Origin of the sequence: Pseudomonas sp. NPDC077186 (assembly GCF_044543505.1) — a bacterium.
GTDB lineage: Bacteria > Pseudomonadota > Gammaproteobacteria > Pseudomonadales > Pseudomonadaceae > Aquipseudomonas.
In genome coordinates this window covers 561,653-761,675 of sequence record NZ_JBITWE010000003.1, presented here as the reverse complement: position 1 = coordinate 761,675, position 200,023 = coordinate 561,653, and the positions used below count along the sequence as shown (strand labels likewise).

171 protein-coding genes, 4 pseudogenes and 2 riboswitches (1 of these 177 only partly in view) are annotated in these 200,023 nt (G+C 64.4%); of the genes and pseudogenes, 91 read left to right on the top strand and 84 right to left on the bottom strand.

Annotation, left to right across the window (positions count from 1 at the left end):
• Positions 1-572: 572 nt before the first annotated feature.
• Together ACIGKL_RS15475 and ACIGKL_RS15470 are read right to left on the bottom strand one after the other, a co-directional pair.
• Complete coding sequence (locus ACIGKL_RS15475) at positions 573-1,796, bottom strand: CaiB/BaiF CoA transferase family protein (protein ID WP_397487462.1); 1,224 nt, start codon at positions 1,794-1,796, stop codon at positions 573-575.
• Positions 1,797-1,853: 57 nt separating this feature from the next.
• Positions 1,854-3,032, bottom strand: coding sequence for an acyl-CoA dehydrogenase (locus ACIGKL_RS15470; protein WP_397487461.1), 1,179 nt, complete (start codon positions 3,030-3,032; stop codon positions 1,854-1,856).
• A 180-nt stretch (positions 3,033-3,212) separates the two neighbouring features.
• Between ACIGKL_RS15470 and ACIGKL_RS15465 the strand changes: the two genes are divergently transcribed.
• The 4 genes from ACIGKL_RS15465 to ACIGKL_RS15450 all read left to right on the top strand — a co-directional run bounded on the left by ACIGKL_RS15465 (position 3,213) and on the right by ACIGKL_RS15450 (position 7,474).
• A complete protein-coding gene (locus ACIGKL_RS15465; protein WP_397487460.1) occupies positions 3,213-4,109 on the top strand; it encodes a LysR substrate-binding domain-containing protein in 897 nt (298 codons plus the stop codon).
• 478 nt (positions 4,110-4,587) lie between these two features.
• Positions 4,588-5,709 carry a Re/Si-specific NAD(P)(+) transhydrogenase subunit alpha gene (locus ACIGKL_RS15460; RefSeq protein ID WP_397487459.1) on the top strand — a complete coding sequence of 374 codons (1,122 nt, stop codon included), beginning with the start codon at positions 4,588-4,590 and terminating at the stop codon, positions 5,707-5,709.
• Positions 5,710-5,720: 11 nt separating this feature from the next.
• Positions 5,721-6,035: an NAD(P) transhydrogenase subunit alpha gene (locus ACIGKL_RS15455; protein ID WP_016490057.1), complete on the top strand. Its 315-nt coding sequence runs from the start codon at positions 5,721-5,723 to the stop codon at positions 6,033-6,035.
• A gap of 2 nt (positions 6,036-6,037) precedes the next feature.
• Positions 6,038-7,474 (top strand): NAD(P)(+) transhydrogenase (Re/Si-specific) subunit beta, encoded by a 1,437-nt coding sequence (locus tag ACIGKL_RS15450; RefSeq protein ID WP_397487458.1) that lies wholly within the window; start codon positions 6,038-6,040, stop codon positions 7,472-7,474.
• A 57-nt stretch (positions 7,475-7,531) separates the two neighbouring features.
• On the opposite strand, the gene ACIGKL_RS15445 is transcribed toward ACIGKL_RS15450, so the two are convergent.
• Positions 7,532-9,421: a sulfatase gene (locus ACIGKL_RS15445; RefSeq protein WP_397487457.1), complete on the bottom strand. Its 1,890-nt coding sequence runs from the start codon at positions 9,419-9,421 to the stop codon at positions 7,532-7,534.
• A 19-nt stretch (positions 9,422-9,440) separates the two neighbouring features.
• Here ACIGKL_RS15445 and ACIGKL_RS15440 point away from each other — a divergent pair, with 19 nt between their 5' ends.
• Positions 9,441-10,244 (top strand): 2OG-Fe(II) oxygenase, encoded by an 804-nt coding sequence (locus ACIGKL_RS15440; protein WP_397487456.1) that lies wholly within the window; start codon positions 9,441-9,443, stop codon positions 10,242-10,244.
• On the opposite strand, the gene ACIGKL_RS15435 is transcribed toward ACIGKL_RS15440, so the two are convergent.
• From ACIGKL_RS15435 to ACIGKL_RS15415, 5 genes are read right to left on the bottom strand one after another with little or no spacing between them, the layout of a single operon-like run.
• On the bottom strand, positions 10,207-11,367 hold the full coding sequence (locus tag ACIGKL_RS15435; RefSeq protein WP_397487455.1) for an acyltransferase family protein: 1,161 nt from the start codon (positions 11,365-11,367) through the stop codon (positions 10,207-10,209). The genes ACIGKL_RS15440 and ACIGKL_RS15435 overlap by 38 nt on opposite strands.
• Entirely contained in the window at positions 11,367-12,122 is a 756-nt protein-coding gene (locus ACIGKL_RS15430) for a class I SAM-dependent methyltransferase (protein WP_397487454.1), read from the bottom strand. The genes ACIGKL_RS15435 and ACIGKL_RS15430 overlap by 1 nt, the downstream gene beginning before the upstream one ends.
• A gap of 54 nt (positions 12,123-12,176) precedes the next feature.
• Positions 12,177-13,205 carry a glycosyltransferase gene (locus ACIGKL_RS15425; RefSeq protein ID WP_397487453.1) on the bottom strand — a complete coding sequence of 343 codons (1,029 nt, stop codon included), beginning with the start codon at positions 13,203-13,205 and terminating at the stop codon, positions 12,177-12,179.
• Positions 13,202-14,125, bottom strand: coding sequence for a glycosyltransferase (locus ACIGKL_RS15420; protein ID WP_397487452.1), 924 nt, complete (start codon positions 14,123-14,125; stop codon positions 13,202-13,204). The genes ACIGKL_RS15425 and ACIGKL_RS15420 overlap by 4 nt, the downstream gene beginning before the upstream one ends.
• 14 nt (positions 14,126-14,139) lie before the next feature.
• Complete coding sequence (locus ACIGKL_RS15415; protein ID WP_397487451.1) at positions 14,140-14,886, bottom strand: sulfotransferase family protein; 747 nt, start codon at positions 14,884-14,886, stop codon at positions 14,140-14,142.
• A 132-nt stretch (positions 14,887-15,018) separates the two neighbouring features.
• Here ACIGKL_RS15415 and ACIGKL_RS15410 point away from each other — a divergent pair, with 132 nt between their 5' ends.
• The 9 genes from ACIGKL_RS15410 (at position 15,019) to ACIGKL_RS15370 (ending at position 25,167) form a co-directional block, all read left to right on the top strand.
• The gene (locus tag ACIGKL_RS15410) at positions 15,019-15,774 is read left to right on the top strand and encodes an ABC transporter permease (protein ID WP_397487450.1); all 756 of its coding nucleotides are present in this window, start codon (positions 15,019-15,021) and stop codon (positions 15,772-15,774) included.
• Positions 15,775-15,781: 7 nt separating this feature from the next.
• Positions 15,782-16,537 (top strand): ABC transporter ATP-binding protein, encoded by a 756-nt coding sequence (locus ACIGKL_RS15405; protein WP_397487449.1) that lies wholly within the window; start codon positions 15,782-15,784, stop codon positions 16,535-16,537.
• A gap of 65 nt (positions 16,538-16,602) precedes the next feature.
• Positions 16,603-19,941, top strand: coding sequence for a glycoside hydrolase family 99-like domain-containing protein (locus tag ACIGKL_RS15400; RefSeq protein ID WP_397487448.1), 3,339 nt, complete (start codon positions 16,603-16,605; stop codon positions 19,939-19,941).
• Between the two features lie 79 nt (positions 19,942-20,020).
• A complete protein-coding gene (locus tag ACIGKL_RS15395; RefSeq protein ID WP_397487447.1) occupies positions 20,021-21,010 on the top strand; it encodes a glycosyltransferase family 2 protein in 990 nt (329 codons plus the stop codon).
• An 18-nt stretch (positions 21,011-21,028) separates the two neighbouring features.
• The gene (gene cysC, locus ACIGKL_RS15390; RefSeq protein WP_397487446.1) at positions 21,029-21,646 is read left to right on the top strand and encodes an adenylyl-sulfate kinase; all 618 of its coding nucleotides are present in this window, start codon (positions 21,029-21,031) and stop codon (positions 21,644-21,646) included.
• A gap of 314 nt (positions 21,647-21,960) precedes the next feature.
• Positions 21,961-22,176 (top strand): DUF1127 domain-containing protein, encoded by a 216-nt coding sequence (locus ACIGKL_RS15385; protein ID WP_397487445.1) that lies wholly within the window; start codon positions 21,961-21,963, stop codon positions 22,174-22,176.
• Positions 22,177-22,432: 256 nt separating this feature from the next.
• Positions 22,433-22,753, top strand: a complete 321-nt coding sequence (locus tag ACIGKL_RS15380; protein WP_397487444.1) for a DUF2388 domain-containing protein — start codon at positions 22,433-22,435, stop codon at positions 22,751-22,753.
• A 144-nt stretch (positions 22,754-22,897) separates the two neighbouring features.
• Positions 22,898-23,218, top strand: a complete 321-nt coding sequence (locus tag ACIGKL_RS15375; RefSeq protein ID WP_397487443.1) for a DUF2388 domain-containing protein — start codon at positions 22,898-22,900, stop codon at positions 23,216-23,218.
• On the top strand, positions 23,215-25,167 hold the full coding sequence (locus ACIGKL_RS15370; RefSeq protein ID WP_397487442.1) for a DUF4105 domain-containing protein: 1,953 nt from the start codon (positions 23,215-23,217) through the stop codon (positions 25,165-25,167). The genes ACIGKL_RS15375 and ACIGKL_RS15370 overlap by 4 nt, the downstream gene beginning before the upstream one ends.
• Positions 25,168-25,390: 223 nt before the next feature.
• On the opposite strand, the gene ACIGKL_RS15365 is transcribed toward ACIGKL_RS15370, so the two are convergent.
• A complete protein-coding gene (locus ACIGKL_RS15365; RefSeq protein WP_397487441.1) occupies positions 25,391-25,792 on the bottom strand; it encodes a GFA family protein in 402 nt (133 codons plus the stop codon).
• A gap of 71 nt (positions 25,793-25,863) precedes the next feature.
• Between ACIGKL_RS15365 and ACIGKL_RS15360 the strand changes: the two genes are divergently transcribed.
• Together ACIGKL_RS15360 and ACIGKL_RS15355 are read left to right on the top strand one after the other, a co-directional pair.
• Positions 25,864-26,250, top strand: coding sequence for a hypothetical protein (locus tag ACIGKL_RS15360; RefSeq protein WP_397487440.1), 387 nt, complete (start codon positions 25,864-25,866; stop codon positions 26,248-26,250).
• A gap of 101 nt (positions 26,251-26,351) precedes the next feature.
• Complete coding sequence (locus tag ACIGKL_RS15355; RefSeq protein ID WP_397487475.1) at positions 26,352-27,218, top strand: AEC family transporter; 867 nt, start codon at positions 26,352-26,354, stop codon at positions 27,216-27,218.
• Here ACIGKL_RS15355 and ACIGKL_RS15350 read toward each other — a convergent pair.
• Positions 27,199-27,969: a substrate-binding periplasmic protein gene (locus ACIGKL_RS15350; protein WP_397487439.1), complete on the bottom strand. Its 771-nt coding sequence runs from the start codon at positions 27,967-27,969 to the stop codon at positions 27,199-27,201. The two genes, ACIGKL_RS15355 and ACIGKL_RS15350, sit on opposite strands and share 20 nt — an antisense overlap.
• A 233-nt stretch (positions 27,970-28,202) precedes the next feature.
• Between ACIGKL_RS15350 and ACIGKL_RS15345 the strand changes: the two genes are divergently transcribed.
• Positions 28,203-29,846, top strand: a complete 1,644-nt coding sequence (locus ACIGKL_RS15345; protein WP_397487438.1) for a Na/Pi cotransporter family protein — start codon at positions 28,203-28,205, stop codon at positions 29,844-29,846.
• Between the two features lie 9 nt (positions 29,847-29,855).
• Here ACIGKL_RS15345 and ACIGKL_RS15340 read toward each other — a convergent pair whose 3' ends face one another.
• The 3 genes from ACIGKL_RS15340 to ACIGKL_RS15330 form a co-directional block, all read right to left on the bottom strand.
• On the bottom strand, positions 29,856-31,364 hold the full coding sequence (locus ACIGKL_RS15340; protein ID WP_397487437.1) for an NCS2 family permease: 1,509 nt from the start codon (positions 31,362-31,364) through the stop codon (positions 29,856-29,858).
• Between the two features lie 109 nt (positions 31,365-31,473).
• Positions 31,474-34,032: a TRAP transporter permease gene (locus ACIGKL_RS15335; RefSeq protein WP_397487436.1), complete on the bottom strand. Its 2,559-nt coding sequence runs from the start codon at positions 34,030-34,032 to the stop codon at positions 31,474-31,476.
• A 146-nt stretch (positions 34,033-34,178) separates the two neighbouring features.
• The gene (locus ACIGKL_RS15330; protein ID WP_397487435.1) at positions 34,179-35,150 is read right to left on the bottom strand and encodes a TAXI family TRAP transporter solute-binding subunit; all 972 of its coding nucleotides are present in this window, start codon (positions 35,148-35,150) and stop codon (positions 34,179-34,181) included.
• A 171-nt stretch (positions 35,151-35,321) separates the two neighbouring features.
• On the opposite strand from ACIGKL_RS15330, the gene ACIGKL_RS15325 reads away from it, so the two are divergent.
• Both ACIGKL_RS15325 and ACIGKL_RS15320 read left to right on the top strand, forming a co-directional pair.
• Positions 35,322-36,359: an AraC family transcriptional regulator gene (locus ACIGKL_RS15325; protein ID WP_397487434.1), complete on the top strand. Its 1,038-nt coding sequence runs from the start codon at positions 35,322-35,324 to the stop codon at positions 36,357-36,359.
• Positions 36,360-36,466: 107 nt separating this feature from the next.
• Positions 36,467-37,468 carry an LLM class flavin-dependent oxidoreductase gene (locus ACIGKL_RS15320; RefSeq protein WP_397487433.1) on the top strand — a complete coding sequence of 334 codons (1,002 nt, stop codon included), beginning with the start codon at positions 36,467-36,469 and terminating at the stop codon, positions 37,466-37,468.
• A 70-nt stretch (positions 37,469-37,538) separates the two neighbouring features.
• Here ACIGKL_RS15320 and ACIGKL_RS15315 read toward each other — a convergent pair whose 3' ends face one another.
• Complete coding sequence (locus ACIGKL_RS15315) at positions 37,539-37,961, bottom strand: hypothetical protein (protein ID WP_397487432.1); 423 nt, start codon at positions 37,959-37,961, stop codon at positions 37,539-37,541.
• A gap of 86 nt (positions 37,962-38,047) precedes the next feature.
• On the opposite strand from ACIGKL_RS15315, the gene ACIGKL_RS15310 reads away from it, so the two are divergent.
• Both ACIGKL_RS15310 and ACIGKL_RS15305 read left to right on the top strand, forming a co-directional pair.
• The gene (locus ACIGKL_RS15310; RefSeq protein ID WP_397487431.1) at positions 38,048-39,109 is read left to right on the top strand and encodes an aminopeptidase; all 1,062 of its coding nucleotides are present in this window, start codon (positions 38,048-38,050) and stop codon (positions 39,107-39,109) included.
• A 61-nt stretch (positions 39,110-39,170) separates the two neighbouring features.
• A complete protein-coding gene (locus ACIGKL_RS15305; RefSeq protein ID WP_397487430.1) occupies positions 39,171-39,401 on the top strand; it encodes a DUF1161 domain-containing protein in 231 nt (76 codons plus the stop codon).
• Between the two features lie 5 nt (positions 39,402-39,406).
• Here ACIGKL_RS15305 and ACIGKL_RS15300 read toward each other — a convergent pair whose 3' ends face one another.
• A complete protein-coding gene (locus tag ACIGKL_RS15300) occupies positions 39,407-40,060 on the bottom strand; it encodes an HAD family hydrolase (RefSeq protein ID WP_397487429.1) in 654 nt (217 codons plus the stop codon).
• On the bottom strand, positions 40,060-40,602 hold the full coding sequence (locus ACIGKL_RS15295; RefSeq protein ID WP_397487428.1) for a gamma carbonic anhydrase family protein: 543 nt from the start codon (positions 40,600-40,602) through the stop codon (positions 40,060-40,062). The genes ACIGKL_RS15300 and ACIGKL_RS15295 overlap by 1 nt, the downstream gene beginning before the upstream one ends.
• Positions 40,603-40,689: 87 nt before the next feature.
• Here ACIGKL_RS15295 and prlC point away from each other — a divergent pair, with 87 nt between their 5' ends.
• Together prlC and ACIGKL_RS15285 are read left to right on the top strand one after the other, a co-directional pair.
• Entirely contained in the window at positions 40,690-42,783 is a 2,094-nt protein-coding gene (gene prlC, locus ACIGKL_RS15290) for an oligopeptidase A (RefSeq protein WP_397487427.1), read from the top strand.
• A complete protein-coding gene (locus ACIGKL_RS15285; protein ID WP_021443280.1) occupies positions 42,780-43,049 on the top strand; it encodes a YheV family putative zinc ribbon protein in 270 nt (89 codons plus the stop codon). Before prlC ends, ACIGKL_RS15285 begins: the two co-directional genes overlap by 4 nt.
• Positions 43,050-43,553: 504 nt before the next feature.
• Here the strand turns inward: ACIGKL_RS15285 and ACIGKL_RS15280 are convergent.
• Positions 43,554-44,345 carry an AraC family transcriptional regulator gene (locus ACIGKL_RS15280; protein ID WP_397487426.1) on the bottom strand — a complete coding sequence of 264 codons (792 nt, stop codon included), beginning with the start codon at positions 44,343-44,345 and terminating at the stop codon, positions 43,554-43,556.
• 81 nt (positions 44,346-44,426) lie between these two features.
• Here ACIGKL_RS15280 and ACIGKL_RS15275 point away from each other — a divergent pair, with 81 nt between their 5' ends.
• The 8 genes and pseudogenes from ACIGKL_RS15275 to ACIGKL_RS15240 all read left to right on the top strand — a co-directional run bounded on the left by ACIGKL_RS15275 (position 44,427) and on the right by ACIGKL_RS15240 (position 57,804).
• Positions 44,427-45,416, top strand: a complete 990-nt coding sequence (locus ACIGKL_RS15275; RefSeq protein WP_397487425.1) for a bile acid:sodium symporter family protein — start codon at positions 44,427-44,429, stop codon at positions 45,414-45,416.
• A gap of 244 nt (positions 45,417-45,660) precedes the next feature.
• Positions 45,661-45,885, top strand: a pseudogene (locus tag ACIGKL_RS15270) (radical SAM protein); the annotation flags it as partial.
• 86 nt (positions 45,886-45,971) lie between these two features.
• Positions 45,972-48,326 (top strand): hypothetical protein, encoded by a 2,355-nt coding sequence (locus ACIGKL_RS15265; RefSeq protein ID WP_397487423.1) that lies wholly within the window; start codon positions 45,972-45,974, stop codon positions 48,324-48,326.
• Positions 48,323-50,425 (top strand): site-specific integrase, encoded by a 2,103-nt coding sequence (locus tag ACIGKL_RS15260; protein WP_033947092.1) that lies wholly within the window; start codon positions 48,323-48,325, stop codon positions 50,423-50,425. Before ACIGKL_RS15265 ends, ACIGKL_RS15260 begins: the two co-directional genes overlap by 4 nt.
• The gene (locus ACIGKL_RS15255) at positions 50,418-51,362 is read left to right on the top strand and encodes a hypothetical protein (RefSeq protein ID WP_124148040.1); all 945 of its coding nucleotides are present in this window, start codon (positions 50,418-50,420) and stop codon (positions 51,360-51,362) included. The genes ACIGKL_RS15260 and ACIGKL_RS15255 overlap by 8 nt, the downstream gene beginning before the upstream one ends.
• 412 nt (positions 51,363-51,774) lie before the next feature.
• Positions 51,775-53,055 (top strand): site-specific integrase, encoded by a 1,281-nt coding sequence (locus tag ACIGKL_RS15250; protein ID WP_170842730.1) that lies wholly within the window; start codon positions 51,775-51,777, stop codon positions 53,053-53,055.
• Between the two features lie 445 nt (positions 53,056-53,500).
• Positions 53,501-55,855, top strand: a complete 2,355-nt coding sequence (locus ACIGKL_RS15245) for an AAA family ATPase (RefSeq protein WP_031653030.1) — start codon at positions 53,501-53,503, stop codon at positions 55,853-55,855.
• Positions 55,852-57,804: a UvrD-helicase domain-containing protein gene (locus ACIGKL_RS15240; protein WP_031653032.1), complete on the top strand. Its 1,953-nt coding sequence runs from the start codon at positions 55,852-55,854 to the stop codon at positions 57,802-57,804. Before ACIGKL_RS15245 ends, ACIGKL_RS15240 begins: the two co-directional genes overlap by 4 nt.
• Here ACIGKL_RS15240 and ACIGKL_RS15235 read toward each other — a convergent pair.
• The 3 genes and pseudogenes from ACIGKL_RS15235 to ACIGKL_RS15225 all read right to left on the bottom strand — a co-directional run.
• Entirely contained in the window at positions 57,791-57,940 is a 150-nt protein-coding gene (locus tag ACIGKL_RS15235; RefSeq protein WP_162488654.1) for a hypothetical protein, read from the bottom strand. The genes ACIGKL_RS15240 and ACIGKL_RS15235 overlap by 14 nt on opposite strands.
• Positions 57,934-58,200 carry a hypothetical protein gene (locus tag ACIGKL_RS15230; protein WP_042928402.1) on the bottom strand — a complete coding sequence of 89 codons (267 nt, stop codon included), beginning with the start codon at positions 58,198-58,200 and terminating at the stop codon, positions 57,934-57,936. Before ACIGKL_RS15230 ends, ACIGKL_RS15235 begins: the two co-directional genes overlap by 7 nt.
• Positions 58,197-59,081 (bottom strand): annotated as a pseudogene (locus ACIGKL_RS15225) (N-6 DNA methylase); the annotation flags it as partial. The gene ACIGKL_RS15230 and the pseudogene ACIGKL_RS15225, both read right to left, overlap by 4 nt.
• A 1-nt stretch (position 59,082) precedes the next feature.
• Here ACIGKL_RS15225 and ACIGKL_RS15220 point away from each other — a divergent pair.
• Positions 59,083-60,270, top strand: a pseudogene (locus ACIGKL_RS15220) (UvrB domain 3-containing protein); the annotation flags it as partial.
• A 13-nt stretch (positions 60,271-60,283) separates the two neighbouring features.
• On the opposite strand, the gene ACIGKL_RS15215 reads toward ACIGKL_RS15220, so the two are convergent.
• On the bottom strand, positions 60,284-60,514 hold the full coding sequence (locus ACIGKL_RS15215; RefSeq protein WP_034016988.1) for a helix-turn-helix domain-containing protein: 231 nt from the start codon (positions 60,512-60,514) through the stop codon (positions 60,284-60,286).
• Between the two features lie 102 nt (positions 60,515-60,616).
• On the opposite strand from ACIGKL_RS15215, the gene ACIGKL_RS15210 reads away from it, so the two are divergent.
• The 7 genes from ACIGKL_RS15210 (at position 60,617) to ACIGKL_RS15180 (ending at position 65,011) form a co-directional block, all read left to right on the top strand.
• The gene (locus tag ACIGKL_RS15210) at positions 60,617-61,207 is read left to right on the top strand and encodes a hypothetical protein (RefSeq protein ID WP_254469790.1); all 591 of its coding nucleotides are present in this window, start codon (positions 60,617-60,619) and stop codon (positions 61,205-61,207) included.
• Entirely contained in the window at positions 61,204-62,604 is a 1,401-nt protein-coding gene (locus ACIGKL_RS15205) for a DEAD/DEAH box helicase (RefSeq protein ID WP_254469789.1), read from the top strand. Before ACIGKL_RS15210 ends, ACIGKL_RS15205 begins: the two co-directional genes overlap by 4 nt.
• Positions 62,605-62,670: 66 nt before the next feature.
• Complete coding sequence (locus tag ACIGKL_RS15200; RefSeq protein WP_254469788.1) at positions 62,671-62,934, top strand: BPSL0761 family protein; 264 nt, start codon at positions 62,671-62,673, stop codon at positions 62,932-62,934.
• 14 nt (positions 62,935-62,948) lie between these two features.
• Entirely contained in the window at positions 62,949-63,551 is a 603-nt protein-coding gene (locus tag ACIGKL_RS15195; protein WP_254469787.1) for a DUF6088 family protein, read from the top strand.
• 226 nt (positions 63,552-63,777) lie between these two features.
• Complete coding sequence (locus ACIGKL_RS15190) at positions 63,778-64,011, top strand: hypothetical protein (protein WP_121369338.1); 234 nt, start codon at positions 63,778-63,780, stop codon at positions 64,009-64,011.
• 339 nt (positions 64,012-64,350) lie between these two features.
• The gene (locus tag ACIGKL_RS15185) at positions 64,351-64,632 is read left to right on the top strand and encodes a hypothetical protein (protein ID WP_121369340.1); all 282 of its coding nucleotides are present in this window, start codon (positions 64,351-64,353) and stop codon (positions 64,630-64,632) included.
• 106 nt (positions 64,633-64,738) lie between these two features.
• Positions 64,739-65,011, top strand: a complete 273-nt coding sequence (locus ACIGKL_RS15180) for a hypothetical protein (RefSeq protein ID WP_234427170.1) — start codon at positions 64,739-64,741, stop codon at positions 65,009-65,011.
• A 141-nt stretch (positions 65,012-65,152) separates the two neighbouring features.
• Here the strand turns inward: ACIGKL_RS15180 and ACIGKL_RS15175 are convergent, their stop codons facing one another.
• Both ACIGKL_RS15175 and ACIGKL_RS15170 read right to left on the bottom strand, forming a co-directional pair.
• A complete protein-coding gene (locus ACIGKL_RS15175) occupies positions 65,153-66,430 on the bottom strand; it encodes a Y-family DNA polymerase (protein WP_397487422.1) in 1,278 nt (425 codons plus the stop codon).
• Entirely contained in the window at positions 66,417-66,848 is a 432-nt protein-coding gene (locus tag ACIGKL_RS15170; protein WP_397487421.1) for a LexA family protein, read from the bottom strand. Before ACIGKL_RS15170 ends, ACIGKL_RS15175 begins: the two co-directional genes overlap by 14 nt.
• A 94-nt stretch (positions 66,849-66,942) precedes the next feature.
• Between ACIGKL_RS15170 and ACIGKL_RS15165 the strand changes: the two genes are divergently transcribed.
• A complete protein-coding gene (locus ACIGKL_RS15165; RefSeq protein ID WP_397487420.1) occupies positions 66,943-67,659 on the top strand; it encodes an SOS response-associated peptidase family protein in 717 nt (238 codons plus the stop codon).
• A 367-nt stretch (positions 67,660-68,026) separates the two neighbouring features.
• Positions 68,027-68,968, top strand: a complete 942-nt coding sequence (locus ACIGKL_RS15160) for an L-threonylcarbamoyladenylate synthase (protein WP_112211125.1) — start codon at positions 68,027-68,029, stop codon at positions 68,966-68,968.
• Positions 68,969-68,972: 4 nt separating this feature from the next.
• Here the strand turns inward: ACIGKL_RS15160 and ACIGKL_RS15155 are convergent, their stop codons facing one another.
• Entirely contained in the window at positions 68,973-69,896 is a 924-nt protein-coding gene (locus ACIGKL_RS15155; RefSeq protein WP_003245867.1) for a LysR family transcriptional regulator, read from the bottom strand.
• 95 nt (positions 69,897-69,991) lie between these two features.
• Between ACIGKL_RS15155 and ACIGKL_RS15150 the strand changes: the two genes are divergently transcribed.
• Both ACIGKL_RS15150 and cysD read left to right on the top strand, forming a co-directional pair.
• Positions 69,992-70,849: a DUF6671 family protein gene (locus ACIGKL_RS15150; protein ID WP_234427171.1), complete on the top strand. Its 858-nt coding sequence runs from the start codon at positions 69,992-69,994 to the stop codon at positions 70,847-70,849.
• A complete protein-coding gene (cysD, locus tag ACIGKL_RS15145) occupies positions 70,846-71,781 on the top strand; it encodes a sulfate adenylyltransferase subunit CysD (RefSeq protein ID WP_045734604.1) in 936 nt (311 codons plus the stop codon). The genes ACIGKL_RS15150 and cysD overlap by 4 nt, the downstream gene beginning before the upstream one ends.
• A gap of 813 nt (positions 71,782-72,594) precedes the next feature.
• Here cysD and ACIGKL_RS15140 read toward each other — a convergent pair.
• Together ACIGKL_RS15140 and ACIGKL_RS15135 are read right to left on the bottom strand one after the other, a co-directional pair.
• Positions 72,595-75,042 carry a YbcC family protein gene (locus tag ACIGKL_RS15140; RefSeq protein WP_045734605.1) on the bottom strand — a complete coding sequence of 816 codons (2,448 nt, stop codon included), beginning with the start codon at positions 75,040-75,042 and terminating at the stop codon, positions 72,595-72,597.
• Positions 75,039-76,565 (bottom strand): NADH-quinone oxidoreductase subunit L, encoded by a 1,527-nt coding sequence (locus tag ACIGKL_RS15135; RefSeq protein WP_045734606.1) that lies wholly within the window; start codon positions 76,563-76,565, stop codon positions 75,039-75,041. Before ACIGKL_RS15135 ends, ACIGKL_RS15140 begins: the two co-directional genes overlap by 4 nt.
• A gap of 103 nt (positions 76,566-76,668) precedes the next feature.
• Between ACIGKL_RS15135 and ACIGKL_RS15130 the strand changes: the two genes are divergently transcribed.
• The 3 genes from ACIGKL_RS15130 (at position 76,669) to ACIGKL_RS15120 (ending at position 81,319) form a co-directional block, all read left to right on the top strand.
• Positions 76,669-77,541 carry a LysR family transcriptional regulator gene (locus ACIGKL_RS15130; protein WP_003245859.1) on the top strand — a complete coding sequence of 291 codons (873 nt, stop codon included), beginning with the start codon at positions 76,669-76,671 and terminating at the stop codon, positions 77,539-77,541.
• A gap of 979 nt (positions 77,542-78,520) precedes the next feature.
• Complete coding sequence (locus tag ACIGKL_RS15125; protein ID WP_397487419.1) at positions 78,521-80,806, top strand: hypothetical protein; 2,286 nt, start codon at positions 78,521-78,523, stop codon at positions 80,804-80,806.
• Between the two features lie 258 nt (positions 80,807-81,064).
• Positions 81,065-81,319, top strand: coding sequence for an XRE family transcriptional regulator (locus ACIGKL_RS15120; protein ID WP_045733278.1), 255 nt, complete (start codon positions 81,065-81,067; stop codon positions 81,317-81,319).
• A gap of 60 nt (positions 81,320-81,379) precedes the next feature.
• Here ACIGKL_RS15120 and ACIGKL_RS15115 read toward each other — a convergent pair whose 3' ends face one another.
• From ACIGKL_RS15115 to ACIGKL_RS15085, 7 genes are all read right to left on the bottom strand, one after another.
• Positions 81,380-81,583 (bottom strand): ATP-binding protein, encoded by a 204-nt coding sequence (locus ACIGKL_RS15115; RefSeq protein ID WP_042924256.1) that lies wholly within the window; start codon positions 81,581-81,583, stop codon positions 81,380-81,382.
• A gap of 682 nt (positions 81,584-82,265) precedes the next feature.
• Positions 82,266-82,571 (bottom strand): hypothetical protein, encoded by a 306-nt coding sequence (locus ACIGKL_RS15110; protein WP_048512615.1) that lies wholly within the window; start codon positions 82,569-82,571, stop codon positions 82,266-82,268.
• 106 nt (positions 82,572-82,677) lie between these two features.
• A complete protein-coding gene (locus ACIGKL_RS15105; protein ID WP_031653035.1) occupies positions 82,678-83,130 on the bottom strand; it encodes a chromate resistance protein ChrB domain-containing protein in 453 nt (150 codons plus the stop codon).
• 14 nt (positions 83,131-83,144) lie between these two features.
• Positions 83,145-83,471 (bottom strand): rhodanese-like domain-containing protein, encoded by a 327-nt coding sequence (locus ACIGKL_RS15100; protein ID WP_031653036.1) that lies wholly within the window; start codon positions 83,469-83,471, stop codon positions 83,145-83,147.
• 10 nt (positions 83,472-83,481) lie between these two features.
• Positions 83,482-84,843 (bottom strand): chromate efflux transporter, encoded by a 1,362-nt coding sequence (gene chrA, locus ACIGKL_RS15095; RefSeq protein ID WP_031653037.1) that lies wholly within the window; start codon positions 84,841-84,843, stop codon positions 83,482-83,484.
• Entirely contained in the window at positions 84,840-85,778 is a 939-nt protein-coding gene (locus ACIGKL_RS15090; protein WP_031653039.1) for a chromate resistance protein ChrB domain-containing protein, read from the bottom strand. The genes chrA and ACIGKL_RS15090 overlap by 4 nt, the downstream gene beginning before the upstream one ends.
• 220 nt (positions 85,779-85,998) lie before the next feature.
• On the bottom strand, positions 85,999-86,385 hold the full coding sequence (locus ACIGKL_RS15085) for an antitoxin Xre/MbcA/ParS toxin-binding domain-containing protein (RefSeq protein ID WP_031653040.1): 387 nt from the start codon (positions 86,383-86,385) through the stop codon (positions 85,999-86,001).
• Between the two features lie 269 nt (positions 86,386-86,654).
• On the opposite strand from ACIGKL_RS15085, the gene ACIGKL_RS15080 reads away from it, so the two are divergent.
• Positions 86,655-88,088: an IS1182 family transposase gene (locus tag ACIGKL_RS15080; protein ID WP_247722410.1), complete on the top strand. Its 1,434-nt coding sequence runs from the start codon at positions 86,655-86,657 to the stop codon at positions 88,086-88,088.
• Positions 88,089-88,408: 320 nt separating this feature from the next.
• Here ACIGKL_RS15080 and ACIGKL_RS15075 read toward each other — a convergent pair whose 3' ends face one another.
• From ACIGKL_RS15075 to ACIGKL_RS15065, 3 genes are all read right to left on the bottom strand, one after another.
• Positions 88,409-88,969, bottom strand: coding sequence for a hypothetical protein (locus ACIGKL_RS15075; RefSeq protein WP_003245852.1), 561 nt, complete (start codon positions 88,967-88,969; stop codon positions 88,409-88,411).
• Between the two features lie 444 nt (positions 88,970-89,413).
• A complete protein-coding gene (locus tag ACIGKL_RS15070; protein ID WP_015278138.1) occupies positions 89,414-90,061 on the bottom strand; it encodes a GNAT family N-acetyltransferase in 648 nt (215 codons plus the stop codon).
• A gap of 100 nt (positions 90,062-90,161) precedes the next feature.
• Positions 90,162-90,641, bottom strand: coding sequence for a YqhA family protein (locus ACIGKL_RS15065; protein ID WP_397487418.1), 480 nt, complete (start codon positions 90,639-90,641; stop codon positions 90,162-90,164).
• A gap of 820 nt (positions 90,642-91,461) precedes the next feature.
• On the opposite strand from ACIGKL_RS15065, the pseudogene ACIGKL_RS15060 reads away from it, so the two are divergent.
• Positions 91,462-92,295: pseudogene (locus ACIGKL_RS15060) on the top strand (PA0069 family radical SAM protein); the annotation flags it as partial.
• Between the two features lie 135 nt (positions 92,296-92,430).
• A complete protein-coding gene (locus tag ACIGKL_RS15055; protein ID WP_397487417.1) occupies positions 92,431-93,159 on the top strand; it encodes a carbonic anhydrase in 729 nt (242 codons plus the stop codon).
• Between the two features lie 209 nt (positions 93,160-93,368).
• On the opposite strand, the gene ACIGKL_RS15050 is transcribed toward ACIGKL_RS15055, so the two are convergent.
• The 4 genes from ACIGKL_RS15050 to ACIGKL_RS15035 form a co-directional block, all read right to left on the bottom strand.
• Positions 93,369-93,671 (bottom strand): P-II family nitrogen regulator, encoded by a 303-nt coding sequence (locus ACIGKL_RS15050; RefSeq protein ID WP_021443749.1) that lies wholly within the window; start codon positions 93,669-93,671, stop codon positions 93,369-93,371.
• A gap of 1 nt (position 93,672) precedes the next feature.
• Entirely contained in the window at positions 93,673-94,614 is a 942-nt protein-coding gene (locus ACIGKL_RS15045; protein WP_397487416.1) for a sodium-dependent bicarbonate transport family permease, read from the bottom strand.
• A 345-nt stretch (positions 94,615-94,959) separates the two neighbouring features.
• Positions 94,960-96,774: a sodium-extruding oxaloacetate decarboxylase subunit alpha gene (oadA, locus tag ACIGKL_RS15040; RefSeq protein ID WP_397487415.1), complete on the bottom strand. Its 1,815-nt coding sequence runs from the start codon at positions 96,772-96,774 to the stop codon at positions 94,960-94,962.
• Positions 96,775-96,790: 16 nt separating this feature from the next.
• A complete protein-coding gene (locus ACIGKL_RS15035; protein WP_397487414.1) occupies positions 96,791-98,206 on the bottom strand; it encodes an acetyl-CoA carboxylase biotin carboxylase subunit in 1,416 nt (471 codons plus the stop codon).
• A gap of 154 nt (positions 98,207-98,360) precedes the next feature.
• Between ACIGKL_RS15035 and ACIGKL_RS15030 the strand changes: the two genes are divergently transcribed.
• Complete coding sequence (locus ACIGKL_RS15030) at positions 98,361-99,335, top strand: LysR family transcriptional regulator (protein WP_397487413.1); 975 nt, start codon at positions 98,361-98,363, stop codon at positions 99,333-99,335.
• An 82-nt stretch (positions 99,336-99,417) separates the two neighbouring features.
• Positions 99,418-100,605 carry an XdhC family protein gene (locus tag ACIGKL_RS15025; RefSeq protein ID WP_397487412.1) on the top strand — a complete coding sequence of 396 codons (1,188 nt, stop codon included), beginning with the start codon at positions 99,418-99,420 and terminating at the stop codon, positions 100,603-100,605.
• 500 nt (positions 100,606-101,105) lie between these two features.
• On the opposite strand, the gene ACIGKL_RS15020 is transcribed toward ACIGKL_RS15025, so the two are convergent.
• The 4 genes from ACIGKL_RS15020 to hexR all read right to left on the bottom strand — a co-directional run bounded on the left by ACIGKL_RS15020 (position 101,106) and on the right by hexR (position 105,361).
• Positions 101,106-103,343: a molybdopterin cofactor-binding domain-containing protein gene (locus ACIGKL_RS15020; protein WP_397487411.1), complete on the bottom strand. Its 2,238-nt coding sequence runs from the start codon at positions 103,341-103,343 to the stop codon at positions 101,106-101,108.
• Between the two features lie 170 nt (positions 103,344-103,513).
• Positions 103,514-103,972, bottom strand: coding sequence for a (2Fe-2S)-binding protein (locus ACIGKL_RS15015; protein ID WP_397487410.1), 459 nt, complete (start codon positions 103,970-103,972; stop codon positions 103,514-103,516).
• Positions 103,973-104,189: 217 nt separating this feature from the next.
• A complete protein-coding gene (locus ACIGKL_RS15010; RefSeq protein WP_122110019.1) occupies positions 104,190-104,396 on the bottom strand; it encodes a PA3496 family putative envelope integrity protein in 207 nt (68 codons plus the stop codon).
• A gap of 98 nt (positions 104,397-104,494) precedes the next feature.
• A complete protein-coding gene (gene hexR / locus ACIGKL_RS15005) occupies positions 104,495-105,361 on the bottom strand; it encodes a transcriptional regulator HexR (protein WP_021445989.1) in 867 nt (288 codons plus the stop codon).
• Positions 105,362-105,464: 103 nt separating this feature from the next.
• Between hexR and zwf the strand changes: the two genes are divergently transcribed.
• The 6 genes from zwf (at position 105,465) to ACIGKL_RS14975 (ending at position 115,109) form a co-directional block, all read left to right on the top strand.
• Positions 105,465-106,952 (top strand): glucose-6-phosphate dehydrogenase, encoded by a 1,488-nt coding sequence (gene zwf, locus ACIGKL_RS15000; RefSeq protein WP_397487409.1) that lies wholly within the window; start codon positions 105,465-105,467, stop codon positions 106,950-106,952.
• A gap of 283 nt (positions 106,953-107,235) precedes the next feature.
• Positions 107,236-107,754, top strand: coding sequence for an Hcp family type VI secretion system effector (locus tag ACIGKL_RS14995; protein ID WP_003241180.1), 519 nt, complete (start codon positions 107,236-107,238; stop codon positions 107,752-107,754).
• A 228-nt stretch (positions 107,755-107,982) separates the two neighbouring features.
• On the top strand, positions 107,983-110,124 hold the full coding sequence (gene tssI / locus ACIGKL_RS14990; protein WP_397487408.1) for a type VI secretion system tip protein TssI/VgrG: 2,142 nt from the start codon (positions 107,983-107,985) through the stop codon (positions 110,122-110,124).
• Positions 110,121-113,423: a hypothetical protein gene (locus ACIGKL_RS14985; RefSeq protein ID WP_397487407.1), complete on the top strand. Its 3,303-nt coding sequence runs from the start codon at positions 110,121-110,123 to the stop codon at positions 113,421-113,423. The genes tssI and ACIGKL_RS14985 overlap by 4 nt, the downstream gene beginning before the upstream one ends.
• 545 nt (positions 113,424-113,968) lie before the next feature.
• On the top strand, positions 113,969-114,625 hold the full coding sequence (locus tag ACIGKL_RS14980) for a hypothetical protein (RefSeq protein ID WP_397487474.1): 657 nt from the start codon (positions 113,969-113,971) through the stop codon (positions 114,623-114,625).
• Positions 114,626-114,722: 97 nt separating this feature from the next.
• Complete coding sequence (locus ACIGKL_RS14975) at positions 114,723-115,109, top strand: hypothetical protein (RefSeq protein ID WP_397487406.1); 387 nt, start codon at positions 114,723-114,725, stop codon at positions 115,107-115,109.
• 130 nt (positions 115,110-115,239) lie between these two features.
• Here the strand turns inward: ACIGKL_RS14975 and ACIGKL_RS14970 are convergent, their stop codons facing one another.
• Both ACIGKL_RS14970 and znuA read right to left on the bottom strand, forming a co-directional pair.
• On the bottom strand, positions 115,240-116,481 hold the full coding sequence (locus tag ACIGKL_RS14970) for an MFS transporter (protein ID WP_397487405.1): 1,242 nt from the start codon (positions 116,479-116,481) through the stop codon (positions 115,240-115,242).
• A 276-nt stretch (positions 116,482-116,757) separates the two neighbouring features.
• Positions 116,758-117,711, bottom strand: a complete 954-nt coding sequence (gene znuA / locus ACIGKL_RS14965) for a zinc ABC transporter substrate-binding protein ZnuA (RefSeq protein ID WP_397487404.1) — start codon at positions 117,709-117,711, stop codon at positions 116,758-116,760.
• A gap of 66 nt (positions 117,712-117,777) precedes the next feature.
• On the opposite strand from znuA, the gene ACIGKL_RS14960 reads away from it, so the two are divergent.
• The 7 genes from ACIGKL_RS14960 (at position 117,778) to ACIGKL_RS14930 (ending at position 123,514) form a co-directional block, all read left to right on the top strand.
• Positions 117,778-118,263: a Fur family transcriptional regulator gene (locus ACIGKL_RS14960; protein ID WP_397487403.1), complete on the top strand. Its 486-nt coding sequence runs from the start codon at positions 117,778-117,780 to the stop codon at positions 118,261-118,263.
• Positions 118,260-119,048, top strand: a complete 789-nt coding sequence (znuC, locus tag ACIGKL_RS14955; protein WP_397487402.1) for a zinc ABC transporter ATP-binding protein ZnuC — start codon at positions 118,260-118,262, stop codon at positions 119,046-119,048. Before ACIGKL_RS14960 ends, znuC begins: the two co-directional genes overlap by 4 nt.
• Positions 119,048-119,836 (top strand): zinc ABC transporter permease subunit ZnuB, encoded by a 789-nt coding sequence (gene znuB, locus ACIGKL_RS14950; RefSeq protein ID WP_397487401.1) that lies wholly within the window; start codon positions 119,048-119,050, stop codon positions 119,834-119,836. Before znuC ends, znuB begins: the two co-directional genes overlap by 1 nt.
• A gap of 121 nt (positions 119,837-119,957) precedes the next feature.
• Positions 119,958-120,791, top strand: a complete 834-nt coding sequence (locus tag ACIGKL_RS14945; RefSeq protein ID WP_397487400.1) for a PA5502 family lipoprotein — start codon at positions 119,958-119,960, stop codon at positions 120,789-120,791.
• Positions 120,792-121,003: 212 nt separating this feature from the next.
• Positions 121,004-122,011 (top strand): methionine ABC transporter ATP-binding protein, encoded by a 1,008-nt coding sequence (locus tag ACIGKL_RS14940; RefSeq protein WP_397487399.1) that lies wholly within the window; start codon positions 121,004-121,006, stop codon positions 122,009-122,011.
• Positions 122,011-122,679 carry a methionine ABC transporter permease gene (locus ACIGKL_RS14935; protein ID WP_397487398.1) on the top strand — a complete coding sequence of 223 codons (669 nt, stop codon included), beginning with the start codon at positions 122,011-122,013 and terminating at the stop codon, positions 122,677-122,679. The genes ACIGKL_RS14940 and ACIGKL_RS14935 overlap by 1 nt, the downstream gene beginning before the upstream one ends.
• A gap of 64 nt (positions 122,680-122,743) precedes the next feature.
• Positions 122,744-123,514, top strand: coding sequence for a MetQ/NlpA family ABC transporter substrate-binding protein (locus tag ACIGKL_RS14930; RefSeq protein ID WP_397487397.1), 771 nt, complete (start codon positions 122,744-122,746; stop codon positions 123,512-123,514).
• A gap of 73 nt (positions 123,515-123,587) precedes the next feature.
• On the opposite strand, the gene ACIGKL_RS14925 is transcribed toward ACIGKL_RS14930, so the two are convergent.
• Complete coding sequence (locus ACIGKL_RS14925; protein WP_397487396.1) at positions 123,588-124,442, bottom strand: LysR substrate-binding domain-containing protein; 855 nt, start codon at positions 124,440-124,442, stop codon at positions 123,588-123,590.
• Positions 124,443-124,545: 103 nt separating this feature from the next.
• Here ACIGKL_RS14925 and ACIGKL_RS14920 point away from each other — a divergent pair, with 103 nt between their 5' ends.
• Entirely contained in the window at positions 124,546-124,971 is a 426-nt protein-coding gene (locus ACIGKL_RS14920; RefSeq protein ID WP_397487395.1) for a VOC family protein, read from the top strand.
• A 16-nt stretch (positions 124,972-124,987) separates the two neighbouring features.
• On the opposite strand, the gene ACIGKL_RS14915 is transcribed toward ACIGKL_RS14920, so the two are convergent.
• Entirely contained in the window at positions 124,988-125,650 is a 663-nt protein-coding gene (locus ACIGKL_RS14915; RefSeq protein WP_397487394.1) for a hypothetical protein, read from the bottom strand.
• Between the two features lie 127 nt (positions 125,651-125,777).
• A complete protein-coding gene (locus ACIGKL_RS14910) occupies positions 125,778-128,660 on the bottom strand; it encodes an EAL domain-containing protein (RefSeq protein WP_397487393.1) in 2,883 nt (960 codons plus the stop codon).
• 230 nt (positions 128,661-128,890) lie between these two features.
• Here ACIGKL_RS14910 and uvrD point away from each other — a divergent pair, with 230 nt between their 5' ends.
• The 6 genes from uvrD (at position 128,891) to ACIGKL_RS14880 (ending at position 134,991) form a co-directional block, all read left to right on the top strand.
• On the top strand, positions 128,891-131,074 hold the full coding sequence (uvrD, locus tag ACIGKL_RS14905; protein ID WP_397487392.1) for a DNA helicase II: 2,184 nt from the start codon (positions 128,891-128,893) through the stop codon (positions 131,072-131,074).
• Positions 131,075-131,109: 35 nt separating this feature from the next.
• Positions 131,110-132,204 (top strand): TRAP transporter substrate-binding protein, encoded by a 1,095-nt coding sequence (locus tag ACIGKL_RS14900; protein WP_397487391.1) that lies wholly within the window; start codon positions 131,110-131,112, stop codon positions 132,202-132,204.
• 198 nt (positions 132,205-132,402) lie between these two features.
• Positions 132,403-132,981 carry a TetR/AcrR family transcriptional regulator gene (locus tag ACIGKL_RS14895; RefSeq protein WP_397487390.1) on the top strand — a complete coding sequence of 193 codons (579 nt, stop codon included), beginning with the start codon at positions 132,403-132,405 and terminating at the stop codon, positions 132,979-132,981.
• A 216-nt stretch (positions 132,982-133,197) separates the two neighbouring features.
• A complete protein-coding gene (locus ACIGKL_RS14890) occupies positions 133,198-134,040 on the top strand; it encodes a Tim44 domain-containing protein (RefSeq protein ID WP_397487389.1) in 843 nt (280 codons plus the stop codon).
• Positions 134,041-134,139: 99 nt separating this feature from the next.
• Positions 134,140-134,508: a VOC family protein gene (locus tag ACIGKL_RS14885; RefSeq protein WP_397487388.1), complete on the top strand. Its 369-nt coding sequence runs from the start codon at positions 134,140-134,142 to the stop codon at positions 134,506-134,508.
• A gap of 75 nt (positions 134,509-134,583) precedes the next feature.
• A complete protein-coding gene (locus tag ACIGKL_RS14880; protein ID WP_397487387.1) occupies positions 134,584-134,991 on the top strand; it encodes an SMI1/KNR4 family protein in 408 nt (135 codons plus the stop codon).
• 348 nt (positions 134,992-135,339) lie between these two features.
• Here the strand turns inward: ACIGKL_RS14880 and ACIGKL_RS14875 are convergent, their stop codons facing one another.
• A complete protein-coding gene (locus ACIGKL_RS14875) occupies positions 135,340-135,993 on the bottom strand; it encodes a GntR family transcriptional regulator (protein WP_397487386.1) in 654 nt (217 codons plus the stop codon).
• Positions 135,994-136,242: 249 nt separating this feature from the next.
• On the opposite strand from ACIGKL_RS14875, the gene ACIGKL_RS14870 reads away from it, so the two are divergent.
• The 5 genes from ACIGKL_RS14870 to ACIGKL_RS14850 all read left to right on the top strand — a co-directional run bounded on the left by ACIGKL_RS14870 (position 136,243) and on the right by ACIGKL_RS14850 (position 141,029).
• Positions 136,243-137,634, top strand: coding sequence for an aspartate aminotransferase family protein (locus tag ACIGKL_RS14870; RefSeq protein ID WP_397487385.1), 1,392 nt, complete (start codon positions 136,243-136,245; stop codon positions 137,632-137,634).
• 92 nt (positions 137,635-137,726) lie between these two features.
• Complete coding sequence (locus ACIGKL_RS14865) at positions 137,727-139,106, top strand: glutamine synthetase family protein (RefSeq protein ID WP_397487384.1); 1,380 nt, start codon at positions 137,727-137,729, stop codon at positions 139,104-139,106.
• A gap of 50 nt (positions 139,107-139,156) precedes the next feature.
• Positions 139,157-139,888, top strand: coding sequence for a substrate-binding periplasmic protein (locus ACIGKL_RS14860; RefSeq protein ID WP_397487383.1), 732 nt, complete (start codon positions 139,157-139,159; stop codon positions 139,886-139,888).
• Positions 139,889-140,042: 154 nt separating this feature from the next.
• Positions 140,043-140,528: an acyl-CoA thioesterase gene (locus tag ACIGKL_RS14855; protein ID WP_397487382.1), complete on the top strand. Its 486-nt coding sequence runs from the start codon at positions 140,043-140,045 to the stop codon at positions 140,526-140,528.
• Positions 140,529-140,633: 105 nt separating this feature from the next.
• Positions 140,634-141,029 (top strand): DUF3301 domain-containing protein, encoded by a 396-nt coding sequence (locus ACIGKL_RS14850; protein ID WP_397487381.1) that lies wholly within the window; start codon positions 140,634-140,636, stop codon positions 141,027-141,029.
• A gap of 4 nt (positions 141,030-141,033) precedes the next feature.
• Here ACIGKL_RS14850 and ACIGKL_RS14845 read toward each other — a convergent pair whose 3' ends face one another.
• The 3 genes from ACIGKL_RS14845 to ACIGKL_RS14835 are packed head-to-tail and all read right to left on the bottom strand — an operon-like array spanning position 141,034 to position 143,133.
• The gene (locus tag ACIGKL_RS14845) at positions 141,034-141,393 is read right to left on the bottom strand and encodes a hypothetical protein (RefSeq protein ID WP_397487380.1); all 360 of its coding nucleotides are present in this window, start codon (positions 141,391-141,393) and stop codon (positions 141,034-141,036) included.
• Positions 141,394-141,396: 3 nt separating this feature from the next.
• Positions 141,397-142,275, bottom strand: coding sequence for an alpha/beta fold hydrolase (locus ACIGKL_RS14840; RefSeq protein WP_397487379.1), 879 nt, complete (start codon positions 142,273-142,275; stop codon positions 141,397-141,399).
• A gap of 57 nt (positions 142,276-142,332) precedes the next feature.
• Entirely contained in the window at positions 142,333-143,133 is an 801-nt protein-coding gene (locus ACIGKL_RS14835; RefSeq protein ID WP_397487378.1) for an alpha/beta fold hydrolase, read from the bottom strand.
• Positions 143,134-143,414: 281 nt separating this feature from the next.
• On the opposite strand from ACIGKL_RS14835, the gene ACIGKL_RS14830 reads away from it, so the two are divergent.
• Entirely contained in the window at positions 143,415-144,035 is a 621-nt protein-coding gene (locus ACIGKL_RS14830) for a TetR/AcrR family transcriptional regulator (protein ID WP_397487377.1), read from the top strand.
• Between the two features lie 111 nt (positions 144,036-144,146).
• Here the strand turns inward: ACIGKL_RS14830 and ACIGKL_RS14825 are convergent, their stop codons facing one another.
• Together ACIGKL_RS14825 and ACIGKL_RS14820 are read right to left on the bottom strand one after the other, a co-directional pair.
• The gene (locus tag ACIGKL_RS14825; protein ID WP_397487376.1) at positions 144,147-145,493 is read right to left on the bottom strand and encodes a DUF1329 domain-containing protein; all 1,347 of its coding nucleotides are present in this window, start codon (positions 145,491-145,493) and stop codon (positions 144,147-144,149) included.
• Positions 145,494-145,507: 14 nt separating this feature from the next.
• Entirely contained in the window at positions 145,508-147,256 is a 1,749-nt protein-coding gene (locus ACIGKL_RS14820) for a DUF1302 domain-containing protein (RefSeq protein ID WP_397487375.1), read from the bottom strand.
• A 233-nt stretch (positions 147,257-147,489) separates the two neighbouring features.
• On the opposite strand from ACIGKL_RS14820, the gene ACIGKL_RS14815 reads away from it, so the two are divergent.
• Complete coding sequence (locus ACIGKL_RS14815) at positions 147,490-148,332, top strand: alpha/beta hydrolase-fold protein (RefSeq protein ID WP_397487374.1); 843 nt, start codon at positions 147,490-147,492, stop codon at positions 148,330-148,332.
• Between the two features lie 173 nt (positions 148,333-148,505).
• Here ACIGKL_RS14815 and ACIGKL_RS14810 read toward each other — a convergent pair whose 3' ends face one another.
• On the bottom strand, positions 148,506-149,492 hold the full coding sequence (locus ACIGKL_RS14810; RefSeq protein WP_397487373.1) for a CobW family GTP-binding protein: 987 nt from the start codon (positions 149,490-149,492) through the stop codon (positions 148,506-148,508).
• A gap of 96 nt (positions 149,493-149,588) precedes the next feature.
• Between ACIGKL_RS14810 and ACIGKL_RS14805 the strand changes: the two genes are divergently transcribed.
• The gene (locus ACIGKL_RS14805) at positions 149,589-149,939 is read left to right on the top strand and encodes an NADH:ubiquinone oxidoreductase (protein WP_397487372.1); all 351 of its coding nucleotides are present in this window, start codon (positions 149,589-149,591) and stop codon (positions 149,937-149,939) included.
• 264 nt (positions 149,940-150,203) lie between these two features.
• Here the strand turns inward: ACIGKL_RS14805 and ACIGKL_RS14800 are convergent, their stop codons facing one another.
• From ACIGKL_RS14800 to dksA, 3 genes are read right to left on the bottom strand one after another with little or no spacing between them, the layout of a single operon-like run.
• On the bottom strand, positions 150,204-150,848 hold the full coding sequence (locus tag ACIGKL_RS14800) for a DUF1826 domain-containing protein (RefSeq protein WP_397487371.1): 645 nt from the start codon (positions 150,846-150,848) through the stop codon (positions 150,204-150,206).
• Positions 150,848-152,053 carry a zinc metallochaperone GTPase ZigA gene (gene zigA, locus ACIGKL_RS14795; protein ID WP_397487369.1) on the bottom strand — a complete coding sequence of 402 codons (1,206 nt, stop codon included), beginning with the start codon at positions 152,051-152,053 and terminating at the stop codon, positions 150,848-150,850. Before zigA ends, ACIGKL_RS14800 begins: the two co-directional genes overlap by 1 nt.
• Positions 152,054-152,066: 13 nt before the next feature.
• Positions 152,067-152,483, bottom strand: a complete 417-nt coding sequence (gene dksA, locus ACIGKL_RS14790) for an RNA polymerase-binding protein DksA (protein WP_397487368.1) — start codon at positions 152,481-152,483, stop codon at positions 152,067-152,069.
• 72 nt (positions 152,484-152,555) lie between these two features.
• On the opposite strand from dksA, the gene folE2 reads away from it, so the two are divergent.
• The 3 genes from folE2 to ACIGKL_RS14775 are packed head-to-tail and all read left to right on the top strand — an operon-like array spanning position 152,556 to position 156,136.
• On the top strand, positions 152,556-153,521 hold the full coding sequence (gene folE2, locus ACIGKL_RS14785) for a GTP cyclohydrolase FolE2 (protein WP_397487367.1): 966 nt from the start codon (positions 152,556-152,558) through the stop codon (positions 153,519-153,521).
• 30 nt (positions 153,522-153,551) lie between these two features.
• Positions 153,552-155,438, top strand: coding sequence for a DUF294 nucleotidyltransferase-like domain-containing protein (locus ACIGKL_RS14780; protein ID WP_397487366.1), 1,887 nt, complete (start codon positions 153,552-153,554; stop codon positions 155,436-155,438).
• Positions 155,435-156,136, top strand: coding sequence for a 3'-5' exonuclease (locus tag ACIGKL_RS14775; protein ID WP_397487364.1), 702 nt, complete (start codon positions 155,435-155,437; stop codon positions 156,134-156,136). The genes ACIGKL_RS14780 and ACIGKL_RS14775 overlap by 4 nt, the downstream gene beginning before the upstream one ends.
• Positions 156,137-156,388: 252 nt before the next feature.
• On the opposite strand, the gene ACIGKL_RS14770 is transcribed toward ACIGKL_RS14775, so the two are convergent.
• Complete coding sequence (locus tag ACIGKL_RS14770; protein ID WP_397487363.1) at positions 156,389-158,080, bottom strand: BCCT family transporter; 1,692 nt, start codon at positions 158,078-158,080, stop codon at positions 156,389-156,391.
• 804 nt (positions 158,081-158,884) lie between these two features.
• Between ACIGKL_RS14770 and ACIGKL_RS14765 the strand changes: the two genes are divergently transcribed.
• Complete coding sequence (locus ACIGKL_RS14765; RefSeq protein WP_397487362.1) at positions 158,885-159,667, top strand: hypothetical protein; 783 nt, start codon at positions 158,885-158,887, stop codon at positions 159,665-159,667.
• Positions 159,668-160,194: 527 nt separating this feature from the next.
• Here ACIGKL_RS14765 and ACIGKL_RS14760 read toward each other — a convergent pair.
• Positions 160,195-161,862 (bottom strand): BCCT family transporter, encoded by a 1,668-nt coding sequence (locus ACIGKL_RS14760; protein WP_397487361.1) that lies wholly within the window; start codon positions 161,860-161,862, stop codon positions 160,195-160,197.
• Positions 161,863-162,130: 268 nt separating this feature from the next.
• On the opposite strand from ACIGKL_RS14760, the gene cls reads away from it, so the two are divergent.
• A complete protein-coding gene (gene cls, locus ACIGKL_RS14755) occupies positions 162,131-163,570 on the top strand; it encodes a cardiolipin synthase (protein ID WP_397487360.1) in 1,440 nt (479 codons plus the stop codon).
• Positions 163,571-163,624: 54 nt separating this feature from the next.
• The gene (locus ACIGKL_RS14750; RefSeq protein WP_397487359.1) at positions 163,625-164,353 is read left to right on the top strand and encodes a substrate-binding periplasmic protein; all 729 of its coding nucleotides are present in this window, start codon (positions 163,625-163,627) and stop codon (positions 164,351-164,353) included.
• A 191-nt stretch (positions 164,354-164,544) separates the two neighbouring features.
• On the opposite strand, the gene ACIGKL_RS14745 is transcribed toward ACIGKL_RS14750, so the two are convergent.
• From ACIGKL_RS14745 to cbiE, 11 genes are all read right to left on the bottom strand, one after another.
• Positions 164,545-166,635, bottom strand: coding sequence for a TonB-dependent siderophore receptor (locus ACIGKL_RS14745; protein ID WP_397487358.1), 2,091 nt, complete (start codon positions 166,633-166,635; stop codon positions 164,545-164,547).
• Positions 166,636-166,802: 167 nt separating this feature from the next.
• Complete coding sequence (locus tag ACIGKL_RS14740) at positions 166,803-167,318, bottom strand: DUF3617 domain-containing protein (protein WP_397487357.1); 516 nt, start codon at positions 167,316-167,318, stop codon at positions 166,803-166,805.
• A 327-nt stretch (positions 167,319-167,645) separates the two neighbouring features.
• Positions 167,646-168,053 (bottom strand): DUF1850 domain-containing protein, encoded by a 408-nt coding sequence (locus ACIGKL_RS14735; protein ID WP_397487356.1) that lies wholly within the window; start codon positions 168,051-168,053, stop codon positions 167,646-167,648.
• On the bottom strand, positions 168,050-170,077 hold the full coding sequence (locus ACIGKL_RS14730; protein ID WP_397487355.1) for a TRAP transporter permease: 2,028 nt from the start codon (positions 170,075-170,077) through the stop codon (positions 168,050-168,052). Before ACIGKL_RS14730 ends, ACIGKL_RS14735 begins: the two co-directional genes overlap by 4 nt.
• A 208-nt stretch (positions 170,078-170,285) precedes the next feature.
• The gene (locus ACIGKL_RS14725; protein ID WP_397487354.1) at positions 170,286-171,239 is read right to left on the bottom strand and encodes a TAXI family TRAP transporter solute-binding subunit; all 954 of its coding nucleotides are present in this window, start codon (positions 171,237-171,239) and stop codon (positions 170,286-170,288) included.
• A 529-nt stretch (positions 171,240-171,768) separates the two neighbouring features.
• On the bottom strand, positions 171,769-173,106 hold the full coding sequence (locus ACIGKL_RS14720) for a sigma-54-dependent transcriptional regulator (protein ID WP_397487353.1): 1,338 nt from the start codon (positions 173,104-173,106) through the stop codon (positions 171,769-171,771).
• Between the two features lie 290 nt (positions 173,107-173,396).
• A complete protein-coding gene (locus ACIGKL_RS14715; RefSeq protein ID WP_397487352.1) occupies positions 173,397-175,142 on the bottom strand; it encodes an ATP-binding protein in 1,746 nt (581 codons plus the stop codon).
• Between the two features lie 37 nt (positions 175,143-175,179).
• Entirely contained in the window at positions 175,180-176,367 is a 1,188-nt protein-coding gene (gene cfaB / locus ACIGKL_RS14710) for a C17 cyclopropane fatty acid synthase CfaB (RefSeq protein WP_397487351.1), read from the bottom strand.
• A gap of 136 nt (positions 176,368-176,503) precedes the next feature.
• Positions 176,504-177,202: a (2Fe-2S) ferredoxin domain-containing protein gene (locus tag ACIGKL_RS14705; RefSeq protein WP_397487350.1), complete on the bottom strand. Its 699-nt coding sequence runs from the start codon at positions 177,200-177,202 to the stop codon at positions 176,504-176,506.
• Positions 177,203-177,811: 609 nt separating this feature from the next.
• Entirely contained in the window at positions 177,812-178,540 is a 729-nt protein-coding gene (locus ACIGKL_RS14700) for a cobalt-precorrin-6A reductase (RefSeq protein WP_397487349.1), read from the bottom strand.
• Positions 178,537-179,739 carry a precorrin-6y C5,15-methyltransferase (decarboxylating) subunit CbiE gene (cbiE, locus tag ACIGKL_RS14695; RefSeq protein WP_397487348.1) on the bottom strand — a complete coding sequence of 401 codons (1,203 nt, stop codon included), beginning with the start codon at positions 179,737-179,739 and terminating at the stop codon, positions 178,537-178,539. The genes ACIGKL_RS14700 and cbiE overlap by 4 nt, the downstream gene beginning before the upstream one ends.
• Positions 179,740-179,920: 181 nt before the next feature.
• Positions 179,921-180,104: riboswitch (cobalamin riboswitch) on the top strand.
• 96 nt (positions 180,105-180,200) lie between these two features.
• Here cbiE and cobG point away from each other — a divergent pair.
• From cobG to cobJ, 4 genes are all read left to right on the top strand, one after another.
• Entirely contained in the window at positions 180,201-181,514 is a 1,314-nt protein-coding gene (gene cobG, locus ACIGKL_RS14690) for a precorrin-3B synthase (protein ID WP_397487347.1), read from the top strand.
• Positions 181,507-182,133: a precorrin-8X methylmutase gene (locus ACIGKL_RS14685; protein ID WP_059391055.1), complete on the top strand. Its 627-nt coding sequence runs from the start codon at positions 181,507-181,509 to the stop codon at positions 182,131-182,133. The genes cobG and ACIGKL_RS14685 overlap by 8 nt, the downstream gene beginning before the upstream one ends.
• Complete coding sequence (locus tag ACIGKL_RS14680) at positions 182,133-182,873, top strand: precorrin-2 C(20)-methyltransferase (RefSeq protein ID WP_397487346.1); 741 nt, start codon at positions 182,133-182,135, stop codon at positions 182,871-182,873. Before ACIGKL_RS14685 ends, ACIGKL_RS14680 begins: the two co-directional genes overlap by 1 nt.
• A 105-nt stretch (positions 182,874-182,978) precedes the next feature.
• The gene (gene cobJ / locus ACIGKL_RS14675) at positions 182,979-184,631 is read left to right on the top strand and encodes a precorrin-3B C(17)-methyltransferase (RefSeq protein WP_397487345.1); all 1,653 of its coding nucleotides are present in this window, start codon (positions 182,979-182,981) and stop codon (positions 184,629-184,631) included.
• Positions 184,632-184,674: 43 nt separating this feature from the next.
• Here cobJ and cobF read toward each other — a convergent pair whose 3' ends face one another.
• The 5 genes from cobF to cobW all read right to left on the bottom strand — a co-directional run bounded on the left by cobF (position 184,675) and on the right by cobW (position 192,495).
• Positions 184,675-185,442 carry a precorrin-6A synthase (deacetylating) gene (cobF, locus tag ACIGKL_RS14670; protein ID WP_397487344.1) on the bottom strand — a complete coding sequence of 256 codons (768 nt, stop codon included), beginning with the start codon at positions 185,440-185,442 and terminating at the stop codon, positions 184,675-184,677.
• Between the two features lie 168 nt (positions 185,443-185,610).
• Positions 185,611-186,354: a VWA domain-containing protein gene (locus tag ACIGKL_RS14665; protein WP_397487473.1), complete on the bottom strand. Its 744-nt coding sequence runs from the start codon at positions 186,352-186,354 to the stop codon at positions 185,611-185,613.
• On the bottom strand, positions 186,336-187,337 hold the full coding sequence (locus tag ACIGKL_RS14660; RefSeq protein ID WP_397487343.1) for an ATP-binding protein: 1,002 nt from the start codon (positions 187,335-187,337) through the stop codon (positions 186,336-186,338). The genes ACIGKL_RS14665 and ACIGKL_RS14660 overlap by 19 nt, the downstream gene beginning before the upstream one ends.
• 286 nt (positions 187,338-187,623) lie before the next feature.
• Positions 187,624-191,370, bottom strand: a complete 3,747-nt coding sequence (gene cobN / locus ACIGKL_RS14655) for a cobaltochelatase subunit CobN (protein WP_397487342.1) — start codon at positions 191,368-191,370, stop codon at positions 187,624-187,626.
• A 75-nt stretch (positions 191,371-191,445) separates the two neighbouring features.
• Positions 191,446-192,495, bottom strand: a complete 1,050-nt coding sequence (cobW, locus tag ACIGKL_RS14650; RefSeq protein ID WP_397487341.1) for a cobalamin biosynthesis protein CobW — start codon at positions 192,493-192,495, stop codon at positions 191,446-191,448.
• 94 nt (positions 192,496-192,589) lie between these two features.
• Positions 192,590-192,788, bottom strand: a riboswitch (cobalamin riboswitch).
• 86 nt (positions 192,789-192,874) lie between these two features.
• Between cobW and ACIGKL_RS14645 the strand changes: the two genes are divergently transcribed.
• The gene (locus tag ACIGKL_RS14645; RefSeq protein WP_397487340.1) at positions 192,875-193,315 is read left to right on the top strand and encodes a cobalamin biosynthesis protein; all 441 of its coding nucleotides are present in this window, start codon (positions 192,875-192,877) and stop codon (positions 193,313-193,315) included.
• Positions 193,312-194,067 carry a precorrin-4 C(11)-methyltransferase gene (gene cobM / locus ACIGKL_RS14640; RefSeq protein ID WP_397487339.1) on the top strand — a complete coding sequence of 252 codons (756 nt, stop codon included), beginning with the start codon at positions 193,312-193,314 and terminating at the stop codon, positions 194,065-194,067. The genes ACIGKL_RS14645 and cobM overlap by 4 nt, the downstream gene beginning before the upstream one ends.
• 222 nt (positions 194,068-194,289) lie before the next feature.
• Here cobM and ACIGKL_RS14635 read toward each other — a convergent pair whose 3' ends face one another.
• The 7 genes from ACIGKL_RS14635 to atpD form a co-directional block, all read right to left on the bottom strand.
• A complete protein-coding gene (locus tag ACIGKL_RS14635; protein WP_397487338.1) occupies positions 194,290-194,520 on the bottom strand; it encodes a hypothetical protein in 231 nt (76 codons plus the stop codon).
• Positions 194,517-196,367, bottom strand: a complete 1,851-nt coding sequence (gene glmS / locus ACIGKL_RS14630; RefSeq protein ID WP_397487337.1) for a glutamine--fructose-6-phosphate transaminase (isomerizing) — start codon at positions 196,365-196,367, stop codon at positions 194,517-194,519. The genes ACIGKL_RS14635 and glmS overlap by 4 nt, the downstream gene beginning before the upstream one ends.
• A 10-nt stretch (positions 196,368-196,377) precedes the next feature.
• Positions 196,378-197,148: a DeoR/GlpR family DNA-binding transcription regulator gene (locus tag ACIGKL_RS14625; RefSeq protein WP_397487336.1), complete on the bottom strand. Its 771-nt coding sequence runs from the start codon at positions 197,146-197,148 to the stop codon at positions 196,378-196,380.
• A gap of 147 nt (positions 197,149-197,295) precedes the next feature.
• A complete protein-coding gene (locus ACIGKL_RS14620; protein WP_397487335.1) occupies positions 197,296-197,805 on the bottom strand; it encodes a M23 family metallopeptidase in 510 nt (169 codons plus the stop codon).
• Positions 197,806-197,819: 14 nt separating this feature from the next.
• Entirely contained in the window at positions 197,820-199,181 is a 1,362-nt protein-coding gene (gene glmU / locus ACIGKL_RS14615) for a bifunctional UDP-N-acetylglucosamine diphosphorylase/glucosamine-1-phosphate N-acetyltransferase GlmU (protein ID WP_397487334.1), read from the bottom strand.
• Positions 199,182-199,370: 189 nt separating this feature from the next.
• Positions 199,371-199,796 carry a F0F1 ATP synthase subunit epsilon gene (locus ACIGKL_RS14610; protein WP_397487333.1) on the bottom strand — a complete coding sequence of 142 codons (426 nt, stop codon included), beginning with the start codon at positions 199,794-199,796 and terminating at the stop codon, positions 199,371-199,373.
• 76 nt (positions 199,797-199,872) lie between these two features.
• A protein-coding gene (gene atpD, locus ACIGKL_RS14605) for a F0F1 ATP synthase subunit beta (protein ID WP_021442424.1) crosses the window boundary here: on the bottom strand, positions 199,873-200,023 show its 3' end. 1,226 nt of this gene lie beyond the right edge of the window; 151 of the gene's 1,377 nt are visible here — the last part of the coding sequence; its start codon lies beyond the right edge, outside the window; its stop codon occupies positions 199,873-199,875.

Here is a 200,023-nt window from a genome sequence, read left to right as displayed (position 1 = left end):
CTTGCATGTGTTAGGCCTGCCGCCAGCGTTCAATCTGAGCCATGATCAAACTCTTCAGTTCAATACTGCTTGGGTTTTGAGAAAACCCTAAACTTAGCTCAGCAATCGCAAAAAACTCTCGAATTCACGAGTGTTACTTGTGATGCTGATAATCTGTCGACTACCAGTCTTACCTCACAAGCACCCACACGAATTGCTTGATTCAGTTGTTAAAGAACAGTTGGCCAAGTCTTTCGTCTCAACCGAGGCGCGCATTCTACAGCACCTCATCTTTCCGTCAAGCTGTTTTTCGAAGAATTTTTTCTTTCTACTCAACAACTTAGAGCAACCTCAGCGTCATCTCTTCCGCTTCAGCGAGGCGCGCATTCTACAGCACCTCTTCACTCCGTCAAGTTGTTTTTGAAGAAATTTTCTTTCTATCTCAACAACTTAGCGCTTCGTCGAACCTGGGTTCGTCTCAGCGAGGCGCGCATTTTACATGAGCGCAGCGAGCTGTAAACCCCTGATATGCAAAAAATTGCGCAAATCGGATCAGGCGCCTCCGCCCCTCTTTATATAGAAGGGCAACAGGCTCAGATCACCCCCGCCTCGCGCAGCGCGGCGACCTGCGCTGCGCTCATGCCTAACAGCCGCTGCAACAGGGCTTCGGTGTGCTGGCCCAACAACGGCGGAGCCGAGCGATAGGCCACCGGCGTAGCGGACAAACGCAGCGGACTGGCCACCTGCGGCGTGCTGCTGCCCAGGGCATTGGGCAGATCGAGACGCAGGCCACGCGCCCGAACCTGCGGATCGGCGAATACCTGCGCCAGGTCGTTGATCGGGCCACAGGGCACACCGGCCGCTTCCAGCAGTTCGATCCACTGCGCGGTGCTCTTGAACACCGTCGCCTGGCGCAACAATGGGATCAGCTCAGCGCGATGGGCGACCCGCGCCTTGTTGGTGGAAAAACGCGGATCGTCAGCCAAAGCCGGAAGGCCGGCGACCTCGCAAAACTTGCGGAACTGCCCATCGTTGCCCACGGCGAGAATGAAATCGCCATCGGCACTGGGAAAGTCCTGATAGGGCACGATATTGGGGTGGGCGTTGCCCAGACGCTTGGGCGCCACGCCGGTCGCGAGGTAGTTCATCGCCTGGTTGGCCAGACAAGCGACCTGCACGTCGAGCAGCGCCACGTCGATGTGTTGACCGATACCGGACTGCTCGCGCTGATTCAGCGCGGCCAGCACACCTACCGTCGCGTAGAGACCAGTGAGGATATCGGTCAGCGCCACGCCCACTTTCATCGGCCCGGCGCCCTCTTCCCCCTCCGGGCGCCCGGTCAGGCTCATCAGGCCGCCAAGGCCCTGAATCATGAAATCGTAGCCGGCACGCTTGGCATAAGGGCCGGTCTGGCCGAAGCCGGTGATGGAGCAGTAGATCAGTCGCGGGTTGAGCGCCTTCAGCGATTCATAGTCGAGACCATAGGCCGCCAGGCCGCCGACCTTGAAGTTCTCCAGCAGCACGTCGCATTGCGGCACCAGCTCGCGGATCAGGCGCTGGCCCTCGGCCTGGGTGAAATCCAGGGTCAGCGACTGCTTGTTGCGGTTAGCGCTCTGAAAGTAGGCCGCCTCGCGCGAATCGCTGCCCTCGGCATCCTTTATATAAGGAGGCCCCCAATGCCGGGTATCGTCGCCCGTGCCGGGACGCTCGACCTTGATCACCTCGGCACCGAGGTCGCCGAAAATCTGCCCGCACCAGGGCCCGGCGAGGACGCGGGACAGGTCGAGCACACGAATATGGGACAGGGCGCCGGGCATGGCGATTCTCCGCAGGGTGCGCCATGCGCACCATGGATCGTTGAGAGGTGCGCAGCCTTAGAAGAACGCCTGAATGCCGGTTTGCGCACGACCGAGGATCAGCGCATGCACATCGTGGGTGCCTTCGTAGGTGTTGACCACCTCGAGGTTGACCAGGTGACGGGCGATGCCGAACTCGTCGCTGATGCCGTTGCCGCCGAGCATGTCGCGGGCCAGGCGGGCAATATCCAGCGCCTTGCCGCAGCTGTTGCGCTTCATGATCGAGGTGATCTCCACCGCTGCGGTGCCCTCGTCCTTCATCCGCCCCAGGCGCAGGCAACCCTGCAGGGCCAGGGTAATCTCGGTCTGCATATCGGCCAGCTTCTTCTGGATCAGCTGGTTGGCGGCCAGCGGACGACCGAACTGGTTGCGATCCAGTACGTATTGGCGCGCGGTGTGCCAGCAGAACTCGGCCGCGCCCAGGGCGCCCCAACTGATGCCGTAGCGCGCGGAGTTGAGGCAGGTGAACGGACCCTTGAGGCCGCGCACCTCGGGGAAGGCGTTCTCCTCGGGGCAGAACACGTTGTCCATGACGATCTCGCCGGTGATCGAGGCGCGCAGGCCGACCTTGCCGTGGATGGTCGGGGCGGACAGCCCCTGCCAGCCCTTCTCCAGGACGAAGCCGCGGATCTCGTCGGCATCGTCCTTGGCCCAGACCACGAACACGTCGGCGATCGGGCTGTTGGTGATCCACATCTTGCTACCGCTCAGGCGATAGCCGCCCTCGACCTTCTTCGCGCGGGTAATCATGCTGCCCGGGTCGGAGCCATGGTTCGGCTCGGTCAAGCCGAAGCAGCCGATGTATTCGCCGCTGGCCAGTTTCGGCAGGTACTTCTGCTTGGTCGCCTCGTTGCCGAACTCATGGATCGGCACCATCACCAAGGAGGACTGCACGCTCATCATCGAGCGGTAGCCGGAGTCGATGCGCTCCACCTCGCGGGCGATCAGGCCGTAGCACACGTAGTTCAGGCCGCTGCCGCCGTAGGCTTCGGGAATGGTGGCGCCGAGCAGGCCGGTCTCGCCCATCTCGCGGAAGATCGCCGGGTCGGTGCGCTCGTGTCGGAAGGCCTCCAGCACGCGCGGGGCCAGCTTGTCGGCGGCGAACTGCCGGGCGCTGTCCTGCACGATGCGCTCTTCTTCGGTGAGCTGTTGATCGAGCAGCAGCGGGTCGATCCAGTTGAAGCTTGCCTTGGCCATTGCGAGAAACCTCGAAGCGGTGAAGTGAGCGGTCGACCAAGCCGACCCCGAATGGCATTGATCCTAGGCCTGACTGGCCGATTGGACAAACGCAGAATTCGCACATACCTGTGCTTTTTACTCACTTCGAGATAGCTTAATCGCCAAGATATATCGCTTATGAGTGAGGCTTTGGCATAAATGCGCCGCAAGATCCCCAGCACCGCCGCCCTGGTCGCCTTCGAATCCGCCGCCCGCCACCAGAGCTTCACCAAGGCCGCCGACGAGCTCAGCCTGACCCAGAGCGCCATCTGCCGGCAGATCGGCGGCCTGGAAAGTTTTCTCAATGTCGAACTGTTCCGTCGTTCCCGGCGCGGCGTGGTGCTGACCGAGGCCGGGGTCGCCTATGCCCGCAAGGTGGCGGCGCAACTCGATGCCGTGGAGCGCGACACCCTGGCGCTGATGGGCAACCAGGGCACCAGCAGCATCGAGCTGGCGGTGGTGCCGACCTTCGGCACCCAATGGCTGCTGCCGCGGCTACGCGCCTTCCAGCAATTGCACCCGGAGGTGACGGTACACCTGACCAACCGCACCCGCCCCTTCCTGTTCGCCGACACCCATTTCGACGCCGCCATCTACTACGGCGATGCCGAATGGTCGGGCACCGAGGCGCATTTCCTGATGCATGAGCACCTGCTGCCGGTATGTAGCCCGGCATTGCTGGGCAAGCAGCCGGTCAGCGCCGAGCAGATTGCCGCGCTACCCCTGCTGCAGCAGAGCACCCGCCCCTATGCCTGGCGCCAGTGGTTCGCTGCCCAGGGCCTGAGCGTGGCCCGCGACATGACCGGCCCACGCCTGGAGCTGTTCTCCATGCTCGCCCAGGCCGCGCGCCATGAAATGGGCGTCGCGCTGATCCCACCCTTCCTGATCCAGCGCGAACTGGAGGACGGCAGCCTGGTGGTCGCCCTCGACCGCGCCGTCCCCCACAACGACCGCGCCTATTACCTGATGGTGCCGGAGCGCAAGGCCGAGTCGGCAGCGCTCCAGGCATTTCGCGACTGGTTGCTGCTGCAAGCCAGCACCTACCGCCAGGGATAACGCCCCGCCAGCACTTATGGCCCGCCCATAAAGGCGACAAGCAGGCATGCAAGTCCCGCAACAAGAACAGGTAGTGCATTTACGGTCACACTACAACGCCGCAATAGCCTCGATCCGCGTCACGCCCTGTGCTTTCGGGACATTGCACTATTCTGAACGCTCCGTTCGCCGCTTTTTACACCCCAGTCGATTCGACCAACGGTCATTCGTTCGATGAATGACCGGAAGACCGCACAAGCCCCATCAAACCTGCTTCCCCTCAGGTGCGGCGCGGCCTGCGCGCGGTATAAAAATCTCTCATAGACCTATTACTTGTAGTAATCCATTTTTTTTACTCCATAACTTCTTGTAAGGGTCTGCGTTCGATTGCACAATCGCCGCGCCCGCCACCAACTGGCAGGTTATGTGCTGATCCCCAATCGCCAGCGTGCCAGCGCAGTACGCCGGTTCACCCAAAAGATCACGCAGGAGATTAGAAGTGCACATCGGTGTTCCTCTCGAAACCCACGCCGGGGAGACGCGGGTTGCCGCGACGCCCGAGACCGTCAAGAAGCTGGTCGGCCAAGGCCACCAGGTGACCGTCCAGGCCGGTGCCGGCGTCAGCGCCAGCATTCCCGACGCGGCCTATGCCGCCGCCGGCGCGACCATCGGCAACGACGCCGCCGCCCTCGGCGCCGACCTGGTGCTGAAAGTGCTCGCGCCGACCGAGGCCGAACTGGCGCATATGAAGACCGGCGCCGTGCTGGTCGGCATGCTCAACCCGTTCTGCAACGACACCATCGCGCGGATGAACACCCGCGGCATCACCGCCTTCGCCCTGGAAGCCGCGCCGCGCACCTCGCGCGCACAGAGCCTGGACGTGCTGAGCTCGCAGGCCAATATCGCCGGCTACAAGGCGGTGCTGCTGGCCGCGCACCATTACCCGCGCTTCATGCCGATGCTGATGACCGCCGCCGGTACCGTAAAGGCCGCGCGTATTTTGATTCTCGGCGCCGGCGTCGCCGGTCTGCAGGCCATCGCCACGGCCAAGCGCCTGGGTGCGGTGATCGAGGCCTCCGACGTGCGTCCGGCGGTGAAGGAACAGATCGAGTCGCTCGGCGCCAAGTTCGTCGACGTGCCGTTCGAGACCGATGAAGAACGCGAATGCGCCCAGGGCGTCGGCGGCTACGCCCGGCCGATGCCGCAATCCTGGATGGAGCGCCAGGCCAAGGCCGTGCACGAGCGCGCCAAGCAGGCCGATATCGTCATCACCACCGCACTCATTCCGGGTCGTAAGGCACCGACGCTGCTCCATGAGAGCACAGTGGCCGAGATGAAGCCGGGCTCGGTGGTCGTCGACCTGGCTGCGGCGCAGGGCGGCAACTGCCCGCTGACCGAAGCCGACCAGGTGGTGGTCAAGCACGGCGTGACCCTGGTCGGCCACACCAACCTGGCCGCGCTGGTACCGGCGGACGCCTCCGCCCTGTACGCACGCAACCTGCTGGACTTCCTCAAGCTGGTAATCGACAAGGAAAGCCAGTTCCAGCTCAACCTCGAAGACGACATCGTCGCGGCCTGCCTGATGTGCAACGCCGGCGAAGTCGTGCGCAAGAACGGCTAAGGAGTAGAGACATGGATCTGATTTCCGACGGCATCTACAACCTGATCATCTTCGTGCTGGCCATCTACGTCGGCTACCACGTGGTGTGGAACGTCACCCCGGCCCTGCACACCCCGCTGATGGCCGTGACCAACGCGATTTCCGCGATCGTCATCGTCGGCGCCATGCTGGCCGCCGCCCTCACCGTCACCCCGCTGGGCAAGGCCATGGGCACCCTGGCCGTGGCCCTGGCCGCGGTCAACGTGTTCGGCGGCTTCCTGGTGACCCGACGCATGCTGGAAATGTTCAAGAAGAAGGCGCCGAAAGCGCAGGCGGAGAAGCACTGACCATGAGCATGAACCTGATCACTGTTCTCTACCTCGTCGCCTCGATCTGCTTCATCCAGGCGCTCAAGGGTCTGTCGCACCCGACTTCGTCGCGGCGCGGCAATCTGTTCGGCATGGTCGGCATGGCCATCGCCATCGTCACCACGGTCGGCCTGATCCACAAGCTCGGCAGCGAACTGGCCGTGCAGGGCCTGGGCTTCGTCATCGTCGGCCTGCTGGTCGGCGGTAGCGTCGGCACCATCATGGCCAAGCGCGTCGAGATGACCAAGATGCCCGAGCTGGTCGCCTTCATGCACAGCATGATCGGCCTGGCCGCGGTATTTATCGCCATCGCCGCGGTGGTCGAACCGCAGTCGCTGGGCATAGTCGCGGCCCTGGGCGACGCGATTCCGGCCGGCAACCGCCTGGAGCTGTTCCTCGGCGCGGCCATCGGCGCCATCACCTTCTCCGGTTCGGTGATCGCCTTCGGCAAGCTGTCGGGCAAGTACAAGTTCCGCCTGTTCCAGGGCGCTCCGGTGGTGTTCAAGGGCCAGCACCTGGTCAACCTGCTGGTCGGCCTGGCCATCATGGGCCTGGGCCTGTTCTACACCTTCACCGGCGACATCACCGCCTTCGCCGTGCTGGTGGCGCTGGCCTTCGTCATCGGCGTGCTGATCATCATCCCGATCGGCGGCGCCGACATGCCGGTGGTGGTGTCGATGCTCAACAGCTACTCGGGCTGGGCGGCGGCCGGTATCGGCTTCTCGCTGAACAACTCGATGCTGATCGTGGCCGGCTCCCTGGTCGGTTCGTCGGGCGCGATCCTCTCGTACATCATGTGCAAGGCGATGAACCGTTCGTTCTTCAACGTCATCCTCGGCGGCTTCGGCGCCGATGCCGACGCCGGCGCCGCCGGTGGCGCGCAGCAGGAGCGCAACGTGAAGTCGGGCTCCAGCGACGACGCCGCCTTCCTGCTGACCAACGCCGACACCGTGGTCATCGTGCCCGGTTACGGCCTGGCCGTGGCCCGTGCCCAGCACGCGCTGATGGAGTTGGCGGAGAAGCTGACCCACCGCGGCGTGACCGTGAAGTACGCGATCCACCCGGTGGCCGGGCGTATGCCGGGGCACATGAACGTGCTGCTGGCCGAGGCCGAAGTGCCGTACGAGCAGGTGTTCGAGATGGAGGACATCAACTCCGAGTTCGGCCAGACCGACGTGGTGCTGGTGCTCGGCGCCAACGACGTGGTCAACCCGGCGGCGAAGAACGATCCGAAGTCGCCGATCGCCGGCATGCCGATCCTCGAGGCCTACAAGGCCAAGACCGTGATCGTCAACAAGCGCTCGATGGCCAGCGGCTACGCCGGCCTGGACAACGAACTGTTCTACATGGACAAGACCATGATGGTCTTCGGCGACGCCAAGAAGGTCATCGAAGACATGGTCAAGGCCGTGGACTAAGCCCTACGACACAAAAAGAACCCCGGCACAGCCGGGGTTCTTCTTTATGTGCAGCTTTCAACGACAGAGCCGTTGGAGCATGTCGTCCAAACCGAGCCCTTCCTGTTCCGGTAGCAGGAGTTTGTTGATCAACAACGGCTCGTCCTGCGCGGTACCGAGAAACGCCTCTCCTCCATCGGCTCGCGACCCGAGATAGGTCGGATTGAACAGATCCTTCGCCGTGCCGGGCCGCTCGAGCACCTGGTCGCTATCCAGCACGGGCTTTCCGTTCCAGTAAAGTAACAGGCGGGTCTTCGCAGGCCCCGGGAATGGGAAGGTACTAGCCGACTTAACATGAGCGCTGACCACCAGACTGTCGCAGCGCCCGCGAGACTGTACCGGATCGCTGACCTGTAGCGTGCTGCCATGGCGGATCTCCAGTCGACGATCAGGTAGCAACCGCACCCCCCAGACACCTGGCTGATCCACCAGCGTCTGTGCATCGTCGGCGAAGCGCACTTCGCGCAACGAAAGTCCCAGGCTATAGCCACCGAATACCGGGGCCCGCTGGAAGTCTCTACCCGTCAACAATCCTTGCGCGCCCTCAGCGGCGACTTCCCAGCGGAGGGGAATGGGTCGGACCTGCCATTCCCAATCACGGATGATGGCACCGGCCTGCTCCTTGGTGAACGCCGGAACCACTCGCTCAGCAGGTTTGTGCCCATCGACTGCCGGGGTTACCGCAGCACTGTGCAGCAGTCCCAGCGGCTCACGATAAAAGAAACGGCCTTCGTTCAGCAGATGCGCGGAATAGGTCATCCCCAGGGCTCCCCCGCTGTCGCCCGCCCAATGGAGTGCGTTGAACCCCGGAACGCTATCGCCTGCGAATAGCGGGCTCAGGTCGCGCCCCGTCAGGCCCGTCGGTGGCGTACCACCCGCCATGGCTACCAGTGTCGGGAACAAATCCATGAATACTGTTGGCTCGAGAACATCTAGGTTCTCGTAATGCCCTGGCCAACGCAGCAGAAGCGGTGCGCGCACCCCACCCTCGGTGTAGGTCGCCTTCTTCCCAATTAGCGGATAGTTATTATCCAGATCGATATTGGCACCACCGTTGTCGCTGGCGAAGATCACCACGGTATTGTTCGCCTGACCGCTTTCCTCAAGCGCCGTCAGTAGCCGCGCCATGTTGTGATCAAGCTGGCTAAGAATGGCGAAGTAGCGCCCCTCCGGTGTATCGGGAAACCGCTGACTGAATGTCGGATTCGGCTGATAGGGCGTGTGCGGCGAGAACAGCCAGAGGTTGATAAACCAGGGCGCGCCCCCCGCGCCAGCCTTGAGCAGTTCTACGGCCTTGCCGGTAAGGATGTCGTCCAGATAGCCGCGGTGCTGAACCGGCGCGGCCCCATTATCCTGCAACCAGGGGTCGACATGAGTCGGCTGCTGGCGCAGCGGTCGGCCATCGGGGCCCGGCCCTCGCAGAACGAAGTGATTGAGCATCCCGAACCAGTAATCGAAGCCCTGCTGGCCAGGCTGAATCTCTTCGTATTCCAACGCCTCGCCTAGGTGCCATTTCCCCACATGCAGCGTCGTGTATCCCAGAGACTTCAGCGCCTTGGGCAAAGTGACGAGATCGGGAGACAGGCCCAGGCCATCCGCCTGGAAGCCCACACTCACGGGATGGCGTCCGCTGATCAGGCTGGCACGGCTGGGCGAGCACGTGCTGTCCGTGTAATGTCGGCGCAAACGCACCGCACTTTGGCTGAGCGCGTCCAGCGTTGGCGTGGGCGCCTTGCCATCGCCCCAACTCGCGATATCGTTGTTGCCCAGATCGTCGACCATGACCAGAAGGATGTTCGGTTTTCCGTGCGATTCGGCCGCATTGCCTGAGCAAGCCATACACAGCAGAATGCCGAACAGCACGAGGCGCGAGCGAATGTCGCGGCCATAACGAAACGGATCTCTCATCTACAAGGAACCCTGGCGAATGAATGGGGAGAACTTTCCGAAGCTGTCAGGCAACAAGGACATGAAGCCAGACGCCTCCGGGCTGCTGCTCGATTACGACACGCTGCGCACGGTAGCCTCGGAGCTGGGTGAAATCTACCGTGCCAATGAGCCCTTTCCTCATATCGTCATCGACGACTTCCTGCCCCAGCTGACACTGGCTCGCCTGCTTGCCGAGTATCCACAGAATCAGAGCCTGCCGATCTGGAACGAGGCTACACACAAGGACAAGCAGACTGGCGAGTATGTGCAGAAAGACAAACGCAACATTCGCGATCTGATGAGCATGCCGCCCAGCTATCGCCAGCTGTTCTGGGAGTTGAACTCTCATTATTTTCTCGACTTTCTCGCCGGCATGACCGGCATCGCCAGCCTGATTCCCGATCCTAATTTGCGAGGTGCCGGTATTCATCAGATTGGCCGTGGCGGCTTTCTCAAAATACATGCAGACTTTGCCACCCATCGCGAGTTCGCCCTCGATCGACGACTCAACTTCCTGCTCTATTTGAACCCGGATTGGCCCGACGAATATGGCGGACATCTCGAGCTCTGGGACCCGGCCATGCAGGGGCCGCCCAAACGCGTTCTACCGATACTCAATCGCTGCGTGGTGTTCAGCACAACCGCAACGTCATACCACGGTCACCCCACCCCCCTTAACTGCCCTGACGGGATCTACCGCAAATCGCTGGCGCTCTACTACTACACCAACGGCCGTCCCGCCGGGGAAGCCGAACCGGGATTCGCTACGCTCTGGCAGGATGTTCCCGAAACCTATCGCTGAACACCGCCAGGTGGGCTTTGAGTTTGAGAAAAGGCTGCTCGATAAACCGGTAGCAAAGTAGCGCCACCGCCCACGACACGAGAAAGCTACCGGCAACGGCCGCCAGCGCCTGCAACGTAGGTACCGCACCGTCGGTGGACGCCACGAGCGGATACAGCAGATAGAACTGCACGGGCACGTGCACCAGATAGAGAGAGTAGGAAATGGATCCGAAGTGACTGAGCAGCGGGTTGAAAAAAAGACCTTTTACCCTGTTGGCTAGCCCTAGACTGCAGAGCAACAAGCCACCCCACAGCAGAGCCTCTAGGTCGTGATAGAGCGGCATGGCCATGAGTGCCGACTTCTGGCCCATCATGCCGTACCAGCGCATTAGCCAGAGTAACGCCGCGAGCAATACCGCGGCCAGCAATGCCTGGCGCCGAGGATAATCAAACAACCAGGAACAGCCTTGGCGCAAATAGAGCCAGCCGCATAATCCCCCCACCAAAAAAGCAGGCCCGCGCCCAAATACAGAGGACTGAATCCAATCACTGCGCTGGTCGACCAGCCACTGTGGCTGCAGAAAGAAATATACATGCAGGGTCAACCAAGATACGCCACCAACCGCCACCAGCCAGCGTCCGGCGCGGCAGCGCAACCCCAGCATGATCCAGGGCAGCACAATGTAGAACTGCAGTTCCGTGCACAATGACCACCACGGCACACTGAAAGGAAACACCTCGAAGCCGATTGGTATGAATAGCAGCGCCTTGAATGTCGCAGTGTTACCAGTTGCCAGCCAGGCAATCAGAATCGCCAGATAATAAAGCGGCACCACCCTGAGGATTCGTGCGAGATAGAACTTGGCGACATCCACCCGCTCGCCGCTGCCGGCAGCCGAAACGAAAGGCTGAACAAGCAGGAAACCACTCAGCACGAAGAACAGTGTGACCCCCGTGTTGCCAGCCGCCATTATCTGGAGCCAAAAAGGTGAACCCTCCAGGGAATACCGCCCACCCGTGCCAAGAATGCCGACATAGTGAAACGACACCACCAAGATGATGGCCCAGCCCCTCAAGGACTCCAGCTGCGGCAGATAGCGCTGAGGGGAACGCAGTCCCGCAGGGGCTGAAGAGCTGTCCATCAGCTCTGCTTGGCCACCGCAGCTGCATTCAATCGCTTGAGCTTGCGCATATTTTCCAGGTGCTTGCTGGCATGAACGTAGAACGCGCGCAGTTTCGCCGCTGCCTGGTCGCTGCGGTCTTCAAAAAGCAACTTGAGCAGCTCAGGATCCTGACTGCGGTCACCCCCGGCCTTGCGCAAAACGCCCAGACCAAAGCCATGATTGAAGGTGAACGTCTCGTGCTGACCGCGAATTTCCTCCCAGAACTTCCATGCGCCAAAGTCCTGCAGGCGCGCCTGCACGTCGTGGAACAGGATGATCCCGCCCGGTCTGACCTTGGGATACCAGTTGGCGAAGTCCTCACTGACCGCCTCATAGGTATGGAAGCCGTCGATGTGCAGCAGATCGATGCTGTCCTCGCCGAAATGCCGTAGCGCATCGTTGAAGAACATGCGCATCAGGTAGGAGAAGCCGTGGTAGTTCTGCCGGTTGTGGTTGTTCACCGCATTGAACACGGACTCGTCGTACTTGTCGGTGTGTTCGTCGCCCTCGAAGGTATCGACCGCATAGCACAGGCCGTCGATCTCGTTCTCCTTCATCGACTGGCAGAAGGTGAAATACGACAGCCCCTTGTGCGTGCCGAGTTCGACCAGCAGCTTGGGCCTGAGGGCCGCCACTAGATCGTAACCGAACGGCAGATGATCGACCCAGGTGCTGAACACCATATGCAAGGGCTCGAAATGACGGATCGACGGCGGCATGTACACATGGGTCATTCTTATAGTTCCTGCTCAGTCTCTAGATTGTTGTTGCGACTGGGTAACGGCTGATCATGGCGTCGCGCTTTCCGTTTCTACGGAACTCGATGCCATACCCACAGCGCATTGCCTGTTGCGCTCCTTGCTACGCTCATCGGCATACATATCCTCGTTACGCTCGCTACAGCGCTGCAACCGATGCAGTCCACGCGTCACCGAATGCTGCAGATAACGCAAGGCTGGGCCGGGAACCTTACCCAGCAGGATGGGCTCCACGGTCGGCGAGCGGAACGGCTCGCCCAGCAACTCGGTAAGCTGGTCGCGTTGACGGTTCAGAATGGTTTCGCGCTGCGCCACTTCCGACGTGGTCACCCCACCGTGCAGCTGATGAAAGGAACCCTCCCCAGCCAGCATGAACGAGCGGGTTCGCGGATGCATAGCCGCCTTCCTATAAAGATACAGGTTCAGTGCACCGCCCCCCGGCAGATCGAAGCGTTCATCGGCCTGACCGATCTCGCGAAATACCTCGGCGTCCAGAAACAGGCAGTTGCACTCCATAAACGGGTGAAAGATTCCGTTGGGGTTGGCGCCGCTGAGGCAAGAAATCTCGAACAGGCGATAGCCGTTGCGCTGCCAGTCGATGCCTTCCAGTAGGCGCTGTTCGTGGCCCTCGCTGTAGCCTCTGCTGAGATGAAATTGCTGCTCGTGTTCGCCGAGGTGATAGCCGGGCACCACCACCATCGCCTCGGACGTCATTCGTCTGGCCATCAGCGCATACTGCACCACGCCGGGCGTGACCATACGTGCCCCGTCGATCATCAGGCCGATGAATTGCCCCCGGGCCTGAGCAAAGGCGAAGTTGATGGCTGCCGCCGGTGAAACGCCTGGCTCATCGCGCAGGAAGTAGCGGAAATTTCCCGAGAGGGCGGCAATCGCCTCAGCGTCCATATTCCGCCGAGAGCGATTCTCCACCACTATGACTTCGTAGTCGGCTGGACTCACCCCTTGCTGGTAGCCTGGGCTCAGGCTGATCAGCGTATTGAACGCCTGACGCGGCATGTCATAGGCGATCACGATGATCGAAAGCAGCGGACGGCTCATTGCGGTTGCACCTTGTCCAGCGAATGACGAATAAAGCGATAGACGCTCGGGTGCGGGGTGCCGAACAGGATCGGTCGTACGCTGGGCGGCGCGCGATCATCGCCGCGCAATGCGCGATCCTGATCATCCAGCTGCTTGTAGATCACGTCACGTTCGGCCTTGCGCGTGCCGGTGGTAACGCCCCCGTGGAACTGATGGAAGGAGCCCTCGCCGAACAGCATATAGAACGGCGTACCAGGAAACTCCAGCAGGCGCTTGTACAGATCCAAGTTGGCGTTGCCGCCACCGAAATCGTCGTAGCGCGAATCCACTCCACCCAGCGCCTTCCATTTCCGCATGGACATGGCGATGAAATTACTTTCGTAGTTGCTCTGGAAAAATCCGCCCTGACAGGAGCCACTGAGCACCGCGATGTCGAACAGGCGATAGCCATCCTGCGGCCAGTCGATGCTCTTGAGCAACTCCGCCTCGGCCACCTCGTCATAACCCTCGTTGACCGCCACCTGCTGCAGTTTGTGGCCAAGGTGGTATCCGGGGGCCGAAACGGCCGCCTCGGGCTCGAGGCGGAAGGCGTCCATAGCCAACCTGACGACCCCAGGCGAAAGCATGCGGGCGCCATCGATCATGATTGCAACGTGGCTGCCGCGAGCCTGGGCCGCGCCAAAATTGATGGCATGTACCGGAGTACGCTGGGTCTCCTGGCGGTGGAAATAGCGAACGTTGCCGGCATGACGCATCGCCCGCTCGCACCCCAGTAGCCTGTCGGAGTGGTTCTCAACCACTATCACCTCGTAATCGCGCTCCTGCACGCCATGCTGGTACTCGGGGCTTAGCGAAAGCAGGGTTTTCTCTGCCTGATCCGGCATCCTGTACACGATCACCACGATCGAAAGCCGTGGCTTGCGGCGAAACAAGGCCATGTCCAGTCCCTCACTCAGCGCGCATGCGCGCACAATTGCTGATACAGGGCTTGCACAGCCTCCGGCAGCGGTTGCTCGAGCTGCTGATGATGCTTGAGCTCGGCACTGAAGAAGCGCTCATCCTCGAGTGGCGCGAGACCCAGTTCAAGCAGAATCTCATTGAGTTTGTCGTGCAGGATCGCCTCGTCCTCATCGAAACAGAGCAGCGGGAAGGGTCTCTGCCGGTACAGCGCCAGCAGACGCTCGTTGTAGGCGACCCACAGGTTCAACGCCTGCTCCTCCGGCATGCCGCCACGGGCCTGCAGCGACTGCACCACTGCGGTGGGGTGGCGGAAGATGCCGACAAAGCGCAGATCGGGAAGCAGCTCGCGCCACCCATCGACCAGTAGCAATGAGCGCGGGTCCTTAAAGCCCCAGTGCGTAGCCCCCGCGAAGTCGGCGATCAACGCCCGCGCCCGCGCATACTCCTCGGCGGTCCAGTCGATGCCGCTCGTCGGGGGATTGTCCCAGGCAAAACCGCGAGCACTCAACACCGCATCGTTGAACGCGACAATATCGAGGTTTTCCCGGTTACCCTTGAGGTTATGTGGGTTCCAGGCACTGAACTTGCCGAGCTCCAGGCCCGCCTGCTGCAGTGAGCCAGTCAGGAAGCTGGTGCCGCTACGGTGCATTCCGACCACCATGACGGGCCGGGGACCTGGCACCAGGGCCGAAACAGCCATTCGCTCCGGGCGCGAGAAAATATTCCGAATGAACCGCATGTACGCCTCTTGTTCTAGGTGTAAGGCTGTTGGTATGAAGCGATGCCCCGTCCGTATCCACGGGATTCTTGCTGGAGGGCCAGCGCATTGTGTTTAAATGGCCCGGCCATTTCAATCTGGTAGCTAAAGTCGATGAACTACGGGGAAATATTGCTGTACGGGGTATATAGCGACCTGCGCACCGAAATCGCACGGCGCTTCCTTGGCTTTCTCTGGTGGATCATCGAACCGGTCATGTACATGGCCGTGTTCTACGTGGTCTTCGGCTTGGCCCTGCGCCAGGGCGGCCCGGATTATGTCCCTTTTCTGCTTTGCGGGATGATCGCCTGGAAATGGTTCGACGGATCGGTACGCCAGGCCAGCCTGTCGATTCCGATGAACGCCGGGCTGGTGCAGCAAATCTATGTGCCCAAGAGCCTGTTCGCGCTGATACAGATCCTCAGCAATACCTTCAAGTTCGCCATCGTACTCCTGCTGCTGCTCGGTTTCCTGCTGGTGACCGGCAAAACGCCAGGCCCGGAATGGTTGGGCCTACTGCCAGTGATTCTGACCCAGCTGCTGCTGATCGTTGCCGTCGGCCTGCTACTGGCTGCGATCATTCCCTTCGCCCAGGATCTGAAGCTGGTGGTCGACAACCTATTGATGCTGATGATGTTCATGTCCGGCATATTCTTCAGCGCAGACCAGGTACCAGAGAACATGCGTGTGGCCTTCGAGTACAACCCCATGGTGCTACTGATCGGCGCCTATCGCGACATACTGCTGCACAGCCAGTGGCCGCAGTGGTCCTCGCTCGGCTACTGCGTAACGCTGTCGCTACCCATCCTTGCCGTGGCCCTGCTGACCCTGGCGCGCAACGAGCGCCGCTACCCGAAACTGCTGTACTGAGGCGCACATGAGCGAGCAGGTCATTCTCGAAGCACGCAACGTAGGGCTCTCCTACCGCCAGCGCACTGGCGTGCTGCGCTACAACCATTTCTGGGCGCTGGACGATGTCAGTTTTACGCTCAACGCCGGCGAAACGCTCGGTGTGATCGGTGCCAACGGCGCGGGCAAGAGCACGCTGTTGCGCATGATCGCCGGCATCACCGAACCCGACCGCGGCAAGCTCTGGCGCCAGCCCGGGCTGAGCGCCAGCCTGCTGGCGCTCAGCGTCGGCTTCAAGCCCGAGCTGTCCGGGCGCGAGAACGTGGTGATCGGCGGTCTGCTGCTGGGGCTGCCCCTCAAGCGCATCCGCGCACTCATGGATGAAATACACGGTTTCAGTGAGCTCGGCGCATTTTTCGAGCGCCCGGTGGGCACCTACTCCACCGGCATGCGCGCACGCCTCGGTTTTGCCGTGGCCATCCACGCCGATCCGGACATCATGCTGATCGACGAAGTGCTGGGCGTGGGCGATGAGAGTTTCAAGCTCAAGTCCCACCAGGCCATGCGCGAGAAGATTCGTGACAAGAAAACGGTCGTGCTGGTGTCCCATAGCATGGAGGCGATTCAATCGCTTTGCGATAGGGTTCTATGGCTGCATGAGGGCCGCAGCCTGTGCTGCGGCCCAACAGACGAGGTAATCGCCGGGTACCTGGAAACCATTCGTATTGCCGTAAAAATGGAACAGGCCAAGGAACGGGCGGCCAAGCAACAGGCGGTAGCCTGACTGCTCCTTGGCGCCAAATTCGACAAAAACAAGAGGGCCGATGAACGGCCAGGGTTGAGGTTGATATGAGTGTTGGTCTGACGAAGGTAATCGTCGTTGTCGGCATGCATCGCAGCGGTACAAGCGTCATAACCCGAGCACTGGAAGTACTCGGCGTGGAACTCGGCGACAACCTGATGCCTGCCGCCGAGAACAACAACGAGAAGGGGTTTTTCGAGGACCTGGATGTGCACGGGTTCAATACCCGCCTGCTGGAGGCACTGGGAACCAGTTGGGACCGGCTTGCCGACATCGACCCGGCGCTCATGCTGGCGCCTGCAATGGCCGCCTGGCATGAGGAAGCGCTGACCATCCTGCGCGAGAAACTTCCCAGCTCAGGTCTATTCGCCTTCAAGGATCCGCAGACTTGTCTGCTGCTACCGTTCTGGCAACGCGTACTGGCCGACCTGCCAATCGAGCCCTATTACCTCATCTGCCTACGCAACCCCTTGAGCGTCGCCGCTTCGCTGCACGAGCGCGACGGCATCGCTCCGCTACGCTCACAACTGCTCTGGGCTCAATACCAACTGGCCGCCTTGCGCTATAGCGAGGGCAGACCTCGATTACTGGTCGACTACGACGCCATGATGGACCGGCCCACCCAGCAGTTGGCGCGGATCGCCCTGGCATTCGAACTCACCCTGCCGGCAGCCGATGCGCCGCAGCTGGCCGAGTTCGCCGAAGATTTCCTCAGTCATCGGCTCCGTCACGCGCAACACAGCGCCGAGCAATTGGCCAACCGTGAACAGGTGTTGCAACCTGTCGCCAGCCTGTATCAACTGATGCGCCAGATCGCCGCCGATCAGCTCGACTTCCTCGATGACAGGATGACACAGGGCTGCGAAGGGCTCACCGCGAGCCTGCTGGAGCTGCGGCCGCTCGGCCAAGCCCTCGACGACGTCGACCACGAACGCCTTCGGCTCGGCCGCCAACAGGGGGCGGCGCTGCAGCAACTGAAGATCCAGCATGACGAGACGATTCTGCGGCTGAGCGAGGAGCTGGAGCAACTGAATCTCCAGCATGACCAGACGACTCTGCGCCTGAGCGAGGAGCTGGATCAGCTGCGCACTCAGCTCGCGACGACCACGACCGAATGTGGCAACGCCTGGCATATGCACGCTCAGGCCGTGCAGGATCGTCACGAGCTGGCCGGGGAACTGAGCAATTGCCTGTTGCGTCAGGACCAACTGCGCGCCGAACTCGCGAAGGTCCATACCAGTCGCTCCTGGCGACTCATGCGCCCCCTGCGCGGCCTGCGGCGTCATCACCGTAACCCCGCCCTGCTGCTACGCAGCGCCCTGTCGGAAAGCGCCCGAGGCTTGTGGCGCCTAGTTCCGCTATCGATCGCCCAGAAACAGGCGATCAAGCACCGGCTGTTCAGCCACGCCGCGCCGTTGCTCAGCAACACGCAGGCCTATCGCGACTGGCAACGGAGCCAGGAGCAGGGGTTGCAGCCAGCGCCCTCCACCGCTGCCCCGCTACAATGGCTCGAAGAGCCGATCCAGCCAGTCCCTCGCCTGATTTCAGCGATTCCGGCAGTGGCTCCGGTAAAGCTGATCGCCTTCTATCTTCCCCAGTTCCATCCCATTCCGGAGAACGACGCCTGGTGGGGAGAAGGATTCACCGAATGGACCAATGTCCGTCCCGCCCAGCCGCTGTACGAGGGCCATTATCAACCCCACGTTCCCGGCGACCTCGGCTACTACGACCTGTTGGACGGCCAGACCCAGCAGCGTCAGGTCGAACTGGCCAAGCAGTATGGCCTAGGCGGTTTCTGCTTCTACTTCTATTGGTTCGGCGGCAAGCGCCTGCTGGAGGCTCCGATCGAGCGCTACCTCGCCGACGAGGGCCTCGATCTGCCGTTCTGCCTGTGCTGGGCCAACGAGAACTGGAGCCGTCGTTGGGACGGCCTCGACAGCGAGATTCTCATTGGACAAAATCACAGCGCCGAGGACGATCTGGCATTTATCGCCTATATCGCCCGCTACATGCGAGACGCTCGCTATATCCGCATCGATGGCAGGCCCCTGCTGCTGGTCTACCGACCCAGTGAACTCCCGGACGCCAAGGCCACGGCATCACGCTGGCGTACCTGGTGCCGGGAAAACGGGATAGGCGAGATCTACCTGGCCTACACCCAATCCTTCGATAGCGTGGCGCCCGGCCGGTTCGGCTTCGATGCAGCAATCGAGTTCCCCCCGAACGCTACGCAGCCGCCACCGGTCACCGACCGCATTCAGCCCTTAGCGGCAGACTTTCGCGGGCAGGTCTTCGACTGGAGCATCTACCTCAAACGCAGCCGCCAATACAGCAAACCCGCCTATAAGCTGTTCAGGGGTGTATGCCCCTCTTGGGACAATACGGCCCGTCGACGTAATCGCGGCACCTCCTTCATCAACAGCTCACCGCGCGGCTATCAACAATGGCTACTCAGTGCGATGCACGATACGCTGGAGCGCGAGCCCAATCCGGATGAACGCCTGATATTCATCAATGCTTGGAACGAATGGGCCGAGGGCGCCCATCTGGAACCCGATCAACGTCACGGTTATGGGTTTCTCGAGGCCACCCGCATGGCCTGCCTGCGCGCTAGCCTGCCACAGCCCCCCGCGGTGCAGCGCAACGAACGCCTGGCTGTAGTCATTCATGCTTATTATCCGGACGTGCTGCGCGAGATACTTGTTTACCTGCAGCAGGTCGAAGGTATTGCCTTACAGCTGTATCTGTCCTGTCCCGCAGACAAGGTGCGAACGACCCGAAGCCTTCTGGCGAGCTGCCGGCACCCCTGGCATCTAGAGGAAGTGCCCAATCGCGGCCGCGATGTGCTGCCGTTCATGAAACAGCTCCCACGCATAATCGCCGATGGTCATGACCTGTTGCTCAAGGTTCATACCAAGAAGTCGCCCCACCGCGACGATGGCGACGCTTGGCGACGCGATCTCTACGACAAACTGCTGACCGAGAACGCCATGCGCCAAGCGCTGGATCGGTTTTCCCATGCGCCGAGCACCGGGATTCTCGGTCCCGCCGGACACTTGGTACCGATGAGTTTTTATTGGGGATCGAATGCCCGACGAGTCGAGGGTCTTGCCTGCCGCCTGGGGATCAGGCCCGACATGCTCGGTGCACTCAACTTCGTCGCTGGCACGATGTTCTTCGCGCAGACCCGCGCTTTTCTGCCGTTGCTCAATCTGGCGCTGCAGGAGAGCGACTTCGAGGAAGAAGCTGGACAGGTCGACGGCACCCTGGCCCATGCCCTGGAGCGTACCTTCAGTATCAGCGCCAGTGCGGCAGGTCTAGACGTGAGCAGCGGAGAAAGCATCCCTGCGAATCGAACTTATGCTTTCGCCGAAGCAACGCCCTAAACCGCGTATACGGACAAAACGGTTAGCTCCATGCCGATGCAGTGCCAACCCGCAAACAGGAATAAGCGAGGATAGCGGAATGTATATCGAAGCCTTCCAGGAAGCGGGCACAGCCCCAGGAAGCGGTACCGCAGCCCATTCGCCTCCCGGCATACCGAGGGTGGCAATCCTGCTCGCCGCCTATAACGGCGAGCGCTTTCTGGACGAACAGCTGCAATCGATCATCCGCCAAAGCCATGAAAACTGGATGATCGTAGTATCGGACGACGGCTCCACCGACGGCACTCTGGCATTACTGCGGCGCCACCAGCAGCAACTCGGCGAACAGCGATTGCGCGTGGTCGCAGGGCCACGCCAAGGTTTCGTGGCCAATTTCATGGCCCTGGCCAGCGACCTCTCGATCCAAGCCGAATATTTCGCCTTCAGCGATCAGGATGACGTCTGGCATCGCGACCACCTGAAACGGGCCCTGGACTGGCTGCAGTCGTTCGACACGAGCACTCCAGCTCTGCACTGCGGCCGTACCCGCCTGATTCGCGAGGACGGTCAACCCTTTGGGATCTCGCCGCTTTTCTCTCGCCCCCCAGCGTTCGGTAATGCCCTGGTTCAGAGCCTGGCCGGGGGCAACACGATGGTGTTCAACCGCAGTGCCCGGCAACTGCTCGCCCACACCAGAGATCGGCCTATCGTCTCCCATGACTGGTGGACCTACATGCTGATCAGCGGCGTAGGTGGGCGCGTCCATTACAGCGCAACTCCCTCGGTAGACTATCGCCAACATGGCGGCAATCTGGTGGGTTCCAATTCCAGCGTCAAAGATCGTCTACACCGCATCCGCCGCATGTTTGCCGGGCATTTTCAGGACTGGAACGACCTCAACGTCGCCGCCTTGACCCACTGCTGGGATCTGCTCAACGAGGAGAGTCGACACACCCTGCACACCTTCGCCCAAACCCGCAATGCGAGTCTGCTGGCGCGACTGCGGGGCGTGGGGCGCTCCGGCGTGTATCGCCAGACCACTCCCGGCAACCTGGGCTTGGTGCTGGCCGCCCTCCTCGGCAAACTGTAACGGCCTCAGGAATCAGTCATGGATCAACAGAACACTGCGCGTGACCTAGTCTGGCAATCCTCTCAGACCTCGACGCAGGAACGTCGTGTCCTGCTGAAACAAAGCCCGGTCACCTTGTGGATGACCGGCCTGAGCGGAGCAGGTAAATCCACCCTGGCGTTTCACTTGGAAAAGCGATTGATCGATGCCGGACACGCTTGCTTCGTGCTAGATGGCGACAATGTACGCCACGGTCTAAATCGTGATCTCGGCTTTTCTCCCCACGCCCGCACCGAGAACATACGGCGTATCGCAGAAGTCGCCAAACTGATGAATGCCGCCGGCCTGATCGTCATCACCTCATTCATCTCGCCCTACCGTGACGATCGCAGCATGGCCCGCGAGATCATCGGTAGCGACGCGTTTCGCGAGGTGCATATCAGCACCACTCTGCAGCAGTGCGAGCACCGCGACCCGAAAGGTCTTTATCAGAAAGCGCGGGCCGGGCTTATCAGCGAGTTCACCGGTATTTCAGCGCCCTACGAACCCCCTATCGCCCCTTGCCTAAGCCTCGATACCTCCGCGTCATCGGTCGAGGCCTGTACTGAACGTATGCTGGCACTCATCCAGCCTTTTCTCGACGAAACGAGGCGGTAGGGTGAAGCCGCTCACCCCCACAAAACTGATCTACAGGTCAGACCGCAAAGCATATCAATTCAAACTGTACTGCAATGTTTTCTCTTAAAATATGTGACTTAACGGCATAAAATATCGCTTTAGCAGCATTTTACGAGCCATATCACTCATCACCAGTACAGATACCGAATAGATAACAAGAACAGTTACGAAGCAACCTATCTAATAGCACAACAATTTAATCCAGCTGTGACTACTGGGTCGCCGCCCCGCTCGCGATAATTTGCCCATCGAAAGCAAACACCAGCGCCGCCACAAGCGGAAGGATGACCACCATGGAACGCACCCTCAGTTCCGACCTGTTCTACCAGCACAGCGCCGCCAGCCACCAAGCCGCCTGGCCGCTGCGCCTGATCGCCACCCTCAGCCTGTGGCAGCGCCGCATCGTCAGCCGCCGTCAACTGGCTCGACTGGATGCCCGCCTGCTGGCCGACGCCGGCATCAGCGAAAACCAGCGTCACGCCGAGCTGAGCAAGCCGTTCTGGCGCTGATTCACCGATTTAGCTCCCTCCAAGTTGGGCTCTTCTGAAGGCTCCATCGTCTCTGCTGCGATGGGGCTTTCGTTTTATCTGGGTCGCGAACGGAACAATTTTCTCTTGTCGGCGACCCACCCGTACAGATTGCCCCCGTTGCAGATTTTCGCGCTCTGGCGCCAAGCCAGCATGGAGCGCTCGCCTGCCGCCAGCTAAGCTACCGCCTATCTGGGCCGCGCATTCGCGGCGGCCGCCTTCCCCTGGAGCCTTCCTCATGCATCTGAACAGTCTGATCGGCGCCGCCGCCCTCCTGGCGCTGGCCACCAGCGCCTCCGCCACCAGCTTCGTGGTCACCACCGACGCCATCGTCAGCGGCGTCGCCGCGACCAGCGAGGCCACCTCGGATATCAGCTCCTCGCTGCGCGACGACAAGGTCGTGCTCGCCGCCCGCGACGATGCCGCCAGCTTCGTCGCCAGCGCCGGCGAGATCCGTGGCGTGCAGCTGGAGGCGGCGCTGCTGCATATCCGCAGCCAGGTGCCGGCGCTGGCGGCGGCCGACGATCTGCAGCTGGCCGAGGCCATCCTCAGCCTCTGACTGCTCCCCAGGCAACGCCGGCCGGCCGAGTGGCTGACCGGCACGCGCCGGCCCCGTAAACTGCACGGGCATACGCGCCCGCCTGCGGAACCCCAACCGCGCGGGCTCGTCCAACCGTCCATTCGCCGTTTGCGGAGTTTCTCCATGCGTCATTCGCTTCTCGTCCTCGCCACCGCCTGCGCCCTGTTCAGCGGCCTCGCCCAGGCGCAAACCGTGGTCGCCACCAGCAATATCATCGTCCGCGCCCTGGATCGCAGCATCGACTTCACCTCCGATACCACCACCTCGCTGCGCGACATGAAGCTGGTGGTGCAGGCCCGCGACGACGCCGCCAGCTTCGTCGCCAGCGCCGGCGAGATCCGCGGCGCGCAGCTGGAGGCGGCGCTGCTGGCGATCCGCTCGCAACTGCCGCAAGCGCGCAGCGCCAGCGACCTGCAACTGGCCGAAGCCATTCTCGCCCTGTGAGGCCGCTGCGCGCCTGGTGCTGCGCCGCGCTGCTGGCGCTCAGCGGCGGCGTCCAGGCCGAGCTGCGCCTGCAACTGGACGTCGACGGCCTGAGCGCCGCCGAGCGCCAGGCCAGCCAGGCGCTGCTCGACGATGCCCTGGCCGCCCTGCCGCCGAGCTTCGTCCAGCGCCTGGCGCGCAGCGTGAAGGTCGCCTGGCGCGACGACCTGCCGGCCGACGCCTACGGCCGCGTCGGCCGCTGGTCCGGCATCGAGCTCAATGCCAGCCTGCTACCGGCGCTGAGCGACGGCACGGCCGCGACGACGCAGACCGGACGCGTGCATGGCAGCCAGCGCCGCGAACTGCTCGCCACCCTGATCCACGAGCTGACTCACCTCTACGACCGCGCCCAACTCTGGCCCGCGGCGCAGCGCCGGCAGCTGCAGCGCTGCCGGCAACGCGCCGAGTCGCTGGGCCTGGTCGGCCTGCCGCAGCACTGCCGCGGGCAGACCGCGCGGCGCTTCACCCTTAGCGACGACCCGCGCCTGCTCGACCTGGCCGGCTGGGCGCAGCAGGTCGGTCGACGCGGCGCGCGCGAGCAGGACAACGGCCAGGTCGCGCGCAGCCCGGATGTCTACGAGCTGAGTCGGCCGCTGGAGTTCGTCGCGGTCAACCTCGAATACTTCCTCCTCGACCCCGGCTACGCCTGCCGTAGGCCGTCGCTGGCGCGCTACTTCCGCGAGCATTTCGCCTGGGCGCCGGCGCAGGCCGACTGCGCCGGCGCTCATGCCTACCTCAACGCCGGCCGCGACTTCGCCCGCCAGCCGCTGGGCCGCCTCGACCCCGAGCGGGTCTACGCGGTCGACTACCTACTGGCCGAGGCCAACCAGCAATGGATGAGCCGCTGGGGCCACAGCATGTTGCGCCTGGTGGTGTGCGCGCCGGGCCGGCCGCGCGGCCCCGACTGCCGGCTGGATCTCGACCAGCACCTGGTGCTGTCCTACCGCGCCTTCGTCGGCGACCTGCAGCTGTCGAGCTGGGACGGCCTCACCGGCGTCTACCCCTCGCGGCTGTTCGTCCTGCCGCTGGAGCAGGTGGTCGAGGAATACACCAAGGTCGAGCTGCGCAGCCTGGCCTCGGTGCCGCTCAAACTGTCGCGCGACGAGCTGGAACAGCTGGTCGCGCGCGCCGTCGAGCAGCACTGGAGCTACGACGGCGACTACTACTTCATCTCCAACAACTGCGCGGTGGAGACCCTCAAGCTGCTGCGCAGCGGCACCGCGCATGCCGATCTGCAGGCGCTCGACAGCATCCTGCCCAACGGCCTGCTGCAACTGCTGGCGGCGCGCGGCCTGGCCGACACCGCGGTGCTCGACGATCCGCGCGAGGCGCTGCGCCTGGGCTATCGCTTCGATTCGTTCCGCGAGCGCTACCAGGCCATGTTCGCCGTATTGCGCCAGCGCCTGCCGATCGCCCAGGACAACGTCGAGGCCTGGCTGGAGCAGCCCGCCAGCGCACGCCGCGACTGGTTCGCCGCGGCCGATCTGCGCGCCAGCGCCGCCCTGTTGCTGCTGGAACAGGCGGCCCTGCGCCGCCAGCTGCTGCTGGCCCAGGACGAGCTCAAGCGCCGCTACCTGAGCGGCCGCGCCGCCGGCGACCCGAACCTGGACAAGGCCGGCGCGGCGCTTGAGCAGATACTGGCCGGCAGCGGTTTCCTCAGCCGTCCGGCCGAGCTGCTCGACGGCGGCTACGGCCTGCCCCAGGCCGGCGAATGGCACAGCCTGGAAACCCAGAGCCGGCAACGCCAGCAGCAGCTGCGCCAGCTCAGCGACGAGCTCGATGTGGAAGTGCGCAAGCTGCTGGCGCCGGCGCGCCTGGCCGAGCTGCAGGCCAACGAGGCCAACCTGGCGAGCCTCGGCACGCACCTGCGCCAGTTGCATGAGGACGCTGGCGGCCTGCAGCTGCCCTGAGTGGTTCGGAATCTGCTGTGCACAGCCTGGGCGGCCCCGCGACACCCTAGGCGACAGCGGCAGCCGGCTAGGGAAACGCTGAAATAGTCGGGCGCAGGCGGGACAGCCGCTCTATCGCTGAACAGCGCTGGCGCTGGCCCGCAGGGGAATAATCCAGAAGCTGCGTAGTCCCTGGGCTCCCGCCTTCGCGGGAGTGACGATAAATGGCCTTTTCAGAACGTGCCTAGAGAATCTCCTCCTCTTCCTCCGGCAGTTGCGGATCGACGCTCAGCCAGGGCAAGCGGCTGCGCACCCAGATATGCCGATTCGCCGGCGCCCGCTCGGGTTGGTCGAGGCAGGCCACGCTGATATCCAGGCTGTGCGGGCTGAGCGCGCTGAACAGGGTCAGCTGGGCGCCGCAGTGGCGGCAGAAGCTGCGCGTGCAGGTCGGCGTGCTGGCGTACTCGGCGGGCGTGCCGCGCAGCCAGCGGAAACTGCTCAACGGCACCGTCAGCCAGGTGACCAGGATGCCGCCGCTGCTGCGCCGGCAATCCGCGCAGTGGCAGTGGGCGATATCCGCCAACGGGGCGTCGAAGGCGTAGCGCAGCTGACCGCAATGGCAGCCGCCCTGGTGCGAGGCGGGCATGGCAGGAACTCCACGAGGGGCTCGTCAGCAGTCTAGACTCTGGCGGTCACCTCAACGCCCCCGGGTTGCCCATGCGCGCCTTGCTACTGCTGCTGCCATTGGCCTTGTCCTTGCCTGCCGAGGCGGACGAGTCCGCCTGCAGCGACTGGCTGCAGCGCTGGCCGCTGGAAGTGCCGGTGGCGTTCGCCGGCTGTGCTGCCGAGGGCGACGGCGCGGCGCTGTACCGGGTCGCCGCCGGCCAGGTCGAGGTCCTCGAGGCCCTGCTGATCCGCCAGTTCGGCATGGCGCCGCTGGAGTTCCGCGGCTCGACCTGGGAACCGGCGCGCCCGGGCTACCATCGCGCGGCGGACGGCGACTACCGCATCGTCCTGCACTCGGCGCCGACCCTGGCCAACCGCCGCGAGGACTGGGAGCAGCTCGACTTCCAGCTACGCATCAGCCCGCTGCCGCCGAGCTGAGGGCTTGCGCCAAGCCGCGCAGCTGATCGACTATCGCCGCTTTGTCCGTGGAAGAAGCCGCCGTGATCGACCTGTTGCTGGCCCTCTGGCCGCTGTTCGCCATGATAGTCGCCGGTTACTGGCTGCGCCTGCGCGACTTCCCCAGCGAGGCCTTCTGGCCCGGCGCCGAGCGCCTCAACTACTTCATCCTGTTCCCCGCCCTGTTGTTCTCCAGCCTGGCCCAGGCGCCGCTGGACAACCCGGCGCTGCCGCGCCTGGCGCTGGCGGTGCTGCTCGGCCTCGGCATCGCCTGGCTCGCCCTGCTGCTGCTGCGCCGCCTGCGCGGCTGGCCGGCCGCGCGCTTCGGCGCCTTCACCCAGGGCATCCTGCGCTTCAACACCTACCTCGGCCTGGCCGCGGTGGGCAGCCTGTTCGGCCAGGACGGCCTGACCCTGGCGGCGCTGATGCTGGCGCTGATGGTGCCGACGGTGAACGTGCTGTCGGTCTGGTCGCTGACCGCCGAGCGCGGCGTCAGCGCGCGCGGCCTGCTGCTGCCGATCGCCAAGAACCCGCTGATCCTCGCCTGCGTCGGTGGCGCCCTGGTCAACCTCGCCGGCATCGGCCTGCCCGGCGGCAGCGATCGCCTGCTCGGCCTGCTGGCCGCCGCCAGCCTGCCGCTGGGCCTGCTCTGCGTCGGCGCGGCACTCAAGCCCGAGCAGCTCGGCGGGGAGATTCCGGCGCTGGGCGGCAACAGCGCCCTGCGCCTGCTGGCCATGCCGCTGCTGGCCTGGACGGTGGCCTGGGCGCTGGCCCTGCCGGCGATGGAGAGCGCCGTGCTGGTGCTGTTCTTCGCCCTGCCCACCGCGCCGACGGCCTATGTGCTGACCCGCCAGCTGGGCGGCGACAGCCAATTGATGGCCGGCATCATCACCCTGCAGACGCTGCTGGCGGCGGGCAGCCTGGTGGCGATCATGGCGCTGCTGGGCTGAGTTCGGGCGGCCGCAGAGAGGCCTCGAGCAGGCGCTGGTAGGCGCCGCTGGCCTGCAAGGCGGCCAGGCCGCGGTCGAACTCGGCGATCAGCTCGGCGCCGCGCGGATGGTTGCGCGGCACGATCAGGTGCAGGGTGCTGTTGCCGAACACCCCCTGCGAGCGGTGGAAGCGGCTCGCCGGCGCCCCGGTGGCGCGCAGGGCGCTCTCGCCCAGGCGGCGGTCGGCGATGAACAGGTCGTCGCGCGCCAGCAACAGCAGGCGCGCGCACTCGTTGAGACCGAGCGGCGCATGGCGGGTCAGCCGGCCCTGGTCGAGCAACGCCTGGATCGGCGCCGGCGGCTGCCAGCCGAGCGGGTAGCACAGGCGCTTGCCGGCCAGGCGCGACAGATCCGCCACCTCGATGGCGTCGCCGGCGCGACTGAACAGGTGCTGTTCGGCGACGAACAGCGGCGCCGAGTAGAGGAATTCCGCCTGGCGCTGGGCGCCGGGGACATAGGGAAAGGTGGCGTCGTAGTCGCCGCGCAGGGTCTTCAGGTAACCGCGCTTCCACGGCTGCCACGCCAGCGTGGCAGACAGCCCGCGTTCGGCCAGGGCGGCGTGCACCACCTGGGTCAGCAGGCCGCCGCCGGGCAGGCTCTGGCCGGTGAAGGGCGCGTAATCGTCGCCGGTCACCAGGCGCAGCTCGGCCGCCCAGGCGGCGCCGCTCAGCGCCAGCCCCAGGAGCAGGCCCGCCCGCCATTGTCCCGCCATCGATCCCCAGCCTTAGCGTCGGCCCAGCGCCCGAACGCAACGAATTCGCCCCGATTGCCATAGTGTAGAGGCCGCTAGGTTAACCAGTGCCCGCTCACCGCGCGACTGGCGCGACGACGATTTTCGGCCGATGCTAAGTACAAGCCGGATAAAACATTTCTCGCCGGCCGGCTATGCAAGTTGCGTCGCGATCGCGACCGATCGCCCGCGGGCTCGCAAGGGGGAGCCGCCTTATGCTGACCCTGCTCAATCTGTTGTCCGCCATCGCCCTGCTGGTCTGGGGCACCCACATCGTGCGTACCGGCATCCTGCGGGTATACGGCTCGCACCTGCGCAAGATCCTCAGCCACAACGTCGGCCGCCGGCCGCTGGCCTTCGCCGCCGGCATCGGCGTCACCGCCCTGGTGCAGAGCAGCAACGCCACCGCGCTGCTGGTCACCTCCTTCGTCGCCCAGGGCCTGATGGCGCTGGCGCCGGGGCTGGCGATCATGCTCGGCGCCGACGTCGGCACGGCGCTGATGGCGCGGGTGCTGACCCTCGACCTGAGCTGGCTGAGCCCGCTGCTGATCTTCCTCGGGGTGATCTTCTTCCTCTCGCGGCGGCAGACCCGCGCCGGCCAGCTCGGCCGCGTGGCCATCGGCCTGGGCCTGATGCTGCTGGCGTTGGAGCTGATCGTTGCCGCCGCCACGCCGATCACCGAGGCGCGCGGCATCCGCGTGCTGTTCGCCTCGCTGACCGGCGACCTGATGCTCGACGCGCTGGTCGGCGCGCTGTTCGCCCTGCTCACCTATTCCAGCCTGGCCGCCGTGCTGCTCACCGCGACCCTGGCCGGCGCCGGGCTGATCAGCCTGCCGGTGGCCATCGGCCTGGTGATCGGCGCCAATATCGGCAGCGGCCTGCTGGCCTTTCTCACCAGCAGCCTGCAGAACCCGGCCGGGCGCCGGGTGGCGCTCGGCAGCCTGCTGTACAAGCTGATCGGCCTGCTGCTGGTGCTGCCGCTGCTGCAACCCCTGGCCAACTGGCTGGACAGCCTGAACTGGCGCCCGGCGGAGCTGGTGATCTTCTTCCACCTGCTCTACAACGGCCTGCGCGCCGTGCTGATGCTGCCTACCGTGGGCTGGATGGCGCGCTTCTGCAACTGGCTGATGCCCGACCGCGCCGAACAGGCCGGCGTCGCCCGCGCGCGCCATCTGGACGCCACGGCCCTGGCCACGCCGAGCCTGGCGCTGGCCAATGCGGTGCGCGAAACGCTGCGCATCGGCGATCTGATCGAGACCATGCTCGGCCACCTGCTGCAGGTGCTCGACCGCAACCAGCCGGCGCTGAGCCGGGAGCTGCGCCGCCTCGACGACGACGTCGACAGCCTGTACAAGGCGGTCAAGCTGTACCTGGCGCAGATCCCGCGCGAGGCGCTGAGCGAACACGAGACCCGGCGCTGGGCGGAGATCCTCGAACTGGCGGTGAACCTGGAGCAGGCCGGCGACATCATCGAGCGCATGCTCGGCAAGGTCCAGGACGAGAAGACCGCGCAGCGCCACGCCTTCTCCGACAAGGGCCTGGAGGAGCTGACCGCGCTGCACGCGCGGCTGATGGCCAACCTGCGCCTGGGCCTCAACGTGTTCCTCAGCGCCGATCACGCCAGCGCCAGCCAGCTGCTGCGCGAGAAACGCCGCTTCCGCGCCCAGGAGCGGCGCCTGGCCCACGCCCACGTCGGCCGCCTGCAGCGCCAGGTGGTGCAGAGCCTGGAGACCAGCTCGCTGCACCTGGAGCTGATCGCCGACATGAAGCGCCTCAATTCGCTGTTCTGCTCCAGCGCCTACGTGGTGCTGGAGGGCGGCGAGACCGGCGCGCTGCAGCTCGAAGAAGGCGGCGAGTAGCCCCGCGCCTCAGTCCGCGTCGACGGCGCGCGCGGCCGGCGCCGGCTCCACCCCGCGCCAGGCGTACCAGGCGAAGAACAGCGCCATCAGCAGGTAGCCGTGGACGAAGTCCGGCGCGGCGTACCAGGCCAGCTTGGGCGCGTGCATCAGGCCGACGCAGGCCATGGCCGCGGCGACCAGGGCGAAGGCGGTGGCCTGGCGGAACTGACGGTCGATCACCGCCACGCACATGGCGCCGAGCAGGATGGCGCTGAACATGGCGCCCTGGCCGAGGGCGCCGATGGCCGTGGAAATGCCTTCCACCACCTCGGGCGCGCCGCGGTTGAAGCGGGTCATCAGGTAGTTGGCGAAGTACGGCAGCATGGCCAGGGCCACCGCCGGGTAGTAACGGGCGTGGTTGCTATTGAAGGCGGTGGCGATCATCGACATGCCGACGAACACCAGGATCGGCGCCACCACCGCCACCGGGATCAGCGCGGCGACGAAGGCGATCAGGCCGAACATGGTGGCCAGGCCGTAGACCGCACCGTTGAGCAGGCTGTAGCCGCGCCCGGCGCCCATCCATTTCGAGCCCACGGTGGCGATGTACACGGTGGTCGGGAACACCCCGCCGAACAGCGCGCCGAGCATTGTGCCGACACCGTCCACCGCCTGGCATTCGCCGACGCTGTAGCGGTCGCCGGCGGCGCTCATGGCCTCGACGTTGTTCATGGTCTCGATGGCGTTGTACAGGGTGATCGGCAGGATCACCGTCATCAGCGCCAGCAGGCCGGTGAACAGCAGGCCCAGGCCCTCGTACCAGGCCAGGTTGGGCAGCAGCGGGTAGAAGCCCAGGTGGGTGAAGGCGTCGGCGAACTTGCCGCTGTCGGCGGCGCCGACCAGGTAGGCCAGCGCGGTGCCGACGACGATGGCGAACAGCGAGGCCGGCAGGCGCAACGGCATGCTGATCCGTGCCACCAGACCGACCAGGGTGATGGCCAGCACCAGCAGGCCGATCATGGGGATTTCCAGGGTCTTGAACAGCATCTCGCCGGCGATGAAGGTCAGCGCCACCCCGGCCACCGCGCCGAGCATGGCCGGGCGCGGCAGATGGCGTTGCACCCAGTTGCCGATCAGGCTGATCGCCGCCTCGATCGCGCCACTGATCAGGCAGGCCGCCACCGCCACCTGCCAGGCCAGTTCGGCATCGCCGGTGAGGTTCTTCGCCGGCAGCAGTACGCCGAACAGGAAGACGAACATCACCGGGGTGCTGATGCCGTAGGACAGCGCGGTGACGTCGGCGCGGTTCTCCTTGCGGGCCAGGCGCGCGGCGCTCCAGGCGTAGTAGAAGTTGCCGGCCATCACCGCCACCGCCGCACCGGGCAACACCTGGCCGAACACGATCTCGGCGGGAAAGCCCATGCCGAGCATGCTGATGGCGATGATCACGAAGTTGGCGATGTTGTTCTGGAACAGGGCGAAGAAGGCGTCGGTGTCTTCCTTCTTGTACCAGGGGTAATGCACGCGCGGCGTCGACATGACGGATCCTTGTTGTCCGAATGGTCAGGTCGGCGAGTCTAGCAACCCGCCGTCGGGGCATAAACGAACAAGGCAGCCGAAGCTGCCTTGTTGCGATCACGCTGGCGTTCTACGCGGCCTGCGGCAGCCGACGGCGGCGCTGCAGCCAGACGACCAGGCCGAACAGCATAAAGCCCGGCAGCCACATCAGCTCCTTCATCCAGCGGTCGGTCGGCGCGCGGACGTTGAGGATCTGCTGATCGAACTCCAGGCCGGCGTCGGCGGCCAGGCTGCCGAAGGCGACGCTGTCGACCAGCACCTTGTCGCCCTCCTCGTAGAGGTTCAGGCCGAGCTTGGCCAGGCGTTCCTCGCCCGAGGCGCCGTCCGGCACCGCCAGCAGCAGGCTGAACTCGCGCGGATCGCCCACCGCGTCCTCGCCACGCACGCGCAGGCGCAGCTGACTGCCGTCGGCGACCCCGTCCAGCGCCTGCGCCAGCTGCGCCGGCGGCACGTCGCGGTAGGGGTCGTGGAGCATGTCCATCCAGAAACCGGGGCGGAACAGGGTGAAGGCCACCAGCAGCAACAGCAGGGTCTCGTACCAGCGGCTGCGCACCAGGAAGAAACCCTGGGTGCCGGCGGCGAAGATCAGCATGGCGATGGTGGCGACGATAAAGATCAGCACGCCGTGCCAGAAGTCCACGTCGATCAGCAGCAGGTCGGTGTTGAAGATGAACAGGAACGGCAGCGCGGCGGTGCGCAGGCTGTAGAAGAAGGCCACCAGGCCGGTCTTGATCGGGTCGCCCTTGGACACCGCGGCGGCGGCGAACGAGGCCAGGCCCACCGGCGGGGTGACGTCGGCCATGATGCCGAAGTAGAAGACGAACAGGTGCACCGCGATCAGCGGCACGATCAGGCCGTTCTGCTGCCCCAGCGCCACCACCACCGGCGCCAGCAGGCTGGACACCACGATGTAGTTGGCGGTGGTCGGCAGGCCCATGCCGAGGATCAGGCTGAACACCGCCACCAACACCAGCATCAGCAGCAGGTTGCCCATCGACAGCAGCTCGACCAGGTCGGCCAGCACCAGGCCGACGCCGGTCTGCGACACCGCGCCGACGATGATGCCGGCCGCCGCGGTGGCGATGCCGATGCCGATCATGTTGCGCGCGCCGGCGATCAGGCCTTCGCGCAGGTCGATCACGCCGTCCTGGAAGGTGCCGTGGTCGTGGCTGCCGTCGTGGCGCATCCAGCTCAGCAGCGGGCGCTGGGTGAGCAGGATGATGATCAGCATCACGCTGCCCCAGAACGCCGACAGGCCGGGCGACAGGCGCTCGATCATCAGGCACCAGACCAGCACCACCACCGGCAGCAAAAAGTGCAGGCCGGAGAGCAGCACGGCGCGAGTCTCGGGCAGCGATTCCAGCGGCGCGTCGGGGTCTTCCGGCGGCAGCACCGGCACGCTGGCGGCGACCTTCAGCAGGCCCAGGTAGACCAGCGCCAGCAGCACGCCGATGCCCGGCAGGGCGTAGTCGCCGAGCGCCGGCTTGAGCCAGCCGAGGCCGTAGTAGACCGCCAGCGACAGGCCGCTGATCAGCGCCGCGCCGAAGGCGAAGCCGGTCAGGCGGCGCAGCCAGGGCTTGGGCTGGTGGCCGCCGATGGGCTGCAGGCCGAGCTTGAGCGACTCCAGGTGGACGATGTAGAGCAGCGCGATATAGGAGATCGCCGCCGGCAGGAAGGCGTGCTTGATGATCTCGACATAGGGCATGCCGATGTACTCGACCATCAGGAAGGCCGCGGCGCCCATCACCGGCGGCATGATCTGGCCGTTGACCGAGGAAGCCACCTCCACCGCGCCGGCCTTCTCCGCGGAAAAACCGGTGCGCTTCATCATCGGGATGGTGAAGGTGCCGGTGGTGACCACGTTGGCGATCGACGAGCCGGAGATCATCCCGGTCAGCCCCGAAGACAGCACCGCCGCCTTGGCCGGGCCGCCGCGCAGGTGGCCGAGCAGGCTGAAGGCCAGCTGGATGAAGTAATGCCCGGCGCCGGCCCGCTCGAGCAGGGCGCCGAACAGCACGAAGAGGAAGACGAAGCTGGTGGACACACCGAGGGCGATGCCGAACACCCCTTCGGTGGTGATCCACTGATGGTTGGCCAGAGCGTTGAAACTGACCCCGCGGTGCGCCAGCAGCCCCGGCATGTAGGGGCCGGCCAGGCTGTAGACGAGAAACAGCAGGGCGATGATCGCCAGCGGCGGGCCGAGCGCGCGGCGGGTGGCCTCCAGTAGCAGCGGGATGCCGATGCAGGCGGTGATCAGGTCGCCGCTGGTCAGGCTGCCGGGGCGCAGCGCCAGTTGCTGGTAGAAGACGAACAGGTAGGCGGCGCTGGCGGCGGCCACCAGGCCGAGGGCGATATCCAGCAAGGGCACGCGGTCGCGCGGCGACTTCTTGAACGCCGGGTAGGCGAGAAACGCCAGCAGCAGGGCGAAGGCCAGGTGAATGGCGCGGGTCTGGGTATCGTTGAGCACGCCGAAGCCGAGCACGAACGGCAGCGGCGAGGCGATCCACAGCTGGAACAGCGACCAGAGCAGGGCCAGGCCGGCGATCACCTGGGCCATGGCGCCGACGGGCAGACGCGCGCCGACATCCTGGGCGATCAGTTCCTCGGTGGAGAGTTGCTTGTCATGCATGGGATCGAACCTGCATTCGAATGATCGGAGAACGGCAAAACCCGCAGGCCTGCGCCATGCGGGTTTGCTTAACACTAGAAGCGAATCGGGCGCAGCGCCCGCCGGAAAGGCCAACCGGCCCGCTCGGCAGGCCGGTCGCTGGCGGCTTACAGCCAGCCGCGCTCCTTGTAGTAACGCGCGGCACCTTCATGCAGCGGCGCGGTCAGGCCGACCTTGATCATGTCGGCTTCCTTGAGGTCGGCGAAGGCCGGGTGCAGGCGCTTGAAACGCTCGATGTTGTCGAACACCGACTTGACCAGCTGGTAGACCACTTCCGCATCGGCGTTGGCCGAGGTGGACAGCACGGCCTTGCCGCCGATCGACGGGGTCGGCGCATCGTTGCCCTTGTACAGGCCGCCGGGGATGTCGGCCTTGGTGTAGTAGGTCTTCTCGGCCAGCAGCTTGTCGATCTCGGCGCCGGTCACCGGTACCAGCACTGCGTCGGTGGTGGTGGTGGCTTCCTGGATCGCGCCGTTGGGATGGCCGACGAAGTAGGTCATGGCGTCGATGTTGTTGTCGCCCAGGGCGCTGGCCTGCTCGGCCGGCTTCAGTTCGGCGGCGAGGGCGAAGGCGGAACGATCCCAGCCCTTGACGGCCATGATCTCTTCCAGGGTGTCGCGCTGGCCCGAACCCGGGTTGCCGACGTTGACGCGCTTGCCCTTGAGGTCGTCGAAGCTGGCGATCTTGGCGTCGCGGCGGGCGAGGATGGTGAACACCTCGCTCTGCAGGGAGAACACCGCGCGGATGTCGCCCATCGCGCCTTCGGCCTCGAACGGCGCCGCGCCGTTGAGCGCCTTGTACTGGTGATCCGACTGCATGATGCCGAAGTTGAACTCGCCGCTGCGGATGCCGTTGACGTTGGCCACGCCGCCACCGCTGGCCGGGGCGTTGCACTTGATGCCGTGCTCGGCCGCACCGCGGTTGAGGAAGCGGCAGATGGACTGGCCGGCCACGTAGTAGACGCCGGTCTGGCCGCCGGTGCCGATGGTGACGAACTTCTCTTCGGCCTGCGCCATGCCACTCAGGGTGGTGCCTGCGAGGGCGGCGGACAGGACCCATGCCAAGGATTTGCCTTTCATGGGAGATCTCCTTTTTCTGTTGTCGTAGAGCGAGCGCGCCTTGTGGGCGACGTTCGGGAGGGCAAGTCTAACCGCTCGGCGCCAATATGCACGCGCCGCTGACCGATCGGTCGTAACCGCGTGTGGCGCCCCGGGCTATCGCCTGCCGCCGGCATTGGGCAGAATCGACACATGTCACACGCCATCCACGAGTCGCCGCAGGCCTCGGTCAGCGCCAGCCTGACCCAGGCGATCCTGCACGCCGCCAGCCGCCTCGGCCTCGACCGCCAGACGCTGCTGACGGCCTGCGGCCTGCACGAAGCGCAACTGGCCGATCCCGACGCGCGAGTGCCGTTCAGCGCCCAGGAGGCGCTGTGGCGCGAACTGGATGCGCGCCTGCAGCACCCGGAGCCCGGCCTGCTGCTCGGCCGCAGCCTCACCCCCGGCCCGTTCAGCGTGCTCAGCTACCTGCTGCAGAGCAGCGCCACCCTCGGCGAGGCGCTGACCGCCGCGCTGCGCTACCAGCGCCTGGGCGGCGAAGGCGGCGAGCTGCAAATCGAGGAGCGCGGCGAGGCCCTGCTGCTGCTCTATCGCCCGCTGCACCCGCAACACCCGGCGACGCGCATCCGCGTGCTGGCGCTGATGACCTGCTGGGTGCAGATGACCACGCCGCTGCTGGACGGCTTCCACCTGCTCGGCGCGCAGTTCCGCCACGCCGCACCGGCGGATCTGGCGCCCTACCGCGAGGTGTTCGCCTGTCCGCTGCAGTTCGCCGCCGCCGACTACGCCATCGCCCTGCCCCGCACCCTGCGCGACGTGCCGCTGGTGCAGGCCAACCCGCCCTTGCAGCAGCTGCTGCGCCAGCACGCCGAAGCGCTGCTGGCGCGCCTGCCCAGCGCCAGCCTGAGCGCGCGGGTGATCGGCCTGCTCGGCGAACAGCTGGCCCACGGCGAACCGGATCGCGGCGAACTGGCGCGCGCCCTGCTGCTCAGCGAGCGCACCCTGCAGCGGCGCCTGGCCGAGGAAGGCTGCAGCTACCAGCAACTGCTCGCCGACACCCGCCGCCAGCTGGCCGAACAGCACCTGCGCGAAGGCCGCCTGCCGGCCGCCGAGATCGCCCTGCTGCTGGGCTACTCCGAACCCAGCGTATTCTTCCGCGCCTTCCGCCAGTGGACCGGGCTGACCCCCGGCGAATACCGCGCACGCCACGGCGGCGGCCCTGCCACCTGAGCCCGAGCCCTGCATCAGCCGCGTCGATGATGACTATGCCCCGGCACGGCGTGCGCCGCCCGGACTCGAGGGGTTAGAGTGGCCCGCCCCACCGTAAGGAGATCGCCATGAGCCGACTGGCCTCGATCAAGCTGTCCACCCTCGACCTGGCGCCAATCCGCGACGACGGCGACGCCGCCCAGGCCCTGCACAACTCGCTGGCGCTGGCGCGGCACGTGGAAAGCCTCGGCTTCCAGCGCTTCTGGGTCGCCGAACACCACAACATGGACGGCATCGCCAGCTCCGCCACCGCCGTGCTGCTCGGCTATCTGGCCGCCGGCACCTCGCGCATCCGCCTCGGCGCCGGCGGGGTGATGCTGCCCAACCACGCGCCGCTGGTGATCGCCGAGCAGTTCGGCACCCTCGCCACGCTCTATCCCGGGCGCATCGACCTCGGCCTGGGCCGCGCGCCCGGCGCCGACCAGCATACCGCCCACGCCCTGCGCCGCAGCCGCGACGGCAGCGCCGAGGATTTCCCCGGCGACGTCGAGGAGCTGCAGGCCTACCTCGGCCCGCGTCAGGAAGGGCAACGAGTGATCGCCATGCCCGGCGCCGGCACCCAGGTGCCGATCTGGCTGCTCGGCTCCAGCCTGTTCAGCGCGCAGTTGGCGGGGATGAAGGGGCTGCCCTATGCCTTCGCCTCGCACTTCGCGCCGCGCTACCTGCACGAGGCGCTGCGCATCTACCGCAACCACTTCAGACCTTCCGAGGTGCTGGACAAGCCCTATGTGATGCTCGGCGTGCCGCTGCTGGCGGCCGACAGCGACGAGCAGGCGCAGTACCTGGCCACCTCGGCGTTCCAGCGCATCCTCGCCCTGCTGCGCGGGCAAAGCCTGGTGCAACGGCCGCCGGTGGCGAGTATGGAAGGGCTGTGGCTGGCGCACGAGCGCCAGGCGGTCAGCGAGTTCCTCGGCCTGGCCGCCATCGGCGGATCGCAGACCGTGCGCAGCCGCCTGCAGCAGCTGCTGGAGCAGACCGAGGCGGACGAGCTGATCTTCACCTGCGATATGTACGACTTCGCCGATCGCCTGCACGCCTTCGACATCCTCGCCGAACTGCAGCGCGGCTGAACCAGCCGGCGGACAGGCTACGCGTTGTCCAGCCTGCTGCTCGGACGAGGTGCGGACGCTGCCGCCTCAGCTAGATCGCGGTGCCGCAGCGCATCACCTTGCCGCGCGCCAGCACGTTGCGCTGCTCGTCGTAGAGCCAGGCCTGGGCGGTCATCGCCATCGAGCGGGCCTCCACCCGGTAGCGCTGGCCGGCGGCGAACTGGTCGTAGCGCAGACGCAGTTCGCAGGTCAGCAGCAAGGGTTCGCTGGTGAAGCCCATGCCGCCGCCGCGGCTGGCCTCGAACTGCAGGCGCACCAGCAGTTCGTGGGCACCGGGGCCGACCTGGAAGTAGCGGCCGTCCGGCCAGCGCTTGCGGTCCAGGCGGTCGGCCATCAGCAGGTCGCCGGCCGGCGCGTAGAGATCGACCCAGGCCTGTTGCGGGTCGGGTTTCGGCAGGGGTGAAGCGCAGGCGCCGAGCAGCAGCAGCGCGGCGGCGATAAGCAGGGCACGCATGGCGACCTCCGGTCAGTCGTAGCAGATTTCCAGCCTACGCCTATTCGAGGCTGGAGGCAGCCGCGGCGATGGGGTAGCGTGGCGCCATGCCCTTCGCCGCCCCCCTTTCCCTGCTGCGCCGCCTGGTGCCCGCCCTGTTTGGCCTGGCCCTGAGCGGCTGTTCGACCCTGGACTACTACGCCCACCTCGGCCAGGGTCAGTGGCAGCTGCTGCAGGCGCGCCAGCCGGTCGCGCGCCTGCTCGCCGATCCCGCCACCGAGCCGCCGCTGGCGCGGCGCCTGGCCCTGGCGCAGCAGGCGCGCGACTTCGCCAGCGCCCGTCTGCAGCTGCCGGACAACCGCAGCTACCGCCTGTACGCCGACCTCGGCCGGCCCTTCGTGGTGTGGAACCTGTTCGCCACGCCGGAATTTTCCCTGGAACCCGAGCTGCACTGCTTCCCCATCGCCGGCTGCGTCGCCTACCGCGGCTATTACCAGTTGGGCCGGGCCCGCGGCGCCGCCGCGCTGCTGCGCCAGCAGGGCCTGGACACCCATATCGGCGGGGTGGAAGCCTATTCCACCCTCGGCTGGTTCGACGACCCGCTGCTCAACACCATGCTGCGCTGGGACGACCAGCGCCTGGTGGCGGTGATCTTCCACGAGCTGGCGCATCAGCAGTACTACCTGGCCGGCGACACCGCGTTCAACGAGTCCTTCGCCACCTTCGTCGAGCGCGAAGGCCTGCGCCAGTGGCACGCCAGCCGCGGCGAAGCCCACGCGGACGACGGCGAGCGCCAGCGCCAGCAGTTCGTCGAGCTGGTGCTGGCCAGCCGCGAGCGCCTGCAGCGGCTGTACGCCAGCGAACTGGACGCGGTGGCGATGCGCGCCGCCAAGCAGGCCGAGTTCGAGCGCCTGCGCCGCGACTACCGCGCCCTGCGCCAGCGCGAATGGGCCGGCAACGGCCGCTTCGATGCCTGGATCGAGGCGCCGCTGAACAACGCCAAGCTGCTGCCGTTCGGCCTCTACGACCAGTGGGTGCCGGCCTTCGCCGCGCTGTTCGCCCAGCACGCAGGCGACTGGGCGGACTTCTACCGGGCGGTGGCCGCCCTTGGTCGGCTGCCGCCGGCAGAGCGTCGCGCGGCATTGGACAGGCTGCAGGCCGGCGGCTAGAACTGGCCAACCCATCTGCCTGTCGAAAGTGACAGGACTCGCTCGACACCGGAGGTAAGCGATGCAACGCCTGATACCCACCCTGGCCCTGATGCTGCTCGCCGCCGGCGCGCAGGCCGCGCCCAAGCCCTGTGAAGAACTCAAGGAAGAAATCGAAGTGAAGATCCAGGCCGCCGGCGTGCCCAGCTACACCCTGGAAATCGTCGCCAACGACGAGGTCACGGACCAGAGCATGGTGGTCGGCAGCTGCGACGGCGGCAGCAAGAAGATCGTCTACCAGCGCAACGGCTGATCGCCTCATGCATTAGGCGCAAAGGCCCGGTGCAGCTCTTCCAGCGTGCCGAAGTGATAGGTCGGCGCCTCGCCGGCCAGTTCCTCGTAGCTGCCGAAGCCGTAGCCCACCGCCGCCGCATCCAGGCCGTTGCGCCGCGCGCCGATCAGGTCGTGCTTGCGGTCGCCGATCATCAGCGCCGTCTGCGGCGCCAGCCCCTCGCACTCCAGCAGATGCGCCAGCAGCGCCACCTTGTCGGTGCGCGTGCCGTCCAGCTCGCTGCCGTAGATGCGCTTGAAGTGCCCGGCGAAACCGAAGTGCCGGGCGATCTCCTCGGCGAACACCGTCGGCTTGCTGGTGGCGATATACAGGGTGCGGCCCTGCCCCGCCAGCTCGCCGAGCAGCGCCGGCACGCCGTCGAACAGGCGGTTCTCGTACAGCCCGCTGACCTGGAAACGCTCGCGGTAGTGATTGACCGCCTGCCAGGCCGTGGCCTCGTCCAGCGCGTAGCTGGCCATGAAGCACTGCAGCAACGGCGGGCCGATGAAATGCTCCAGCGCGGCCAGGTCCGGCTCGTCGATGCCCAGCTTGGCCAGGGCGTACTGCACCGAACGGGTGATGCCCTCGCGCGGGTCGGTGAGGGTGCCGTCGAGGTCGAAGAGGATGCTCTGGTAATGCATCAGCCGTCATACCCCTCGACCAGATGCAGGTCCTTCAGGCGCACGTAGTTGGCCGCGCTGTAGGCGAAGTAGCTGCGCTCCTGCTCGGTCAGCGGCCGGGCCTGTTTGACCGGGCTGCCGACGTAGAGGTAGCCGCTCGCCAGGCGCTTGCCCGGCGGCACCAGGGAGCCTGCGCCGATCACCACCTCGTCCTCGACCACCACGCCGTCCATGACGATGCTGCCCATGCCGACCAGGATGCGGTTGCCCAGGGTGCAGCCGTGCAGGGTGACGTTATGCCCGACCGTCACCTCGTCGCCGATGATCAGCGGATAGCCGGCCGGGTTGAACGGCCCGGCGTGGGTGATGTGCAGCACGCTGCCGTCCTGCACGCTGGTGCGCGCACCGATGCGGATGCTGTGCATGTCGCCGCGCACCACCACCATCGGCCACACCGAGCTGTCGCTGCCGATTTCCACATCGCCCAGCACCACGGCGCTGGCATCGACGAACACCCGCTCGCCGAGCTGCGGGGTGAACTGTTGGTAGCTGCGAATCGCCACGATAGAAATCTCCTGGGCTGCGGGAAAGCTTGATTGTAATTAAGATGAGCCCCATGTCAGGTCTCAGCAACCCGGAATCCTCCTTCGATGTCCGGGGTCAGACCTTCACAACCCATTCGCCACAGGTGCCTCGTCGTGACCGCGAACAATCCCCTGCTGCAAGACTTCGACCTGCCGCCCTACTCGCAGATCAAACCCGAGCACGTCGAGCCGGCCATCGACCAGATCCTCGCCGACAGCCGCGCGGCCATCGCCGAACTGCTCCAGCAGCAGGCCGAGCCGAGCTGGGACGGCCTGGTGCTGGCGCTGGACGAGCTGGGCGCGCGCCTGGGCCGCGCCTGGGGCCCGGTCAGCCACCTCAACGCGGTGTGCAACAGCCCGGAGCTGCGCGCCGCCTACGAGGCCTGCCTGCCCAAGCTGTCCGAGTACTGGACCGAGCTGGGCCAGAACAAGCCGCTGTTCCAGGCCTACGACGCGCTGGCGGGCAGCCCCGAGGCCGCCGGCTTCGACGTGGCGCAGAAGACCATCCTCGAGCATGCGCTGCGCGATTTCCGCCTGTCCGGCATCGACCTGCCGGCCGAGCAGCAGAAGCGCTACGGCGAAATCCAGATGCGCCTGTCCGAGCTGACCAGCAAGTTCTCCAACCAACTGCTCGACGCCACCCAGGCCTGGACCAAGCACGTCAGCGACGAGGCTGTGCTTGCCGGCCTCACCGACTCGGCCAAGGCGCAGATGCAGCAGGTCGCCGCGGCCAAGGGCCTGGACGGCTGGCTGATCACCCTGGAGTTCCCCAGCTACTTCGCGGTGATCACCTACGCCGACGACCGCGCCCTGCGCGAGGAAATCTACGCCGCCTACTGCACCCGCGCCTCCGACCAGGGGCCCAACGCCGGCCAGCACGACAACGGCCCGCTGATGGCCGAGATCCTCGACCTGCGCCAGGAGTTGGCGCGCCTGCTCGGCTTCGCCCATTACAGCGAGCTGAGCCTGGCCAGCAAGATGGCCGAATCCACCGAGCAGGTGCTGAGCTTCCTGCGCGACCTGGCCGTGCGCAGCAAGCCCTTCGCCGCCCGCGACCTGGCCGAGCTCAAGGCCTTCGCCGCCGAGCAGGGCCTACATGACCTGCAAAGCTGGGACGTCGGCTACTACAGCGAGAAGCTGCGCCAGCAGCGCTACTGCATCTCCCAGGAACAGGTGCGCGCCTGGTTCCCGGTGGACAAGGTGCTCACCGGCCTGTTCGCCATCGTGCAGAAGCTCTACGGCATCGAGATTCGCGAGCTGACCGGCTTCGACGGCTGGCACCCGGACGTGCGCCTGTTCGAAATCCAGGAGAACGGCCAGCACGTCGGCCGCTTCTTCTTCGACCTCTACGCCCGCGCCAACAAGCGCGGCGGCGCCTGGATGGACGGCGCGCGCGACAAGCGCCGCGCCGCCGACGGCAGCCTGATCAGCCCGGTGGCCAACCTGGTGTGCAACTTCACCCCACCGGTCGGCGGCAAGCCGGCGCTGCTGACCCACGACGAGGTCACCACCCTGTTCCACGAATTCGGCCATGGCCTGCACCACCTGCTGACCCGCGTCGAGCATGCCGGCGCCTCAGGGATCAATGGGGTCGCGTGGGATGCCGTCGAATTACCTAGCCAGTTTATGGAGAACTGGTGCTGGGAGCCCGAGGGCCTGGCGCTGATCTCCGGCCACCACGAGACCGGCGAGGCGCTGCCGCAGGCCATGCTGGACAAGATGCTGGCGGCGAAGAATTTCCAGTCCGGCTTGATGATGGTGCGCCAGCTGGAGTTCTCCCTGTTCGACTTCGAGCTGCACGCCAGCCACGGCGACGGCCGCAGCGTGCTGGAGGTGCTCGAAGCCATCCGCGACGAAGTCTCGGTGCTGCGTCCGCCGGCCTACAACCGCTTCGCCAACGGCTTCGCGCACATCTTCGCCGGCGGCTACGCGGCCGGTTACTACAGCTACAAATGGGCCGAGGTGCTCAGCGCTGATGCTTTCTCGAAATTCGAAGAGGAAGGCGTGTTCAACAGCGAAACGGGTCGCGCCTTCCGCGAGGCGATCCTGGCCCGTGGCGGCTCGCAGGCGCCGATGGTGCTGTTCGTCGACTTCCGTGGCCGCGAGCCGAGCATCGACGCCCTGCTGCGCCACCTCGGCCTGAGCCAGGAGGCCGCGTGAAGAAGCGTTTTATCGCCGGCGCCGTGTGCCCGGCCTGCAGCGAGCAGGACAAGATCCAGATGTGGGACGAGGACGGCGTGCCGCACCGCGAATGCGTGGCCTGCGGCTACGCCGACACCCTCGACGCGCGCGGCAACTCGGTGCCCAAGGAGATCCCCACGCGGGTCAACGTCAGCGGCCTGAAGCCCAAGGCCGCCGATCCCAAGGTGCAGGCGGTGCAGTTCTTCCCCAATCCCAAGCTGAAGAAGCCCAGCGAGCCGACCTAGCCCAGGAAGATCCGTAGGCTGGGTTAGCGGCGCAGAACGCCGATCTCGCAAGCGCCGATAAGGGCAGCGCGCCGCGTAACCCACCAGGCGATAGGCCGTGTTGCACCGATGGTGGGTTAGCGGCGCAGAACGCTGATCCTGCAAGCGCCGATAAGGGCAGCGCGCCGCGTAACCCACCAGGCGATAGATCGTGTTGCACCGATGGTGGGTTACGCCGCAGCAGACACAGCGGTTTTTTAACCTCCGTGACAGGCGGCTAACCCACCCTACGAATCGTCGCGATTGGGGCATTCCCGTAGGGTGGGTTAGCGGCGCAGAACGCTGATCCTGCAAGCGCCGATAAGGGCAGCGCGCCGCGTAACCCACCAGGCGATAGGCCGTGTTGCGCCGATGGTGGGTTACGCCGCAGCAGGCACAGCGGCTTTTTCAGACCCGGTGACAAGCGGCTAACCCACCCTACGAATCGTGGCGATTGCTGCAGGCGAGTTGCACCCGCCCTCGATCCTAATCGCGAAAGAACTCCCCCGGCGTGGCGCCGAACTGGCGGCGAAAAGCGGCGATAAAGGCCGATAGCGAGTCGTAGCCGCAGGCCAGCGCCACGTCGGTGACGCGCTCGCCCTGCTCCAGCGGGGTCAGCGCATCGAGCAGGCGCTGACGCTGACGCCAGGCGCGAAAGCTCAGCCCGGTCTCGCGCAGGAACAGCCGGCTCAGGGTCTTCTCCGACACCCCCAGGCGCTCGCCCCACTCGCCCAGGCCGAGCTGGCGCAGGCGCGCATCCTCCAGCCCCAGGCACACCTCGCGCAGCCGCGCGTCCTGCGGCAGCGGCAGCATCAGCGCCACCTCCGGGGCGGCGCGCAACTGGTCCAGCAGCACCGCGGCCAGGCGCCCGGGCGCGCCCTGTTCGTCGTATTCCACCGGCAGCGCACTGAAGCCGCGAATCAGCTCGCGCAGCAGCGGACTGACCGCCAGCACCCGGCACGCGTCCGGCCCCCAGGGCACCGCGCTGCCGTCGATATAGAGGCTGCGCATCTCGGTGCGCGGCGAGCTCAGCACCCGGTGCTCGACGCCCGCCGGCAGCCACACCGCGCGCTGCGGCGGGGCGACGAAGCGGGCGCCGGCGGTCTGCACCTCGAGCACCCCGGCGATGGCGTAGGACAGCTGCACCCAGGGGTGGCTGTGGCGGAAGGTCAGCGCGCGGTTGCTCAGCGATTCGACCCGACCGTATAGCGGGCGCGGCAGGCTCGGCAACTCGGGCAGGCTGCGATGAACGGTATCCGAATGTCTGTTTGGCGACACTTGCTGGCCCTTTGGCGTTAGCCGGAAATTTTCCAGCACGATAGTGTGGCCGCCTCCCGCACCGCAAGCCCGAGAGTCGCCATGTCCCTGCGCCGCTTCCTGCCCGATGCCTTCACCCAGACCCTGCTCGCCGTGGTGCTGATCGCCACCGTCCTGCCCGCCAGCGGCCAGGTGGCCGTGGCCTTCGAGTGGATCACCGACCTGGCCATCGCCCTGCTGTTCTTCCTCCACGGCGCCAAGCTGTCGCGCCAGGCCATCCTCGCCGGCGCCGGGCACTGGCGCCTGCATCTGTTGGTATTCGCCTGCACCTTCGTGCTGTTTCCCCTGCTCGGCCTGGCGCTCAAGCCGCTGCTGGCGCCGCTGATCGGCAGCGAGCTGTACCTGGGCATGCTCTACCTCTGCGCCCTGCCGGCCACGGTGCAGTCGGCCATCGCCTTCACCTCGCTGGCGCGCGGCAATATCGCCGCGGCGATCTGCAGCGCGGCCGCCTCCAGCCTGCTCGGCATCTTCCTCACCCCGCTGCTGGTGGCGCTGCTGATGGGCGTGGAAGGCGCCAATGGCTCGACCCTGGACGCCATCGGCAAGATCAGCCTGCAGCTGTTGCTGCCGTTCATCCTCGGGCAGATCGCGCAGCGCTGGATCGGCGCTTGGGTGACCCGCAACAAGGGTTGGCTGAAGTACGTCGACCAGAGCTCGATCCTGCTGGTGGTCTACACCGCCTTCAGCGCCGCGGTGATCGGCGGCCTGTGGCAGCAGGTGCCGCTGCTCACCCTGCTGGCCCTGGTACTGGCCTGCTGCGTGCTGCTGGCGCTGGCGCTGCTGCTCACCCACCTGCTCGGCAAGTGGCTGGGCTTCAGCCTGGAAGACCGCATCACCATCCTCTTCTGCGGCTCGAAGAAGAGCCTGGCCACCGGCGTGCCCATGGCCCAGGTGCTGTTCGCCGGCAGCAGCATCGGCCTGCTGATCCTGCCGCTGATGCTGTTCCACCAGATCCAGCTGATGGTCTGCGCGGTGCTGGCGCAACGTTATGCCAAGCGCCCGGAGATGGCGCAGGAGGCCGCCCCGGTATAGCCCGGATGCGCTCCACGGTTCGATAGCGGCACATGCCCCGGATTGCATCCGGGCTACGAGGTAGCTTGGTGCCGAGCGCAGCGAAGCCCAACGACGGCACCTGGTGACCTGGCCTCGGCATCGTGCCCACCCTCGCTCGTTGGGCTTGGTCGCGGGCTCCTCAACCCAACCTACAGCTGATGACCGGCACTTGCTCGGACGCAAAATAACTGTATTTTTATACAGTATATCGAGGAGTCCGAGCATGTCCGCCAGCCTGCCGCCACGTGGCCGTGGCACCGCCAGCAATCCGCATAACCGCTTCGCCCCGACCCGGGTGATCGCCAGCGACGACGGCTGGTTCGAGGAAGTGCCGCCGAGCCGCGCCACCGAGGTGCGCGCGGAAACCGCCAAGACCATCATCAGCCGCAACCAGTCGCCGGACCTGCCCTTCGACCGCTCGATCAACCCTTACCGCGGCTGCGAGCACGTTATCGTCGAAACAAAAATGTATGGCCAGACTGTCTAGTGATGCTTGATATTGCTGGCTAAAGACCCAATCCAATTGGAGGTCAGATGCCACGCAAACCCTTCTCCAAGTCTGCCCTTGAGTCGAGTGAACGATCGCTCCTCCAGCGCAAGCTGCCAGAAAACACCCCCCAAGCAATCCAAAAAAGAAGCACTGCAAGGGGACAAGTCGATGTTTCAGCTCAAGGGTTGCTTGTCCGAAACAAGACTACTGGCACAAGGGAATACGTCCGTGACTTCACAGACCTTGTCACTGAGTATCCGCACCATAAATTAATTGTCCAGCAGTTACTTATAGGTGCGCAGCTCCATTCCGCAAAGAGATTGATCACATATCAATCCCATCAAGACATCTATTACTCAATTCAAGAGTTTGTGCTGTTTCTTAATAGCGCTGAGCCGATCAATAAATCAGTCAAAGGTGTTGCTGATGTCGATGGGCAGGTATGCGTGAATTTTAGGTCATTTCTAATTCGTTCGTATCCAGGTCGCACCGTAAATAGAAAAAGATACGGCGCATTAAAAAATATCTTCCTTTCGTTGAAGAATAAATATAAAGGGCAGAGCTGGGTCGGCAAAGGGTTTGAATGGCCGACTGGACCTGGGATGAACGAGCAAGTAACAGAAGGATACAGCAGGGAGATTCATAATAAGCTTGTGGAGGGATGCTTGATCGATATTAAGTTTATTATGAAGTGGATGGAGAGTTACAACGGTGTAGTGGAAGGCGGGAAGCCAATTCTGGCATACGATCTTTCATTAGAAAACTTGATGTTTGACCTGGTTGTAAAAGAGCAAACTAAAAGATCCAACGGGTCAATCAAGGCGACACACATTAAAGGGTTTGAGTGGGTTATACGCTCCACTGGAGATGTTAAAGAATACATACGGGCAAATGGAATAAGTATAGAGAAGTTTCTCGGCATTTACCGAGACCGCGCCCACGAACTAGCGGCTAAAGGGCGCTCTGTAGTTGGTACTGAGGTGAGTGAAAGGGGGATGGTGTATGGCTGTGATCGAGAAGAATCTGGGCGAATTGCAACTGCTAATGTAGGGAGGCTTTATCCTGATTGGCCTATGCAAGTGAGCTTCGAGGAAGCTGGACATCTGTTTTCCTCTGAGTGGAGTAAAAACACCGCTCACGGAACAAACAAGAAATATTCTACGCTGGAAAAAAGATTACGGTCGGCCTTGATGTATATGAGGGTTGGGCCAGAACACCTACCCTATGAAGTAGGACAAATGGCGTACTTCAGCAGAGTAGCTTTCACAATGGCAACTTTATTCCCATTCTTTCTCTTCGTGATGTTGCAGACGGGCTGGAATTTTGAGGTTGTTGTATCGATAAGCGATAACCTAGACAACCACATAGAAGAAGACCTTTTGGATGATGACTATGTGATTATTTATGGGTACAAGGGACGGTCCGACAAAAGCCAAATGCATAGATCAAACAAGCGAGATAAGTTTGGCGCGTATCAGATCTTGCGCTTTGTTGCCGCTGAAGTAACCAAGCATTTGTCGTCGCCTCATTATTTAAATGGTAAATTATTTCAGTGTGTCATTTCGAAGAATCTGTGGAATAAGTTTGGTCGCTTATGCACGCCGGTGACCACTACGAATTTTGGGCACGCATCAACGGAGTTTCTACATCGCCACCGCATAAAATTGGATACGGATACCAAATCCCCCAGAATTGAAACGAAACGTCTTCGAACTACTTACGAAACTCGACGGAGAGAACAGGGTTTAGATATAGACGAAGTTTCGGCAATGATGGGGCATTCGGATATCGATACCACAGTGAATCATTATGATAGTGACTGGGGGTCGGCAGAAATATTAAATGGGCGTCTAAGGAAGATTCAGAGAAAGCATGAAGAAGATTTTAGGCGTTACTCAGCAAATCTTCTTACAGATGTGTCTTTGGTTGAGCTGCGTGAAGCCACTCTACGCTGCGGTAGCAAAGAAGAACTACGGTCAGTTGTTGCACCATTAGTCGGTAGGCTGAATTCTTCTGAAGATTCGGTAATACAGTTGCTTTCTCCGGAAGGTCAGACATTCATTGCAAGTTGTCTAAATTCAAGACGACCAGATTGGCCAGGCGCTGAAAGTTTTCTTAGGACGGATACGCCTTGCAACTACTTCAATCGTTGCCCGTTATGCTCACAGTGTGTGATCTTCAAAGAAGCATTACCTTTTATTGCAAGAAGAATTTCCGACCTTGACGGTCTGAGGGAGCGGTTAAATCCCTTAGAATGGGAGAAAAGCTATCGCGCTGAGTATTTAGCGTGGAAGGGGGTTCTAGAGGGCTGGGGGGATCCGATTGAGGTTGCTGAGGCAATAGATAGATCGGAACATAACGGTTTTGCACTGCCATTGACAATGATAGGGCTCTCATGACAACTCCAACACGTGACCAAATAAAAGCCGTTTTAGAAGAAATAAGGAATGGACTGGGTTGTCACGAGGAAGAGTTAGAGCCTATCGCTACTGAAGAAGATGATGAGGTTCTGAGTGGCGACTCTTCACTTGGGATCATTTGCGATAGTGTAAATTTACTAAATCTTTCCAGAATTGATAAGAACGAGTGGAGTTATATTAGGGTAAGTCCTAGAAGCTCTTTCGGCGATCCGGTTTGGGATTTTGGGGATTACCCCTCCCCTTATGGATTTCCCATACGCATCAATTTTGATTATGTGAATATGTATGGCGTGAATGTTTGTGGAGTAGGACACGAACATTGGGTGAATATTGCTAGGGCGCTACTATTTTACCGTGTACCGCATTTCGGAATTCATGGTCGTATTAATGCTTATACATCTCTTGAGACAGATAAAACAAAAGTATTAAGACTTGTCGGGTTGTTTCATGCCGAAGGTCTATATTTAGGTTCGGAAAATTCACCAGGTTTTAGGACGGTGAATGATTTGGCCAAGTCGAGTGTGGAGCACTATATAGAGTCGCTGCCCACATCTGGGATCAAGTGGGAATTCTGTTACTTAATGTCCTTCTGGCAGGGCGTGTCATCGATGGGTATGCTTCCGTCAGAGTACTCACTATACGATTCATACGTAACTAAAGAGCTTGTCGCCAAATATAGAAGAGAATACGACGAGTCCTGTCGACCTTTCGAACCCATTCCGCTCGATGACTATGCAGAAATATTTAGATACTGTGTGGGGTTTGTTGAAAACTATAGCGATGACGTCCTTTGGCTGTATAAAAATTTTGCGCCAACCATAGTAGGTGCTTTTGAGAACCCCGAAAAGCTTGCCGCGATAAATTTTGGTGTGTCAACGGCGTCCGTTGAGGGAGTTAAAAGATTTAGGGATTATAAACCTAAGTTACTAGATAGCGGTATTCCCTGGTGGGGAATAGAAATCAAGGAAAGAACGCATGAGAATGATGAGGGGGAGTATATAAATCAAACTGCTGTGATTAGCGTTGTTGTCTCTCTAATCGATGCGTGTATCGTGCTTCTTCTGTGCCTTACTGGGATGCGCCGATCAGAGGTCATTGGACTTAAGGTGGATTGTCTTTCGTTTAAGTCTGAGGGTTATTGGCTTACTTATACTGTTTTCAAAACCTCTATTTCGTCACAGGGCGACATTAAAACAATACCTATCCCAAAAATTGCTGCTGACGCAATTGAAGTAATAATTGAAATAGGGCGTGATGCTCGTGCTTACGCTAATCACGACTATCTGTTTGTCAAGATACCAAAGTTTAGTTTTGGAAACACTCCGCAGTCCACTGTGGTAGAGCGAGCTTGCAATCGAGTGGCAAACAACCTGGGTATTGATTATAGAGTACACCCACATCGTTTTCGGAAGTCACTTGCACTTTATATAATTCATCAAGATTCGCGGAATCTTGAAATTATTAAACGCCTCTTTTCTCACCGCAGCTTAAAAATGACGTTAAGGTACATCCTTTCTTTACCTGGCGTGAACGATGAAGTCAAAGCTACGTTGATTGAAGAAAATACGGAAATTCTCGTCGAGGTTTTGCAAGGTGTAATTTCCGGTCAAATTGGGGGCATTGGAGGCAAAAGGTTGGCCAAGACTGCTAATTCTTCTCCAATACTCAGGGCTAAATTGCAAAACGCGGGAAAAGAGAGTTTAAGTCAGTATGTCGCCTCTTTGCTTGATGAAGGTGTGAAGCTTCTGCATAGAACGAATCTTGCAATCTGTATGCGAACGCCGGGTCTTACCAGCGAGTCACCTTGTGATGCTAAGAATGATAGCCCTGGGTCGAGGCTTCATCCAAACTTGTTTGCGTGTGACCCATATAATTGTAGATATGCTGCATTTGTCGAGGCCAATGTTCCATCATTAAAAAATGAGATAATTTTCCACGATAATATGATTAAGCATAGGTACTGTGGAGCGACTCAGAAGGAATATTCGCAGAGGCGTATCGCTGAAGCCTTTAAGCGACTTCACGAGGTTGTAGGGGATGAAGCACATATTTTCCTAAAGCAGGTAGCGCATGGCTAAGCAGGATCTCCTCAATCGGGTGTATGCGACTATTTCAGCGCTCCAAAGCGACGGCCGAAAAAAGTTATCAGTGATGGAAGTTTCTAAATTATCCGGTGTCGGTCGTGCAACAATCAATCAAAAGCATGATCCTGACTGGGTGAAGGTCAGAGAAGTCATAAAAGGAACAACTCATTCTGGGGTTTATGCAAAGGATTCAAGTGAGGATATCAAAAAGCCACTCAAAAATACTCAAGAAATACATCATCGACTGAAAGAGTTGGAGGAGCAGTTAGCCCTACTAAGGGAGCGCGCTAGCACCACATATAATCAGTTGATCGACAGGGTACAATATTACTTTGCGTTGGCTAGTGAAAAGCCTGCTAAGCAAGTTGAGAAGGCTAAGCTCCTTCAAGAGCTAACTCATCAGAAGAATCAGAACGCAATCCTACGTGCAGATCTCAAGGCGGCTCTTGCTGAATCATTAACTCCTGCGGTATCAGGAATTATCACTTCAAAGATTATTTTGGAAGTGCCTAATGCAGTCTCAGATTCTGAGGCCATTCTGAGTTTTTTGGAGAAACTGGATTCGTTATCTAGTCAGAATCGATCTTCACTTGTTACCGCAGTCTACATAATGTGTGGTCTTCCAATGTGCGGCAAGTCATCTTGGATTGATAATCACAAGCCACCTACTCCAGGTGTATCCTTATATGTCTGTGGAGCAAGTGATACAGTTTCAACTCGGAATTTGTTAGTTTCTAGGGTTAGGAAAGAATTTAGCGCGCCTGTGCACTGTGTTCGATTTAGTCTAGGCCTTGATGCCTGTATCTCTAGGGCCGAAAAACAGTTCAATGGTGCGGCTCTTGAATTGAATATTTCATCCATCAAAGTTGTGGCTGCGCGGTTCGAAGAAATACAATTCAGCGAAAATTTCGACTCAATCATCTTGGCTTGAAATCAGTGAATGGTCTAAAGCGTTTCCAATCGTTTGTTGAAGAGCGACGTCTCTTGGGAGACTGGGCTGATTTCGTTTCAGCAGATATGACTAGGCTTTCAAGAGTAAAGCTGGTTGAAGCGTGTGGGATTCAGCGAAGCATAATTTATCAAAACTCACAGGTAGTAACTCAGCTTCGTGATCTTGAGTCCGAATTAAGAGCGCATGGTGTTCTTTATGGGCGCAGTGCGGATACCAATTGTGCTCACCAAAATGGTTTAACTCATGATGAAGAATTAGAGCAGCGGTTAGGAGATTTGTCTGCTTCGCTTTGTAAGTTCAATGACTATTTAAATGAAGTTTCTAATTCGCTTGTGGTGTACCCCTTATCGAGGCCAAAATAGTTATGTGTATCCTTCATTTTGGAAACGGTTTGGCCAGCCACTCTGGCTATATGCGAGAGCGCGTAGGGATTTATTTTGATGATAATCATAACGTCCTTGAAGCACCGACCATGTGGGCGATGGCTGTCTCGAAGATACGTTCAAGGAGTGATGAAACGACAAGAAACTATGCGAATATCCTGAGAAGGTTTTTGCAGTGGTTGGACGATAGCCCAATCGAAGGGGCTGAAGTTGTATTTGGCGCGCAGAACTGGCAGTTGGTGGATGAGGATGTTTTTGATGCCTTCCTTGTTCACATAGCATCTCCAACGGATGCGCTTCCTTATGGCCCGTCTCACAAAACCATGTATCACATTGCGGCAAGGGTCTGGAGCTTCTATCAGTGGGCCGATAGGCAGGGCTATAAACACTATTTGGATATCAGTAGGACTGATATCCGATACATGCTGAAAGACCAGAAACTCCTGGCCCATATCGACCCAGGGGTTAAAGTTACTACCTTGGGATTTAATCTGCCCAGTGGTAGACCAGCAATGCATCAACGAGAAATGCAAAAATTTGTAAGGCAAACTGATTATGAAATAGCTCTCGGTGTGATGAATGATCCTGTTTATCAAATTATCGCAGCGATCATACGAATTACCGGGCTTAGACCGATTGATCTTTTTCAATTGCCTTACCGAGGGAAAAATGAAAATTATGGATTCATTCCTTATGATGAGGGTGAGTACCCAGAAGGGTTAGATAATGGAACTATCTATTATTATTTTAGGTCCAAGGGAAAATGGCGTTCCATAGACTTCCCAGGGAAGCTGTGGAGAGTTATTTGCGAGAATTATTTACCCTTAAGGCGGCAACGAGCGAAGCTATATGAGGCTAAGCATGGCATTCCACCAAGGAATAGTGATTTGTTTCTTTCCGCTCGTGGTGATGTTGTTACTCATGGAATGCTTGGTTATAACTTTAGCAAGGTGGTTTCTGCAGCGAAGAGCTCCGAGAGCGCTACTGAGTTTAAAGCCATGCGATTCAATGCACGAATGCTCAGGCACACCTGTGCGACATATTTTGTTTATGAGGCGTTGAAAGCCCAGAATAGACTTGGAAGGAGTTTTGTTTACGATGCAGCGCTCGACGAAGATCTCAGGAAAATGCTGGGCCACACTGATGTTAGAACTACACTTGAATACTATGTTCATCTAGTCAACCGATATGTGCACGACAATCTTCTGACTGATCTTCATCGCTCACGCGTTGATGCTGGTTTGTCCGCTATTTTAGACCGACATAATTACTCTGAGATTGTGGTATAGAACAGGCACTAGAGATGCTGCCTTCTTGGTGAACAGCTCTGGACACGTCGATATGGTCTGCCTTCAGCCTCTTGGGGCGGCATTGGCCTGAACCCGCAGTCCAAGCTTGCCGCAATTTCCCCAATAATTTTCCTACCTGATTCCTGCATTGGGAGGGTGTTCCGTGTGTTCTTCTGAGCGCAACGGCAGCTCGCGCGGTGAAATTATGAATTTTCACATAATTGCGCATAATTTTGTAATCTTGGCAGCAGCGGATTGATTCATCGTCCGGTTAGCAAATTCTCCATAGGTATTTGTTGGAAAGGCGGAAATATTTGCGTGACAGGTGGAAGCTGGAACTATCTTCCGTCCTGGCCAAGTGACAGTATGCTCAATGTCTTGAGCACCTGGTTACTATGCCGAGGTGTCCTTGTCTTCAGTAACTGGGCGGCCGCATGGAGGCACCATGACCACAGACCAGATCTCTGCTTCCTCTCTCACCGATAGCCCACCCTTGATCCCAGCGGGGCCTTCCCCCAAAGCAGCTGTAGCTATCGACACCCCGCCGCTCCGGCTCGCCTGCCTTGAGGTCTGTAATTTTCGACGCCTAGCCAAGACCCGACTTGAGCTCGACGAGGTCACTACCATTTTGGTAGGTGCCAACAACAGCGGCAAAACTTCCCTTCTCACAGTCCTCCGCAACTTCTTGAGCGAGTCACCCGGATTCCGCGCGTTCGACATTAGCCTTTCGCAGTGGGCGAAGTTGCGCGAGGTATGCCACCGCTGGGAGGCACTTGATGAGGATCCCACGACGGACTCCAAGGATGCCGAATCATGGGAAGCCGAGTATCAGGAACTCCAGGCGTGCATGCCCTTCATTGATCTTTGGTTCGACGCTAAGGAGGGGGCGTACAGCCATGTTGCGCCGTTCATCACCTCGCTGAAGTGGTCGGGTGGCGCAGTTGGTGTACGGGTACGGCTCGAACCTGTTGCAGACGCGAACGAACTTCGCAATCTGGCTTGGCGCTACCGTGAGGCGCGCGCCCCGGTCCGAGAGCTTCCGAAGGATGGCCATGCCTGGCCGATAGATCTGCTTGACTACTGGCTTAGACATTCTGCAGATCTGCGACGCATAGCAGCTTACCGTCTTGACCCCGTGAAGGGCCCCTTGGCCGATAAATCGCGCCGTGACTTGCAGGAGCTGCCACTTGGATCACAACCGATCGAGTTACAGCATCTGCGCAAGCTCATTCGTGTGGATTTTGTACCGGCTCAACGAGGACTCGGTGCCGAAGAGGACGAAATGCGGTCAGAGTCCGCAAGTTCTCGGCCCGGATTGTTCTCAAGCCAACTCATGAAGTTCGCTCGGCAACACTTGAACGTAGCCCCATCCGGTCACGGACATCGAGAAGACTTGGTCAAGGCCGTTGCTAATGCACAAGCAGACCTCGACAAATCTATCTACAAGGCGTTAAAGCCAGCGATGGAGGACGTGGAGATTCTGGGTTACCCAGGCCTACATGACCCTCACCAGTTCCATTTTCGTACAAGAATCCAGACCGCAGACCTTCTTGCTCACAGCACGGCCGTACAGTACCTCCTGGACAAAACTGCTGTTGATGAGTCCTTGCCTGAACACTCTATTGGCCTCGGCTATCAGAATCTGCAGTCTCTGAGCTTCATGCTCGTGTCGTTCCGCGCCGCACGCCTCAATCCGCCGCAGGGCAGTCCGGCGGCAGTTCACCTCGTGATGGTTGAAGAGCCTGAGGCCCATTTGCACGTTCAGGTTCAACGAAATTTTTCGAAGAACGCCCACGAGCTCATTCGTCCAAAGGAGCACGTGCATAGCTACCTCCGCAGTCAGCTGCTGATCAGCACGCACTCGAGCCATCTGGCTCATGGAGACAACTTCACGCGGCTACGGTACGTGAGGCGGGTGGCCAGCACGGGACTTGGCGCAAAACCCAGCACGCAGGTCGTTAACCTGGGCGATGCGTTCGGCGAAGACGCTCCAACCAGGACGTTCGCCGAACGCTACTTTCAGGTGCAACACACCGACCTGCTTTTCGCTGACGCCGCCATCTTCGTGGAAGGAACAGCAGAGAGAATGCTGGTGCCACTTTTCATCGAGCGGGATTTCCCCAAGCTTGCCAAGAAGTACGTTTCTTTCCTCGACATCGGCGGTAGCCACGCTCACCGCCTTAAACCCCTGGTGGAGCGATTGGGGATTCCGACGATCGTTATCACTGACTTGGATCCGGTTCTGCCAACCCGAACCGATAAGGGGCGCCTAGTCCGGGCAGCGGTGCACATCGCCGGCCAAGAAAAGTTAGAGTGTGGGAATGACACATTGACCTCATGGCATCCGATGCTGGCGGAGTTTCAAGCTTTTGGAAAGCCGACGCCTGCCCAGCTGGTGTGGACATCCGACACGGGCGCTCAAGTCCGCTTCGCGTGGCAGCTTCCGGTTGCGGCTGCCAGCGAGCAGTGGCCCAGCTCGTTTGAGGACTCTCTAGTTCTCTCCAACATCGATTGGTTCAAAGCGTTGGAAGAGGAGGTTGACCCCATCACCGCTGCCAAAGTAAAGCACCGCGGCACCTTGGCAAAGGTGATAGGTCTTGTGCTCGACTACCCAGACCACGCCGAGCTGCTCAAGGAACTCCATGCGATGCTCCGCGGGAGCTTCAGTAAAGGAGATTTCGCGGCAACCCTGTTCGAACGGCTAAATGCTGGCCAAGACCTGAAATGCCCCGCATACATCACAGACGCGCTCACCTGGCTGAGCGGGCAACTCAACGTCACTGCGGGAGAGACCCCTTGAGTACCGCTCTGCCATCGTTTGGAAACGATCGCGACGCTCATGTCGTCGAAGATATCTGCGGCTACATCACGACAACCCCGCCTCGGAGTTTCTTTCTCTTCGCTGGCGCAGGGTCCGGAAAGACTCGCACGCTAATTGAGGTTTTGCGTCGAGTCACTGGAGTGATAAAGCATGAAGCAGGGGCTCACTATGCAGAACGACTTAGGTCTCGTGGACAGTCGGTGCGTGTTATCACCTACACCAAAAACGCGACCGCCGTCGTCAACGGTCGTCTCGGCGAAAATTACCTGACCGAAGTATCGACCATCCATTCCTTTTGCTGGGAACTCATCCAGGGCTTTGATGATGACATCCGGGAAGCCTTGCTTGCGTTCAATGCCGAAGATCTTGTGGCTGCCAAGGCCCATGCGATGGGTAAGAAAAGGGGCGAGTCCGACACCGACCGGCGGAAGTATGCGGAGATCGAGGCAGAGGCGGAGGAATTACGGAAGACTGATGAATTTAGGTATAGCCCGGACAGAAACACCTTCGGTCCGGGGGCGCTATCGCACACTAACGTTCTGGACGTGACCGCATGGCTAATTGTTAAACGCCCAACGCTGCAGCGCATCCTAGAAGACCGTCACCCCCTCATCCTTATTGATGAATCCCAGGACACGATGAAGGGAGTACTTGATGCACTATTTGAACTCTCCAAAAACCGTCCGGATCGCATCACATTGGGGCTCCTCGGGGATCATCGGCAGCGAATCTACCCTGACGGTCACCACGACTTACCGTCACACGTGCCGGAAGACTGGGCGCGCCCTGCATTGCAGATGAATCATCGTAGCCAAAAGCGCATTGTTGAACTCATTAACAAGATTTGGGGCTCGGACATCCAGGGCCGTACTCAACCCAAGACGGGTGTCCCCCAGCACCCTAGGACAGAGAAAAACGGTGGAACCGTTCGAATCTTTGTCGGCGATGCTAAGACGGATTCCGCCGAGAAGATCCGGAGGGAAACGGAATGCGCGTTGGCCATGTCGGCCGAGACTGCCTTATCCGCCTGGCAAGAGCGTGGGCGTGGTTACAAAACCCTCGCCCTTGAACACAAACTTGCCGCCAAACGAGGCAATTTTTACGAGGCATACCGCTCGATTGAGCTGCTGGACAAGGATGCCGCGGTGCCCAAGAGCAATGGCGAGCGGACGGGGCCCACTATGGTGAGGCCGCTCCTCGGCCCAATGGTTGAACTTGCCGAATGTCTGCAGCCTAATGGTTCAGTGAACGAGTTCGCCGTCATGGATGTGTTGCGTAGGCACGGCGCACTTGCAAATGTCCCGGAATCTCGCGCCGAGCGTCAGGCCGCGCTGGACAAAGCTCACGCTGCAGTTATGAGGTTCGCAACCGCCGCCGCCAAGCCCGGAATAACCGTGCGAGAAGTCTTGGAACCAATCATCGAAGCCAGCCTCTTCGAAGCGGATAGTCGCCTAGTCGAGGCCTACGGTGATTCGTCGCCGCCTCCTCCAGAGCCAAAGACAAGGAGCAAGGAAGCGAAGGAGGACCGACGTAAGCGTGGCTGGCACGCCCTCTTCGGCACGCCCTGGCAAGAAATTGCTCGTTATCACGCCTATCTTGGGGGTGAAACCGAACTCGCGACGCATCAAGTCGTTAAAGGTTCTGAGTTCAAGCATGTCATGGTCATCATGGATGATGAGGAAGCTGGCGGCACGTGGTTCTCCTACGACAAGCTCTTCGGCGCTGAGGAATTGAGCCCGACTGATCTTGAGAACGTTGACGGGGGAAAAGAGACCACTATTGATCGGACCCTAAGGCTACTTTATGTCACCTGCAGTCGAGCCGAGGAAAGCCTCGCTCTGGTTCTTTGGGCGAAGAACCCCGCTACAGCGCTCGACGCAATCAAACAGTCCGAATGGTTTACCGAGAACGAGCTTACCGCTTTGTAGTACCCAGGGTCAGCTTGGAGGCATTGAAGAACTGCTGCCCGGCGGCACGCAGCAACAGCCGCTCGCGCACCAGATCAGGCCGACCTTCCTGCGCGTAGGACTCACGGATCACCGCTTCCTTAGTCGGCTCTAGCACACACTCCAGCTGACTCTGCTCAGGTCTTCATCATCCACCGTCTTGTTTTCGGCCCAGTCGAATTTTCCTGTGTAAACACAACTGGTTTTCAGAACGCCCAAGGAACCAGGCTCGGCTGGAAAATCCGCCGCATTGACACTGGTGCCAGACTCGATTCGTTCAATAGCCCGCTTGAGTGGATGCACAGCCCAATGCTCCGGCACCTCACCCAGCCACTCAACCCCGGAATCCTTGTACGCCAGATACACGGGAAACGTCATGCCGACAGCCCCTCAATCATCTGTTTGATGCGGTCGGTGCAGGCTTTCAGGTCGCGGTCGATGTCTGCCAGCGGGCGCGGCGGTTGGAACACATAGAAATGCCGGTTAAACGGAATCTCAAAGCCGACCACGCCGACTTCGCCATCCTGCGCATCCGTCTTGCTTTCGTCGATCCAGGCATCCGGCACATGGGGTTTCACTTCACGCTCGAAGTAGTCGTAGACCGACTCACCCAGCGGCACGTTCTCGTTGTCGCGCAGGCCGGCACCGGCTTCCGGCTGGCCTTTGACCATGCAGATATCTGCTTCCGGGTCGCGCTCGCTTAAGCCGCTGAGGATGGCCTTCAGCTCGGGCGTGCTGGGCGATACGTCGTGGGCGCTGAGGGTCTTTTTCAGCAGTTTGCTGAACTGCTCGCGGTTGCGATGCAGCTGGCTTTCGTCCATCGCCTGCAGGGCTTCGATCAGGCGCTGGCGGGCCGGTGCCTCCATCTTCTCGATGGATTTTTCTTCCAGCACTTTCTCGATGCGCTCGGCGCTGGTCTGGAAGTTCAGCCGCAGCGGACGCTCGACGGTGATGCGCCGGTAGCCGAAGGTTTCGACGGGGAAGATCTTGCTCTGCGCGGTTTCCTCGAAGCGACCATACAGGCGCACCAGTTCGTCGATCTGCTCCTCGGTGATGTACTGGCGTTTGCTGCCCAACGACTTGCGCATCTTGGCAAAGTGCTGGCTGCCATCAATCAACTGCACCTTGCCCTGGCGCACGGCGGCCTTGTGGTTGCTCAGCACCCACACATAGGTGGCGATGCCGGTGTTGTAAAACATATCGGTGGGCAGGGCGATGATCGCCTCGACCAGATCGTTCTGCAGCAGATAGCGGCGAATCGACACCCAGGACTTCAACGTGATGATCGCCGCCAACAAGTACCAGACCGGCTTCGATCAGCCCAAGCTGTGCGCCATGTACGTGGACAAGAAGCTGCAGGGCGTGGACTGCGTGCAAACCCTGTCGCGCCTGAACCGCACTTTTGGCGACAGCAAGCCGACCTTCATCCTCGACTTCTTCAACGACGCCCAGGACATTCTCGACGCCTTCCTGCCGTACTACACCAAGGCCGAGCTGACCGATGTGACCGACCCGCAGCTCATCTATGACCTGCAGAAGAAGCTGGATGCCGAGGGCATCTACCACTGGGAAGAAGTGGCGGCGTTCGCGCTGGCCTTCTTCGACCCCAAGGCCGCCGCCAGCAAACTCAGTTACTACTGCGCGCCGGCCAAGGAACGCTTTGCCAAGCGCTACAAGCTGGCCCAGGAAGCACGCCAGCACGCGCTGGAATTCAAGCGTACCGCCGAGAAGAACGGCGACAGCGCCGGCCTGAAAAAGGCCGAGGCGGCAGTGAAGGAAGCCGGCGAGCAGATTGATCAGCTCGACCTGTTCAAGAAGAACCTGCAAAGCTTTGTGCGCCTGTACGAGTTCCTCTCGCAGATCATCCCCTACGAGGATCGCGAGCTGGAGCAGCTGTGCGTGTACGCCAAGCATCTATACCCCCTGCTGCGCGTGGATCGCCTCGATCAGGAAGACGTGGACGTGGGCGAACTGCAACTGACCCACTACCGCCTGACAAAGCGCGCCGAGCACCAGCTGCGCTTGAGCGAGGAAGGCGGCGAATACGGCCTCGATCCGGCCACAGGGCTGGGCAGCGGCAAACCCCATGACCCGGAGAAGAAGCGGCTATCGGAAATCATCGAGGCGCTCAACGATATCTTCGGTGCCGAGGTGAGCGACGAAGACCAGCTGCAGTTCCTCACCGGCATCGCCAATCGCATCAGCCGCCAGGAGGATGTAATGGCCCAGGTGAACAACCACTCGGTGGAGCAAGTGATGCACGGCCTGTTCCCCAAGCGGGTGCTGGACACCGTGCTGGACGCCATGACCGACCACGAGAAGCTATCGCTGGAAGTGCTGGATAACGAGACCAAGAGCCGGGCGTTTGCGTTGGTGATTTTGAAGATGCTGACGGCGGCGGGAGGCTTGGGGCAAAGTAACAGCGGTGGTGATTTCAGTCCTTCTTGAGGGGCGATGTCGATCAGGTGGGTTGCAGCTCTGACATCTGAGGTAGAAGACAGGTCGGGTCGCAGGCGAGTTCGGCTGCGATCCGATAGAGCTTCTCGACGGTGATGTTTACTTCACCACGCTCGATCCGCCCCATGTAGCTACGGTCGATACTGCAGGCCAGCGCCAGTGCATCCTGAGAAAGCCGGCAGGTCTTCCTCTGTGTTCGGATGCGTTCCCCTAACGCTTTCGCCAACTTCTCCATGACCGTCTCAATTCCACTTGAGGCGGCACTATCCTGCGTTTGCGGACGCACGGGCCACGGATTATAATCCGCATTTTTCGCGATGACTCTTCTGGTGCCTCAATGAAATCGGCCTCGTTTATCTTCGACAGGCGTCTGTATGAGCTGCTTCAGGAGGAAGGGCACACAAGGTTCACGACCGGTGAGCTGCGCGATGCCTATGCCAAGCGCCTGGAAGGCATAACTTTTCGCATCGGTGATGTGCGCCGCTACGTGTATGAGCAGATCCGCCGAATGGTTCGCAAGGGCTGGCTTGTACATGATGAAGAGCGCCGTGCGCGGGGACAGGTCTACCACCTGCAGCCCATCCCGGCGCATCTGCAGCTGGAGCTGATCGACAACGGGTTCGAGAACAGCCTCAAGACTGCTTTTGAGCCAGAGCAGGAGCCGTCAGTAATTGATACTGCGGCTGTACCGCTGAAACCTTCACCCGATGCAGATGAACACTTGGAAGCGCTCCACAAAGAGATCCGGTTGGACTTCCTGTCTTCGATGGGCGAGGCGGAGCGATACAAGCTGCTCCTGGATGATATGCCGCATCTCCGGGACAAGGTCGAAGGCGAGTATCTGGAAGCTAGAGACCGCAGCTCGCGCCTGCTGGGTCATCTCCGCGCCATCGAGAAGACACTCAAGACGCTTGCCGCCGCACGATGACTCTATCGCTGCGAGACTGGCAACTCAGCTGCATCAACACGGCGTTGGAGCACTTTACCGCCACGCCGCACTTCTTCTGCCAGGCAACGCCGGGGGCCGGCAAGACGCGCATGGCGGCAGAGCTGGCCAGCAGACTGCTTGAGCAGGACAGAATCGATCTGGTGCTCTGCTTCGCGCCATCCTGCCAGGTTGTCGAGGGCTTTCGCTCGACCTTTGCTACGGTGCTTGGCAGGCGTCTGGACGGTCAGATCGGCGCAGTGGGGGCGGCGTTCACCTACCAGGCCATGGAATACCGAGATGAGGGGTTCTGGCAGCTTCTTGATGACTACCGCGTATTCGTGGTCTTCGATGAAATCCATCACTGCGCTGGTCATGATCCAGTGCTAAGCAACGCTTGGGGGCAGCAGATACTGCACCGGATACAAGACCGCGCCGCCTTCACCTTGGCACTTTCCGGTACGCCCTGGCGTTCGGACGACAGGGCCATTGCCCTGGCGCGCTACTCGACACCCGAGGGACGCCTGATCTGCGACTACCGCTACGGCCTGAAAGAGGCCATTGCCGACGGCGTGTGCCGCTCCCCTCGTATTGTCCTGCTCGACAACCAGAAGGTAAAACTTACCGAGGAGCTAGACACTGAGAGCACTGTCAGGCTGTTTCCCAGCATCGCCAAACTATTGGGGGAATCCCCTGTCACCTACGAAGAGCTGCTGCGCCATGACGAGGTGATCGATCAACTGCTCGGTCTTGGGTGCGCTAAGCTGGATGAGCTTCGCCTGATCAAGCCTGATGCGGCTGGCTTGGTGGTTGCCACCGACATCGAGCACGCCCAGCAAGTTGCCCTGGCCCTGGAAGCCAGGGGTGAAGGTTGCCGCATCGTGACTAACAAAACCCCGGATGCGCAGCAGGTGATCAACGCGTTCAGGCACAGCGCCTGCCGTTGGATTATCGCCGTTGGAATGATTAGCGAAGGCACGGACATCCCCCGCCTCCAGGTGTGCTGCTACCTCAGCCGCATCCGCACCGAGCTGCATTACCGGCAAGTGCTGGGGCGAGTGCTTCGGCGCACAGGCGAGCCCGATGATCAGGCTTGGCTGTTCATGATGGCAGAGTCGACGTTGCAGCGCTTGGCAGAGCGAATTGCAGATGATCTGCCAGATGACCTGGCTGTGCTGAACGAGGTAGAGATGCCAGCCTCAACCTCAGGTTCAGTATCTGGCTGGATTGGGGCTGCCGGCAATATCGATAGCGTGGATGACAGTATTGGGAGTGGCATCGAGCAGGTTATTGGGGCAGGCGCAACATCCACCTTATCCTTGGGGGGCTCTGCCGCTGAGCCAAGCCATCAGGTCAGCTTTTCCAAGCACTACCGGCAACAGTTGCTAGCTTGCTTTTGATGCTTGTATGGAGGTCAAAATTCAAGCGTCGGCAGACGTGGTTGACTGAATCAGGAGATAACCGCATTGACCCTTCCCTGCGAAAGAACCCGCAGCGTCATCAAGACCGAAGAATTCCTGCGAGAGCTCTCTCGCGACACTGAACTGCCCCAGGATATCCGCAGCTATGCGAAAAGCCTGCTTAGGCACTATCCGTCGGCCGACCAAATCCTCTCGTTGGGGCGCCTTGAAGAGTGCCTGGTGAGCGATGCACCAGATGATGAATATCGACGGCGGGTGATCGCTTTCCATCAGCCGCTGTTCAGCTCGTCATTGGACTTCACGCGATAGAAATGAGAGCCGCAATGTCCAGCACTGATTTTGCTCTGCCGGTATCCACCCGCATTGCGCAACGGGTCAAGCGCTTACCCAAAGGGCAACCCTTCTGCATCTGCCGCTTTGCGGAGCTTGGAGCGCGTGGCGCCATATCCAAGGCAGTAGCTCGGCTGGTCAGCCAAGGCGAACTTGAACGGGTGCATCGAGGAATTTACATGCGCCCGAAATCCAGTCGATACGTTGCACGGGTTCGCCCAAATGTATGGGAAGTAGTGAGCTTGATCGCTAGGCAGAACCGCCATGTTCTACAGATTCATGGCGCTCATGCGGTCAGGTTGTTTGGACTGAGCACCCAGATGCCGCTCATTCCGATCTATTACACCAGCGGACCCAGCCGATCATTTTTTATGGGGAAGGCTGAGGTCCGGTTGGTACATGCGGCACCAATGGTCATGCAGCGTGCCGGGACCGAGGTAGGGACGGCTATCAGCGCACTATTTTATCTCGGTAAAGACGGCTCGACCCCGGAGTGCATTGCCGCGATCAAAAAAGCGCTCAGAGCTGAAGATCTAAATATATTGATGGCCTGCAAAATGCCGAAATGGATGCGTATAGCGTTGGAGCTGACATGACCTGTTGCCGCCGGTGCATTTTCCACCCACATGCCGGAATTTCATTGACCCAGTTTCGAGCACCAAACGAGTTGTAGAATTTCGCTTTCAGACTGCTGGGTTGGGTCAGAATAGCGTCGGCACCTGGGTCAAAAATGCATTGGCGGTAACATTTGATGTTTGCGGCAGTACTGCCTCCCGTTCCGGATTGGCACAGCAAAAGACTTGATTCGAATTCGGAGGAAACATGGGTATTTCGTATTACCTTGCATGTTTGGAGACCCGGCAATATGTCTGGGTTGGCAGGCTTGACCCACAGGGGGAGGTGCCGGTGGCGGATGTCGAAGGCTCCATCGCCATGTTCGCGCTGGTGAATCGGAACAAACCGTTGATCGTCGTGAGCGAAAGCCATCCGATCCTCGAAGAGGGAATGGAGTGGTCGCCGCCGGCAACGCAAGAAACGTGCAGCGGACAACCATGACGAACCAACGCCAACCGCATCTCCGGACACTCGTCGCGTTACGAGTCATGGCACAGGTCGTCGTTGGACAGCTTTAAGTGTTGGCGCTGATGGAAAATTGTCCCAGTCGGATTGCGGATTTCTGCATCAGCAGCTGTTGATAAGCATATCAGCGCAGCTGCTTTTGAATCCTCCTTTGGATAGCCCAGTTCAGTTGTCGAAGGCCTGCCATATCCACCGCTGGCATGGCACACCAGGCCATGCTTGAGCTGACGCAGCGGCGCTGACAAATTGGCAAAAAGCGCTTCGTTGCACAGTGCCCCGGTTATTCTCGACGGCTGCGAAAACGAGGACTGCCCGATGACAGAGCCCCATAAAGACACCATTTGCGATGTATGCGCTACCACTACGAGGGTGCCGGGATACGGCGAGCAGTTCGGGACGCTCCAGGCGCTCTGGGCCTATGGCGCAGGGCATGATGGCGAACGCTATCGAGTCAATCTATGCGAAAGTTGCTTTTTCGCGGCACTAGCGTTTTTGAAGCAGGAGCGCCGCACGCAGAATCTGTTCAGCGATGAGCAGCCTTGCGAGGAACGCCCATTCGGACTAGTCGCCCGTTATGACTACTTTGGCGATTCGTAGCCATATCGCAGAGATGAGGTTATTGGCTCGCCAGCATCAAACTCAGGCCATGTCATCAAGACTCCTCGCTACAATGGCGTCACCGGCAATCGTCTAGGGATCTAGCTTGACTGACACAAAGCTCACTGAAGTCGAGATGCGGCGTGCACTCGGTCTTGATCTCGCTCCATCAGAATCGAAGCGGCCAAGACCCAAACAGCACTCCACCTTCACGCTCGTTGAATTGAGCGTGCGCAAGAACGGTGGCTCGCCATTCCGCTTCGAGCACCGCTCTCGCTCCATCAGTACACTCACTGCCCAACTTGAGGCCGAGAAAGCGGCTCGGGAGAAAGGGTATGAGGTCTGGGTCGTGTTGGATATCAGGCAGGTTTCATCATAGAGCCGCAACCGCCTCCAGTCAGTCCAGCCTCGCTGATTGTTCTGGGGCAATGAACGTCTGAATCAACTAGAGCGAATCAGTTCGCACTCAGGCTGCTCTTGGAGGACACCTGTCTCTTCCAGGGTAGGCCGCCTCAAGCGCTTAGGTTACCCGCCATAACTGATCAAGCCGCGTCGTATAGCTCGGGCTCATCATCTCCCGGCGCATGCCCCAGTCCGGCTGCGCCGGCACCCCTGCCGGGCGCATGGTTCCCCGTCCCCAGCGCGCATTGATCGCATCCATCACGCCCATCAGCCGCTCGGCCGTCACTGGCGGTGTGGCGACGAACAGGTCGTCGGTGAACTCGCCACGCTGACGCAGATCGATCAACAGGATCTCCGCCTTGCTGAAGGCAAAGCCGGCCCGGTAGATCAGTTCCAGCCCCGCGCTGGCAGCCTTGGTTATCAGCCGGGTATCGTCGGTCGGATAGGGCAACTCGCAGATAATGCCCTTGGCGAATTTCGGCTCGTCCGGGTTGAACATGCCGGTGCGGATGCTGACCCGCACCTTCTTGCACAGGGAGTGCTGCGCACGCAGCTTTTCACAGGCCCGCGCCGCGTAGGTGGCCAGCGCTTCGCGGATCGGCGGCAGCTCATGCAGGCGTTTGCCGAACATCCGGCTGCAGCAGATCTCTTGCTTCGGCGCTGCTTGCTCCTCGAGCGCCAGGCAGGATGTGCCACGCAGCTCACGGGCGGTCTTCTCCACCACCACCGAGAACTTGCTGCGCAGTGTCCAGGCGTCGGCCTGGGCAAGATCCCAGGCCGTACGAATGTTCATCTCGGCCAGGTGGGCGGTCAGCTGCCGGCCGATGCCCCAGACCTCGCTGACCTCCATCACCTTCAGCAGCTTGTCGCGCTTGGCGGGCTGGCGGATGTCCACGACCCCACCGGTCTGCCGCTGCCATTGCTTCGCCGCACGATTGGCCAGCTTGGCCAGGGTCTTGGTCTGGGCAATGCCCACCCCCACCGGGATACCCGTGCAGCGCAGCACCCGGGCACGCATTTCCCGGCCTAGCCTCTCCAGACTGCCGGGCATACCGCTCAGGTCGGCAAACGCCTCATCGATGCTGTACACCTCCAGCGCCGGGACCATCCCCTCGAGGATTGTCATCACCCGCTGGCTCATATCGCCGTAAAGCACGTAGTTGCTGGAGAACGCCAGAATGCCGTGCTGCCGAAGCTTGTGCCGGATCTGAAAATACGGCTCGCCCATCTTGATGCCCAGCGCCTTGGCCTCGGCCGAACGGGCGATCACGCAGCCGTCGTTGTTCGACAGCACGACGATAGGCGTACGCAGCAGATCCGGGCGGAACACCCGCTCGCAGCTGGCGTAGAACGAGTTGCAGTCGATCAGGGCAATTGCCGACTCAGCCTGGGGCATGGCAGCGCACGCTGTGAGTGACCACGCCCCAGATCAGTAGCTCATCCCCCTCGAGTACGTAGCGCGGCGCGTAAGCCTGGTTCTCCGCCCGCAGAACGATCTGTTCGCCTTCCTTCGCCAAGCGCTTCACCAAGGCATCGCCGTTGAGCGCGGCGATGACGATTAAGCCCGGCCGCCCCTCCAGCGCCCGATTCACGATAGCCAGGTCGCCATCGAACATCCCTGCGTTGATCATGCTGTCGCCGCTGATTCGCACCAGATACATATGCGGCGCGCGGAGGTCGAGAAGCTCGTCGAGGGATATCTCGGCTTCGATGTGATCCTGCGCCGGCGAGGGAAACCCGGCCGGGACGCGGAAGGAATACAAAGGCAGGCACGCGGAGCTGCTGCTAAGTGGCCCGAGGATCGTGCAGGACATGGTACACCCGTAATAATACTGTATTTATATACAGTACAGAACAAACCAACCAGCCTACAATCAGAATGAGGAAGGCGATGACGAGCGGACGGTCATGTGCGGACGATTTGCGCAGTATCAGGGGGTGGCGGATTACCTGCGGGAGCTGAACAGCGAGCAGGAGGTGATCAGCGGCTATGACAACCTGCCGATCGAGCGCTACAACGTGGCACCACATACCACCGTGCAGCTGCTGCACGCGGAGGGAGGCGGCCTGACGATCGCCGCGGTGAGATGGGGGTGGGCCCCGCACTGGGCGAAGAAGGGGAAAATGCCGCCGCCGATCAATGCCCGCGCCGAAACAGTGGCGAGCGGAAAGTTCTTCAGGCAGATATGGCCGCACCGCGCGCTGGTCGCCGCTGACGGCTGGTATGAATGGGTGAAGGACGAGAGCGATCCGAAGCACAAGCAGCCCTACTTCATCCGCCTGCGCGGCGGCGAGCCGATGTTCTTCGCCGCCATCGGCCAGCTCCCCCATGCCGGCAGCGAGGTTCGCGAGGACGATGGGTTCGTGATCATCACCGCCGACGCCCAGGGCGGCATGCTGGATATCCACGATCGCCGGCCAGTGGTGCTGCCAGCGGACTTGGCCCGCGAGTGGATAGACCCGGACACAACTTCGCAGCGGGCCGAACAGATCGTGCGGGAGCTGGGCCTCCAGTCCGAGGAGTTTGAGTGGTACCAGGTCAGCAAGGCAGTGGGTAACGTGAAAAACACCGGGGCAGCGCTGATTGCACCCCTTGATTCCAGAGAGTCACCCGACCGGCCCTGATCAGCCGGAGATGAACTGAATCAGTCAGCTGCGACCGGCGGGAACCGGCCGATTCTGTTGAAAAAGCCTCGCCGCGATTTTTGCCCACGAAAGAGCATGGTCGACGTTGAAATCTGGCTCGTTCAAAGGTGGAGCTGTTTTGGGTTTTACGTAGCAGTGCCGAAATCGAGCCTTTTTTGAGCGGCCGAATAACAGCTTTCTTTGAAACCGACTTTTTCAACAGAATCGGCCAAAAGCTGCCATTCAGGAGCAGCAAGTGCTCACAAATTTTTTAGGTGAAATCACTATTCGCACCTCGACCAAGGGTAAGTTTCGATGCGCAATGCGTGAGAGAATCTGACGATTCAGACTCTGCACACACCTCGCTATGCCCTTTATCACAAGTGATTTTTACAAATGCGCCGCCCGCCTGCGCGCCGGCCACCTGGTCGCCATGCCCACGGAAACCGTCTATGGCCTGGCGGCCGACGCGCGCCAGGATGCAGCCATCCAGCAGGTGTTTGCACTCAAGGGACGCCCGAGCAGCAACCCGCTGATCGTTCATCTACAGCGCGCGGAGCAGGTCGTCGAGTGGGCCGCAGAGGTTTCTCCGGCCGCGCAGCGCCTGATGCATGCCTGCTGGCCGGGCCCTCTGACCCTAGTCTTACCAGCTCGTGAAGAGGTTTCGCGCAGCGTCACCGCCGGCCAGGACAGTGTGGCACTAAGGGTGCCGGCCCATCCGAAGGCGCAGGCCCTGCTGGCGGCCTTCGGTGGTGGCCTGGTGGCGCCGTCAGCCAACCGCTACATGTCGATCAGCCCTACCAGCGCCGCGCATGTGGCGCAGCAGTTTGCCGACAGTGACCTTTGGATTCTCGATGGCGGCGCCTGCCCGGTGGGCCTGGAGTCGAGCATTGTCAGCCTGCTGCCCGGTGACAGCCCGCGCCTGCTGCGCCGCGGCATGCTCGGCCAGCTTCAGCTGGAGGCTGTGCTCGGCGAGCCGCTGGAAGGTAAGGACGGTGGCGTGCGCGTCCCGGGCCAGCACCATCGCCATTACGCCCCCAGCACTGTGAGCCTGGCTTTCGACCAGGCACCTGCAGAGGCGCTCGCCTCGCCACTTTACGGCTGGCTCTGGTGCGGTCAGGCGCAACCCAGCCAGGGTCCGGCACTAAACCTGGGGAACGAGCCGCAGGCCTATGCGGCCGGTCTCTATGCGGCGCTTTATCAACTCGATGCACTGGGGCTGGAGCGCCTGTATATCCAGCTGCCACCACATCAGGATGCCTGGGCGGCAGTACACGACCGCCTGGCCCGCGCCAGTCAACGGATTTAAGGCTTCACTCCGGCAGTGTTGGGGTCTCCAGCGGCACTTCGGCAAAGCGACTGAAGGCCTGCGCCGCCGGTGACGGATTCTTGGTCCGCCAGCGCACCAGGTACCAGCGGTTGGGGATCGGAAACCCCTCTACATCCAGCTCGACCAGATTGCCCGGTGCTGTGTGAATCAGGGTATGTCGCGACAGGATGGCAATACCCAGCCCCGCCGCGACGGATTCCTTGATCGCTTCGTTGCTCTCGATGGTCATCTGCGGCTTCAGCACCCAACCAAAGCGGGCAAAGTGCTCCTCAATGGCCAAGCGCGTACCGGAACCTGGCTCACGGCTGAGAAACGGCTCCGCAGCCAGTTGCTCCCAGCGAATACGCTGACCGGTGAAACGATGGCCGGCCGGCGCAATCACCACCAGCGGATTATCGGCCAGCGGCATGGCGTCCAGATCCAGATGGCGCGGCGGCTGGCTGAACACATAGAGGTCGTCCCGATTGTCTTCCAGGCGGCGGATCACTTCCGAGCGGTTTGCGATGTTCAGCTCGACCTCAACCTGAGGGTACTGCCGGCAAAAGGGCCCCAGCAGGCGTGGCACCAGGTACTTGGCCGTGGTCACCGCTCCCAGCCTGAGCTGCCCGGCAGTCAGGCCATTGAGGTGAGCCAGGCGCATTTCTAGGTGATCGAGGGCATCGAAGATTTCCCGAGCCCCGGCCTGCACCTCGCGCCCGGCATCGGTCAGGTGTAAGCGCTTGCCCAGTTGCTCGAACAGGTTCATGCCCAGCGCCTGCTCAAGTTTGGCGACCTGCGTCGACACTGAAGGCTGGGCCAGGTGCAGGGCACGGGCTGCTTCTGTCACGCTGAGACGCTCGGCCACGGCGAGAAAGGTTTCCAGCTGGCGAAACGTGGTCTGACGGGTATGGAAGCGCGGTCTCTGCATTGCTAAATACCGATGGTTTTTAGGCTGATAATCTATTTTTGACTATATCAAGTACTGGAGAAAATGCCTGTGTCGTCATTTCAGGGATTCTCGCCATGTCTGCCGCTCTCGCCCCGCATGGGCACCCCGCTGCGTTGAACCAGGTGCAACCCGTTGCCTTCCTCACCTGCCATGACAAGGGCCGGTTAGTCACCGACGCCTTGGCTCCTCTGGGCTTGTGCATCGAATCGATCAGCAGCTACGACACCGACCACTTTGGCACCTTCAGCCGCGACGTCGCGCGTACGGGCAGCGCCCACGACACTGCGCTTAGCAAAGCCAAACTGGCCTGTGCACTAGGCGGGGTGCGCTACGGGCTGGGCAGTGAAGGCAGCTTCGGCCGTGATCCGCACCTGGGCTGGATGCCCTGGGACTACGAAATTCTCTGCCTGTGGGATGCAGAATTGCAGTACCCGGTCTTTGCCTTGGCAGGCTCGGGAGCGACCAACTATGCCCAGGTCGAGGTCGACAGCCTGGAAGGCGCCGAGATTTTTATGCAGCGCGCCCGCTTTCCCGAACATGCCCTGATTCTCGGGCGTCCCGGCGAAGCTTGGTTCCGTAAGGGTATTCGCGAGCGCGACTGGCTGCTCGCTCAACTGGACTGGCTGCTGGCGCGCGAACCGAAGATCTGGCTGGAGACCGACATGCGCGCCCATCTGAACCCGCTACGCCAGACGGTGATCCGTGATGCCGCGGGGCAACTGGCGAAGCGCCTGAGCAGCCACTGCCCGAGCTGTCAGGCATGCGGTTTTGCCGTGGCGCGCAGCGAGCCCGGCCTGCTATGCGTGGACTGTGGTCTGAGCACCCCATTAGCGGCCGCACACATCTGGGTGTGCCCGGCCTGTCAGCATGAAGAACGACATCCCGTGACCCAATTAGCCAGTGCCGGCCAATGTGAGCTATGCAACCCATGAATGCTTTCGTCCCTGCAAATCAGCGCTTGAGTCACCTGCGCGCGCTCGAAGCCGAAGCCATGCACATCCTGCGCGAGGTGGTGGCCGTGATGCGCACCCCCTGCCTGTTCTATTCGATCGGCAAGGACTCCACCGTGCTGCTGCACCTGGCGCGCAAGGCATTCTTTCCGGGGCCGCTGCCCTTTCCGCTGCTGCACGTGGACACCGGCTGGGAGTTTGCCGAAATGGGCCAGTTCCGCGACCGCCTGGCCGCGCGCCTGGGGCTGGACATGCGCGTACACATCAACCCCGATGGCGAGCGCCTGAACATCACCCCGTTCTCCGTGGGTTCGGCCAAGTACACCGACATCATGAAGACCGAGGCGCTTAAGCAGGCGCTGGCGCAGTACGGTTTCGATGCCTGTTTTGGCGGGGCGCGCCGCGACGAAGAGAAGTCACGGGCTAAGGAGCGCGTCTGCTCGTTCCGCGACGCGCACCAGCGCTGGGACCCCAAGCAGCAACGGCCGGAACTCTGGCAGCTTTACAACACGCGGATCAACGCAGGCGAGAGCCTGCGGGTATTTCCCCTGTCGAACTGGACCGAACTGGACATCTGGCAGTACATCCACCTCGAAGGGATCGAGATCGTCGACCTCTACCGGGCGGCGCCGCGCCCAGTGGTCGAGCTGCATGGCACGCTGATCTGCGTGGACGACGAGCGCCTGCTGGCGCACCTCACCCCAGAGCAGCGCGCGAGCATCCAGACACGCTGGTTACGTTTCCGCACCCTCGGTTGCTACCCACTGACTGGCGCTGTCGAGTCGAGGGCGCAATCGCTGCCGGAGATCATCCAAGAAATGCTGCTGACCCGGACCTCCGAACGTCAGGGCCGCATCATCGACCATGACCAGGATGGCTCGATGGAAAAGAAGAAAATCGAGGGGTACTTCTAACCGGCTCGCAGTACTGAATAAAAAGCCGCCTGAATAAACAGGCGGCTTTTTGTTGTGCGCCAGGCATGGCGCGTAGTGCCGTGACTGGCGCTGTTCGGCTCACTGTGGTGGTGAGTCGGACGATTTGGAGGTGAAAGTCCTCTACACACCCGGCAAGGGGAAGTGTTAGCTGAAGGCAAGGGTGTCGCGGGTGACCGCGAATCTGAAGGAAGCCCGAGGCAAAATGCTGGTCTGACGTACAGGAAGCGGATAGAGGCGGCGTAGCGGGGTGAGGTAGCAACGATTGCCAAAGCCCGATACTTGCACGGAACGCTACGACGTAAATCCGACAGGCATAAGCAGGAAGGTCGCGCGAATTACCCTGGGAGATCTGTTTGGCCTGCCACGTGCTACCGGCACCGAGAGGTGGCGGGATGGGCGAACAGAAGTCAGCAGAGGCCGTAGTAGTTGCTCGGAACCGGAGCGATGAAGGGCTGAACCTGTCATGAGTGGATAGTCAGGTGTGCTCTCTGTTGGAGCGTAAAGCAGAAACGTCGTGAACAGCGGCGGTCGAGACCATCAGGAGGTAGGAGTCGGAAACTCCGAGGGCCGGTCTGGGCGCTTAGTTACCACAGGCGACACATCAACGGAACCAAGCTCGCTGACGCAGTCTGTCAGTAGGCAGGAACCGCCGTATACGGAACCGTATGTACGGTGGTGTGGGAGGACGGCGGGGGCGACCCCGCCTCCTACCCGATTGCGCTACGCGAAGCCGGCGGCGCGGACTGACCGAGATGTGACAAGGCCGTGCCCTATAGGCGCGGCCATTATCGATCAGGCTCCCGGCAGCGGTTGCCAGCCTGTTGCGGTGCGCCGCTCCAGCTGGGCGGGTTGACCATCCATGCGCAGCAGGTACAGCCAGCCATGCAGGACCAGGTCGCGCACCACGGGGTGGTTGTCGATGACCCGGTCGATCATGGCCTGCGGCGCCTCGATCACCACATGCAGGCGCAGCGGGCGATGCCTCCACTGCTGGCCATCGTGCAGCGACTGGCGGGCCAGGCCGATGCGCAGATCGCCGCCGTTGCCCTCGAACACGCCGATATGCCCGCCGACCACGTTGTGCAGCAACTTGTTGCCACTGCCGAAGCGCGCATTGTCGGTGGTCGAGGTGAAGTACTGCAGGTTGATCCAGTGCGCCACCACCATGGGCGCGGTCATGATCAGCTCCAGCACAGCGCCCTCGGCATCCTCGCGCCAGTCGTAGTCGTGCAGAAAGGCGCGGCCCTGCAGGTCGACACCGCGAGTACGCGCGCGCGGCGCGGCGATAAACGCGGCGTTATTGGCCAGGCCCCATTCAGGCCGGGTCTGCGACCAGTCACGGGCACGCCGGCGCAGCCGATCAAGCAGTTTGACCGGCTGCCCCTGCAGCGCCGTCAGGCCCAACCCGGCCGCGCGCTCCTGGCGCACCTGGGCAGCGGCCAGGTCCAGCGCCTGACGCACGCGCAGCCAGTCCTCTTGAAGGGCCACCGGAATCGACGCGTGGGCAAACACTTGCACCTCGTCGGTGGTGGTGTTGTGCAGGCCGGCCAGCACATGGCAGTGAGCCGGCAGGTCATGCCCGCGCTGGCGCAGTTCGATGCGCACCTCGCGGTCGTTGAGCAGGCCAGCCAGCAGGCGCGCATTGACCTCGCCGCTCTGGCCGCAGCAGGCACCGCAGTCGAGCCCCGCCGCCTGGGGGTTGTTGGCACTCTGGCTGCCGTGCCCGAGCAGCACCAGCAGCGCCGGGACCGGGCCGTTGAGCCCCATAGCCTGGAGAATGCGCGCGGCCAGATCGGTCTTCTCGGTCAGCGACAGGGCTGGCAATTGCGGGTGCAACTGCTGCCACTCTGCAGGACGCAAGCCGCTGCGATGTGCTTCTTCAGTACCCGAGGACAGGCCACAGGTGCGCCCGAGCAGCGCTCCCGCATAGCCCAAGCCAATACTCTCGACCAGGGTAAAGGTCGAGGCCGGCAGGCGTTCGAACTGATGCCAGCGTCCCTGACGGGCCAGCCGCGCCTGGCGGCGCTGCGCCAGGTGGTCATCCTGCGCGGCATCACCGCTGCTATCGCTGACCTGCAGCTGTGGTACCAGCAACCCTGGTAACTGCGGGCGAGTGGCGGCGGTGCCCAGCGGCGTGTAAGCAATGGGCAGGCCGAAGAAGCCGGCGAAACCACCGGTCTCAAGCTCGGGGCAGACTTGCTCCAGGACCCGGCGCAGGGGTTCGGAGCGCACATCGATGCAGAAGAACAGCTTAGCCAGCGGCGCCTGCAGCGGTGCTGCCGATTCCGCCCGGCAAAGTTTCTGTTGCAGCTGTTCCTGCCAGGCCAGCTCGTCGGCCCGTTGCCACACTTGCAAGGCCTGCCAGGCGGCTGAGGGGGGCTGCTGCAAACCGTTCTGCCAGGCCGAGCGCCAACGCCGCCAACGGCTCTGCGCATCGCGCTGGCGATCATCCACCAGCGACTCCCAGGCGGCGCGGATGGCCAGCAACTCCAGAGTGGTCTGGTCATCCTGCCCCTGCAGGTTGGCCTGCCAGTGCTTGTACGCACACCAAGAGGCCCACCCCAGGCTGCGCAGCAACAGGCAGTCGAACCAGGGTGCCCAGTCCTCGGCACTCAGCCCGAGGCGCTGCACCGCGGCCTCAAGCGCCGCGTATGGCTGCAATGGCAGCTCGTCAATGCGCCCATGCAGGTCGCGACAGTCACTGAGTACGCTCACCCCTCTGTCTGCCAGAATGCTGCTGCGCCAGGTCTGGTAAAGCCCGGCGCCGGCATCCGGGCGCCAGTCGGCCTGTTCTTGGTCAAACCAGGCGGCGCAGCACTGGCCAATCTGCTGGGTGATCAGCACCGGCCAACCCGGTAGCGGGATGCCGAGATCGGCTAGGTCTTCCAGCAGAGGCAGCCCGTTTTTTACCTCCGGCGGCATCTCCAGGGCCTGTAGCAACTGCGCGGTTGTCCAAGTGTCAGCCTGTTCAGCCAGGGCCTGCTGTAGGTGATGTGCGCCAATGCGGCCCTCCTGCCAGGCGTTCCGGTAGTCTGCGGCGCTTAGCGTCATCGGGCTGCCGGCACGTTGCCAGAGTTCTGCGGCAACGGTTGACCAGGCGTGTTCACGCCGCTCCCACAGCGGGTTGACGGCGATCATGCGGTCCAGTGGCCAGGTCGGGGCGATGCGCGCACAGGCCTGACGCGCAGCCTCGTGCAGCGCATCCCGGTCGAGGCTGGCGAAGTGTTCGAGCGCAGTCATGGGCGATCTCCAGTAGGCGAAGTCAGGGGCTGGGGCGAACGCACCGGCCACAGGCGGAAGGTCAGACGGGTGAAGTACTCATCCAGGTAGAAGCCGGCAAAGGCCAGCGGATACAGGCGCTGCGACAGTGCGCCCTGGGGGCGTGCCAGGATCAGCGCCTGCAGCAGGTACAGGCCGACAAACAGCAGCAGGGCCAGCCCGGTCAGCAGCAGCGGCGCCTGCGTTAACGGGGTATCCAGAATCCAGGCGGCGGCCTGGTGCCAGAGCAGGTAGGCCGCCAGCAGCAGCACGAACATGCTCAGCCCCTGCAACATTTGCCCGCGGCGCAGGCACCAAGGGGCCAGGCCGATGGCGAGAATGGCCAGGGCTACCAGAGGCAGCTCGTGGGTCGGCATAAGCCAGGTCCATGCACCCTGCAGTAGCGCTAGCGCCAGGCCGGCCAGCAGCAGGGCCCACAGCAGATCGCCCAAACCCGGTAGCGGAGCGACGGGCTGCAGGGCATGTTGGCGCGCCTGGGCCACTGTCTCGCCAGCGGCGAGGAAGGCATGGGCCTTGTACAGCGAGTGTGCCAGCAGGTGCACCAGGGCCAGTTCGTAGAGCCCCAGGCCGCACTCCAGCAGCATCAGACCCATCTGCGCGCAGGTCGACCAGGCCAGGCGGACCTTGATGCTGATGCGCGTCATCATCACCAACGCGGCGATCACGGCGGTCAGGCCGCCAACCAGTACCAGCAAACTTTGCGCCGGCACGGCGGCGGAAAACAGCGGCGCGAAGCGCAGCAGCAGGAACCCCCCAAGATTGACGAGCCCGGCATGCAGCAGCGCCGACACCGGCGTCGGTGCTTCCATTACCTGGATCAGCCAGCCATGCACCGGCAGTTGCGCCGACTTGAGGATCACCGCCAGGGCCAGCAGCAACGCCGCCAGTTGCAGGTCCCAACCGAGCTGGCCGCTGGCCTGCAGGCGGCTGTTCACGGCGTCGAGAATCACCGCGATGCTGCTGTCACCGCCAGCGCGCACTAGCAATCCGGTAGCCAGCAGCAAACAGACATCGGCCAGGCGACTGGCGAGGAATTTCTTGTGCGCCACCACCAGGGCCTGCGGGCGGTCGCGGTAAAATGTGAGCAGCTGATGCAGGAACAGGCTGGAAAAAATCCAGGCCCCGACCAGCACAATCAGATCAGTGCTGGTGACAACGGTGGCCACTGCCGCCAGCGTACCGAGCAAGGCCAGCACATAACGCTGCTGCCCGAGCTCGCCCTCCAGGTAGCGCCGGGAATAGTCGATGATCACCAACGCCAGCAGGCTGATCAAACCCGCCATCGCCAGGCCCAGTCGATCATCATTCTGTTCGTTAAGAGCCGCCTGCAGCCAGGCCGCCAGAACCAGGCTCAAACCGAGGTAGCCGGCACCCCGGGCCGACCACCAGAGGTGCTCGCGAGTGTGTAAGAGGCTGGCTGGAATCAGCGTCAGGGCATACACCCAGGGCAACAGTTCGACCAGGGGCGGGAGAATGATCGGCACGGGCGTAGCTCCTAATCCATCAACTGGATCTAGTCTCCCGTAGCGCTTGAAGTATTAAAAATAGATTGATATGAATGGATCATTCTCTTTTTAGGAATCCAGCGTGCGCCGACTCAACTTTCACCACTTGCACTACTTCTGGGCCGTGGCAAAGGAAGGCAACCTCACACGCGCTGCCCACTCGCTGCATGTGTCGCAATCGGCGCTGTCCACACAAATCCGCACCCTGGAAGACGAGCTGGGCCACGCGCTGTTTATTCGCAGCGGTCGCAGCCTGACGCTGACCGAAGCGGGACGACTGGTGCTGGACTACGCCGAGAGCATCTTTGCCCTGGGCAGCGAATTGCAGATGACCCTGCAAGGCGCTCAGCAGGACATCCAGCCTTTACGAATCGGCGCCGTTGCAACCCTGTCGCGTAACTTTCAGGAAAATCTGCTGCGGCCCTTTCTCGGCCGTGCGCAGGTGCGTATCACCCTGGAGTCCGGTAGCCTGGAGGAGTTGCTGGAGCGTCTAGCCTTGCACAAACTGGATGTGGTATTGACCAACCAGGCGGTCAGTGGAGATGGCCAACGAGCCTGGCGTTGCCGCCTGCTGGACCGGCAAAGCGTATGTCTGGTGGGACCGCCCCGAAAGGGGCTAGCGCCGTTCACCTTGCCAGCTGACCTGCAGCAGGCACGCCTGATTGTGCCGGGACGCAGCAGTGATATTCGCAGCCAGTTTGAGGTCTACTGCAACAGCCACGGCCTGAGCCCGCACATCTGCGCCGAGGTTGACGACATGGCCATGCTGCGTCTGCTGGCACGTGACTCCGGCGACATCGCCCTGCTCCCCGCCGTTGTTGTGCAGGACGAGCTGCTCAACGGCACCCTGCAGCTGTATGCCGAGCTGCCAGACATTGCCGAGCAGTTCTTTGCGGTCACGCTCCAGCGCCACTTTGGCCTTGGCATTCTGGATGAACTGCTGAATCCGTCATGATTGTTAGAGATGAAATATCAACCCGATTTCTAATGTCATTGGGTCCTGGTTCATTCACAAATACTTAACGGCCGCTTCTGGCCGCTTTGAGCCTGTCGCATGGTGCAGGGGCCGGCCAAAAGGAGTCAGTCGGATGTGTCTACGAAACTAGGAGCGATTCAGTAGTGGCTTGGCTTCCCGATCCAGCAGCAAAGCGTTACGAATGCCTCAATCGATGCCCACGTAGACGGACGTAAATAGGGTTCATGATCACTGGCTGGCGACCCCAATGGCAGGAAGCTGTTGGAGCTTCCTGCCACGAGCGCGGGGAAATTGTGCCTACCTTTCGTCGGCAGATTTTTTCTGGATGCGAGATGGGATCCGCTTTAATATCTGGGACTCGATGCCGATAACCTCTACGTTGGACGCTTTCCAGGCCTGCCGGCCTTGCGAACGCTAAAGCCTGTGCTTCACTCACCTCGTGAATCGTTTGGATCAAACCTTCAACGCGATTGCGATGTCGTAACGATGAATTCTGTTGCATTCGTCGAGTGGTTCGTAGGAAAGTGAATTCCGGTGATGAGTTTTTGATCAATCGCCAGTAGAATCGTCGGTCGCTTCAGCTCACTGACGCCTGAAGCCACCCTTACTGACAGTTCGATTGTGTTCGATGATGCCTTCGACGCTCGCACCCTGAGTGCGAACCTGACGTGCCCTTTGGACGAGATAGCCATGAGCCTGCAAGCACTGATTTCCCTGTCCCGTAGCCCTAACAAGGTTGACGCTGATCGAAACGTCTCTAGACGCCTAGAGCAATCGCGCCGGCAGATGGAGATATACGACCGTGAAATCGAGACCCGTATCGCTGCGAAGGCAGTGACTAGCGAGCAGTTGGCGAAGACCTGCAGCCTCTAATCCCTATTTCAAGGAAAGCAGCCGAAAGGCTGCTTTTTTTATGTCTATGACTCCGTATCTCGTATCTCAATTTGCTCAGTCCACCATGACCAATCTGGTGCGCGAATGCTTTGGTTACGATTTTCCGGACATCCTGATAAAGCGCCAAGTAGGTTACATCTTCAACTACCTGAACCGGCTCGACGCGAAAACGGTACTGCTCGAATTTCAGTACGTGGACAAGGATTTCCTGGAAGATTTCTCGCGCTACTACGCCAAGCGTTATGGCAACGATGGACACAAATGCGCCCGGATGCATTTCTTCGCCTGCGCCCTGGATCACGGTATGGTTTTCGAGATCCTCGCTGGTGGCCCGAGAGCCGACGAGTTGGTGAAGACGCTGCAAGCTCATTACCTGGGGTTCATGGTGATCAAGCCGCTTCCCAAAACCTTTATTGGCAAAACCTGCCTCAAGGTGATGGAGGATGAGTCCACCGCGGCCAAACGCAAGCGCCGCCTCAGCCGAAAGTACAAGGTCGACCTTTTTGGGATCAGCCTAAGCGTCGAATCCCTCGCCTTCCAAGAGCAGGACAAGGTCATTGCCGCCTGTGCAACGACAGCCATTTGGTCTGCACTGCATGCCTTGCAGTGGCACAGCATTCGAAGCGTCCATTCGTGTAGCGAGATCACGATGAACGCCTTGAACGACCGCAGCGGTTCGTCAAACAGCTTCCCCAACACGGAGCTGAACACCGAGCAGATGCTGCGCTCCATTGATGCTGAAGGATTGAGACATCACCAGGAAAACCTTCGCGGCACCGATGAAAAACGCTTCTTTGAAACGGTAGTGAGCCACATCGATAGCCAGCTGCCCCTAATTTTCATTGGGGACGTTTACTCGTTGAGCGGGCCAGGCAAGAAAAGACCAACGCGTGAAGGTAACCATGCAATTTGCATCGTTGGCTACAAACAGGATCACGAAAAGATCCTATACATCCATGACGACCGGCTCGGTCCCTACGTCCGAGCAAAGCTGATCCCAACTGCTGGCTATTCCATGAAGCGAAAGCCGATGCGGGAGTGTTGGGCGTTGGCGCTTCAAACGATGAACGAGGATGGCACCTGGAGCGATCCCGTTGAGCTCATCGAGCCTGATGTCCTCATCGTGCCGACAGATAAAAAGGTTCGCCTACCCTTCTATTTTGCCTTGGAGACCTGCGACCGCATCAAAAAGCAGGTCGCCCTGGACTGGAAAACATGGTTCCCCGCAGAAGAGACCAATGTCGCAGATGGAATTTCCTTCCGTATTCGCTTAAGGGAAATTTCCCACATTCGTCAGGAGGTGATAGATCGGAACCTGGACTACAGAACCGTAGAAACACACCCAACAGATGATGACGTCACATCAGAATCAACCGAGCCTTTGATTAGCACGGAACCAGCTGAGCAGGGCCCAGTGACTCTTCAAGGCACCTCCGAGCCAACATCAGCAAACTCCGAGGATGCGTCGAAGCCAGAAGCTGAACCACACGCAGCGGAAGAAGAGCTCAACACTCCGCTCACTCCGTCTGCTGAAGAAACCGAACTGTGGCAAAAGGAAAAGGTTAAGTTCCTGACAAAGGGCTTTGCCAGGTTCCAGTGGGAGGCTCAGTTTCTATTCAACGGCCTGCCGATCTTCAAGGTTTTCATCGATGCTACAGACGTTCCTCAAGGTGACGCGGTCTCAGCCGTGTTCACTGATAACCTGATCCTCGGGACAGGCATACTGAGGCTGCTGCGGTTGAACCCAACGGCAGCAAGCTTCAAAGCAAAGGATGGCCAGTTCTTCCCGTCATTCATGCGCCGCCTCGTCGAAGTGGACGCGTCTATAGACGCCTACCTGGAGGAGACCTATGGGGGGCTAAGAGCTCCTCTCTACCTCAAGGCACAAGAAATTCAAGGCCAAGACATTTTCAATAACCCGACAGCTGTCCGGCTCTACGATGCTCCACGTATGCCTATCGTAGAGCTGAACAAAAAATTCGCCTCTCGCAGAACAACCTACCTAATTTGGGCTGTCGCAAAAGATGGAGCACTGCTAATCGGTAAGGAGTTCGAGGTGAAGATCGATGGTCGACTGGAGAAATGCGGGCACCCCAGCATCACCGCATTTCAACCTGCTCGGATTGCCGGAGAAATGCACAAGATTGGTAACGGTACTTGGCAGATCAACGCCAAATCGGGCCGCTACAGCGGGGACTACCCGAACAGGGATGATCTGCTCCAGAACGCCCTATATAAATTCCAACAGTTCTTCCCGGCTGAGGCATTTATTATCCAACCTGCTGCGAGCACTGCCGTTATGCCCTCGACCGGCGCTCCAGAAGACGAGCCAGGCGCTGCGAGCGCGTGAAGCGATAAAAATCGGAAGCGAATCGGACGTCCATAATAGGACTCCATAATTGACTATAAACGCCTATAAAGCTCACCCAAGAGCGGTCAGCCTGTGGGCGCTTGCGGTTCTGACACTTTATTCCAGTGGATCTGATCCACTCGCGCTGGAGGTTCTGACCCACCCATTCCAGTGATTGTGATCCACCATGCTGATGATTCTGACCCACCCCTCAAGCGCTAAACTATCCACCCCCCCCTTCCTCGTAGGTCGCCGCAATTGATTGAAGAAGGCAGCCAGAATATTTATACCGATCTCGGCTGCGCCGATGCTGACGCAATGCAGCGCAAAGCCATGCTCGTCGTGCGTATCGGTGATGCTATTTCTGCCAAGGCTCTGGGACTGGATCAGGCGTCGGCAGTGACGGGCACTGAGGTATCTTGCCTGGAGGCCTGGCTAAAGGGGAATTTCAGACATGCCGATGAGGCCGTACTGCATGCCTGCTTACGCCACCTTGAGATGCAGCCTCACTGACTCGGTTATTTTCGCGTGCGCGAAAATAACGAAGGGGCATCGCCCCTTCGTTGTTGATCATCACGCCTTGGCAGCCTGCTTACGCAAGGACTCGCCTTTGAGCCCGATACGGTGCGAGCGGTGGACGATGCGATCCAGGATGGCCTCGGCCAGTGTGGCGTCGCTGAACATGCTGTGCCAGTGCTCCGTGGGGAACTGGCTGGTGATGATCAGCGAGCCGGTCTGCATGCGCTGATCGACAATATCCAGCAAGGTATACCCCACCGTGGGTTCTACACGACCTGGCCGCCAAGGGAGTACACATTCCCTACTGTCATTGAGGTCACCTACTTCCTCAGCATGTGTACTCAACTGAAGATTCCCGTGCAGAGTCATTTGCGCTTGGAAAATGGCCAGCGAGTTGATCCGTTCAGCTTTTGCACGCTGTGTTGGCGGCAGCCATTACCAGGACGAAAACTCTGTGCACACCACTCTCCCCATGTTCCGCTCCAGGATGAGGTCGGAACGCAAGCTGCGGCGGCACGCTACAAGTCAGGCGTTCGCCAAAGAGAGCGGTTCGATAAGGCGGTAAATCGCATCCTGACCAAGGAAGTGACGGAGTTCCATGAAGGGCTCTTCACTCCCGTGGTGCTGTTCCCCGAACAGGGCATTGCGGCCTGGCTGACTGAGCGTCGCCCGCTGTTGTGGCAATTGCTCGGTGAGCGGCAGCAGGAACTCAGCGATGGGAATGCCGTGAGCATGCTGCTTGATCTACTGCACAGCCCTGATGGCCTACCGCCCAAGGCCCACCAGACTTACCGACTGATTAATCAGCACCTGCATGAGCATCCGCTGCTGATTTGGCCAATGCTCATACGGGCCGAGGGCTGGCACCGATGCCGAGAAGACGTGCGGAGACAATGGGGTGGCAAACGCTCTGGTGCAGGGCGTCCTGTACAGCCGTCAGCTACTTCGCCATGTACCGATCAACAACCGGGCGTAGCTCGCGGTTGCGCTGACCATAAGTCTCAATGACCTGCTGATAGACCTTCACGTCCGAGCCCGGCAGCGAATACTGCACGTCGAATATCTCCTGATCCAAGGCTTCCCACTCTGCGATCAGGGCCATATCTGGCTGCGCCTGCTGGCTCTCCGCATGAATCAGGTAGGTCAGGCTGGACGTCAGGAAGTCGAGTGTATCCTCGGCGCTTTCCAGCAAATCCAGGCATTGGCGTTGCGTCATTCCCAGCGCTTCTGCACCCGGTAAAAGCATTGCGTATCTCCTCTGAGTAAGTGCCGTGCATCACCATCACGGAGATGCACGACCACCCTACAGCCTGCAACATTATCGTGGAGCTTGGCAGTGGCTGGCAGTCGCCTCACATCTGTGGCGGCCAGTTATGCGATTCGCCCTGGCAGTCCTTGCACCAGGCATACAGGGCGTCGTACATGATGAGGCCATGGCGCAGCATTTCATGGTCATCACTGAAGGTCTTCGACAATCCCAGGGAAATGGCATACAGCCCCGCCGACTGAGGCGTGAGATTGAGCCTTGAGGTATCGGCCCCACGCACTATCTGCGCCAGTTGCTGCAAGGCCGGCTTGTCCAGTTGGTACTTCTTCAAGAACGCATCGAAGCTGCACAACTCGCCTTCATGAGTGAGTTCGACACCGGGAATGTCGTAAGGCGTCGCGTCTTCCTCTTGCGCCAGGCGCAGCACATCGCCACTCGGCACGTAGAGAAACTCCGGCTCTGTATCGATAAAACGGGCGATCAGCCAAGGGCAGGCGATCCGGTCGATCTTCGGGCGTTCACGGGTGATCCACTTCATGCAGCACCTCCTGCCTATCGGGATAGGCTCCGGGTGGGCTGGCCAGCGCCGTGCCAGCCAGCAAAACCATCGATCAAGTAGCGCGCATCCAGGCCCATGGCCTCCAGTGTGGCGGCGATACCCTGGCTGATTTCATGCCCCTTGGCGCAATAGAGAATCACTGGCCTGTCCCGTGGAACCTGATCCTTCCAGGTGAAGACTGCTTCGGGATCACGCCAGTGTGCGCCGGGGATTTCTGTGGCATCGGCAAGCCGAACGCTCGTGCGGCGTACATCCAGTAGGCTGAACGTCCGCCCTGCGGCCTGCCACTCCGCCAGTTCGCAAATCGAGATTCGACTCATTTCCCACCTCTCAGTTTTGCAGCAGGTGCACAGCCAGACCTACCAGCGCACAGGCCGCCAGCACCTGGATTACGCCACGCTTGAAGCGGAACAGGGCAACGGCGGCTGCCAGCGCGATCAGTGCTGATGGCCAATCGAAATGGCCGCTGAAGCCTTGCGGCCAGAGCACGTGGTAACCGAAGAACAGTGCCAGGTTGAGGATCACCCCGACCACGGCGGCAGTGATTGCCGTCAGTGGTGCGGTGAACTTCAGTTCGTTGTGGGTCGACTCCACCAACGGGCCGCCTGCGAGAATGAACAGGAAGGACGGCAAGAATGTGAACCAGGTAACCAGGCTGGCGGCCACGGCTCCGGCCAGGAAGGCCTGATCGGCACCGAATACCTGCTGCACATAGCCGCCGACGAAGCCGACAAAGGCCACAACCATGATTAGCGGCCCCGGCGTGGTCTCGCCCAAGGCCAGGCCATCAATCATCTGCGTCGGGGTCAGCCAGCCGTAGTGGCCGACTGCGCCCTGGTAGACATAGGGCAGCACCGCATAGGCACCGCCGAAGGTCAGCAACGCGGCCTTGGTGAAGAACCAGCCCATCTGGGTCAACGTGCCTTCCCAGCCGAACAGGGCGGTCAGCAGGCCCATGGGTAATGCCCACAGCGCCGCGCCTATGACTGCCAGCAAGAGCAGGCGCGGCCAGCGAAAGCGCGCATGTTCCGGTGTCGGGGTGTCGTCATCGATCAGCGCCGGGCCGAAGGATTGCTTGCTAGCACCATGCCCGCCGCCGATGCTGAACTTGTCAGGGGCGAAACGCCCGCCGAAATAGCCGATCACGGCGGCACCCAGCACGATCAGCGGGAACGGTAGTTTGAGAGCGAAGATGGCCACAAACGAAGCGGCAGCTATCGCCCACAACCAGTTGTTCTTCAGCGCCCGCGAGCCGATGCGGTGAGCAGCCTGTACCACGATGGCGGTCACGGCGGGTTTGATCCCATAGAACAGCCCCGCAATCACCGGCACGTCGCCGTAGGCGATGTACAGCCAGGACAGGCCAATCAGGATAAACAGTGACGGCAGTACGAATAGCGCCCCGGCAATCACCCCGCCCCAGGTGCGGTGCATCAACCAGCCGATATAGGTGGCCAGTTGTTGGGCCTCCGGGCCGGGCAGCAGCATGCAGTAGTTCAGGGCATGCAGAAAGCGGCGTTCAGATATCCAGCGTCGGCGCTCCACCAGCTCCTGGTGCATGATCGAGATCTGCCCGGCCGGGCCGCCGAAGCTGATGAAACCGAGCTTCAGCCAGAAAGCGAAGGCCTGCCAGAAGCTGACCTGCGGTGTTTGCGTCAGTGTTTCCGCGTTCTGCGCGGCTGTTTGCGTCACGTCGAGGGTACTCCTTTATCGAAACTGGCCAGCAAACCGTCAAAAATGGCGGAAGCGGCAGTCAGTAATTGATCGTCTTGGGTCAGGGTTTCGCGCAGTCCGGCCAGCACGCTCTCGATGCCTGTGGCCTCGGGCGGCTGTACGCCGCCCACGTCGAGGTAATGCACAAGCAGGCCCAGCCGAGCGATAGCGGGTTGCTCCAGGCCGAAACTTGCCGCCAGCACCTCGAAGGTGACGCGACTGCCGACATGACTGAAGATCGCGCCGTCGAAATCGAAGCCCAACGCATCGGCCGGACAATCCCCAGGACTGGCCAGCCACAGAATCCTGGCCTGCGGATCGATAAAGCGGCGGATCAGCCAGGCGCTGGCCAAGCGATCCACCCACGGCCGCTGTCGTGTCGCCCAGGTGCGCCCCTGGTAGTCGGATGAATGCAGCTGCGCGATGACACCGGCCATGGCGTGCGGCTCATCCGGGGACAGGGCGCGGGCGCAGGCTAGCTCCAACTCCTGCAAGGCTTTATCCGTTTGCTGTTGTGCCTCGCCAGGAAAAAAATCGATTTCGACCAGACTGGCGAAAGCTTTGCGGAGCTTGCGCACCTGCTTGAGCGTGTCCTGCACGGTATCGGCAGTCAGCACATTCCGCGCTTGTACGACTTCACCCAAGACGGCCGCATAGTCTTCGCCGCGATCAAACAGGTCGGTAAAGTTCGCCCCCTCGGGCTCTTCGACGCGCAGCACATGGGCTGCCCCGCCAGCGTCCCGTACATCTGAGGCCAAACCATCCAGGGTGGCGCGACAGCCTTCGCGCTCAGGCATCAGATAGACACCGTCACGCAGCACAGCTGCCCCGGAGGCTTTCAACGAGCGCCAAGCCCGTTGCCGAGCAGTGGCATTCTCGGTGGGCAAGGAAAGGATGAGTGCTAGCAGCTTCATTGTGTAGAGATATATTCAGCTATGAATGATTCTCTACATATTGATCCAGGGCAAAGGAGACCGCAAGCGCTTGCGGTGTACCTACCGGCTTTCGGGGCGGGTCAGAATCATCAGCGGAGTGGATCACAACCACTGGAATGGGTGGGGCGGAACCTCCAGCATGGACGGGTCACAATCGCTGGAACTGGGTGTCAGCATCACTGGAATACACAGTCAGCCCCTAGGCCGGCAAGCCGTGCTCGAGCGCGTGAATCACTTGCAGTACTGCCCTACGGCCCGGCTCAGTAACGAGCAGATCGATCGGCCGCTCGGAGGCTAGCGCCAGAATCGGTGAGGTCAGCCAGCGCAGCGCGCCATCGAGATCTTCCTCATGGAGTTCCAATAGGGCGTCCAAGGTCTCGACGAGACGACAAAACACCTCGCCTGTCCGGGCAGACATCACGGAGTGTCGAAACGAGGTTCCCACCCACCTTGCGACCTGTGTGCGACGCAACCCCAGTTCATGCGCCAGATCCGCAACCAGCGTGACCGGAAGCCCGGCCAGCAACGCCTGATGCATCCGGTAATGCGTTTTTGGCAAACCTAGCCGATCGTAGAGCTTTTGCATTAGTAGACCACTACAGTTGTTTCTACCAGCCGGGTCTGGAGTTGGGCGTGAAGCGCGTGTTTCCATGCGACCCCGGCAGCATAGCCCTTGAAGTGCTGAGGCGGATTCCAAACCAACTGAATCGCCCCTTTTTTCGTGGTCACCCACTGACCGGCTGCTTCTGGCCTTGAGGCGTCGGTCTCGACTGGCGGGAACCGGCCCAGGCTGTGTAAAAACTCTGGCATCGACCTTGCTGTGATTTGATGGGTTCGAAATCAGCGGGGGCGCCAATGAAGCGTTTTATCCAGGGAGAGCATCGAGGCCAAAGCGCGCTGCTTCCCGAGATCCTGGATGACTACGTGGCGGACACCAACCCGGTGCGGGTGGTCGATGTTTTCGTCGATGAACTCGACCTTGGCCAGTTGGGTTTCGAGGGCGTCGTCCCGGCTGAAACAGGTCGCCCCGCTTACCATCCTGCCGACCTGCTGAAGATCTACATCTACGGCTATCTCAATCGCATCCAGTCCAGCCGCCGTCTCGAACGCGAGGCTCAACGCAACGTTGAGTTGATGTGGCTGACCGGACGTTTGATGCCGGACTTCAAGACCATCGCCAACTTCCGCAAGGATAACGGCAAGGCCATCCGCGGCGTCTGTCGGCAGTTCGTCGTGCTGTGCCAGCAGCTCGGTCTGTTCGCCGAGGCGCTGGTGGCCATCGACGGCAGCAAGTTCAAGGCGGTCAACAATCGCGACCGCAACTTCACCAGTGCCAAGCTGCAACGGCGGATGGAAGAAATCGAATCCAGCATCAGCCGCTACCTGACGGCACTCGATACCGCAGATCGTCAGGAACCTGCCGTGGCGCAGGTCAAAGCCGAACGCCTTCACGACAAGATCGCGACCTTGAAAACTAAGCTGCAGGAGCTCAAGGAAATCGAGGTTCAGCTCAACGAAACCCCGGATAAGCAGATCTCCCTGACCGATCCCGATGCCCGTTCGATGAAGACGCGGGGCAGCGGAATGGTCGGTTACAACGTGCAGGCGGCGGTCGACGCGAAGCACCACCTGATCGTGACGCACGAGGTCACGAACGACGGGGTCGATCGCGATCAACTGAGCGCCATGGCCAAGCAAGCACGAGAGGCCATGGGTGTCGAGAAGCTCTCGGCGGTCGCAGACAGAGGGTATTTCAAAGGCGAAGAAATCCTGGCGTGCCATGAGGCTGGAATCACCGTTTTCGTGCCCAAGACGCTGACCTCAGGAGCGACAGCGGCGGGCCGCTTCGGCAAAGGTGACTTCATCTATGACGCAGTAAAGAACGAGTACCGATGCCCGGCTGGGCAAAGCCTGATCTGGCGTTTCTCTAGTGTCGAGAAAGGGCTGAAGATGCACCGTTACTGGAGTTCGCATTGCCAAGGTTGTGCGCTGAAAGAGCAGTGCACACCGAGTCCACAGCCACGCCGAGTGAGCCGCTGGGAGCATGAAGCAGTGCTCGAAGCGATGCAGAGTCGTCTGGATCAAGCGCCCGAGATGATGCGAATCCGCCGTCAGACGGTCGAGCACCCGTTCGGCACGCTGAAATCCTGGATGGGTGCCACCCATTTCCTCACCAGAACGCTCGACCGGGTGAGTACCGAGATGAGCCTGCATGTGCTCGCCTACAATCTCAAACGCGTGTTGAACCTGCTGGGCAGCGGTGCCCTGATGGCCGCGATGAAGGCCTGAGGCCTGTTTTACGGCTCTTGCCGCCCTCCAGCAGGCGCGCCGAGGTCTAAAGTGCCGCAAGCAAAGAATCACCGATTGCACCTGATCGGGCCTCCGACGGCCTTCTGGGCACCGAGAAAATCCCCCGCCAGTTGATTGCCATCGCTTGCTGTGTTTTTACACGGCCTGGGCCAGAAGCGGACATTCACAGTGACTGAGGAATGAGGGGCGGGTCACTTTTGCTCGGATAACCTAACGTTGGAATTCAGCGGCTGCCGTAGGCAGTCCGCTGGAATGACTTGTTAGGCAACAACTCCACTGCCTATGGGTTTATAGCGGATTTACTTAGGTTGGTACTCCAATGATGAATGGTGAAGGTTAATGCGCAAATTTCCCGCATCGTCTTTAACGTAACCCCACGTTTTGTCAACGGTAGTCACTTTCCCATTTTTATCTGTGAAGTGAACTTTCCCCATAGTAATTGCGCTATTGCCATCAAGAAAAATAGCAGAAGTGACAGGCTCACATTTTTTCCAGCCTTTTAGAGCAAAACCTGTGTCGGCAGGGAAGGATGGGTCACCGCCAACGAAATAAGATAGCGCACCGGCACGTGTGGGGCGAAATGTTTGAGGGTTCACCGTGAGCGTAGGCTTAAAGAGTACTGCGCCCATTTGGTAGGCGTAAGCGGAATCTATGACTTTCTCGGCCAATGCTCTCGCTGCTACTTTTCCATCCTTTTCGTATGCGGCGTTGATATCAAGAAGAGCAGCACACCATGCTTGCTGAGCTGTTAATGCTTCCTTCTCTGTTACTGCCTGATTTACAACGATGGGCTCGTTTGCGTTCGCAATATTTGAGGTAAGTGCGACTAATGCTGTTAATGCTACAAGTTTGACTTTCATAGTTGGGAGACCTCTGGGTTGAAAGAATTGGATTGTTGCGTGTTTGACTGTGCCTAACGTTCAAATTGAGGGGCTGGCCGCCACGAAACGTGAACGGAGCCCCGAAAGTTCAAGAAACCGCAGGCCGTAAAAGAACGCTTATCGGCCAGTCCCTCTCGAATGTAGGGTTAGGCCGGAGAATGGGCGCACAGGCGAAACAGCGACCAACCCCAGCGCCACTTTACACCGCGAAACGTGAAGCCGCCACGGACAAAAAACCACCGAAGCCGCCCCGCCTGGCCGTCACCGCCGCCCGGAAAAACAGCGGCGGTTACGAAAGGCAGGGCCAGGTTTCGCCATCTTCTGAGGATGTGATTTTATATCCGTTTCGCTCTAGCACTAGCAAGGCAGGAATGAGAGTATTTGCTGCAGCTGAAATCTTCATGTGTTTGCCTAACGCCGCAATCACCCGCTTGTCGGGTGCATTGCTTTGTTATGCGCTTTCTCTGCAAGTGCGTTGATCGCACATTCATCTAACCGGGCACGCCGTACCTCTTCGAATATCCGAGCGCCCGAGCGCTCGTAGAAGCTCCTTCCTCGATCATTGTCGGTAGCCACGATCCAGTCAATACGCCCGCAGCCAGTATTCTGAGCGAGGATACACAGCTCTGAGAGTAGAGCTTCGCCCACACCGCTTCCCCGGAACTGCGGATAGACAAACAGATCGTCTAGCCAAATGCCAGGCTTGGCAATGAACGTGGAATAGATACTGTAGTACGTCGCGATACCCACGGCCTCGCCTGACTTCATGGCCAAGAGCGCAAACGCCTTGGGTTGTTCGGAGAAGAAAGCTTCCTCAATGTCAGCTTCCGTAGATTGAAGCGAATTCAAACACCCATCGAATTCCGCTTTTCCTCGAACAAGGTCGAGTATCGCAGGAACGTCCGCTTTTTCTGCCTTCCTGATTTCAATAATAAGAGTACCCTCTCTATGGATGCGCATAACGCCGCCAACACGCGCAGCTTTGTAGTGAAGGCGAAGCCGCAACCGAAATGGTGTCGCTATGCTTGGATTGGTTAGTGGCAGACGCCCGTGACGTTGGCTCTTGCCCAAAGCAGGCTCCCATGAAGCGTTGGCCGCCTACATTCTCTGCGGAGTGGTTGCCTCTCTAGTTCAGGCAACCAGCAGGTGACGTCTAACCGCGTGCTGTGCATCAGTCTTTCATATTCTTCCACGCGAATACCGAGGCCAAAATAATGATACCGATGGCAGCACCAAAGTATAACGTAGCGATCGTAGCGCCAATCTCTACCGCCTGCTCAAGGAACAGAACCACCAGTATCACAACAGCCACTTGGCTTACTGTTATCTTCAAATCATGGAAGCTCTTAATGTCCAGAGGGTTTTGGGATTCTCTGTCATCATCAGACACCGGACGGATGAACAGACGATACAGGTTAACCGCCATGATCTGAAAAGTAATAGCGATCAGCAGGAGATCCAACAGCTTCAGGAGGCGAACCGCGAGGCTCTTGCCGTCGTCAGCAGAGACAGGTATATCACGTACTACATCCAGTGCGGTATTCCAGATTATGTTAACCGAGGTACCATACAAGAGCAAAGATGACACCGCACAGATAACGACTGCCACCCACACCATAAACCGACTACTTCTGAAAACTCTCTCGATCATAATTTCTCCGGGCCGCGTCACAACGTCAGTTACAGACTCACAATTTTCTCTTAGTCGGTTTCACCGGACCATCTACTATCTCGTTAATCAACCTCTAGATTGTGCTTTCTACGGCGTTAGCCGAACACTGGAGCTGTCGGATTACTGCTGGATTACTTCAAACGTTCGTGACCCTGACATGACCTGGAGAAAAGCCACTAACAGTGATTAGACCGAACGCTCGACTAATACGCAGCCTAACATTTCGCTAACAATGTTGACTTTTCTCTTGCGGATCAGTGTTTTATGCATCTTTCACTCCCTTCTGCTGCGACGTTATATCGAACGCGGTATAAGCCAGTTATAGCCGAATGCGGCATAAGCCCGCGCTTCACAGCATGTCGCCAAAGCTAGCAGGAATGAATGCTTGTGTGAGATAAGCAAGGCATTCATGCCGCCGAAGATGGGACTGCGCGTGAGCAGTTGTTTCCATAATGCTTTTTCTGCTGTTGATTGCCAAGAAATTAGTGGCCGCTTCTGGCCGATTCCGGCCTGCTACTACCTGGAACTTCCAGCCAAAAGTGGCATCGTGTGTCTCAAAAGCTGGGAAGATTCACTACCTGCAGCCATAAACCTATGACGTAGTGGCAGGTTCGGCTCTGGTCGAGGCTTGTTAAGGAGCCGACATCTGCTGTTAGCTGGGCAGCCAATGCCGATGAGCCCGTTGGCCCTAGGTCACGCCGCGGATGCGATTCATTTCTGTTAGACCCGGTATTTCTACCTCTCCCTGGTGATACCTTCACACATCGGTGTCTAGGGGTTGACTTAATGGATAAGCACCGGCTGCATCTACTGCTACGCGCGGCCCAGCCACGCCTACTGGGACCTGTCGCCGGGGCTGGACTTCGAGACCCGGCTGATCGCCAAGACCAACGCCGCCGCCCTGCTCCAACAGCAGCTGAGCAAGCCCGGCTACCAGTGCGCGCCGATCAACCTGGGCGCCAACACCGACCCCTACCAGCCGATCGAGCGCGAGCAGCGGCTGACCCGCCAGTGCCTGGAGATCCTCCTCGACTACCGCCACCCGGTGACCATCGTCACCAAGGGCGCGCTGATCCTGCGCGACCTCGACCTGCTCGCCGAGCTGGCCAAGCAGCGCCTGGTGGCGGTGTATATCAGCCTCACCACCCTGGACGACGAGCTCAAGCGCATCCTCGAACCGCGCGCGGCGGCGCCCTCGGCGCGCCTGCGGGCGATCCGCGTGCTGCGCCAACAGGATATCCCGGTCGGCGTGCTGTGTTCGCCGATGATTCCGATGATCAACGACATGGAGCTCGAGCGCCTGCTCGACGCGGCGCAGCAGGCCGGCGCGCAGAGCGCCAACTACATGCTGCTGCGCCTGCCGCGCGAGGTGGCGCCGCTGTTCGAGGAGTGGTTGCGGGCGCATCGCCCGCAGCGCGCCGAGCACGTGCTCAGCCTGATCCGCCAGAGCCGCGGCGGCGAGCTGTACGACAGCCGGTTCGGCGCGCGCTTTCGCGGCGAGGGCGCCTTCGCCGAGCTGCTGGCGCAGCGCTTCGCCCTGGCCATCCGCCGCCTCGGCCTGCAGCGACGCCAGGCCCTGCAACTGGACTGCAGCCGCTTCGCCCCGCCGGGCGGACAACTGGCCCTGCTCTGACGCACCCGGCCACAGTCTGCACGGGCCTGCGGGTTGTCGCCGCACCGGCCGTGAGGCGACACTTGGCGTGTGACTCGCCAGCGGCTGCGGCTGTCGGTTTAGCAGCGTCTTTTCAGGTTCATAGAGGTTCAGGGCATGCCTTACAAACACCAGGTCATTCCGCTTCAGACCCACGAGGGCAACGAAACCGCCGAGCAGGCGCTGCAAAGCATCGTCGACGGCTTCAAACGCTTTCGCAACGAGGTATTCCCGCAGCAGGAAGAGCTGTTCAAGAAGCTCGCCACCGCCCAGAACCCGCGCGCCATGTTCATCACCTGCGCCGACTCGCGGGTGGTGCCGGAACTGATCACCCAGAGCTCGCCGGGCGACCTGTTCGTCAACCGCAACGTCGGCAACGTGGTGCCGCCCTACGGCCAGATGATGGGTGGCGTGTCCACCGCCATCGAGTACGCGGTGATGGCCCTGGGCGTGCAGCACATCGTCATCTGCGGCCATTCCGACTGCGGCGCGATGAAGGCGGTGCTCAATCCGGCGTCGCTGGAAAGCATGCCCACGGTCAAGGCCTGGCTGCGCCATGCCGAAGTGGCGCGCACGGTGGTGGCGGAGAACTGCAGCTGCGGCAACGACCAGGAAACCCTCGCCGTGCTCACCGAGGAAAACGTGGTGGCCCAGCTCGACCACCTGCGCACCCACCCCTCGGTGGCGTCCAAGCTGGCTAGCGGTCAGCTGTTCATCCACGGCTGGGTCTACGACATCGAGACCAGCCAGATCCGCGCCTACGACGCCGAGCTGGGCAGCTTCCTGCCGCTCGATGGCGACAAGGTGCCGATGGCCACGCCGCGCGCGCGCTACCCGCAGGCCTGAAGGCTGCGCGCCTCGCCCCCTCTCCGGCTGATGGCCGAAGAGGGGCCGTAGGGTGCGCCGCGCGCACCAAGGTCCTCTCGCTGAGGGTCGCGGCTAAAGACCCTCCCACCAAGCACGCCGCGACCGTGGGAGGGGCTTTAGCCGCGAGCTCTTGGCCGGCACAGGCTGGTGCGCACAGCGCACCCTACGAAATCCTGATCTGCCGCGGCTCAGAACTTCTCCCCGCGCAGCACTTCCACCTGCGCCAGGTAGCAGACCATGGCGAAATGGTCGTAGTAGCGCGCCTGCAGGTGTTCGGCGATGCGCTCGGCCAGCTCGCGGCCGCAGATGATTTCCAGGCGGATATTGCCCTCGGTATCCCAATCGGCGCTGCGCACGCCGCGGTGCCCGCGGCCGCGGGCGTCGGACAGGGTCCAGCCGGGGGCGCCGAGCGCCTCCAGGTCGGCCAGCAACTTCTTCTCCAGCGCCGCCTCGCAGATCACGGTGAGCAGGGTGCGGCTATGTGCGTTCATCTCAGAGCCCCCAGGCGATCAATCGCTCGGCCAGCGCCAGGTACAGCGGGATGCCGAGCAGGATATTGAAAGGGAAGGTTATCCCCAACGAAGCGGTCAGCGACAGCGACGGGTTGGCCTCCGGCAGCGCCAGGCGCATGGCTGCCGGCACGGCGATATAGGAGGCCGAGGCGGCCAGGGTGGCGAGCATCGCCGTGCCGCCCAGGCTCAGACCCATGAAGCGCGCCAGCAGGGCGCCGATCAACGCACCGAGCAGCGGCATCAGCAGGGCGAAGGCGGCCAGGCGCAGGCCGAACTGCCGGAGCGCGCCGAGTTGGCCGGAGGCGATCAGGCCCATCTCCAGCAGGAAGAACGCCAGCACCGGCTTGAACATGCTGGTGTACAGCGGCTCCAGCGGCTTGATCGCCTCCTTGCCGGCGATCGCGCCGATCACCAGGCCGCCGAGCAGCAGCATGATGCTCTTGCCGAGGAAGATCTCGCGGCCCAGCTCGCCCCAGTGGGTCTCGCGCGAGATGCCCTTGGCCAGGACGATGCCGACCAGGATCGCGGGAATCTCCAGGATCGCCACGAACAGCGGCATATAGCTCTCGAACGCGACGCCCTTGGCCAGCAGATAGGCCACCACCACGGCGAAGGTACCGGCGCTGACCGAGCCGTAGTGCGCCGCCACCGCCGCGGCGTTGATGCGGTCGAAGCGCAGGCCGCGCAGCAAGGCGAAGGCGAGCAGCGGCAGCAGCACGCCGAGCGCCAGCACCAGCGCCGACTGGCCGAGCAGCTGCAGGCTGGCCTGCTCGGCCAGCTCCACGCCGCCGTGCAGACCGATGGCCAGCAGGAGGATGATCGACAGCGTCTCGTACAGCGCCGCCGGCAACTTCAGCTCGCTCTTGAGCAGGCCGGCGACCAGGCCGAAGACGAAGAACAGCACCACCGGGTCCAGAGTCACGTCAGCTCACCTCCCCCAACCTTGTAGGGTGCCGCGGGGCCGCCCAGGCCGTGCGCACCCGTCACTCTATTGACCGCCTGCCTCGGTGCGCACGGCGCACCCTAGACACGAAGGAAAAGGCCATGCCCCGGCACAGGGCGGTGCTGATCGCCCTGCTTTGCCTCGCCAACGGGCGACGCACCGGGACATGACCGGAAAGCGCAGACACGCCGGCACCCGCGTGGTCAAAAAAAGGGAGCCTTGCGGCCCCCGGGACAACACGCGCGCGCCGTCGCGCCGAAATAAAAAAGGAGCCCGGGCGATCCCATCAAACTTGCCCATTCAACAGGCCGGGCTCCATAGAGGTTAACCTTCGATTTCCACCAGCACGTCGCCCGGGTTGACCCGGTCGCCCTTGGCCACGTGCACCGCCTTGACCGTGCCGGCGATCGGCGCCTGCACCTCGGTCTCCATCTTCATCGCCTCGGTGATCAGCACCGCCTGGCCGGCCTTGACCGCGTCGCCGACCTTGACCAGCACGTCGACGATATTGCCCGGCATGGTGGTGGACACGTCGCCCGGCGCGCTGGCCTGCTTGCGCTTGCCGCCGCTGCCGGCAACGAAGTCGTTGAGCGGCTCGAACACCACCTCTTCCGGCATGCCGTCGATGGACAGGTAGAAGTGGCGCTTGCCGTCGCCCTTGACGCCGACGCCGGTGATGTCGACGCGGTAGCTCTCGCCGTGCACGTCGACCACGAACTCGGTGGGCACGCCCTCGCCGCCCACCGGCGCCGCGCCGCCGGCCTGCGGCAGCGGCAGCAGGGCCTCGGGCTTGAGGGTGCCGGCGGCACGCTCCTCAAGGAACTTGCGGCCGATATCGGGGAACATGGCGAAGGTCAGTACGTCTTCTTCGCTCTTGGCCAGCGTGCCGATCTCTTCGCGCAGCTTGGCCATCTCCGGCTTGAGCAGGTCGGCCGGGCGCACGTCGATGACTTCCTCGCTGCCGATGGCCTGCTTGCGCAGGGCCTCGTCGACCTTGCCCGGCGCCTTGCCGTAGCGGCCCTGCAGGTACAGCTTGACCTCGTTGGTGATGGTCTTGTAGCGCTCGCCGGCGAGCACGTTGAACACCGCCTGGGTGCCGACGATCTGCGAGGTCGGCGTCACCAGCGGCGGGTAGCCGAGGTCGGCGCGCACCCGCGGAATCTCGGCGAACACTTCGTTGATGCGATTGAGCGCGCCCTGTTCCTTGAGCTGGTTGGCCAGGTTGGACATCATGCCGCCCGGCACCTGGTTGACCTGCACGCGGGTATCGACGGCGGTGAATTCGCTCTCGAACTGGTGGTACTTCTTGCGCACGGCATGGAAGTACATGCCGATCTCCTGGATCAGCTCCAGGTCCAGGCCAGTGTCGAACTCGCTGCCGCGCAGCGCGGCGACCATCGACTCGGTACCCGGATGGCTGGTGCCCCAGGCGAAGCTGGAGATGGCGGTGTCGATATGGTCGGCGCCGGCCTCGATGGCCTTGAGCTGGCACATCGAGCCCATGCCGGCGGTGTCGTGGCTGTGCACGAACACCGGCAGATCGACCTCGGCCTTGAGCGCCTTGACCAGCTCGGCGGTGGCGTAGGGGGTGAGCAGGCCGGCCATGTCCTTGATGGCGATGGAGTCGATGCCCATGGCCTGCATGGCCTTGGCCTGTTCGACGAAGGCGGCCACGGTGTGCACCGGGCTGGTGGTGTAGGCGATGGTGCCCTGGGCGTGCTTGCCGGCGGCCTTCACCGCCTCGATGGCCACGCGCAGGTTACGCACGTCGTTCATCGCGTCGAAGATGCGGAACACGTCGATGCCGTTGACCGCGGCCTTGGCGACGAAGGCGCGTACCACATCGTCGCTGTAGTGGCGGTAGCCGAGCAGGTTCTGCCCGCGCAGGAGCATCTGCAGGCGGGTGTTGGGCAGCGCGGTCTTGAGCTGGCGCAGGCGCTCCCAGGGGTCTTCCTTGAGAAAGCGCACGCAGGCGTCGAAGGTGGCGCCGCCCCAGACTTCCAGCGACCAGTAGCCGACCTGGTCGAGCTTGGCGCAGATCGGCAGCATGTCTTCGGTGCGCATGCGCGTGGCGATGATCGACTGGTGGGCGTCGCGCAGGATGGTGTCGGTGACGGTGATTTTCTTGGTCTTGCTCATGATCTGAATCCTTCCCCTACAGGCCGGCGTGGGCCGCGATGGCGGTGGCGATGGCGATGGCCAGGTGCGACGGGTTGCGCTTGATCGAATACTGGGTCAGCTCCGGATGGCTCTCGACGAAGCTGGTGTTGAACTCGGCGCTGCGGAACTCCGGGTTGCGCAGGATTTCCTGGTAATAGGGCGCGGTGGTGCGCACGCCCTGCACGCGCATGTCGTCCAGCGCGCGCAGGCCGCGGTCCATCGCCTCTTCCCAGGTCAGCGCCCAGACCACCAGCTTCAGGCACATCGAGTCGTAGTAAGGCGGAATGGTGTAGCCGGTGTAGATCGCCGTGTCGGTGCGCACGCCGGGGCCGCCGGGGGCGTAGTAGCGGGTGATCTTGCCGAAGCTGGGCAGGAAGTTGTTCTTCGGGTCCTCGGCGTTGATGCGAAACTGCAGGGCAAAGCCGCGGTGGATGATGTCGTCCTGCTTGACCGACAGCGGCAGGCCGCTGGCGATGCGAATCTGTTCGCGGACGATGTCGATGCCGGTGATTTCCTCGGTGATGGTGTGCTCCACCTGCACCCGGGTGTTCATCTCCATGAAGTACACCTCGCCCTCGGCGAGCAGGAACTCCACGGTGCCGGCGTTCTCGTAGCCCACCGCCTGCGCCGCGCGCACCGCCAGGTCGCCGATATAGGCGCGCTGCTCGGGGGTTAGCTGCGGGCTGGGGGCGATCTCGATCAGCTTCTGGTTGCGGCGCTGGATCGAGCAGTCGCGCTCGTACAGGTGCACGGTGTTGCCGAGGCTGTCGGCGAGGATCTGCGCCTCGATATGCTTGGGATTGACGATGCACTTTTCCAGGAAGACTTCGGCGCTGCCGAAGGCCTTGGTGGCCTCGGAGATCACCCGCGGGTAGGCCTGCTCCAGCTCCTCGCGCGAGTTGCAGCGGCGAATGCCGCGGCCGCCGCCGCCGCTGGTGGCCTTGAGCATCACCGGGTAGCCGATGCGCTCGCCTTCGCGCAGCGCTTCGGCGAGGTCGGCGACGTTGCCTTCGGTACCCGGGGTGACCGGCACGCCGGCCTTGATCATGCTGCGCCGCGCCTCGGTCTTGTCGCCCATGCGGCGGATCACTTCCGCCGAAGGCCCGATAAACTTGATCCCGCGCTCGGCGCAGATCTCCGCCAGCTCGGCGTTCTCGGAGAGGAAACCGTAGCCCGGATGGAGCGCGTCGCAGCCGGTCTCCACCGCTAGGTTGACCAGCTTGCGCGGGTTCAGGTAGCCGGCCAGCGGGTCGTCGCCGACGCTGTGCGCCTCGTCCGCGCGCTTGACGTGCAGCGCGTGGCGATCGGCCTCGGAATAGATGGCCACCGAGCGAATGCCCATCTCGGCGCAGGCGCGCACGATGCGGACGGCAATCTCACCACGGTTGGCGATCAGGATTTTCTTGATCACGGTTGGAATCCTCAGCGCAGAGCTGTCAGGGTCGCGGCGGCCGATACGGCGAACGCCCAGTTACCCTAGCCGGCTGTACGAATTAACCAAAATCAATAATTATTTGATCAGACATAAGCAATTACTTATGCATTGATCCAGCGAGGAGCAAAGCGTGCGTAAAACCCTGCTGCGCATGACCCTGCGCCAACTCCAGGTGTTCCGTGCCGTGTGCGACCACGGCTCGTACAGCCGCGCCGCCGACGAGATGGCACTGACCCAGCCGGCGGTCAGCCTGCAGATTCGCCAGCTGGAGGAGCTGGTCGGCCAGCCGCTGTTCGAATACGTCGGCAAGAAGCTCTACCTGACCGAGGCGGCCGAGGCGCTCAAGCGCGCCGGCAGCGACATCTTCGGCCGCCTGGAGAGCCTGGACATGCAGCTGTCGGACCTGCAGGGCTCGCTGCAGGGGCAGCTCAACCTGTGCGTGGAATCCAGCGCCAAGTACTTCATTCCCCACCTGTTCGCTGCTTTTCGCCGCCAGTATCCCGAAGTCAGCCTGAACCTGACGGTGGTCAACCATGCCCTGGCGGTACGCCGCCTGAGCCTGAGCCGCGACGACTTGCTGATCATGAGCCAGGTGCCGCAGGACATGGCGCTGGACTTCCTGCCCTTTCTCAACAACCCCATCGTCGCAGTGGCGCCGCCGGATCATCCGCTCTGCGCACGAGACGACCTGCAACTGCAGGACCTCACCGCCTATCCGCTGCTGATCCGCGAAAACGGCTCGGGCACCCGCCGCGCCTGCGAGGAATACTGCCACCAGAAGCGCGCGCACTTTGCCCAGACCCTGGAGATCGGCTCGCTGGACGCCCAGCGCGAGGCGGTGATCGCCGGCCTCGGCCTGGCCCTGCTGCCGCGCCACGCGGTGCACCTGGAGCTGCGCCACGGCCTGCTGCGCGAGCTGCCAGTGGCCGAACTGCCGCTCTACCGCAGCTGGTGTGCGGTGAACAACCGCGGCCGACGCCTGTCGCCGGTGGCCCAGGCCTTTCTCGACTTTATCCGCAGCGAGCGCGCCGCCATCGGCCAGTTGGCCGAACGCTTTCAGCTCGGTGCGGCAGGATCGGGCAATGATTCGGCAGGATCGGCCTAACCCTGCGTAACTGGCCTGCGCGACATTGGCAGCCTGGGCGGCGCGTCGCTGCGCCCCGCCAAACCTGCCTGGGAGAGAACCTATGCTGTCGGGAACCAGCGCCCTGCTCGGCGCCATCGCCGCCGTCGAGCGCGACGGCGGCCAGGCCGTGCTCGCCACGGTGGTCAAGGTCGAGGGCTCGGCCTATCGCCGCCCCGGTGCGCGCATGCTGATTCCGCTCTACGGCGGCACGGTGGGCACCATCAGCGGCGGCTGCCTGGAATCCGAGGTGGCGAAGAAGGCCTGGTGGCTGACCGATGGCGGCGAGCCGGTGATCCGCCGCTACAGCACCGCCACCCAGGACGATGACGACGACCAGGACGCCGCGCTGACCTTCGGCCTCGGCTGCAACGGCAGCGTGCACGTGCTGCTCGAGCGCCATAGCGCGGAAAAGCCGCTGGCGCTGTTCGAGCTGCTGCGCCGGGTGCGCGAAAGCGGCCAGGCCGGCGCCGCCGCTACGGTGATCGCCAGCTACCGCAACGCCCGCGTTCGGGTCGGCGAGCGCCTGTTGCTGCATCCGGCTCACACCGACAGCGCGCGCCTGCTCGATCCGGCGCTGGACGCCCGGGTGCGCGCCGATCTGGCCGAGACCCTGGTTCAAGGCCGCTCTTCGCTGCGTACTTACCGCGATGCACGCGGGGAGATCGAGGTGTTCTGCGAATACCTGGCGCCGCAACGGCGCCTGGTGATCTTCGGCGCCGGCCACGATGCCCAGCCGCTGGTGCATATGGCCAAGCTGCTGGATTGGCACGTCACGGTGATCGACGGCCGCGCCCATTTCGCCCGCGCCGAGCGCTTTGCCGAGGCCGATGCGGTGCTGCAGGTCGATAGCGCCGCGCCCTATACCCTGCACCCTCTGACCGACGGCGCGCTGGTGGCGGTGATGAGCCACAGCTACAGCCAGGACCGCCACTGGCTGGGCAGTGTGCTGCGCGGCCATCCCGCCTATATAGGCCAACTGGGCCCACGCGAGCGCACCGAACGCCTGCTGGAAGAAATTCGCCAGCACACCCCGCACCTGCCGGCACTGGACCGTCTGCACTACCCCATCGGCCTGGATATCGGCGGCGACACCCCGGAGAGCGTGGCCACGGCCATCCTCGCCGAGATGACCGCGGCGCTGCACCGGCGCGATGGCGGCATGCTCAAGCATCGCCAGACGGCGATCCATGCGCCGACGCCGCAGGATTGCAGCGAGATCGAGACGGCGGCCAGGCTGACGGCGTCCTGACCCAACCACTCTGCGGGAGGGGCTTTAGCCGCGACCGGCTGCAGAAGCTCGCCGCTACGACTGCATGGATGCAGGAGGTAGAGCGAAGCAGGATGCCAGAGCCGAAAGCGCCTCCCACGGCCGCGTAGCCCGGAGGCAATCCGGGATCCCGCAGCCCCGGATTGCCTCCGGGCTACCGCCTGGCGCAGCTCCGTAGGAGCGGCTTCAGCCGCGAACCGCCTCCAGAAGCTCGCCGCTAAAGCGGCTCCTACACAAGCGCGATCCCAGGCCCCGAACTGCACCGATCTACCGCCTGGCTCAGCTCTGTGGGAGGGGCTTTAGCCGCGACCGGCGGCAAAAGCTCGCCGCTACGACTGCATGGATGCAGGAGGTAGAGCGAAGCAGGATGCCAGAGCCGAAAGCGCCTCCCACGGACCCAGCGCGTTCTTCGATTCCAGGTGTTTCACAAACAAAAAAACGCCCGGGCAATTGCCCGGGCGTTGTGTTTGCAGCGCTCTGCGTCAGGCCTCGATCCGCGCCGGCAACGGCAGCTGGCGCAGGCGCACGCCGGTGGCGGCGAACAGCGCGTTGGCCAGCGCCGGCGCCAGCGGCGGCACGCCCGGCTCGCCGACGCCGCTGGGGTTCTCCGCCGACGGCAGGATATGCACCTCCACCCTGGGCATCTGGTTCATCCGCAGCACCTGGAATTCATGGAAGTTCGACTGCTCCACGCGCCCCTCCTTCAGGGTGATCGCACCATGCAACGCCGCCGCCAGGCCGAAGCCGATGCCACCCTCCATCTGCGCGCGGATCACGTCCGGGTTGATGGCGATGCCGCAATCCACCGCGCAGACCACGCGATCGAGCTTGTAGCTGCCGTCGGCCTTGACCGTCACCTCGACGACCTGGGCGACGAAGGAGCCAAACGACTCGTGCACGGCGATACCGCGCCCGCGCTTCTCGCCCTCGGCACCAGCAGCCAGCGGCTGGTCCCAGCCGGCCTGTTTGGCGGCCAGTTCCAGCACGCCACGATGCCGCGGCTGGCTGTCCAGCAGCGCATGACGGAAGGCGTAGGGGTCCTGGCCGGCGGCCACGGCGGCCTCGTCGATCATGGTTTCGGCGACGTAACCGGTGTGGGTATGGCCCACCGAGCGCCACCACAGCACCGGCACCTTGATATTGCTCGGCGTGCTCAGCTCCACCTGCAGGTTGGGCACGCTATAGGCCAGGTTGGACAGCCCTTCCACCGAAGTGTGGTCGATCCCCTCCTTGACCAGGAACGACTCCATCGAGGTGCCGGCAATGATCGACTGACCGACGATGCGGTTGTGCCAGGCCTGCAGCTTGCCGGCCTGATCCAGGCCGATGCGCACGCGGTGCAGGTACAGCGGTCGGTAGTAGCCGGCGCGGGTATCGTCCTCGCGGGTCCAGACCATCTTCACCGGCGCCTCGACGCCCTGGGCGCGCGCCGCCTTGGCGATCGCCACCGCCTCCAGCAGATAGTCCGACACCGAACTGGCGCGGCGGCCGAAGCTGCCGCCGGCATACAGCTGGGTCAGCGACACCTGCTCCGGCGCCAGGCCCAGGTAACCGCCGATGATGGCCTGGTCGACGGTCTGGAACTGCTCGCCGTTCCAGATCTCGCAGCGCTCGGCAGACAGTTTCACCAGGCAGTTCATCGGTTCCATCGCCGCATGCGCCAGGTAGGGGAACTCGTACTCGGCCTCGAGGGTTTTCGCCGCCGCGGTCAGCGCGGCGTCGGCATCACCCTTGCGTGTGGCCGGCAGCCCCGGCTGGCCGGCGGCTTCGCGGTACTGGGCGAGGATTTCCGCGCTGCCGAGGGTGAAGGCCTGGCTCTCGTCCCAGTCGATCAGCAGGGCGTCGCGGCCCTGGCGCGCGGCCCAGGTATTCTTCGCCAACACCGCCACGCCGGCGCGGCCGTGGGGCAGGTCGCGAAACTCCACCACCGCGACCACGTCGCGCACGGCCTTGGCCTTGCTGCTGTCCACGGTCCGCGGCACGCCGCCGAAACGCGGCGGGTAGGCGACCATGGCCACCAGCATGCCGGGCAGCTTGAAGTCCTGGGTGAAGATCGCGCTGCCGTCGGTCTTGTCCAGGCTGTCCTTGCGCCGCAGCTCGCGCTTGCCGATCAGCTTGAAGTCCTTGGCATCCTTGAGCTGCACCTGCGCGGGCACCGGCAGCTGCGCGGCAGCCTCGACCAGCTCGCCGAAACCGGCGCTGCGCCCGGAGCCGGCATGGCTGACTACGCCCTGGCTGACGCCGATCTCGCTGGCCGGCACGCCCCAGCGCTGCGCCGCGGCGGCGACCAGCATGGCCTTGGCGACAGCGCCGGCGGTGCGCATCTGCTCCCAGGAGTTGGCCATGGCGGTGCTGCCGCCGGTGCCCTGCATCGCCCCGAAGGCGAGGTTGTTGTAGCGCTTGGCGTCGGCCGGCGCGCCCTCGACGCGCACCTGGTCCCAATCGGCGTCCAGCTCCTCGGCGAGCAGGGTGGCCAGGCCGGTGTAGCTGCCCTGGCCCATCTCCAGGTGTTTGGCCAGTACGGTCACGCTGCCATCGAGATCGATGCGCACGAAGGCGTTCGGCTCCAGCGGGCTACCTGCCGCCAGCGCCTCCATACCGCGCAGCAGCGGCGCGAAGAAGATGCCCAGGGCCAGGCCGCCGGCGCCCTTGAGCAGGCTGCGCCGGCTGAGATTGAGGATGCCGCGGGCGGCGCTATCGGGGGTTTCTATCTTGCCCATGATTCAGTTCTCCTCGGAACCTGTTCAAGGTCTCGCGAGCTAGAGGCATGCAAGGCAAAAATCGGTGAAGAACGGACTGGGCTCGCATTCGAGTTTACGAGCTGTAAATGAGCATTCCGAACCGATTTTTAACGCAGCAGGCCCGACGCGCAGCAGACCTTGGACAGGTTTCAGGCCAGTTGACTGGCAGCTTCGTGAATGGCGGCGCGAATCCGCACATAGGTGGCGCAGCGGCAGATATTGCCGCTCATGGCCGCGTCGATATCGGCGTCGCTCGGCGCCTTGTTGCCGCTGAGCAGCGCCGTGGCGGCCAGGATCTGCCCGGACTGGCAGTAGCCGCACTGCACCACGTCGAGCCGGCGCCAGGCGTCCTGCACCACCTTGCCCACGGCGTCTTCGCCGACCGCCTCGATGGTGCGGATGCGCTTGCCGGCCAGCGCCGACACCGGGGTCACGCAGGAGCGGGTCGGTTGCCCCTCCACGTTCACCGTGCAGGCGCCGCACAGCGCCATGCCGCAGCCGTACTTGGTGCCGGTGAGATTGGCGACGTCGCGCAAGGCCCACAGCAGCGGCATGTCGTCGGCCACGTCGAGCTCATGGTCTTGGCCATTGAGGTTCAGGGTAATCATGGTTTGCCACCTTTTTCAGGCCGGTCTTGGATAGCCAGCGGCGAGGGCCGGCGCGTCACGGTCGCCCGCGGCATGCGCAGCGGGGCAGAGCATCACTCTAGAGGGGCGCGCGGGCGCTGTCGTCGGCCCGCGCGCAGATCGGCAGAACCGGGCAATAAGTCCGCAGGATCGGGCAACCCTGGCGGGCCGGCCCGGCGAGCGCCGGCGCCGGCGGGGTTCAGGCGGCGTTGCGCTGGGCGCCGGCCAGCAGATAGCCGGCGGGGATCAGGTCGGGATAGTCGGCCAGTTCGCGCTGCAGCTGGCACTGCTCGGCGTAGGCCTCGATGGCCCGGCGATAGGCCATGCGGCGCTGGTCCTGGAGTTTGCGGCGGGTCTTGGCGTCAGGCTTGGCCTGCAGTGGCGCGTCATCGAAGATACGAGACATCTCGGTTCTCCCGGAACGAGGACTGGAGCCCTCAGCATCCTCCGGGCAGATGACGCTTTGACGGCGCCCGCATGAACGGCCGGTGAAACCGGCTGCGCTCAGTCCTCGACGTTGCGCAGCGACTTCGGCGACAGGCGCAGGCTGCGCAGGCTGCGCTTGACGCTCTTGAGGTGGTTGACCAGGCTCGGCCCGCGCGCCATGGCCACGCCCATGGCCAGCACGTCGATCACCACCAGGTGGGCGATGCGCGAGGTCAGCGGGGTGTAGATCTCGGTGTCTTCCTGCACATCGATGGCCAGGTTGACCGTGGCCAGGTCGGCCAGCGGGGTCTGGCTCGGGCACAGGGTGATCAGCGTGGCGCCGGACTCGCGCACCAAGTTGGCGGTGATCAACAGGTCCTTGGAACGTCCCGACTGGGAGATGCAGATGGCCACGTCGCTCGGCTTCAGGGTCACCGCGCTCATCGCCTGCATATGCGGGTCGGAGTAGGCGGCGGCGGTCAGCAGCAGGCGGAAGAACTTGTGCTGGGCATCGGCGGCCACCGCGCCGGAGGCGCCGAAACCGTAAAACTCCACGCGCTGCGCCTGGGCGCAGGCGGCGATGGCCCGTTGCAGCGCCTCGGGGTCGAGCTTCTCGCGCACCTCCATCAGGGTGTGCAGGGTGGTGTCGAAGATCTTCAGGCTGAAGTCGGCGACCGAGTCGTCCTCGTGGATGGCGAACTGACCGAAGCTGGCGCCGGCGGCCAGGCTCTGCGCCAGCTTCAGCTTGAGGTCCTGGAAGCCGCTGCAGCCGATGGCGCGGCAGAAACGCACGATGGTCGGCTCGCTGATGCCGACGCTATGGGCCAGCTCGGCCATGGAGCTGTGCATCACCGAAGCGGGATCGAGCAGGACGTGGTCGGCCACCTTGAGCTCGGACTTGCGCAGCAGGTGGCGCGACTGGGCGATGTGTTGCAACAGATTCACGGATTCGGCTCTATGAAGAAAAGGGTCAAGCGCGGCGCTCGACCGGCCATGGCTCGGTTATGATCGGTGGCCGGCGGTTGTAGTGACCTTGTAGTTATACTACATGGCTCGCAGCCGCGCACAGGTTAAACCGAGTCGGAGTCCTCTCTTGAGCATCCCCTGCGACATGCTGGTTTTCGGCGGCACCGGCGATCTGGCCCTGCACAAGCTGCTGCCCGCGCTCTATCACCTGCACCGCGAAGGGCGTCTGCACGCCGGCATGCGCATCCTCGCCCTGGCCCGCAGCAGCCACAGCCGCGAGGCCTATCAGGCCCTGGCCGAGCGCCGCTGCCGGGCCCAGGTGGCACGCGCCGACTTCGATGCCGGCACCTGGGCCAGCTTCGCCGCGCGCCTCGACTACTTCGCCATGGACGCCGCGCAGAGCGCCGACTTCGGCCGCCTGGCCAAACGCCTGGGGCGCGACGACGAGCGCGTGCGGGTCTACTACCTGGCCACCGCGCCGGACCTGTTCGAGGACATCGCCGCGCACCTGGCCAACGCCGGCCTGGCCGGCCCCAAGGCGCGCATCGTGCTGGAGAAGCCCATCGGCCACTCGCTGGACTCGGCACGGGCGATCAACGCCGCGATCGGCGCGGTGTTCGACGAGGCGCGGGTGTTCCGCATCGATCACTACCTGGGCAAGGAAACCGTGCAGAACCTGATGGCGCTGCGCTTCGCCAACGCCCTGTTCGAGCCGGTGTGGCGCGCCGGGCATATCGACCACGTGCAGATCAGCGTGTGCGAAACCCTCGGCGTGGAAAACCGCGGCGGCTACTACGACCATGCCGGCGCCATGCGCGACATGATCCAGAACCACCTGCTGCAGCTGCTCTGCCTGGTGGCCATGGAGGCGCCGGTGCGCTTCGACGCCGAGGCGGTGCGCAACGAGAAGGTGAAGATTCTCGAGGCGCTCAAGCCGATCAGCGGCCTCGACGTGCAGGACAAGACCGTGCGCGGCCAGTACACCGCCGGCAAGATCGGCGGGCATGACGTGCCGGCCTACTACTTCGAGAAGAACGTCGACAACGACAGCGACACCGAAACCTTCGTCGCCGTGCAGGTGGAAATCGACAACTGGCGCTGGGCCGGGGTGCCCTTCTACCTGCGCACCGGCAAGCGCCTGGCGAAGAAAACCTCGGAAATCCTCATCCAGTTCAAGCCGGTGCCGCACCGCCTGTTCCACGAAGGCGAGGCCAACCGGCTGCTGATCCGCCTGCAGCCCGAGGAGCGCATCAGCCTGCAGCTGATGGCCAAGAACCCCGGCAAGGGCATGCATCTGAAACCCGTGGAGCTCGACCTCAACCTGGCCGACGCCTTCAGCAAGCAGCGCCGCTGGGACGCCTACGAGCGCCTGCTGCTGGACGTGATCGAAGGCGACTCGACGCTGTTCATGCGCCGCGACGAGGTCGAGGCCGCCTGGCAGTGGGTCGACCCCATCCTGCAGGGCTGGCATCAGCACTACCAGAGCCCGCGCCCCTACCCGGCCGGCAGCGACGGCCCGGAACAGCTGCAGCACCTGCTGGAGCGCCATGGCCGGCACTGGGCCGAGTGAGCGAGCTGGCAGCTTCTTGCGCAGACCGCTGTGGATAACCCTCCGCCGGGCCGGCCCCAGCCCAGCGACCACGGGCCCTGCAGCAGGCTGCGCAACAAGCTGCACAGCACTGCGCAACTTGTTGCGCAAGTAGACGTGACGCAGCGCTCACGATGACCGAAAATTGCAATTCGGTCATATCAAGTAATTGATTTTATTGAAATTAAATTACCTGGCACGCCGCTCGCTATAAGCCTGGCTCCCGGATCGATCACGATCCATGACCCAGGCAAGGAGAGCACTCATGCCAACACCCGCGTATCTGTCCCTCGAAGGCACCAAACAAGGTCTGATCACCGCTGGCACCTTCACCGAGGACTCGGTCGGCAATATTTTCCAGGAAGGTCATGAAGACCAGATTCTGGTGCAAGCCTACAACCACCAGGTCATCATCCCGCGCGACCCGCAGTCCGGCCAACCGACCGGCCAGCGTGTGCACAAGCCGCTGATGATCACCAAGGTCTTCGACAAGTCCTCGCCGCTGATCTTCAACGCCCTGACCTCCGGCGAGCGTCTGAACAAGTGCCGTCTGGAGTGGTACCGCACCTCCTCCACCGGTACCCAGGAGCACTACTTCACCATCGAACTGGAAGACGCCGTGATCGTCGACGTGCAGTCGCGCATGCCGAACTGCCAGGACCCGAACATGGCGCACTTCACCCACCTGGAAGACGTCTACTTCACCTACCGCAAGATCGTCTGGACCCACGAAGTCTCCGGCACTTCCGGCTCCGACGACTGGCGTACCCCGATCTCCGCCTAATCGCAGGCTGAGTTCGCGCGTCACCGCAGCGGCCAGGCATCGTCCTGGCCGCTGCGTTTCGGCCTTGGCCTCTGCACGCATGAGCCCCGTAGGGTGCGACATGGCGAAGCCTTGTCCACCATGGAGCTCCACGCGTCAGGGGCCAAACATCGAACAGGCCCAGTTATCCGGTCGACGCCTGGGTAAAATGCCCGGCCGATTCATGGAACGAAACACGAGGAACAACGAATGTTCGCCCAGGCCAACCAGACCCATTTCAGCCTCAGCATCGAGGGCGTCGAGCACGACCTGCAGGTGCTCGAGTTCAAAGGGCGCGAGGCGATCAGCCAGCCTTACGCCTTCGACGTGGAACTGATCAGCGAACGCCCCGACCTCGATCTGGAGAGCCTGCTGCATCAGCGCACCTTTCTCGCCTTCGACCAGAACGGCGCCGGCATCCACGGCCTGATCCACCGCATCGCCCAGGGCGAATCCGGCAAGCGCCTGACCCGCTACCGCCTGACCCTGGTGCCGCAACTGGCCTACCTGGCGCACCGCACCAACCAGCGCATCTTCCAGCACCTGAGGGTGGAGCAGATCATCGGTCAGGTGCTCGAGGAACACGGCATCCAGGCTGACGCCTACCAGTTTCAGCTCGGCTCGCTCTACCCCGAGCGCGAGTACTGCGTGCAGTACGACGAGAGCGACCTGCACTTCGTCCAGCGCCTGTGCGAGGAGGAAGGCATCCACTACCACTTCCAGCACAGCCGCGAAGGCCATGTGCTGTGCTTCGGCGACGACCAGACCCTATTCCCGCGCCTGGCGCCGCTGGCCTACCAGCAGGACAGCGGCCTGGTGGCCGACGACCCGGTAATCAAGCACTTCGGCGTACGGGTGGAAACCCGCACCAGCCAGGTCACCCGCCGCGACTACGACTTCGAGAAACCGCGCCTGCAGCTGGAAGCCAAGGCCGAGGGCGACGCCCAACCCAAGCTGGAAGACTACGACTACCCGGGCCGCTATACCGACCGCGAACGGGGCAAGCACCTGGCCAAACGCGCCCTGGAGCGCCACCGCCACGACTTCGAACTGGCCCAGGGCGACGGCGACTCGCCGACCCTGGTCAGCGGCCACTTCCTCGACCTGCAAGGCCATCCGCGCGACGCCTGGAACCAGCTCTGGCTGCTCACCGAAGTGCGGCATGAAGGCAAACAGCCACAAGTGCTAGAGGAGTCCATCACGAGCGATCTACGCTGGACGGCCCCCTCTCCCCTCCGGGGAGAGGGCTGGGGAGAGGGGAAAAAGGACGACACCGACTTCCACCAAGGCTACCGCAACCGCTTTACCGCCACGCCGTGGGACGTGCCCTTCCGCCCGCCGCTGGCTCATCCCAAGCCGCGTATCCTCGGCAGCCAGAGCGCCGTGGTCACGGGTCCTGCCGGCGAAGAAATCCACTGCGACCAATATGGCCGGGTGAAAGTCCAGTTCTTCTGGGATCGCGAGGGCCAGGCCGACGACAAGACCAGCTGCTGGCTACGCGTCAGCTCCAGTTGGGCCGGTGATCGCTACGGCGCCATCACCATCCCGCGCATCGGCATGGAAGTGCTGGTCACCTTCCTCGAAGGCGACCCCGACCAGCCCCTGGTTACCGGCTGCCTGTACCACGCCGAACACGTCGTGTCTTATGAGCTACCGGCGAACAAGACCCGTAGCGTGTTCAAGACCCTCAGCAGCCCCGGCGGTGGCGGCTACAACGAACTGCGCATCGAGGATCGCAAGGGCGCCGAGCAGATCTACCTCCACGCCCAGCGCGACTGGGACGAGAACATCGAACACGACCAGAAGATCCGCGTCGGCAACGAACGCCACGACACCGTCGAGGCCAATGCCTACAGCCACTTCAAGGCCGAAGAACACCGCACCACCCACGCCGACCGCAAGACCGAGATCAAGGCCAACGACCACCTCACCGTCGGCGACAGCCAGCACATCAAGCTAGGCAACGGCCAGTTCATCCAGGCCGGCAGCGAGATCCATTTATCCAGCGGCCTCAAAGTGGTGCTCGAAGCCGGCAGCGAACTGACCCTCAAGGGCGGCGGCAGCTTTATCAAACTCGACGGCGGCGGCATCACCCTGGTCGGGCCGGTGATCAAGATCAACTCTGGCGGCGCGCCGGGCAGCGGTTCGGGCGCTGCGTCCATCGCCCCGACATTGCCCAAACCCGCAGATACCGCGCCAGTAGGCGAGAAAACCGGCACTGCCAATCTGAACCCGTTACCAGCCCCAACAGAAAAAGGGGTCAAGGGGCCGCAACAGTTGATCGTGGACGTCTGGGGCGACCCGGAGCAAGGCGGGCAAGTTGAACTGCTCGACCCGGAGGAGGACGCATGAGCGAGTTGAAGGATCAACCTATCGAGCAAGGTGTTCGCAAGCGTACTGATTACGATAACGCTCAACGCAAGAGGCTCGTGCTGAGTGTCGACCGGGAGGATGGCGGAAAACTGTCCCTGCCCATCGCTGTCGACATGCGCAGCCATGAAGAAGAAGAGAACATTCAACAGAACACCTTCCTGGCCATCATGCCGCTGGCCAAGCTGCCAGGACATGACGCCTACAACGAGGCGCCTCGGGGAGCGCTGCCACGCCCGGGGCGCATCTACGTGTTTCAGAATGGCAAGCTTTGGCGTGAGGTCTTGTGCGACGGCAAAGGCAACATGAAGGATGTCGATCTCGCCCATTGGCGCAAGCAGGCCGAGAGCGGGGGCGCTGCCGATGATCGGCAATCCGTCGGCAAGCAGCAGCAAGTCCTGTTGATCCCCATCCTCGTGCAGGGCCAGCCCGTCGCCAACAACTACCTGATGGCCTACAGCGAGAAGCCCTGGACCTGGGAATATATCCGCTGGCTGGAGGAAGATCGGAATCGAGTCAAAAGCCGTGCCCAGATCGTCGCTTTCGCCTGGTCGGCGGCGGTCGTTGGGGCGGATCAATGGCAGCCGACGCAGGCCATGCCGGCGGTGGTGATCAGCGCGCAGGCGGACGGCTTTCGAGCGCGCGATTTCAGCATCGAGAGCCTGTTGGGCGATCCGTCTCTGTTCACCCCCAGTCTGAGTAGCATCCCCTCGAACGAAATGAGCAGCCGCATGCAGATGCGCCTGGAGGAGCTTGCTGCTGCGACCCGAAGCGCCTCCCCGCAACCGCTGCCCACCTTGGCGGCCGGCGCGGATGTGCTTGCGGAACGCAATATGCGGGCCCACCCGCGGCTGGTCGGGCTGATGCTCGACGACCCCTTGTTCGCACTCAGGCATGCTGGTGCGCAAGCGCGTCTGGCGGAATCCTACCTGCTCACTCTCAATGCGCTAGTACCGCATCGCCCCAATGGTCGCTACGCCCATGCGCTGTACAGCTCGGTCATGCAAAGCCCGAGCAGCCCTCTGGGCAAGTTCAGAAAACACCTGCACCTCGAGCAATTTCACGACGCCGTATTCGAGGGCGAACGCAAGCTGGTAAGAACCGCCCTGTCGTCCCGGCTGCAATATCTGGTCAACCTCCTATCGGATGTGCCACTGACGGCAGCGCTATGGGATTGGCAATACACCCGCGACGAACGCCTGCTGGAACCCTACCAGTTACTCAGCGAGATATTCGGCACCTTGAGCAAACTGCCCGAGCATATCGATGCCTTGTCTCCGACCAATGCCAACAGCTCGTTGCGAACCCGTATCGCTCAGTTGAGCGAACGCCTCCTAACCGGCCATCACCCACTCACCAAGCCCTTCCTGGCGCAGGCGGATGGCACCCTGCCCGAGGCGGTAAAACGGCTTATTGACCTGGCCGCGAAAAAAAGCGAACCCGATCCACAACGCATGGGTATGAACAGCCTGCTGCACATAGCAGACATCGATCCGCAGGACACCGACAAGGGGCTGGTCTACAAGAACCTACATGCGCTGATCGGCGACTTCATGGACACCTTCTCCATGGCCGTACTGACCCAGGTGCAGCGCTTGAACGATGCCAACGTGAAAGTGGCCATCGAGTTCCGCCGCCTGTTCGCACCGACTCACGGTGTGCTCGAGAAACTTTCACCCAGCTGGCGTGGCATTCAATTGGTCAGCGAAGCACAGGCCCAGGCCTCGAACCTACGGATTCTGGGCGTTCAAGGGGAGGGGCTGCGCTATGGCCTGACCGCCACGGAGCGGGCGGCCCTCACCCGCAAAAACTACCGGTACATGAACGTCACTAACCCGGAGGGCCAGGTCATCGGTTCCACCAGCCCGCGTCAGGTGGGACCGGGACTGCCCAATCATGGGCCCGGGGTCATCATCGCGGCCCCTGCCGACCATCCGGAGGTGGTCAAGTACAGCGCCTGGAAGCATGCGGTGGCCAGCAAGCTCGACACAGCCGCGCAGTCACCCTCCCTACCCGTGGTTGCGGTAGCCTGCGCCATGTACAACCTGAGTGCGCAGATTGAAGGGATGAAGGCTTTGCAACGGGAGGCGGGGGATGGTCTAGACCGCTATCGCGCCGGATACATATCTGCAGCGGCTGATACTGCTGTTGCCTTGGGCAACCTATCGAAATTTCTTCTTGGCGGCGAACACCAGCTCGTTACCTTGCTGAATAAACCACGGCTCGAGGTTTCCAGAATCTCCACCCGCTGGGCCATGAATCTGGCCGAGCAAACGGGCAATCCGCGTCTGCCAGTACTGCGCGCTCTTTCAGGCGGGGCCATGCTTTTTACGACGGCGATTACCGTCTGGGATGCCAAGCGTGCCTGGCACCAAGGCGACCGTGATGCCGCCCTGGCCTATGGCGCGGCGGCGGCAGGCGGGGCGGCCTGGACGGCCTACGCCTTGGGTATGTGCATCAATCCGGTGGTTCTGGTGGCCGGGGCGGTGCTGTTTATCGGCGGCAGCATCCTGGCCGGCTGGCTGGTCGACAGCGATGTCGAGGCCCTGATTAAGAATGGGCCTTTCGGTAAAGATCATGGCCAAACCAGTGTGCTCGACAAAGTATTCGGTGACGATCAGCGCTTCGCTCATTTGAGCGACCCACATATCGCCTACCAGCAACTACTCGGCATTCTCGGCCGGCCCATGATCCAGGTCAGCCGCCTGGGCGACTGGCTGGACCAGGCGCCTGCGGGCGTGCGTGCGGGTATCGGCAGCCTCAACCGGCAGCGTGCCCCGCTGAACGCGCCCCTGGAATGCCGTCGCACCTCGGCCCAGCCCTTCGAGCGCGACGACTGGGCGGTACGTATCCACTCCCCCCTGCTGGGCCTGTTCGACGCCCAGCACCTTCAGTTCTTTGCCCGGGAAGAAGTCGCGGTGCTTCCACTCAATGGTGCCTTCAATGCGGAACGCACCGAGCGGCGCCTGATCGACGAGGCCAAGCTGACCGCACACCCCCTAGACGCTGCCTCGGCGCTCTATATCTTGCCGAAGCAATTCCCCGTGATGACGCTTACCCCATTGCAACGTCATGGGCAGAAGGTCACCCAGCGCCTCAAGGTCTTCGGTCAATTCCGACTCGCCAAGGAGGCCGACCGCTCCGACGAATTGGTATTGCCACAGCCCAACCCGAAAACCTGGCAACCTTATCAAGCCGCCTTCGCCAAGCCGCCGGCGCTAAACGCCAGGGCCGACGAAGTTCCCTACTGGCAGATCGAAACCCTGGAATTCAAGGTATGACGACTGAAACCTACGGCCCTGCCGCCTATCGTGGCCAGGCCGCGCCCGCTCTCCCTGCACCAGTTCGCGACAAGCAAGGCCTGTTCGATACAGCTCTTAAATGGGGGCATTACGCCAATCTGGACTCGATATCCGAAATCGAAGGCCAGCTTATGGGCGAGGCCCATCTGGCCTATGAGCGGCAAACCAAGGAAAAACGCAAACAACAGATTTACTGTGACGCTGAACGCTGGAACTTTGAGAACAGCGGCAAACTATTGCATTTTTTATTCATATTAAAACTTTGCTGCTTAATGTCATTTTTCTTTCCGTGGACACTAAAGCTAGCAGATATTTTTAACAGTAACTTCTTGGTCACAACACTAGGCCTCTTTATAATGATCGTCAGCCTAGTTATTTACGGTTCATCAAGACCCTGGCTGGCCTATATGTTAGGCGGAGTGTTTGGCGCAATTACCGCTGCTGCCATTGCCTGGGACCAAGGTGCTCTTTGGGGCTATTGGGGAGAACAAACTGCCTTCTGGTTTGGAGCAGTTCTGCTCTTTATGGCAGTAATCGGCGTCGATCTGCTGATCAGCCTCTATTCCCTGATTTATACCCATGACGGCAGCGGCTTCAATCGGCGCGACGGCATGCTGCGGATCGGCAGGCGCTTCCGCTCGCCCTTCGTCGCCCCCTTCTACGAATTCGACCCGGTGATGCAACTGCAGATCACCCCGCATGGCGGCCATGACTATGTGCTCTGGCTGCATCACCGCTATACCGACACCAAAGTCTGCCTGGGCATGAAGATGCACAGCCTGGGCCTCGACAAGGCCAACCTATACTCCTTCTGGGATACGCTGCAGCGCTATATGGATATCGAACAACCGCTGCCCGACCTGCCCGTCCTGGAGCAGAGTCGTCACCTGGACCCCGTCACCGCCGCTCACGACGCCGCCACCGACCGCCCCGAACGCTACTGGCGCGACCGCACCCTCGACGGCTGGAAACGCAATTCCGCGTCCCGAAAGTTGAGGGAGAACCTGGCCAGCCATCCTTGGCAGCAGCAGCCCTGCACCCTGCGCGCCAGCATCGACCCTCATCTCAGCATCGAACGCTACTACCGCAACCAGGAGGCAAAGGGCATTCATGCCACGCCCAAAGGCGACGATTTCGATAACACCCATCGGCGTGACGTCAGCGCTGAACAGCAAGACTGACCCGACCATTCATCCACATGCAACTTCTACAGTAACGCCAATTGGCCACAATGCTCGAAAACCAACCCTTTCACGGGGTATTTACCAAGGAATGGACATGAGCCTGCATCTCGACAACCAGATATTGGAGCGCATCTACCAGCACGGCACCTTCGGCCACTCCAGTGCCATGCGCTGGAGCTCGACACTGATGACGTTCGGGTTGACCTTTATTGGATTGTTCAAACTGTCTGGAGGCCAAACATTGCTGATGACGTTGGTCGCCAGCGTCTTCGTTGGCGGGCTGATCTACTGGCTGAGTGGTTCGAAAGACCCACTACGCAGCGGCGATCCATACACCGAGTTCCAGCGCAACGCGCTGCATCTGCGCATGCTATGCGACAACCACCCCTCTGGCAGGAAAAGCTGCTGCGCAAGCAGATTGTTTCAGTGGCACCCTAACAGCAAAATGGCTGGCTGTTCAGCCGAGATCGCGGCCTGGTGATCGAGGACAACGGGGGCAGGCAGTGGCGCTTGGCACTGAAGCTATCGATGCCAGAGCTGGAGCAATATAGCCAGACGCTAAAAACCTCCCTGGAACCATTGGGCTATTCCTTGGACAAGCTACGCCGCTTTCAACCCTGAGCACGGCGCGCATGCATCAGCACGACGAGCAACACCAACAACCCCAACACCCCCGCCCCAATGAACAACCCCTCATAGCCCAACGCCGTGGCCAACACTCCGCTGCTGGCCCCGACAAAGCCGGACAGCAGCAACTGCGCCGAGGCCTGCAGGGTGAAGTCGGCGCCTTCGTGTTCGGGGCGGCACATGCGCATCATGGCGGCGAACAGGGCGACGGTGGACATGCCGTCGGCCACCTGCTCGAACAGGGTCACGGCGTAGACCAGTCCGACATTGCCGCCCTGCCCCACCAACAGTGCCAGGGCGGCGATGCCGAGAGCCTGCAGGGCGCCGAACAGGATCAGCGCGCGCAGTACGCCGATGCGGGCGTAGAGCAGGCCGCCGAGCAAGGCGCCCGCGATGCCGGCCAGACTGCTGATCAGGGTCAGTTGGCCGAGCGCTGCGCTGCTCCACCCCTGGTCCACCAGCATCGGCTTGATCATCGGCGAGCCGAGCGAATCGCCCAGTTTGAAGGTCAGCACCACCGTCAGCCACAGCAGCATGCCGGGTTGCGCCAGCAGGCCGCGGTAGTGCTCGAGCAGCAGACGCGGGCCCAATGCGCTTTCCGCCAATGCCGGCTGGAAGGGCAATACCCGGCGCTCGGGGAACAGCCAGATCGGCAGCGTCATCAGCAGGATCAGCCCGGCCAGCAGACCAACGGCAAGGTTCCAGCCCAGCGGGTCGATCACCAGCAGCAGGCCGCTGCCGCTGACGATCATGCCGACCTTGTAGCCGCCGACCTGCAGGCTGTTGCCCAGGCCGCGCCAGCGCTCGGGCAGCAGGCGCACGGTGAGGCCGTCGGTGGCGATGTCCTGGGTGGACGCCAGCAAATTGATCGTCAGCAACAGGCCCAGCAGCAGCCATAGGCCTGAGCCGAACAGGGTCTGCGGCGCCAACGTGGCTAACGCAGCCACGCAGAGGATCACGCCTGTCTGCAGCGGCAGAATCCAGCCGCGGTGATGGCCCAGACGCGAGGAGGCCAGACGGTCGATCCAGGGCGCCCAGCACACCTTGAGCAGCCAGGGCAGCGCCAGCAGTTTGAGCAGGCCGATCAGCGCCAGGTCGACGCCGTGCTGGCGCAGCAGCACCGGCAGCGAGTGGGCGATCAACCCGGACGGCAGGCCCTGCGCGCAATAGAGCGAGGCCAGCAGCACCAGCGTGGCGTTGGACGGGCGAGGTGCGGATGGCGACATGGCGGGCGCTCGCGGCAAAAGCGCAAGCCTAGTGGTTTGCGCCTGCGAGCGGCAACGTGGGGGTGGTTACAGTTCGTAGCTTGGCAGGTCGCGGCTGAAGCCCCTCCCACAAAAGCCTGGCCAGCCCGTAGCCCGGATGCAATCCGGGGCTGCTTCCATCGCGAATGAATTCGCTCCTACACAGTGCGTAGGGTGGATGGCGCCTTTTTCATCCACCACAAAGGCTCGGCTGTCGCTCTCTGGTGAAACGATAAAGCGTGTTCCACCCCTGCAGGGCTAGAGGTTATTCAGGCACTCGGTCAGGCCACTCGCCAGGTTTTCCAGGAGTTGCTCGTAGCCCGTGGCGCTCACCGGCAGCTCGCCGCCGAGCGCATCCAGCTCGGCCAGTTTCACCGGCAGGCCGGCGGTGAGGGTTTCCGCCAGGCGCGGGCGCAGCGGCGGCTCGCTGAACACGCAGCTGGGGCCGGCCTGCTGCAGGCGCTGGCGCATGGCGGCGACGTGGCGGGCGCCGGGTTGCACCTCGCCGAGCACGCTGAACACGCCGGCGTGCTTGAGCCCGTAGGCGGCCTCGAAGTAGTCGTAGGCCTCGTGGAAGACGAAATAGGGCTTGTCGGCGATGCTCGCCAGCTGCGGGCGGATACGGCCATCCAGTGCATCCAGGCGGGCTTCGAAGGCCTGCAGGTTGGCGGCGTAGCGCGCGGCGTTGGCCGCATCGAGATTGGCCAGGTCGGCGGCCATGCGCGCGGCGATCACCCGGGCATTGGCCGGCAGCAACCAGAGGTGGGCGTCGAGGCTGCCGGGGCGATGGTCGTGGTCATGGCCCAGGCCGTCGTCCGCCTGATCATGGCCATGCCCGTCGTGCTCATGCTCATGCTCGTCATGAGCGTGCTCGGCATGGCTGTCGCCGAAATGACGCAGGCTCAGGCCGGGCAGCTCCTGCACCGCCACGTCCGGCTTGTCGCGTCCGGCCAGCACCCGCGGCAGGAAACCTTCCATGTCCGGGCCGATCCAGTACAGCAGGTCGGCCTCGCGCACCCGCCGCACGTCGGACGGGCGCAGCACATAATGGTGCGGCGAGGCGCCGGCCGGCAGCAGCACGTCGGGCACGCCGACGCCGTCCTGCACCGCCGCAGCAATCAGCTGCAGCGGCTTGATGCTGGCGAGCAGGCGCACCTCGGCCTGGGCGTTGGCGACAAAAAGCAGGGCGATAAGGCAGAAAAGACGCGACACGGGGCATACTCGGGCGGGATTGAACGGGTAATATAATAACGTCTCCAGCCCGCGCCGTCCTTGCCCATGACCGACACGCCCCTGGCCTCGCGCCCCCACGATCATTCCCGCTGCGTCAGCCATGCCCTGGCCGAGGCCGAGTCCATCTGCGCGCGCCAGGGCCTGCGCCTGACCGCCCTGCGCAAGCGCGTGCTGGAACTGGTGTGGGCCAGCCACAAGCCGCTCGGCGCCTACGACATCCTCGGCGTGCTGAGCGACGAGGACGGCCGCCGCGCCGCGCCGCCGACCGTCTACCGGGCGCTGGATTTCCTCCTGGAAAACGGCCTGGTGCACCGCATCGCATCACTTAACGCCTTCGTCGGCTGCAGCCATCCCGAGCACCCGCATCAGGGCCAGTTCCTGATCTGCCGAGCGTGCCATGCGGCGACCGAACTGGAACAAGCCACCATCAGTCAGGCCATCGTCGACAGTGCAGCCGGCGTCGGTTTCGTCGTCGAGGGTCAGACCGTGGAAGTCGTCGGCCTGTGCGCCGGCTGCAAGGGCACGGCATGAGCGACGCGCTAATCCGCCTCGACGGCGTCGCTGTCAGCTTCAACGGCCAGCCGGTGCTGGATAACGTGCAGCTCAGCGTACAGCCCGGCGAGATCGTCACCCTGATCGGCCCCAACGGCGCCGGCAAGACCACCCTGGTGCGCGTGGTACTCGGCCTGCTGCAGCCCGAGCGTGGCAGCGTGCGCCGCACGCCGCGCCTGCGCATTGGCTACATGCCGCAAAAGCTCCATGTCGACGCCACCCTGCCGCTGTCGGTGCTGCGCTTTTTGCGCCTGGTGCCGGGTGTGGATCGCCAGCGCGCGCTGGCGGCACTGGCTGAAGTCGGCGCCGAACAGGTGATCGACAGCCCGCTGCAGGGCATCTCCGGCGGCGAGCTGCAGCGCGTGCTGCTGGCCCGCGCGCTGCTGCGCGAGCCCGAACTGCTGGTGCTGGACGAGCCGGTACAGGGCGTCGACGTCGCCGGCCAGGCCGAACTGTACCGGCTGATCTCGCGCCTGCGCGAGCGCCACGGCTGCGGCGTGCTGATGGTCTCGCACGACCTGCACCTGGTGATGAGCGCCACCGATCAGGTGGTCTGCCTGAATCGCCATGTGTGCTGCTCCGGCCACCCGGAACAGGTCAGCGGTGACCCGGCCTTTATCGAACTGTTCGGCCAGGACGCCAAGAGCCTGGCCGTCTACCACCACCATCACGACCATGACCACGACCTGCACGGCAGCGTGGTCAAGCCGGGCCTGACCATCCACGGCCCGGCCCACGTGCACGGCCCGGACTGCAAACACTGATGCCCGATTTCCTCCTCAACGCCCTGCTCGCCGGCCTGGCGCTGGCCCTGGTGGCCGGCCCGCTCGGCTCCTTCGTGGTGTGGCGACGCATGGCCTATTTCGGCGACACCCTGTCCCACGCCGCCCTGCTCGGCGTGGCCCTCGGCCTGATGCTCGACGTCAGCCCGACCCTGGCAGTGACGGTCGGCTGCGTGCTGCTCGCGGTGCTGCTGGTGACCTTGCAACAGCGCCAGCCGCTGGCTTCGGACACGTTGCTGGGCATCCTCGCCCATAGCACCCTGTCGTTGGGCCTGGTGGTGCTGAGCTTTATGCACGAGGTACGCATCGACCTGATGGGCTACCTGTTCGGCGACCTGCTCGCCGTCGGCCCGGCCGACCTGGCCTGGATCCTCGGCGGCAGCGCGCTGGTGCTGGTGCTGCTGGCGCTGCTGTGGCGGCCGCTGCTGGCGATCACCGTGCACGAGGAGCTGGCGCGGGTCGAGGGCCTGCCGGTGGCGGCCATCCGCCTGGCGCTGATGCTGCTGATCGCCGTGGTGATCGCCGTGGCGATGAAGATAGTCGGCGTGCTGCTGATCACCTCGCTGCTGATCATCCCCGCCGCCGCCGCCCAGCGCCACGCGCGCACCCCGGAGCAGATGGCCCTGGGCGCCAGCCTGCTCGGCCTGCTCGCGGTCTGCGCCGGGCTCAGCCTGTCCTGGTTCCAGGACACCCCGGCCGGGCCGTCCATAGTCGTCAGCGCCGCCGCGCTGTTTCTCGCCAGCTTCGCCCTGCCCAAGCGCAACGCCTGATAGCGCCCTCGACCCTGCGCCCCCGGATTGCATCCGGGCTACGGCCTGGCCGATCGGCGTGAAATCGCCGGGGCAACCCGGTATGCTTGCGCGTTTTTTGCGCAATCCGAGACGCACAGTCATGAAGTCGTTCGTTTTCCGTAGTTTCCCCCTGCTGCTGGTTCTGTTCCTCGCAGGCTGCCAGCAGGCCCCGCAGCAGCCGCTGCCGCCGGTCGACGAGCTGGTGCTCGCCCTGCGTCAGCTCGACCTGAGCCTGGCCGAGGAGCGGCTGGACGATGCCCGCAGCCAGCTCGCCGCCCTCGAGCGCCGCGCCGCCGGCGACACCCGCCTCGAGCAGTACCGCCGCCAGCTGGCCGATGCCTATCTGCAGCAAGGCCGCGAAGCCCTGCAGCAGGGTGACCTGGATCGCGCCGCCAAGGCCCTCGGCCAGGCGCGCAGCCTGCTGCCGCAGGCCCCGGCGCTGAGCGGCGATCTGCAGCAGGCCATCGAGAATGCCCGCGACGCCCGCCGCGACGCCGCCGAACAGCTGGCGCGCGCCGCCCGGCTCGACGCGCAGCGTCAGGCACAGCTGAGCCAGCAACGCGCGACCGCCGAACGCCTGGCCGCCGCCGCTCCGGCCAGAATCACCGCGCCCGCTCCTGCGCCAGCCATCGCCGAGCCGCCCAGGGCGCGCCTGATCGATCCCGCCGCGGCCAGCAGCGCAGTGGCCATGCCGATGCTGGACAAGCAGGACAACGAGCACCTGCGCCGCCTGCTCGATGGCGTGGCGGCGGACGTGGTGACCTTCCGCTGCGCCGTGCGCATCGAAGTGCGCGAGGCCAAGGACTATCCTTGGGTCGCGGCGCTGCTGTCGGCGCGGATCAAGAAGCTCGATCCGGGCTTTCGCCCGCAGCTGAGCCAGAAGATCGTGCCGCAACAGGTGCCGCGCCTGCTGCTGAGTCCGCAGCGCGGCTGAGCGAATCCGTGGCGCTGGTGGATGGGCGAAGCGTCATCCACCCTACGGTTCGGCGTCGGTAATGCGATTTTGTAATAACCATAGGCCAACAAAGATTTTCTCGGCCTAAACACGGCCGGGTAGACTAGCGCCCCTTTGCGCCCACCCGGCGCCCGCTGGCCGGCTCACCTACCGTGGAGCCCGCCCTTGAACATACCCAAAAGGTCGTTCGCGTGATCCAGTTTCAATCCGTCCACAAGGCCTACCGCGTCGCCGGCCGCGAGATCCCCGCGCTGCAGCCGACCGCGCTGCAGATCGAACGCGGTCAGGTGTTCGGCATCATCGGCCATTCCGGCGCCGGCAAGAGTACCCTGCTGCGCCTGATCAACCGCCTGGAGGAGCCCTCCGGCGGGCGCATCGAGATCGACGGCATCGACGTCACCGCCCTCGATGCCCAGGGCCTGCGCCGCTTTCGCCAGCAGGTCGGGATGATCTTCCAGCACTTCAACCTGCTGTCGTCGAAGACCGTCGCCGACAACATCGCCATGCCGCTGCGCCTGGCCGGCGAGCTGGACCGCGCCGAGATCGACGCCCGGGTCGCCGAGCTGCTGGCCCGCGTCGGCCTGCAGGAGCACGCCAAGAAGTACCCGGCACAGCTCTCCGGCGGGCAGAAGCAGCGCGTCGGCATCGCCCGGGCGCTGAGCACGCGGCCGAAGATCCTGCTGTGCGACGAGGCCACCAGCGCCCTCGACCCGCAAACCACCGGCGCCGTGCTGCAGCTGCTGGCCGAGATCAACCGCGAACTGGGCCTGACCATAGTGCTGATCACCCACGAGATGGACGTGATCCGCCGCGTCTGTGACCGCGTGGCGGTGATGGACGCCGGCGTCATAGTCGAGGAAGGCCCGGTGGCGCAGGTGTTCCTGCACCCGCAGCACCCGACCACGCGGCGCTTCGTGCTGGAGTCCGAGCATGTCGATGAGGCCGAGCAGCGCGACGACTTCGCCCACGTGCAGGGCCGCATCCTGCGCCTGACCTTCCAGGGCGAGGCCACCTACGCGCCGCTGCTGGGCACCGTGGCGCGCGAGACCGGAGTCGATTACAGCATCCTCGCCGGGCGCATCGACCGCATCAAGGACAGCCCCTACGGCCAGCTCACCCTGGCCCTCACCGGTGGCGACATCGATGCCGCGCTGGCGCGCTTCGCGGCCGCCGAGGTGCATCTGGAGGTACTGCGCTGATGCTCGAACAACTGCTACCCAACGTGTTCTGGCCGGAAATCTGGCAGGCCAGCCTCGACACCCTGAACATGCTGCTCGGCTCGATGCTGTTCACCGTGCTGCTCGGCCTGCCGCTCGGCGTGCTGCTGTTTCTCACCGGCCCGCGCCAGCTGTTCGAACAGAAGGCGCTGTACGGCGTGCTGTCGCTGGTGGTCAACGTGCTGCGCTCGGTGCCCTTCGTCATCCTGCTGATCCTGATGATTCCCTTCACCGAGCTGCTGGTCGGCACCTCGCTGGGCGTGGCCGGCGCCATCCCGCCGCTGGTGGTGGGCGCCACGCCGTTCTTCGCGCGCCTGGTGGAGACCGCCCTGCGCGAAGTCGAGCGCGGCATCATCGAGGCGACCCAGGCCATGGGCGCCAGCACCTGGCAGATCATCACCCGCGCGCTGCTGCCCGAGGCCCTGCCCGGCCTGCTCGCGGCGGCCACCGTCACCGCCATCACCCTGGTCTCCTACACCGCCATGAGCGGCCTGATCGGCGGCGGCGGTCTCGGCGACCTGGCGGTGCGCTACGGCTACCAGCGCTACCAGCCGGACGTGATGGCGGTGACCGTGATCCTCCTGCTGATCCTGGTGCAGGTGCTGCAGATGGTCGGCGACCGTCTGGTGGTGCATTTCTCGCGTAAATGAATTCAACGGCGGGCGAACGCTCATCCGGCGACGCCCACCCTCCCCATCCCACAAGGAGTCCCATATGAAAAAGCTGCTCGTCGCCCTGACCGCCCTGGCGGCCTTCTCGGCCCAGGCCGAAACCCTCAACGTCGCCGCCACCCCGGTGCCGCACGCGGAGATCCTCGAATTCGTCAAACCGGCGCTGGCCAAAGAAGGCGTGGAGCTGAAGGTGCGCGTGTTCACCGATTACGTGCAGCCCAACCTGCAGGTGCAGCAGAAGAACCTCGACGCCAACTTCTTCCAGCACCAGCCGTATCTGGACGAGTTCAATGCCAGCCGCAAGACCGAGCTGGTCAGCGTTGCTGGTGTGCACGTCGAGCCCTTCGGCGCCTACTCCAGCAAGATCAAGAACCTGAACGAGCTGCCGCAAGGCGCCACCGTGGCCATCCCCAACGACGCCACCAACGGCGGCCGCGCTCTGCTGCTGCTGCAGAAGGCCGGGGTGATCACGCTCAAGCCGGAAGCCGGCATCCTCGCCACGCCCAAGGACATCGCCGAAAACCCCAAGGCGATCAAGGTGCGCGAGCTGGAGGCGGCCACCCTGCCGCGCGTGCTGAGCCAGGTCGACCTCGCCCTGATCAACACCAACTACGCCCTGGAAGCCAAACTCAACCCGACCCAGGACGCCCTGGCCATCGAGGGCAGCGACTCGCCCTACGTCAACCTGCTGGTCGCCCGTCCGGACAACAAGGACAGCGCCGCCATGCAGAAGCTGGCCAAGGCGCTGAACAGCGCCGAGGTCAAAGCCTTTATCGCCGAGAAGTACCAGGGCGCCGTGGTGCCGGCGTTCTAAGCCGCAGCCCCTACCCGATCAATAAGCCCGCCGCCGTGCGGGCTTTTTTCTGCAGGTTGCGCACGCAGGGTGCCTATGCCTGCAGGCACTGCAGCAGGCAATCCAGCGCCGGCTGGCGCTGGGCGCGGCGCAGCAGGGCGAGCAGTTCGCGGTGGAAGGTCAGCTCGCCCAGCTCAAGCACCCGCAGCCGCGTCGGCCGCTGCAGCCACAGCCCGGCGCGCGGCACCAGGGCCACGCCCATGCCGTTCTCCACCAGACGCACGATGGCCTCCAGCTCGTCCAGCTCCAGCGCCTCGCGCACGCTCAGGCGCTGTTCGCGGAGGAAACGACTGACCTGACGGCCGCCGAACGAGGCGCGGTCGTAACGCACGAACGGCTGTTCGGCGAGCAGGCGCAGCGGATCGTCGCCCTCCGTCGCCAGCGGCGCGATCAGCACGAAGGGCTCGCGCGCCAGCGGCACCTGCAGCAGCTCCTTGGGCAGCGGGAACGGCGGCTTGATCAGCAGGGCCAGATCCAGTTCGCCGGCATCCAGCTGGCTGAGCAGCTGCAGCGACACCCCCGGCACCAGCTTCAGCTCGACCCGCGGCGCCAGCTGGCGAAAGCGCGGCAGCGCCTCGGCCAGCAAGCCGGTCTGCAGGGTGGCGATAGCGCCGACGCGCAGCTCGCCCTGCCACTGGTCGGCCGCCTGCGGCAGCGCCATCTGCGCGTACAACGCCAGCATCTGCTCGGCCAGCGGCAGGGCATGCCGGCCGGCGGCGTTGAGCACGGCGGCGCGGCCGCTGCGGTCGAACAGGCGCACGCCCAGCTGCTGTTCCAGCACGCGCATCTGCGCGCTGACCGCCGACTGGGTCAGGCCGACCTGCTGGCCGGCGGCGGCGAAGGTGCCCAGACGGGCGACGGCGACGAAGGTCTTGAACTCGCGCAGCATCGGCAATCCATCAAAATTATTTGAGCTTGCGAGCAAGGATATTCGCTTTCAATCGATTTGGCTGTTGCTAGGCTGGGGGCGAACAACCAAGAGGAACTCCGCGATGGCCCTAGCCCCCTTTCACCTGGCGATTCCCGTGTACGACCTGGCCGCGGCGCGGCACTTCTACGGCGAGCTGTTCGGCTGCGCCGAGGGCCGCAGCAGCGAGCACTGGGTGGACTTCGACTTCTTCGGCCACCAGCTGGTGATCCATGAAGCACCGAAGATGGCGCACCAGGAGGCGGCGCACCGCAACCCGGTGGACGGCCACGACGTGCCGGTGCCGCATTTCGGCGTGGTGCTGGCCTGGGACGACTGGCAGGCGCTGGCCGCGCGCCTGCAGGCGCGCGGCACGGCCTTCGTCATCGAGCCCCATGTGCGCTTCGCCGGCCAGGTCGGCGAGCAGGCCACCCTGTTTCTGCTCGACCCCTGCGGCAACGCCCTGGAGTTCAAGGCGTTCAAGGATATCGGCCAGCTGTTCGCCAAGTGAGAGCCGGCGGTGCGCCCTAGGCCAGGATCGTCTGCTGCAGGCGTTCGGGCAGCAAGTCGCGCAGCGCTTCGTTGGCGGCCAGCAGTTGCGGCAGCAGCTCGCCCAGCACGGCCGGCTTGAGGTGGGCGCAGACGTCCGCCTGGCGCGGCAACGGCAGGCCGGCGAGCACCCGGGCGGACACCGCGACGTTGTCGTCGGCCGCCGCCGCCTCGGTCAGCTTGCACAGGTAACCGGTGGAGAAGCTGCGCAGACTCTGCACGATCAGCTCGATATCGAGGATATGGCGGGCGATCTGCAGCACGTGGTCGGCGTCGTTGATGCCGTAGATCAGCACCTTGACCTGCCGGGCCGACAGGCATTCGGCGTAGCGCGCGGCGGTGGCGAAGGCGCCGATCACGCAGAGCCGGCGCGCCACCTCCAGGTGCAGGCTGTCGGGCAGGCTGAGGTAGGTGGCGAGGATCAGCTGCGGGTCGAGGTGGGTGGTGACCTGGGCGAGGAACTCGATGGGCAGCGCCAGGATCAGCTCGCGCAGCTGCGCCGGCGGCAGATGCGGCGACAGCTGCGCCGCCTGCTCGGCGCCGAGCTTCTGCACCAGGGCCGCCTTCACCGCCAGCGGCGCCATGCTCTGCGAAGCCAGCAGCAGGCGCTGGCTCAGACTCAGGGATGGGGCTTTGGCCATCGGGAACTCCTTGTCGTGAGCGGGAGCGGCCAGCATCCCGCAGCGACCGCCGTGGCACAGCCATCTTTGATTCGGTCGGCCCGGCCGCGCCCGTGACGCCTGGGTAGGGAGGGAACAGCCCAGGTTCTCAGTACACCGGGGCGTCGATCTGCGCACGCAGCAAGGCGGCGAAGGCCTCGGCCTCCACCGGCCGGCTGATCAGATAACCCTGGATCTCGTCGCAGTGCTGGCTCTTGAGGAAATCCATCTGCGCCTGGGTCTCCACCCCCTCGGCGACCACCTTGAGCTCCAGGCTGTGGGCCATGGCGATGATCGCGCGGGTGATCGCCGCATCCTCGCCGCCCGGCGACAGGTCGCGGATAAAGGTCTGGTCGATCTTCACGTAGTGCACCGGGAAGCGCTTGAGGTAGCTGAGCGAGGAGTAGCCGGTGCCGAAGTCGTCGATCGCCAGTTTCACCCCCAGCTCGCGCAGTTGGCGGAAGGTGGCGATGACGCTGTCGACGTTGTCCAGCAACTGGCTCTCGGTCAGCTCCAGCTCCAGGTATCGCGGCGCCAGGTCGGTTTCCTCCAGCACCTGGCGCACCAGGCTGGTCAGGTTGCCCTGGCGCAGCTGATGCACCGAGATGTTCACCGACACGCGAATCTCCGCCAGGCCCTGGCGCTGCCACTGGCGCGCCTGCCGACAGGCCTGGCGCAGGACGAATTCGCCGATCGGCGCGATCAGCCCGGTTTCCTCGGCCAGGCCGATGAACTCGCCGGGCGGCACCAGCCCCTGCTCCGGATGGCGCCAGCGCACCAGCGCCTCGGCGGCATTCAGGCTGTCGTCGGCCAGGCACAGCTTGGGCTGGTAGAACACCTCCAGCTGGCCCTCCTCGATCGCCTTGCGCAGCTGGTTCTCCAGCTGCAGGCGCTCCAGGGTGCAGGCCTGCAGGTTGTCGGTGAAGAACTGGAAGGTGTTGCCGCCCAGGTGCTTGGCGTGCTGCACCGCCATGTTGGCCTGGCTGATCAGCGCGCTGATCTCGCGCGCGTAGTCCGGCAGCAGGCTGATGCCCAGCGAGGCGCTGACCACCAGTTCGTGGCCGCCGACGTCCATCGGCACGCGCAGCTTGGCCAACAGCCGGCTGGCCACCCGCGCCAGGCTGGACAGGCTGCCGTAGGCATCGAGGATGATGGCGAACTCGTCGCCGGACAGCCGCGCGATGCAGTCGGCCTCCGGCACCGCCTGGGTCAGGCGGCGGCTCATCTGCCGCAGCAGCTGGTCGGCGACCTCGTGGCCGAGGCTGTCGTTGAGCAGCTTGAAGCGGTCCAGGTCGATATGCAGCAAGGCGACGCTGCGCCCGCTCTGCCGCGCACGCTGGCTGGCCTCGTGCAGGCGCTCCTTGAACAGGCTGCGGTTGGCCAGGCCGGTCAGCTCGTCGTAGTGCGACAGGTAGCGCAGGCGCTCCTCGGCCTCGCGCCGCGCGCTGAGGTCGGCGAAGAAGCCGACGATATGGCTGGGCCGCCCGCTGGCGTCGCGCACCAGGTTGAGCTGCAGCCATTGCGGATAGAGCTCGCCGCTCTTGCGCGTCTCGATCAGCTCGCCCTGCCAGCTGCCGCTGCCGTCCAGTTCCTGGCGGATCAGCTGGTACTGGCGGCGCATCTCGCGGCTGCCGATCAGGCTGGTCACCGTGCGCCCCAGCACCTCCTCGCGGGCGTAGCCGGTCACCGCGCTGAACGCGCGGTTGACCGCCAGCAGGCGGTAGTCCGGGTCGAGGATGAAGATGCCCTCGCTGGCCGCCTCGAACACCGTCGCCGCCAGGCGCTGCTGCTGTTCCTGCTGACGCCGCGCGCTGACGTCGCGGCGGGTGCCGAGCATGCGCCGCACGCGCCCGGCGGCGTCGCGCTCCACCGCGCGACCGCGATCCTCGATCCACAGCCAATGGCCGTCGGCGTGCTTGAAGCGGTATTCCACCTGATAGCCGTCGCTGCGCCCCTTCATATGTTCGACCAGGGCGCGGCGCAGCGTCGGCAGGTCGTCCGGGTGCAGGCGCGGGGTCAGGTCGCGCAGCATCACCTGCACCTGCTCGGCGTCCAGGCCGAACAGCTCGCGCAGGTGCGAGTGGTGCACCTGGTCGCTTTCCAGATCCCAGTCCCACAGGCCCAGTTCGCTGGCCTCCAGGGCCAGGGCCAGGCGCGCCTGGCTCTTGCCCAGGGCGTGGGTCGCCTCGTCCAGTTCCAGGGTGCGCTCGGCCACGCGCATTTCCAGCTCGCCATGGGCGCTGCGCAGTTCGCGCTCGGCGCGCCGGCGCTGCTCCACCTCGCGCGCCAGCTCCTCGTTGAGGCCCTCGGCGCGCAGCTTGGCGTGCTCCAGGTTGGCGATCAGCGCCTGGTTGTGAAACCGCTGCAGCAGGCTGCGCTGGACCAGGCGGTTGACCTGCCAGGCCACCACCAGCAAGGCCAGCGAGAGGATCACCCCGAGCCCGCCCCAGCCGCGCTGCAGGTTGTTGCCTTCGGCCAGCAGGAAGGCCACCGAGGGCAGCAGGCAGGGCAAGGCGAAGGTGAGGAAGGCCGGCAGACTGACGGCATAGGCGACGCTGGCGGAGAGGATCGCCGCGGCGATCAGGCCGTAGAGCAGCGCCTGCTGATAGAAGGCATCGGCCGGCACCAGGACGATGGCGGCGAAGGCCAGGGTCAGCCCCGAGGCGCCGGCGCCGAACAGGAAACGCCGGCGCCAGTGGGCTTCGGCCTGGCGGCTGGGCAGTGCGGCGTCGAAGGCCTTGACCTGCACCAGGCGCAGCAATACCAGCAGCACCATCCAGCCCAGCCAGGCGGCCAGCAGCGGCGCGCGCTGCTCGCTCCATAACAGGAAGGCGCAGGCCAGGCCGGTGAGCAGCATCAACAGGGTGGGCAGCCGCGAGCCCTGGTAGAGCAGGCGGGTACGTTCGACGGCGATATCCGTGGCGAACAGCTGTTCGGCCGCATGCGGATCCAGCGTCACTTCGGGGACTACGGCGCTAGTGGTGGCGGTCATAGGCGATTTTCTTGTAATGGTGCCTAGGCGTCGCGGCAGAATACCCGAGACAGACGCATCGCCCAACCAAGATGTGACCAATTTCACCCGCTGGCGCCTAACTTTCGACGGGCCGTCCGTGGCGCCGCCGCCCTGGTTCGCCGGCCGCCGTGCCGACCCGCCGGTCGTCGGTTGCCGCCGTGCGCCGCGCGCGGTTTGCCCGGCGTGGCCGCGCCCCCTAGAATGCCGCGATGCAAAAAGACCCCAAACTCCTGATCGCTTCTCTCAACGACGCCCAGGTCCAGGCCGTGGCCGCCCCGCTCGGGCGCCAACTGGTGCTGGCCGGCGCCGGTTCCGGCAAGACCCGCGTGCTGGTGCACCGCATCGCCTGGCTGATCCAGGCGGTGGGCGCCTCGCCCCATTCGATCCTGTCGGTGACCTTCACCAACAAGGCCGCCGCCGAGATGCGCGCGCGCATCGAGCAGATGCTCGGCCACAACCCGGCCGGCATGTGGGTCGGCACCTTCCACGGCCTGGCCCATCGCCTGCTGCGCGCGCACTGGCAGGAAGCCGGGCTGGCCGAGAACTTCCAGATTCTCGACTCCGACGACCAGCAGCGCCTGATCAAGCGGGTGATCCGCGAGCTGGGCCTGGACGAGCAGCGCTGGCCGGCCAAGCAGGCGCAGTGGTTTATCAACGGACAGAAGGACGAGGGCTTGCGCCCGGCGCATATCCAGGCCGGCGGCGACCTGTTCCTGGCCACCATGCGCGGCATCTACGAGGCCTACGAGGCGGCCTGTGCGCGTACCGGGGTGATCGATTTTTCCGAGCTGCTGCTGCGCGCCCTCGACCTCTGGCGCGACAAGCCGGGCCTGCTCGAGCACTACCAGCGGCGCTTCCGCCATATCCTGGTGGACGAGTTCCAGGACACCAACGCCGTGCAGTACGCCTGGCTGCGCCTCTTGGCCAAGGGCGGCGACAGCCTGATGGTGGTGGGCGACGACGATCAGTCGATCTACGGCTGGCGCGGCGCGCGGATCGAGAACATCCAACAGTTCTCCAGCGATTTTCCCGATACCCAGCTGATCCGCCTGGAGCAGAACTACCGCTCCACCGCCGGCATCCTCAAGGCCGCCAACGCGCTGATCGCCAATAACCAGGGGCGCCTGGGCAAGGAGCTGTGGACCGACGGCGACGACGGCGAGCCGCTGGCGCTGTACGCCGCGTTCAACGAGCACGACGAAGCGCGCTACGTGGTCGAGAGCATCGAGGACGCCCTGCGCAAGGAAGGCCTCAAGCGCAGCGAGATCGCCATCCTCTACCGCTCCAACGCCCAGTCGCGGGTACTGGAAGAGGCGCTGCTGCGCGAGAAGATCCCCTACCGCATCTACGGCGGCCAGCGCTTCTTCGAGCGCGCCGAGATCAAGAACGCCATGGCCTACCTGCGCCTGCTCGACGGCCGCGGCAACGACGCGGCGCTGGAGCGCATCGTCAACGTGCCGGCGCGCGGCATCGGCGAGAAGACCGTCGAGAGCATCCGCGAATACGCCCGCGCCCACGACGTGCATATGTGGGAAGCGATTCGCCTGATGCTCGCCAATAAGGCCTTGCCCGGCCGTGCCTCCAGTGCATTGGCCGGCTTTATCGAGCTGATCGACAGCCTGGCCGAGCAGGTGCTGGCCATGCCCCTGCACCTGATGACCCAGACCGTCATCGAGCAGAGCGGGCTGATCGCCTATCACCAGGCGGAAAAGGGCGAGAAGGGCCAGGCGCGGGTGGAGAACCTGGAGGAACTGGTCAGCGCCGCGCGCGCCTTCGAGAACGACGAAGACGAGGAGCTGAGCCCGCTGCAGGCCTTCCTCACCCACGCCTCGCTGGAGGCCGGCGACACCCAGGCCGCCGAGAACGAGGACAGCATTCAACTGATGACCCTGCACAGCGCCAAGGGCCTGGAATTCCCCCTGGTGTTCCTGGTGGGCATGGAAGAGGGTCTGTTCCCGCACAAGATGAGCCTGGAAGAACCGGGCCGCCTGGAAGAAGAACGCCGCCTGGCCTATGTCGGCATTACCCGTGCCATGCACCGGCTGGTGATCAGCTACGCCGAGACCCGGCGTCTCTACGGTAGCGAGACCTATAACAAGGTGTCGCGCTTCGTCCGCGAGATCCCCGCCCCGCTGATTCAGGAAGTGCGCCTCTCCAACAGCGTCAGCCGCCCGGTGAGCACCAGCTCGATGGGCGGCGGCAGCCTGTTCGCCGGCAGCGCCGTGCCGCAGACGCCGTTCAACCTGGGCCAGCGCGTGCGCCACAGTTTGTTCGGCGAGGGCACCATCCTCAACTTCGAGGGTGCCGGCGCGCAGGCACGGGTGCAGGTGAACTTCGAAAGCGAAGGCAGCAAGTGGCTGATGCTCAGCTACGCCAAGCTGGAAGCGCTTTGACCAATAACCGTAGCCCGGACAATAAGGAAGCCCCGATGAACCGCCGTCATCTCTTCACCGCCACCGCGGCCCTGCTGGCCGCCCTCGGCCTGGCCGGCTGCAAGGACGAGCAAGCCGGCAGCGAACCCGCCGCTGCCGCCCCGGCGCAGACCTTCCAGTGGAAGATGGTCACCGCCTGGCCGAAGAACTACCCCGGCCTGGGCACCGCCGCCGAGCGCCTGGCCGAGCGGGTCAAGGTCATGAGCGACGGCCGCCTGACCATCAAGGTGTATGCCGGTGGCGAACTGGTGCCGCCGCTGGAGGTGTTCGACGCCGTGTCCCGCGGCACCGCCGAGCTGGGCCACGGCGCCGCCTACTACTGGAAGGGCAAAGTCAGCACCGCGCAGTTCTTCACCTCGGTGCCGTTCGGCCTGTCGACCCTGGAAATGAACGCCTGGCTGAGCAAGGGCGGCGGCCAGGCCCTGTGGGACGAAGCCTATGCGCCGTTCGGGGTGAAGCCCTTCGCAGTGGGCAACACCGGCATGCAGATGGGCGGCTGGTTCAACAAGGAGATCGACTCGCTGGACGACCTCAAGGGCCTGAAGATCCGCACCCCGGGCCTGGGCGGCGAAGTGCTGGCCAGGCTCGGCGCGATCACCGTCAACATCCCCGGCGGCGAGGTGTTCACCGCCCTGCAGACCGGCGCCATCGACGCCACCGACTGGGTCAGCCCCTACAACGACCAGGCCTTCGGCCTGCAGCAGGCGGCCAAGTACTACTACTACCCGGGCTGGCAGGAGCCGCAGGCGGTGCTCGAGCTGCTGGTCAACCAGAAGGCGCTGGACAGCCTGCCGGCCGACCTGCAGGCGATCCTCACCGAAGCCGCCCGCGCCGCCAGCCAGGACATGCTCGACGACTACGTCTACCACAACGCCCTGGCCCTGGATCAGCTGAAGAAAAGCGGCACCCTGCTCAAGCGCTTCCCCGACGAGGTGCTCGACGCCATGCAGCGCGAGGCCGACCTGGTACTCGGCGAACTGGCCGCGCAGAGCGAGCTGAACGGCCGCATCTGGGCCTCGATGAAGGCCTTCCAGGCCCTCGCCGCGCCGATGCATTCGGTCTCGGAGAAGGAACTGTACAACTGGCGCTGAGGCGAGGGTCGCAGCCGGGCAAGCGTTTGGTGGATGTCGCGTTCTACATCCACCAAACGGTGGATCGGTGAAGCGCGATCCACCCTACGAACTGCGTAGCCCGGATGACATGCCCGTAAACGGAAGCCTCGGCTTCCGTTTGTCGTTTCAGGCCCTGGGTGGCGGCGGCGCGGCCATACTCGTACGCGAGGTGAACCGATGAAGAAAGCCGCCCTCAGCCCCGCCCGCATCCTCGACAGCGCCCTGCAGCTGGCCGACGTCTGCGGCTGGGAGCGCCTGCACCTGTTCGAAGTGGCCGCCGCCCTCGGCGCCGGGCTGGACGACATCGCCCCCCACTATCGCGACAAGGACGCCCTGGTCGAAGCCTGGTTCGACCGCGCCGACCTGGCCATGCTGGCCCGCGCGCGCCAGCCGGATCTGGCCGAGCTGAACGCCGAACAGCGCCTGGAAGCCTGCCTGCTGGCCTGGCTCGACAGCCTCGCCGCGCACCGCGCGGTGACCGGGCAGATGCTGCTGTACAAGCTCGAACCCGGGCATATCCACCTGCAGCTGCTCGGCCTGATGCGCGTCAGCCGCACCGTGCAGTGGTGGCGCGAGGCCGCCGGGCGACGGACCCTGCACCTGCGCCGCATCGCCGAAGAGACCCTGCTCACCGGCGCCTACCTGCGCAGCTTCGTGCACTGGCTGCGCCACCCCGAGGAAGACGCCGCCGAGTTCCGCGCCTTCCTGCGCGGCCAGCTGCGCTGCGGCGCGCTGGCCCTGCTGCTGCAACGCTAACCGGGTGCGCCATTTAACGCCCTGCTGCACCGCTAATCCGTAGGGTGCGCCGCGCGCACCGAGGGCCCCGCGGCACGGAAACCTGGTGCGCACAGCGCACCCTACCCAGGTCATACCGTACCCTGCGGGCAAAAGCCGGAAACATTCTGTCACTGGTCATCGCCGCCCATGCCGGGCAAGATGCCGCCACGCCTTTCCACCAGAGAGAAAACCGTGATGCAGCGTTTCCTCAGTATCGCCATGGTCCTGTGCCTGGCCCTGACCTTCAGCTTCGAGGCCCACGCCAAGCGCTTCGGCGGCGGCAAGTCGTTCGGCTCCGCGCCCAGCCACCAGACCCGTCAGGCCCAGCCCACGCAGCCGGCCGCCACCGCCCCGACCGCCGGTCGCCAACCGGCCGCCGCTGGCGGCGCCTCGCGCTGGCTCGGCCCGCTGGCCGGTCTGGCCGCCGGTGGCCTGCTCGCCTCGATGTTCATGGGCGACGGCTTCGAAGGCCTGCAGATCATGGACATGCTGATCTTCGGCCTGATCGCCTTCCTGCTGTTCCGCTTCCTCGCCGCCCGTCGCGCCCGTCAGCAGCCACAAGTCGCCGCCGCCGGCGCGCCCTACCAGCGCGAAATGCCGGCCAGCGCCGCGCCGACCTCGATCTTTGGCGGCAACGCCGCTGCCGCGGCCCGTCCGGTGATCAACGCGCCGGCCTGGTTCAACGAGCAGAGCTTTATCGCCGCCGGTCGCGAGCACTTCATGAACCTGCAGCAGCACTGGGACGCCGACGAGATGGACAAGATCGCCGAGTTCGTCACCCCGCAGCTGCTGGACTTCCTCAAGCGCGAGCGCGCCGAACTGGGCGAGGGCTTCCAGTCCACCTATATCGACGAGCTGGCCGTGCAGCTGGACGGCGTCGACGACAACGCCGAGAAGACCACCGCCACCCTGACCTTCAGCGGCGTGGCCAAGACCTCGCGTTTCGACCAGGGCGAGCCGTTCAGCGAAAGCTGGCGTCTGGAGCGCGCCCAGGGCGACAACCAGCCCTGGCTGATCGCCGGCATCCGCCAGAACTGATCGCGCCGCGCAGCAGAGAAACCCGGGCTTGTCCCGGGTTTCTTTTGCCCGCCGACTTTCGGCTAGAGTGATAGCGCCTACCTCGAGGAGCACACGCGGATGATCGGATACACCACAGTCGGTACCCACGACCTGAACAACGCCAAGGCCTTCTATGGCGAGCTGCTCGCCGGCCTCGGCGCCAAGCCGCTGGTGGATATGGGCCGGCTGGCCCTGTTCGGCACCAGCATGCAGCAGCCGATGTTCGGCGTTTGCCTGCCCTACGACCAGCAGCAGGCCTGCGTCGGCAACGGCTGCATGACCGCCCTGGTGGCGGGCTCGCGGGAAAAGGTCGACGAACTGCACGCCAAGGCGCTGAGCCTCGGCGGCAGCGACGAGGGCGCGCCGGGCGAGCGCATGCCCGGCTTCTATATCGGCTACTTCCGCGACCCGGACGGCAACAAGCTGGCCTTCTTCCACGCCGGCTGAGGCCGTCGCGCGCCGATACCGCCCCAGCAGGCCGTTGGGGTATAAAGCCCGCCGCATTGATCAGGAGGTTGCCCCGTGGAAGAAGTCATCGAACAGCTGCGCGAACTCAACGAGCCGGTACCGGTGCCGCTGGAGTTGCCGGACGAGGAAACCCTGGTGGAGATCCAGGAGCAGATCCTTATCCACCTGCCCTTCGAGCTGCGCGAGTTCCTGCTCAAGGTCAGCGACGTGGTCTACGGCCGCCTGGAGCCGGTCACCGCCAGCGATCCGCAAGCGCACACCTACCTGCCGGAAGTGGCCGCCGAGGCCTGGAGCCTGGGCCTGCCGCGCGACCTGGTGCCGCTGTGCCAGAGCGGCCGCGACTACTATGCGGTGGACGTGGAAGGCCAGGTCTGGCTGTGGGACGGCGACGAGGGCGAGCTGACCGACGAGAGCTGGGACTCGGTGTGGCACTGGTGCCGCGACGTCTGGCTGGAAAGCTGAGCGCGGCTCTGCCGTAGGGTGTGCCATGCGCACCAGCCTCATCTCATCGGCATGTGCGGCGCACCCTACGAGGCGCTGCGCCGGCCGCAGTTGCCGGCGGTTGGCGTGGTAGGTTGGCGCTGAGCGCAGCGAAGCCCAACAGGGAGCCCGAAGGGCTTCGCTCGGCGAGCCCCTAGCGCCCCGCCAATCCCCCGTTGGGCTTCGTCGCAAGCTCCTCAACCCAACCTACAGGCTGTCCTGGTGCATGGGGTGCGCCGCATGCAGCGGGTTTGTCGCCTCCTTGAGATCGACCCGGATTGCATCCGGGCCATGGCGCTAGTTCGTGGGAGGGGCTTTAGCCGCGACGCTTCATCCCTCGCCCTGCTCCAGCGCCAACAGGTTGAGCAGAAAGCGCGCGAAGTACAGCAGATCCTGCTCCATCGCCTGGCGCGCGGCCTTGGCGTCGCCGGCCTCGATGGCGGCGAAGGCGTCCTCGTGGAAGTCGTTGAGCCGCAGCGACAGGTCGGCGCCGGTGAACAGGCGGTTGAAGAAGGGGCCGATCTGCAGCCACAGCGACTCGATCGAGCGCAGCAGCACCGGGTTGCCGCAGGCGCCGTACAGGTGCAGGTGGAACTGGCTGTTGGCGCTGAGGTAGCCCTGCACCTGGCGCTGCTCGATGGCCGTATCCATGCGCGCCACGCAGTCGCGCAGCAGGGCCAGGTCGGTCGCCTGCAGGCGCGGCGTGGCCAGTTCCACCGCCAGCCCCTCCAGCCCCAGGCGCACCTGGAAGATGTTCTCGTAGCGCTCGCGAGTCATCGCCGGCACCCGCACCGAACGCTGCGGCTCGCCCTCCAGCGCGCCCTCGGCCACCAGGCGCTGCAACGCCGCGCGCACCGGCATCGGGCTGGTGCCCCACTGCGCCGCCAGGTCACGGATCTTCAGCCGTTCGCCGGGCTGGAAACGCCCGGCCAGCAAGCCCTCGCGAATCTTCTGGTAGAGCTGCTCCTGCAGGTTATCGGCCATCGAGCGCCTCCAGCGGCGGCGCCGGCAGTTGGGCAAGGGTCAGGCTACAGTCACGCATGGCGGCCTCCGCGAAAAATGTGCACGAGTGTACTCCAAACGTCGCTTTGTGCCTAAGCGACGAACTGGCGCACCTTATTTGTGATCACTAAAAACCGTATATCGGTGAAATATAGCGGATTCATCTGCATCATTTACTAATATGTGATCACAAAATATCATACCGCCAGATTCTTACCGAGGTATGCCCAGATGACCGCCAGCGCTATCAGCCCCGCCGCCGTGGAACGTTTCGCCGCCGCCGAGCGCGCCCTGTTCCTCGCCCGCAACCCCAAGTCCGCGGCCCTGGCCGAGCGCGCGCGGCATTCGCTGTACGGCGGTGTGCCGATGCACTGGATGGCCGACTGGTCGACGCCCTGCCCGCTGTTCGTCGAGCGGGCCAAGGGCGCGCGCTTCTACGACGTCGACGGCCACGAATACATCGACTTCTGCCTGGGCGACACCGGCAGCATGTTCGGCCACTCGCCGGAGCCGATCGCCAAGGCCATCGCCGAGCAGGGCCACAACGGCCTGACCACCATGCTGCCGGGCGAGGACGCGGTGCTCTGCGGCGAACTGCTGGCGGCGCGCTTCGGCCTGCCCTACTGGCAGGTCACCGCCACCGCCACGGATTCCAACCGCTATGTGCTGCGCTGGGCCCGCGACATTACCCAGCGCAAGACCCTGCTGGTGTTCGACGGCTGCTACCACGGCACGGTGGACGACGTGATGGTGCGCCACAGAGACGGCCAGACCGTGGCGCGCTCCGGGCTGGTCGGCCAGGCCTACGACCTGACCCAGTACAGCCGCTCGATCCCGTTCAACGATGTCGCCGCCCTGGAGGCCGCGCTGGCCCAGGGCGATGTCTGCGCCCTGCTCTGCGAGCCGGCCATGACCAATATCGGCATGGTCCTGCCCGATCCCGGCTTTATGCAGCAGTGCCGCGAGCTGACCAAGAAATACGGCGCACTGCTGATCATCGACGAAACCCACACCATCTCCACCGATATCGGCGGCTGCACCAAACTCTGGGGTCTCGAGCCGGACTTCTTCGTGGTCGGCAAACCCATCGCCGGCGGCGTGCCCTGCGGCATCTTCGGCTGCAGCGCGCAAATGGCCGACGCCATGACCGCCGCGCGCCAGCGCGCCAGCGCAGGCAGCCAGGGCCACGGCCACAGCGGCATGGGCACCACCCTGTCGGCCAACGCCCTGGCCATGCACTGCATGCGCGCCAACCTGGAACAGGTGATGACCGAGGCGGCCTACGCCCATATGTTGCCCCTGGCCGCCAGACTGGCGGCGGGCTTTCGCCGCCTGATCGGCCAGCACGCGCTGAACTGGTCGGTGACCGAGCTGGGCGCGCGCTGCGAATTCCAGTTCTGCGCCACCGCGCCGCGCACCGGCGCCGAGGCCGAGGCGGCCTTCCACGACGAACTGCAGATGGCCCTGCACCTGTACCTGATCAACCGCGGCATCCTGATCACCCCCTTCCACAATATGAGCCTGTGCTGCCCCGCGACGACCGAGGCCGATGTCGACCGGCTGATCGCCACCCTGGACCAAGCCCTCACCGAGCTGCTGGCCATTCCCGGCGCCCGCGAGTAGTGCCTGTGGGAGGCGCTTCAGCGGCGATTGTCGCGGCTAAAGCCCCTCCCACAGGATGACTGGCGCCCAAACGACCTTCTGCGAGAACCACCATGCAATTCGCCCATCCCCAGGAAGCCCGCGACTTCCTTGAACGCCACCCCGAGGTACGCAGCATCGAGCTGATGCTGATCGACGCCAACGGCATCCCGCGCGGCAAGCTGCTGCATCGCGACGAACTGCTGGCCATCTACGAGCACGGCCGGCCGCTGCCCAGCTCGATCCTGTCGCTGACCATCCAGGGCGAGGACGTCGAAGAAAGCGGCCTGGTCTGGGAAGTGGCCGACGCCGACTGCTGGACCTACCCGATCCCCGGCAGCCTGACGTTGCAACCCTGGCGCGCGGTGCCCACCGGCCAGCTGCAGGTGAGCATGCACCCGACCCAAGGCCTGCCGGCCACCCCGGGCGACCCGCGCCACGTGCTGGTGCGCGCCATCGAGGCGCTCAAGGCCGACGGCTACCACCCGGTGATGGCGGTGGAGCTGGAGTTCTACCTGCTGGATAAACAGCGCGATGCCAACGGCCGGCCGCAGCCGGCCATGCAGATGAACGGCGTGCGCCCGCAGGCGCCGCAGGTCTACGGCGTGTACGAGCTGGAGCAGCTGCAGCCGTTCCTCGACGACCTCTACGCCGCCTGCGAAATACAGGGTTTGCCGGTGCGCACGGCGATCTCCGAATACGCCCCCGGCCAGCTCGAACTGACCCTGGAGCACCGCTTCGACGCCCTGCAGGCGGTGGACGAAGGCGTGCGCTACAAGCGCCTGGTCAAGGGCGTGGCGGGCAAGCACGGGCTGCAGGCCTGCTTTATGGCCAAGCCGTTCGGCGACCAGGCCGGCAGTGGCCTGCATATGCACGTGTCGCTGGCCGACGCGGACGGCAACAACCTGATGGCCAGCGAGCTTTCTGACCTTGAAGGCAGGCAGGGCACGCTCTTGAGGCATGCCATCGGCGGGATGATGGCCACACTGAATGACGCCCTGGCGATCTTCTGCCCCAACGCCAACTCCTTCCGCCGCTTCCAGGCCAACAGCTACGCGCCGCTGGCCAAGAGCTGGGGGGTGAACAACCGCACCGTGTCGTTCCGCGTGCCGGGCGGGCCGGCCAACAGCCGGCATGTGGAGCACCGCATCTGCGGCGCCGACGCCAACCCCTACCTGGCCGCGGCGGCGATCCTCGCCGGCATCCACACCGGCATCCGCGAGCGGATCGATCCGGGCGCGGCCATAGTCGGCAACGGCTACCAGCAGGCCCGCGAGACCCTGCCCACCGACTGGCTCACCGCGCTGCGCGCCCTGGAAAACTCCGCCTGGGCCAGACAGGCGCTGGGCGAGGAGTCCCTCAAGGTGTTCCTGGCGATCAAATGGGCCGAGTACCGCCAGTTTATGGGCGAGGTGGGCGAGCAGGACTGGCGCTGGTACCTGAGCCACGCCTGAGCGGCGCACCCTGGGCTAAGCTTGCAACGGCGAGGGGCGGGGAGAAAGGCATGAAACGCTGGCTGTTGCTGGCTCTGGCGCTGCTGGCCAATCTGGGCCAGGGCGAGACGCTGCGCGTCGGTATCGAGCTGCACGACTACTTCCCCTATTACCGTGCCGTCGCCGGCAGCCCGCCCGAAGGCTACTGCCTCGACCTGCTGCAGGCCTTCGCCGAGCACGAGGGCCTGACCCTGGAACTGCTGCCGCAGCCGATCAACCGCCTGTACCGCAACCTGCTCGACGAACAGAGCCTCGATCTGCTGTTCCCCGACAACCCGGCCTGGGCGCGCCAGGCCAAGGCCGGGCGGCGCCTGCACTACAGCGATGCCGCCGCGCAGATCGTCGATGGCACCCTGGTGCTCGCCGAGCGGCGCGGTCAGGGCCTGGCCCGGGTGCGCCAGCTCGGCACGGTGCGCGGCTTCACCGCCGAGGCCTGGCAGCCGCTGCTGGCCAAGGGCGGGGTGCAGCTGGTGGAGACCCAGGACATCCAGAGCCTGATCCGCATGGTCGCCCGCGGCCGGCTCGATGCGCTCTACGCCAACCCCCAGGTGGTGCGCTACCAGCTCGGCGAACTGGGCCTGGCCAACGACTACCTGCAGCTGGACCAGCAACTGCCGCTGATCTACACCAGCTTCCACCTCAGCAGCTACCGCCACCCGGAACTGATCCGCCGCTTCGACCGCTTCCTCGTCGAGCAGGACGCCAGCGTGCAGCGGCTCAAGGCGCACTACGGCCTGCGCTGAGCCCAGGCCGCCAGACAACCAAAGCGGCGGCGGACTGTGGCGCGCGAGCGCCCGCCGGCGTCCTTGCAGGAGGCCGCCGCGATCCCGGCGCCGAGCCGGCACGACGGCAGGCGTCCTGCAGCGTCCCGCCCATCCCCCCGCCCACGGAGTACCTATGGAAGCCGGAACCGCGCAACTGACGATGACCGTACTGATGACCCCGGACATGGCCAACTTCTCCGGCAACGTCCACGGCGGCACCCTGCTCAAGTACCTCGACGAAGTCGCCTACGCCTGCGCCAGCCGCTATGCCGGGCGCTACGTGGTGACCCTGTCGGTGGACCAGGTGATCTTCCGCGAGCCGGTGCACGTCGGCGAGATGGTCACCTTCCTCGCCTCGGTCAACTACTGCGGGCGCACCTCGATGGAGATCGGCATCAAGGTGATCACCGAGAACATCCGCGAGCGCTCGGTGCGCCACACCAACAGCTGCTTCTTCACCATGGTCGCGGTGGACGAGCAGGGCCGCCCGGCGCCGGTGCCGGAGCTGCACCCGGACACCCCCGACGGCCTGCGCCGGCAGCGCCAGGCGGCACAGCGCCGGCAGATTCGCGCCGAACTGCAGCAGCGCTACCAGGCCATGAGCGAGGAGAAAAGCTGACGCGGTCGTGGCAGCCGGCGAGGGCCGTGAACGCCTGGTGCGCGCGGGCAGCTGAGAATCGGACGGCAGATAGGCTAAGCTCTGTCTCCCGCCGTCGGAGCCGCCATGATCGATCTGTTCGATGTCTTCCTGCTGATGCTGTTCGCCGCCTTCTGCGCCTGGCTGTGGCGCGGCCACGGCATTCGCGAACGCGCGCTGAGCCTGGCCAAGCAGCACTGCGCCCGGCTCGACGTCGAGCTGCTGGACGGCGCGGTGGCCCTGCGCCGTCTGGCCATCCTGCGCGACGCCCGCGGCCACCGGCGCCTGGCGCGGCTCTACGATTTCGAGTTCACCGTCACCGGCGAGCAGCGCCTGCGCGGGCAGATCAGCATGTTCGGCCAACACCTGGGGCGTATCGAGCTGCAGCCGCACCCGGTACTCGACGCCCAACCGGAACCGGTGGCGACCCAGGGCAGCGACAAGGTGATTCGCCTGGAGGATTGGCGACGCAAGGCCGAATGAGGCCTCAGCGCAGCTCGTTATCGAGCAGCGCCAGCACCTGCTGCCATTCGTCGCGGCAGCCGTAGCTCATCGGTCGGCGCAGCAGCCGGCAGAGGAGACGATGCCAACGTCCGCGCATCCGGTTGCGCCGACAGCCCGCCACCAGCCAGTCGCGGTCGAAGGCGCCCCACACCCCGGCCGTCACCCAGTGGTTGAGCCACACCACCGGCGCCACCTCGTAGTAGAAGATCTGCTCCAGCTCCGCGCGGCTCAGGCCGCTGCGGCGCAGCACCGCGGCGATGCTGCGCAACCAGGGCTCATCCAGCTCGCTGTCCAGCCACAGGTCGGACAGCGCCAGCCAGATCTCCTCCCGGCCCGCCGGCATCATCTAGCTCCGCTGCAGCAGAAAATCGGCCACCCGCTCGGCGCTGTCGCCCGGCCGCTCCTGCATGAAACAGTGCCCGCCCGGCACCACCTGGCCGCGCACATGGGAGTTGCCCGCGCACCAGCGCGCCACCGAGCGGGCGACGAAGGGATAGCTGCGCGCGCCGTGGATCACCTCGGTCGGCGTGCTCACCTTGGCCAGCGACGGCCACAGGCGGCGCGGGTAGGAACCGAAGATCTCCGCCTCGCGGCTCGGCCGGCACTTGAGCTCGACGCCGTCCGCCACCTCCTTCAGCGCATGCTCGATATAGGCGGAAAAAGCCGCCTCGTCCCAGCCGCGGAACATCCCGCGGCCGTGCAACGCGGCGTGCGCGGCGGGGCGATCCGGCCATTGCCGGCGGCGCTTGCGCGCCTTGCTCGCCATGCCGCTGCGCTGGGCCAGGCCGACCACGTCGGACAGCGCCATCACGCCGATCATCGCCGGGCTGAACAGCACCGGATCGAGCAGCACGGCACGCTGGAACAGCCCGGGGTGGCGCGCCAGGATCAGGCTGGTCAGTACGCCGCCGAAGCTGTGGCCGAGGGCGAAGCGCGGCACCGCGCCGAACGGCGCGCGCAGCGCCTCGAAGGCCTCCAGCGCCAGTTCGGCGCTGCGGTTCCAGCCGTGGAAGCGGCCGCCGTGATCGCTGTCGCCATGGCCCTGCACGTCGCACAGCCAGAGGTCGAAGTCCTCGGCCAGCCGCGCCAGCATCGGTTCGTAGACCCGCCCGCAGTAGCCATTGCCGTGCAGGAAATGCAGCAGCGGCTTGCCCGAGGGCGGGCTGTGCCAGCCGCGCAGGGTGAAGCCGGCGGAACAGGAATGGGACCAGGGAAGCAGTTGCATAGAGGACCAGCCGCAGCCAATGACGGCTGGCCAGTGTAGCGGCGCGCCGGCGCCGCGTCAGGCCGCCGCGGGCGGCGAATGTTCGGCGATAAAGGCCTGCAGCAGCAGGTTGAGGCGCTGCGGTTGGTCCAGCGGGGTGGCGTGGCCGGAGTCCTCGATCACCTCCAGGCGGGCGTTGCGCAGCTGCGCGACGTAGGCGCGCTTGTAGGCCAGCGGCGTGTAGTCGCGGTCTCCGGCCACCACCAGCAGCGGGGTGTCCGCCTGCGCCGCCCGCGGCAAGGCGCTCCAGCCGGGAATGGCGCGCATCGCGTGCAGGTAGGAGGTGCGGTCGTTGCCGGCGATGCGCTCGATCAGCTGCTCACGCAGCGCCTGCTGCTCGGCCTTAGGGAACAGCTTGCCGGCCAGCAGCCGCGCCAGCGTCGGCAGGCCGAGCGCGCGCACCAGCAGCAGGCGCAGGCCGACCTGGGCGCGGATCTTCCAGCTGTCCAGCGGAAAGCTCGGCGCGCTGTTGACCACCGCCGCCGCGCGCAGCAGCTCGGGGTGATCGGCGAGCAGCTGGAAGGTGAGCATGCCGCCCATGGAGATGCCGACCAGGACGCACGGCTCGATATCCAGGGCGCGGATGAAGTCGGCCACATCCGCCGCCAGCTCGGCCAGGCTCACCGGCGCACGCAACGGCGCGCTCTGGCCATGGCCGCGCAGGTCCAGGGCATAGACCCGAAAGTGCCGGGCCAGGTGCTCGATCTGCGGTTGCCAGTCGAGCGACGAGGAACCCAGGCCATGCAGCAACAGCACCGCCGGGCCCTGGCCGCGGCAAACATAGGCGATGCGTCCACTGGGTAAGTGTAGATAGTCCATATTCACGCGACTCCTTAATTAACGACAAACAATAAAGTGCCCTCGACTCGCAATTAAGGAATCATTCGCGGGGCGTTAATCCATCAACTTTCCAAGGAAACTCTGAAATAGTCGTCATTCCCGCGCAGGCGGGAATCCAGAACCGCCTCAGCTCCTGGGCTCCCGCCTGCGCGGGAGTGACGGTAAATGGCCTTTCCAGAACTTACCTAATTATCGAGCGGTTATTTGCCTTGAATAGTCAAACCCCCTAGAATCGGCCCGTGCCGGTTCGAGAATTGATCATGTACAGCATCGCCAGCCCTACCCAGGCACGCAGCAAAAAGGCTCTGGAACGCTTCCTCAACGTCGCCGCCGAGCTGCTCGCCAACGACAGCTTCGAAGACACCGGCATCTCCCAGATCGCCCAACTGGCCGATTCCTCGGTGGGCACCTTCTATCGCCTGCTGGGCGACAAGGACGTGCTGCTGTACGCCGTGCACGAACGCTTCATCGAGCAGAGCGGCAGCGCCATCGACGCCCTCGCCGAGCAGCTGGCGCATGCCGAAACGCCCCTGGCGACGCGGGTCGCGGCCTTTATCCAGGGCCTCGTGCGCCAGTTCGACGGCAGCGAGGGCCTGCTCCGCGCGCTGATCCGGCGCAGCTCGGCGGACCCGCGTTTCCGTCAACGCTTCCATCAGCTCAATGCCCATATCGGTCAGACCTTCTGCCGTATCGCCCTGGCCAACCCGGCCGAACTGGGCCACCCCAACCCCGCCCAGGCGGCCGATCTGTGCGCCCATATGCTGCTGGCCGGGATGAACTACTTCACCATGGTCGGCAGCCTCGGCACGACCCCCAAAGAAGTTGTGCCAGAGGAACTTTCCCGGCTTATCTGCAATTACCTGAAAGTTGCCGATAGTTGAGGGAACTCTGAATGAGTCGTCATTCCCGCGTCGGCGCAGATTCAGAGTCTCCGTAGTAGCTGGGCTCCCGCCTTCGCGGGAGTGACGGTAAATACTCTTTCCAGCACTTCCTTAACGCACGCTGTCCCTTCTAAGTTGCGCCGGGGTGAAGTCGGTGGGTTTCAGGGCAATATCGAACTGATCCGCCGGTTCTTCGTTGGACAGAATGCCGATGACATAACGGCCGCCGATCAGGTCGTATATTGCGTCGCCCTTGGTCCACACCAGCGGCTGGTCGTAATAGTTGATGGTGTAGGACTCGCCGAGGCGCCAGAGGTTGTCGCGGTTGTCGTAGTGATCGACCAGCAGGATCTGGTAGCTGTCCTCGTCGAAGTAGAAGTCGCGGCGCTTGTACTGGTGGCGCTGGCCGGCCTTCAGCGTGGCGCGCACGTGCCAGACGCGGTGCAGCTCGTAGCGCAGCAGCTCGGGATTGACGTGGCCGCGCTGGACGATGTCGCTGTACTTGTTGCTCTTGGCGGCGAAGCGGTAGCTGTTGTAGGGCACCAGCATTTCCCGCTTGCCCAGCAGCTGCCAGTCGTACTTGTCCGGCGCGCCGGAGAACATGTCGAAGTTGTCGGTGGTGCGCATGCCCTCGGAGGCGGTGCCGGGCGAGTCGTAGGCGACGTTCGGCGTGCGCCGCACACGGCGCTGGCCGGCGGCGTAGAGCCAGGCCAGGCGCGGCTCCTTGACCTGGTTGACGGTCTCGTGAACCAGCAGCTCGGTTCCGGCCAGGCGCGCCGGCGCCAGCACCGACTGGCGGAAGTAGAACAGCACGTTGCCGTTGCCCTTGCTGTGATCGCCGGCGTCCTGGTTGAACAGGAACAGGTCCTCGATGCGGGTCATGAAGTAGTCGCCGCTGGCGTGCGGCACGGCCTGGGCGTAGTAGCGCTTGACGCTGTCGCCGCGGTAGCGCACCAGGTGGTTCCACAGCACCTCCAGGCCCGACTGGGGAACGGGAAAGGGCGTGGCCAGCTGGAAGTCGGCGATGCCGTTGCCGTTCTCGATCAGCTTGGCTGTCGTGGCGTTGGTCTTGACCGCGGCGTACACCTTGTCCGGGTAGGACGCCGAACGCCGGGTCGGGTAGACCTTGAGCTTCCAGCTGTCGTGGTAGCGCTGCAACATGGCCAGCTGACCGGGGCTGAGCTGCTCGCGGTACTGCTGGGCGTTGGCGTGGGTCACGGTGAACAGCGGCTGGTCGGCGGCGAAGGGGTCCTTGTAGCCGAGCTTGGCGTCGAAGGCGCCGCTGTCCTGGGCCAGGCCGCCGTCCCAGGCGGGAATGCTGCCGGCGGCATTGCCGGCGCGCTCGGCGCCCATGGGGGTGAGATCCTGGCCGAGCCGCGCGGCCTGCGCGGCGTCGACCTGGGCCTGGGCCAGCGAACTGGTCAGCAGGGCCGCCAGCAGAAATCCTGATCGAGTCATGCGTTGCGTCCCCTTCAAAAGCTGTATTTGACGTTGAAACTGAGGAAATCCCGGTCGCTGCGCTTGTTCGACAAGCCGCCGCCGCTGTAACCGACGTAGCGGGCGCCGACCGTGAAGGCCTCCTGGTAGATGGCGTCGAGGCCCAGCGACCAGCTCTGCGCTTCCTCGTCGAGGCCGTTGGTAAGCTGGGGGGCGACGCCGTTGATGCTGTACTGGTAGCTGACACTCGGCGCCAAAGTGACCAGGTTGAACACGTTGCTGTAGGTCAGCTGCAGGCTGGCCTGGGCGCCGTAGGCGCTGCTGGTGGCCTCGTAGTAGTCGACGTCCGACTCCAGGCCCTGCACCCGACTGGCCACCAGTTCGCTGAATAGGGTCGCGGAGTTGGCGCCGAGCAGCCCGGTGAAGTTGTAGATGGCCGACAGCGAGGCCTGGAGCATGTCCTTCTCGCGGTAGCCGTCCAGCCGCGTGCCCACCGGCAGGCCGGCGAGGCTGCCGAACAGCGCATCCGGCAGGTACTCGCCCAGGCCCAGGGCGATCGGCGTGTCCGGTCGGTAGCTCAGCTCGCCGGCCAGCGACAGACCGTTGAAGATGCTGTCGCCGCCGACCGAGGTGTTGAAGCTGACGCCGAACAGGTCGCGCTTCTCCAGGTATTCGGCGTAGTAGCGCGAACTGCTGGCGTCCGGCAGCAGGCCGACCACCGGCACCAGCACCGGCTGGCCGACGGTGAGACCGATCATCGGCACCTGCATGTTGTAGCGCAGGTAGTAGAAACCCAGCTCGGTGTCGTTGAGCTGCGGCACGTACCAGCGCAGGGCCACGCCGTACTGCGGCGCGTCGTCGCCGTCGATGTCCTGCGCCCGCGGCATAAAGGTGCGCGGCAGGTAGCCGCGGATCAGCTCGTTGACGAAGCCGGGACCGAGCGCCTCGCCGTAGGCCGCGGCCGCGGCCGGGCTGTCGAAGGCGGTGCCGAGCAGGGCCTCCTGCAGCGGCGCCACCGACAGGTAGTTGCAGCCCTCGCCGAGCACGTCGAGGGTCGAGTAGTAGGTGCCGCAGGGGTCGATCTTCGACGCCTCCCAGGCCTTGCCCGGCTGCCAGTAGCCCTCGATGCTGAGGTTGTCGCGCAGCTCGAAGGAGGCGTAAACCATGGCGGTCGGCATATAGGCCTCCTTGATCTCCGAACCCGGGGCGCGCAGCGCGTTGATGTCCACCGGGTTGGTCGCGCCGATACCGTTCTGGTAGAACAGCGACTCGCCCCAGTTGATCACCTGACGGCCGAGACGGGCGTTCAGCGCGCGCTCGCCCAGCGTCCAGCTGCCATAGACGAAGGCGTCGAGCAGGTCGGCACTGGAGCCAGCTTCGTCGAGCCCGACGTCGCTGATCGGGCGATGGCGACGCTCGTCGTCTTCGAGTTCGAAGTCGTAGAAGGCGCGGCCGCGGACGAACAGGCCGTATTGTTCCTGGTAACGCAGGTCCAGTTCGGAGACGGCCTTGACCACCTCGGAGAACAGCTCGCCCTTCTTGAAGTTGAGGTTGCCGTCGTCGGAGTTGATCAGCGCCGCGTTGTCGCCCTTGCCGCCGTTGGCGCGGGCGATCAGCTTGCTGTCCTGCCCCTCCATGCGGTAGCTGACGCCGTAGGACAGGGTGGTGTCCAGCGACACGCCCCAGTCGCCATGACGGGTCTGAAACCCCTGCGCCACGCCGAATGGCAGCGCCCCGAGCAATGCCAGGCCGGCTGCCGCCAGGCCCCTTCCTTGATGTGCCACGATGACCTCCAGCTGTTGTTTTTATCGGAATCGGAACATCGGTTCCGAATAAATTAGTACGCCGGTTTCAACCTGGCAAGCCCCCGGTTCCAGTTTTTCTCTTAGCCGCAGCGCTGAAGCCCGCCGTAATCGGCTGCAGGCCAGGATTGGCGAGGCCTGCAGCACTTGACGGAATCGGAATTCCTGTTTCAATTCGATGCGCGGTACCCATAACAACAACGGAGAATTGCGCCATGTCCCCTCTTCGCACCGCCTGTCTCTGCCTGCTGTTGCTGTCCCTGTCCCTGTCCACCCTCCAGGCCCAGGCCGCCTCGCGCTGCAGCGAGCGCGCCAAGAGCCTGCTGCTGCCGGCCAAGGTCAGCTGCAGCTATCAGTCCGCCTGGATCGATTCCGGCCTGGTCGGCCAGCGCCAGGTGATCTACCAGACGCCGCTGGGCACGCCGCCGGCCGCCGGCTGGCCGGTGGTGCTGATCTACCAGGGTTCGTTCTTCCCGCTCGACGACTTCACCTACCATGGCAACCTGCCGTTCGGCGGTTTCTACGAGGGCAAGCTGATCCAGCGCCTGCTGGACAACGGCTTCGCGGTGATCGCCCCCAGCGCGCCGGCCGACCTGTTCTGGCAGACCAATATCCCCGGCCTGGCGCAGCACTACGAGCTGAGCACCGACTACGACTTCCTCGGCAACGTGCTGGACGCCATCGCCGCCGGCCATTTCGGCCCGCTCGACGCCAACCGCCAATACGCCACCGGCATCTCCAGTGGCGGCTACAACAGCAGCCGCATGGCGCTGTCCTTCCCCGGCCGGTTCAAGGCGCTGGCGATCCAGTCCGGCTCCTACGCCACCTGCTCGGGGCCGCTGTGCAGCGTGCCGGCGCTGCCGGCCGACCATCCGCCGACCCTGTTCGTGCACGGCTTCGCCGACCTCACCGTGCCCTGGTGGAGCATGGAGCTGTATTACGACCGCCTGCTCTACCAGGGCATCGCCACCGCGCGGCATACCGAGGCGCTGGGCGGGCACGAGTGGTTCGCCAGCTCGCCGGGCAAGATCCTCGCCTGGTTCCAGAGTTATCCCTGATAGCTAGCGCGGTCTACGAAACGCGGCAGTCTGTAGGGTGGACATGGCGAAGCCTTGTCCACCAGCGATTCGGCGGACAAGCCTGGCGGCATGTCCACCCTACGGGATCGCCATTCGCCGCAGGGCGCGGCTCCTACCGGCTTGGCGGCCTGATGCCCTGGCCCGCAGCCGGTTCAACAAGAGGTGCCGCCACCCATGCTCCGGCAGGCCGCCAGGCCGGCGCGCAGGGCTTCGCCGTCCTGCGCCTCGCTGAAGATCAACTCCAGGCGCGAGTCCTTGCGCCATTCGCTGGCGCGCCAGCCCTCGCCGGCCTGGCCGTGCAGGGCATTGAGCGAGCGCCAGCCCTCTTCGCCGTGCAGCACCGCCTTGGCTCGGCGCCAGTCGAGCGTGGCCAGCCAGCGCTGCACCCGGAGCAGGTCGAAGCGCTGGCTCGGGTGCCAGCGCCAGCCGATGCTCCAGCCTTCGGCCTGATCCTGGATCAGGCAGATGGGTTCGTCTGGCGTGCGCCACAGCTGTGGCAGGGGCGCTGCGGCGCTGGGTAGGGCGGCGAGCGCCTCGGTATCGGCCGCCTGTGTGCCGAATCCCGGCAACGCGGCCAGGTCGAGACGGCCCTGCGTGGTCCAAAAGAGTGGCAGCCGCGGCAATGCGGCGGCGATACGGGCACGGTCCTCGGCGCTCAGGCGCTCGCTCTTGTTCAGCAGCAGCAGGCCGGCGCCGTCCAGCGCCAGGCGCTGGCTGTCGGGCAGCGCCTCGCCGCGGGCCAGGGCGGCGGCGTCCAGCACCAGCAGCATCGGCTGCACCGCCAGCACCCCAATCCAGGGCGGCTGGCGCAGCTGCTCCAGCAACTGCCGCGGGTGGCCGAGGCCGGATGGCTCGATCAACAGGCGATCCGGCCGCGCCCGGCGCAGCAGGCGACCGAGGCCGACCTGGAACGGCGCGCCGTTGACGCAGCACAGGCAGCCGCCGGCCACCTCGGCCAGCGCCACGCCATCCTCGCCGCGCTCCAGCAACGCGGCGTCCAGGCCGATCTGGCCGAATTCGTTGACCAGCACCGCCCAGCGCTCGGCCGCCGGCTTCTGCGCCAGCAGCTGGCGGATCAGGCTGGTCTTGCCGGCGCCGAGGGGGCCGGCGATCAGGTGGGCGGGGATCTGACTGAGCATGGGCCTATGGTCGACGGTCTTGGCTGCCGTTGCCAGCACAGACTGCAGGCGGACGGCGTGCTAGATTCGCCGGCAGTTTGCTCTGGAGTCGATACGATGCGTGGGTGGTTGCTGCCGTTCTCCCTGTTGCCCGGCCTGGCCCTGGGCGAGGCCTGCGTGGTGCACAGCCAGGCCGAACGCCTGGACGTGCAGCTGTGCCAGGAGAACCGCAATATCCCGAGCCAGCTGTTCCGCGAGGGCTTCTGCCAGCCGCAGCTGCAGGGCCAGACCGTGGAAGTGGAGTTCCTCGAGCAGTGCCCCGCGGGCGCCTACGGCGTGTGCCAGGAGGCGCGGGCCGGCAGCGGCCTGTATCGGCAGGACATCCACTACTACGGCGTGGCCAGCGATGCGCTGTATCTGCAGCCGGCCTGCACCAGCCAGTATCAGGGCACCTGGATCGAACCCTGACATCAAAACGTCACCCAAACAGCGCCTAATGACTGCGGGCACCTCACATGGCCCGCATGTCGAGTCACGCGTCGACATGATCTCTTGGTGCTTAAGGCCGGGGCAGTCGCTCCGGCCTATTTTTTCGCCCTTCTGTAGGGTGCGCCGCGCGCACCGGCAATACCGCGGTATTCGTGGTGCGCACGGCGCACCCTACGGCGGGCAGCACGTAGGTTGGGTTGAGGAGCCCGCGACGAAGCCCAACGGAAATCGTCGCAACTTCCCTCAGGCCAACCAATCCAGGGTCAGCAGCAACCTGCGCTCGCCGGCCGGCGGCTGCGGCGAGCGGTGGATCAGCCCGCGGCCCTCGTTGCCCTGCCACTTCTCGCCCTTGGCCAGCGCCACCTGACCGGCCTGCAACTGGCGGATCGATGCCGCGTCCTGCGGTTCGGCCGAACCATCGCCCAGGCGTGCGCGCGGCATGCCGCCCTCCTCCAGCCACTGGCTGCCGACCCCGGCGTAGCTGGTGATCAACCGCAGCGGCACGTGGTCGATGTGAAAGCGCGGGCACATGGCCTTGTCCAGCACGCGCAGACGCAGGCCGATGCGCTCGGCATCGAGCAGGCAGGCGTAGGCGCGCACCAGCCAGGCCACGTCGGCGAGAAAGGCAGCCTGGCCCGGCAGGTCGGCGTACTGCGCCAGCAGGCCGTCGAGATTCGGCGCGCTGTCGGGCGTCGCCAGCTCCAGGGTCATGGACTGCGCCAGGGATTCGCCCTGGGCCAGCAGCGCCGCGGCGAAGTCCTCGATCTGCGCCGGCAGGCGGCGCTGCCAGACGGCCAGGTTGACCTCGTCGCGCAGCACCTCGGTGAGCACCTGGATATCCTCGCCCAGCGCCTGACGCGGCGCCGGGCGCAGCTTGAGGGCCAACATCAGGCCGCCTCCTGCTGCCAGGCGCCGAAGGGATCGGGCAGCAGACGCCAGGCCTCCGGCCCGCCGGCCATTTCCTCGTCGCTGAGCAGGCAGGCGTCCAGCTCGGCGGTCAGCCGGGCGAAGTCGATGTTCTGGCCAATAAACACCAGCTCCTGGCGGCAGTCGCCGACCTCGGCACTCCAGTGCTGCATGATCGCCTGCAGCCCCTCCTCGTCCTGCGGCCAGTGCTGCTTGGCCACGAAGCGCCACCAGCGCCCGGCCAGGCCATGGCGCATCAGGCCGCCGGCCTGCGACCAGCTGCCGGCTTCCTGGTACTTGCTGGCCAGCCAGAAGAAGCCCTTGGAGCGCAGCAGGCGACCGTTGACCCAGTCGCGGGCGATAAAGTCGAAGAAGCGCTGCGGATGGAAGGGCCGGCGCGCGCGGTAGGCGCTGGAGGCGATGCCGTATTCCTCGGTTTCCGCCACGTGCTCGCCGCGCAGCTCCTTGAGCCAGCCCGGCGCCTGCGCGGCGCGATCGAAGTCGAAGCGACCGGTGTCGAGGATCTTGTCCAGGGCGATCTGGCCCATGCTCATGGCCTGGATCTCGGCGTGGGTGTTGAGGCTACGGAGGATGGCGATCAGCTCCTCGCGCTCGGCCTGGCTGATCAGGTCGATCTTGCTGATCAGGATGACGTCGGCGAACTCCACCTGCTCGATCAGCAGGTCGGTGATCGAGCGCTCGTCCTCCTCGCCCAGGGTTTCGCCGCGGCTGGCCAGGCTGTCGGCGGTGTGGAAGTCGCGCAGGAAGTTCACCCCGTCGACCACCGTGACCATGGTGTCCAGCCGCGCCAGGTCGGACAGGCTGCGGCCCTGCTCGTCGCGGAAGGTGAAGGTTTCGGCCACCGGCAGCGGCTCGCTGATGCCGGTGGATTCGATCAGCAGATAGTCGAAGCGGCCTTCGCTGGCCAGGCGGCTGACCTCGTCCAGCAGGTCCTCGCGCAGGGTGCAGCAGATGCAGCCGTTGCTCATTTCCACCAGCTTCTCTTCGGCGCGGTTGAGGCTGACGTCCTGCTGGACGGTGGCGCCGTCGATATTGATTTCGCTCATGTCGTTGACGATCACCGCGACCTTGCGGCCCTCGCGGTTCTTCAGCACATGGTTGAGCAATGTGCTCTTGCCGGCGCCGAGAAAGCCGGACAGCACGGTAACGGGTAGACGCTGATTCATGGGGGTTCCTCGTTCAGTCACGGTCACGCTGATGTTTTTCGCGCTGCTCCTGGCGCTCCTTGGCCTCGATGCACAGGGTCGCGGTGGGGCGCAGCAGCAGGCGCTTGAGGCCAATGGGTTCACCGGTCTCGGCGCACCAGCCGTATTCGCCACGCGCCAGGCGTTCGAGCGCCTGGTCGATCTTGTCCAGCAGCTTCTTTTCCCGCTCCAGCAGGCGCAGCTGCCACTGGCGCTGCTCCTCGGCGCTGCCGATATCGGCGACGTCGCTGCTGGTCTCGCGCTCGCGCAGCTCGGCGAACTCCTCGTCGACGCGCGCCTGCAGTTCGGCCCGCTGGGCCAGCAGCAGGGCGCGGAAGAAGCGCTGCTGGGCGTCGTTCATATAGGCGTCGGCGGGCTGGGCTAGCAGTTCGGCTTCGGTAGGCAGGGTCATGGCACATCGGCTGGTTTGTTTTTTAGTGTTATAACATAACATTCAATCGAACCAGCAACCCATGGATTTGCGATGAACGTACAGACCCTGCCGGACATAGCCGCCCAAGCCACCCACCACGACCTGCCGCTGGACTGGGTCGGCATGGCCGGCATCGCCCTGCCGCTGCGGCTGGCCGGCCAGACGCTGACGGCCCAGGCCGATATCGGCGTCAGCCTGATTGATGGCGGCGCGCGCGGCATCCATATGTCACGCCTGTACCTGGCCCTGCAGGCGCTGGCCGGCCAACCGCTGGACGTGCCGGCGCTGCAGCGGCTGCTGGACGACTGCCTGGGCAGCCACCGCGAGCTGTCGGACAGCGCCAGCCTGACCCTGCGCGGCGCGCTGCCGCTGGAGCGCCCGGCGCTGATCAGCCCGTTGAGCGGCTGGAAGCACTACCCCTTCGCGGTTCGCGCACGCCAGGACGGCCGCCAATTCCAGGTCGAACTGCAGCTCGAGCTGGCCTATTCGTCCACCTGCCCGTGCTCGGCGGCGCTGGCCCGACAGCTGATCCAGCAGCAATTCAACGAAGACTTTGCAGGCAAAAACCTCGATCGCGCCGACATCATCGGCTGGCTCGGCAGCACCCAAGGCATCCTCGCCACGCCGCACAGCCAGCGCAGCACGGCGACCCTGCACCTGCGCCTGAACCCGGATTGCACTGAGCTGCCGCTGCTGGCGCTGCTCGACGGTGCCGAACGCGCCCTCGGCACGCCGGTGCAGACCGCGGTCAAGCGCGCCGACGAGCAGGCCTTCGCCCTGGCCAACGGGCAGAACCTGATGTTCTGCGAAGACGCCGCGCGGCGCCTGCACCGCGCCCTGCGCCAGCTGCCCGAGGTCGACGCCTTCCGCCTCAAAGTGGTGCACGCGGAAAGCCTGCACGCCCACGACGCGGTGGCCGAGAGCCGCTGGAACTGGGATCCGCCTGAGCCGCGACGACGGCCTCGCGACGGCGCGGTGCGCATTGAGAGCGGCGGGCAGCAGGCACGCTGTGCTTAGATAAAGGCGACCCGTAACGAAGGACGCCCCATGCAGATCGAGCTGATCGAGATCCGCGATCACCTGAAGCGCTTCCCGCCCTTCGACAAGCTGCCGGAAGAGACGCTGGGCGAGGTTTCCCGCCAGGTGCAGGTCGGCTACTTCAAGGCCGACAGCGAAATCCTCGCGCCGGGGGCGCCGATCCATGAGCTGCACTACGTGCGCAGCGGCGCGGTGGAGATCCACCGGCGCAGCGGCGAGCTGCACAACCGCCTGACCGAGGGCGAGATTTTCGGCCAGGCCGGGCTGATGGGCGGCAACCGCGTGCGCCTGTCGGCGCGGGCGCTGGAAGACAGCCTGATCTATTTCATCCCCGGCGTCCTGTTCCACCAGCTGTGCGAGCAGTTCGACAGCTTCGCCGACTTCGTCGAGCTGGTCGGCCAGTCGCGCCTGAAGTCGGCGCTGGAGGACAGCCAGGGCAAGGCCAGCGAGCTGATGAAGATCACCGTGCGCAAGCTGGTCACCCGGGCACCGGTCAGCGTGGTGCCGGACACCCCGGTGCAGGAGGTCGCCCGGGTGATGACCGCGCACGGCGTGTCCTCGGTGATAGTGGTGGCGCCGCCGACCGGCGCAGGCGCCGCGCAGCGGATGGCCGGCATCCTCACCGACCGCGACCTGCGCACCCGCGTGCTGGCCGAAGGCTTGCCCGGCCACACCCCGGTCAGCCAGGTGATGTCGCCCGATCCGATCACCACCCAGGCCGACGACTCGGTGTTCGAAGCCATGCTGAGCATGCTGCGGCACAACATCCACCACCTGCCGGTGCTCAGCCGCAACCTGCCGGTGGGCGTGATCAACCTGGCCGATATCGTCCGCTACGAGTCGCGCAGCAGCCTGTATCTGGTCAACGGCATCTTCAACAAGCAGTCGGTGGAGGAGCTCAAGCGCCTGACGCCGGACCTGCGCGCCACCTTCCTGCGCATGGTCGCCGACGACGCCAACGTCAATATGGTCGGCAAGGCCATGAGCGGCATCGGCCGCGCCTTCGCCCAGCGCCTGCTGGCGCTCGCCGAGCAGAAGCTCGGCCCGCCGCCGGTGCCCTATTGCTTCATGGTCGCCGGCTCGCTGGCACGCGACGAGCAGCTGCTGCTCACCGACCAGGACAACGCCCTGGTGCTCGACGACAGCTTCGACCCCGCCCTGCACGGCGACTACTTCGCCGAGCTGGCGCAGTTCGTCAACGACGGCCTGGCGACCTGCGGCTACGCCTACTGCAAGGGCGGGATCATGGCCAACAACCCCAAGTGGCGCAAACCGCTGCGGGCCTGGCGCGACTACTTCAGCCAGTGGATCGAGCAGCCCAACCCGGAGACCCTGCTCAACGCCAGCATCTTCTTCGACCTCGACGGCGTCTACGGCGCCACCGAGCTGGTGGAAAACCTCAAGGATCTGCTCGCCAGCCGCGCCAGCGGCAACCCGGCGTTCCTCGCCGCGCTGGCGCGCAACGCGCTCAATCGCACGCCGCCGCTGGGCTTCTTCCGCACCTTCGTGATGGAGACCGACGGCCAGCAGAAGCACATCATCAACCTCAAGGGCCGCGGCACCGCGCCGCTCACCGACCTGATCCGGGTGCACGCCCTGGCCTGCGGCTCCCGCGCGCAGAACTCGCTGGAACGACTGGACGCCATCGCCACCACCAAGCTGCTGCCCAACGAAGCGCTGGAGGGCCTGCGCTACGCCTTCGAATTCCTCGGCCTGGTGCGCATCCGCCACCAGGCGCAAGACCTGCAAGCCGAGCGCAAGCTGAGCAACTACATCGAACCGGAGCAGATCAGCAGCGAGGAACGGCACAACCTCAAGGAAGCCTTCCAGATCGTCAGCAATGCGCAGAAATTCCTCCGCTTCCGCTATCCGGCGCAGCCCATGGGGCGCCTGTGACGAGCGCCGCGAACTGGCCCGAGCGCCTGCGCCAGCTCGGCGAAGAGGCCCGCGATCCCCGCCTGGCGGCCTTCTACCGCGCCGGCTGCCCGGCCGCCGAGACGCCGCTGGGCGAGGCGCCGCTGCTTGCCCTGGACGTGGAAACCACCGGCCTGGAGCCGGGCCGCGACGCCATCGTCAGCCTCGGCCTGGTGCCCTTCGATCTGCGCCGCATCCGCTGCCAGGAGGCGCGCTACTGGGTGGTGCGCCCCAGCAGCGAACTGCACGGCGATTCGGTGACCTTCCACCACATCACCCACTCCGACGTGCGCCATGCGCCGCCGCTGGACGCGGTGCTCGGCGAGGTGCTCGACGCCCTGGCGGGCAAGCTGGTGGTGGTGCACTACCACCGCATCGAACGCGGCTTCCTCGACCAGGCGCTGCGCCGCCAACTGGGCGAGGGGTTGCTGTTCCCCCTGCTCGACACCATGGCGCTGGAGGCGCGCCTGCATCCACGGCGGCGCCCCGGCCTGCTGGGACGCCTGCGCGGGCAACGGCCGATCTCCATCCGCCTGGCCGACAGCCGCCAGCGCTACGGCCTGCCGGCGTACCGCGCGCACCACGCGCTGAGCGACGCCCTGGCCACCGCCGAACTGCTGCAGGCGCAGGCGGCCACTCATCAGTGGACGCATACGCCGGTGGGCGAGCTGTGGCGCTGAGGCGGCGATCTTGTGTAGGGTGCGCCGCGCGCAACAAAAGCCTCGCTACGGTCGCGGCTAAAGCCCCTCCCACAAAGCCCGGCACCGCAACCGTGGGAGGGGCTTTAGCCGCGACGCTCTTGGCCTAGAACCGCACAGGCCGGTGCGCACAGCGCACCCTGGGCGACAAGAAAGCCGCGATACCCAGCGGCATCGCGGCTTTTTCTCGAGTGCGAGGGGCCCCCGCTCTGCCAGGGGCCCCTCGCACAGACGCTAGTCGCGCGACAGCACCCCGGCCCCGCCCGCCAGCGCACGCGGCTCGCTGAGCAGACCCTTGATGACGGCGACGCAACCCACCAGCAGCACCAGGGTGAACGGCAGGCCGGTGGACACCGCCATGGCCTGCAGTGCCACCAGGCCGCCGCCGAGCAACAGCGCCACGGCCAGCGCGCCCTCGAGCAGCACCCAGAACGCCCGCTGCGGCAGCGGCGCGTTGACCTTGCCGCCGGCGGTGATGGTGTCGATCACCAGGGAGCCGGAGTCCGACGAGGTGATAAAGAACAGCACCACCAGCACGATGGCGACGAAGGAGCTGATCGCGCCGATCGGCAGCTGGTCGAGCATGACGAACATCTTCAGCTCCAGCGCCGCCTGCTGCAGCTCGGTCAGACCGCCCAGGGCCTGATGCAGCGCGGTGCCACCGAAGGTGCTCATCCACAGCACCGACACCAGCGACGGCACCAGCAACACGGCGATGAGGAACTCGCGCACGGTGCGGCCGCGGCTGACCCGGGCGATAAACATGCCGACGAAGGGCGACCAGCTGATCCACCAGGCCCAGTAGAAGGCAGTCCAGCCCTGGCTGAAGTTGGCGTCCTCGCGACCGACCGGGTTGGACAGCGCCGGCAGGTACTGCAGGTAGGCGCCGAGGTTGTCCAGCACGCCGCTCAGCAGCAGCGCGGTGGGACCGGCGACCACCACGAATAGCAGCAACAGCAGGGCCAGGCCCAGGTTCAGCTCGGACAGGCGCTTGACCCCCTTGTCCACGCCGGCCAGCACCGAGCACAGCGCGATCAGGGTGATCACGGCGATCAGCAGCACCTTGGTGGTGGTGTCGGCCGGCAGGCCGAACAGGCTGTGCAGGCCGGCGGTGGCCTGCTCGGCGCCCAGGCCGAGCGAGGTGACCAGGCCGAACAGGGTGGCGAACACCGCGAGGATATCGATCACATGCCCCGGCCAGCCCCACACCCGCTCACCCAGGAGTGGGAAGAAGATCGAGCGGAACGACAGCGGCAGGCCCTTGTTGAAGGCGAACAGCGCCAAGGCCAACGCGACTATGGCGTAGATCGCCCAGGGGTGCAGGCCCCAGTGGAAGATGGTGGTGGCCATGCTCAGCCGCGCCGCCTCGGCGGAATCGCCGGCGGCCGCGCCGAGCGGCGCCCAGTCGCTGCGCACACCGTTGTCGCCGACCGTGACGCCGGCCAGCGACGAGTCGTAGTGCGACATCGGCTCGGCCACGCCATAGAACATCAGGCCGATGCCCATGCCGGCGGCGAACAGCATGGCGAACCAGGACGTATAGGAATAGTCGGGCCGCGCCAGGGTGCCGCCGAGGCGCACCTTGCCCAGCGGCGAGACGATCAGACCGAGGCACAGCAGCACGAAGATATTGGCCGAGCCGATGAAGAACCACGCCAGGTTCTGCGTCAGCCAGTCGCGCACGGCCTTGAACAGCGGCTCCACCTCGTTGTGCAGGGCCAGCGCCAGCACCACGAAGAGCAGCGCGCTGAGCGCCGAGACGATGAAGACCGTGCCGTGGATATCGAGATTGACCAGGTAGCGACCGCGGATATTGTCCTGGCCGACCACGTAGTCGGTGTCTATCAGAGTGGCGGCGCCGCTCGGGGCGGGGATGCCGTCGTCGTTGGCTGTGCTGGGCCCCTTGGACCCTCGGGCATGGCTCATATGGCTGCTCCTTATAGTTATCGCGTGCTCGACGCGGCGCGCGGCGCAGTGCCGCACGCGGAGGCCGACGCTAACAGAAGGAAAAACCGGCCAACGCGGCGCAAGCGGCGCGGGGCTATCCAATAGCGACGAGGGCGGCGCTGGGCGATGGAGAGCGCGTCGAACGGCTGGATTGCGCCGCGATCTGGTAGGAGCGGATTTATCCGCGAAGCTTTTAAAAACCGTGTCCCCTATTACTTCGCCTATGACCTTCTTGGCGATGGAGAGCGCGTCGAACCGCTGAATAGCACCGCGACCTTGCAGGAGCGGCCGGGCGGCATTGCGTTTATCCGCGAAGCCTTGGCTGCTTATCCACAGGCAAGCGCTGAACAGGCCACTTACCGTCACTCCCGCGCAGGCGGGAGCCCAGGTGCTACGGAGGAGCTGGATTGCCGCCTACGCGGGAATGACGGCTATTTCAGCTTCTCCACGAGAGTATCGGGAGGCTGATATCGCATGGGCGTTGGCGCGCGGCCGATCCTCCGGCGGCTGATAAAAAGCCAAGGCAAGCGCAGCTCTCCACCGTGGACAGCCTCAGCAAAAATGGACTAGCGTCCGACTTATGCCTGCCGGCATTACGCCAGCAGCCTGGCTTGTCGCCACCCTGTCGCGTGTTCTCCGGAGCCTGTTGCCTTTGCTGCGGCCGCTCTCAGGCAGACAGCGCCTTACAAGACGATGAGGAAGGTTGTCCGACAGCTGTTGCGGGGAAACGCGACAGCTATGTCGTCTAATAAATAGTTAGCCGCTCAACATGAGACTGTGCCTTTGAAAAAATCGAAGAAACAAAAAATTGAGCGGAACCCTAGATCCGAGTGGACATACGCGACCTCATCAATTGAAGTCAGTGAAATATCTCTAAAATATGATCCAGTATCTGACACAGTCACGTTTTTATCCCCGCTTGAGAACGGATATCATGAGGCCAGCTACGAACGAGAAAAAGGGCCGAAAATATTAAATAGAATTCCAATTAAAGGCCAACAGCTAACGCTAGACCCTAATAGTTCTTTGGAAAATTTTGACCTGATTATCGCCATTGATACCAATACCAATATTATTGGTGAGCGAGAAATTTCAGCAACGGGAGTCATACTAGCAAACTGGGTTGAAGACCCAACAACAGAATCAAAATCCTTATGTTATAAAACACCTTTTTGCCTAGAGTTCACGGAACTATCAGAACCTAGAGAAAAAATTGGCTGGATAATGGCTCTCAGTGAACTACTCAAAAATAATCATCTTCCAAAAGCTGGAAAAATCGGTGTAGTTGTTGACTCTTACCTGAGCGAAATCCCCGCTATAAATGCGAAAGCCGAACCAATTTATGAAAATATCTTTTTGCCCAGCAATATGACCTTGCTCTACGCCAGTTCAGATGTTGGCCTCGAATACACAGCCAACAAACTAATAAAGTATGCCGACCAATCCGCAAAACTTGTTCTCGAGCACATAAAGTCAGGTCGAGCTAGCATCAACGAAAAAGTAATCTCTGGAAGACCATTCAAGGGCTATCGAAAAATACTTGGAAAGAACGCACCAAACGGCTAACAACTTATATGGACTCTCCCCACAAGCGGTGAGGAATAGCTTTTCGATCCTGTCGCCAGCGCGGCTGCACTCGTATATCCGGCCTTGTTCCGCTGCACGACTCGCCTGTTCCAACAGCGAACAGCCCGAACCAGCCGCGCACAAATGGTGGATGAAAAAGCGTCATCCACCCTACCTGGGCGGCGCTCCGGTTCGGGTGAACGCGCGGTGATGCGCGGCCGTTGGGTGGATAACGCTCCACTTATCCACCGGCGCCACTGCAACATCGGCACAGGCGATCCAATGCCGAACACCCAAAGCCCCTCTCCCCCAGCCCCTCTCCCGTAAACGGGAGAGGGGAGTCAGAGCCGGCGCGCGCCAGGCGGCTCCGGTCAGCCCGCCAGCCCTGTGGATAAACGGCAAAAGCTTCGCGGATAAACGCAATGCCGCCCAGCCGCTCCTACAGGGGTGGCGAACCCGAGGTCGCGAGGCCCGCGCATAAAAAAGCGCGCCCGCAGGCGCGCTCTCCGAGGCGGCGAGGCCGGCGCTTAGCGCGGCTCGCTCAGCAGCCCCTTGACGATGGACACGCAGCCCACCAGCAGCACGAGGGTGAACGGCAGCCCGGTCGACACCGCCATGGCCTGCAGCGCCACCAGGCCGCCGCCGAGCAGCAGGGCGATGGCGATCACCCCTTCGATGCTGGCCCAGAACACCCGCTGCGGCACCGGCGCGTTGACCTTGCCGCCGGCGGTGATGGTGTCGATCACCAAGGAGCCGGAGTCCGACGAGGTGATGAAGAACACCACCACCAGCACGATGCCGATAAAGGAGGTGATGGCGGTCAGCGGCATTTCGCCGAGCATGCTGAACAGCTTCAGTTCCAGGCCGGCTTCCTGGGCGCCGGTGAAACCGTCCACCAGCAGCTGGTTGATCGCGGTGCCGCCGAAGGCGGTCATCCACAGCACCGAGACCAGCGACGGCACCAGCAGCACGGCGATAAGGAACTCGCGCACGCTGCGGCCACGGCTGACGCGGGCGATGAACATGCCGACGAAGGGCGACCAGCTGATCCACCAGGCCCAGTAGAAGGCGGTCCAGCCCTGGCTGAAGTTGGCGTCCTCGCGGCCGATGGGGTTGGACAGCGCCGGCAGGTACTGCAGGTAGGCGCCGAGGTTGTGGAAGAAGCCGGTGAGGATGGCCAGGGTCGGTCCGGCGATGATGACGAACAGCAACAAGGCCATGGCCAGCGCCATATTCAGCTCGGACAGGCGCTTGACCCCCTTGTCCAGGCCGGCGACCACCGAGGCCAGGGCGATGATGGTGATGGCGACGATCAGCAGCACCTTGCTGGTATCCGTGGCGCTGATGCCGAACAGGTATTCCATCCCCGCGGCGGCCTGTTCGGCGCCGAGACCGAGCGAGGTGACCAGGCCGAACAGGGTGGCGAACACCGCGAGGATGTCGACCACGTGGCCCGGCCAACCCCACACGCGCTCGCCGAGGATCGGGTAGAAGATCGAGCGGATCGACAGCGGCAGGCCCTTGTTGAAGGAGAACAGCGCCAGCGCCAACGCGACTATGGCGTAGATCGCCCAGGGGTGCAGGCCCCAGTGGAAGATGGTCGCGGCCATGCCCAGGCGCACCGCCTCCTCGCTGTCGCCGGCGGCGCCGGCGAGCGGCGCCCAGTCGGTGCGCACGCCGTCCTCGCCGAGCGTGATGCCGGCCATCGCCGAGCTGTAGTGCGACATCGGCTCGGACACGCCGTAGAACATCAGGCCGATGCCCATGCCGGCGGCGAACAGCATGGAGAACCAGCCCGTGTAGCTGTAGTCGGGGGTGGCTTCCTTGCCGCCGATGCGCACCTTGCCCAGCGGCGAGACGATCAGGCCGAGGCAGAGCAGGACGAAGACGTTGGCGGCGCCGATGAAGAACCAGGCCATGTGGTGAGTGAGCCAGTCGCGCAGCGCGCTGAACAGCGGCTCGACCTGGTTCTGCAGGGCCAGGGCCAGCACCACGAAGATCACCGCGACCAGCGCGGAGATGGTGAAGACCTTGCCGTGGATATCCATCGAGAAGATGAATTTGCCCTGGATGTTGTCCTGACCGATGACGTAGTCGGTGTCGATCAGGTTGGCAGCGCCGGTCGGGGCCGGAATGCCGTCGGGGGTTGCCGCTGCGGGTGGCGGGGTCATGTCATGCGAAGGGACGTTTCCCATGTGGCGTGCTCCTTGATGCGTTTGACTCGCTGAACGAGCGTGAACAGGACGGTCTGCCCTCCTCAAGTAAAGACGACCCACTCTTGGGTCGAACCGAAAAGGGTAACAGATGAAACCGGCTCATGCAGAAATAGCCCTGTATGAAAGCGGCAAATACAGTCGCGAAACCGCCCCCCTGCCATTCGCCGCGGGGCCGTGGCAGGATGGCCGGCGAACGTCGCGCAACGCCCGTGGTCAGCTGGATACGGCCCCCGCAGCGAGGAAGTCCATGGAGTTTGGCATCCCCCACCTGTTCGCCTGGCTGATCGCCGCGATCCACGGCCTCGGCGTGCTCGCCGCGATCCATGCGGTGCTCACCGTGCGCACCGCCCAGGGTGCCCTGGCCTGGGGCCTGTCGCTGTTCTTCATGCCCTACCTGACGCTGCTGCCCTACCTGGTGTTCGGCCGCAGCCGCTTCGATGCCTACGTCAAGGCGCGGCGCCAGGCCGACGCCGAGATGCGTCAGGCCATGGCCGCGCAGGACTGGCGGCCCTGGGTCGAGGAAGCCAAGGCCGCGCACCAGGCGCCGGCCTATCAGCGCCTGCGCGCCCTGCCGCAGCTGGCGCAGATGCCCGGCCTGACCGGCAACCGGGTGCAGTTGCTGATCGACGGCGAGGCCGCCTTCGCCGCCCTGTTCGAGGCGCTGCAGGGCGCGCAGCGGGCGATCCTGCTGCAGTTCTTCATCATCCGCGACGACGCCCTCGGCCGCCGCCTGCAGCAGCTGCTGCTGGCCCGCGCCGCCGCCGGGGTGCGGGTGCATGTGCTCTACGACGGCGTCGGCAGCCACGCCCTGCCGCGGCCCTATATCGACGCGTTGCGCGCCGGCGGCGTGCAGATTCACGCCTTCCCCACCCGTGGCGGGCTGCTCAACCGCTTCCAGCTGAATTTCCGCAACCACCGCAAGATAGTCGTGGTCGACGGCCAGATCGGTTTTCTCGGCGGGCTCAACGTCGGCGTCGAGTACCTCGGGCAGAAGCCGCCGCTGGCGCCCTGGCGCGACACCCACGTGGAGGTACGCGGGCCGGTGGTGGCCAGCCTGCAGGAGGCCTTCGCCGAGGACTGGTTCTGGGCCTGCCACCAGTTGCCGCCGCTGCTGCTGCCGCACAAGCAGGACGAGCCGGGGGTGCTCTGCCAGGTGATCGCCAGCGGCCCGGCCGACCCGCAGGAGACCTGCTCGCTGCTGTTCGTCGAGGCGATCCAGGCGGCGCATGAGCGGCTCTGGCTGAGCAGCCCCTACTTCGTCCCGGACGAGGCGGTGTCCGCGGCGCTGCGCCTGGCGGTGCTGCGCGGGGTGGACGTGCGCATCCTGCTGCCGGCGCGCGCCGATCACCGGGTGGTCTACGCCGCCTCCAGCCTGTACGCCTTCGAGGCGCTGCGCGCCGGGGTGCGGATCTTCCGCTACCAGCCGGGCTTCCTCCACCAGAAGGCGCTGCTGATCGACAGCGACGCCTGCCTGCTGGGCAGCGCCAACCTGGACAACCGCTCGTTCCGCCTGAATTTCGAGGCCAGCCTGCTGACCCTGGACACGGCCTTCGCCGAACAGGTGGCGAGCATGCTGGAGGAGGACTTCAGCCGCTCGCGCGAGCTGGTCAACGCCGACCGGCGCAACCTGCACCGCCTGCAGCAGCTGGGCATGCGCGTGGCGCGGCTGATCTCGCCGATTCTCTAAGCCGCGACTATGGTTAAGGGGCCGCCCGCTGCTTGCCGTCAGCGAGACCCCGCGATGAAGACACCGCTCGCCCTGCTGCTCTGCCTTTGCCTCTGCCTCGATGCCCTGGCGCAGGAGCCGATTCGCGTCGGCGTCGAGCTGCAACCCTACCAGCCCTACTCCGACGTGCATGGCGGCGAGTACCGCGGCTACGCCCGCGAGCTGCTGGACGCCTTCGCCGCCGAGCGCGGCTACCGTTTCGTCTACGCGCCGCTGCCGGTGCGGCGCCTGCTCGGCGATTTCCTCGGCGGCCGGCTCGACCTCAAGTTCCCCGACCACCCGCAATGGAACGCCGAGCAAAAGGCCGGTCACCAGATCTACTACAGCCAGCCGGCGGCGCCCTACGTCGACGGCATCCTGGTCAAGCCGGCGCACCTCGGCCAGGGCCAGGCGCGCATCCGTCTGCTCGGCACGCAGAACGGCTTCACCCCCTGGCCCTATCTGGAGGAGATTCGCGCCGGGCGCATCAGGCTGATCCAGGCCAACCAGATCGACTCGCTGCTGCGCATGGCGATGAGCGACCGGGTCGACGCGGTGTACCTCAACCCGCGGGTGGTGGCCCACCACCTGGGTCAGCTACGCCTGGCGCCGGACGCCCTGGTGTTCGATGCGCAGCTGGCGCACGTGGAGGATCACTACTACCTGTCGAGCATCAAGCGCCCGCAGCTGATTGCCGAGTTCGACCGTTTCCTGCTGGAGCGGGCCGAACTGGTGGGGGAAATCCGCCGTCGCCACGGGCTGTGAGCCGGCCCGTGGCGATGCGGCGGTGGATCAGCCGTAGGGTGGGCTTGAGCCCACCAACGCTGGCCAGCGTGGGCTGAAGCGGATCACCGCCCGGCCCACCCTACAAGGCCCCCGAGCCTTCCCTGGAGCGCCTAGCAACAGCTAACCAAGACAGGGCCCCGTGGAAGGCCCCGTGGCGCCGCGGCGGTGGATCAGTACTTCCAGCTGACGCTCATGCTGGCGTTGCGCGGGGCCGCGTAGTAGGCCTGGGTCCAGTAGAGGCTGGTCAGGTACTTCTCGTCGGTGACGTTGTTGAGGTTGGCCGAGACGCTCCAGTTGGGATCGATATCGTAGCTGGCCATCAGGTTGACCACCGCATAGGCATCCTGCTCGGCGATGCCGTTGTACACCTTGTCCTGCCAATTGAGGCTGGCACCGACCTTGAGCTGCTCCAGGCCGGGAATGCGGTAGGTGGTGGAAGCCTTGAACATATGCTTGGGCGAGTAGGTCACCGCGTGCTTGTCCTCGGCGTCGGTGATGTCGACGAAGGTGTAACCGGCCATCGCCTGCAGGCCCGGCAGCAGTTCGCCGGAGACCTCCAGCTCGTAGCCCTCGCTGGTGATACCTTCGACGGCGCGGTAGATGGTGGTGGAACCGACCATGCCGGCCACTTCGGCGACGTTGTCCTGCTCGGTGCGGAACACCGCCAGGGAGAGGTTGACCCGATCGTCGAACAGCTCGCCCTTGATCCCGGCCTCGTAGTTGACCCCTTCAACCGGCGCCAGACGCGAGCCGGTGATATCGGTCTTGGTCTGCGGATCGAAGATCTCGGTGTAGCTGGCGTAGACCGAGTACTGCTCGGTGAGGTCGTAGACCAGGCCGGCATAGGGCACCACCTTGCCGCTGTTCTTCGAGGATTTCGCCAGGCCGTAGTTGGTGCCGTCGCTCTTCAAGTCGACCACCCGGGTACCGGTGATCAGGCTGAGGTCGTCGGTCAGGCTCCAGCGTGCGGCGCCATAGAAGCTCTGCATGCGGTCGGTGAAATCGCTGCCGGCGGTGCCGGCGTCGTTACGCGGCTGCGGATAGTCACCGTCCCATTGCTCCAGCGGCGGCAGGGCGGTGCCGGTGGAGGAGTCGTACCAGGACATGTCCTCCAGCTCCGAACGCGACCAGCTGGCACCGAGCACCGCGTCATGCTGGCGACCGCCCAGGGCGAAGGCGCCGTTGAGCTGCAGGTCGCCGATCAGCTGGGTGTTCTTGTCCTTGTACTCGGACGGGTAGCTGAACAGGCCCAGGCCGGTGTCGCGATCCGGGGTGCCGTAGACGTAGAACAGCGAGCCGTCGCCTTCCTTCTTCACATAGGTGACCACGGCCTTGGCCTGCCAGCCGTTGCCCAGGTCGTGGGCCAGTTCGGCGAAGGTGCGGTTCTCCTGCACGTCCCAGTAGGCCCAGTCGGCCGAGGTGCTGGTGGAACGCGAGTAGTCGGTCTTCGAACCGTCGCTGTAGTTGAGTGGCAGGGCGCCCCACATCGGCGAGTTGGCGTCGCTCTTCTGCAGGGTATGGCCGATGGTGAACAGGGTCTTGTCGCTCAGATCGGCTTCCAGCACGCCGTGGAAGACGTTCTTCTCGCGCGAGTACATGTCCAGGTAGGAGTTCTTGTTCTCGTGGGCGTAGACCGCGCGGCCGCGGATATTGCCGGCGTCGGTCAGCGCGCCGGAGACGTCGGCGTCGATGCGGCGCTTGTCCCAGGAACCGCCGGTCAGGTCGATGCGCGCCTGCGGCGTGGCGGTCGGGCGCTTGCGCACGAAGTTGATGGTGGCCGAGGGGTTGCCGGTGCCGGACATCAGGCCGTTGGCGCCACGGATCACCTCGACGCGCTCGTAAATGGCGGTGTCCAGATCGCCTTCGACGTTGCCGTATACGAAGGGAATGCCGATGCCGTCGTACTGGAAGTTGGTGATGTCGAAGCCGCGGGCGGTGTAGTAGGTGCGGTCGGTCTCGACCTCCTGCACCTGGATGCCGGTGGCCATCTTCAGCGCATCGTTGACGCTGTCGAGGTGGAAGTCGTCGAGCTGGGCGCGGTTGATGGTGGAGATCGACTGCGGGGTCTGCCGTGGGGTCAGGTCCAGCTTGGTGGCGGCGCTGCTGGGCTGCGACTTGTAGCTGTCGACCTCGGTCGCCTCGGCGCTACCAACCACGGTCTGGGCATCCAGCTCGAGCTGCTCCTGCTCGGCGGCCAGGGCCTGGTTGAAACTGCAGGCGGCCGCAATCGCCACGGCCAGGTGGGTTTTTCTACTGAACAAGGGACTTCTCCTAATGCGCTGTCGATGGCCGCGATTCGTCCCTTGGCAGCCGGATGCCTCATTGGCAGTGCATCCGCACGAGTGCAAATGCTAATAGTTATCGACAGAATTCTCGCAACAGAATGTTTCCCGCGTCAATACGAATTATTTACATCCACACCCGAAGCTCATTGCCCGCGCAGGCTGCCGCAGTCCGCGCTCACCCAGCGCGCGCGGCTTTCCATGCTGCTGGGCTGGCCGTTGTAGGTGCCGGTGACCTTGGTGGTGAACTCCCGGTCGCTGACGAACTGGGTCTCCCCTTCGCCCTGGGCGTCCGGGCAGCTGAAGCGAAAGCGCCAGCGCTGGTCGCTGCGTTCGAGGATCTCGTTGCTGCAGCCGGACTCGGCGTCGTGCAGGGGAATGTCCTGGGCGGCGATCTGCTCGGCGGTCAGGCACATCTGCACGCCGCCGGCGCCAAGCTTGATGCCCTGCTCGGCCATCATGTTCTCCATCATCTGGCGCTGTTCGGGCGGCAGGTTCTGCAGCTGCGCCAGCATCTGCTCCATGCCGGGCATGGCCTGGCCGCCGACCTGCATGTTGTGCGAGCTGACCTCCCAGACGCCGGGCTGGAGATCCAGGGCGCTGGCCATGACGGGCGACAGACAGAGTGCGAGCGGCAGGGCGAAGCGGTAGAGGGTGCGCATGGCGGGTCTCCTGAACGGGTGATTGGCCAAGCCTAGCAGGCCGCAGTCGTAGGGTGGGTTAGCCGCCTGTTGCGGTTGCCGATCCATTCGCTGAGCACGGTGCGGCGTAACCCACCATCGGCGCCACGCATTCCATCGCCTGGTGGGTTACGCGGCGCGCTACCTTCCCGCGTGGCTATGAGTTCGGTATTCGGCGCCGCTAACCCACCCTACGGTTAGTCGCAGGCCGCAGATGAACAAAACCCCCACCGGCTCGCGCCGCATGGGGGTTTCCTTCTTTTGATCCGGCACTTGTGGCGCCGGGAGCATGGGTCCGCTCTGGCGAACCTAGCCCGCGTCAGCCGCGGGGGAGCCCAGCTCGCAGCTCCAGAGTTCCAACGCCGGCTGGCTCGCTTGTGGCGGGCCGAGCCAGTCGCTCAGCGGGCGACAACGCTGGTCGATACAGAGTTGGTAATCCCCGGCTTCGGGCGTACGCCCGACTCGCAGGGGTTGCAAAGGCGGTAGCCGACGCTGGTAGTGCCAGCTGCCATTGCGCAGTTCGGCGCCGTCGGGAATCTCCATCCCGGCGCCGGAACCCTTGACCCGCGCCTCGCCGAGGACCAGGCCCTCGGCGCTGACGCGGTAATCCTCTTCCCAGCGGATCTTCTCGATCGTGTGATCCCAGGCCAGGGTGAAGGCCGGCACGGGCAGCTCTGCCCATACCGCGCCGGCCAGCCCCAGGCACAGGCCGATCACGCCAGCGCCGCCTGGGCGCGACGGGCACGCCAGATGTGCTGGCCGATGAAGATGGCGCTGAGGGCGAAGCCGACCTCGTCGCTGATCGGCGTGGCCAGGATCAGGCTGGCGCCGGCGGCGAAGCCCAGGGCACGTTCCCACCAGCTCAGCTTGGCCTGCAGGAAGCCGGTGAACACCGCGCCCCAGATGCCGATGGCCAGCAAGGCCTTGAGGCCCACGTAGGCGGTCGCCAGCAGACTGTCGCCCTGCAGCATCAGCGCCGGCGAGTAGACCGCCATGTAGGGCACGACGAAGCCGGCCACGGCGATGCGCACCGCCCACAGGCTGATCTTCAGGCCGCGCTCCTTGGCGATCGGCGCCGCGGCGAAGCAGGCCAGCGCCACCGGCGGGGTGAGGTCGGCCATGATGCCGAAGTAGAAGACGAACATGTGCGAGACGATCAGCGGCACACCCAGCTCCAGCAACGCGGGCGCGGCGATCGAGCTGGTGATGATGTAGTTGGGGATGGTCGGGATGCCCATGCCCAGCACCAGGCAGGTGAGCATGGTCAGCACCAGCGAGAGGAACAGGTTGTCCTGGCCGATGGCGAGGATGTAGCCGGCGAAGGTGGAGGCCACCCCGGTCAGCGACACCACGCCGATGATCACCCCGACCAGGGCGCAGGCGATACCCACCGGCACCGCGTGGCGCGCGCCTTCGACCAGCGCGTGCAGGCACAGGGTCAGGGTGTCGCGGCCGCCCTTGACGAACCAGCAGGCCGCCACCAGCACGCCGATGACGCCGAACACCACGCCGATGCCGAGCTGGAAGAAGCCGGCGCAGAGCACGCCGAGGGCGATCCAGAAGGCGAAGCGCATGGCCTTGGACGACACCCGCAGGATGATCGCCGAGCCGAGGATGACCATGGCGGTCAGGGCCAGGCCGACGGTGCCGGAGAACAGCGGCGTACGCCCGGAGAACAGCAGGTAGATCAGGATCAGTAGCGGGATCAGCAGGAACCAGCGCTCGCGCACGGCCTTCCACGGGTTCGGGCATTCGTCCTTGGGCAACCCGCTCAGGTTGGCGCGACGCGCTTCCAGGTGGACCATCCAGAACACCGAGCCGAAGTACAGCAGCGCCGGGATCAGCGCGGCCTTGGCCACCTCGAAGAACGGCACGTTGATGGTCTCGGCCATGATGAAGGCCACCGCGCCCATGATCGGCGGCATGATCTGGCTGCCCATCGAGGAGGTCGCCTCGACGCCGCCGGCGAAGGCCGGACGGTAGCCGAAGCGCTTCATCAGCGGGATGGTGAACTGGCCGGTGGTGACCACGTTGGCCACGCCGGAACCGGTGATGGTGCCCATCAGCGCCGAGGACACCACCGACACCTTGGCCGGGCCGCCGACCTTGTGGCCGAACAGGCCCATGGCGAAGTCGGTGAACAGCTTGATCATCCCGGCCTGCTCGAGGAAGGCGCCGAACAGGATAAACAGGAAGATGTAGGTGGCCGAGACGTAGGTCGGCGTGCCGTACAGCCCTTCGGTGCCGAACGACAGCTGGTTGACAATCTGGTCGATGCCGTAGCCGCGGTGCATCAGGTCGCCCGGCAGGTACTGGCCGAACAGGCCGTAGACCAGAAACAGCGCGCAGATGATCGGCAGGGCGATGCCCATGACCCGCCGCGCGGCCTCGAACACCAGCACGATCAGGGTCAGGCCGATCAGCATGTCGGCCGTGGTCAGGTCGCCCGAGCGCTGGATCAGGTCCGCCTCGAAGTACCACTGGTAGCCCGCTGTGGCCATGCCGGCCAGGCCCAGCAGCCAGGCCAGCGGCTGCCAGGGGCGCTTGGCGCCGAAGGCCGGCACGCTGATGAACACCAGCAGCAGCAGGAAGCCGACGTGCACCGCACGCAGCACCTGGGTCGACACCGGGTGGAAGGCCGCGGTGACGATCTGGAAGATGGAAAACAGCAGCGCGACGGCAAACAGCGCCTTCGGCCAGTCGGACGGGCTGGCGCCCAGACCCTGATTCTGCTCACTCATGGAGTGCAAACCTCGTGACTACTTCGATTGCGGTGACAGAGTCGCCAACAAAACCCACCGCCTGTGAACGCCGGTTTTATTCGCGATTCTGCGTCGGCCCGCGGGGCCGGTTAGACCTGTAGGTTGGGTTGAGCGCAGCGAAACCCAACGAGAGACCTCGAGCGGTGCTACGCACCGCCTGTCGGGCTTCGCTGCGCTCAGCACCGACCTACAGCGCGCCGGCTTCCTTGTAGAAGCGCTCGGCGCCCGGGTGCAGCGGGATCGGCAGGTTCTGCGTGGCGCTTTCCAGCTTGATGTCCTGGGCCGCGGAGTGGGCGGTGCCCAGGCGGCCAAGGTTGTCGAACATCAGCTTGGTCATCTGGTAGGCCACCTCGTCGGAGACGCCTTCATGGCTGACCAGGATGTTGGTGATGGCCACGGTGGGCACGTCGGCGTCCTGGCCGTCGTAAGTGCCGGCCGGGATGGTGGCGGCCTGGTAGGCGGCGTTGTCGATCTTCGCGGTGACGTCGGCCGGGATGGCGACGAAGCTGATCTTCATGGTCGAGGCCAGGTCGCGGATAGCGGCCATGCCCAGGCCGGAGGACTGCAGGGTGGCGTCGAGCTGGCGGTTCTTGATCAGCTCGACCGACTCGGCGTAGGGCAGGAACTCGACCTTGCCCATGTCCTCGTAGCTCAGGCCGGCGGCCTCGAAGATGGCGCGGGCGTTGAGCTCGGTGCCGGACTTCGGCGCGCCGACGGAAATGCGCTTGCCCTTGAGGTCGTCCAGGGTCTGGATGCCGGATTCGGCGTTGGCGACGATCTGGATGTAGTTCGGGTAGGTGCCGGCGATGGCGCGGATCTTCTTCAGCGGCGCCTTGAAGCCGGCGTCTTCCACGCCGTTCCAGGCATCGGCCACCGAGTCGCCGAGGGCGAAGGCCAGTTCACCGCGACCGGCCTGCAGCAGGTTGAGGTTTTCCACCGACGCCTTGGTCGCCTGCACCGAGGTCTTGGCGCCGTCGATGCCGTTGCTGTACAGCTGCGACAGGGCCACGCCGATCGGGTAGTAGACGCCGCTGGTGCCGCCGGTCAGCACGTTGATGAAGGTCGGGGCGGCGAGCACCGCGGTGCTGGCAGTGATGGCCGCGGCAGCGGCGAACAGGCTGAGTTTCTTGGTCAGTCGCATGGAAGTATCTCCGTCGTTGTTATGGCTATATGCAGAGTTTCACTCTAGACGATGCTCTCCGCGGCAAAGCGGCGGGCGCCGTCGGCGGTGCGCGATCAGCGGCGCAGGGTGCAGCGTGGGACAAGGGCCGCGGCGGGCGCGGTCGAGAGGCGGCCCATGCACGGCAGCATGGCGCGGGAGACTGGGCAGTTCATGGGCAGACCTCTTGTCGTTGTTATGGTCGCCGCGGCGGCAGACTGCTGCGCGGCTGTATCTGTCATAGCAGATGCCGTGCCAGAGCCTGAAAGGCCCGATATAGAGGGGTTTTATCGAGAGACCGGGGCAGCTTTGAGCGGGAATCCGCCTAGCCCTGTGACGCAGTCGGCAAAAATCCGCTTATCGTGACTTTGCCATGCACACCGCTTTTCCCGTGCATGGGTGCGCGCGGCCTAGGCGACCCCGCGACACCCTACGAAATTTCACGAATCGCCGTAGGGTGCGCTGTGCGCACCACGAACAAGCACGGTCCTTTCGGTGCGCACGGCGCACCCTACTCTTCGCCGGGCAAATAGTCGCCGCGCGCCAGGCCGTGGCGCTGCATCTTTTCGTTGAGGGTGCGCCGCGGCAGCTGCAGCATCTCCATCACCGCGGCGATATTGCCCTGGCATTGCAGCAGGGCGTTGTGCAGGCATTGCGCCTCGAAGGCCTCCATCTGCTGGGCCAGCGCCTGGCCGGCGAAACGCTCGGCCGGCGGCGGGCTGGACAGGCCCAGGGCATGGCGCTCGGCGGCGTTGATCAGCTCGCGCACGTTGCCCGGCCAGTCGTGGCCGAGCAGCCGCGCCAGCTCGCTGGGCGCCAGCCCCGGCGCCTCGCGGCCATGGCGTCGCGCGGCCTCCTGGGCGAAGTGCTCGAACAGCAGCGGGATGTCCTCGCGGCGTTCGCGCAGCGGCGGGATCTGCAGGGTGGCGACGTTGAGGCGATAGAGCAGGTCCTCGCGAAAGCGCCCGGCCCTGACTTCATCGAGCAGGTCCGGCTTGGCCGCGCTGATCACCCGCAAATCGACCTGGATGCTCTTGTTCGAACCGAGGCGTTCCAGGGTCTTCTCCTGCAGCACGCGCAGCAGCTTGACCTGCTGCGCCAGCGGCAGGCTCTCCACCTCGTCGAGGAACAGGGTGCCGCCGTCGGCGTGTTCGATGCGGCCGATGCGCTTGGCCTGGGCGCCGGTGAAGGCGCCGCTCTCGTGGCCGAACAGCTCGCTCTCGAAGATGGTCTCGGGGATCGCCGCGCAATTGAGCGCGGCGAAGGCCTTGCCGGCGCGCGGGCTGAAGTCGTGCAGGCAGCGCGCCACGCGCTCCTTGCCGCTGCCGGTCTCGCCGCGGATCAGCACGTTGACCGAGGTGCCGGCCAGCTCGAGGATCTGCCGGCGCAGGTTCTCCATCGGCCGCGAGATGCCGATCAGCTGGCTTTCGATACGGCCCTTGTCGGCCACCTGCTGGCGCAGCAGGCGGTTCTCGCAGACCAGGCGGCGCTTGTCGAGGGCGCGGCGCACGCTATCGAGCAGGCGCTCGGGGGTGAAGGGTTTCTCGATGAAGTCGTAGGCGCCCTGACGCAGCGCCTGCACCGCCATGGGCACGTCGCCGTGGCCGGTGACCAGGATCACCGGCAGGTCGGCGTCGACCTGCAGCAGTTTGTCGAGCAGCTGCAGGCCATCGCTGCCGGGCATGCGTACATCGCTGACGACTATGCCGGGGTAGTCGCGATCCACCAGCGCCAGCGCCTCGGCCGCGCTGGCGCAGCTGCGCACGGTGAAACCGGACAGCTCCAGCCACTGCTGCACCGCCTCGCGAATCGCCGCCTCGTCGTCGACTACTATCACCTGAGCGCTCATGCCACCTCCTCTGGAAAACGGCGGGAGTGTAGCCCGGATGCAATCCGGGGCAACAACCGGTGCGCGATCCCCGGATTGCATCCGGGCTACGGTGCCGGCCGTCACCCCGTGGGAGGGGCTTTAGCCGCGACGGGGGCGCCTGTGTTTCGCGGCTAAAGCCCCTCCCACCTATCCGCAGCCGCCGCCATCCCTCGATTGCATCCGGACCATGATCTATCGCGGCTACGACTGCATGGATGCAGGAGCTAGGGCGAAGCAGGATGCCTGGGCCGAAAGCCCCTCCACCAGGGTTACGCGGCCGCCGGCAGCCGCAGGGTAAAGCGCGCACCGCGCTCGCCGTTGCTCGCCTGCAGGCTGCCGCCCAGCTCGCGGACGATGCCGTAGGACACCGCCAGGCCGAGGCCCAGGCCCTGGCCCACCGGCTTGGTGGTGAAGAACGGCTCGAACACCCGATCCAGCACCTCGGCGGCGATGCCGCCGCCGCTGTCCTCGACGCTCAGCAGGCAGGCGTCGCCGTCGCGGGCGATACGCACCTCGAGGATGCGCGCCTCGCTGTCGGCCATGGCGTCGAGGGCGTTGTGCAGCAGGTTGAGCAGCACCTGCTCGAGGCGGATGGCGTCGCCGAGCACCTCGGCCTCGGCGTCGACTTGCGTGCGCAGTTCCACCTGCTCGCTGCGCATGCGCGGCGCCAGCAGCTGCAGCGCCTGTTCCAGCACGTCGTCCAGGCACAGGCGCTCGCTGAGGCCGGCCGGGGTCTTGCGGGCGAAGGTCTTCAGGTGGCCGGTGAGCGCGGCCATGCGCTGCAGCAGGCCGTCGATGCGCTGCAGGCCCTCGCGCACCGCTTCCGGTCGGCCGCTATCGAGGAGCAGACGCAGGCTGCCGAGCTGCATCTGCAGGGCGGTCAGCGGCTGGTTGATCTCGTGCGCCAGGGCCGCCGACATCTGCCCCAGGGCGGCCATCTTGGCGGCGTGCACCAGGCCGTCCTGGGCCTGGCGCAGCTCGGCGGTGCGCAGCTCCACCTCGCGCTCCAGGCGCTCGCGGATGCCGGCCTGCAGGCGCTGGTTCTTGCGCCGCTGGGCGAGGAACAGCAGGAGGAAGGCCAGGGTCATCCACACCCCGGCGGCAGCCAGGCGGTAGCTGCGCACGCTGTCGGCCAGGCCGGACGGCTCGCCGAGCAGATGCAGGGTCCAGCCCTCCTCGGGCATGGCCAGGCGCTGCCAGAGGTAGTCGCGGCTGCCGTCCGGGCCGTCCACCCGCACCCACTGGGCATCCTCGTCGATGCGCCGGTGGACCTCCTGGGCCAGCGGCTGCAGCGCCTGTTCGGCGTACTTGCGCACCTCCACCAGCTCGGCCCGCGCCCGCTCGTCGAGCGCCTGCAGGGCGCGAAAGCGCCAGGCCGGTTTGTTGCTGAGGATCACCACCTGGTAGCTGTCGGCCACCAGCAGCACGCCGGGCTGGCCGACCCACTCGCGCTGCAGCTCTTCCAGCTCCAGCTTGACCACCAGCACGCCGAGCAGCTCGCCGTCGTCGTCGCGCACCACATGGGAGAGGAAGTAGCCGGGGATGCCGGTGGTCACGCCGACCGCGAAGTAGCGCGCGCCCTCGTCACGCAGGGCGTCCTGGAAGTAGGGGCGGAAGGCGTAGTTGTTGCCGACGAAGCTGCTCCAGTCGCGCCAGTTGCTCGCCACCAGGGTCTCGCCCTGGGCATCGAGCAGGTACAGCACGGTGGAGCCGGCGGCGGCGTTGAGCCGTTCCAGGCGCTGGTTGAGGGCATGGCGCAACTGGCGATCCTGCGGCGCGCGCAGCAGGCTCTTGATGTCGCTGTCCAGCGCCAGCACCTCGGGCACCGAGCTGAAGCGCTCGACCAGGGTGCGGATCGACTGGGCGTAGAGCTGCAGCTGGCCGCGCGCCTCGACGCTGCGCTCGGCCCAGGCGCGCTGCTCGGCATGGCGCCCGCCCAGCCAGACGCTGAGCAGCAGGCCGGCGAGAATGGCCAGAACGGTGAGGGCGACGCGGTAGCGATGCTGCTGCGGCATGGGCGGCTCGACGGATGGGGTCGAGGCGCATCTTACTTCATTGCGAATAAAGGTCGGCGCGGGTCCAAGGCAGGTCGTGGCTGCCGTCCTCGCGCGGCTTGACCGCGAGGATCTGGTGCAGGTTCATCCAGCCGTGCTGGAAGCCGTAGGCGCAGCCGGCCAGGTACAGCCGCCAGATGCGCAGGGCCTTCTCCGGCACCAGCGCCGCCGCCTGCTGCAGACGCTGCTCCAGGCCCTGGCTCCATAGCTGCAGGGTGCGCGCGTAGTGCAGGCGCAGGCTCTCCACATCGACTATCTCCAAGCCGGCCTCGCTGATCGCCGCGCCGATGCTGACCAGGTGCGGCAGCTCGCCCTGGGGAAACACGTAGCGGTCGATGAATTCGCCGGCGCCGCGCCCCACCGGGCGGCCATCGGTGTAACGCGAGGTGATGCCATGGTTCAGCACCAGCCCGCCGGCCTTCACCGCGCCGAACAGACGCTGGCAGTACAGCGCCAGGTTGGCGTGGCCGACGTGCTCGAACATGCCGACGCTGACCACCTTGTCGAAGCGGCCGTCCTGCGCCAGGTCGCGATAGTCCAGCAGTTCCAGGGTCACACGCTCCTCCAGCCCGTCCTCGGCCACGCGCTGGCGGCCCAGTTCCAGCTGCGCCTGGCTGAGGGTGATGCCGAACACCCGGGCGCCGAACTCGCGGGCGGCGAAACGCGCCAGGCCGCCCCAGCCGCAGCCGACGTCGAGCAGCCGCTCGCCCGGTTGCAGGCGCAGCTTGCGGCACAGGTGGCGCAGCTTGGCCTGCTGGGCCTGGTCGAGGTCTTCCGCGCCGGTCTCGAAATAGGCGCAGGAATAGACCATGTCGCGATCCAGCCACAGCCGGTAGAAGTCGTTGGACAGGTCGTAGTGATAGCTGATGGCGGCGGCGTCGCTGCGCTTGTCGTGGGCGCTGCGCGGCTCCAGCGGCGCGGCGGCGTCGCCGAGCAGCGCGCTGCTCAACGCATCGCCCACGGCGATGACCTGATCGATCGGCCCTTCCAGGTCGAGCTTGCCCTCGACATAGGCGCCGCCGAGGGCGTCCAGGCTGGGGCTGGCCAGCTGGCTGACCAGGCTCGGGTCCTTGACCACCAGGGTCACCTTGGGCCGCGGCCCCAGGTCGATCTGCTTGCCGTCCCACAGCTTCAGACGCAGCGGCAGCTGCAGTTCGCGGAGTACCGATGGCAGTTGCGCAAGCATGCGAAACCCTCCTGCGGATGCACGTGAAATCACATCCAGCCTAGTCCAGATGATCCCTCTGTCAGGCGATGGGTTCAATTGCCCGCGTTATCGGCCCCGTTCGCAGCCTGGATTAGCCGCCGGCGTAATCCGGGGCTCATTCGCCGCCATTGCCATCGATGCGCAGCTCCGGCAACGCCCGGCCCGCCACCAGGCGCTCGTCGACCAGGCGAATCACCGCCGCCTCGTCCCTGATGCCGTACCACTCGCCCTGAGGATAAAGGCTCGCGGTCGGCCCCAGGTCGCAGGGAAACTGGCACTGGCTGCGGGTGATATGCACGCCGCCCGCGCACTCCAGACGGCCCGCGACCTTGAGCCACTGACGCAGGGTTTTCCACAGGCCCAGCGCCCCCTTGCGCGTGCAGCGCGGGCCGTTGCACAGCAGCAGGCGCTGGGCGTGCGGCGGGATCTGCGACCAGGCGTGCTGCGCCGGAATCGGCGGCACCTCGCTGCAGGGGCTATGCGCCTCGCGGCGCTCGAGCAGCGCACCGAGGCCATCGAGCCAGGCGTCTTCCAGCGCGGTGCAGAGCACGAATACCCGGTCGCCATCGCCCCGCTCGGCGATGCGCTGGCGCAGCCAGTCGCGGTGCGCGGCATCGGCGCGCGGCTCCAGATCCACCACCAGCAGCGGTCGCGGCGCCTCATCGATGGTCTGCCAGCAGCCGTCCTGCTCGCTGTCATGCAGATGCGCCTCGCCGAGCAGCGCTTCGATGCGCTGCTGCAAGAGCTCGGCCGAGGCCCCACGACCCAGGCCGGGGCCGATAAACAGGATGCGCGCATAAGGAGCTTGGTTCATCAGGGTCTCCAAAAGGGCCGGCAGTCTAGCAGCGCGTCATGGCCCAAATGCAATCCGGGTAGCATGTAGGTTGGGCTGAGGAGCTTGCGACGAAGCCCAACGGGGATTTTCGAGGGCTGGAGATCGCCGAGCGGAGCCCTGCGGGCTCCCTGTTGGGCTTCGCTGCGCTCAGCGCCAACCTACCGCGCCAGCCCAGGCAACGCCGGCAGCCTGTAGGTTGGGTTGAGGAGCCTGCGACGAAGCCCAACAGGGATTTTCGAGGGCTGGAGATCGCCGAGCGGAGCCCTGCGGGCTCCCTGTTGGGCTTCGCTACGCTCAGCGCCAACCTACCGCGCCAGCCCGGGCAACACCGGCAGCCTGTAGGTTGGGTTGAGGAGCCTGCGACGAAGGCCAACAAGGATTCTCGGGGCGCTGGAGATCGCCGAGCGGAGCCCTGCGGGCTCCCTGTTGGGCTTCGCTGCGCTCAGCGCCAACCTACCGCGCCAGCCCGGGCAACACCGGCAGCCTGTAGGTTGGGTTGAGGAGCCTGCGACGAAGCCCAACGGGGATTTTCGAGGGCTGGAGATCTCCGAGCGGAGCCTGCGGGCTCCCTGTTGGGCTTCGCTGCGCTCAGCGCCAACCTACCGCCAACGCGGCCCACAGGGCATCCGGCTCGGCAAACTCACGCGCCACCACCGGCAACTGCGGCCGGCGCAACAGCAGCACCGGCAGACCCAGTTCGCGCGCCACCTGCAGCTTGGGCTCGGTGGAAGCGCTGCCGCTGTTCTTGCTCACCAGCACGTCGCAGCAGATTCGGGCGAACAGCGCGCGTTCCTCGTCCAGCGAGAAAGGCCCGCGGGCGCCAATCACCTCGGCGCGCGGCGGCGCCGGCTCGGCCTGCAGGCAGCGCACCGTCCAGTGCTGGTGCGCGGGAATCTGGTGCAGATGGGCCAGCGGCTCGCGCCCGGAGGTGAACAACGGCCGCTGAAACGGCGCCAGCGCACGGGTCAATCCGTCCCAGTCGTCCACCTCGCGCCAGTCGTCATCCGCGCGCGGTTGCCAGCCAGGGCGACGCAATGCCCAGCAGGGCACGCCCGCCAGTTCTGCAGCGCGAGCGGCGTTATGGCTGATCTGCGCCGCATAGGGGTGGGTCAGATCCAGCAGCAGCTCGATGCTTTCGCGGTCGATAAAGGCGGCCAGGCCTTCGACGCCGCCAAAGCCGCCGACGCGCACGCGGCAGGCCAGGTCATCCGGCACCCGGCCGAGGCCGGCCAGGCTGTAGATGGTTTCCGGCCCGAGGCGACGGGCCAGGCGCAGCGCTTCGCTGGTGCCGCCGAGCAGCAGGAGTCGCGCACTCAAGGTTTGCGCACCGCCAGCAGGGTGATCGGCAGCGCCGCGCGCCAGGTATCGAAGCCGCCCAGCGGCTGCGCCTGGGCCACGGTGAGACGCAGCAGTTCGCCACCCTGCTGTTCGCGGAAGGCGACCAGCGCCGCCTCGCTCTGAATCGTTACCGCATTGGCCAGCAAGCGCCCGCCGGGCTTGAGCGCGGCCCAGCAGGCGTCCAGCACGCCGGGCACGGTGACGCCGCCGCCGATAAAGACCGAATCCGGCGCCGGCAATCCATCCAACGCCTCGGGCGCATGCCCGGCGACCAGCTGCAGGGCAGGTACGCCGAGGGCATCGCGGTTGTGGCGGATATGCGCCTGGCGCCCCTCGTTGGCCTCGATGGCGATGGCGCGGCAGGCCGGGTGTGCGCGCATCCACTCGATGCCGATGGAGCCACAACCGGCGCCGACATCCCACAGCAGCTCGCCGGGCAGCGGCGCCAGGCGCGCCAGGGTCACTGCGCGCACGTCGCGCTTGGTCAGTTGGCCGTCGTGGCGGTAGGCGTCGTCAGGCAGACCACAGGTCGGTGGCAGCAGGCGTGCTCCGGCGTCGGCCAGGCACTCCACGGCCAGCAGGTTGAGGTCGGCGCCGCGCGGCAGGCTCCAGCTTTCAGCCAGGCCATCGAGGCGGCGTTCATCCGGCCCGCCCAGGTGCTCCAGCAGGCACAGGCGACTGGCACCGAAGCCCCGCTCACGCAGCGCTACGGCGACCTGCGCGGGCGTATCGCCAGCGGCGCTCAATACCAGCAGGCGCACGCCGGGAAACAACCGCGAATTGAGGGTGGCCAGCGGCCGGCCGACCAGCGACAGCACCTCCACCTCCTGCAACGGCCAGCCCAGGCGCGCCGCCGCCAGCGACACCGAGGACGGCGCCGGCAATACCCGCAGCTCGTCGGCCGCCAGCTGGCGCGCCAGGCTGGCGCCGACGCCATAGAACATCGGGTCGCCGCTGGCCAGCACGCACAGCGCCTCGCCACGCCGGGCCAGCAGCGGTTCGAGGTCGAAGGGACTCGGCCAGGTCTCGCGCGCGGCGCCAATGCACGGCGGCAGCAAGGCCAGCTGGCGCGGCGCGCCGACGATGCGCGCGGCCGCCAGCAGGGCACGACGCGCGGCCTTGCCCAGGCCGGGGTAGCCGTCTTCGCCGATACCGACCAGAGTCAACCAGGGTTTCATCCAATGTCCTCGCACAGGCCCGACGGAGCGCCTGTCCGCGCTCCGGGCAAAGCGGGCATAATAGCGCCTTCGTCGGTGCCCCATGAGTCGATACGACTCAGTAAAGGGCCTAAGGAAACTCTGAAATAGTCGTCATTCCCGCGCAGGCGGGAAGCCAGAATCTCAGTAGTACCTGGGCTCCCGCCTTCGCGGGAGTGACGGTAAATGGCCATTTCAGAAATTCCCCAAGAGGGAACACGGTTCACCGTGGCTGCCCCCGCAACTGTAAACAGCGAGTCCAATGCAATCGGCCACTGGGTAACCGGGAAGGCGCGGCGGACGAAGACCTGTCAGCCAGGAGACCTGCCGACGAACGCTGGTCGCGAGTGCCAACATCGGGCGGGGTGTACCGATGCCATGGAATCCCCCGTGGGCGGATTTCGCTGGTTCGGTCGCCGCGTCGTTAGCCACAGGTGACCCCTTTGCCCGCGCCCGTTCGCCCTTCCGCCTGCCCCGGCCTGCTGCGCATCGTCCCCGCGCTGGACGGCGGCATCTGCCGCATCAAGCTGCCCGGCGGCGTGCTGCGCAGCGTTCAGGCGCGGGCGATTGCCGAGGCGGCCAGGCACTGCGCCAACGGCGTGCTGGAGCTGACCAACCGCAGCAACCTGCAGATCCGCGGCGTGCTGCCCGGCCAGGAAGGCACGTTGATCGACGCCCTGCTCGGCGCCGGCCTCGGCCCGCGCGTGGCCGCCGCCGACGATGTGCGCAACCTGCTGCTCAGCCCCGCCGCCGGCCTCGACCCGCAGGCGCGCATGGACCTGCGCCCGCTGGCCGGCCAGCTGCTCGACCTGCTGCAGGACAGCCCGGCGCTGCAGACGCTGTCGGCCAAGTTCGCCCTGCAGCTGGACGGCGGCGAGGCCCTGGCCATGCGCGAACACCCCCACGACCTGTGGCTGGCCGCCGAGGACGAGCGCCACCTGCTGCTGGGCCTGGCCGGCTGCCCCAATGACGCGCCGCTGGCGCGCATCGAGGCGCCCCAGGCGCTCGAGCTGGTGCGCCAGCTGCTGCTGCTGTTTCTCGAACTGGCCACGCCCGAGCAGTCGCGTATGCGCCAGCTGCTCGGCCATATCTCGCCGGATGAACTGCTACGGCGCCTGCAGGCGCGCCTGAATTTCCCCCTGCAGCCGCCACCGGCCAATTGGCAGCCTGCCGCCACCGTCGAGCGCACGCCGGCAGGGATTTATCCACAGGCGCAGAATGGCCTGTGCATGGTCGCCGCCGGCGCCCGCCTCGGCCGCCTGCACGCCGAACAGCTGCTGGCGCTGGCCGAGCTGAGCGAACGCCATGGCGACGGCGAACTGCGCCTGACGCCCTGGCAGGGCCTGCTGCTGGGCAACGTCCCCGAGGCCAGCGCCGGTGAGCTGCTGTCCGCGCTAGGCGACCTGGGCCTGCTGGTCCGCGCCGACGAGCCGCTGCTCGGCCTGGTCGCCTGCACCGGTTCGGCCGCCTGCGCCCGCGGCCTGTCCGACAGCAAGCGCCATGCCCTGCACCTGGCCGAGCTGCTGCGCGCAAGCCACGCACGCCCGCAGGTGCACCTCAGCGCCTGCCCGCGCAGCTGCGCCAGCGCCAGGGTGCAGCCCTACACATTGCTGGCCAGCACGCCCGAGCACTACCAGCTTTACCAACGCACGCCCGAAACGCCCGGTTTCGGCCGCCTGCTGGCACCCGCCATGACCATCGACCAGGTTGGCGCCTGGTTCGCCCGCCAACACCCCGCAGGAACCCCCGATGCTTGATTACATCCGCGACGGCCAGGAAATCTACCGCCGCTCCTTCGCCACCATCCGCGCCGAAGCCAACCTCGATGGCATCCCCGCCGACCTGGAAAAACTCGCCGTGCGGGTGATCCATGCCTGCGGCATGGTCGACGTGGTGGAGGATCTGCGCTTCTCCCCCGGTGCCGGCGCGGCCGGTCGTGCGGCGCTGCTGGCTGGCGCGCCGATTCTCTGCGATGCGCGCATGGTCGCCGAAGGCATCACCCGCCCGCGCCTGCCGGCGAACAACCAGGTGATCTGCACCCTGCACGACGCCGGCGTGCCGGAGCTGGCCCGTGAAGTCGGCAACACCCGCTCGGCGGTGGCCCTGGAGCACTGGCGCGAACACCTGGAAGGCAGCGTGGTGGTGATCGGCAACGCGCCGACCGCGCTGTTCTACCTGCTGGAGATGCTCGACGCCGGTGCGCCGAAGCCGGCGCTGATCATCGGCATGCCGGTGGGCTTTATCGGCGCGGCGGAATCCAAGGATGCCCTGGCGGCAGACAGCCGCGGCGTGCCCTACGTGATAGTGCGGGGCCGCCGTGGCGGCAGCGCCATGGCGGTAGCGGCGGTCAACGCCCTGGCCTCGGAGGTGGAGTGATGGCTGGCCGTCTGCTTGGCCTCGGTGTCGGCCCCGGCGACCCCGAGCTGCTTACCCTCAAGGCCCTGCGCCTGCTGAAAAGCGCACCCGTGGTGGCCTACTTCGTGGCCAAGGCCAAGCACAACGCCGGCCATGGCGGGAATGCCTTCGGCATCATAGAAGAGCATCTGGACGCCGCCCAGCAGCGCCTGCCGCTGGTCTACCCGGTGACCACCGAGAAGCTGGCCCCGCCGCTGTCCTACGAGGATGTGATCGCCGATTTCTACGACACCTGCGCCGAGCAGATCGCTCGCCTGCTGGACGCAGGCCAGGACGTGGCGGTGATCTGCGAGGGCGACCCGTTCTTCTACGGTTCCTACATGTACCTGCACGACCGCCTGGCCGACCGCTACGAGGTGGAAGTGGTGCCCGGCGTGTGCTCCATGCTCGGCTGCGCCTCGGTGCTCGGCACCCCGCTGGTGTACCGCAACCAAAGCTTGAGCGTGCTGTCCGGCGTACTGCCGGAAGACGAGCTGGAACAGCGCCTGCGCGACGCCGAAGCGGCGGTGGTGATGAAGCTCGGACGCAACTTCGACAAGGTGCGCCGGGTGCTGCGCAAGCTCGGCCTGGATGACCGCGCCCATTACGTCGAACGGGCGACCATGGCCAGCCAGAAGATCGTGCCTTTGGACGAGGTGGAGCCGATGGATTCGCCGTACTTCTCCATGATTCTGCTGCCCGGGCAAAAGTGGAGAGGCTAACCCGGACATGTGGGAGGGGCTTTAGCCGCGACAGTCGCCGCTAAAGCGCCTCCCACGGATCGCGCCCCATTCCCCGGATGGCATTCGGGCTACAGGATTTACCGCATGAACATCGTCATCCTCGGCGCCAGCGCGCTGGCCACTGCACAACGCCTCCAGGCGCTTTATCCACAGGCCGTGATCCATGGCCTGCGCGGGCGTGCCGATAACGCCGAGCGCCACTACGACGACTTCGGTGACACACTGCGCGCCCTGTACCGCGACGGTCAGCCGCTGGTGGTGCTGTGCGCCGCCGGTATCGTGATCCGCAGCCTGGCCGCGCTGCTGGCGGAAAAGGGCGCCGAGCCGCCGGTGCTGGCCCTGGCCGAGGATGGCAGCGCGGTGGTGCCGCTGCTCGGCGGCCTGGCTGGGGTCAATCGCCTGGCCCGCGAGATCGCCGCGCACCTGGGCGTGGCGGCGGCCATCACCACCAGCGGCGAGCTGCGCTTCGGCACCTGCCTGCTGGAGCCACCGGCCGGCTACGCGCTGGCCGACCTGCAGCAGGGCAAGCGTTTCGTCAGCGATCTGCTCGGCGGTGAAAGCGTACGCATCGAGGGCCAGGCGCCCTGGCTGGAAGCCGCGCAGCTGCCTGTGGATAACGCCGCCAGCCGGGTCATCCACATCACTGCACAGGCGCGCCCGGCGCAGCCCGACGAACTGCTGATCCACCCGCGCTGCGCCGCTGCGCTGATCGAACGCCCCGGCGCCGACCTGCCGGCGCGCCTGGAACAGGCGCTGGCCGCCGCCAACCTGGCGCCGCAAGCGCTGGCCGTGCTGCTGGCGGACAAAGGCTGGATGGCCAATGCCGAGCTGCACGCGGCAGCGCAGGCACTGAACCTGCCACTGCGCTTTATCCACAGCGACTCCCAGCTACCTACCGAATGCCACCGGGGCGATGGCCTACGTCTGCTGCTGGGCGAACAGCCGCTGGAGATCGAGCGCCTTGGCCAGCGCCGTGGGCGTCTTAGCGTGGTCGGCCTCGGCCCCGGTGCAGCCGAGCATATGACCCCCGCCGTGCGCCGCGCCCTGGACCAGGCCGAAGACCTGCTCGGCTACGACACCTACGTGAAGATGGCCGGCCCGCTGCGCGCCGATCAATGCGTGCACCCCAGCGACAACCGCGAGGAACTACAGCGCGCCGCCCACGCCTTCGAGCTGGCCGCCAGCGGCCGCCGGGTGGCGATGATCTCCTCGGGCGACCCCGGCGTGTTCGCCATGGCCGCCGCGGTGATGGAGGCGCTGGAAAGCCCGCAAAACGAGGCCTGGCACGGCGTCGAGCTGGAGGTGCTGCCGGGCGTCTCCGCCGCCCTGGCCACCGCGGCCAAGGCCGGCGCGCCGCTGGGTCACGACTTCTGCCTGATCTCGCTGTCCGACAACCTCAAGCCCTGGGCGGTGATCGAGAAGCGCCTGCAACATGCCGCCGCCGCCGACCTGGCCATGGCCTTCTACAACCCGATCTCCAAGGCCCGCCCCTGGCAGCTCGGCCGCGCCCTGGAGCTGCTGCGCCAGCACCGCGCGCCCGAAACCCTGGTGGTGCTGGGCCGCGATATCGGTCGCCCCGCCGAAGCCCTGCGCAACCTCACCCTCGGCGAGCTGACGCCGGAAATGGTCGATATGCGCACCCTGGTGATTGTCGGCTCCAGCCAGACCCGCCGCTTCCCCCGTGCCGATGGCGGCGAGTGGCTGTATACGCCGCGCAGTTATCCACAGGACCGATAAGGAGCAGGCTGGGCAACGCTTTGCTCGTCCACCACCGCCAAGCTCACCCCGCCGCCTGACCCGCCTTCCTCAGCAGATAGCTATCCATAATCCAGCCATTGCGTTCGCGCGCCGCGGCGCGGGTGCTGGCGATACGCTCGGCCAGCTCGTCCAGCGGGCCGGCGATCAGGATCTCGTCGGCGGTGCCGACATAGGCGCCCCAGTATATGGAGAGGCCCTGGCCGACGAAACGGCGGTAGCTGTCCTTGGCGTCGAGCATCACTGCCACGCTGTCCACGCCCTGCGGCCAGCCTTCGGCGAGCAGGCGGCCGGTGGTGATTTCCACGGCGCGGCCGATGCTGTTGAGCGGGATGCGGTGGCGCGCGGTCAGCGCCTGCAGGCTGGTGATACCGGGGATCACCTCGTAGACGAAATCGCTGCGCCGCGTCGCGATGGCCTCAATGATGCGGATGCTGCTGTCGTACAGCGACGGATCGCCCCAGACCATAAAGGCGGCTGTCTCCCCGTCGGCCATCTGTTCGTCGATCAGTTGCTCGAACACCGCCTGCTTGTCGCGGTTGAGCTCGTCGACGCTGGCGCGGTAGTCGGCGGCGTCACGCTCGCGCTGCGGCTGCAGGCCTTCGGCGAAACGCGGCGCGTGGCCATCGAGAAAGCGCGCGCAGATCTCCCGGCGCAGGGCGTTGAGCTTGTGCTTGGCCGGGCCCTTGTCCATCAGGAAGATCACGTCTGCCCGGCGCAGCGCCTTGATCGCCTGGAAGGTGATGTAGTCCGGGTCGCCGGCGCCTATGCCGACCAGCAGCAGGGTTTTCATGGGGTTCTCCAGGCGGCTAACGGCCCGTAGGAGCCGGCTTGCCGGCGATTGATCGGTGTGCGCAAGGATCGCCCGCAAGCGGGCTCCTACGCGGATCAAGGCCGTCGCCAGGCTGGCGGCCACGACCGAGTAAAGTCGGCGTGCGCTCGCCGTTGTTCAGCAATTCTTTCATCGGCATCTCCAGACAGCTAACGATCCGTAGGAGCCGGCTTGCCGGCGATCATCGCCCGCAAGCCGGCTCAGGTCGTCGATATGCTGGTAATCGGCGCCGAGTTGGCGCGCCAGTTCGCGACCACGGCCGAGGCGGATGGGCGCGCGCTCGGTGTCGAGCAACAGCGTCGGGCATGACAAGGGCACCAGCGGCGGCCAGTCGCGCAAGCGGCCGTCGGTGAGGATCAGCAGGCGCTGGCGTTCGCCCGGTTTCGCGCGCTGGCGACGCAGCAGCCAGCTACCCGCCTGATTCAGCGCATCCAGCAGCGGCGTGCCGCCCCCCGCGCCCAGATCCTGCAGCCAGCGGTGCAGCTCGGCGCCGGCCTTGCGCCCCTGCCACAGCCATTGCGCTTCACGTCCGCCAGCCTGCAGCACGGCCAGGCGCGCACGCTGGCGATAGGCGCTGTCGAACACTTCGGCGAGCACGCCCTTGGCCAGACTCAGGGCGCCGTGGCGGCGGGTGGAGGCGGAGGCATCCACCAGCACCAGCCAGAGTTCTTCCGCCTGCTGGCTGCGCGGACGCAGCACGAGCTGTTCGCGGCGTTGCGGCCGGCCTTGGCGCAGGGTCGCCGCCCAGTCGATACGTCCGGCCGCGCCGCTGCGGGCGGCACCACGCAGGCCGCCGCCGAGTCGTCCGGGCCGGTTGCGGGCATCCGCGCCTGTGGCTGTGTGCGGGCGGATGCTCAGGGCTTTTTTGCCCAGCGCGGCGGCACCCGTCGCTCGCCCATGGCCTGCGGCTGCGCCGGCAGCTCGCCCCACTGACCTTCGCCCTGGCTGTGCTCCTGCGCCTGCTGCGGCACCTGGCCCTGCTCCGGCGGCGTGACCGCCGGCGGTTGTGGCTGGCGACGGCGATGGCGCAGGACGAAATCCTCCACCGCATCGATATCCACAGGCTCGATAGCCGCCCCGCCACGCCAGGCGGCATGGGCACGGGCGGCACGCAGCCAGACCAGGTCGGCGCGCAGGCCATCGACGCCAGCGGCGAAGCAGCGCTGACTGATCTCACCCAGGGCGGCGTCATCCAACGGGATATCGGCCAGGCGCTGGCGGGCATTGCGGCAGCGTTCGGCCAGGGCGTTCTGCTCATCCTGCCAGCGTTGCAGGAAGGCTTCGGGGTCGGCATCGAAGGCCAGGCGCCGACGCACGATCTCGGCACGCTCGGCCGGCTGCGGCTGGCCATCGAGGGCCAGGTTGAGGCCGAAGCGGTCGAGCAGTTGCGGGCGCAACTCGCCCTCCTCGACGTTCATGGTGCCGATCAGCACGAAGCGCGCGGCATGCCGATGCGAGATGCCGTCGCGCTCGACGTGGTTGACGCCGCTGGCGGCGGCATCGAGTAGCAGGTCAATCAGGTGATCGGGCAGCAGGTTGACCTCGTCGACATAGAGCACGCCGCCATCGGCACGCGCCAGCAGCCCAGGGGAAAACTGCGCGCGGCCTTCGCCCAGCGCGGCGTCCAGGTCCAGGGTGCCGACGATGCGCTCCTCGCTGGCGCCCAGCGGCAGGGTGACGAAGCGCCCACCGTCGAGCAGGTCAGCCAGGCCACGGGCCAGGGTGGACTTGGCCATGCCGCGCGGCCCCTCGATCAGCACGCCGCCTACGCCTAAGTCGATGGCCGCCAGGCACAGCGCCAGCTTCAGCGAGTCGGCGCCGACCACGGCGACGAGGGGGAAGTGATGTTCGGTCATGGCAGTGATCCGGGGAGTTGAACGGGCGCGCACAGCACTTGTGGGAGGGGCTTTAGCCGCGAGCTTGTCGCCGCTAAAGCGCCTCCCACAATCGGCGCCTCAAGACCGTAGGGTGGGTTAGCGGCGCGGAGCGCCGGCCTTGTATCTGTAGAAAAACGTGGCGCGCCGCGTAACCCACCAGGCGATGTTGCGTGTGGCGCCGATGGTGGATTACGCCGCACCCACTTCAGCGAGTTGGCCGGCAACTTCAACAGGCGGCTAACCCAGCCTAGGGGAATGCGTCGCGTCATGACTCCTCGCTATCGAGCAGCAGGTTTTCCAGCGCTTCGCGGTAATCGCCGGGATTCTCCCACAGGCCGCGCTGCTGGGCTTCCAGCAGGCGTTCGAGGATATCGTTGAGCGCACCGGGGTTGTGCTGCTGGATAAAGTCACGGGTGTCCCTGTCCAGCAGATAGGCATCGGTCAGCAGCCCGTACTGGTGGTCATCGACCAGTTCGCTGGTGGCGTCGAAGGCGAACAGGTAGTCGATGGTCGCGGCCAGCTCGAAGGCGCCCTTGTAGCCATGGCGCTTCATGCCCGCGATCCACTTGGGATTGGCCGCGCGGGCGCGCACCACGCGACCCAGTTCTTCCTTCAAGCTGCGAATGCGCGGCGTATCCGGCTGGCTGTTGTCGCCCAAGTAGCTGGCCACCTTGAGCCCGCGCAGGGTCTCCACCGCCGCCAGCATGCCGCCCTGGAACTGGTAGTAGTCGTTGGAATCGAGGATGTCGTGCTCGCGGTTGTCCTGGTTGTGCAGCACCGCCTGCATCTGCTCCAGGCGCTCGACGAAGCGCTGGCGCGCCGGCGCACCCTCGGCGCCGCTGCCGTAGGCGTAGCCGCCCCAGTTGAGGTAGACCTCGGCCAGATCGGCGCGGCTGTGCCACAGGCGCTCCTCGATGGCGTTCTGCAGCCCGGCGCCATAGGCCCCCGGCTTGGCGCCGAACACCCGCCAGCCGGCCTGGCGGCGCGCTTCGGCTTCCTCCAGGCCGCCGTCCTTGAGCGCCAGCGACTCGCGCCAGACCCGCGCCGACAGCGGGTTCATGTCTTCCGGTTCGTCCAACTCGATCACCGCCTGCACGGCCTCGTCGAACAGGCGGATCAGGTTGCTGAAGGCATCGCGGAAAAAGCCCGACACGCGCAGGGTGACGTCCACCCGGGGCCGGCCAAGCTGCTCCAGCGGCAGCACCTCGAAGCGCTCGACGCGCTGGCTGCCCGGCTGCCACACCGGGCGCACGCCGAGCAGCGCCAGGGCCTGGGCAATATCGTCGCCGCCGGTGCGCATGGTCGCCGTGCCCCACACCGACAGGCCGAGCTGGCGCAGGTGGTCGCCCTCGTCCTGCAGATGGCGCTCCAGCAGGCGATCCGCCGCCTGCACACCCAGGCGCCAGGCGGTTGGCGTGGGCAGGTGGCGCACGTCGAGGGTGAAGAAGTTGCGCCCGGTGGGCAGTACATCCAGCCGCCCGCGACTGGGCGCGCCGCTTGGCCCGGCGGGGACGAAACGCCCTTGCAACGCCGCCAGCAGGCCGCTCATCTCGGCGTCGCCGCAGGCATCCAGCAGCGGCGCAACGTGCTCGGCCAGCCCATCGAGGATCAGCGCCACCTCGGCGCCGAAATCGCCAATACGTTCGCCGGCCAGGCGCCGCTCGATCAGCCGCAGCGCCAGCAGCTCCAGACGCTCGCGGGTATCGCCGACGCTGCGCCACAGGCTGTTATCCACAGCCTGCAACGCCTGTGGACGCAGCCCCGCCCAGGCCTGGCCCATATCGCAGTCCAGCGGATCGAGGCCCAATTCCAGACCACGGGCCAGCGCGCGCAGCAGGCTGGCATTGGCGCCCTGACCGTCGCCACGGGGAATGCGCAGCAGCGCCAGCAGGGTGTCGCGGCGCAGTTGCCCGGCCGGCGACTCGCCAAACACATGCAGGCCATCGCGAATCTGCGATTCCTTGAGGTCGCACAGGTAGGCGTCGAGCTGCGGCAGCCAGCTGTCGGCATCGTCGTTGAGTTGCAGGCCAAGCTCGCGGTCGAGGCTGGCTTCGCGCACCTTGGCCAGGATCTCGCCGCGCAGCTCCACGGCGCGGCGCAGGTCGAGCTGGCTGGCCTCGAAATACTCGTCGGCCAGGCGCTCCAGGTCGCGCAGCGGGCCGTAGCTCTCGGCGCGGGTCAGCGGCGGCATCAGGTGGTCGATGATCACCGCCTGGGTACGGCGCTTGGCCTGCGCGCCCTCGCCCGGGTCGTTGACGATAAAGGGATAGATATTCGGCAGCGGGCCGAGCAGCGCCTGCGGCCAACAGCCCGCGGAGAGGCCGACGCTCTTGCCCGGCAGCCATTCCAGGTTGCCGTGCTTGCCGACGTGGATCAGCGCATCGGCAGCGAAGGCCGTGCGCAGCCAGGCGTAGAAGACGATATAGCCGTGCGGCGGAACCAGATCGGGGTCGTGGTACACCGCTGCCGGGTCGAGCTGATAACCACGCGCCGGCTGGATACCAACGAAGGTCAGGCCGAAGCGCAGGCCGGCGACCATCATCCGCCCGCTGCGGAACATGGGATCGTCCTGCGGCTCGCCCCAGCGCTCGCGCACCGCCTGCTGATTCTGCTCAGGCAGACTGTGGAAAAACGTCAGGTAGTCGTCCAGCGCCAGGCTCTGCGCACAGGGCCGTGTGTCGAGGCCGTCGAGATCGTTGGTAATGCCGCCAAGCAGGCAGTGGACAAGTGCGGTACCGCTGTCCGGCAGGTTATCCACCGGGTAACCCTGGGCCTGCAGGGCGCGAAGGATATTCAGCGCGGCAGCCGGCGTATCCAGACCGACGCCGTTGCCGATGCGGCCATCGCGAGTCGGGTAGTTGGCCAGGATCAGGCCTATTCGCTTCTGATCGTTGCTTTTAAGCGCCAACTGGCACCATTTCCGCGCCAGTTCCGCGACATAAGCCATCCCCGGCTCATGCGCCTGGTAGCACGCCACATCGCTCTGACTACGCTCGCTGCGCCAGGCCAGGCCCTTGAAGCTGATGGCGGTGCCGATCAGCCGGCCATCCAGCTCGGGCAGCACCACGTGCATGGCCAGGTCACGCGAGCCCAGGCCCTGGGCGCTGGCCTGCCACTGCGCCTGGTTGTCCAGCGCGCAGATGGCCTGCAGCACCGGGATATCGCGGCGGAACACCCGCGCCTGCGGCGCCTCGGGGTTGGATAAAGCGAAGCCGGTGGTATTGATGATCAGCGCGGCGTCGGCGTCATCCAGCCAGGCCTGCACCTGCTCTAGGCAGGCCGACTCCTTGAGGCTGGCCACGGCAATGGGTAGCGGGTTAAGGCCCTGGGCCTGCAGATGCTGGCAAAAGGTATCGACGAAGGCGGTGTTGGCCGATTGCACATGGTTGCGATAGAACAGCAGCGCCACCACGGGGGCACCGACCTGCCATTGCGCCCGCCAGTCGCCCAGGGAGGCCGGGCTGCACTGCGGGTGATAGAGGCCCACGCGCGGCAGCGCTTGCGGCTCCTGCCAATTGTCGTCACGCCCCAGCCAGCGGCTGCCGATACAGCGAAACAGCTGGCGCGCGTTGTCCAGCCCGCCCTGACGCAGGTACTGCCAGAGGCGCTGGCTGTCTTCTTCATCGACGTTGCCGAGGGCGCTCAGTTCCGGGTCGGGCGCATCGTCGCCCGGCACCATGATCACCCTGGCGCCGCGCGCGCCCAGCTCCACCAGGCGTTCAACGCCGTAGCGCCAGTAGCTCACGCCGCCATGCACCGAGATCAGGATGACCTTGGCATGCTGCAGCACCTGCTCGACGTAATGGTCCACCGAGGCGTGGTTGCTCAGCTGTGCCGGGCTGGCCAGGCGCAGGCTGGGGTAGTCCTCCGGCAGTTGCCGGGCGGCTTCGGCCAACAGGGAGAGGTGCGAATCGCCGGTGCAGAGGATCACCAACTCGGCCGGGGTCTGGCCGAGGTCGGCGATGCTGTCGGCCGGCAGTTGGGCGCCGGGCTGGGTGCGCAGTAGGTGCATGTTGGTTCTGTGGGAGGGGCTTTAGCCGTGACTATCCGCGAACCGAATCGCGGCTAAAGCCCCTCCCACCATCACTCAGGCCAGCGCCGCCTTCAGCTCGGCCTCGATGGCCGCGCGGTCGAGCTGCTGGCCGATCAGCACCAGGCGGCTCAGGCGCGGCTCGTCGGCCTGCCAGGCGCGGTCGAAGTGGCGATCGAAGCGCTGGCCCACACCCTGCACCAGCAGGCGCATCGGCTTGCCAGGGATGGCCGCGAAGCCCTTCACGCGCAGGATGCCGTGTTTGCCCACCGCGTCCTTCAGTGCGGTCAGCAGGCGCGCCTCCTCGGCCTGCGGTAGTTCCACGTGGAACGCGTCAAATTCCTCGTGATCGTGGTCCTCGTCCTCATCGTCATGATGGGTACGGCGGCTGTCGATATGCAGCTCGGTTTCGCTGTTCAGGCCCAGCAGCACGTCCAGCGGCAGCTCGCCGCCGTGCGCCTCGATCACCTTGACCGCCGGCGGCAGCTCCTCGGCCACCTCGGCGCGCACCGCGGCCAGCGCCTCGGCGTCGAGCAGGTCGGCCTTGTTGAGAATCACCAGGTCGGCGCTGGCCAGCTGGTCGGCGAACAGCTCGTGCAGCGGCGATTCGTGGTCGAGGTTGGCGTCGAGCTGGCGCTGCGCGTCCACCTGATCGGGGAAGGCGGCGAAGGTGCCGGCGAGCACCGCCGGGCTGTCGACCACGGTGATCACCGCATCGACCGTGCAGGCGTTGCGGATTTCCGGCCAGTTGAAGGCCTGCACCAGCGGCTTGGGCAGGGCCAGGCCGCTGGTCTCGATGAGGATATGGTCGAGGTCGCCACGCCGCGCCACCAGCTCGCGCATCACCGGGAAGAACTCCTCCTGCACGGTGCAGCACAGGCAGCCGTTGGCCAGTTCAAAGACGCGGCCCATGGCCTCTTCCTCGCTGCAGCCGATGGCGCACTGCTTGAGGATCTCGCCGTCGATGCCCAACTCGCCGAACTCGTTGACGATCACCGCGATACGGCGGCCTTCGGCGTGGGCCAGCAGATGGCGCAGCAAGGTGGTTTTGCCGGCACCGAGAAAACCGGTGACGATGGTGACAGGCAGTTTGGCGAGGGTTTTCATGAAGGGCCCCGTGGCGTCGGTAAGTTCGACGGACGGGTACGCGCAGGCGGGCACGCAGGGGCGTGCTGGCCGCGTCGGATCACCCCGTCCGAGCAAATGGCTGGTCAATCGAGGCAGGTCTCCTGGCTCACGGTCTGCACGCTTGTGCATCCTTCACCTTCCCGCTGTTGAGCAGTGGTGTATCGAAGGAATTTCGACCGTTTACAGTTGCGGGGGCAGCCAGGGCATCGACCCTGTTCCCTCTTAGCTTCCCGGCGGCAATGCCGGGCAGAACCTCGAACGCGAGAAGGCTACGCAGGCCGCGGCGCTCGGTCAATCGCGGTTGACCGGTGGGGAGCGTCATGTTGAGCTACGCCGCCACTCCGCCCGAACAGCGCTTATGTTGCCTCCCCCTTCCGAACCCCGCTCAGCTTCGTCGCTCCAGGTCGTCGCCGGACTGGGTTGCCGCCGTGGCTGCAGCCTGGACGAGCTGCTAGCCCTGCTTATCCACAGCCTGAGCCAGCATAAGCTGACGGTGGATAACCTGGCCGGATTGGCCAGCATCGCCCACAAGCGCGAGGAGACGGCACTGCAGGCACTGGCCGAGCAGCTGAAGCTGAGGCTGCAGTTCTTCAGCAGCAAAGAACTCGCGCCTCAGCAGTCGGCCACCGGCGGCAGCGCCCTGGTGCAGTCCGTCACCGGCAGCCCCGCGGTGGCCGAGCCCTGTGCCCTGAGCCTGGCCGCCCGCCTGGGCGCCACGCCTCGTCTGCTCGGCGAGAAGAACCGCACGGCCAACGCCACCTGTGCGCTGGCCACTTTCGACAGAGAACCCGCAGCATGACCGTCTACTTTATCGGCGCCGGCCCCGGCGACCCGGAGCTGATCACCGTCAAGGGCCAGCGCCTGATCCGTTCGTGCGCGGTGATCCTGTACGCCGGCTCGCTGGTACCGGAAGCGGTTATTGCGGGCAATAGCGCCGAACGAGTGGTCAACACCGCCGAATTGCACCTGAGCGAGATTATCGAGCTGCTGCGCCAGGCGCACGAACGCGGCCAGGACGTGGCCCGCGTGCACTCCGGCGACCCCTCGCTGTACGGCGCCATCGGCGAGCAGATTCGCGAGCTGCGTGCCCTCGGCATTCCCTTCGAGATCGTCCCCGGCGTCACCGCCACCGCCGCTTGCGCCGCCTTGCTGGAAAGCGAGCTGACCCTGCCGGGCGTCGCCCAGACCCTGATCCTCACCCGCTACGGCAGCACCTCGCCGATGCCCGAGGGCGAGCAGTTGCACGACCTGGCGCGGCACCGCGCGACCCTGGCCATCCATCTCGGCGTGCGTCAGCTGCCGGCCATAGTGGCCGACCTGCTGCCGCACTACGGCGCCGACTGCCCCATCGCGGTGATCCACAGAGCAAGCTGGCCGGATCAGGACTGGGTGCAGGGCACCCTGGCCGATATCGAGGCCAAGGTCGCCGCCAAGGACTTTCGCCGCACCGCGCTGATCCTGGTCGGCCGCGTGCTCGCTCCCGGCGCCTTCGCCGAATCGGCGCTGTATGACGCTGGGCATCGCCACCTCTACCGTCCCGGCAGAGACTGAGCCACTGGCGAGAAAGCGTACAAGCCGCTGGATGCCTTGATATACCTAGCCTACAAGCGCTTATCAACAGGATAGAAGGCGAGTTATCCAAGCGCTCTGTGGATAGTGGCAAAGCGCCGATCAATTCTTGTGCAAGTGGCTGGAAGGCCCTGTCTATCGGGGCCTTGGCCAGGTATCAAAAGGATCTCCACAAGACGATCCACGCCAACTGTGAGCAACTGCTCAGAGCTGTACCTCCACCCGCTTGATACCCAGGCCGCGCAGTTCGAGTATCAGGGCATCCAGGCTGGCGAAGGACTCCACCTGCTCGGCGGCGTCGACCAGGAAGAAACTGCGTCCGCCTTCCTTCCTGAACAACAGGATCCACTCGCGGGGGTTGGCCGGGTTGGCGATGACCTGGGTGTCGAACACCGCGCCATCGGCCAACCTTTGCCTGACGTCGTCGCGCGTCACTCGACCGTCACGCTCTTGGCCAGGTTGCGCGGCTGGTCGACGTCGGTGCCCTTGAGCACGGCGACGTAGTAGGACAGCAGCTGCAGCGGCACGGTGTAGAGGATCGGCGCGAGCAGGTCGTGGATATGCGGCATGGCCACCACGTGGGTGCCCTCGCCGTTGCGCATGCCGGCCTGCTGGTCGGCGAAGACGATCAGCTCGCCGCCGCGGGCGCGCACTTCCTGCAGGTTGGACTTGAGCTTTTCCAGCAGCTCGTTGTTCGGCGCCACGGTGACCACCGGCATGTCGGCGTCGACCAGGGCCAGCGGCCCGTGCTTGAGCTCGCCGGCCGGGTAGGCCTCGGCGTGGATATAGGAGATTTCCTTGAGCTTGAGCGCCCCTTCCATGGCCACCGGGTACTGCGCGCCGCGGCCGAGGAACAGGCTGTGGTGCTTCTCGGCGAATAGCTCGGAGATCTTCTCGACTGTCTTGTCCATGGCCAGCGCCTCGCCCAGACGGGTCGGCAGGCGGCGCAGCTCTTCCACCAATTCGGCGGTCAGCGCCTTGTCCAGGTTGCCGTGCACCTGGCCGAGGGCCAGGGTCAGCAGCATCAGGCCAACCAGCTGGGTGGTGAAGGCCTTGGTCGAGGCCACGCCGATTTCCGGGCCGGCCTGGGTCAGCAGGCACAGGTCGGATTCGCGCACCAGCGAGCTGGTGCCGACGTTGCAGATCACCAGGCTGGCCAGGTAGCCGCCCTGCCCCGGTGCCTTCTCCTTGGCGTTGCGCAGCGCCGCCAGGGTGTCAGCGGTCTCGCCGGACTGCGACACGCTGACGAACAGGGTATCCGGCTGCACCACCACCTTGCGGTAGCGGAATTCGCTGGCCACTTCGACCTGGCAGGGAATCCCGGCCAGCTCTTCCAGCCAGTAACGGGCGACCATGCCGGCGTGGTAGCTGGTGCCGCAGGCGACGATCTGTACGTTCCTGACCTTGGCGAACAGCTCGGCGGCCTGCGGGCCGAAGGCCTGTACCAGCACCTGATCGCTGCCCAGGCGGCCTTCCAGCGTGCGCTGCACCACCTTGGGCTGCTCGTGGATTTCCTTGAGCATAAAGTGGCGATACTCGCCCTTGTCGGCGGCCTCGGCGCCTTCGTGGTACTGCACCGCCTCGCGCTGCACCGGCTGGCCGGCGGCGTCCCACAGCTGCACGCTGTCGCGGCGAATCTCGGCGACGTCGCCCTCTTCCAGGTAGATAAAGCGGTCGGTGACCTGACGCAGCGCCAACTGGTCGGAGGCGAGGAAGTTCTCGCCGAGCCCCAGGCCGATCACCAGCGGGCTGCCGCTGCGGGCGGCGAGCAGACGATCCGGCTGCTTGGCGCTGATCACGGCCAGGCCGTAGGCGCCGTGCAGCTCGGGGATGGCGGCCTTGAGCGCGGCGGTGAGGTCGCCGAGCTGCTGCAGCTTGTGCTCGAGCAGGTGGACGATGGTTTCGGTGTCGGTATCGGAGCTGAACAGGTAGCCCAGGCCCTTGAGGCGCTCGCGCAGCTCCTCGTGGTTTTCGATGATGCCGTTGTGCACCACCGCCAGCTCGTCACCGGAGAAGTGCGGGTGGGCGTTGCGCTCGCTCGGCGCGCCATGGGTGGCCCAGCGGGTGTGGGCGATGCCCAGACGCCCGGCCAGCGGCTCGGCCTGCAGCGCGGCCTGCAGTTCGCTGACCTTGCCCACCCGGCGGCGGCGATCCAGTGCGCCCTGCTCGGTCAGCAGCGCCACCCCGGCGCTGTCATAGCCGCGGTATTCCAGGCGCTTGAGGCCTTCCACCAGAACAGGGGTGATATTGCGCTCCGCGATGGCGCCGACGATTCCACACATGCTTGTCTCCTCAAGTTTCCAGCGGCGCGAGGATCAGCTGGATACCTCGCGCGATAAGTTGTTCCCGGGCCTCATCGTCGAGGCGCGAATCGGTGATCAGGGTATGCACGCTGCCCCAGGGCAGCTCGAGATTGGGGATACGCCGGCCGATCTTGTCGCTCTCGACCATGACGATGACCTCGCGGGCCACCTCGGCCATCACCCGCGACAGACCGAGCAGCTCGTTGAAGGTGGTGGTGCCGCGCTCCAGGTCGATGCCGTCGGCGCCGATAAACAGCTGGTCGAAGTCGTAGGAACGCAGCACCTGCTCGGCCACCTGGCCCTGGAAGGATTCCGAGTGCGGGTCCCAGGTGCCGCCGGTCATCAGCAGCACCGGCTCGTGCTCCAGTTCGCGCAGGGCGTTGGCCACGTTCAGCGAGTTGGTCATCACCACCAGGCCGGGCCGGTGGCCGAGCTGGGGGATCATCGCCGCGGTGGTGGTGCCGCTGTCGATGATGATCCGCGCGTGCTCGCGGATGCGCGCCACGCCGGCACGGGCGATGGCCTGCTTGTGCGGGGAAAGCGGTTGCGTCGGCTCGCCGATCAGTTCCTGCGGTAGCGGCACGGCACCGCCGTAGCGGCGCAGCAGCAGGCCATTCTTCTCCAGCGCGGCGAGGTCCTTGCGGATGGTCACTTCCGAGGTGGCGAAGTGCTGCGCCAGGGCGTCCACCGACACCTCGCCCTGCTCGGCGAGCAAGGCGAGGATGGTATGGCGACGTTGCGGCGTATTGCGCTTCGACATACTTAAGTTTCGATCCGAAAGATAATGGCGCGAATCAAAACCTAACGAAGCTTTCCAGTCAAGCGCCAATCGACGTAGGGCGGCCAAGTCGCAGGCTTGTCCGCCAAGGGGCGCCAAACCAGACGGCGCCCTGCCCGGCCCGCTCGCTCAACGGGTCGGCAGGATCGCGTTGGGGTCGAGGTAGAACATCTTCTTCCAGCCCTGGGTCGAGCCGTCCGCGCGCCAGGGCAACGGCAGCAGGCTGACGACCGAGTAGTGCAGATGCGCCGGTTTGCCGCGGGCGTTGCCGCTGTCGCCGACCGCGCCCAGCACGCTGCCGGCCAGCAGCGGCTGGCCCGGGTAGACCTCGATGCGGTGCAGGTGGGCGTAATAGTGCAGGCGCCACTTCGGCCCCAGGGCGACGACCACCTTGCCGCCCTGCTCGATCTCGCCGCGAAACAGCACCAGGCCGTAGCTGCTGGAGCGCACCGGCGTGCCGCGCCTGGCGAAGATGTCGATGCCCTTGTGCACACCGGAGCGGCCCCAGGGTTCGAACCAGAAGGTCTGCGGGTTCCAGTCGCGGGCGCTGGCGCCGTCCACCGGAATCCGCGGCCATTCCGGCAGCAAGGCCCAGAGCAGCAGCAGCCCGGGCACTATCCAGCGTTTGCGTAGTGGCATCCTTGCCGGCTCCTTCAACTCTTCTTGGTCGGCCGCTTCCAGCCTTCGATATTGCGCTGCTTGGCGCGGCCGACGGCCAGGCTGTCGGCCGGCACGTCGCTGGTGATCACCGAACCGGCGCCGGTGGTCGCGCGGTCGCCCAGATTGACCGGCGCTACCAGGGCGCTGTTGGAACCGATAAACACGTCCTCGCCCATCACCGTGCGGAACTTGTTGGCGCCGTCGTAGTTGCAGGTGATGGTGCCGGCGCCGATATTGCTGCGCGCGCCGATCTCGGCGTCGCCCAGGTAGCTCAGGTGGCCGGCCTTGGCGCCTTCGCCAAGCACGGCGTTCTTCAGCTCGACGAAGTTGCCGACATGGGCCTTAGCGCCCAGCTTGGCGCCGGGACGCAGGCGGGCGAACGGGCCGCAGTCGGCGCCCTCGCCCAGCTCGGCGCCTTCCAGGTGGCTGTTGGCCTTGACGATGGCGCCCTTGCGCAGCACCGAGTCCCTGATCACGCAGTTCGGGCCAATCTGTACCTCGTCTTCGATCAGCACCTTGCCTTCGAGAATCACGTTGACGTCGATCAGCACGTCGCGGCCCACCGTCACCTCGCCACGCAGGTCGAAACGCGCCGGGTCGCGCAGGGTCACGCCCTGGGCCATCAGGCGGCGCGCGGCGCGCTGCTGGTAGTGGCGCTCCAGCTCGGCGAGCTGGATGCGGTCGTTGGCGCCCTGCACTTCCATGGCGTCCTGCGGCTGCTCGGTGGCCACCAGCAGGCCGTCGGCCACGGCCATGGCGATCACGTCGGTGAGGTAGTACTCGCCCTGCGCGTTGCTGTTGGACAGGCGGCCGAGCCAGTCGCCCAGACGCTTGCCGGGCACCGCGAGGATGCCGGTGTTGCCCTCGCAGATCTGCCGCTGCTCGGGGGTGGCGTCCTTGTGCTCGACGATGGCCTGCACCACGCCTGCCGCGTCGCGGACGATACGGCCGTAGCCGGTGGGATCGACCAGGTCGACGGTGAGCAGCGCCAGTTGCTCGTCGCCGACCTTGGCCAGCAGGCGCTGCAGGGTCTCGGCTTCGATCAGCGGCACGTCGCCGTAGAGGATCAGCACGCGCTCGGCACTCAACGCCGGCAGCGCCTGGGCCACGGCGTGGCCGGTGCCGAGCTGCTCGGCCTGCAGGACGAAATTGAGGTCGTCGGCGGCCAGGCGCTCGCGTACCCGCTCGGCGCCATGGCCGATCACCATGTGGATGCCTTGCGGCTGCAGTTGGCGAGCGGTGGCGATGACGTGGCCGAGCATGGACTGGCCGGCGACCGGATGCAGGACCTTGGGCAGGGCGGAGCGCATGCGCGTGCCCTGACCGGCGGCGAGGATAACGATATCGAGCGACATAAGAGCGGATCCTGAACGACCCGGGAACCGGCCCGGGGTTAAACGGCTACGAGGTAGGGTGCGCCATGCGCACCAGCGGGCTTCGTACTGTTGGTTGGTGCGCACGGCGCACCCTACACAAAATCTGTGGACAAAGAAAAAGGGTAGCCAAGGCTACCCTTTCTCCCAACGCGGTTGAAGCCGCCGGCGTCAGCCGCCGAACTTCTTGCGCAGCTGCTGGACGGTACGCAGCTGGGCCGCGACCTCGGCCAGGTGAGAAGCGGCGGAACCGTAGTCGAATTCCGCGCCCTGCTGGTGCAGGGCCTTCTCGGCGGCCTTGAGGGCCTCCTGGGCGGCGGCTTCGTCGATGTCGGCAGCACGCTGCACGGTGTCGGCGAGAACCTTGACCATGTTCGGCTGCACTTCGAGGAAGCCACCGGAGATGTAGAACACCTCGACCTCGCCGCCCTGCTTGATCAGGCGGATCGGACCCGGCTTCAGATCGGTGATCAGCGGCGCGTGGCCCGGGGCGATACCCAGATCACCCAGGTTGCCGTGCGCAATCACCATCTCGACCAGGCCGGAGAAGATCTCCGCTTCCGCGCTGACGATATCGCAATGGACTGTCATAGCCATACGCTTGCCTCACGTGACAGGTTGTGGACAAGTTTATCCACAACCTGATGCGCCCGTCGCCGGGCGCATGGGGTGATTACAGTTTCTTCGCCTTCTCGATGGCTTCTTCGATGCCGCCAACCATGTAGAACGCTTGTTCCGGCAGGTGGTCGTAGTCGCCCTTGAGAATGCCGCTGAAGCCGGCGATGGTGTCCTTGAGGGACACGTACTTGCCCGGCGAACCGGTG

Excerpts from the sequence above, each read along its gene's own strand:
- ACIGKL_RS15065 (WP_397487418.1), bottom strand. The coding sequence starts at position 90,641 with ATGATCGAGAGAGTTTTCAGAAGTAGTCGGTTTATGGTGTGGGTGGCA.
- glmS (WP_397487337.1), bottom strand. The coding sequence starts at position 196,367 with ATGTGTGGAATCGTCGGCGCCATCGCGGAGCGCAATATCACCCCTGTT.
- ACIGKL_RS14885 (WP_397487388.1), top strand. The coding sequence starts at position 134,140 with ATGATCGGATACACCACAGTCGGTACCCACGACCTGAACAACGCCAAG.
- ACIGKL_RS14825 (WP_397487376.1), bottom strand. The coding sequence starts at position 145,493 with ATGACTCGATCAGGATTTCTGCTGGCGGCCCTGCTGACCAGTTCGCTG.
- ACIGKL_RS14850 (WP_397487381.1), top strand. The coding sequence starts at position 140,634 with ATGATCGATCTGTTCGATGTCTTCCTGCTGATGCTGTTCGCCGCCTTC.
- ACIGKL_RS15340 (WP_397487437.1), bottom strand. The coding sequence starts at position 31,364 with ATGTCGACGCCGCGCGTGCATTACCCCTGGTACAAGAAGGAAGACACC.
- ACIGKL_RS15430 (WP_397487454.1), bottom strand. The coding sequence starts at position 12,122 with ATGACCCATGTGTACATGCCGCCGTCGATCCGTCATTTCGAGCCCTTG.
- dksA (WP_397487368.1), bottom strand. The coding sequence starts at position 152,483 with ATGACCCTGCCTACCGAAGCCGAACTGCTAGCCCAGCCCGCCGACGCC.
- ACIGKL_RS15380 (WP_397487444.1), top strand. The coding sequence starts at position 22,433 with ATGCATCTGAACAGTCTGATCGGCGCCGCCGCCCTCCTGGCGCTGGCC.
- ACIGKL_RS15170 (WP_397487421.1), bottom strand. The coding sequence starts at position 66,848 with ATGTCCTGCACGATCCTCGGGCCACTTAGCAGCAGCTCCGCGTGCCTG.
- ACIGKL_RS14895 (WP_397487390.1), top strand. The coding sequence starts at position 132,403 with ATGAAGAAAGCCGCCCTCAGCCCCGCCCGCATCCTCGACAGCGCCCTG.
- ACIGKL_RS14725 (WP_397487354.1), bottom strand. The coding sequence starts at position 171,239 with ATGCGACTGACCAAGAAACTCAGCCTGTTCGCCGCTGCCGCGGCCATC.
- cysD (WP_045734604.1), top strand. The coding sequence starts at position 70,846 with ATGAATGCTTTCGTCCCTGCAAATCAGCGCTTGAGTCACCTGCGCGCG.
- ACIGKL_RS15100 (WP_031653036.1), bottom strand. The coding sequence starts at position 83,471 with ATGAGTCGAATCTCGATTTGCGAACTGGCGGAGTGGCAGGCCGCAGGG.
- ACIGKL_RS14720 (WP_397487353.1), bottom strand. The coding sequence starts at position 173,106 with ATGAGCGCTCAGGTGATAGTAGTCGACGACGAGGCGGCGATTCGCGAG.
- ACIGKL_RS14760 (WP_397487361.1), bottom strand. The coding sequence starts at position 161,862 with ATGGGAAACGTCCCTTCGCATGACATGACCCCGCCACCCGCAGCGGCA.
- ACIGKL_RS14960 (WP_397487403.1), top strand. The coding sequence starts at position 117,778 with ATGACCGACACGCCCCTGGCCTCGCGCCCCCACGATCATTCCCGCTGC.
- ACIGKL_RS14805 (WP_397487372.1), top strand. The coding sequence starts at position 149,589 with ATGCGTGGGTGGTTGCTGCCGTTCTCCCTGTTGCCCGGCCTGGCCCTG.
- ACIGKL_RS15085 (WP_031653040.1), bottom strand. The coding sequence starts at position 86,385 with ATGCAAAAGCTCTACGATCGGCTAGGTTTGCCAAAAACGCATTACCGG.
- ACIGKL_RS15080 (WP_247722410.1), top strand. The coding sequence starts at position 86,655 with ATGAAGCGTTTTATCCAGGGAGAGCATCGAGGCCAAAGCGCGCTGCTT.
- cbiE (WP_397487348.1), bottom strand. The coding sequence starts at position 179,739 with ATGAAACCCTGGTTGACTCTGGTCGGTATCGGCGAAGACGGCTACCCC.
- ACIGKL_RS14980 (WP_397487474.1), top strand. The coding sequence starts at position 113,969 with ATGGCAGTAATCGGCGTCGATCTGCTGATCAGCCTCTATTCCCTGATT.
- ACIGKL_RS14715 (WP_397487352.1), bottom strand. The coding sequence starts at position 175,142 with ATGCCGCAGCAGCATCGCTACCGCGTCGCCCTCACCGTTCTGGCCATT.
- ACIGKL_RS15210 (WP_254469790.1), top strand. The coding sequence starts at position 60,617 with ATGAAATCGGCCTCGTTTATCTTCGACAGGCGTCTGTATGAGCTGCTT.
- ACIGKL_RS15320 (WP_397487433.1), top strand. The coding sequence starts at position 36,467 with ATGAGCCGACTGGCCTCGATCAAGCTGTCCACCCTCGACCTGGCGCCA.
- ACIGKL_RS14620 (WP_397487335.1), bottom strand. The coding sequence starts at position 197,805 with ATGCCACTACGCAAACGCTGGATAGTGCCCGGGCTGCTGCTGCTCTGG.
- prlC (WP_397487427.1), top strand. The coding sequence starts at position 40,690 with ATGTCCGGGGTCAGACCTTCACAACCCATTCGCCACAGGTGCCTCGTC.
- ACIGKL_RS15125 (WP_397487419.1), top strand. The coding sequence starts at position 78,521 with ATGACCAATCTGGTGCGCGAATGCTTTGGTTACGATTTTCCGGACATC.
- uvrD (WP_397487392.1), top strand. The coding sequence starts at position 128,891 with ATGCAAAAAGACCCCAAACTCCTGATCGCTTCTCTCAACGACGCCCAG.
- ACIGKL_RS14750 (WP_397487359.1), top strand. The coding sequence starts at position 163,625 with ATGAAGACACCGCTCGCCCTGCTGCTCTGCCTTTGCCTCTGCCTCGAT.
- ACIGKL_RS14995 (WP_003241180.1), top strand. The coding sequence starts at position 107,236 with ATGCCAACACCCGCGTATCTGTCCCTCGAAGGCACCAAACAAGGTCTG.
- ACIGKL_RS15255 (WP_124148040.1), top strand. The coding sequence starts at position 50,418 with ATGGCTAAGCAGGATCTCCTCAATCGGGTGTATGCGACTATTTCAGCG.
- ACIGKL_RS14740 (WP_397487357.1), bottom strand. The coding sequence starts at position 167,318 with ATGCGCACCCTCTACCGCTTCGCCCTGCCGCTCGCACTCTGTCTGTCG.
- ACIGKL_RS15105 (WP_031653035.1), bottom strand. The coding sequence starts at position 83,130 with ATGAAGTGGATCACCCGTGAACGCCCGAAGATCGACCGGATCGCCTGC.
- ACIGKL_RS14830 (WP_397487377.1), top strand. The coding sequence starts at position 143,415 with ATGTACAGCATCGCCAGCCCTACCCAGGCACGCAGCAAAAAGGCTCTG.
- tssI (WP_397487408.1), top strand. The coding sequence starts at position 107,983 with ATGTTCGCCCAGGCCAACCAGACCCATTTCAGCCTCAGCATCGAGGGC.
- ACIGKL_RS15400 (WP_397487448.1), top strand. The coding sequence starts at position 16,603 with ATGAGTGTTGGTCTGACGAAGGTAATCGTCGTTGTCGGCATGCATCGC.
- ACIGKL_RS15365 (WP_397487441.1), bottom strand. The coding sequence starts at position 25,792 with ATGCCCGCCTCGCACCAGGGCGGCTGCCATTGCGGTCAGCTGCGCTAC.
- ACIGKL_RS15420 (WP_397487452.1), bottom strand. The coding sequence starts at position 14,125 with ATGGCCTTGTTTCGCCGCAAGCCACGGCTTTCGATCGTGGTGATCGTG.
- ACIGKL_RS14915 (WP_397487394.1), bottom strand. The coding sequence starts at position 125,650 with ATGGCCAAAGCCCCATCCCTGAGTCTGAGCCAGCGCCTGCTGCTGGCT.
- ACIGKL_RS15160 (WP_112211125.1), top strand. The coding sequence starts at position 68,027 with ATGCCCTTTATCACAAGTGATTTTTACAAATGCGCCGCCCGCCTGCGC.
- ACIGKL_RS14985 (WP_397487407.1), top strand. The coding sequence starts at position 110,121 with ATGAGCGAGTTGAAGGATCAACCTATCGAGCAAGGTGTTCGCAAGCGT.
- ACIGKL_RS15350 (WP_397487439.1), bottom strand. The coding sequence starts at position 27,969 with ATGGCGGGACAATGGCGGGCGGGCCTGCTCCTGGGGCTGGCGCTGAGC.
- ACIGKL_RS14860 (WP_397487383.1), top strand. The coding sequence starts at position 139,157 with ATGAAACGCTGGCTGTTGCTGGCTCTGGCGCTGCTGGCCAATCTGGGC.
- ACIGKL_RS15455 (WP_016490057.1), top strand. The coding sequence starts at position 5,721 with ATGGATCTGATTTCCGACGGCATCTACAACCTGATCATCTTCGTGCTG.
- cfaB (WP_397487351.1), bottom strand. The coding sequence starts at position 176,367 with ATGCTTGCGCAACTGCCATCGGTACTCCGCGAACTGCAGCTGCCGCTG.
- ACIGKL_RS15360 (WP_397487440.1), top strand. The coding sequence starts at position 25,864 with ATGCGCGCCTTGCTACTGCTGCTGCCATTGGCCTTGTCCTTGCCTGCC.
- ACIGKL_RS15090 (WP_031653039.1), bottom strand. The coding sequence starts at position 85,778 with ATGAAGCTGCTAGCACTCATCCTTTCCTTGCCCACCGAGAATGCCACT.
- ACIGKL_RS15410 (WP_397487450.1), top strand. The coding sequence starts at position 15,019 with ATGAACTACGGGGAAATATTGCTGTACGGGGTATATAGCGACCTGCGC.
- ACIGKL_RS14875 (WP_397487386.1), bottom strand. The coding sequence starts at position 135,993 with ATGGCCGATAACCTGCAGGAGCAGCTCTACCAGAAGATTCGCGAGGGC.
- folE2 (WP_397487367.1), top strand. The coding sequence starts at position 152,556 with ATGAACGTACAGACCCTGCCGGACATAGCCGCCCAAGCCACCCACCAC.
- ACIGKL_RS14870 (WP_397487385.1), top strand. The coding sequence starts at position 136,243 with ATGACCGCCAGCGCTATCAGCCCCGCCGCCGTGGAACGTTTCGCCGCC.
- cobF (WP_397487344.1), bottom strand. The coding sequence starts at position 185,442 with ATGAAAACCCTGCTGCTGGTCGGCATAGGCGCCGGCGACCCGGACTAC.
- ACIGKL_RS14925 (WP_397487396.1), bottom strand. The coding sequence starts at position 124,442 with ATGCTGCGCGAGTTCAAGACCTTCGTCGCCGTCGCCCGTCTGGGCACC.
- ACIGKL_RS15275 (WP_397487425.1), top strand. The coding sequence starts at position 44,427 with ATGTCCCTGCGCCGCTTCCTGCCCGATGCCTTCACCCAGACCCTGCTC.
- cobN (WP_397487342.1), bottom strand. The coding sequence starts at position 191,370 with ATGCACCTACTGCGCACCCAGCCCGGCGCCCAACTGCCGGCCGACAGC.
- ACIGKL_RS15465 (WP_397487460.1), top strand. The coding sequence starts at position 3,213 with ATGCGCCGCAAGATCCCCAGCACCGCCGCCCTGGTCGCCTTCGAATCC.
- ACIGKL_RS15440 (WP_397487456.1), top strand. The coding sequence starts at position 9,441 with ATGAATGGGGAGAACTTTCCGAAGCTGTCAGGCAACAAGGACATGAAG.
- znuC (WP_397487402.1), top strand. The coding sequence starts at position 118,260 with ATGAGCGACGCGCTAATCCGCCTCGACGGCGTCGCTGTCAGCTTCAAC.
- ACIGKL_RS15385 (WP_397487445.1), top strand. The coding sequence starts at position 21,961 with ATGGAACGCACCCTCAGTTCCGACCTGTTCTACCAGCACAGCGCCGCC.
- ACIGKL_RS15150 (WP_234427171.1), top strand. The coding sequence starts at position 69,992 with ATGTCTGCCGCTCTCGCCCCGCATGGGCACCCCGCTGCGTTGAACCAG.
- ACIGKL_RS15450 (WP_397487458.1), top strand. The coding sequence starts at position 6,038 with ATGAGCATGAACCTGATCACTGTTCTCTACCTCGTCGCCTCGATCTGC.
- ACIGKL_RS15300 (WP_397487429.1), bottom strand. The coding sequence starts at position 40,060 with ATGCATTACCAGAGCATCCTCTTCGACCTCGACGGCACCCTCACCGAC.
- ACIGKL_RS15010 (WP_122110019.1), bottom strand. The coding sequence starts at position 104,396 with ATGTCTCGTATCTTCGATGACGCGCCACTGCAGGCCAAGCCTGACGCC.
- ACIGKL_RS15405 (WP_397487449.1), top strand. The coding sequence starts at position 15,782 with ATGAGCGAGCAGGTCATTCTCGAAGCACGCAACGTAGGGCTCTCCTAC.
- ACIGKL_RS15425 (WP_397487453.1), bottom strand. The coding sequence starts at position 13,205 with ATGAGCCGTCCGCTGCTTTCGATCATCGTGATCGCCTATGACATGCCG.
- ACIGKL_RS15345 (WP_397487438.1), top strand. The coding sequence starts at position 28,203 with ATGCTGACCCTGCTCAATCTGTTGTCCGCCATCGCCCTGCTGGTCTGG.
- ACIGKL_RS14865 (WP_397487384.1), top strand. The coding sequence starts at position 137,727 with ATGCAATTCGCCCATCCCCAGGAAGCCCGCGACTTCCTTGAACGCCAC.
- ACIGKL_RS14685 (WP_059391055.1), top strand. The coding sequence starts at position 181,507 with ATGCTTGATTACATCCGCGACGGCCAGGAAATCTACCGCCGCTCCTTC.
- ACIGKL_RS14705 (WP_397487350.1), bottom strand. The coding sequence starts at position 177,202 with ATGAACCAAGCTCCTTATGCGCGCATCCTGTTTATCGGCCCCGGCCTG.
- ACIGKL_RS14935 (WP_397487398.1), top strand. The coding sequence starts at position 122,011 with ATGCTCGAACAACTGCTACCCAACGTGTTCTGGCCGGAAATCTGGCAG.
- ACIGKL_RS15110 (WP_048512615.1), bottom strand. The coding sequence starts at position 82,571 with ATGCTTTTACCGGGTGCAGAAGCGCTGGGAATGACGCAACGCCAATGC.
- ACIGKL_RS14900 (WP_397487391.1), top strand. The coding sequence starts at position 131,110 with ATGAACCGCCGTCATCTCTTCACCGCCACCGCGGCCCTGCTGGCCGCC.
- ACIGKL_RS14610 (WP_397487333.1), bottom strand. The coding sequence starts at position 199,796 with ATGGCTATGACAGTCCATTGCGATATCGTCAGCGCGGAAGCGGAGATC.
- ACIGKL_RS15190 (WP_121369338.1), top strand. The coding sequence starts at position 63,778 with ATGGGTATTTCGTATTACCTTGCATGTTTGGAGACCCGGCAATATGTC.
- ACIGKL_RS14845 (WP_397487380.1), bottom strand. The coding sequence starts at position 141,393 with ATGCCGGCGGGCCGGGAGGAGATCTGGCTGGCGCTGTCCGACCTGTGG.
- ACIGKL_RS15305 (WP_397487430.1), top strand. The coding sequence starts at position 39,171 with ATGCAACGCCTGATACCCACCCTGGCCCTGATGCTGCTCGCCGCCGGC.
- ACIGKL_RS14815 (WP_397487374.1), top strand. The coding sequence starts at position 147,490 with ATGTCCCCTCTTCGCACCGCCTGTCTCTGCCTGCTGTTGCTGTCCCTG.
- ACIGKL_RS15050 (WP_021443749.1), bottom strand. The coding sequence starts at position 93,671 with ATGAACGCACATAGCCGCACCCTGCTCACCGTGATCTGCGAGGCGGCG.
- ACIGKL_RS14810 (WP_397487373.1), bottom strand. The coding sequence starts at position 149,492 with ATGCTCAGTCAGATCCCCGCCCACCTGATCGCCGGCCCCCTCGGCGCC.
- ACIGKL_RS15015 (WP_397487410.1), bottom strand. The coding sequence starts at position 103,972 with ATGATTACCCTGAACCTCAATGGCCAAGACCATGAGCTCGACGTGGCC.
- ACIGKL_RS15335 (WP_397487436.1), bottom strand. The coding sequence starts at position 34,032 with ATGCATGACAAGCAACTCTCCACCGAGGAACTGATCGCCCAGGATGTC.
- ACIGKL_RS15315 (WP_397487432.1), bottom strand. The coding sequence starts at position 37,961 with ATGCGTGCCCTGCTTATCGCCGCCGCGCTGCTGCTGCTCGGCGCCTGC.
- ACIGKL_RS14660 (WP_397487343.1), bottom strand. The coding sequence starts at position 187,337 with ATGACCGAACATCACTTCCCCCTCGTCGCCGTGGTCGGCGCCGACTCG.
- ACIGKL_RS15055 (WP_397487417.1), top strand. The coding sequence starts at position 92,431 with ATGCCTTACAAACACCAGGTCATTCCGCTTCAGACCCACGAGGGCAAC.
- ACIGKL_RS14970 (WP_397487405.1), bottom strand. The coding sequence starts at position 116,481 with ATGTCGCCATCCGCACCTCGCCCGTCCAACGCCACGCTGGTGCTGCTG.
- ACIGKL_RS15325 (WP_397487434.1), top strand. The coding sequence starts at position 35,322 with ATGTCACACGCCATCCACGAGTCGCCGCAGGCCTCGGTCAGCGCCAGC.
- ACIGKL_RS15075 (WP_003245852.1), bottom strand. The coding sequence starts at position 88,969 with ATGAAAGTCAAACTTGTAGCATTAACAGCATTAGTCGCACTTACCTCA.
- ACIGKL_RS15245 (WP_031653030.1), top strand. The coding sequence starts at position 53,501 with ATGACCACAGACCAGATCTCTGCTTCCTCTCTCACCGATAGCCCACCC.
- cobM (WP_397487339.1), top strand. The coding sequence starts at position 193,312 with ATGACCGTCTACTTTATCGGCGCCGGCCCCGGCGACCCGGAGCTGATC.
- ACIGKL_RS15310 (WP_397487431.1), top strand. The coding sequence starts at position 38,048 with ATGCCCTTCGCCGCCCCCCTTTCCCTGCTGCGCCGCCTGGTGCCCGCC.
- ACIGKL_RS14645 (WP_397487340.1), top strand. The coding sequence starts at position 192,875 with ATGTTGCCTCCCCCTTCCGAACCCCGCTCAGCTTCGTCGCTCCAGGTC.
- ACIGKL_RS15165 (WP_397487420.1), top strand. The coding sequence starts at position 66,943 with ATGTGCGGACGATTTGCGCAGTATCAGGGGGTGGCGGATTACCTGCGG.
- ACIGKL_RS15470 (WP_397487461.1), bottom strand. The coding sequence starts at position 3,032 with ATGGCCAAGGCAAGCTTCAACTGGATCGACCCGCTGCTGCTCGATCAA.
- ACIGKL_RS15175 (WP_397487422.1), bottom strand. The coding sequence starts at position 66,430 with ATGCCCCAGGCTGAGTCGGCAATTGCCCTGATCGACTGCAACTCGTTC.
- ACIGKL_RS14945 (WP_397487400.1), top strand. The coding sequence starts at position 119,958 with ATGAAGTCGTTCGTTTTCCGTAGTTTCCCCCTGCTGCTGGTTCTGTTC.
- ACIGKL_RS14840 (WP_397487379.1), bottom strand. The coding sequence starts at position 142,275 with ATGCAACTGCTTCCCTGGTCCCATTCCTGTTCCGCCGGCTTCACCCTG.
- ACIGKL_RS14625 (WP_397487336.1), bottom strand. The coding sequence starts at position 197,148 with ATGTCGAAGCGCAATACGCCGCAACGTCGCCATACCATCCTCGCCTTG.
- ACIGKL_RS14975 (WP_397487406.1), top strand. The coding sequence starts at position 114,723 with ATGAGCCTGCATCTCGACAACCAGATATTGGAGCGCATCTACCAGCAC.
- ACIGKL_RS15185 (WP_121369340.1), top strand. The coding sequence starts at position 64,351 with ATGACAGAGCCCCATAAAGACACCATTTGCGATGTATGCGCTACCACT.
- cobJ (WP_397487345.1), top strand. The coding sequence starts at position 182,979 with ATGAACATCGTCATCCTCGGCGCCAGCGCGCTGGCCACTGCACAACGC.
- ACIGKL_RS14835 (WP_397487378.1), bottom strand. The coding sequence starts at position 143,133 with ATGGACTATCTACACTTACCCAGTGGACGCATCGCCTATGTTTGCCGC.
- znuB (WP_397487401.1), top strand. The coding sequence starts at position 119,048 with ATGCCCGATTTCCTCCTCAACGCCCTGCTCGCCGGCCTGGCGCTGGCC.
- ACIGKL_RS15375 (WP_397487443.1), top strand. The coding sequence starts at position 22,898 with ATGCGTCATTCGCTTCTCGTCCTCGCCACCGCCTGCGCCCTGTTCAGC.
- ACIGKL_RS15140 (WP_045734605.1), bottom strand. The coding sequence starts at position 75,042 with ATGACTGCGCTCGAACACTTCGCCAGCCTCGACCGGGATGCGCTGCAC.
- ACIGKL_RS15330 (WP_397487435.1), bottom strand. The coding sequence starts at position 35,150 with ATGAAAGGCAAATCCTTGGCATGGGTCCTGTCCGCCGCCCTCGCAGGC.
- ACIGKL_RS15475 (WP_397487462.1), bottom strand. The coding sequence starts at position 1,796 with ATGCCCGGCGCCCTGTCCCATATTCGTGTGCTCGACCTGTCCCGCGTC.
- oadA (WP_397487415.1), bottom strand. The coding sequence starts at position 96,774 with ATGAGCAAGACCAAGAAAATCACCGTCACCGACACCATCCTGCGCGAC.
- ACIGKL_RS14770 (WP_397487363.1), bottom strand. The coding sequence starts at position 158,080 with ATGAGCCATGCCCGAGGGTCCAAGGGGCCCAGCACAGCCAACGACGAC.
- ACIGKL_RS15265 (WP_397487423.1), top strand. The coding sequence starts at position 45,972 with ATGCCACGCAAACCCTTCTCCAAGTCTGCCCTTGAGTCGAGTGAACGA.
- ACIGKL_RS15155 (WP_003245867.1), bottom strand. The coding sequence starts at position 69,896 with ATGCAGAGACCGCGCTTCCATACCCGTCAGACCACGTTTCGCCAGCTG.
- ACIGKL_RS15435 (WP_397487455.1), bottom strand. The coding sequence starts at position 11,367 with ATGGACAGCTCTTCAGCCCCTGCGGGACTGCGTTCCCCTCAGCGCTAT.
- ACIGKL_RS15020 (WP_397487411.1), bottom strand. The coding sequence starts at position 103,343 with ATGGGCAAGATAGAAACCCCCGATAGCGCCGCCCGCGGCATCCTCAAT.
- ACIGKL_RS15215 (WP_034016988.1), bottom strand. The coding sequence starts at position 60,514 with ATGGAGAAGTTGGCGAAAGCGTTAGGGGAACGCATCCGAACACAGAGG.
- zwf (WP_397487409.1), top strand. The coding sequence starts at position 105,465 with ATGGCTCGCAGCCGCGCACAGGTTAAACCGAGTCGGAGTCCTCTCTTG.
- ACIGKL_RS15205 (WP_254469789.1), top strand. The coding sequence starts at position 61,204 with ATGACTCTATCGCTGCGAGACTGGCAACTCAGCTGCATCAACACGGCG.
- zigA (WP_397487369.1), bottom strand. The coding sequence starts at position 152,053 with ATGAATCAGCGTCTACCCGTTACCGTGCTGTCCGGCTTTCTCGGCGCC.
- ACIGKL_RS14920 (WP_397487395.1), top strand. The coding sequence starts at position 124,546 with ATGGCCCTAGCCCCCTTTCACCTGGCGATTCCCGTGTACGACCTGGCC.
- cobW (WP_397487341.1), bottom strand. The coding sequence starts at position 192,495 with ATGAAAACCCTCGCCAAACTGCCTGTCACCATCGTCACCGGTTTTCTC.
- ACIGKL_RS14730 (WP_397487355.1), bottom strand. The coding sequence starts at position 170,077 with ATGAGTGAGCAGAATCAGGGTCTGGGCGCCAGCCCGTCCGACTGGCCG.
- ACIGKL_RS15395 (WP_397487447.1), top strand. The coding sequence starts at position 20,021 with ATGTATATCGAAGCCTTCCAGGAAGCGGGCACAGCCCCAGGAAGCGGT.
- ACIGKL_RS14855 (WP_397487382.1), top strand. The coding sequence starts at position 140,043 with ATGGAAGCCGGAACCGCGCAACTGACGATGACCGTACTGATGACCCCG.
- ACIGKL_RS14680 (WP_397487346.1), top strand. The coding sequence starts at position 182,133 with ATGGCTGGCCGTCTGCTTGGCCTCGGTGTCGGCCCCGGCGACCCCGAG.
- glmU (WP_397487334.1), bottom strand. The coding sequence starts at position 199,181 with ATGTCGCTCGATATCGTTATCCTCGCCGCCGGTCAGGGCACGCGCATG.
- ACIGKL_RS15025 (WP_397487412.1), top strand. The coding sequence starts at position 99,418 with ATGCTGTCGGGAACCAGCGCCCTGCTCGGCGCCATCGCCGCCGTCGAG.
- ACIGKL_RS15260 (WP_033947092.1), top strand. The coding sequence starts at position 48,323 with ATGACAACTCCAACACGTGACCAAATAAAAGCCGTTTTAGAAGAAATA.
- ACIGKL_RS15415 (WP_397487451.1), bottom strand. The coding sequence starts at position 14,886 with ATGCGGTTCATTCGGAATATTTTCTCGCGCCCGGAGCGAATGGCTGTT.
- ACIGKL_RS15230 (WP_042928402.1), bottom strand. The coding sequence starts at position 58,200 with ATGACGTTTCCCGTGTATCTGGCGTACAAGGATTCCGGGGTTGAGTGG.
- ACIGKL_RS14910 (WP_397487393.1), bottom strand. The coding sequence starts at position 128,660 with ATGACCGCCACCACTAGCGCCGTAGTCCCCGAAGTGACGCTGGATCCG.
- ACIGKL_RS14800 (WP_397487371.1), bottom strand. The coding sequence starts at position 150,848 with ATGTTGGCCCTCAAGCTGCGCCCGGCGCCGCGTCAGGCGCTGGGCGAG.
- ACIGKL_RS15195 (WP_254469787.1), top strand. The coding sequence starts at position 62,949 with ATGTCCAGCACTGATTTTGCTCTGCCGGTATCCACCCGCATTGCGCAA.
- ACIGKL_RS14890 (WP_397487389.1), top strand. The coding sequence starts at position 133,198 with ATGCAGCGTTTCCTCAGTATCGCCATGGTCCTGTGCCTGGCCCTGACC.
- ACIGKL_RS15445 (WP_397487457.1), bottom strand. The coding sequence starts at position 9,421 with ATGAGAGATCCGTTTCGTTATGGCCGCGACATTCGCTCGCGCCTCGTG.
- cysC (WP_397487446.1), top strand. The coding sequence starts at position 21,029 with ATGGATCAACAGAACACTGCGCGTGACCTAGTCTGGCAATCCTCTCAG.
- ACIGKL_RS15355 (WP_397487475.1), top strand. The coding sequence starts at position 26,352 with ATGATAGTCGCCGGTTACTGGCTGCGCCTGCGCGACTTCCCCAGCGAG.
- ACIGKL_RS14780 (WP_397487366.1), top strand. The coding sequence starts at position 153,552 with ATGCAGATCGAGCTGATCGAGATCCGCGATCACCTGAAGCGCTTCCCG.
- cls (WP_397487360.1), top strand. The coding sequence starts at position 162,131 with ATGGAGTTTGGCATCCCCCACCTGTTCGCCTGGCTGATCGCCGCGATC.
- ACIGKL_RS14930 (WP_397487397.1), top strand. The coding sequence starts at position 122,744 with ATGAAAAAGCTGCTCGTCGCCCTGACCGCCCTGGCGGCCTTCTCGGCC.